The sequence below is a fragment of the Klebsiella sp. R445 genome (genome assembly GCF_051131755.1).
Classification (GTDB): domain Bacteria; phylum Pseudomonadota; class Gammaproteobacteria; order Enterobacterales; family Enterobacteriaceae; genus Klebsiella; species Klebsiella lignicola.
Window position 1 is genome coordinate 3,445,753 of the sequence record NZ_CP180446.1, and the last position, 227,632, is coordinate 3,673,384.

General features: G+C 56.3%; 223 protein-coding genes, 1 rRNA gene, 2 pseudogenes and 1 riboswitch (2 of these 227 running past the window's edge). Of the genes and pseudogenes, 134 read left to right on the forward strand and 92 right to left on the reverse strand.

What is annotated here, in order from left to right; genetic code table 11:
• From bcsZ to ACMYSN_RS16100, 5 genes are all read left to right on the forward strand, one after another.
• Positions 1-915: the 3' portion of an endoglucanase gene (bcsZ, locus tag ACMYSN_RS16080; RefSeq protein ID WP_462495466.1), read on the forward strand. Its footprint begins 195 nt before the window's first position; the window shows 915 of its 1,110 coding nt (coding positions 196-1,110); its start codon lies off the left edge, out of view; its stop codon occupies positions 913-915.
• Positions 897-4,376 carry a cellulose biosynthesis protein BcsC gene (gene bcsC, locus ACMYSN_RS16085; RefSeq protein ID WP_462495467.1) on the forward strand — a complete coding sequence of 1,160 codons (3,480 nt, stop codon included), beginning with the start codon at positions 897-899 and terminating at the stop codon, positions 4,374-4,376. The genes bcsZ and bcsC overlap by 19 nt, the downstream gene beginning before the upstream one ends.
• A gap of 229 nt (positions 4,377-4,605) precedes the next feature.
• The gene (locus ACMYSN_RS16090) at positions 4,606-6,612 is read left to right on the forward strand and encodes a sensor domain-containing phosphodiesterase (protein WP_462498274.1); all 2,007 of its coding nucleotides are present in this window, start codon (positions 4,606-4,608) and stop codon (positions 6,610-6,612) included.
• A 155-nt stretch (positions 6,613-6,767) separates the two neighbouring features.
• Positions 6,768-8,054, forward strand: coding sequence for a dicarboxylate/amino acid:cation symporter (locus ACMYSN_RS16095; protein WP_154144294.1), 1,287 nt, complete (start codon positions 6,768-6,770; stop codon positions 8,052-8,054).
• Between the two features lie 219 nt (positions 8,055-8,273).
• Positions 8,274-9,767 carry a M16 family metallopeptidase gene (locus ACMYSN_RS16100; protein WP_462495468.1) on the forward strand — a complete coding sequence of 498 codons (1,494 nt, stop codon included), beginning with the start codon at positions 8,274-8,276 and terminating at the stop codon, positions 9,765-9,767.
• On the opposite strand, the pseudogene ACMYSN_RS16105 reads toward ACMYSN_RS16100, so the two are convergent.
• From ACMYSN_RS16105 to ACMYSN_RS16125, 5 genes and pseudogenes are all read right to left on the reverse strand, one after another.
• Positions 9,742-9,840: pseudogene (locus ACMYSN_RS16105) on the reverse strand (hypothetical protein); the annotation flags it as partial. The gene ACMYSN_RS16100 and the pseudogene ACMYSN_RS16105 sit on opposite strands and share 26 nt — an antisense overlap.
• A gap of 38 nt (positions 9,841-9,878) precedes the next feature.
• Positions 9,879-10,808, reverse strand: coding sequence for a sugar kinase (gene kdgK, locus ACMYSN_RS16110; RefSeq protein WP_462495469.1), 930 nt, complete (start codon positions 10,806-10,808; stop codon positions 9,879-9,881).
• Between the two features lie 262 nt (positions 10,809-11,070).
• Positions 11,071-12,393: an MFS transporter gene (locus tag ACMYSN_RS16115; RefSeq protein WP_123757213.1), complete on the reverse strand. Its 1,323-nt coding sequence runs from the start codon at positions 12,391-12,393 to the stop codon at positions 11,071-11,073.
• A 270-nt stretch (positions 12,394-12,663) separates the two neighbouring features.
• Positions 12,664-13,695 (reverse strand): YhjD family protein, encoded by a 1,032-nt coding sequence (yhjD, locus tag ACMYSN_RS16120; protein ID WP_462495470.1) that lies wholly within the window; start codon positions 13,693-13,695, stop codon positions 12,664-12,666.
• A 244-nt stretch (positions 13,696-13,939) separates the two neighbouring features.
• Positions 13,940-14,839, reverse strand: a complete 900-nt coding sequence (locus tag ACMYSN_RS16125) for a LysR family transcriptional regulator (RefSeq protein WP_462495471.1) — start codon at positions 14,837-14,839, stop codon at positions 13,940-13,942.
• 119 nt (positions 14,840-14,958) lie between these two features.
• Here ACMYSN_RS16125 and ACMYSN_RS16130 point away from each other — a divergent pair, with 119 nt between their 5' ends.
• Positions 14,959-15,717, forward strand: a complete 759-nt coding sequence (locus tag ACMYSN_RS16130; RefSeq protein WP_462495472.1) for an SDR family NAD(P)-dependent oxidoreductase — start codon at positions 14,959-14,961, stop codon at positions 15,715-15,717.
• Between the two features lie 44 nt (positions 15,718-15,761).
• On the opposite strand, the gene ACMYSN_RS16135 is transcribed toward ACMYSN_RS16130, so the two are convergent.
• The 3 genes from ACMYSN_RS16135 to ACMYSN_RS16145 all read right to left on the reverse strand — a co-directional run bounded on the left by ACMYSN_RS16135 (position 15,762) and on the right by ACMYSN_RS16145 (position 19,426).
• Positions 15,762-16,298 (reverse strand): GNAT family N-acetyltransferase, encoded by a 537-nt coding sequence (locus ACMYSN_RS16135; RefSeq protein WP_462495473.1) that lies wholly within the window; start codon positions 16,296-16,298, stop codon positions 15,762-15,764.
• A 67-nt stretch (positions 16,299-16,365) separates the two neighbouring features.
• Complete coding sequence (locus ACMYSN_RS16140) at positions 16,366-18,018, reverse strand: alpha,alpha-trehalase (protein ID WP_154144290.1); 1,653 nt, start codon at positions 18,016-18,018, stop codon at positions 16,366-16,368.
• Between the two features lie 259 nt (positions 18,019-18,277).
• Positions 18,278-19,426: an iron-containing alcohol dehydrogenase gene (locus tag ACMYSN_RS16145; protein WP_462495474.1), complete on the reverse strand. Its 1,149-nt coding sequence runs from the start codon at positions 19,424-19,426 to the stop codon at positions 18,278-18,280.
• 110 nt (positions 19,427-19,536) lie between these two features.
• Here ACMYSN_RS16145 and ACMYSN_RS16150 point away from each other — a divergent pair, with 110 nt between their 5' ends.
• Together ACMYSN_RS16150 and ACMYSN_RS16155 are read left to right on the forward strand one after the other, a co-directional pair.
• Positions 19,537-20,160, forward strand: a complete 624-nt coding sequence (locus tag ACMYSN_RS16150; protein WP_462495475.1) for a glutathione S-transferase family protein — start codon at positions 19,537-19,539, stop codon at positions 20,158-20,160.
• 210 nt (positions 20,161-20,370) lie between these two features.
• On the forward strand, positions 20,371-21,474 hold the full coding sequence (locus ACMYSN_RS16155; RefSeq protein ID WP_462495476.1) for a serine hydrolase domain-containing protein: 1,104 nt from the start codon (positions 20,371-20,373) through the stop codon (positions 21,472-21,474).
• Between the two features lie 19 nt (positions 21,475-21,493).
• Here ACMYSN_RS16155 and gorA read toward each other — a convergent pair whose 3' ends face one another.
• Positions 21,494-22,846, reverse strand: coding sequence for a glutathione-disulfide reductase (gene gorA / locus ACMYSN_RS16160; protein ID WP_462495477.1), 1,353 nt, complete (start codon positions 22,844-22,846; stop codon positions 21,494-21,496).
• Positions 22,847-22,944: 98 nt separating this feature from the next.
• Positions 22,945-23,787: a 23S rRNA (adenine(2030)-N(6))-methyltransferase RlmJ gene (locus ACMYSN_RS16165; RefSeq protein ID WP_123757222.1), complete on the reverse strand. Its 843-nt coding sequence runs from the start codon at positions 23,785-23,787 to the stop codon at positions 22,945-22,947.
• A gap of 193 nt (positions 23,788-23,980) precedes the next feature.
• Between ACMYSN_RS16165 and ACMYSN_RS16170 the strand changes: the two genes are divergently transcribed.
• The 3 genes from ACMYSN_RS16170 to rsmJ all read left to right on the forward strand — a co-directional run bounded on the left by ACMYSN_RS16170 (position 23,981) and on the right by rsmJ (position 28,279).
• Positions 23,981-25,252 (forward strand): acid phosphatase, encoded by a 1,272-nt coding sequence (locus ACMYSN_RS16170; protein WP_462495478.1) that lies wholly within the window; start codon positions 23,981-23,983, stop codon positions 25,250-25,252.
• A 224-nt stretch (positions 25,253-25,476) separates the two neighbouring features.
• The gene (gene prlC / locus ACMYSN_RS16175) at positions 25,477-27,519 is read left to right on the forward strand and encodes a M3 family metallopeptidase (RefSeq protein WP_462495479.1); all 2,043 of its coding nucleotides are present in this window, start codon (positions 25,477-25,479) and stop codon (positions 27,517-27,519) included.
• A 7-nt stretch (positions 27,520-27,526) separates the two neighbouring features.
• Positions 27,527-28,279, forward strand: coding sequence for a 16S rRNA (guanine(1516)-N(2))-methyltransferase RsmJ (gene rsmJ / locus ACMYSN_RS16180; RefSeq protein ID WP_462495480.1), 753 nt, complete (start codon positions 27,527-27,529; stop codon positions 28,277-28,279).
• 20 nt (positions 28,280-28,299) lie between these two features.
• Here the strand turns inward: rsmJ and ACMYSN_RS16185 are convergent.
• Positions 28,300-29,501, reverse strand: a pseudogene (locus ACMYSN_RS16185) (NAD(P)/FAD-dependent oxidoreductase).
• 232 nt (positions 29,502-29,733) lie between these two features.
• On the opposite strand from ACMYSN_RS16185, the gene ACMYSN_RS16190 reads away from it, so the two are divergent.
• Positions 29,734-30,237 carry an RrF2 family transcriptional regulator gene (locus ACMYSN_RS16190; RefSeq protein ID WP_123757227.1) on the forward strand — a complete coding sequence of 168 codons (504 nt, stop codon included), beginning with the start codon at positions 29,734-29,736 and terminating at the stop codon, positions 30,235-30,237.
• A 37-nt stretch (positions 30,238-30,274) separates the two neighbouring features.
• Here the strand turns inward: ACMYSN_RS16190 and dtpB are convergent, their stop codons facing one another.
• Entirely contained in the window at positions 30,275-31,747 is a 1,473-nt protein-coding gene (gene dtpB / locus ACMYSN_RS16195; RefSeq protein WP_462495481.1) for a dipeptide/tripeptide permease DtpB, read from the reverse strand.
• Positions 31,748-32,059: 312 nt separating this feature from the next.
• A complete protein-coding gene (uspA, locus tag ACMYSN_RS16200; protein WP_004126268.1) occupies positions 32,060-32,497 on the reverse strand; it encodes a universal stress protein UspA in 438 nt (145 codons plus the stop codon).
• Between the two features lie 379 nt (positions 32,498-32,876).
• On the opposite strand from uspA, the gene uspB reads away from it, so the two are divergent.
• Positions 32,877-33,212: a universal stress protein UspB gene (gene uspB, locus ACMYSN_RS16205; protein ID WP_123757229.1), complete on the forward strand. Its 336-nt coding sequence runs from the start codon at positions 32,877-32,879 to the stop codon at positions 33,210-33,212.
• Positions 33,213-33,278: 66 nt separating this feature from the next.
• Here uspB and pitA read toward each other — a convergent pair whose 3' ends face one another.
• A complete protein-coding gene (gene pitA / locus ACMYSN_RS16210; RefSeq protein ID WP_174510183.1) occupies positions 33,279-34,778 on the reverse strand; it encodes an inorganic phosphate transporter PitA in 1,500 nt (499 codons plus the stop codon).
• 230 nt (positions 34,779-35,008) lie between these two features.
• On the opposite strand from pitA, the gene ACMYSN_RS16215 reads away from it, so the two are divergent.
• Positions 35,009-36,199 (forward strand): BaiN/RdsA family NAD(P)/FAD-dependent oxidoreductase, encoded by a 1,191-nt coding sequence (locus ACMYSN_RS16215; RefSeq protein WP_462495482.1) that lies wholly within the window; start codon positions 35,009-35,011, stop codon positions 36,197-36,199.
• 90 nt (positions 36,200-36,289) lie between these two features.
• On the opposite strand, the gene ACMYSN_RS16220 is transcribed toward ACMYSN_RS16215, so the two are convergent.
• The 8 genes from ACMYSN_RS16220 to ACMYSN_RS16255 form a co-directional block, all read right to left on the reverse strand.
• Positions 36,290-37,303: a magnesium transporter gene (locus ACMYSN_RS16220; RefSeq protein ID WP_462495483.1), complete on the reverse strand. Its 1,014-nt coding sequence runs from the start codon at positions 37,301-37,303 to the stop codon at positions 36,290-36,292.
• Between the two features lie 56 nt (positions 37,304-37,359).
• Positions 37,360-37,541: riboswitch (M-box (ykoK) riboswitch) on the reverse strand.
• A 123-nt stretch (positions 37,542-37,664) separates the two neighbouring features.
• Entirely contained in the window at positions 37,665-38,081 is a 417-nt protein-coding gene (gene nikR, locus ACMYSN_RS16225; RefSeq protein WP_462495484.1) for a nickel-responsive transcriptional regulator NikR, read from the reverse strand.
• Positions 38,069-38,860, reverse strand: coding sequence for a nickel import ATP-binding protein NikE (gene nikE / locus ACMYSN_RS16230; RefSeq protein WP_174510177.1), 792 nt, complete (start codon positions 38,858-38,860; stop codon positions 38,069-38,071). Before nikE ends, nikR begins: the two co-directional genes overlap by 13 nt.
• A complete protein-coding gene (gene nikD, locus ACMYSN_RS16235; protein ID WP_462495485.1) occupies positions 38,857-39,621 on the reverse strand; it encodes a nickel import ATP-binding protein NikD in 765 nt (254 codons plus the stop codon). Before nikD ends, nikE begins: the two co-directional genes overlap by 4 nt.
• Positions 39,621-40,454, reverse strand: coding sequence for a nickel ABC transporter permease subunit NikC (gene nikC / locus ACMYSN_RS16240; RefSeq protein WP_462495486.1), 834 nt, complete (start codon positions 40,452-40,454; stop codon positions 39,621-39,623). The genes nikD and nikC overlap by 1 nt, the downstream gene beginning before the upstream one ends.
• Positions 40,451-41,395 carry a nickel ABC transporter permease subunit NikB gene (nikB, locus tag ACMYSN_RS16245; protein WP_462495487.1) on the reverse strand — a complete coding sequence of 315 codons (945 nt, stop codon included), beginning with the start codon at positions 41,393-41,395 and terminating at the stop codon, positions 40,451-40,453. Before nikB ends, nikC begins: the two co-directional genes overlap by 4 nt.
• Positions 41,395-42,969, reverse strand: coding sequence for a nickel ABC transporter, nickel/metallophore periplasmic binding protein (gene nikA, locus ACMYSN_RS16250; RefSeq protein ID WP_462495488.1), 1,575 nt, complete (start codon positions 42,967-42,969; stop codon positions 41,395-41,397). The genes nikB and nikA overlap by 1 nt, the downstream gene beginning before the upstream one ends.
• Positions 42,970-43,135: 166 nt before the next feature.
• The gene (locus tag ACMYSN_RS16255; RefSeq protein WP_462495489.1) at positions 43,136-43,996 is read right to left on the reverse strand and encodes a LysR family transcriptional regulator; all 861 of its coding nucleotides are present in this window, start codon (positions 43,994-43,996) and stop codon (positions 43,136-43,138) included.
• A gap of 96 nt (positions 43,997-44,092) precedes the next feature.
• Between ACMYSN_RS16255 and ACMYSN_RS16260 the strand changes: the two genes are divergently transcribed.
• From ACMYSN_RS16260 to arnF, 8 genes are all read left to right on the forward strand, one after another.
• Complete coding sequence (locus ACMYSN_RS16260) at positions 44,093-44,599, forward strand: phenolic acid decarboxylase (RefSeq protein WP_462498275.1); 507 nt, start codon at positions 44,093-44,095, stop codon at positions 44,597-44,599.
• Between the two features lie 395 nt (positions 44,600-44,994).
• Positions 44,995-46,134, forward strand: a complete 1,140-nt coding sequence (gene arnB, locus ACMYSN_RS16265) for a UDP-4-amino-4-deoxy-L-arabinose aminotransferase (RefSeq protein ID WP_462495490.1) — start codon at positions 44,995-44,997, stop codon at positions 46,132-46,134.
• A gap of 1 nt (position 46,135) precedes the next feature.
• On the forward strand, positions 46,136-47,119 hold the full coding sequence (gene arnC / locus ACMYSN_RS16270) for an undecaprenyl-phosphate 4-deoxy-4-formamido-L-arabinose transferase (protein WP_462495491.1): 984 nt from the start codon (positions 46,136-46,138) through the stop codon (positions 47,117-47,119).
• Complete coding sequence (gene arnA, locus ACMYSN_RS16275) at positions 47,116-49,101, forward strand: bifunctional UDP-4-amino-4-deoxy-L-arabinose formyltransferase/UDP-glucuronic acid oxidase ArnA (protein WP_462495492.1); 1,986 nt, start codon at positions 47,116-47,118, stop codon at positions 49,099-49,101. Before arnC ends, arnA begins: the two co-directional genes overlap by 4 nt.
• A complete protein-coding gene (gene arnD / locus ACMYSN_RS16280) occupies positions 49,098-50,000 on the forward strand; it encodes a 4-deoxy-4-formamido-L-arabinose-phosphoundecaprenol deformylase (RefSeq protein ID WP_462495493.1) in 903 nt (300 codons plus the stop codon). The genes arnA and arnD overlap by 4 nt, the downstream gene beginning before the upstream one ends.
• A complete protein-coding gene (gene arnT, locus ACMYSN_RS16285) occupies positions 49,997-51,652 on the forward strand; it encodes a 4-amino-4-deoxy-L-arabinose lipid A transferase (RefSeq protein ID WP_462495494.1) in 1,656 nt (551 codons plus the stop codon). Before arnD ends, arnT begins: the two co-directional genes overlap by 4 nt.
• A complete protein-coding gene (gene arnE, locus ACMYSN_RS16290; protein WP_462495495.1) occupies positions 51,649-51,987 on the forward strand; it encodes a 4-amino-4-deoxy-L-arabinose-phosphoundecaprenol flippase subunit ArnE in 339 nt (112 codons plus the stop codon). The genes arnT and arnE overlap by 4 nt, the downstream gene beginning before the upstream one ends.
• Positions 51,987-52,382, forward strand: coding sequence for a DMT family transporter (gene arnF, locus ACMYSN_RS16295; RefSeq protein ID WP_462495496.1), 396 nt, complete (start codon positions 51,987-51,989; stop codon positions 52,380-52,382). Before arnE ends, arnF begins: the two co-directional genes overlap by 1 nt.
• Here arnF and acpT read toward each other — a convergent pair.
• Genes acpT through ACMYSN_RS16380 form a run of 17 tightly spaced genes read right to left on the reverse strand, consistent with a single transcriptional unit; the run spans position 52,372 to position 66,441 of the window.
• Positions 52,372-52,941, reverse strand: a complete 570-nt coding sequence (gene acpT / locus ACMYSN_RS16300) for a 4'-phosphopantetheinyl transferase AcpT (protein WP_462495497.1) — start codon at positions 52,939-52,941, stop codon at positions 52,372-52,374. The genes arnF and acpT overlap by 11 nt on opposite strands.
• A gap of 1 nt (position 52,942) precedes the next feature.
• Positions 52,943-54,172 (reverse strand): beta-ketoacyl-[acyl-carrier-protein] synthase, encoded by a 1,230-nt coding sequence (locus tag ACMYSN_RS16305; RefSeq protein WP_462495498.1) that lies wholly within the window; start codon positions 54,170-54,172, stop codon positions 52,943-52,945.
• On the reverse strand, positions 54,169-54,900 hold the full coding sequence (locus tag ACMYSN_RS16310; protein WP_462495499.1) for a 3-ketoacyl-ACP reductase FabG2: 732 nt from the start codon (positions 54,898-54,900) through the stop codon (positions 54,169-54,171). Before ACMYSN_RS16310 ends, ACMYSN_RS16305 begins: the two co-directional genes overlap by 4 nt.
• Positions 54,897-55,373: an ApeP family dehydratase gene (locus tag ACMYSN_RS16315; RefSeq protein WP_462495500.1), complete on the reverse strand. Its 477-nt coding sequence runs from the start codon at positions 55,371-55,373 to the stop codon at positions 54,897-54,899. Before ACMYSN_RS16315 ends, ACMYSN_RS16310 begins: the two co-directional genes overlap by 4 nt.
• On the reverse strand, positions 55,370-56,539 hold the full coding sequence (locus ACMYSN_RS16320) for a beta-ketoacyl-[acyl-carrier-protein] synthase family protein (RefSeq protein ID WP_462495501.1): 1,170 nt from the start codon (positions 56,537-56,539) through the stop codon (positions 55,370-55,372). The genes ACMYSN_RS16315 and ACMYSN_RS16320 overlap by 4 nt, the downstream gene beginning before the upstream one ends.
• Position 56,540: 1 nt before the next feature.
• Positions 56,541-57,125: a DUF3261 domain-containing protein gene (locus tag ACMYSN_RS16325; RefSeq protein ID WP_462495502.1), complete on the reverse strand. Its 585-nt coding sequence runs from the start codon at positions 57,123-57,125 to the stop codon at positions 56,541-56,543.
• A complete protein-coding gene (locus ACMYSN_RS16330) occupies positions 57,122-59,446 on the reverse strand; it encodes an MMPL family transporter (RefSeq protein WP_462495503.1) in 2,325 nt (774 codons plus the stop codon). Before ACMYSN_RS16330 ends, ACMYSN_RS16325 begins: the two co-directional genes overlap by 4 nt.
• The gene (locus tag ACMYSN_RS16335) at positions 59,415-60,020 is read right to left on the reverse strand and encodes a LolA family protein (RefSeq protein WP_462495504.1); all 606 of its coding nucleotides are present in this window, start codon (positions 60,018-60,020) and stop codon (positions 59,415-59,417) included. Before ACMYSN_RS16335 ends, ACMYSN_RS16330 begins: the two co-directional genes overlap by 32 nt.
• On the reverse strand, positions 60,017-60,439 hold the full coding sequence (locus tag ACMYSN_RS16340) for an acyl-CoA thioesterase (RefSeq protein WP_462495505.1): 423 nt from the start codon (positions 60,437-60,439) through the stop codon (positions 60,017-60,019). Before ACMYSN_RS16340 ends, ACMYSN_RS16335 begins: the two co-directional genes overlap by 4 nt.
• 3 nt (positions 60,440-60,442) lie before the next feature.
• Complete coding sequence (locus ACMYSN_RS16345; protein WP_462495506.1) at positions 60,443-62,134, reverse strand: glycosyltransferase family 2 protein; 1,692 nt, start codon at positions 62,132-62,134, stop codon at positions 60,443-60,445.
• Positions 62,125-62,478, reverse strand: a complete 354-nt coding sequence (locus tag ACMYSN_RS16350) for an ApeI family dehydratase (protein WP_462495507.1) — start codon at positions 62,476-62,478, stop codon at positions 62,125-62,127. Before ACMYSN_RS16350 ends, ACMYSN_RS16345 begins: the two co-directional genes overlap by 10 nt.
• Positions 62,465-63,823: a class I adenylate-forming enzyme family protein gene (locus ACMYSN_RS16355; protein WP_462495508.1), complete on the reverse strand. Its 1,359-nt coding sequence runs from the start codon at positions 63,821-63,823 to the stop codon at positions 62,465-62,467. Before ACMYSN_RS16355 ends, ACMYSN_RS16350 begins: the two co-directional genes overlap by 14 nt.
• Positions 63,820-64,401, reverse strand: a complete 582-nt coding sequence (locus ACMYSN_RS16360) for a COG4648 family protein (protein WP_462495509.1) — start codon at positions 64,399-64,401, stop codon at positions 63,820-63,822. The genes ACMYSN_RS16355 and ACMYSN_RS16360 overlap by 4 nt, the downstream gene beginning before the upstream one ends.
• A gap of 5 nt (positions 64,402-64,406) precedes the next feature.
• On the reverse strand, positions 64,407-64,658 hold the full coding sequence (locus ACMYSN_RS16365; protein WP_462495510.1) for an acyl carrier protein: 252 nt from the start codon (positions 64,656-64,658) through the stop codon (positions 64,407-64,409).
• Positions 64,659-64,668: 10 nt separating this feature from the next.
• Entirely contained in the window at positions 64,669-64,926 is a 258-nt protein-coding gene (locus ACMYSN_RS16370; RefSeq protein ID WP_123757266.1) for a phosphopantetheine-binding protein, read from the reverse strand.
• Positions 64,907-65,722: a lysophospholipid acyltransferase family protein gene (locus tag ACMYSN_RS16375; RefSeq protein WP_462495511.1), complete on the reverse strand. Its 816-nt coding sequence runs from the start codon at positions 65,720-65,722 to the stop codon at positions 64,907-64,909. The genes ACMYSN_RS16370 and ACMYSN_RS16375 overlap by 20 nt, the downstream gene beginning before the upstream one ends.
• Positions 65,719-66,441: a beta-ketoacyl synthase chain length factor gene (locus ACMYSN_RS16380; RefSeq protein WP_462495512.1), complete on the reverse strand. Its 723-nt coding sequence runs from the start codon at positions 66,439-66,441 to the stop codon at positions 65,719-65,721. Before ACMYSN_RS16380 ends, ACMYSN_RS16375 begins: the two co-directional genes overlap by 4 nt.
• Before the next feature lie 804 nt (positions 66,442-67,245).
• Between ACMYSN_RS16380 and ACMYSN_RS16385 the strand changes: the two genes are divergently transcribed.
• Positions 67,246-68,466, forward strand: a complete 1,221-nt coding sequence (locus ACMYSN_RS16385) for an MFS transporter (protein ID WP_462495513.1) — start codon at positions 67,246-67,248, stop codon at positions 68,464-68,466.
• Here the strand turns inward: ACMYSN_RS16385 and ACMYSN_RS16390 are convergent, their stop codons facing one another.
• On the reverse strand, positions 68,467-69,024 hold the full coding sequence (locus tag ACMYSN_RS16390; RefSeq protein ID WP_123757270.1) for a DcrB family lipoprotein: 558 nt from the start codon (positions 69,022-69,024) through the stop codon (positions 68,467-68,469).
• A 73-nt stretch (positions 69,025-69,097) separates the two neighbouring features.
• Positions 69,098-69,763 (reverse strand): 7-cyano-7-deazaguanine/7-aminomethyl-7-deazaguanine transporter, encoded by a 666-nt coding sequence (locus ACMYSN_RS16395; protein ID WP_123757271.1) that lies wholly within the window; start codon positions 69,761-69,763, stop codon positions 69,098-69,100.
• Between the two features lie 166 nt (positions 69,764-69,929).
• Here ACMYSN_RS16395 and tusA point away from each other — a divergent pair, with 166 nt between their 5' ends.
• The gene (gene tusA, locus ACMYSN_RS16400) at positions 69,930-70,175 is read left to right on the forward strand and encodes a sulfurtransferase TusA (RefSeq protein ID WP_123757386.1); all 246 of its coding nucleotides are present in this window, start codon (positions 69,930-69,932) and stop codon (positions 70,173-70,175) included.
• 30 nt (positions 70,176-70,205) lie between these two features.
• Here tusA and zntA read toward each other — a convergent pair whose 3' ends face one another.
• Both zntA and ACMYSN_RS16410 read right to left on the reverse strand, forming a co-directional pair.
• Positions 70,206-72,404: a Zn(II)/Cd(II)/Pb(II) translocating P-type ATPase ZntA gene (zntA, locus tag ACMYSN_RS16405; RefSeq protein ID WP_462495514.1), complete on the reverse strand. Its 2,199-nt coding sequence runs from the start codon at positions 72,402-72,404 to the stop codon at positions 70,206-70,208.
• Positions 72,405-72,482: 78 nt separating this feature from the next.
• Positions 72,483-73,109 carry a lysoplasmalogenase gene (locus tag ACMYSN_RS16410; protein ID WP_123757273.1) on the reverse strand — a complete coding sequence of 209 codons (627 nt, stop codon included), beginning with the start codon at positions 73,107-73,109 and terminating at the stop codon, positions 72,483-72,485.
• 141 nt (positions 73,110-73,250) lie between these two features.
• On the opposite strand from ACMYSN_RS16410, the gene ACMYSN_RS16415 reads away from it, so the two are divergent.
• A complete protein-coding gene (locus ACMYSN_RS16415) occupies positions 73,251-73,610 on the forward strand; it encodes a DUF2500 domain-containing protein (RefSeq protein WP_462495515.1) in 360 nt (119 codons plus the stop codon).
• 9 nt (positions 73,611-73,619) lie between these two features.
• Here the strand turns inward: ACMYSN_RS16415 and ACMYSN_RS16420 are convergent, their stop codons facing one another.
• A complete protein-coding gene (locus ACMYSN_RS16420) occupies positions 73,620-73,898 on the reverse strand; it encodes a DUF1145 family protein (protein ID WP_123757275.1) in 279 nt (92 codons plus the stop codon).
• A complete protein-coding gene (gene rsmD / locus ACMYSN_RS16425; RefSeq protein ID WP_462495516.1) occupies positions 73,888-74,484 on the reverse strand; it encodes an RsmD family RNA methyltransferase in 597 nt (198 codons plus the stop codon). Before rsmD ends, ACMYSN_RS16420 begins: the two co-directional genes overlap by 11 nt.
• 191 nt (positions 74,485-74,675) lie before the next feature.
• On the opposite strand from rsmD, the gene ftsY reads away from it, so the two are divergent.
• The 4 genes from ftsY to rpoH all read left to right on the forward strand — a co-directional run bounded on the left by ftsY (position 74,676) and on the right by rpoH (position 79,119).
• Complete coding sequence (gene ftsY, locus ACMYSN_RS16430) at positions 74,676-76,283, forward strand: signal recognition particle-docking protein FtsY (RefSeq protein ID WP_462495517.1); 1,608 nt, start codon at positions 74,676-74,678, stop codon at positions 76,281-76,283.
• A gap of 2 nt (positions 76,284-76,285) precedes the next feature.
• The gene (ftsE, locus tag ACMYSN_RS16435; protein WP_123757278.1) at positions 76,286-76,954 is read left to right on the forward strand and encodes a cell division ATP-binding protein FtsE; all 669 of its coding nucleotides are present in this window, start codon (positions 76,286-76,288) and stop codon (positions 76,952-76,954) included.
• Positions 76,947-78,005, forward strand: coding sequence for a permease-like cell division protein FtsX (gene ftsX / locus ACMYSN_RS16440; protein WP_123757279.1), 1,059 nt, complete (start codon positions 76,947-76,949; stop codon positions 78,003-78,005). Before ftsE ends, ftsX begins: the two co-directional genes overlap by 8 nt.
• 259 nt (positions 78,006-78,264) lie before the next feature.
• The gene (gene rpoH, locus ACMYSN_RS16445; protein ID WP_123757280.1) at positions 78,265-79,119 is read left to right on the forward strand and encodes an RNA polymerase sigma factor RpoH; all 855 of its coding nucleotides are present in this window, start codon (positions 78,265-78,267) and stop codon (positions 79,117-79,119) included.
• A gap of 51 nt (positions 79,120-79,170) precedes the next feature.
• Here the strand turns inward: rpoH and pdxR are convergent, their stop codons facing one another.
• Entirely contained in the window at positions 79,171-80,694 is a 1,524-nt protein-coding gene (gene pdxR, locus ACMYSN_RS16450; RefSeq protein ID WP_462495518.1) for an aminotransferase-like domain-containing protein, read from the reverse strand.
• Between the two features lie 118 nt (positions 80,695-80,812).
• Between pdxR and ACMYSN_RS16455 the strand changes: the two genes are divergently transcribed.
• The 3 genes from ACMYSN_RS16455 (at position 80,813) to livJ (ending at position 84,826) form a co-directional block, all read left to right on the forward strand.
• Positions 80,813-82,078, forward strand: coding sequence for an aspartate aminotransferase family protein (locus ACMYSN_RS16455; RefSeq protein WP_462495519.1), 1,266 nt, complete (start codon positions 80,813-80,815; stop codon positions 82,076-82,078).
• A 142-nt stretch (positions 82,079-82,220) separates the two neighbouring features.
• Positions 82,221-83,465 carry an SLC5/6 family protein gene (locus tag ACMYSN_RS16460; protein ID WP_462495520.1) on the forward strand — a complete coding sequence of 415 codons (1,245 nt, stop codon included), beginning with the start codon at positions 82,221-82,223 and terminating at the stop codon, positions 83,463-83,465.
• Between the two features lie 257 nt (positions 83,466-83,722).
• Positions 83,723-84,826: a branched-chain amino acid ABC transporter substrate-binding protein gene (livJ, locus tag ACMYSN_RS16465; RefSeq protein ID WP_462495521.1), complete on the forward strand. Its 1,104-nt coding sequence runs from the start codon at positions 83,723-83,725 to the stop codon at positions 84,824-84,826.
• A gap of 192 nt (positions 84,827-85,018) precedes the next feature.
• On the opposite strand, the gene panM is transcribed toward livJ, so the two are convergent.
• Positions 85,019-85,402, reverse strand: a complete 384-nt coding sequence (gene panM / locus ACMYSN_RS16470; RefSeq protein ID WP_462495522.1) for a PanM family protein — start codon at positions 85,400-85,402, stop codon at positions 85,019-85,021.
• Positions 85,403-85,947: 545 nt separating this feature from the next.
• On the opposite strand from panM, the gene livK reads away from it, so the two are divergent.
• From livK to livF, 5 genes are read left to right on the forward strand one after another with little or no spacing between them, the layout of a single operon-like run.
• Positions 85,948-87,057 (forward strand): branched-chain amino acid ABC transporter substrate-binding protein, encoded by a 1,110-nt coding sequence (livK, locus tag ACMYSN_RS16475; RefSeq protein WP_462495523.1) that lies wholly within the window; start codon positions 85,948-85,950, stop codon positions 87,055-87,057.
• Positions 87,058-87,110: 53 nt separating this feature from the next.
• Entirely contained in the window at positions 87,111-88,037 is a 927-nt protein-coding gene (gene livH / locus ACMYSN_RS16480) for a high-affinity branched-chain amino acid ABC transporter permease LivH (protein WP_123757287.1), read from the forward strand.
• The gene (gene livM, locus ACMYSN_RS16485) at positions 88,034-89,311 is read left to right on the forward strand and encodes a branched chain amino acid ABC transporter permease LivM (protein ID WP_123757288.1); all 1,278 of its coding nucleotides are present in this window, start codon (positions 88,034-88,036) and stop codon (positions 89,309-89,311) included. The genes livH and livM overlap by 4 nt, the downstream gene beginning before the upstream one ends.
• Positions 89,308-90,075 (forward strand): high-affinity branched-chain amino acid ABC transporter ATP-binding protein LivG, encoded by a 768-nt coding sequence (gene livG, locus ACMYSN_RS16490; protein WP_434670651.1) that lies wholly within the window; start codon positions 89,308-89,310, stop codon positions 90,073-90,075. Before livM ends, livG begins: the two co-directional genes overlap by 4 nt.
• A gap of 2 nt (positions 90,076-90,077) precedes the next feature.
• Entirely contained in the window at positions 90,078-90,791 is a 714-nt protein-coding gene (livF, locus tag ACMYSN_RS16495) for a high-affinity branched-chain amino acid ABC transporter ATP-binding protein LivF (RefSeq protein WP_123757290.1), read from the forward strand.
• 46 nt (positions 90,792-90,837) lie between these two features.
• Here livF and ACMYSN_RS16500 read toward each other — a convergent pair whose 3' ends face one another.
• The 4 genes from ACMYSN_RS16500 to ACMYSN_RS16515 all read right to left on the reverse strand — a co-directional run bounded on the left by ACMYSN_RS16500 (position 90,838) and on the right by ACMYSN_RS16515 (position 95,686).
• Complete coding sequence (locus ACMYSN_RS16500) at positions 90,838-92,433, reverse strand: UxaA family hydrolase (protein WP_462495524.1); 1,596 nt, start codon at positions 92,431-92,433, stop codon at positions 90,838-90,840.
• 34 nt (positions 92,434-92,467) lie between these two features.
• On the reverse strand, positions 92,468-93,778 hold the full coding sequence (locus ACMYSN_RS16505; RefSeq protein WP_462498276.1) for an MFS transporter: 1,311 nt from the start codon (positions 93,776-93,778) through the stop codon (positions 92,468-92,470).
• Between the two features lie 18 nt (positions 93,779-93,796).
• Entirely contained in the window at positions 93,797-94,696 is a 900-nt protein-coding gene (locus ACMYSN_RS16510) for a dihydrodipicolinate synthase family protein (protein WP_462495525.1), read from the reverse strand.
• A 222-nt stretch (positions 94,697-94,918) separates the two neighbouring features.
• Positions 94,919-95,686, reverse strand: coding sequence for an IclR family transcriptional regulator (locus tag ACMYSN_RS16515; protein WP_159864430.1), 768 nt, complete (start codon positions 95,684-95,686; stop codon positions 94,919-94,921).
• Positions 95,687-95,967: 281 nt separating this feature from the next.
• On the opposite strand from ACMYSN_RS16515, the gene ugpB reads away from it, so the two are divergent.
• The 5 genes from ugpB (at position 95,968) to ugpQ (ending at position 100,928) form a co-directional block, all read left to right on the forward strand.
• On the forward strand, positions 95,968-97,284 hold the full coding sequence (ugpB, locus tag ACMYSN_RS16520) for a sn-glycerol-3-phosphate ABC transporter substrate-binding protein UgpB (protein ID WP_123757291.1): 1,317 nt from the start codon (positions 95,968-95,970) through the stop codon (positions 97,282-97,284).
• Positions 97,285-97,389: 105 nt separating this feature from the next.
• A complete protein-coding gene (gene ugpA, locus ACMYSN_RS16525; RefSeq protein WP_123757292.1) occupies positions 97,390-98,277 on the forward strand; it encodes a sn-glycerol-3-phosphate ABC transporter permease UgpA in 888 nt (295 codons plus the stop codon).
• Entirely contained in the window at positions 98,274-99,119 is an 846-nt protein-coding gene (ugpE, locus tag ACMYSN_RS16530; RefSeq protein WP_462495526.1) for a sn-glycerol-3-phosphate ABC transporter permease UgpE, read from the forward strand. The genes ugpA and ugpE overlap by 4 nt, the downstream gene beginning before the upstream one ends.
• Before the next feature lies 1 nt (position 99,120).
• Positions 99,121-100,191, forward strand: coding sequence for a sn-glycerol-3-phosphate import ATP-binding protein UgpC (locus tag ACMYSN_RS16535; protein WP_123757294.1), 1,071 nt, complete (start codon positions 99,121-99,123; stop codon positions 100,189-100,191).
• Complete coding sequence (ugpQ, locus tag ACMYSN_RS16540; protein ID WP_462495527.1) at positions 100,188-100,928, forward strand: glycerophosphoryl diester phosphodiesterase; 741 nt, start codon at positions 100,188-100,190, stop codon at positions 100,926-100,928. The genes ACMYSN_RS16535 and ugpQ overlap by 4 nt, the downstream gene beginning before the upstream one ends.
• A gap of 18 nt (positions 100,929-100,946) precedes the next feature.
• On the opposite strand, the gene ACMYSN_RS16545 is transcribed toward ugpQ, so the two are convergent.
• A complete protein-coding gene (locus ACMYSN_RS16545; RefSeq protein WP_123757296.1) occupies positions 100,947-101,270 on the reverse strand; it encodes a DUF2756 family protein in 324 nt (107 codons plus the stop codon).
• A gap of 176 nt (positions 101,271-101,446) precedes the next feature.
• On the opposite strand from ACMYSN_RS16545, the gene ggt reads away from it, so the two are divergent.
• Positions 101,447-103,189 carry a gamma-glutamyltranspeptidase gene (gene ggt, locus ACMYSN_RS16550; RefSeq protein ID WP_462495528.1) on the forward strand — a complete coding sequence of 581 codons (1,743 nt, stop codon included), beginning with the start codon at positions 101,447-101,449 and terminating at the stop codon, positions 103,187-103,189.
• A gap of 53 nt (positions 103,190-103,242) precedes the next feature.
• On the opposite strand, the gene yhhY is transcribed toward ggt, so the two are convergent.
• The gene (gene yhhY, locus ACMYSN_RS16555) at positions 103,243-103,719 is read right to left on the reverse strand and encodes an N-acetyltransferase (protein WP_174510151.1); all 477 of its coding nucleotides are present in this window, start codon (positions 103,717-103,719) and stop codon (positions 103,243-103,245) included.
• A 579-nt stretch (positions 103,720-104,298) separates the two neighbouring features.
• On the opposite strand from yhhY, the gene ACMYSN_RS16560 reads away from it, so the two are divergent.
• From ACMYSN_RS16560 to glgP, 11 genes are all read left to right on the forward strand, one after another.
• The gene (locus tag ACMYSN_RS16560; RefSeq protein ID WP_462495529.1) at positions 104,299-105,336 is read left to right on the forward strand and encodes an oxidoreductase; all 1,038 of its coding nucleotides are present in this window, start codon (positions 104,299-104,301) and stop codon (positions 105,334-105,336) included.
• Between the two features lie 121 nt (positions 105,337-105,457).
• Complete coding sequence (gene yhhW / locus ACMYSN_RS16565) at positions 105,458-106,153, forward strand: pirin family protein (RefSeq protein ID WP_462495530.1); 696 nt, start codon at positions 105,458-105,460, stop codon at positions 106,151-106,153.
• A 126-nt stretch (positions 106,154-106,279) separates the two neighbouring features.
• The gene (gene gntR, locus ACMYSN_RS16570) at positions 106,280-107,275 is read left to right on the forward strand and encodes an HTH-type transcriptional regulator GntR (protein ID WP_462495531.1); all 996 of its coding nucleotides are present in this window, start codon (positions 106,280-106,282) and stop codon (positions 107,273-107,275) included.
• Between the two features lie 185 nt (positions 107,276-107,460).
• Complete coding sequence (gene gntK, locus ACMYSN_RS16575) at positions 107,461-107,991, forward strand: gluconokinase (protein ID WP_004868532.1); 531 nt, start codon at positions 107,461-107,463, stop codon at positions 107,989-107,991.
• Entirely contained in the window at positions 107,991-109,331 is a 1,341-nt protein-coding gene (gene gntU, locus ACMYSN_RS16580) for a gluconate transporter (protein ID WP_123757302.1), read from the forward strand. Before gntK ends, gntU begins: the two co-directional genes overlap by 1 nt.
• Before the next feature lie 428 nt (positions 109,332-109,759).
• Positions 109,760-110,866, forward strand: coding sequence for an aspartate-semialdehyde dehydrogenase (gene asd, locus ACMYSN_RS16585; RefSeq protein ID WP_154144988.1), 1,107 nt, complete (start codon positions 109,760-109,762; stop codon positions 110,864-110,866).
• Positions 110,867-111,117: 251 nt separating this feature from the next.
• Positions 111,118-113,301, forward strand: coding sequence for a 1,4-alpha-glucan-branching protein (gene glgB, locus ACMYSN_RS16590; protein ID WP_462495532.1), 2,184 nt, complete (start codon positions 111,118-111,120; stop codon positions 113,299-113,301).
• Positions 113,301-115,277, forward strand: a complete 1,977-nt coding sequence (glgX, locus tag ACMYSN_RS16595; protein WP_462495533.1) for a glycogen-debranching protein — start codon at positions 113,301-113,303, stop codon at positions 115,275-115,277. The genes glgB and glgX overlap by 1 nt, the downstream gene beginning before the upstream one ends.
• A gap of 80 nt (positions 115,278-115,357) precedes the next feature.
• On the forward strand, positions 115,358-116,653 hold the full coding sequence (gene glgC / locus ACMYSN_RS16600; protein WP_462495534.1) for a glucose-1-phosphate adenylyltransferase: 1,296 nt from the start codon (positions 115,358-115,360) through the stop codon (positions 116,651-116,653).
• Entirely contained in the window at positions 116,653-118,086 is a 1,434-nt protein-coding gene (glgA, locus tag ACMYSN_RS16605) for a glycogen synthase GlgA (RefSeq protein WP_123757307.1), read from the forward strand. Before glgC ends, glgA begins: the two co-directional genes overlap by 1 nt.
• Positions 118,087-118,103: 17 nt before the next feature.
• Positions 118,104-120,551, forward strand: a complete 2,448-nt coding sequence (glgP, locus tag ACMYSN_RS16610; protein ID WP_462495535.1) for a glycogen phosphorylase — start codon at positions 118,104-118,106, stop codon at positions 120,549-120,551.
• 98 nt (positions 120,552-120,649) lie between these two features.
• Here glgP and glpD read toward each other — a convergent pair whose 3' ends face one another.
• Positions 120,650-122,158 carry a glycerol-3-phosphate dehydrogenase gene (gene glpD / locus ACMYSN_RS16615; protein ID WP_462495536.1) on the reverse strand — a complete coding sequence of 503 codons (1,509 nt, stop codon included), beginning with the start codon at positions 122,156-122,158 and terminating at the stop codon, positions 120,650-120,652.
• Positions 122,159-122,373: 215 nt separating this feature from the next.
• Between glpD and glpE the strand changes: the two genes are divergently transcribed.
• The 3 genes from glpE (at position 122,374) to ACMYSN_RS16630 (ending at position 124,517) form a co-directional block, all read left to right on the forward strand.
• Positions 122,374-122,703, forward strand: coding sequence for a thiosulfate sulfurtransferase GlpE (gene glpE, locus ACMYSN_RS16620; RefSeq protein ID WP_462495537.1), 330 nt, complete (start codon positions 122,374-122,376; stop codon positions 122,701-122,703).
• 170 nt (positions 122,704-122,873) lie between these two features.
• Positions 122,874-123,704 (forward strand): rhomboid family intramembrane serine protease GlpG, encoded by an 831-nt coding sequence (gene glpG / locus ACMYSN_RS16625; protein WP_123757311.1) that lies wholly within the window; start codon positions 122,874-122,876, stop codon positions 123,702-123,704.
• A gap of 54 nt (positions 123,705-123,758) precedes the next feature.
• Complete coding sequence (locus ACMYSN_RS16630; protein ID WP_434582707.1) at positions 123,759-124,517, forward strand: DeoR/GlpR family transcriptional regulator; 759 nt, start codon at positions 123,759-123,761, stop codon at positions 124,515-124,517.
• Positions 124,518-124,523: 6 nt separating this feature from the next.
• Here the strand turns inward: ACMYSN_RS16630 and malT are convergent, their stop codons facing one another.
• Positions 124,524-127,229, reverse strand: coding sequence for an HTH-type transcriptional regulator MalT (malT, locus tag ACMYSN_RS16635; RefSeq protein ID WP_462495538.1), 2,706 nt, complete (start codon positions 127,227-127,229; stop codon positions 124,524-124,526).
• A 608-nt stretch (positions 127,230-127,837) separates the two neighbouring features.
• Here malT and malP point away from each other — a divergent pair.
• Together malP and malQ are read left to right on the forward strand one after the other, a co-directional pair.
• Positions 127,838-130,228: a maltodextrin phosphorylase gene (gene malP / locus ACMYSN_RS16640; protein ID WP_462495539.1), complete on the forward strand. Its 2,391-nt coding sequence runs from the start codon at positions 127,838-127,840 to the stop codon at positions 130,226-130,228.
• Positions 130,229-130,238: 10 nt separating this feature from the next.
• Complete coding sequence (gene malQ, locus ACMYSN_RS16645; protein WP_462495540.1) at positions 130,239-132,326, forward strand: 4-alpha-glucanotransferase; 2,088 nt, start codon at positions 130,239-130,241, stop codon at positions 132,324-132,326.
• Between the two features lie 138 nt (positions 132,327-132,464).
• On the opposite strand, the gene tnpA is transcribed toward malQ, so the two are convergent.
• The 4 genes from tnpA to gntX all read right to left on the reverse strand — a co-directional run bounded on the left by tnpA (position 132,465) and on the right by gntX (position 136,043).
• A complete protein-coding gene (gene tnpA / locus ACMYSN_RS16650) occupies positions 132,465-132,899 on the reverse strand; it encodes an IS200/IS605 family transposase (protein ID WP_014228411.1) in 435 nt (144 codons plus the stop codon).
• A 177-nt stretch (positions 132,900-133,076) separates the two neighbouring features.
• The gene (gene gntT / locus ACMYSN_RS16655; RefSeq protein ID WP_123757316.1) at positions 133,077-134,393 is read right to left on the reverse strand and encodes a gluconate transporter; all 1,317 of its coding nucleotides are present in this window, start codon (positions 134,391-134,393) and stop codon (positions 133,077-133,079) included.
• A gap of 341 nt (positions 134,394-134,734) precedes the next feature.
• Entirely contained in the window at positions 134,735-135,310 is a 576-nt protein-coding gene (gene nfuA, locus ACMYSN_RS16660) for a Fe/S biogenesis protein NfuA (protein WP_462495541.1), read from the reverse strand.
• Positions 135,311-135,368: 58 nt separating this feature from the next.
• Positions 135,369-136,043 (reverse strand): DNA utilization protein GntX, encoded by a 675-nt coding sequence (gene gntX / locus ACMYSN_RS16665; protein WP_462495542.1) that lies wholly within the window; start codon positions 136,041-136,043, stop codon positions 135,369-135,371.
• Positions 136,044-136,080: 37 nt separating this feature from the next.
• Between gntX and bioH the strand changes: the two genes are divergently transcribed.
• The gene (gene bioH, locus ACMYSN_RS16670; protein ID WP_462495543.1) at positions 136,081-136,863 is read left to right on the forward strand and encodes an alpha/beta hydrolase family protein; all 783 of its coding nucleotides are present in this window, start codon (positions 136,081-136,083) and stop codon (positions 136,861-136,863) included.
• 108 nt (positions 136,864-136,971) lie between these two features.
• On the forward strand, positions 136,972-137,241 hold the full coding sequence (locus ACMYSN_RS16675) for a YdgH/BhsA/McbA-like domain containing protein (RefSeq protein ID WP_123757320.1): 270 nt from the start codon (positions 136,972-136,974) through the stop codon (positions 137,239-137,241).
• Between the two features lie 55 nt (positions 137,242-137,296).
• Here ACMYSN_RS16675 and feoC read toward each other — a convergent pair whose 3' ends face one another.
• The 5 genes from feoC to greB all read right to left on the reverse strand — a co-directional run bounded on the left by feoC (position 137,297) and on the right by greB (position 143,469).
• Positions 137,297-137,533, reverse strand: a complete 237-nt coding sequence (gene feoC / locus ACMYSN_RS16680) for a [Fe-S]-dependent transcriptional repressor FeoC (RefSeq protein ID WP_123757388.1) — start codon at positions 137,531-137,533, stop codon at positions 137,297-137,299.
• Positions 137,534-137,542: 9 nt separating this feature from the next.
• The gene (gene feoB / locus ACMYSN_RS16685; RefSeq protein WP_462495544.1) at positions 137,543-139,861 is read right to left on the reverse strand and encodes a ferrous iron transporter B; all 2,319 of its coding nucleotides are present in this window, start codon (positions 139,859-139,861) and stop codon (positions 137,543-137,545) included.
• A 28-nt stretch (positions 139,862-139,889) separates the two neighbouring features.
• Entirely contained in the window at positions 139,890-140,117 is a 228-nt protein-coding gene (gene feoA / locus ACMYSN_RS16690; protein ID WP_123757322.1) for a ferrous iron transporter A, read from the reverse strand.
• 443 nt (positions 140,118-140,560) lie between these two features.
• The gene (locus ACMYSN_RS16695) at positions 140,561-142,894 is read right to left on the reverse strand and encodes a Tex family protein (protein ID WP_462495545.1); all 2,334 of its coding nucleotides are present in this window, start codon (positions 142,892-142,894) and stop codon (positions 140,561-140,563) included.
• Between the two features lie 101 nt (positions 142,895-142,995).
• Positions 142,996-143,469 (reverse strand): transcription elongation factor GreB, encoded by a 474-nt coding sequence (greB, locus tag ACMYSN_RS16700; RefSeq protein ID WP_123757324.1) that lies wholly within the window; start codon positions 143,467-143,469, stop codon positions 142,996-142,998.
• 246 nt (positions 143,470-143,715) lie between these two features.
• Between greB and ompR the strand changes: the two genes are divergently transcribed.
• A complete protein-coding gene (gene ompR / locus ACMYSN_RS16705) occupies positions 143,716-144,435 on the forward strand; it encodes an osmolarity response regulator transcription factor OmpR (RefSeq protein WP_006177890.1) in 720 nt (239 codons plus the stop codon).
• Positions 144,432-145,793, forward strand: coding sequence for a two-component system sensor histidine kinase EnvZ (envZ, locus tag ACMYSN_RS16710; RefSeq protein ID WP_123757325.1), 1,362 nt, complete (start codon positions 144,432-144,434; stop codon positions 145,791-145,793). Before ompR ends, envZ begins: the two co-directional genes overlap by 4 nt.
• Before the next feature lie 79 nt (positions 145,794-145,872).
• Here the strand turns inward: envZ and pckA are convergent, their stop codons facing one another.
• The 5 genes from pckA to ACMYSN_RS16735 all read right to left on the reverse strand — a co-directional run bounded on the left by pckA (position 145,873) and on the right by ACMYSN_RS16735 (position 152,056).
• A complete protein-coding gene (gene pckA, locus ACMYSN_RS16715; RefSeq protein ID WP_174510123.1) occupies positions 145,873-147,495 on the reverse strand; it encodes a phosphoenolpyruvate carboxykinase (ATP) in 1,623 nt (540 codons plus the stop codon).
• 364 nt (positions 147,496-147,859) lie between these two features.
• Positions 147,860-148,744 carry an Hsp33 family molecular chaperone HslO gene (gene hslO / locus ACMYSN_RS16720; RefSeq protein ID WP_174510152.1) on the reverse strand — a complete coding sequence of 295 codons (885 nt, stop codon included), beginning with the start codon at positions 148,742-148,744 and terminating at the stop codon, positions 147,860-147,862.
• Positions 148,745-148,784: 40 nt separating this feature from the next.
• Entirely contained in the window at positions 148,785-149,186 is a 402-nt protein-coding gene (gene hslR / locus ACMYSN_RS16725; protein WP_462495546.1) for an Hsp15 family protein, read from the reverse strand.
• Positions 149,183-149,866: a GMP/IMP nucleotidase gene (gene yrfG, locus ACMYSN_RS16730; protein WP_462495547.1), complete on the reverse strand. Its 684-nt coding sequence runs from the start codon at positions 149,864-149,866 to the stop codon at positions 149,183-149,185. Before yrfG ends, hslR begins: the two co-directional genes overlap by 4 nt.
• 60 nt (positions 149,867-149,926) lie before the next feature.
• A complete protein-coding gene (locus tag ACMYSN_RS16735; protein ID WP_462495548.1) occupies positions 149,927-152,056 on the reverse strand; it encodes an intracellular growth attenuator family protein in 2,130 nt (709 codons plus the stop codon).
• A 328-nt stretch (positions 152,057-152,384) separates the two neighbouring features.
• Between ACMYSN_RS16735 and nudE the strand changes: the two genes are divergently transcribed.
• Positions 152,385-152,945 (forward strand): ADP compounds hydrolase NudE, encoded by a 561-nt coding sequence (gene nudE / locus ACMYSN_RS16740; protein WP_123757331.1) that lies wholly within the window; start codon positions 152,385-152,387, stop codon positions 152,943-152,945.
• Positions 152,946-153,012: 67 nt separating this feature from the next.
• On the opposite strand, the gene mrcA is transcribed toward nudE, so the two are convergent.
• Positions 153,013-155,571, reverse strand: a complete 2,559-nt coding sequence (gene mrcA / locus ACMYSN_RS16745; protein WP_462495549.1) for a penicillin-binding protein 1A — start codon at positions 155,569-155,571, stop codon at positions 153,013-153,015.
• 118 nt (positions 155,572-155,689) lie between these two features.
• Here mrcA and ACMYSN_RS16750 point away from each other — a divergent pair, with 118 nt between their 5' ends.
• The 12 genes from ACMYSN_RS16750 (at position 155,690) to trpS (ending at position 165,792) form a co-directional block, all read left to right on the forward strand.
• Positions 155,690-156,475, forward strand: a complete 786-nt coding sequence (locus ACMYSN_RS16750) for a type IV pilus biogenesis protein PilM (protein ID WP_462495550.1) — start codon at positions 155,690-155,692, stop codon at positions 156,473-156,475.
• Positions 156,476-156,477: 2 nt separating this feature from the next.
• On the forward strand, positions 156,478-157,017 hold the full coding sequence (locus ACMYSN_RS16755) for a PilN domain-containing protein (RefSeq protein WP_462495551.1): 540 nt from the start codon (positions 156,478-156,480) through the stop codon (positions 157,015-157,017).
• Positions 157,001-157,450 carry a HofO family protein gene (locus ACMYSN_RS16760; RefSeq protein WP_462495552.1) on the forward strand — a complete coding sequence of 150 codons (450 nt, stop codon included), beginning with the start codon at positions 157,001-157,003 and terminating at the stop codon, positions 157,448-157,450. Before ACMYSN_RS16755 ends, ACMYSN_RS16760 begins: the two co-directional genes overlap by 17 nt.
• Positions 157,440-157,838: a HofP DNA utilization family protein gene (locus ACMYSN_RS16765; protein ID WP_462495553.1), complete on the forward strand. Its 399-nt coding sequence runs from the start codon at positions 157,440-157,442 to the stop codon at positions 157,836-157,838. Before ACMYSN_RS16760 ends, ACMYSN_RS16765 begins: the two co-directional genes overlap by 11 nt.
• Positions 157,762-159,015, forward strand: a complete 1,254-nt coding sequence (gene hofQ / locus ACMYSN_RS16770) for a DNA uptake porin HofQ (RefSeq protein ID WP_462495554.1) — start codon at positions 157,762-157,764, stop codon at positions 159,013-159,015. The genes ACMYSN_RS16765 and hofQ overlap by 77 nt, the downstream gene beginning before the upstream one ends.
• A 389-nt stretch (positions 159,016-159,404) precedes the next feature.
• The gene (gene aroK, locus ACMYSN_RS16775) at positions 159,405-159,926 is read left to right on the forward strand and encodes a shikimate kinase AroK (RefSeq protein ID WP_004868452.1); all 522 of its coding nucleotides are present in this window, start codon (positions 159,405-159,407) and stop codon (positions 159,924-159,926) included.
• A 54-nt stretch (positions 159,927-159,980) separates the two neighbouring features.
• The gene (aroB, locus tag ACMYSN_RS16780; protein WP_174510131.1) at positions 159,981-161,075 is read left to right on the forward strand and encodes a 3-dehydroquinate synthase; all 1,095 of its coding nucleotides are present in this window, start codon (positions 159,981-159,983) and stop codon (positions 161,073-161,075) included.
• Between the two features lie 84 nt (positions 161,076-161,159).
• Complete coding sequence (gene damX / locus ACMYSN_RS16785) at positions 161,160-162,446, forward strand: cell division protein DamX (protein ID WP_462495555.1); 1,287 nt, start codon at positions 161,160-161,162, stop codon at positions 162,444-162,446.
• 76 nt (positions 162,447-162,522) lie between these two features.
• Positions 162,523-163,347 (forward strand): adenine-specific DNA-methyltransferase, encoded by an 825-nt coding sequence (gene dam, locus ACMYSN_RS16790; RefSeq protein WP_123757340.1) that lies wholly within the window; start codon positions 162,523-162,525, stop codon positions 163,345-163,347.
• 16 nt (positions 163,348-163,363) lie between these two features.
• Positions 163,364-164,041 carry a ribulose-phosphate 3-epimerase gene (gene rpe, locus ACMYSN_RS16795; RefSeq protein ID WP_154145004.1) on the forward strand — a complete coding sequence of 226 codons (678 nt, stop codon included), beginning with the start codon at positions 163,364-163,366 and terminating at the stop codon, positions 164,039-164,041.
• Positions 164,034-164,795 carry a phosphoglycolate phosphatase gene (gene gph, locus ACMYSN_RS16800; protein WP_123757342.1) on the forward strand — a complete coding sequence of 254 codons (762 nt, stop codon included), beginning with the start codon at positions 164,034-164,036 and terminating at the stop codon, positions 164,793-164,795. Before rpe ends, gph begins: the two co-directional genes overlap by 8 nt.
• On the forward strand, positions 164,788-165,792 hold the full coding sequence (gene trpS / locus ACMYSN_RS16805) for a tryptophan--tRNA ligase (protein WP_123757343.1): 1,005 nt from the start codon (positions 164,788-164,790) through the stop codon (positions 165,790-165,792). The genes gph and trpS overlap by 8 nt, the downstream gene beginning before the upstream one ends.
• A 69-nt stretch (positions 165,793-165,861) precedes the next feature.
• On the opposite strand, the gene cysG is transcribed toward trpS, so the two are convergent.
• The 3 genes from cysG to nirB all read right to left on the reverse strand — a co-directional run bounded on the left by cysG (position 165,862) and on the right by nirB (position 170,255).
• On the reverse strand, positions 165,862-167,235 hold the full coding sequence (cysG, locus tag ACMYSN_RS16810) for a siroheme synthase (protein WP_462495556.1): 1,374 nt from the start codon (positions 167,233-167,235) through the stop codon (positions 165,862-165,864).
• A gap of 153 nt (positions 167,236-167,388) precedes the next feature.
• The gene (gene nirD / locus ACMYSN_RS16815; RefSeq protein ID WP_434582734.1) at positions 167,389-167,715 is read right to left on the reverse strand and encodes a nitrite reductase small subunit NirD; all 327 of its coding nucleotides are present in this window, start codon (positions 167,713-167,715) and stop codon (positions 167,389-167,391) included.
• On the reverse strand, positions 167,712-170,255 hold the full coding sequence (gene nirB / locus ACMYSN_RS16820; RefSeq protein ID WP_462495557.1) for a nitrite reductase large subunit: 2,544 nt from the start codon (positions 170,253-170,255) through the stop codon (positions 167,712-167,714). The genes nirD and nirB overlap by 4 nt, the downstream gene beginning before the upstream one ends.
• A 240-nt stretch (positions 170,256-170,495) precedes the next feature.
• Here nirB and ACMYSN_RS16825 point away from each other — a divergent pair, with 240 nt between their 5' ends.
• On the forward strand, positions 170,496-171,818 hold the full coding sequence (locus ACMYSN_RS16825; protein ID WP_462495558.1) for a cytosine deaminase: 1,323 nt from the start codon (positions 170,496-170,498) through the stop codon (positions 171,816-171,818).
• A 4-nt stretch (positions 171,819-171,822) separates the two neighbouring features.
• Here ACMYSN_RS16825 and tsgA read toward each other — a convergent pair whose 3' ends face one another.
• Complete coding sequence (tsgA, locus tag ACMYSN_RS16830; RefSeq protein WP_462495559.1) at positions 171,823-173,007, reverse strand: MFS transporter; 1,185 nt, start codon at positions 173,005-173,007, stop codon at positions 171,823-171,825.
• A 276-nt stretch (positions 173,008-173,283) separates the two neighbouring features.
• Between tsgA and ppiA the strand changes: the two genes are divergently transcribed.
• The 3 genes from ppiA to argD all read left to right on the forward strand — a co-directional run bounded on the left by ppiA (position 173,284) and on the right by argD (position 176,001).
• Entirely contained in the window at positions 173,284-173,853 is a 570-nt protein-coding gene (gene ppiA / locus ACMYSN_RS16835) for a peptidylprolyl isomerase A (protein WP_123757349.1), read from the forward strand.
• Between the two features lie 162 nt (positions 173,854-174,015).
• Positions 174,016-174,579, forward strand: coding sequence for an aminodeoxychorismate synthase component II (pabA, locus tag ACMYSN_RS16840; protein ID WP_462495560.1), 564 nt, complete (start codon positions 174,016-174,018; stop codon positions 174,577-174,579).
• A 201-nt stretch (positions 174,580-174,780) separates the two neighbouring features.
• Positions 174,781-176,001 (forward strand): bifunctional acetylornithine/succinyldiaminopimelate transaminase, encoded by a 1,221-nt coding sequence (argD, locus tag ACMYSN_RS16845; RefSeq protein ID WP_123757351.1) that lies wholly within the window; start codon positions 174,781-174,783, stop codon positions 175,999-176,001.
• Here argD and ACMYSN_RS16850 read toward each other — a convergent pair.
• Both ACMYSN_RS16850 and crp read right to left on the reverse strand, forming a co-directional pair.
• Complete coding sequence (locus ACMYSN_RS16850; protein ID WP_123757352.1) at positions 175,991-178,069, reverse strand: YccS/YhfK family putative transporter; 2,079 nt, start codon at positions 178,067-178,069, stop codon at positions 175,991-175,993. The two genes, argD and ACMYSN_RS16850, sit on opposite strands and share 11 nt — an antisense overlap.
• Before the next feature lie 52 nt (positions 178,070-178,121).
• Positions 178,122-178,754, reverse strand: coding sequence for a cAMP-activated global transcriptional regulator CRP (crp, locus tag ACMYSN_RS16855; RefSeq protein WP_000242758.1), 633 nt, complete (start codon positions 178,752-178,754; stop codon positions 178,122-178,124).
• A 305-nt stretch (positions 178,755-179,059) separates the two neighbouring features.
• Between crp and ACMYSN_RS16860 the strand changes: the two genes are divergently transcribed.
• Positions 179,060-179,464 (forward strand): OsmC family protein, encoded by a 405-nt coding sequence (locus ACMYSN_RS16860; protein WP_123757353.1) that lies wholly within the window; start codon positions 179,060-179,062, stop codon positions 179,462-179,464.
• A gap of 68 nt (positions 179,465-179,532) precedes the next feature.
• Here the strand turns inward: ACMYSN_RS16860 and ACMYSN_RS16865 are convergent, their stop codons facing one another.
• The 8 genes from ACMYSN_RS16865 to ACMYSN_RS16900 form a co-directional block, all read right to left on the reverse strand.
• Positions 179,533-180,402, reverse strand: a complete 870-nt coding sequence (locus tag ACMYSN_RS16865; protein WP_123757354.1) for a phosphoribulokinase — start codon at positions 180,400-180,402, stop codon at positions 179,533-179,535.
• A 36-nt stretch (positions 180,403-180,438) separates the two neighbouring features.
• Entirely contained in the window at positions 180,439-180,657 is a 219-nt protein-coding gene (locus tag ACMYSN_RS16870; RefSeq protein ID WP_123757355.1) for a YheU family protein, read from the reverse strand.
• 2 nt (positions 180,658-180,659) lie between these two features.
• The gene (locus ACMYSN_RS16875; RefSeq protein ID WP_462498277.1) at positions 180,660-181,613 is read right to left on the reverse strand and encodes a YheT family hydrolase; all 954 of its coding nucleotides are present in this window, start codon (positions 181,611-181,613) and stop codon (positions 180,660-180,662) included.
• A gap of 237 nt (positions 181,614-181,850) precedes the next feature.
• Positions 181,851-182,468 (reverse strand): TetR/AcrR family transcriptional regulator, encoded by a 618-nt coding sequence (locus ACMYSN_RS16880; protein ID WP_462495561.1) that lies wholly within the window; start codon positions 182,466-182,468, stop codon positions 181,851-181,853.
• A gap of 6 nt (positions 182,469-182,474) precedes the next feature.
• Positions 182,475-185,582 (reverse strand): multidrug efflux RND transporter permease subunit, encoded by a 3,108-nt coding sequence (locus ACMYSN_RS16885; protein WP_462495562.1) that lies wholly within the window; start codon positions 185,580-185,582, stop codon positions 182,475-182,477.
• Positions 185,583-185,598: 16 nt separating this feature from the next.
• Entirely contained in the window at positions 185,599-185,988 is a 390-nt protein-coding gene (locus ACMYSN_RS16890) for a hypothetical protein (RefSeq protein WP_462495563.1), read from the reverse strand.
• A 171-nt stretch (positions 185,989-186,159) separates the two neighbouring features.
• Positions 186,160-186,612: a nuclear transport factor 2 family protein gene (locus tag ACMYSN_RS16895; RefSeq protein ID WP_434670595.1), complete on the reverse strand. Its 453-nt coding sequence runs from the start codon at positions 186,610-186,612 to the stop codon at positions 186,160-186,162.
• Positions 186,613-186,723: 111 nt separating this feature from the next.
• Complete coding sequence (locus tag ACMYSN_RS16900) at positions 186,724-188,628, reverse strand: ABC transporter ATP-binding protein (RefSeq protein WP_462495564.1); 1,905 nt, start codon at positions 188,626-188,628, stop codon at positions 186,724-186,726.
• A 173-nt stretch (positions 188,629-188,801) separates the two neighbouring features.
• Between ACMYSN_RS16900 and kefG the strand changes: the two genes are divergently transcribed.
• From kefG to slyD, 4 genes are all read left to right on the forward strand, one after another.
• Entirely contained in the window at positions 188,802-189,365 is a 564-nt protein-coding gene (gene kefG, locus ACMYSN_RS16905; protein WP_123757362.1) for a glutathione-regulated potassium-efflux system ancillary protein KefG, read from the forward strand.
• The gene (gene kefB, locus ACMYSN_RS16910) at positions 189,352-191,157 is read left to right on the forward strand and encodes a glutathione-regulated potassium-efflux system protein KefB (RefSeq protein ID WP_462495565.1); all 1,806 of its coding nucleotides are present in this window, start codon (positions 189,352-189,354) and stop codon (positions 191,155-191,157) included. Before kefG ends, kefB begins: the two co-directional genes overlap by 14 nt.
• 14 nt (positions 191,158-191,171) lie before the next feature.
• Positions 191,172-191,372: a YheV family putative zinc ribbon protein gene (locus tag ACMYSN_RS16915; RefSeq protein WP_123757364.1), complete on the forward strand. Its 201-nt coding sequence runs from the start codon at positions 191,172-191,174 to the stop codon at positions 191,370-191,372.
• A 94-nt stretch (positions 191,373-191,466) separates the two neighbouring features.
• Complete coding sequence (gene slyD / locus ACMYSN_RS16920) at positions 191,467-192,057, forward strand: FKBP-type peptidyl-prolyl cis-trans isomerase (protein WP_462495566.1); 591 nt, start codon at positions 191,467-191,469, stop codon at positions 192,055-192,057.
• Between the two features lie 175 nt (positions 192,058-192,232).
• On the opposite strand, the gene ACMYSN_RS16925 is transcribed toward slyD, so the two are convergent.
• A complete protein-coding gene (locus ACMYSN_RS16925; protein WP_123757366.1) occupies positions 192,233-192,451 on the reverse strand; it encodes a protein SlyX in 219 nt (72 codons plus the stop codon).
• A gap of 222 nt (positions 192,452-192,673) precedes the next feature.
• Here ACMYSN_RS16925 and fkpA point away from each other — a divergent pair, with 222 nt between their 5' ends.
• The 11 genes from fkpA (at position 192,674) to bfr (ending at position 201,080) form a co-directional block, all read left to right on the forward strand.
• Positions 192,674-193,504, forward strand: a complete 831-nt coding sequence (gene fkpA / locus ACMYSN_RS16930) for an FKBP-type peptidyl-prolyl cis-trans isomerase (protein WP_462495567.1) — start codon at positions 192,674-192,676, stop codon at positions 193,502-193,504.
• Positions 193,505-193,861: 357 nt separating this feature from the next.
• On the forward strand, positions 193,862-194,584 hold the full coding sequence (locus ACMYSN_RS16935) for a helix-turn-helix transcriptional regulator (RefSeq protein WP_004868391.1): 723 nt from the start codon (positions 193,862-193,864) through the stop codon (positions 194,582-194,584).
• Positions 194,584-194,970, forward strand: coding sequence for a sulfurtransferase complex subunit TusD (gene tusD / locus ACMYSN_RS16940; RefSeq protein WP_462495568.1), 387 nt, complete (start codon positions 194,584-194,586; stop codon positions 194,968-194,970). Before ACMYSN_RS16935 ends, tusD begins: the two co-directional genes overlap by 1 nt.
• A complete protein-coding gene (tusC, locus tag ACMYSN_RS16945) occupies positions 194,970-195,329 on the forward strand; it encodes a sulfur relay protein TusC/DsrF (protein WP_462495569.1) in 360 nt (119 codons plus the stop codon). Before tusD ends, tusC begins: the two co-directional genes overlap by 1 nt.
• Before the next feature lie 7 nt (positions 195,330-195,336).
• Entirely contained in the window at positions 195,337-195,624 is a 288-nt protein-coding gene (gene tusB, locus ACMYSN_RS16950) for a sulfurtransferase complex subunit TusB (RefSeq protein WP_462495570.1), read from the forward strand.
• A 124-nt stretch (positions 195,625-195,748) separates the two neighbouring features.
• Positions 195,749-196,123, forward strand: a complete 375-nt coding sequence (gene rpsL, locus ACMYSN_RS16955) for a 30S ribosomal protein S12 (RefSeq protein WP_002920115.1) — start codon at positions 195,749-195,751, stop codon at positions 196,121-196,123.
• A gap of 95 nt (positions 196,124-196,218) precedes the next feature.
• A complete protein-coding gene (rpsG, locus tag ACMYSN_RS16960; protein ID WP_004106370.1) occupies positions 196,219-196,689 on the forward strand; it encodes a 30S ribosomal protein S7 in 471 nt (156 codons plus the stop codon).
• A 96-nt stretch (positions 196,690-196,785) separates the two neighbouring features.
• Positions 196,786-198,900, forward strand: a complete 2,115-nt coding sequence (fusA, locus tag ACMYSN_RS16965; protein ID WP_462495571.1) for an elongation factor G — start codon at positions 196,786-196,788, stop codon at positions 198,898-198,900.
• A gap of 70 nt (positions 198,901-198,970) precedes the next feature.
• On the forward strand, positions 198,971-200,155 hold the full coding sequence (tuf, locus tag ACMYSN_RS16970) for an elongation factor Tu (protein ID WP_187042350.1): 1,185 nt from the start codon (positions 198,971-198,973) through the stop codon (positions 200,153-200,155).
• A gap of 180 nt (positions 200,156-200,335) precedes the next feature.
• On the forward strand, positions 200,336-200,530 hold the full coding sequence (gene bfd, locus ACMYSN_RS16975) for a bacterioferritin-associated ferredoxin (protein WP_462495572.1): 195 nt from the start codon (positions 200,336-200,338) through the stop codon (positions 200,528-200,530).
• 73 nt (positions 200,531-200,603) lie between these two features.
• Positions 200,604-201,080 carry a bacterioferritin gene (gene bfr, locus ACMYSN_RS16980; protein ID WP_462495573.1) on the forward strand — a complete coding sequence of 159 codons (477 nt, stop codon included), beginning with the start codon at positions 200,604-200,606 and terminating at the stop codon, positions 201,078-201,080.
• A gap of 7 nt (positions 201,081-201,087) precedes the next feature.
• Here bfr and ACMYSN_RS16985 read toward each other — a convergent pair whose 3' ends face one another.
• Positions 201,088-201,531, reverse strand: a complete 444-nt coding sequence (locus ACMYSN_RS16985; RefSeq protein ID WP_462495574.1) for a prepilin peptidase — start codon at positions 201,529-201,531, stop codon at positions 201,088-201,090.
• Positions 201,532-201,911: 380 nt separating this feature from the next.
• Between ACMYSN_RS16985 and rpsJ the strand changes: the two genes are divergently transcribed.
• From rpsJ to ACMYSN_RS17140, 31 genes are all read left to right on the forward strand, one after another.
• A complete protein-coding gene (rpsJ, locus tag ACMYSN_RS16990; RefSeq protein ID WP_001181005.1) occupies positions 201,912-202,223 on the forward strand; it encodes a 30S ribosomal protein S10 in 312 nt (103 codons plus the stop codon).
• 32 nt (positions 202,224-202,255) lie between these two features.
• Positions 202,256-202,885 (forward strand): 50S ribosomal protein L3, encoded by a 630-nt coding sequence (rplC, locus tag ACMYSN_RS16995; protein WP_004868374.1) that lies wholly within the window; start codon positions 202,256-202,258, stop codon positions 202,883-202,885.
• Between the two features lie 10 nt (positions 202,886-202,895).
• Positions 202,896-203,501, forward strand: coding sequence for a 50S ribosomal protein L4 (rplD, locus tag ACMYSN_RS17000; protein WP_000424395.1), 606 nt, complete (start codon positions 202,896-202,898; stop codon positions 203,499-203,501).
• Positions 203,498-203,800: a 50S ribosomal protein L23 gene (gene rplW, locus ACMYSN_RS17005; RefSeq protein ID WP_004868363.1), complete on the forward strand. Its 303-nt coding sequence runs from the start codon at positions 203,498-203,500 to the stop codon at positions 203,798-203,800. The genes rplD and rplW overlap by 4 nt, the downstream gene beginning before the upstream one ends.
• Positions 203,801-203,817: 17 nt before the next feature.
• A complete protein-coding gene (rplB, locus tag ACMYSN_RS17010) occupies positions 203,818-204,639 on the forward strand; it encodes a 50S ribosomal protein L2 (protein ID WP_002919786.1) in 822 nt (273 codons plus the stop codon).
• A gap of 16 nt (positions 204,640-204,655) precedes the next feature.
• Positions 204,656-204,934 carry a 30S ribosomal protein S19 gene (gene rpsS, locus ACMYSN_RS17015; RefSeq protein ID WP_001138115.1) on the forward strand — a complete coding sequence of 93 codons (279 nt, stop codon included), beginning with the start codon at positions 204,656-204,658 and terminating at the stop codon, positions 204,932-204,934.
• Positions 204,935-204,948: 14 nt separating this feature from the next.
• On the forward strand, positions 204,949-205,281 hold the full coding sequence (gene rplV, locus ACMYSN_RS17020; protein ID WP_002919773.1) for a 50S ribosomal protein L22: 333 nt from the start codon (positions 204,949-204,951) through the stop codon (positions 205,279-205,281).
• Between the two features lie 17 nt (positions 205,282-205,298).
• Positions 205,299-205,997: a 30S ribosomal protein S3 gene (gene rpsC / locus ACMYSN_RS17025; RefSeq protein ID WP_123753635.1), complete on the forward strand. Its 699-nt coding sequence runs from the start codon at positions 205,299-205,301 to the stop codon at positions 205,995-205,997.
• Between the two features lie 12 nt (positions 205,998-206,009).
• Positions 206,010-206,420, forward strand: a complete 411-nt coding sequence (rplP, locus tag ACMYSN_RS17030; protein WP_002919759.1) for a 50S ribosomal protein L16 — start codon at positions 206,010-206,012, stop codon at positions 206,418-206,420.
• Positions 206,420-206,611, forward strand: a complete 192-nt coding sequence (gene rpmC / locus ACMYSN_RS17035; protein WP_123753634.1) for a 50S ribosomal protein L29 — start codon at positions 206,420-206,422, stop codon at positions 206,609-206,611. The genes rplP and rpmC overlap by 1 nt, the downstream gene beginning before the upstream one ends.
• Positions 206,611-206,865 carry a 30S ribosomal protein S17 gene (gene rpsQ, locus ACMYSN_RS17040; protein ID WP_004868357.1) on the forward strand — a complete coding sequence of 85 codons (255 nt, stop codon included), beginning with the start codon at positions 206,611-206,613 and terminating at the stop codon, positions 206,863-206,865. The genes rpmC and rpsQ overlap by 1 nt, the downstream gene beginning before the upstream one ends.
• Positions 206,866-207,025: 160 nt before the next feature.
• Entirely contained in the window at positions 207,026-207,397 is a 372-nt protein-coding gene (gene rplN, locus ACMYSN_RS17045; protein WP_004160583.1) for a 50S ribosomal protein L14, read from the forward strand.
• 10 nt (positions 207,398-207,407) lie between these two features.
• On the forward strand, positions 207,408-207,722 hold the full coding sequence (rplX, locus tag ACMYSN_RS17050) for a 50S ribosomal protein L24 (RefSeq protein WP_041142967.1): 315 nt from the start codon (positions 207,408-207,410) through the stop codon (positions 207,720-207,722).
• Between the two features lie 14 nt (positions 207,723-207,736).
• Complete coding sequence (gene rplE / locus ACMYSN_RS17055; protein WP_041142966.1) at positions 207,737-208,276, forward strand: 50S ribosomal protein L5; 540 nt, start codon at positions 207,737-207,739, stop codon at positions 208,274-208,276.
• A 14-nt stretch (positions 208,277-208,290) separates the two neighbouring features.
• Entirely contained in the window at positions 208,291-208,596 is a 306-nt protein-coding gene (gene rpsN / locus ACMYSN_RS17060) for a 30S ribosomal protein S14 (RefSeq protein ID WP_002919667.1), read from the forward strand.
• A gap of 33 nt (positions 208,597-208,629) precedes the next feature.
• Complete coding sequence (gene rpsH / locus ACMYSN_RS17065; protein ID WP_004106343.1) at positions 208,630-209,022, forward strand: 30S ribosomal protein S8; 393 nt, start codon at positions 208,630-208,632, stop codon at positions 209,020-209,022.
• A gap of 12 nt (positions 209,023-209,034) precedes the next feature.
• Positions 209,035-209,568 (forward strand): 50S ribosomal protein L6, encoded by a 534-nt coding sequence (gene rplF, locus ACMYSN_RS17070; protein WP_462495575.1) that lies wholly within the window; start codon positions 209,035-209,037, stop codon positions 209,566-209,568.
• Positions 209,569-209,577: 9 nt separating this feature from the next.
• Positions 209,578-209,931 carry a 50S ribosomal protein L18 gene (gene rplR / locus ACMYSN_RS17075; RefSeq protein WP_000358960.1) on the forward strand — a complete coding sequence of 118 codons (354 nt, stop codon included), beginning with the start codon at positions 209,578-209,580 and terminating at the stop codon, positions 209,929-209,931.
• Between the two features lie 14 nt (positions 209,932-209,945).
• Positions 209,946-210,449 carry a 30S ribosomal protein S5 gene (gene rpsE / locus ACMYSN_RS17080; RefSeq protein ID WP_004106339.1) on the forward strand — a complete coding sequence of 168 codons (504 nt, stop codon included), beginning with the start codon at positions 209,946-209,948 and terminating at the stop codon, positions 210,447-210,449.
• 3 nt (positions 210,450-210,452) lie between these two features.
• Positions 210,453-210,632, forward strand: coding sequence for a 50S ribosomal protein L30 (rpmD, locus tag ACMYSN_RS17085; RefSeq protein WP_001140434.1), 180 nt, complete (start codon positions 210,453-210,455; stop codon positions 210,630-210,632).
• Positions 210,633-210,635: 3 nt separating this feature from the next.
• Positions 210,636-211,070 (forward strand): 50S ribosomal protein L15, encoded by a 435-nt coding sequence (gene rplO / locus ACMYSN_RS17090; RefSeq protein ID WP_123753632.1) that lies wholly within the window; start codon positions 210,636-210,638, stop codon positions 211,068-211,070.
• A gap of 7 nt (positions 211,071-211,077) precedes the next feature.
• Complete coding sequence (gene secY / locus ACMYSN_RS17095) at positions 211,078-212,409, forward strand: preprotein translocase subunit SecY (RefSeq protein WP_041142963.1); 1,332 nt, start codon at positions 211,078-211,080, stop codon at positions 212,407-212,409.
• 31 nt (positions 212,410-212,440) lie between these two features.
• Entirely contained in the window at positions 212,441-212,557 is a 117-nt protein-coding gene (rpmJ, locus tag ACMYSN_RS17100; RefSeq protein WP_000868187.1) for a 50S ribosomal protein L36, read from the forward strand.
• Positions 212,558-212,703: 146 nt separating this feature from the next.
• Positions 212,704-213,060 carry a 30S ribosomal protein S13 gene (gene rpsM, locus ACMYSN_RS17105; protein WP_123753631.1) on the forward strand — a complete coding sequence of 119 codons (357 nt, stop codon included), beginning with the start codon at positions 212,704-212,706 and terminating at the stop codon, positions 213,058-213,060.
• 16 nt (positions 213,061-213,076) lie between these two features.
• Positions 213,077-213,466: a 30S ribosomal protein S11 gene (gene rpsK, locus ACMYSN_RS17110; protein ID WP_004138423.1), complete on the forward strand. Its 390-nt coding sequence runs from the start codon at positions 213,077-213,079 to the stop codon at positions 213,464-213,466.
• Between the two features lie 33 nt (positions 213,467-213,499).
• Positions 213,500-214,120 (forward strand): 30S ribosomal protein S4, encoded by a 621-nt coding sequence (gene rpsD, locus ACMYSN_RS17115; protein ID WP_004868345.1) that lies wholly within the window; start codon positions 213,500-213,502, stop codon positions 214,118-214,120.
• A 25-nt stretch (positions 214,121-214,145) separates the two neighbouring features.
• On the forward strand, positions 214,146-215,135 hold the full coding sequence (locus tag ACMYSN_RS17120; protein WP_002919219.1) for a DNA-directed RNA polymerase subunit alpha: 990 nt from the start codon (positions 214,146-214,148) through the stop codon (positions 215,133-215,135).
• 40 nt (positions 215,136-215,175) lie between these two features.
• A complete protein-coding gene (gene rplQ / locus ACMYSN_RS17125; protein WP_004868344.1) occupies positions 215,176-215,562 on the forward strand; it encodes a 50S ribosomal protein L17 in 387 nt (128 codons plus the stop codon).
• Positions 215,563-215,669: 107 nt separating this feature from the next.
• Positions 215,670-216,038, forward strand: a complete 369-nt coding sequence (locus tag ACMYSN_RS17130) for a DnaJ family domain-containing protein (protein WP_462498278.1) — start codon at positions 215,670-215,672, stop codon at positions 216,036-216,038.
• A gap of 2 nt (positions 216,039-216,040) precedes the next feature.
• Entirely contained in the window at positions 216,041-216,463 is a 423-nt protein-coding gene (zntR, locus tag ACMYSN_RS17135) for a Zn(2+)-responsive transcriptional regulator (RefSeq protein ID WP_174510507.1), read from the forward strand.
• 57 nt (positions 216,464-216,520) lie between these two features.
• Positions 216,521-216,736 carry an alternative ribosome-rescue factor A gene (locus tag ACMYSN_RS17140; RefSeq protein ID WP_123753628.1) on the forward strand — a complete coding sequence of 72 codons (216 nt, stop codon included), beginning with the start codon at positions 216,521-216,523 and terminating at the stop codon, positions 216,734-216,736.
• On the opposite strand, the gene mscL is transcribed toward ACMYSN_RS17140, so the two are convergent.
• From mscL to def, 5 genes are all read right to left on the reverse strand, one after another.
• Positions 216,737-217,150 (reverse strand): large-conductance mechanosensitive channel protein MscL, encoded by a 414-nt coding sequence (gene mscL / locus ACMYSN_RS17145; protein ID WP_462495576.1) that lies wholly within the window; start codon positions 217,148-217,150, stop codon positions 216,737-216,739.
• A 143-nt stretch (positions 217,151-217,293) separates the two neighbouring features.
• A complete protein-coding gene (trkA, locus tag ACMYSN_RS17150; RefSeq protein ID WP_123753626.1) occupies positions 217,294-218,670 on the reverse strand; it encodes a Trk system potassium transporter TrkA in 1,377 nt (458 codons plus the stop codon).
• Between the two features lie 13 nt (positions 218,671-218,683).
• Positions 218,684-219,979, reverse strand: coding sequence for a 16S rRNA (cytosine(967)-C(5))-methyltransferase RsmB (rsmB, locus tag ACMYSN_RS17155; protein ID WP_174510506.1), 1,296 nt, complete (start codon positions 219,977-219,979; stop codon positions 218,684-218,686).
• Between the two features lie 51 nt (positions 219,980-220,030).
• On the reverse strand, positions 220,031-220,978 hold the full coding sequence (gene fmt, locus ACMYSN_RS17160; protein WP_462495577.1) for a methionyl-tRNA formyltransferase: 948 nt from the start codon (positions 220,976-220,978) through the stop codon (positions 220,031-220,033).
• A gap of 14 nt (positions 220,979-220,992) precedes the next feature.
• Complete coding sequence (gene def / locus ACMYSN_RS17165) at positions 220,993-221,502, reverse strand: peptide deformylase (protein WP_123753623.1); 510 nt, start codon at positions 221,500-221,502, stop codon at positions 220,993-220,995.
• 128 nt (positions 221,503-221,630) lie between these two features.
• On the opposite strand from def, the gene dprA reads away from it, so the two are divergent.
• The 6 genes from dprA to ACMYSN_RS17195 are packed head-to-tail and all read left to right on the forward strand — an operon-like array spanning position 221,631 to position 225,422.
• On the forward strand, positions 221,631-222,755 hold the full coding sequence (dprA, locus tag ACMYSN_RS17170) for a DNA-protecting protein DprA (RefSeq protein ID WP_462495578.1): 1,125 nt from the start codon (positions 221,631-221,633) through the stop codon (positions 222,753-222,755).
• Positions 222,727-223,200, forward strand: coding sequence for a DUF494 family protein Smg (smg, locus tag ACMYSN_RS17175; protein WP_123753621.1), 474 nt, complete (start codon positions 222,727-222,729; stop codon positions 223,198-223,200). The genes dprA and smg overlap by 29 nt, the downstream gene beginning before the upstream one ends.
• A 26-nt stretch (positions 223,201-223,226) precedes the next feature.
• Positions 223,227-223,769, forward strand: a complete 543-nt coding sequence (locus ACMYSN_RS17180) for a DNA topoisomerase family protein (RefSeq protein WP_462495579.1) — start codon at positions 223,227-223,229, stop codon at positions 223,767-223,769.
• Between the two features lie 4 nt (positions 223,770-223,773).
• Positions 223,774-224,346 carry an L-threonylcarbamoyladenylate synthase TsaC gene (gene tsaC, locus ACMYSN_RS17185; protein WP_462495580.1) on the forward strand — a complete coding sequence of 191 codons (573 nt, stop codon included), beginning with the start codon at positions 223,774-223,776 and terminating at the stop codon, positions 224,344-224,346.
• Positions 224,347-224,349: 3 nt separating this feature from the next.
• Positions 224,350-225,168, forward strand: coding sequence for a shikimate dehydrogenase (gene aroE, locus ACMYSN_RS17190; protein ID WP_462495581.1), 819 nt, complete (start codon positions 224,350-224,352; stop codon positions 225,166-225,168).
• The gene (locus ACMYSN_RS17195) at positions 225,165-225,422 is read left to right on the forward strand and encodes a DUF1488 family protein (RefSeq protein ID WP_462495582.1); all 258 of its coding nucleotides are present in this window, start codon (positions 225,165-225,167) and stop codon (positions 225,420-225,422) included. Before aroE ends, ACMYSN_RS17195 begins: the two co-directional genes overlap by 4 nt.
• Here ACMYSN_RS17195 and ACMYSN_RS17200 read toward each other — a convergent pair.
• The gene (locus ACMYSN_RS17200; RefSeq protein WP_462495583.1) at positions 225,398-225,952 is read right to left on the reverse strand and encodes a gamma carbonic anhydrase family protein; all 555 of its coding nucleotides are present in this window, start codon (positions 225,950-225,952) and stop codon (positions 225,398-225,400) included. The two genes, ACMYSN_RS17195 and ACMYSN_RS17200, sit on opposite strands and share 25 nt — an antisense overlap.
• A gap of 469 nt (positions 225,953-226,421) precedes the next feature.
• On the opposite strand from ACMYSN_RS17200, the gene ACMYSN_RS17205 reads away from it, so the two are divergent.
• Positions 226,422-227,632: ribosomal RNA gene (locus tag ACMYSN_RS17205) — 16S ribosomal RNA — on the forward strand; it runs 329 nt beyond the window's last position.

Genomic DNA, 227,632 nt, shown 5'->3' on the forward strand with positions numbered 1-227,632 from the left:
CTGGCGGCCAACGATCGCAAGAGCTTCGATACACTGTTTCAGTGGACGCAGAACAACCTGGCAGAGGGCGACCTGCGTGCGCATCTGCCGGGCTGGCTGTGGGGTAAGAAAAGCGAAGCAGAGTGGACGGTACTGGATAGCAACTCGGCCTCTGACTCCGATTTATGGATAGCCTGGTCGCTACTGGAAGCCGGGCGTTTATGGCAGGTGCCGCAGTACACGGAAGTGGGCAAGGCGCTGCTGTCTCGTATCGCCGATGAAGAAGTGGTGGACGTACCGGGGCTGGGTCCGATGGTGCTGCCGGGAAAAGTCGGCTTTGCTGACGATAAAGGCTGGCGCTTTAACCCTAGCTATCTTCCGCCACAGCTGGCCAGCTATTTTGCCCGTTTTGACGCCCCGTGGCCGGCGCTGCGCGACAGCAACTTACGTTTGCTGCTGGAGACGGCACCAAAAGGCTTCTCCCCTGACTGGGTACGTTACGAAAAAGGCAAAGGCTGGCAGCTGAAAGCCGACAAACCGATTATCGGCAGCTATGACGCGATTCGGGTCTATTTATGGGCCGGGATGCTGGATGACGGTGATAAACAGAAAGCACAGCTGCTGTCCCGCTTTGCGCCGATGGAGGCGCAGACGATTCACCTCGGCGTACCACCGGAAAAAGTGAACATTGCCACCGGGAAAACCACCGGCAACGGCCCGGTTGGCTTCTCGGCGTCGCTGCTGCCGTTCCTGCAAAATGATGACATCCGGGCCGTGCAACGCCAACGCGTCGCAGACCACTATCCCGGCGCAGATGCCTACTACAACGCGGTCCTGACTCTTTTTGGCCAGGGATGGGATCAACATCGTTTTCGCTTCTCTGTGAAAGGCGAATTACGACCTGACTGGAACAAGGAATGCGCAAGTTCAGACTAAATGTTATCACGCTGTCGCTGGGCATCGTGCTGCTGCCGGCGGTACAGGCGGCGACAACGCCCGCCCAGGAACATCTGCTGGAGCAAGTCCGGCTGGGTGAAGCGAGCCATCGTGAAGATCTGGTGAAGCAATCCTTATACCGACTGGAGCTGATTGACCCGAATAATCCCGCCTATGTGGCTGCGCACATGCGCTATCTGTTGCGCCAGGGCGATACCGCCGGTGCGAAAAAACAGCTCGAAAAATTAGCGAAGGTGGCCCCGGACTCCGCGGAGCTGAAATCCTCGCGTAGCGAAATGAGCCTCAGCACCAGTGACGGGCGTCAGGAGCTGCAGCAGGCTCGCCTGTTAGGGGTTTCAGGACGGGTGGAAGAGGGCGTTGCCGCTTTTGATAAATTATTCGGCGGCGTGCCGCCCGATCCTTCGCTGGCGATCGAATACTGGGCGCTGGTGGCGCGGCTTCCGGCCCGTCATAAAGAAGCGGTCGCGCAGTTAAAAAAACTGGATGCCAGCAACCCTGGCAACCCCGACCTGCAGGCCGCCCTGGCTAAACAGATGTTTTCCGACGATAAGCCTGCGGAAGGGTTTGCCTATTTAGAGCAGATGTCGCGTTCGGCTGCCGGTCGCAGTACCGCGGCGGATATGTGGCTCAGCGAAATCAAAGACATGCCGGTCAGCAAGGGCAGCGTACAGGAGCTGCAGCGTTTTCTGACGCTGTTCGAAACCGGTAAATCGGCAGCAAATGCCCGGGTGCTGCTGGCTCAGCAGCAGGCACAGCTCCAGGATCCGGCGTTCCGCGAACGATCCGAAGGGCTGGCGGCGGTGAAAAACGACAACCCGGCACAGGCCATTGCCAGTTTACAACAGGCCGTCCGGGCCGATGCCAGGGACAGCGATGCGGTGGGGGCGCTGGGTCAGGCCTATTCGCAGCGTGGTGACAGAGCCCGGGCCGTCGCCCAACTGAATAAAGCGATCGCGATGGATCCCAAAAGTCCGAGTCGCGATAAATGGGACAGCCTGCTCCAGACCAACCGCTACTGGCTGTTGATCAAGCAGGGCGATAACGCGCTGAAAGCCGGGAAGCTGGATCAGGCACAAAACGCCTATGCACAGGCGCAGCGGGTCGACAATACCGATAGCTATGCGGTTCTCGGACTTGGTGATGTGGCGGCAGCACGCAAAGATACGGCCGCGGCGGAGCGCTATTATCAGCGTACCCTGCGGATGGATCGCGGTAACAGCCTGGCGGTCCGCGGACTGGCTAACCTCTATCGAACTGAATCGCCGGAAAAAGCCAGCGCCTATATTGCTACGCTATCGCCGAGCCAGCGCCGCAGCATCGACGATATTGAACGCAGCCTGGCCAATGAACGGTTAGAAAAACAGGCCGAAGCCCTGGAGAGCAAAGGGAACTGGGCGCAGGCGGCGGAAGTTCAGCGCCGACGTCTGGCGCTTGACCCGGACAGCGTGTGGATCACCTACCGCCTGTCTCGCGATTTAGTGAGTGCAGGCCAGCAGACGGAAGCCGATACGCTGATGCGCGATATGGTCAACCGTAAACCTGGCGATGCCGACCGCGTGTATGCCTACGGACTCTATTTATCCGGTAATAATCAGGATGACAGGGCGCTGGCGCAGATTAACGCGCTGCCGCAGAGTCAATGGACGGATAATATCCGGGAGCTGGATGCGCGTCTGCAAAGCGACAAAGTGATTCGACAGGCCAACCAGCTGCGTGATAGTGGCCAGGAAGCCCAGGCGATCGCCCTGATTAAACAGCAGCCGCCGCTGATCCGTTACGATCTGACGCTGGCGGACTGGGCGCAGCAGCGTGGCGACAACCAGACGGCGATCGCACGCTACAACGACGCGCTGGGTAAAGAGCCGGACAACGGCGATGCGCGTCTGGGGCTGGCGGAAGTGTATCTTGCCGAGGGCGATAAAAATGCTGCCCGCGCGCAGGTCAGCAAGCTGAAGGGCGACGAAACTGACTCCATCAATATGCAGCGGCGGATCGCCCTGGCAACGGCGGGATTTGGCGATACCGCCCAGGCGCAGCAGATTTTTGAGCGCATTATTCCGCAGGCGAAATCCCAGCCGCCGTCGATGGAAAGCGCGCTGGTACTGCGCGATGCGGCCCGTTTCCAGACTGCAAACGGCGAGCCTCAGCAGGCGCTGGAGAGTTACAAAGATGCGATGGTGGCTGCGGGCGTGACCCCTGTCCGCCCGCAGGATAACGACACCTTTACCCGCCTGACCCGCAACGACAGCAGCGATGACTGGCTGAAACGTGGGGTCCGCAGCGATGCTGCCGATCTCTATCGTCAGCAGGATCTCAACGTGACCCTGGAGCATGACTATTGGGGCTCCAGCGGTACCGGCGGCTATTCCGATTTGAAAGCGCACACCACCATGCTGCACGTGGATGCGCCGCTTGCCGACGGGCGGATGTTCTTCCGTACCGACCTCGTCAATATGGACGCCGGGAGTTTCTCCAGCAACAGCGACGGCAGCTACTCGCCGAGCTGGGGGACCTGCGGTGAAATTGCCTGTACCAGCGGCAGCAAGAACCAGAGTGACGGCGGGGCCAGTATTGCGGTGGGCTGGAAGAACGATACCTGGAGCGGCGATATTGGCACCACGCCGATGGGCTTTAACGTAGTCGATGTGGTGGGTGGACTCAGCTATAGCAACGACCTCGGGCCGATCGGCTATACCGTCAATATGCATCGTCGACCGATTTCCAGCTCGCTGCTGGCCTTTGGCGGGCAGAAAGACAGCAGCAGCCACACCGGGACAACCTGGGGCGGCGTGCGTGCTGACGGCGGTGGCGTGAGTCTGAGCTACGACAAAGGTGAAGCCAACGGGGTCTGGTCTTCGCTGGGCGTCGATCAGCTCACGGGGAAAAACGTCGAGGACAACTGGCGCGTGCGCTGGATGACCGGCTACTACTATAAGGTCATTAATGAAGATAATCGCCGCGTTACCGTAGGCCTGAACAATATGCTCTGGCACTACGATAAGGACCTGAGCGGTTATACCCTGGGGCAAGGTGGTTACTACAGTCCGCAGGAGTATATTTCGTTCGCGGTGCCGGTGACCTGGCGTCAGCGCACGGAGAACTGGTCGTGGGAACTGGGTGGCTCTGTCTCCTGGTCGCATTCACGGACCAAAACCCAGGCGCGCTATCCGCTGTTGAATTTGATCCCCTCAGAATACCGTGCTGACGCCAGTCAGCTGACGGAAGAAGGCAGCAGCAGCCAGGGCTTTGGTTATACTGCCCGGGCGCTGGTTGAGCGTCGGGTCACCGGCAACTGGTTTGTCGGCGCGGCGGTGGATATTCAGCAGGCGAAGGATTACACCCCGAGCCATGCGTTGCTCTACGTCCGCTACTCGGCCGCCGGCTGGCAGGGCGATATGGACATGCCGCCGCAGCCGCTCGTTCCCTATGCTGACTGGTAACAGAATCGCCTGAATTACGCTTTCGGACGTCACTCCACCCGTCCGTTCGCGTATACTCGTCACACTTCGTCCGTCTTTGGCTACGTTGGTCGTTCGTTCCCCCGGTGGCGCTGCGCTGACCGGGCTACAGGCTGGCGGGCGTTGAGTATATAATCAGCCTGAAAAAGACCGGTTTGATGGATCTAAACCGGGTATGTGTCAGGTATCAGTGTATCAGTGGAGAACCCAGTTGCGCGTCAGCCGTTCACTTACAATTAAACAAATGGCGATGGTCGCGGGCGTGTCCATGGCATTTGTATTGGTCTTCTGCTCTATTTTGCTGTTTCACTTTGTGCAACAGAATCGCTTTTCGACGGCCACGCACTTAGAAAGTATCGCTCGTGCGGTTCGCGAACCGCTGTCTTCGGCCATCCTGAAGGGGGACATTCCGGAAGCGGAAACCATCCTCAGTCGTATTCAGCCTGCTGGCATTGTCAGCCGGGCCGATGTGGTGTTGCCGAATCAATTCCAGGCGCTGCGGATGCGCTTTATCCCTGAACGCCCGGTGCCTGTGACCATCACCCGTATTTTCGAGCTGCCGATCCAGATATCGCTCCCGGTCTATTCGCTGGAAAGGCCAGCTAACCCACAGCCGATTGCCTATCTGGTGCTGCAGGCTGACTCCTGGCAGACCTACAAATTCATCATGAGCGTGCTCTCTACGTTAGTGACCGCTTACTTCCTTTTGGTGCTGATACTGACGGTTGCCATTACATGGTGTATCAACCGCCTGATTGTGCGCCCGCTGCGTAAAATCGCCCGTGAACTTAACGAAGTTGCGCAACATGACCGGCTGGGGCATCAGTTAACCCTGCCGCGGCTGCACCATGATGATGAGCTGGGCCTGCTGGTGCGCAGCTACAACCGCAACCAGCAAACCCTGCTGCGTCAGCACGACGAGCTGGCATTGCAATCCACCCGCTTCCCGGTATCCGACCTGCCCAATAAAGCCTTCTTAATGGCGCTGCTTGAGCAGACGGTGGCCCGACCGCAAACCTCAGCCCTGCTGGTGATCGCCTGTGAAACCCTGCAGGACACGGCGGGCGTGCTGAAAGAGACTCAACGCGAGATCCTGCTGCTGACGCTGGTGGAAAAACTGCGCGGTATTATCCCGCCGCGGATGGTACTGACCCAAATCAGCGGGTATGACTTCGCGATTCTGGCCCAGGGAATGAGCGAGCCCTGGCATGCGGTGACATTAAGTAAGCAAGTACTCACTGTTATTAATGAACGGTTGCCGCTGCACGGTATCCAGCTGCGCCCCTGCGCCAGCGTGGGGATTGCGATGTTCAATGGCGAGCTGACGGCGGAGCAACTCTACCGCCGGGCATTTTCCGCCGCCGTTGCCGCACGCCATAAAGGGAAAAACCAGATTGAGTTTTTCGACCCTGCCCAGATGGAAAAAGCCCAGCGTCGGCTAATGGAAGAGCACGATATCCTGGCGGCGCTGGATAACCATCAGTTTGCTATCTGGCTTCAGCCGCAGGTGAATACCGACAGCGGCGAGGTCTGCGGGGCGAAAGTGCTGCTGCGCCAGCATCAGGCCGATGGCAGCTGGTCGCTGCCGCCGAACCTGCTTGAGCGCATCGACGCCTGTGGCCTGACGGTGCCGGTGGGCTACTGGGTGCTGGAAGCCGCCTGTCGCCAGCTCGCCGCGTGGCAAAGTACCGGCATGATGTTGCCGCTGTCGGTGAGCGTCTCGCTCCTGCAGCTGTTGCATCACGACCGTGGCGCTGAAATGCTGACCTTACTCGAACGCTACCGCATTGCGCCGGGTACGCTGATCCTCGAGATTACCGACAGCCGTCGGCTGGACGACCCGCAGATGGTGGTTTCGCTGCTGCGCCCGCTGCGTGATGCTGGCGTGCACATTGCGCTGGATGATTTTGGCATGGGGTATGCGGGGCTGCGTCAGCTTCAGCACCTGAAATCGCTGCCGGTCGACATTCTGAAAATCGATAAGGCATTTATTGATATGTTGCCCGAGGACACCAGCATGGTCCCGGCGATTATCCAGCTGGCGCGCGGCCTGAATCTGCGCATTGTCGCCGAAGGGGTCGATAAGCAGGAGCAGTATCGTTGGTTGCAGGCATCCGGTGTCGATGTCGTTCAGGGACAGCTTTCCGGCGATGCGGTAGCGCAAGATGCATTTAGCGGGAAGTATCTGCTTCAGGGTGAAGAGGGTGCAAGTTTGTAAAACCAGAGTAAACTTGTGCGTGTCAGTTCAAGGTTTTTAACAATTCCGTTGCATTATTGCGGTTAGTTATTTCTGAAATGTTTCCTTGGTGTTATTTTTAGGCCACAGACGCCATATAACCCCTCAATGTCTGTGGTTATACCTAAGGACACTCTATGAAAACCTCTCTGTTCAAAAGCCTCTATGTGCAGGTTTTGTCTGCCATCGCGATCGGTATTCTGCTGGGCCATTTCTACCCGGAACTTGGCGCGCAGATGAAACCCCTGGGCGACGCCTTCGTTAAACTGATTAAAATGGTGATCGCCCCGGTTATCTTCTGTACGGTCGTGACAGGGATTGCCGGGATGGAAAGCATGAAGGCCGTTGGCCGTACCGGTGCGGTGGCGCTGCTCTACTTTGAAGTCGTGAGTACCATCGCGCTGATTATCGGGCTGATCATTGTTAACGTTGTGCAACCCGGCGCTGGCATGAACGTCGACCCGGCTACGCTTGATGCACATGCTGTGGCGGTCTACGCCGAGCAGGCCAAAGAACAGGGGATTGTCGCCTTCCTGCTGGATATCATTCCCGGCAGCGTGATTGGCGCGTTTGCCAGCGGGAACATCCTTCAGGTGCTGATGTTTGCGGTGCTGTTCGGCTTTGCGTTGCATCGCCTCGGCAGCAAGGGCCAGCTCATTTTCAACGTCATTGAGAGCTTCTCGCAGGTGATCTTTGGCATCATCAATATGATCATGCGCCTGGCGCCGATCGGTGCCTTCGGGGCAATGGCCTTTACCATCGGTAAATATGGCGTGGGATCCCTGGTGCAACTGGGCCAGCTGATCATCTGCTTCTACATCACCTGTATTCTCTTTGTGGTGGTGGTACTGGGTTCTATCGCCCGGATAACCGGCTTCAGCATCTTCAAATTTATCCGCTATATTCGTGAAGAACTGCTGATTGTTCTCGGCACCTCGTCGTCTGAATCGGCATTGCCGCGCATGCTGGATAAAATGGAAAAGCTGGGCTGCCGTAAATCAGTGGTCGGTCTGGTCATTCCAACCGGCTACTCCTTTAACCTTGATGGTACGTCGATCTATCTGACGATGGCGGCGGTCTTTATTGCCCAGGCGACCAACAGCCATATGGATATCTTCCATCAAATCACCCTGCTGGTGGTGCTGCTGCTCTCCTCGAAAGGGGCGGCTGGCGTGACGGGCAGCGGCTTTATCGTACTGGCGGCGACGATTTCGGCGGTGGGCCATTTACCGGTTGCCGGCCTGGCGCTGATTCTTGGGATTGACCGCTTTATGTCAGAAGCGCGTGCGCTGACCAACCTGGTGGGTAACGGCGTTGCAACCGTCGTGGTGGCAAAATGGGTCAAGGAGCTGGACACCCAACAGCTGGATGATGTCCTGAATAACCGCACGCCGGCCAACAAATCGCACGAATTATCCTCTTAAATCCTTCTGTTAAGCCCGTTGTCCTTGCTGGACTCCGGGCTCCTGCGCATAATTAGGTATCCTTCCCCGGCAACGGGGGACGATGCCTTATGTTTATTTTACGTCTCCGTGTGACATTTTCATCTCCACGTGGTCTAAACGACGTACTTTGCTCACTCTCTTTTTGGCAGCCCGCGAGCGGGTTGCTTTTGTAACCAGGAATGTTCATCAGGGGTTCACATGCAGGGCACAAAAATTCGACTGTTAACGGGTGGTTTGCTGATGATGGCAGCGGCCGGTTATGTGCAAGCAGAAGCGCTCCAGCCGGACCCGGCCTGGCAACAGGGGACTCTCGCCAACGGACTCCAGTGGCAGGTTTTAGCCACTCCGCAGCGTCCCAGCGATCGTATTGAAGTCCGTCTGTTCGTGAATATTGGCTCGCTGAGTGAAAGCACTCAGCAGAGCGGCTTCACCCGCTTTATCCCGCGTCTGGCCTTAACACAGAGCGGCAGCCTGCCGACCATGCAGGCGCGTTCGTTGTGGCAGCAAAGCATCGATCCTAATCGTCCTATGCCGCCGGCGCTGGTCTCGTACAGCTACACCATGTTTAATCTCAGCCTGCCAAACAACCGTAACGACCTGCTCAAAGAGGCGTTGAACTGGCTCTCCGATGCCAGCGGCAAACTGGTGATCACGCCGGAATCGGTGAATCACGCTCTGCAGGGCGATGATATGGTGGCGACCTGGCCGCTTGACACCAAAGATGGCTGGTGGCGCTATCGCCTGAAAGGCTCCACGATGCTCGGCCACGACCCGGCTGCGCCGCTGAAACAGCCGATCGATACGGCGCAGCTGAAGGCGTTTTATAAGAAGTGGTACACCCCGGACGCCATGACGCTGATTGTGGTGGGTAACGTCGATAGCCGCAGCGTGGCGGAGCAAATCAATAAAACCTTCGGTGAACTGCAGGGCAAGCGTGAAACGCCTGCGGCGGTGCCGACGCTGGCGCCATTGCCGACTACGCCGGTCAGTATCATAAGTAACTCGGTGCGTCAGGATAAACTGTCTATCATGTGGGATTCACCGTGGCAGCCGATCCGTGATTCGGTCGCGCTGCAACGCTACTGGCGCGATGACCTGGCACGTGAGGCGCTGTTCTGGCATGTTCAGCAGAGCCTGAGCCGTGGCAACGTCAAAGACGTGAGCCTCGGTTTCGACTGCCGGGTGCTCTATCAGCGCGCGCAGTGCGCCATCAATATCGAATCGCCAGGTAATAAACTCAACGCTAACCTGAGCGCGGTCTCCCGCGAGCTGGCGAAGGTGCGTGATAACGGCCTGCCGGCAGAAGAGTTTGATGCCCTGATCGCCCAGAAGAACCTGGAGCTGCAGAAACTGTTTGCCACCTATGCGCGTACCGACACCGATATCCTGATTAGCCAACGTACGCGTTCGCTGCAAAATCAGGTGGTCGATATCGCGCCGGAGCAGTATCAGAAGCTGCGTCAGGAGTTCCTCGATTCGCTGACCGTCGACATGCTGAACCAGTATCTACGTCAGCAGCTGTCGCAGGATATGGCGCTGGTATTGCAGCAGCCGCAGGGTGAACCGGAATACGACATGAAGGATCTGAAGGCGACGTGGGAACGGTTGATGATGCCGCCTCCTGCTGCAACCAGCGCTGACAGCGCCGGGGAAGCGCATAGCGACGTCACGGATATTCCACCGGCCCAGTAATGCGCCCGTAGGCCCTGGAGCTTTCCCGGCCACCTGCAATATCACAGATAGCCCCGGTCAGCGCAGCGCGACCGGGGAACCTCCCCGAATCGCGCCGTTCACGACGGTAAGTTACAGCGGCATCGCTTCGCGCGGGATAATCGCCCCACGATACTGAATCACCGTGCTGGCGGTCAGGTGCCCACGTCTGGCGGCTGACTCAGCATCGCCACCGGTCAGACGCACCGCCAGATAACCGGCGCTGAAGGAATCCCCGGCCGCCGTAGTGTCCACCACCTGCTCTTTTGGCAACTTCACGGCCGGTACGTCCAGCAACGGTTGACCAGCAACGGCCACCAGGCAGGAGTCCGCCCCGCGTTTTACCACCACTTCGGTCACGCCTGCGGCATGCGTACGGGCAATCACCTCATCGACCGGCTTTTCACCCCACAGCGCGTCTTCATCATCCAGCGTCAGGAAGGCGATATCGGTGCAGGTCAGCATTTGCTGGTAGACCTGCTGCGTCTCTTCTTTGCTGGCCCACAGACGCGGACGGTAGTTGTTGTCAAAAATGACTTTGCCGCCGTTAGCACGGCATTCGCACAGCAGGGTCAACAGTTTCTCACGGCTGGTGGGGCTGAGGATCGCCAGGCTAATCCCGCTGAGATAGAGGTAATCAAAGGTCGCCAGCTCTTCGCAGATGGCGGCGGAGTGTTCGCTTTCCAGCCAGAATTTCGCGGCGGCTTCGTTGCGCCAGTAGTAAAAGGTCCGCTCGCCGGTCTCGTCGGTTTCGATGTAGTACAGCCCCGGCAGGCGGTTAGCCATGCGCTGAATCAGGTCAGTCTGCACGTTTTCCTGCTGCCAGGCGTCCAGCATCTGCTGGCTGAAAGCATCCGTACCTAACGCGGTCACGTAGTGAACGGCGAGATCGCTGGCATCGGTCTGACGCGCAATATAGACGGAAGTGTTTAAGGTATCGCCGCCAAATCCGCGGTTTACCGCCGCGTGTTTCTCTGACAGCTCAATCATACATTCGCCAATGACGGCAATTTTTTTAGACATAGTCATGACCTGAGATGGAATCGAATTTAACGCTAGTGTGCGCTGTGCCGTTTTTATGGTCAATTATATTAAAACATTGTTCCATTATTTTTTTGACCTGACGCGCGTAATGTGACGAAAAACGCATTTGTCAGTGCAAAATGGCGATCCCGACAGGATTGTTCATCGACGTGAGGTACAGGCAATCGCAGCAGAACCGGGGAGCAACGGGGGGCAGGCGCGAGAATGTGCTGCCCGACGATATGCGCCGGGCAGCAGGTGATTACAGTGACTGGTGGCGCGTTTCGTGGGTTAACAGCAGTGCTATCAGCGTCAGCCCGGCCATCGCCGCCAGGTAGATGCCCACCGCCGTCAGACCGTAGTGACCCTGCAGCCAGGCCGCAATATACGGCGCAACGGAGGCGCCGAGAATCGACGACACGTTATAAGAGAACGAGGCGCCGGTGTAGCGGACTTCGGTCGGGAACAGCTCCGGCAGCAGCGCGCCCATCGGGCCAAACGTCAGCCCCATCAGGCTTAAGCCCAGCAGCAGGAAGGCGAAGACGAGGATCGGCTCGCCGGAACCCAGCAGCGGTTTAAAGGCGAACAGCGCGAAGAGGATAATCATCGAGGTAATGACGATCATGCTCTTACGACGACCAAACGCATCCGCCAGCAGGCCGGCAACCGGCACCATCACGCCGAAGCCAATTACCGCCATCATCAGCATCCACAGCACTTCATTACGCGGCAGGCCAAGACCGACCGGCGCCGCGCCGGTGCTGAACGTCATGGAATAGACGGTCATGATGTAGAACAGGGTGTAGGTGGCCAGCATGATGAAGGTACCCAGCACGGTCACGCGCACATGCTTTGTCAGCAGGGTACCCATCGGGATTTTGACCTGTTTCTTCGCCGCGGCGATTTTGGCGAATACCGGCGTTTCATGCAGCGAAACGCGGACATACAGCCCAATAATGACCAGCACGGCGGAGAAGATAAACGGCACGCGCCAGCCCCATTCCATAAACTGCTCGTCGGTCAGCAGCCAGGAGAGCAGCAGGAAGGTCCCGTTGGCAAAAAAGAAGCCGATAGGCGCGCCCAGCTGCGGGAAAGAGCCGTACAGCGCACGTTTACGCGGCGGAGCGTTTTCGGTCGCCAGCAGCGCAGCGCCTCCCCACTCACCACCGAGGCCCAGACCCTGACCAAAGCGCGCCAGCGCCAGCAGCATCGGTGCCAGAATACCAATGCTCTCGTAGCCAGGCAGCAGGCCGATAATAACCGTCGAAATCCCCATGGTCAGCAGCGAGGCCACCAGGGTGACTTTACGCCCGACGCGGTCGCCGAAGTGGCCGAACAACGCGGAGCCAATCGGACGTGCGACGAAGGCAATGGCGAATGTCGCCAGCGACTGGAGCGTCGCGGCGGCAGGATCGCCCTGCGGGAAGAAAATATGCGGGAAAACGATCACCGCGGCGGTGGCATAGATATAGAAGTCGAAGAACTCAATGGCGGTACCGATGAGTGACGCGACGACGACTTTGTTGCGCGAGTTAACCGGTGCGGTTTCCTGCGAATTGTCGAGTGTGGTGGCTGTGGCTTGCATAAATCTTTCTTATTTTTTGCGGACGAAAGGTCATATAGCCACAGCAAAAGGGACATTTCAATCTGTAACAGGGCCTGCCGAAGGCTAAAAAACAGGCAAAAAGCGGATAATTTTTACGCCAGAAAAATAACTTCCATGAAACACTTAGCATAAATAAAAAAATAGCAGATAAAACCAGTTTTAAGTTAAATAAAAGTTACACGTTGGATTTATCTGCTGAAATGATGAATCGGACTGAATTTTGCGTCTTTACTCAGTCCGATGGTGGCGTTAATCGTGCGTTTTTCCCGGCATCCGGCGGTCGTCTTTGTACTCGGCGGTGGCAATCCAGGCCGCGCAGAACAGCGTCAGACGGGCGAAGAAATAGAAGAAGGCCATCAGTCCCAGCACAGAACCAAATGCCGCGCCGGACGGCGATTTCACGAGGGCCGGCAGCGTCCAGGTCATGATTATCTTGATGATCTCAAAGCCGATGGCAGCGATCAGGGTGCCGCGAATCAGCGCTTTACGCCGCGGACGGTGGCGCGGCAGACGCCAGAAGATCCAGAAAAACAGCAGATAGTTGGCGAAGATAGAAATGGCGAGACCGATCAGCCGCCAGGCCGGTTTTAACCATTCGATATCATCGAGATACAGCGCCGAGATAATCATCTGCTGCGCCGACCCGGCCACCGAGGTGATCGACAGGGTGACCACCAGCGCCACCAGCAGGCCAATCAGCGAGATAAAATCACGGAAGTATTTCACCCAGATTTTTTCCTGGTCCTGCGGCGTGCGCTCCCACACGTCGCGCGACTGGGCGCGAATGGCCTCACGCAGGTTGCCCATCCAGTTAATCCCGGAGTACAGCGCCACCAGCAGACCCACCAGGCCGACGGCGGTACGCTGCTGCACGGCGGTATTAATGGTGTTTTTCAGGGTCGCTGCCAGAGTGGGATCGCTGACGTTGAGCAGGATCTTATCGAAAATATCCTGCAGCAGCGTCGGGTGCCAGGCCAGAACAAAACCGGCGGCGGCGAAGGAGACCATCAGAATGGGGATCATCGACAAGAACGAGAAGTAGGTGATGGCCGCGCCAAACTGGTTGCCCATTCGGTCATTGAAGCGTTCGGCGGCACGCAGCAGGTGCGCAATAATCGGGTTGCGCTGCACTTTCTCGGCGGTCCCGGTTACGCTCTTCAACGCCTGATTGGCCTTCTGCGCGACGGCAGAATCGTTGATAGCGGCCAGCCTACTTTTGCTTTTTTCTGGCGACTGGCCCGGCTCCTGGGGTGGGCGCTTACTGTCGTTTTCCGGTGTCATTCGTTATTTCTTCCTTTTTTTACAACGAGGTTCTACAAAATTATACCCTAAATAATTCGAGTTGCTTGCAGGCGGCAAGACCGTAAATCCCCAGGAGCTTACTCAAGTAAGTGACTGGGGTGAACGGGAGCAGCCAACACCCAGGCAACTTGAAGGATGACGGGTATATATACGTAAAACCTGCGAGGGGCTTGCCTTGCACCCGATCCGGCACCGCAAACCCCAGCATAAAGCGCTGCGGCGCTTAATCGACGTACTCTTTCATGACGCCCCCCAGCCACTCCATAAACAGATGCACCCGCCGGGAAAGGTTGCGGCGGTGAGGGTAGATGAGCGACACCTGCAAAGGCTCAGCGCGATACTGCGGCAGAATTTCAATCAGCTCGCCGGTGCGCAACGTTTCACGCACGCCGGTGCGCGGAACCTGAATTATCCCCAGGTCTGCCAGGCAGGCGGCCTGGTAGGTTTCGGTGCTGTTGACGGTGAGCACCCCGCCGGTTTTCACCCAGCGGACCACGCCATCACCCACCACTTCAAACCCCAGTGGCCGCGCGCCGGGGGTGCTCGCATAATGGATCAGGGCATGATCCGCCAGATCTTCAAGCGTGGTCGGGTAGCCGAACCGGGATAAGTATTGCGGGCTGGCGCAGTTAATTTGCGTCAGCTTGCCCAGCGGGCGGGCGACCAGGCCGGAATCTTTCAGCGTGCCGACCCGTACCACGCAATCAAAACCTTCGCGAATCACGTCCACCAGCCGGTCGCTACTGCTGAGCTCCAGCTCAATCCCCGGATACTGCTGCAAAAACGCCGGCAGGCGCGGAATAATCAGTTTTTTGGCCACCCCAACCGGCATATCTACCCGCAGGCGGCCGCTGATGCTGGAGGGATCGTGCTGAAACATACCATCCAGCTCGTCGAGATTACTCAGCAGATCTTTGGCGCGTTCGTAGTAGACCATACCATCCTGCGTGAGCTGTACCCGGCGGGTGGTGCGGTGCAGCAGGCGGACGCCGAGGTGGTTTTCCAGCGCCTGGATCTGGCGCGAGACGCTACCTTTCGGCAGGCTCAGGGTATCGGCGGCACGGGAAAAACTCTCCAGTTCTGCCACCCGAATGAACAGCTGCATTGCGTGAATTTTATCCATGCCGATACTCTATTGTTGTTCAAGATGAAACAGTAAAACGTAATTTAGCGTATTTATTGATTTACTTGCAGCTAATAAGCTCTGTAACCAGACAAACGTAACTGAGAAGGGGTTTTCTGATGACACAACGTATTGCTTTAGTGACCGGTGGCAGCCGTGGACTGGGAAAAAATGCAGCGCTGAAGCTGGCGGCGAAGGGAACCGACATTATTCTCACTTACCACAGTAACCAGCAGGCTGCGCTGGAAGTGGTGCAGGAAATTGAACTAAAAGGGGTGAAAGCAGCAGCATTATCGCTAAACGTCGGCGATACTGCGAGCTTCGAAGGCTTTGCACAAAACGTGGCGGATGTGCTGAAGCAGCGCTGGCAGCGCGACACCTTTGATTATTTATTGAACAACGCTGGCGTAGGGTTGAACGTTCCCTTTGCTGAGACCAGCGAAGCGCAGTTTGATGAATTAATGAACATCCAGTTTAAAGGCCCGTTCTTCCTGACCCAGCGCCTGCTGCCGCTGATCGCGGATAAGGGACGCATCCTCAATGTGTCGAGCGGGCTGGCCCGTTTTGCCCTGCCGGGCTTTTCCGCCTATGCGGCGATGAAAGGGGCGATGGAGGTGCTGACCCGCTATCAGGCGAAGGAGCTGGGGGCGCGCGGCATTTCGGTGAACATTATTGCCCCAGGCGCGATTGAGACTGATTTTGGCGGCGGTGCGGTACGTGATAATGCGCAGCTTAATCAGCATATTGCAGCGCAGACAGCCCTCGGAAGGGTTGGTTTACCGGATGATATTGGCGATGCTATCGCCGCGCTGTTGAGCGATGATCTGGGATGGATGAACGCCCAGCGCGTGGAAGTCTCCGGTGGGATGTTCCTGTAATCGTCCAACGCCTCGCGTGGGATACGGACGGCCAGGGTGGCCGTTCACTCCGGCGGGTGGTAATCGCGGCGCAACAGGCCAAACAGCCAGTCATTGTGCCAGCGACCGTTCAGCCAGTAGCATTCGCGCAACTCGCCCTCCTGCAGGAAGCCCATCTTCTGGAGCAGGTTGCGAGAGGCAATGTTGCCGACGGTGACGGTGGCGGTCAGGCGCCGTATGCCGCCGGTGTGAAAGGCGAAATCGCAGAGTGCCCGCAGGGATTCATAGCCATAGCCCCGACCCTGTGCCGCGGGGGTAAATAAAAAACCGACTTCCGCACAATCGCCCTCGAGGTGCCGGTAACCGGTCAGACCCAGCGGTACGCCGGTTTCCTGATTGCGCACGACCAGACATAGCCACTGTTTTGCACCTGGCGACCACGGCGGAATGCGTGAATCAAAGGCCTCTCGGATTTCTGACAGCGGGCGGGTATCGGCGATATAGAGCATCACCTGCGGGTCCCGCTGCAGAGTGAGAAAAAAAGACCAGTCTTCCAGCTTCAGCGGTGTGCAGTGCAGTCGTGGTGTAATCAGTTCGGTCATACAGCGATTCCTGCGAGGAGTTGTTGTATGACGATAACAGGACCTGAGCGGGCGGAATAGCACCTGGTTATAAGGGTTCGCCGTAAAGCCCGATCAGCCGACGTACCACGCCGTTGGTCCAGCCAAAGCCATCCTGCAACGGATATTCACCACCGCCACCGGCATGGGGAACGCTGCTGGCAATATGGTATTTCTCAATCAGCTTATGGTGCTGCTTGTAGAAGTGGTTCACCGTGTGCAGCCAGCTGTGGGCGATTTCGTCGCCGAGCGCGTCCTGGCCATACATTTTAAAACCCTGCACCGCCATCCATTGCAACGGCGCCCAGCCGTTGGGTTTATCCCACTGCTCTCCGCTGTCGTACTCGGTGGCCATGATCCCGCCGGGGGTTAACAGGCGGGCGCGGACCGCCGCCGCGAGCCGGTTCGCCTGTTCGTGGGTCGCCATCCCGACATACAGCGCCACGATGCTGGCGGCGGAAAACAGCGCCAGTTGCTCACGTCGCCAGTCGTAGTCGCGGAAGCAACCGCTCTCCTCGTCCCACAGATAGCGGTTTACCGCGGCCCGACGCTCGCTGGCCTTGTGGCGAAAAGCGGTTTCCGCCTCCCGGTCGCCATTGAGCCCGCTAAGGTTGGCGATGGTGTTTTCCAGTTTGAACAGGAACGCGTTCAGATCGATGGGGATGAACTGGGTGGTGCGAATGCTCGCCAGCCGGGTCATCTCGCGCAGCCAGCGGCTGGAATAGTCCCACCCGGAGGCGGCACCGGCGCGCAGATCGCGATAGACCTCATTGGCCGGGCGGCCGGAGTGCCGTGCGGTTTCGACATCTTCTCGCCAGGATTCATCGCGCGGCGTATCCCGGTCGTCCCAGTAGCGGTTCAGCAGCGAGCCGTCCGGCATACGCACCACATGGCGATAGGCCTGGTTGGGGATTAACGAGTCGGCGCCGTCCATCCAGAACTGGTACTCCAGCTTCAGATGATCGAGATAACGCCGCGCCCCGCGCACGCCATCTTCCTCAAACAGCTCCACCATCAGGGCAAAGACCGGCGGCTGCGAGCGGCTGAGATAGTAGGTGCGGTTGCCGTTGGGGATATGCCCGTAGGTCTCGATCATCCAGGCAAAGTTATCCGCCATGCATTTCAACAGGTCCTCGCGGCCGCTTTCCGCCAGCCCCAGCATGGTGAAATAGGAGTCCCAGTAGTAGGTTTCGCTAAAGCGCCCGCCGGGCACGATATACGACTGCGGCAGCGCCAGCAGCGACGACCAGGGAATATGATCCTGCGGCTCGCGGGTGAGGAACGGCCAAAGGTGATCGATATGCTCTTTCAACGATCGGTCCGGATCGGAGATGTAATCTTCCGCCCGATGATCCGGCAGCCAGAAGTGATCTTCGACGAACTGCCGCAGATCGAACTCCGGCATCCGCTTTTGCCGACGGTAGGCGATCAAAATATCCAGCGGATCCTGCCTGGGCGCACAGTCGGGGAAGGTTTTGCTGTCGGCAAAGATGCGCGAGCGCTGGACGTGGGTAAACAGCTCCAGATAACGGTCGGCGGGCGTCAGGGCATCCGAAGCCGGAAAGCCTTCGATGATCTCCGGCTCCGGTTCGGCATCGAACATTTCATCCAGTTTTAACTCATACGGATCGACGCCGTAGCGCAGTTCGTCTTCGATCGGCAGCGCGCTGCTATTATCGTTGCGTAATGTCTGGCTGGACATAGTGATACGGACCTCCGGATCGCGTCAGTTCAGGACGCCGGGCCTCTCCCGGCCTGATTAATAAGCGTAGTCATTCGCTTCGGTGTTCGGGAGAAAAACTGTGCGTCGTGTCACAGTTGTCAGCGAGGGAAGAAGACGCTGTTTTTATAATTAACTGATTTTAAACATAAAACGTTCTCAATGGCGCTGCCGTGAGCATCCGGCTGCGGCGCCATTGTTTTTGCAACAAAATCTAATTATGGCGGATGGGATGGGGAAATTACTCCCAGGCCGCCTCCAGCATCTCCAGCAGCTGCTCGCTATCGAGGCGTGCGGGATTGGCTTTCATTGATGAAGAGCTGCTGGCGGCCAGCGCTGCGGGTTCCAGGGCCTCGTGCGGCACCCCCAGATCGCGCAGATTCCCCAGCCCGGCGCGGCGGCTCCAGTCGCGCAGGCTGTCCCAGGCGGTCTCCGCCTCAATGTTCAGCCCGTCAGCCAACCACTGCCGGACCTCAGCAAAGCGCCCGACTATGGCAAGATCGCTAATCTGCGACTCATTGAGCGCGAGCCCGTAAGGCAGCAGGCTGCCGCAGAGTGCGCCGTGCGAGGCGGGGCTCAGGCCGCCCAACGGGCCAGCCAGCCCGTGAATCACGCCAAGTCCGGCATTGGCTAACGCCAGGCCACCGCACAGGCTGACCCAGGCCATCTCATCGCGGCTGTCCGGACACTCTCTTGCCATCAGCGTATTGAGCGCCCTGATCCCCCGTGGAATCGCCGTCCGGCACAGCGCATCGGTAAAGGGATTCGCCCGGGTGCACAGCCAGGGTTCGATGAGCTGGGTAATGGCGTCAAGGCCGGAACCGAGCGTTACCGCGCGCGGGGCGTTATCGGTGAGCGCCGGGTCGACAATCGCCAGGTCCGGCAGCATGCGGTCATCGCGCAGGCTGACTTTGCGCTGCTGCTGGGTGACGTTAATCACCGCATTCTTCGTGACTTCTGCGCCGGTGCCGGCGGTGGTCGGGATCGCGACAAACGGCAGCGGTTGCGCTTCTAATTGCCGCCCGTTGCCTACCACTTCCAGATAATCAATCACTGGTCCGGATGCCGGCACCAGTGCGGCAATGGCTTTGCCCGCGTCGATTACCGCACCGCCGCCGAGGCTGACCACCGCGCCGATACCCTGTTCACGCGCCAGACGTACCCCCTGTTCGATATCTTCCAGACACGGTTCGCGGGTGATGGACAGGGTTACAACATGGATTTCCTGGGCATGGAGGGCGTCCAGCAAAAACTGCGCCCGCTGCGGGCTGGCGCCGTGGATCAGGAGGACCTGAGCGGTATGCTGCGCCAGCCAGGGGGCGGCGCTCCCGGCAAGACCGCGACCAAAACGGATATTGCCCGGCGTTAAAACGTTAAACGGAGTCAGCATGGCGGGTTCCTGTGTCAGCAAAAATGGCTGAAATCAACTATACACATTATCCGACAAGCTGCCTGTTAGAGTAGGGTGAAAGAGACGTCTCATCGCTAAAGGAATTCACAATGCTAAGCATACTGGGCAAACGCACCTCAATTAACGTGCGTAAAGTGTTATGGACCTGCGAAGAAGCAGGGCTGGAATATCAGCAGGAGGATTACGGCAGCGGCTTCCAGCCGACCGACACGGCGGAGTTTCTCGCCCTCAACCCCAACGGTCTGGTACCGGTACTGCTGGATGACGATGTGGTTCTGTGGGAGTCCAATAGCATCTGTCGGTATCTGGCGCGCAAAGCCGGACGGGAAGATCTGCTGCCCGTGGCGCCACGACAGGCAGCAGATGTTGAACGCTGGATGGACTGGCAGGCTACCGAGTTCAACAATGCCTGGCGCTATGCGTTTATGGGCCTGGTGCGCAAAGACCCGCGTTTTCAGGATCCGGCGGCGCTTAAAGAGAGCATTGCGGCGTGGACCCGCTGCGTACAGATCGTCGAGTCGCAGCTTCAGCATACCGCTGGCTGGATCACGGGGGCGCATTTTACGCTAGCGGATATTGTGCTTGGCCTGTCGGTGCATCGCTGGAAAATGACTCCGTTTGCCCATCCGGAGATGCCGGCAGTGGAGCACTGGTATATGGCGCTGAACCAACGTCCGGCATTTATGCGTCATGGCAATAATGGTACGGCGTGATGGGGAAAAAGATGTCCAGAATTGGATAAAAACGGCGATATTTTCAGCCTGTTCGCTTTGCAATGATCGTTGACAGCCGTTACGATCCTGGCCTCTTGGCTTCTCCCCATTGATTTCAGTACGGCAGGAAGGTGTGGTTTGAACAGGCAGCTGAGCCCTGTGTTATTGGCGTCACTGCTGCTTGTAGGATGCTCCGGAACGCTCTCGCAGATGAGCGTTCCCTCTGATGCCACCATTCTGGTTGCGCAAAACGGGCAACCGATGCCCGTCGATGCCTTCGTCACCCGCTATATGCAGCAAAAGCAGGTTAGCGGCGTGGTGGTGGCGATCATCCATCATAATGGCCCGGCAGAATTTCACTGCTATGGGGTAACCGACAGCAAAAACCAGTACCCGATCGCCCCGGACACGCTTTTTGCGCTGGGCTCTCTGAGCAAAGGAACCACCGCCGAGGTGATTACCTTGCTGGTGAACGAGGGTCGGCTGCACTGGGATGATACGCTGCTGACGTTGTTGCCACCGGGCACACCGCTGAGCAACGATGCCAAAAAAATCACCCTGTTACAGCTGGTGACCCACACTTCCGGCCTGCCGCGTCAGCCGATGAACCTGCTGTCGCTGGAACATCTGCTGGCCTACCTGAGCGACGGCGAAAACTTCTACCATGAGCTGGATAGCGACAAGGTGCTGGGCTATCTGCGCACCTTTAACGCCCCCGCGAGCCGTGAACCCGAATACTCCAATTTAGGTTACGCGATCCTCGGCTACATCCTCAACTATCAGACCGGGGAGTCGGTGGAAACCCTGGCGTCGCGGATGATTTTTCAGCCGCTGGCAATGCGCAATACCAGCTACGCGCCACAGACGCTGCGCGGTTATCCACAGCGGGCCCTTGGTCATGCGGGGGACCAGCCGAAGTTTAAATCACGCGGCGCGCTGACCCCGGACTGGCAGTTCAGCAACAACATGGTGGGGGCGGCGAGCCTGTACAGCAACGCCCGCGACCTGATTGAATACGCCCGCGCCCATTTCTCACCGACCCATCATGCCGCGTTGGATAAGGCTTTTGCCGACGTCAGCGTCGAGTACTATGCGCGGGAAAAAGAGGCGGCCAATATTGCCTGGGTGACCGATACCCTTGGCGAGCAGAAAATTACCTATCAGGTGGGGTATATCGGCGGCTATGCCAGCTATATCGGTTTCGATAAAGCGCATCAGAATGCGGTGGTGGTGCTGCAAAACAGCTTTAACTGGAGTAACTACATCGGCCACACGATCCTGCAACACCAGGAGCCGACAAAAAAAGCCCCGTGAGAACACGGGGCCGGGAGGATTAACGCATGGTGACGAACTCTTCCGCTGCGGTCGGGTGAATCGCCACGGTGTTGTCGAAGTCCTTCTTGGTGGCGCCCATTTTCAGCGCGACCGCGAAGCCCTGCAGCATTTCATCCATACCGAAACCGATGCCGTGAATGCCGACAATTTTCTCTTCCGGGCCGACGCAAACCAGCTTCATGCGGCACGGCTGGCGGTGTGAGGTTACGGCTGTGTACATGGCGGTGAAGGAGGATTTATAGACCTTCACGGCGTCATCGCCATACTGCTCGCGCGCCTGCGGTTCGGTTAAACCGACGGTGCCGATCGGCGGGTGGCTGAAGACCACGGTTGGGATATTGCTGTAGTCCAGATGCTCGTCCGGCTTGTTGTTGAACAGACGTTCGGACAGGCGACGACCAGCGGCTACCGCTACCGGCGTCAGCTCAACCGCACCGGTGTTATCGCCGACGGCGTAGATCCCTGCCACGTTGGTGTTCTGGAATTTATCGACCGCGATATAGCCTTTGTCGTTGGTTTTTACGCCAGCGGCTGCCAGGTTGATGGTGTCGTTCGCCGGTTCACGACCGATGGCCCAGATCAGGCAATCGACGGTCTGGCTACGGCCATCTTCCAGCTCCAGCGTCAGGCTGCCGTCCGCGTTTTTCACTACTGCTTTCGGAATTGAAGTCGTGTGCAGCTGCGGCCCTTCGGCGTTCATCACTTCAACCAGCGTGTCGACAATCAGCGGATCGAAGCTGCGCAGCGGCGCATGTTTACGCACGAACAGGTGGGTTTCGGCACCCAGACCATTGATCACGCCCGCCAGCTCAACGGCGATATAGCCCGCACCGACCACGGCAACGCGCTTCGGCAGTGCCGGCAGCTCGAAGAAACCGTCGGAGTCGATGCCATACTCAGCGCCCGGAATCGACGGATGGCTCGGACGGCCACCGGTGGCGATCAGGATATGATCGGCAGTGATGGTCTCACCGTTTACTTCCACGGTGTGCGCGTCGACAAAACGGGCAAAGCCTTTGATTACATCGACCTTATTTTTGCCCAGCACGTTGTCGTAGGAGGTATGAATACGATCGATATACGCGCTACGGCTGGCGACCAGTTTATCCCAGTCGAAGTGATTGATGGTGGCGTCGAAACCGTAATCCGGGCCATACAGGTGAATTGCTTCGCGAATCTGCGCCGCATGCCACATCACTTTCTTCGGTACGCAGCCGACGTTCACGCAGGTGCCGCCCAGATCTTTAGCTTCAATCAGCGCGCACTTTTGGCCATACATTGCCGCACGGTTGATGGAGGCGATACCGCCGCTGCCGCCGCCGATAGCGATGTAGTCATAATGTTTGCTCATAGCGTATATCCTTAGAAGCGCCTGTCCGAGCAGGCTCTTAATCGTTGATTGACCGCGATTGTAGCGCGAGGCGTAAAAGGTTCCACCGATGGTTGCGATTACTCAGGGACGATCCAGCTGACGGTGGCATGGCCATTTCCCGTCGGCGACAGCTTCTTATGCAACCACGGCAGTACGTTGTTCATCTGCTGTTCCAGCTTCCACGGCGGGTTGATAACGATCATCCCGGAAGCGGTCATGCCGCGCTGGTCGCTGTCCGGACGCACGGCGAGTTCAATTTGCATGATTTTGCGAATGCCGGTGGCTTCCAGCTCTTTGATCATGCGCTTAATTTGCGCGCGCAGAACCACCGGATACCACAGCGCGTAGGTGCCGGTAGCAAAGCGTTTATAGCCTTCATGGATCCCGGCTACCACGGCCTGGTAATCGCTTTTAATTTCATACGGCGGGTCGATCAGAATCAGGCCGCGACGGGAGACGGGTGGAAGCTTCGCCTTCAGCTGCTGATAGCCATCGGCCTTAGCCACCCGCGTGCGGTTGTCTTTCTGAAATTCAGAACGCAGCAGCGGGAAGTCGCTCGGGTGCAGTTCGGTCAGATCCAGGCTGTCCTGCTCACGCAGCAGCTGGCGGGCAATCAGCGGAGAGCCCGGATAGTAGCGCAACTGACCGCTGCGGTTGAAATGCTGGACCACGGAAATATAGGCTTCCATCTCGGCCGGCAGGTCGTCCTGCTGCCAGATACGGGCGATCCCCTCGAGGTATTCACCAGTGCGTTCGGCGTGTTCGCCGCTCAGCTGATAGCGACCCGCGCCAGCGTGGGTGTCCAGGTAGAGAAACGGTTTTTCTTTCTCTTTCAGCGATTCAATGATCAGACTCTGAACGGTGTGTTTAAGGACGTCGGCGTGGTTGCCTGCGTGAAAGCTGTGGCGATAACTGAGCATGGATGCAGAGATTCCGGGAATTGAACAAGATTACCGATAGTTTACCGCAGATCCGCCCGGATTACCGCTGCGGCGCCACGCTGTTTCAATCGTGGTGAAAGGATTGCAAAACGTGAATGGGTCATAAAAGTGTCAAAAATCTGCGCTAGCGTCGCCTGCAGGCAAGGTAATTGTTTGAATAAAAGGAAAAATAATGAAACTGCAAATCACACTTTTGACATCAGCATTGATCCTGGCGCTGCCGGCGTTGGCGCACGCGGTACCGGTAAATCAGGCGGCGGCGATCGCCGGTAGCGTCACGCCCGCGGCGGCCAGCCCGGCGTTTGACGACCTCGAAAGTCAGGCGTTGAGCCGATTACGCGCGGCGCTGAAAGGTGATGCTGAGACCCTCACCCGCGACCAACTGGAGCACGCGAAACAGAATAAAACCCAGGCGGACAAGGCCTGGCTGAAGGCCAGCGGTTATGATTTTCAGGGGAAAGAAAACCAGCAGGCGGGCATTGCGCTGCTTGCCGCTTTCAGCACCCTCCCGGATGCGGTGGTGAAGGCCAACCTGGCAACGGTGACCGCCATTAACCGCGATGCGACTCAGGCGACCCGTCATCAGGCGCTGGCGGATGCGGAAGGGATTAGCTATCTCTACTTCCTCAGCGATGCGCTGGGTCCGCGGTTGGGGAAAGCCTTCCTCACCGCTTATGATAAAGGCGAGCTGGGTAAAGCGGCGGCGTTGATTAAGGCCAGTGAAGTCAGCACCGGGGCGGCGAAAAAGCATTTTAACAACCCGCGCCCGTTCCTGATTAAGGGCAATACCATTCATCTGGTGCCGGACGACGTGGTGGTCAAGGATAACCAGCCCTATACCGCCGACGGCGGCTCGTTCCCCAGCGGACACACCAACACCGGCTACACCGATGCGCTGCTGATGGCGGAAATGATCCCGGAACGCTTTGATGCCCTGGTGACACGCGGCGCGCGCTACGGCTACTCCCGCATCGTGCTCGGCGTGCATTATCCGCTGGATGTGATGGGGTCGCGGATGGTGGCGCAACGCAACGTCGCGCATTACCTCAACGACGCGAAGTATCACGCGCTGTTCAATGAGGCGCGCGATCAACTGCGCGCGGCGCTGGAAAAAGAGTGCGGCACGTCGCTTGCCGAGTGTGCAAAATCCGCCGGGAAAGACGATCCCTACCGCGACCCGGCCATGAACGCCTTTTACCAGTTCACCATGACCTATAATCTGGCGCAGCAGAAGGGCGAAAAGCCAGAGCTGACGGTGCCTGAAGGGGCGGACGTGCTGCTGGAGACCGCACTGCCTCATCTTTCAGGGGCTCAGCGTCGGGCATTGATGGTGAAAACCGCGCTACCGGCGGGTTACCCGCTGTCGGGTGAGAGCGCCGACCAGCAGTTCTGGCAGCGGCTGAATCTGCCGGCGGCTTATCAGATGGCGCAGAAAAGCCGCTAATCTCATCGCGTGGGCGGCACAGACGCTGCGCTGGATGACGTTTTCCCCGGTGTGGTTGGCACAGCCGGGGAAAGCCAGCGGTGCTAAGCCATGACTTATTGCAGTAATACCCGACGCCTGGCACGGCGTGACATTGAAATTCCCGCAACGATCCCCCATTCTAGATCTCATGCTAAAGCGCCGGAACGCGCGCTTCATTTACCCTTTTCAACAGGACTGCGCTTATGACCAATCCATTACTGACGCCTTTTTCTTTGCCGCCTTTTTCTGCGATCAAGCCGGAACATGTCGTCCCTGCGGTCAGCAAAGCGCTGGACGACTGCCGGGCATCGGTAGAAAACGTGGTGGCGCAAGGCGCGCCGTACAGCTGGGAAACCCTGTGCCAGCCGCTGGCTGAAGTGGATGACGTGCTGGGACGGATCTTCTCCCCGGTCAGCCACCTGAACTCGGTGAAAAACAGCCCTGAACTACGTGAAGCCTACGAGCAAACCCTGCCGCTGCTGTCTGAATACAGCACCTGGGTTGGCCAGCACGAAGGCCTGTACAAAGCCTACCGCGATCTGCGCGATGGCGACCATTACGCCACCCTGAACATCGCCCAGAAGAAAGCGGTCGATAACGCGCTGCGTGATTTCGAACTGTCCGGTATTGGCCTCGCCAAAGAGCAACAGCAGCGTTACGGTGAGATTGCCGCGCGCCTGTCTGAGCTTGGCAACCAGTACAGCAACAACGTCCTCGACGCCACCATGGGCTGGAGCAAGCTGGTGACCGACGAAGTCGAGCTGGCCGGGATGCCGGAAAGCGCGCTGGCGGCGGCTCAGGCACAGGCCCAGGCGAAAGAGCAGGAAGGCTATCTGCTGACTCTGGATATCCCTAGCTATCTGCCGGTGATGACCTACTGCGACAACCAGGCGCTACGCGAAGAGCTGTATCGTGCCTACTCCACCCGTGCGTCAGACCAGGGTCCGAATGCCGGTAAATGGGATAACAGCCCGGTGATGGCGGAAATCCTCGCGCTGCGCCACGAACTGGCTCAGCTGCTGGGCTTTGAAAGCTACGCCTTTAAATCGCTGTCGACCAAAATGGCCGAAAATCCGCAGCAGGTGCTCGACTTCCTGACCGACCTGGCAAAACGCGCACGTCCGCAGGGCGAGAAAGAGCTGGCCCAGCTGCGCGCCTTCGCCAAAGCCGAATATGGCGTCGACGAACTGCAGCCGTGGGATATTGCTTACTACAGCGAAAAACAAAAACAGCATCTCTACAGCATCAGCGATGAGCAACTGCGTCCGTACTTCCCGGAAAATAAAGCCGTTAATGGCCTGTTCGAAGTGGTTAAGCGCATTTACGGGATTACCGCTAAAGAGCGCACGGACATTGACGTCTGGCACCCGGAGGTTCGTTTCTTCGAGCTGTATGACGAGAGCAACGAGCTGCGCGGTAGCTTCTATCTCGACCTGTACGCGCGTGAGCACAAGCGCGGTGGGGCGTGGATGGATGACTGCGTTGGCCAGATGCGTAAACTCGACGGTTCGCTGCAAAAACCGGTCGCCTACCTGACCTGTAACTTCAACCGCCCGGTGAACGGCAAGCCAGCGCTGTTTACCCACGACGAAGTGATTACCCTGTTCCACGAATTCGGCCACGGTCTGCACCATATGCTGACCCGCATTGATACCGCCGGGGTCTCCGGCATCAGCGGGGTGCCGTGGGATGCGGTCGAACTGCCGAGCCAGTTTATGGAAAACTGGTGCTGGGAGCCGGAAGCGCTGGCGTTTATCTCTGGCCACTATGAAACCGGTGAGCCGCTGCCGCAGGCGCTGCTCGACAAAATGCTGGCCGCGAAAAACTACCAGGCGGCGCTGTTCATCCTGCGTCAGCTGGAGTTTGGCCTGTTCGACTTCCGTCTGCATGCGGAATACCAGCCGGAGCAAGGGGCGAAAATTCTCGAGACTCTCGCGGAAATCAAAAAGCAGGTGGCCGTGGTGCCAGGGCCGTCGTGGGGCCGCTTCCCGCACGCCTTCAGTCATATCTTTGCCGGTGGTTATGCGGCAGGTTACTACAGCTATCTGTGGGCCGACGTGCTGGCGGCAGACGCCTTCTCTCGTTTTGAAGAAGAGGGGATTTTCAACCGCGAAACCGGTCAGTCGTTCCTCGATAACATCCTGAGCCGCGGCGGTTCCGAAGAGCCAATGGTGCTGTTCAAACGCTTCCGTGGGCGCGAGCCGCAGCTGGATGCGATGCTCGATCATTACGGGATCAAGGGCTAAGCGTTTCGTGAAAATTTGCTTAGTCGATGAAACGGGCGCCGGAGACGGCGCCTTATCTGTTCTGGCCGCTCGCTGGGGGCTGGAACAGGATGATGACAACCCGATGGCGCTGGTGATGACCCCGGAGCATCTGGAGCTGCGCAAGCGTGATGAGCCGAAGCTCGGCGGTATCTTCGTTGATTTTGTCGGCGGGGCCATGGCCCACCGGCGTAAATTTGGTGGCGGTCGCGGTGAAGCGGTGGCGAAAGCCGTTGGCGTGAAAGGCGACTACCTGCCAGAGGTGGTGGATGCGACGGCGGGACTGGGGCGGGATGCCTTTGTGCTGGCGGCGGTCGGCTGCCGGGTGCGGATGCTGGAGCGTAATCCGGTGGTGGCGGCCCTGCTCGATGACGGGCTGGCACGCGGCTATGCCGACCCGGAAATCGGCCCGTGGTTACGCGAGCGTTTGCAGTTGATTCATGCTTCCAGCCTGACGGCGCTGACGGATATTACGCCGCGTCCGCAGGTGGTCTATCTGGACCCGATGTTCCCGCACAAGCAGAAAAGCGCGCTGGTGAAGAAAGAGATGCGCGTGTTTCAGTCGCTGGTGGGACCAGACCTGGATGCCGACGGGCTGTTGGCGCCGGCACGGCAGCTGGCAACCAAACGGGTGGTGGTGAAACGCCCGGATTACGCGCCGCCGCTGGCCGAGGTCGCCACGCCGAACGCGGTGGTCACCAAAGGCCACCGTTTCGATATTTATGCTGGGACGGCGATGTAAATAACCTGACGGGCTACGGATTAAACAAATGGTGCCAGCGGGTCGGCCATCTCAAAAGCGGCGGTTTTCTCGGCCTTTGGCGGATAGATCAACTCCTGGGTAATGGACATCTTCAGCTTCTTCGCCTCTTCTCGGGTCAGTTTCACCTGCTGATCCCAGCCTTCGGTATAGACTGCACCCCATGCCCCGAGGTCGAGACAGGTCACGTAGTTTTCCTGACGATAGGGCAGCGGCATCACGTCGAGCAGGCTGGCAGCCGCGTTATTACCGGCAAATTTACCCAGCAAAATTGCGTGCTGGCAGGTCATCAACGCATGGTTACCTTTGTCATCGGTGGCCGCATAGGCCACGTCACCGGTCGCATAGATATCGTCATAGCCCACCACCTGAAGCGCCGTATTCACATGCAGGCGGCCCTGGCGATCGCGCGGGGCATCAATCTGCGCCGTCAGGCCGTTGGCCTCGACGCCAACGGTCCAATAACGGTCCGGGAGGCGATGCTCTGGCCGTCTTTCAGCATCACGCCGTCGGCATCCACGCGTTCTACTTCGGTGTTCACCCGCCATTCAACGCCAAGCTCTGCGGAAGCCTGGACGATAACCTCGCGCAATGCTTCGCTGTAGCGTGAACCCGGCTGCGGCCCGCGCTCAACTACGACTACTCTGGTCTTAGCATTCGAGCCGAGGATCTCCCGCAATTTGCCGGGCAGCTCCAGCGCCATCTCGATACCGGTGAAGCCGCCGCCGCACACCACCACGGTATTGCGTGACTCACTGTCTGCCTCATGAGCAAGAGATTTCAGGTGCGATTCCAGCACGCTGGCGCTCTCCAGCTGATCGAGATCGAAGGCGTGGGTATCGGCGCCGGTCACCAGTGAACGGTTGACGTGGCTACCGCTGGCCAGAACTAACCGGTCGTAGCTCTGCTGCTGCATGACGCCGTTGGCATCAGTCCAGGTCACGGTTTTACTGGCCGGCAGGATCCGGGAAACCGTCCCGCACAGGAAGCGCACGCCGGTCACGTCAAACAGCGGCTGCAGCGGCGCCACCAGGGTCTCGACGGCATTTTCATAAAAGCGCGGACGTACCCGCAGTTCAGGTTGCGGGGCAATAACCGTGATCTCTACGGTCTGTGATTGATGTTGATCGGCCAGGCGAGCGGCGCTAAGCGCGGCCCACATTCCCGCAAAGCCGGCACCGACTACCAGAATTTTTTTACCCATGATGGTTTCACTCACTGTTAACGATGATATTTTTACTCGGATTTTATTTGTCGTAGTATGTAATTGCAATCTGATTTGTGATGCAGAGCGGTTTGGGTGGGTTGATTTGTGATTATCTAATTGATAATAAAAAGTTTAAAACTTTTATGGACGACGTTATCTTTTATCTTTGTGGTAAGACTTTGGTGAAAAAGCTACAATAACTCAGATTTATTTTGGCTGAGATAAGAGTATGGCATTCTACAGTTCCGGTGTTGAGTACGGCATCCATAGCCTGATGTGTATGGTGGACAGCAAAGGCGACGCCCGCGATATGAGCGTGCGCGAAATCGCCGATCTGCAAAGCGTGCCCTACGATTACCTGGCCAAAATCTTTACCCGCCTTTCGAAGGCCGGCCTGGTGCGCAGCACGGAAGGCAAGGGCGGCGGATTCCAGTTGGCGAAGCCGGCGGAACACATCACGGTACTCGATGTGGTGAACGCCATTGATGGCGATAAGCGCATTTTTGAGTGTCGGGAAATTCGCCAGCGGCTGGCGGTGTTTGACGAACGTCCGCCGGAATGGGCCTGCGAAGGGATCTGCGGCGTGCGGTCGGTGATGGATATGGCCCAGCAGCGCATGGAAGAGGCCTTAGGGCAGCATACGATTCTGGACCTGGCGCGTAAGATGTACCGCAAAGCGCCGGACGAGTTTGTTATCGAAGTACAGGACTGGATTGCCGCGCGCAAAGGTTAACCCCAGCCGGTGTTGCCCGCTGAGGTTAACCACAGAGTTACTGGTCGCTGGTCGGCGTTTTGATCATCCGGTTGAGCCACGGCACCAGAATCGCCATCACTATCGTCACTCCCAAGGTCACCAGGCCAATCTTGCCGAAGACGTTGGTGTAGATCGGTAGGGTTTGCAGCGGGTCGGTGATGTTTTCCGGCACGGCGGTGAAGGTCGCAACATAGCCGCCCATCAGGAAAGCTGCCGCCTGGGTCAGGAACCACATCCCGAGAATAAAGCCCATCAAATGCTGCGGCACCAGCGCGGCGACCATCGCCAGACCGAGGGCGCTAATCAGCAATTCCCCGAGGCTCTGGAACAGATACACCAGCACGATAAACCACGGTGACGTCAGCCCCTGAGCATCGGCAAACCAGATCCCCGCGGCCGCAGCGGTCAGAAATCCCAGCGAACATAAAAACATCCCGAGGGTAAACTTCATCGGCATGGTCAGGTCTTTGCCTTTATTGCCCAGGCGCGTGTAAATCACCGCCAGTACCGGGCTGGCCACCACTACCCAGAACGGGTTCAGCGCCTGGAAGCTCACCGGGTTAATGGTGATGCCGAGGATCTCGTGATGGACGTTATTGATGGCGAAGAAGTTGAGCGAGGTCGGCATCTGCGCGTACAGAATGTAAAACAGCACCGCCTCCAGCATCAGGATAAAGGCGACAAACATTTTATTGCGCCCGGTCTTATTGAGTTTGAAGGCCTCGCGGAAGAAGAAAATGATCACCACGATGGAGAGCACAATCAGCACCAGGTTGGCGATTTTAACGTTATGCAGCAGCCAGGCACAGAGGAACACCATCGCCACCGTACCCACCAGGACATACAGCAGGTTACGCAGCACTAAGGGACGATGGTCCGGTTCAGAACCGATATCTTTGACCATTCCCCGGCAGGCGAAATAGACCAGCAGCGCGATAATCAGCCCCGCGCCGCACAGGTTATAGGTGACGGCATAGCCAAACTTCTCGGCGATCACCGGCGCCAGCGACAGCGACAGCAGCGAGCCGATATTAATCGACATATAAAACAGGGTGAAGGCCCCATCAAGACGCGCGTCTTTGGGCGGATAGCATTTTGACAGCAGGCTGGCGGGGTTGGCTTTAAACAGGCCGTTACCGACAGCGATAGTCCCCAGAGCGATAAAAATCAGGTCAGGCTTGAGCAGCGACATCCCGGTCATAAAGTAGCCCAGCGCCAGCACCACCGCGCCGAGCACCAGCGTGCGTTTGGTGCCGAGCAAATGGTCGCCGACATAGCCACCGATCGAGATCAGGCCATACACCAGCGCCGCGAAGGCACCAAAGGTAATAAACGCCTGTTCCTGAGAAAATCCGAGTTGTTTAACAAAGAAGACGGCCAGAATCCCCTGGACGCCGTAATAGCCAAATCGCTCCCATAATTCCACAAAAAAAATCATGAAGAACGGCCGTGGTTGCTGCAACAACCCAGTAGGTGCAGTAGTTTTCATATTCCTTCGCCTTAAAGTTCTATCCCAAAAAAGTATGAACGCGTATGCCAGAACGCGCTGAAAAAGTATTCTTAAGCGCAATGATTCGGTCATTTGCTGTATTTGTAGATTATTATACGAATTATATTTCTTATAATTGGTTGATCACACTAATCATTAATAATTTTGTGGATTGATATTCTGTCGATCTTGCAAGGGGGAAGAGCGGGTGAAATACCATCAATAATGTGGTTCAGGCCGGTTCACGACCGCTAAAAACAACAACGCCCGCGATGGCGGGCGTTGGCATTCTGGAGGTCTACAGTGCGACGGTTATTCGTCTTCTTCGTCGCGCAGCGGAACAATCAGCATATCGACATGAACGGTGTTGATCAGCTGGCGCGCGGAGGACATCAGCTTGCTCCAGAAATCCTGATGGTGACCGCAGACCACCAGGTCCATATCGTACTTTTTAATCGCATCAACCAGCACCTGGCCGAGATCGCCGCTGCCGCTCAGGGTTTCGGTAATCGGATAGCCCGCATTGGTGGACAGCTCGCTCAGCGCGTGGTGGGTCTCTTCGGAAATGCGTTTCTGCATGTCGCCCAGATTGACATCGATTAGGCCGGTGTACAGGTCGGAGTAATTCACATCCACGTGAATCAGAGAAACCTTGGCATTGTAAGGTCGCGCCATTGAAACGGCTTTTTCTACCAGCACTTTGCTTTCCGGGGAGAGGTCTACTGCAATAAGAATATGTTTGTAAGCCATAGTGTTACTCCTTCCATAAGTTGTCGATGACCATTGGACCAGACAGCTGGTGCTGTCGCTTCGCCCGCGTCCTGCGCGCTAATCCGCGGGGGTTCATCCTGTTAAGGACTTAATTGTAGAAGATATTTCTACCTTATAGCGCCCCTCGCGCTCCGTCAATGCACCTGGTCCACCAAAAGTTAAACAAATATATCCGTCTTACGTATTGATAACGATTAACCTTGTGGTAAAAAAATTGACTGATCTCCTACACTATTTAATGAGCCGATCGGATAAATAAACGTGATCGGTATCTCACTCTCGTATTGTATGTTGGGTTGGGTATTGGGGAGCGCTAGCCCCGGAGACGTCTCCGAGGGTGGGTCGCCGGGGAGGAAGTATGATCAGCACTATTGCGCTGTTTTGGGCCCTGTGTATCGTTTGTGTGGTGAATATGGCACGCTACTTCTCTTCGCTGCGTGCGTTATTGGTTGTGCTACGTGGTTGCGATCCCTTGCTTTATCAATATGTCGATGGTGGCGGCTTTTTCACCTCGCATGGGCAGCCGGGTAAACAGATGCGTCTGGTTTGGTATATCTATGGCCAGCGTTATCGCGATCATCATGATGATGAGTTCATTCGTCGCTGCGAGCGGGTACGGCGGCAATTTATCCTGACCAGCGCGCTGTGTGGCCTGGTGGTGGTGAGTTTGATTGCGCTGCTGATCTGGCACTGACCGGTGGTCAGATAAAAAAAACGGGCCAGTTTCCTGACCCGTTTTTATCATGTGCTGATTCCCGCGTTAGATAAGCTTCAGCGAGAGCCAGTACAATCCGCCGGAGAGCAGAATCGCGGCCGGTAAGGTGAGAACCCACGCCATCAGAATGCTGGTGACGGTTTTTCTCTGCAGGCCACCGCCATCGACGAGCATCGTCCCCGCAACAGAGGAGGAGAGCACGTGGGTGGTCGAAACCGGCATACCGGTATAGCTCGCCAGACCAATCGAAACGGCGGCGGTCATCTGGGCTGACATACCTTGTGCGTAGGTCATGCCTTTCTTACCAATTTTCTCACCGATAGTGGTCGCCACGCGGCGCCAGCCGATCATGGTGCCGATACCCAGCGCCAGAGCAACCGCCATAATGATCCAGATTGGCGCGTACTCGATGGTGCTCAGCATATCGGTTTTCAGTTTCTTCAGCAGGCGCTGATCGTCTGCATTGACTTCCGGAAGCTTCGCGACTTTGTCGGTGGTATCGGAGATGCACAGCATAATGCGGCGCAGCTGAGCACGCTGATCGACCGAGAGGGCGTCATAGCTTTCGATACCAGTCAACGCGGTCTTCACACGGTCCAGCGCGTTGATAGTGTTCGCCGGGTGGCAATGGAATTCACCGCCGTTTGGCGTCGCGCCGGTGTCCGGAGACGGCACCAGTTGATCAACGCCGGTGACTTTCTTCAACAGCTCAGGACGCTGCTGGAAGAAGGTTTCCACGTTGTTGACCGCATCACGAGTCCGGGTGATTTCGTAGCCGGAGGCGTTCATGTTGACCACGAAGCCCGCCGGGGCGACACCGATAAGCACCAGCATGACCAGACCAATGCCTTTCTGGCCATCGTTGGCACCGTGCGAAAACGATACGCCAATGGCTGACAGAATCAGCGCGATACGGGTCCAGAACGGCGGCTTTTTCTTACCGTCTTTCTTTTCACGTTCCGCCGGGGTCAGGTGGATACGGGCGCGTTTTTTGGTACCGCTCCAGTAGCGACGCAGAATGAAAATCAGCCCGCCAGCTACCACCAGGCCGACGATCGGCGAGATGATAAGCGAACCGAAAATTCCGATCACTTTCGGGATATTCAGCGCGTCAACCACTGAGGTGCCGGTCATCAGCGCATTGGTTAAACCAATACCGATGATAGCGCCGATCAGCGTATGTGAACTGGAGGCCGGCAGACCAAAATACCAGGTGCCGAGGTTCCAGATAATCGCGGCTAGTAACATAGAGAACACCATGGCGAGGCCATGTGCGGAACCCATATTAAGCAGCAGGTCGGTCGGCAGCATATGCACGATGGCATAAGCGACGCTAAGGCCACCTAACAGCACGCCGAAGAAGTTGAAGAGGGCCGCCATCGCAACAGCAAGTTGCGACCGCATTGCGCGTGTGTAAATCACAGTTGCAACCGCGTTTGCGGTATCATGAAAACCGTTAATCGCTTCGTAAAACAGCACGAAAGCTAAAGCAAGCAATAGTAATAGTCCGGTATGTAAATCCAGACCGGCAAATAAATGTAGCATAGGACGTTACGCCATTTTGAGGACATGAACGCGGCGCATTATCAGGGACTTTAGCGGCGCGGGCAAAGTGAAATATAGACTTTTTTTGATTTTCTTCCTGTTTGAATTTTACCCCCTTGGGATTAATCTTATATCTTTCAATGGTGTAGCTAAATACATGGATTTTCGTGCTGGTGCGACCAGAGTGAAAAATTTACAATTCCCGACAATCGGGATATGAGGAAAGTTGTGTGGAAAGGTTTGATGCCATTGTAATCGGCGCCGGTGCGGCGGGAATGTTTTGTGCAGCGCTGGCGGGCCAGGCAGGGCAGCGTGTGCTGCTGCTGGATAATGGCAAAAAGCCGGGTCGTAAGATCCTGATGTCCGGCGGCGGGCGCTGCAACTTTACCAATATGTATATTGAGCCGGCGGCGTATCTCAGCCGAAATCCGCATTTTTGCAAATCTGCGCTGGCGCGCTATACCCAGTGGGATTTTATCGAACTGGTCGGCAAGCACGGCATCGCCTGGCATGAGAAGACCCTCGGCCAGCTGTTTTGCGATGACTCCGCCGGGCAAATTGTCGACCTGCTGCTGGCCGAATGCGATAAAGGCGCGGTGCAGATCCGCCTGCGCAGCGAGATTATCAGCGTCGATCGCGACGATGAGGGCTACACCCTGCAGCTGAACGGCGACGCGGTGGCGGCGAAAAAACTGGTGGTAGCCTCGGGTGGCCTGTCGATGCCGGGGTTGGGCGCCTCGCCGTTCGGCTATAAGCTTGCCGAGCAGTTTGGCCTCAAGGTGCTGCTTACTCGCGCGGGCCTGGTGCCCTTCACCCTGCACAAACCGCTGCTGGAACAGCTGCAGGTGCTCTCCGGCGTCTCGGTACCATCAACCATCACGGCGCAAGACGGCACGCTGTTCCGTGAAAACCTGCTGTTTACCCACCGTGGGCTTTCCGGGCCGGCGGTGCTGCAAATTTCCAGCTACTGGCAGCCGGGTGAGTTTGTCAGTATCAATCTGCTGCCGGATTGCCATCTCGATGATTTTCTCAACGAGCAGCGCCGCGAGCACCCCAACCAGAGCCTGAAAAACACCCTCGCCATGCAGCTGCCGAAGCGTCTGGTGGAGTGCCTGCAGCTGCTGGGACAGATACCGGATGTCACGTTGAAACAGCTGAACCTGCGCGATCAGGAGCTGCTGGTGGAGACGCTGACCGCCTGGCGCGTCCAGCCGAACGGCACCGAAGGCTACCGCACCGCGGAAGTAACCCTCGGCGGCGTGGATACCAACGAACTGTCGTCACGCACCATGGAAGCCCGGAAGGCGCCGGGACTCTATTTTATCGGTGAAGTGATGGATGTGACCGGCTGGCTGGGCGGCTATAACTTCCAGTGGGCGTGGTCTTCCGCCTGGGCCTGCGCACAGGCGTTGGCGGATTAGTCTTCTGCATCTGAAGCGCGACGGAATAGCGCCTGCCAGGCGCGGGATATGCGCTGGCTCTCGGCATCATTCTGGCGCGCCCCGACATCTTTAATTCAGGCCAAGAAAGTGCTGGGCGATTTTGAAGTAAATAATCAGCCCGGTACCGTCGATCAGCGTGGCAATAAACGGTGCTGAGACTACCGCTGGGTCAATCCCGACGCGCTTGAGCACCATCGGGATCACCGACGACACCACCGCGCTCCACAGGGTAATGCACACCAGCGTCAGGCTGACGATCATCGTGATTTCCATGCCGATGCCCATCATCCAGGCGCGGATGCATCCCGCCAGCCCAAGGGTAATGGCAATCAGCAGCGATGTGGTCACCTCTTTGCGGATCACCCGTCCCATATCCCGTAACCGGACTTCCCCCAGCGCCATGGCGCGCACCAGCGTGGAGGTGATCTGCGTACCGCTGTTGCCGCCGGTGCCGATCAGCAGCGGGATGAAAAAGGCCAGCGCAATGGCGGATTCCAGCGCCTCGCCAAAGTGTTGAAGCACGCTGCTGGTGTAGGCCTCCGCCACGAACAGCAGCAGCAGCCATACCGCTCGCTTCTTCCACAGTGCCCACGGGCTGATCTCCAGATAGGGCTGATCCAGTGGCAGCGTTGCCCCCTGGCGGTGAACATCTTCGGTGACGTCATCCTCCAGCAGATGGGCGATCTCTTTTTCCATCAGACAGCCCACCAGTTCGCCTTTCTCGACCACCGGCACCAGATCGAGCCCGCGTTCGGTCAGCTCCGCCACCACCTGCTGGCGCTCGTCATCGGGCCTGACGCGAAACAGGCAGCTGTCCATCAGGTAGCGAATGGGCTGCGCCGTCTCGTTCTCCTGGAGCAGTTTTTTAATTGATAAGCTCCCGCGCAGCTTCTTGCCGGCCACCACAAAAACCTGACCGGGGATCTCATCGCTGGCGAGCCGGGAGATAAACAGTTCCCGCGCTTCAGAGACGCTGAGGTGCTCAGGCAGGGTGATAAAATCGGTACGCATGTATTGCGCGATAGCATCGCCGTCAAAGTTGGCAGCGGGCAGGTGCGCGGTGCAGTGCTGAATAGATGACATGGTGTAGTTCCCTATAAAAAATCACTCATAGGGGCGAACAAGACAGGGTGCGCACAGGCAGATCCCTACGTCCTGGGTTTAGCACTGCACAACGTATCTGAACGGAAAATACCGCCAGAAGTTACCTTGGCAACACCTTGATTCGATGGATGCCTGTATTTCCCTGAATGGTCTCTCTCGATACCAGCAGGGCGGTAACTTATGTTTATGCAGGAGCCTCGCCATAACGAGATCGTTAAATGAGCGGCCATTATAGGGAGGTGAGATTGCTGTGAAAGCGTATCATTTACGTGGTTTATCAACCGTTGATAAACGATGGATAAACCACGGCAGATAAGCTGATTACGGCATCGAGCGTGTGTCAGGCGTGGTGGTGATCGTCTTGTGCCGTTAAACAGTGCAAATGGCCGTGGCGGACTCCGCGCTGGGCAATTACCTCATCGGCGAAATGCTGCACCTCGCCCATTTCGCCTTTTAGCACCGCGATCTCCAGGCAGTCGTCATGGCTGATATGCACATGCAGCGTGGCAACGGACAGGTCGTGATGGTGATGCTGGGTGGCGATCAGCCGGCTCGCCAGCTCGCGTTTTTCATGCTCATACACGTAGGAGAGTACCGCATAGCCGTGCTGTCCGCCCTGCTGGGAATGTTCATGCATCAAGGTGTTACGCAGGATATCGCGCACCGCCTCCGAGCGGTTGTGATAGCCACGCTGGGCGCTTAACGCGTCGAGGGTCGCCAGAAGATCGTCATCAAGAGTCAGGGTTACGCGCTGCATGGTCGTTTCTCTTTAGCAAGGGAGGCCGGAAAAGCGGGAAGCACCGCGCGCTGTAGCGCCCGGCCCGCCGTTGACTGAAGACGCAGCGGTGCGTGGACCGGCGTCGTCTCGATAAGCTGCCCGTTCTCCATCACCATCACCTGCTGGCAAAAACGCTCAACCAGCCGCAGGTCATGGGTGATAAACAGGCAGGCGGTAGAAAACTGTACCTGCAGGCGCTTGAGTAACGCAACGATCTCCGCCTGCAGCACGAGGTCGAGGTTCGACACTGCCTCATCAAGAATCAACAGCTGCGGCTGTACCACCAGCGCCCGCGCCAGGCACACACGCTGAAGCTGCCCGCCGCTGAGCTGCACCGGGCGCTTATCGCGCAGCGCCGGGGAAAGGTCCACCGCCTGCATCATCGCCTCTACCTGGGCCTGGCGTTCATCGCGCGAGTAGCGAAACAGATGGCGTAGCGGCTCGCTGATAATCTCGTTCACCGTTTTACGTGGGTTCACGGCGCTGTGCGCATCCTGAAACACCAGTTGAATATCGCGGCGAAATGCCCGCAGTGCCTCGCCTTTTAAGGCGTTCAGCGGGGTTTGCTGCCAGCGGATGTCGCCATGAGCAGGGGTTTCCAGACCGACCAGCATGCGCGCCAGGGTGCTTTTTCCGCAACCGCTGCGGCCAAGCAGCGCCATGGTCTCACCGGCCTGGATGCTGAAGCTGACTTCGCGCAGCACGCCTGGGTGATGTGGATAATCGTGGCTGACGTTGGTGACGTTCAGGAGATTCATACCGGGGACTCCATTCCATACAGCGCCAGATGCGCTGCCAGTAAGCGCTGGCTGACGGGATGCTGCGGCGCGCTGAACAGGGTATCGACGTCACAATGCTCGACAATGCGCCCGCTGTCCATCACCGCCACTTCATGCGCCAGCCGCGCAACCACCCCCATATCGTGCGTCACCAGCAGCAAACCCTGGCCGCGGGTGGCGACAATCTCTTCCAGCAGGTCAAGGATACGGCCCTGAGCGACGGCATCGAGGTCGGTGGTGGGCTCATCGGCAAAAATAAACGGCGCCTTGCTCAGCAGGGCGAGGGCGATCATCATGCGTTGCAGCATGCCGCCGCTCATCTCGAAGGGGTAGCGCTTGAGCAGCTGCGAGGGGTTGTCCAGCCCCACGGCTTTCATGGCGTTGATGAGCGTCGCCTCGTCCGTGGGCTGGCCGCTGGCACGGCAGGTTTCCCGTGCGTGGGTGGCCATGGTGTACAGCGGGTTAAAAGCGCTGCGTGGGTTCTGCATGATGGTGGCGACGGTGCCACCGCGCAGCAGCTCGCCGTGCACCGGAATACCGTCCAGCAGCAGACGGCCGGCGGTTTGCCGGACGCCAGGCGGCAGCACGCCGAGGGCCGCCGCGCAGGTCAGCGATTTGCCGCAGCCGCTGCTGCCCAGCAGCGCCAGCACCTGCCCACGGCGCAAGGTCAGCGACAGGTCCGTGACCAGCGGCTGGCCGGCGCACAGGGCTAATTGTTCTAACTGGATCTTCTGAGGCATCAGTGGTTGTGCTCCGCGATCAGGTGTGGATCGAGACGATCGCGTAGCGCATCGCCCACCAGATTAAAGGCCATCACGCTGATAAACAACGCCAGGCCGGGCCAGAGCATCTGCAGAGGCTGGGTCCAGATATACTGGCGCGCGTCGTTAATCATCACGCCCCATTCTGCCGTCGGCGCGCTGACGCCAAGGCCCAGGAATGACATCCCGGCGACATGCAGCATCATGTGCCCGATATCGAGCGTCGCGAGGACCAGCAACGATGGCATCACCGCCCCGGCCAGATGGTCGACAAACAGCCGCCAGCGGCTGGCGCCGCTGAGCCGGGCGGCGAGAATAAATTCGCGCTGGCGTAGCGACACCACCAGGCTGCGGACCATTCGGGCATACCATGCCCAGTGCGACAGGGCGATGGCGATAATGACGTTGGTCAGTCCGGTGCCCAGCACGCCGACCATAAAGAATGAGAGGATCGAGGTGGGGAAGGTCATAAACATATCGGCCACCCGCATCGTGAACTGATCGACCCGCCCACCAAGCAACCCGGCGCAGCCGCCGACGATAATCCCCATCGCCAGCACCAGCAGTAAACAGGCCATCACCGCCCCCAGCGAGACCCGCGTCGCCGCCAGCAGGCGGGAGAAAATATCGCGGCCCAGGTGGTCGGTGCCCAGCCAGTGCTGCGCGTCCGGCGACAGCAGACGGGCGGGCAAATTAATGGCCTGCGGATCGTATGGCAGCCACCACTGGCTGGTGAGGGCGATCAGCATCAGCACAGCGATAATGACCATCGCCACACGCACCGACCCGCGAGCGGAGCAGAAGACATTCATGAGTGCGCTCCTTCGTGGCGACGAATGCGGGGATCCAGCGCGGCATTTAACAGGTCAACCGCCAGATTACAGAGGGCGAACACCACCACCATGATCAGCGTAAAGCACTGAATCACCGGATAATCACGGTTGAAAATGGCGGAGACGGCATAGCGTCCGATGCCCGGCCACGCGAAGATATTTTCGATAATCATCGTGCCGCCGATCAGCTCGCCAATATGCATCCCCACGGCGGTGATCATCGGCAGCGAGGCGTTGCGCAGAATGTGGCGACGTTCGGTCTGCTTGTCGTTCAGGCCGCGCAGGCGCGCCCAGGTGACATGGCGCTGCCCGGCGACGTCCAGCATGCTGGCACGCAGCAGGCGGGCGTTAATGGCCAGCGACATAAACGCAATCGAGACAGCAGGCAGAACGATATGCTGCCAGCCGCCGTAGCCCAGCGCAGGCAACCACTGTAGGTAGACGGAAAAGAACAGCACCAGCAGGAAGGCGAGCCAGAAGTTCGGCATCGATACGCCAAGAAATGCAATCAAGCGCACGATGAAATCCGGTAGCTGCTCGCGGTGGCGGGCGGCCCAGATCCCCAACGGCACGGAGGTCAGTAGGATCAGCACCAACGCCGCGCCTGCCAGCTGCAGCGTCGCCGGCAGGAAGTGCAGTACGTCATCCAGCACCGGACGCTGGGTGGCAAATGAGAGGCCAAAATCCAGATGCAGCGCCTTCCACAGCCAGCTGCCGTACTGGACCAGCAGCGGCTGATCGAGGCCGAGCATGATCCGGGTGGATGCCACCATCTCCGGCGTCGGCGGCAGGTTCGAGAGCCGCAGGTAGTCGAGCGCCGGATCGCCGGTGCCGAGGCGAAGCATCAGAAAGATAATCACCGAGGCGGCAAAAATCATCGGGATCAGCAGCAGAACGCGCCGTAGCAGATAACGTCGCATCAGGGCTTCACCGTCTGAATCTGTTCGAACGGGATCTCAGTGACAATCGGGGCGTAGGGAATGGCCCCCAGCTCAGGTTTCGCCACCACCATCATCGAGATGTAGCTAATCGGCAGATAGACCGCGTCATTATGCAGACGGGTCAGAATATCGCGATACAGCGCCTGGCGCCGGGTCTCGTCGTTGGTCTCCAGCACCTGACCAATCTCTTTATCAATTAGCGGTTTATCAGCAAGCCCTTGCTGTGCCTGGTAATCGGCGTGGGAGGGCACGCGCATCGAGCTCATAAACGCATGGGGGTCGTACGGTGCGCCCCAGGTGCGGTTGAAGATCATGCCAAAACGGCCATCGCGTTGACGGGCATAAATGCTGCTCTCTTCTTCACCGACCAGCGTCACATCGACGCCGACCTGGTGCATATCCGCCTGAATAATCTCCGCCATCGATTTGCTCAGCGCATCGGTGCCGATAAACGACAGCTCAATGCGCAGCGGCTGGCCATTCTTCTCGCGGATTTCTTTGCCCGCCGGGCGGACCCAACCGGCTTTTTCCAGCAGTTGGTTGGCCTGCTGCGGGTCGTACTGCCGTGGCGTCAGCCCGATGTTGGCGTAGGGAACGCTCGGGGCAAATAGCGTGTCGGCAACCTGCTGGGTGCCGTACAGCACATTGTCGATCAGCGATTTTTTGTTGACCGCGTGGTTCAGCGCCTCGCGCACCGCCAGTTCGTTGGTCGGGGCTTTGGCGGAGTTCAGCGCCAGCATCACCGTCTCAATCGGTTGCGAAAGCTGGGTGCGGTAAGCCGGGTTGTTGCTAAAACGGGCGAAGGTATCCAGCGGCAGCAGGCCCTCGTTGCCATACAGCAGATCGATATCCCCGGTCTCAAAGGCGACGGCGCGGGTCATCGGGTCCGGAATGACTTTCACCGTGACCTGGTCGATTGTCGGCTTCTCTCCCCAGTAGTGCTCGTTGCGCACCAGCACATCGTACTGATTAAGCTTCGACGTTTTTAACACCCATGGCCCGGTGCCGATCGGCGCTTTAATGCCGTGCAGCGTGCCTCCCTCGACAAACTGTGACGGGGCGATAAACCGGAACGGCCGCGGCAGGGCCAGCTCCTGCAGGAACGGGTAGTAGGCACCTTTGAGGGTAATTTGCAGTTGGGTATCGCTCAGGGCGCGAACGTCGGTGATCTGGTTGGTCAGCTCCAGCCAGGCATGTCGTTGGCGATTCGCCAGCACCGCCTGGAAGTTGGCAACCGCCGCCTGGGCGTTAAACGGTTCGCCGTTAGAAAACTGCACGTCGTCACGCAGGGTAAAGGTCCAGACTTTTCCGTCCGTGGAGTGGCTCCAGTGGGTCGCCAGCCACGGTTTGACCGAACCATCGGCCTGATATTTCACCAGCGGTTCATACACCATGCTTTGGGCGAACATCTGGTTAGGGGTGTACAGATGGGGATTCAAAGGACCGACATTCACCGGCCAGGCGGTTGTGATGGTGTGTGGGGCGGCGGGAGCCAGCAGAGGAACGCAGGCGAGCACCGCCAGCAGCGTGGAGCGGAAAATAGACAAGGTCATGATCTCAACGGACAGGAAAGTATGATGATTTTAATAATTCATCATACTTAAGGAGTAATCTGGATCAATGTAAGGCCGGAAAGTATAAGAAAATCCTATATAACCGTGCTGTTTCAGGCGGCACAGGCGTTGGCTACACCCGCGCATCTCAGCGATGTTCGGGGGATCACGGCGTTCTGAACAGCGCCAGCAATGTTGCAAGCGGCTTATCAATGGGGGCCAGATCGCGCTTGACGATCAGGTGCAGCGGCGTGGCGCGGCGGGTGCCATGGGCGAGAGGCAGAATCTTCAACGTCCCCTGTTGCAGCCGGTCGCGGATGCGTTCTTCCGGGAGCCAGCCGAAACCAACCTGATACAGCACCGCGTCAATGGCCGCATCGATGGTGGAGAAGGTCCAGGCATCCCGGCTGGCCTGCGGATCGTCGCTGCGATCGGCGATCCGGACGAGGGGCCAGGGGGCCAGCGCGTTATCGTCCAGCGGGCCGCTCAGCGCGGCAAGCGGGTGGTGCTGATGGGCGACCGCGACAAAATCGATGTTCATCAGCCACTCGCCGCGCCCGGTAATATCCTGACGCCGGGTTAAGACCATCACATCGGCTTCGCTGAAGGCCTCGCTTTCTTCTTTTCTGTTCTCCAGCACTTCGGTCAGCCGGACCTGGGTCTGAGGGTGCTGCTGCTGGAACTGGCGCAGAATGGCAAACAGCCGTTCACGGGGGAAAATGCTGTCCACCACCAGATCCAGCCGGGTGCGCGCGCCGTTCTGCAGCGTGGCGGCGCGGGTTTCCACATAGGAAAATGCCTGCAGCAACGGTTTCACCTGGCTCAGCAGCAGCTCTCCGGCAGGGGTCAGCACCGCGCGGCGGCCGGCGGGCTGCAGCAGCGCGACCCCGAGCCTCTCCTGCAGCAGGGCGAGGTTATAGCTGACCGACGACTGGCTACGGTGCGTCTCGTCCGCCGCTTTGGCGAAGCTGCCCAGCTCGATCACTCTCTCCAGCAAAGCCCATTGTTCCAGCGTTGTCTTGTGCATAACTCATCTAAAAAATGAATGTATTTCATCCAAACATAGCGTTATTCATTCATTTTTTAAAGCCGTATGCTGAGTCTCAACAGCAAAGGAGAAGACATTATGAACACTTTTGATAAACACGACTTGAGCGGCTTTATCGGCAAACACCTGGTTTATACCTACGATAATGGCTGGAACTACGAGATTTATGTCAAAAATGGCCAGACGCTGGATTACCGTATTCACAGCGGTATCGTCGCCAACCGTTGGGTAAAAGACCAGCAGGCGTACATCGTGCGGGTGGGGGCGAGCATTTATAAAATTTCGTGGACCGAACCGACCGGTACCGACGTCAGCCTGATTGTTAACCTCGGCGATAAACTGTTTCACGGCACCATCTTTTTCCCACGTTGGGTGATCAACAACCCGGAAAAAACCGTCTGCTTCCAGAACGATCATATTCCGCTGATGGAATCCTACCGCGCCGCCGGCCCGGCCTACCCGACCGAAGTGATTGATGAGTTCGCCACGATTACCTTTGTGCGCGACTGCGGCGCGGATAATGACAGCGTGATTCATTGCCCGGCGAGTGAATTACCTGCTGATTTTCCTGCAAACTTGTAATCCCCTGGAAATAAAATTGTGATCTGAGTGAACTTTATTTCCCGCGGACTGAGAAATAAACCTCATCTATTGTTTCGCCGTTTAATGTTTGTTTACTTTATACCGACAGGCGTCTGCTTTTGGTGCAGTCAGGCGCCTCATTTCGTTGTTTTTCCTTCTCATTTTTCATGTATATTTCATTTAAAAACAATGAATTATGAATATCACATCAAATAATATTAATTTCTTAATATTATCCTAAGCAACCCCGTCTAGATTTAATAATATCGAATACCCTGGAATGAAATGTGACATTGCAGTGCGTCCATTTTCATTTTGTTTAAGTCCGCTGGCGCAGGATATTTTTTCTATCAGACCCGCAATCAGCAATGGGTCATATACCTAACAGGAAAATGATGAGCGAATTTTTGCCGTTTTCGCGCCCGTCGATGGGTGACGCAGAGCTGGCTGCGCTGCGTGAAGTTTTGCAATCGGGTTGGATCACCACCGGGCCGAAAAACCAGGCGCTGGAAGAGGCCTTCTGCGCGTTGACCGGCAACCGTCACGCGGTGGCGGTCAGCTCGGCGACCGGCGGCATGCACGTCACGCTGATGGCGTTGGGTATTGGCCCGGGCGATGAAGTGATCACCCCGTCACAGACCTGGGTTTCCACGCTGAACATGATTTGTCTGCTGGGTGCGACGCCGGTGATGATTGACGTCGACCGCGACAACCTGATGATTACCCCGGAGGCCGTTGAGGCGGCGATCACCCCGCAGACCAAAGCGATTATTCCGGTGCATTATGCCGGAGCCCCCGCCGATATCGACGCCATCCGCGCGGTAGCGGAGCGCCACGGTATCCCGGTTATCGAAGATGCCGCGCATGCGGCGGGGACCTACTACAAGGGGCGCCACGTGGGGGAGCGCGGCTGCGCGATCTTCTCCTTCCACGCCATTAAGAACATGACCTGCGCCGAAGGCGGGCTGATTGTCACCGATGATGACCAACTGGCCGCGCGTATTCGCAGCCTGAAGTTCCACGGCCTTGGCGTTGACGCCTATGACCGCCAGACCCACGGCCGGGCGCCGCAGGCGGAAGTGATTACCCCAGGTTTCAAATACAACCTGGCCGATATCAACGCCGCGCTGGCGCTGGTTCAACTGGATAAACTCGCCCATGCCAACCAGCGTCGTACCGAGATTGCCCAACGCTACCTGCGCGAACTGGCGGATACGCCATTCAAACCGCTGACGGTACCGGCGTGGCAGCACCAGCACGCCTGGCATCTGTTTATTATCCGCGTGGATGAAGCCACCTGCGGGATCGGCCGCGATGAGTTAATGGAAAAACTGAAAGCCATGGGCATCGGTACCGGGCTGCACTTTCGCGCCGCGCACACCCAAAAATACTACCGTGAACGATTCCCGACGCTGTCCTTACCGAATACGGAATGGAACAGCGCGCGCATCTGTTCACTCCCTTTGTTCCCGGACATGACCGATGACGATGTCACTCGCGTCATTTCCGCGCTGCACCAGCTGTCAGGATGTTGATATGTTTACTTACCCTCCCGTGAAAAAGGTCTCGGTGGTCATTCCGGTTTATAACGAACAGGAAAGCCTGCCCGAGCTGATTCGCCGTACCGATGCCGCCTGTGCGACGCTGGGCCGCGACTATGAAATTTTGCTGGTGGACGATGGCAGCAGCGATGAGTCTGCCAGCATGTTGACCGACGCCGCCGAAGCCGAAGGCAGCCACGTGGTGGCGGTGTTGCTTAACCGCAACTACGGCCAACACTCGGCGATTATGGCCGGTTTCAGCCATGTGACCGGCGACCTGATTATTACCCTCGATGCCGACCTGCAAAACCCGCCGGAAGAGATCCCGCGGCTGGTGGCGAAGGCCGATGAAGGCTACGACGTGGTCGGTACGGTTCGACAGAATCGCCAGGATACCTTCTTTCGCAAAAGCGCCTCGAAGATGATCAACCGCCTGATCCAACGCACCACTGGCAAAGCGATGGGCGACTACGGCTGCATGCTGCGCGCCTATCGCCGCCACATTATCGACGCGATGCTCAACTGCCATGAGCGCAGCACCTTTATCCCGATTCTGGCCAATACCTTTGCCCGCCGGGCGGTTGAAATCCCGGTGATGCACGCGGAACGCGAATTTGGCGATTCGAAATACAGCTTTATGCGCCTGATTAACCTGATGTACGACCTGGTGACCTGTTTAACCACCACGCCGCTGCGTCTGCTGAGCGTTTTTGGCAGCGTCATCGCCCTGCTGGGCTTTGCTTTTGCCTTCCTGCTGGTCTTCTTGCGGCTGGTGTTTGGCCCGCAGTGGGCGGCGGAAGGGGTGTTCATGCTGTTTGCCGTGCTGTTTATGTTTATCGGCGCGCAGTTTGTCGGCATGGGCCTGCTCGGGGAGTATATCGGCCGCATCTATAACGATGTTCGCGCCCGTCCCCGCTACTTTATTCAACGTGTTATTCGTCAGCCGGAAACGGCGTCTCAAGAGGAAGATCGTTCATGAAAGCCGTAGTCTTCGCTTATCACGATATGGGGTGTGCAGGTATTCAGTCTCTGCTGGATTCTGGCTATGACATCGCCGCTATTTTTACCCATCCGGATAACCCTGGCGAAAACCACTTCTTTGGCTCGGTGGCGCGTATTGCGGCTGAGCAAGGTATCCCGGTGTGGGCACCAGAAGATGTTAACCATCCACTGTGGATTGAACGTATCCGTACCATGAATCCGGACGTGCTGTTCTCTTTCTATTACCGCAATCTGCTGAGCGATGAGATCCTCAGCCTGGCGCCGCAAGGGGCCTTCAACCTACACGGTTCCCTGCTGCCGAAATATCGTGGCCGCGCACCGTTGAACTGGGTGCTGGTGAACGGGGAAACCGAAACCGGCGTCACCCTGCACCGGATGGTCAATCGTGCCGATGCGGGTGATATCGTGGCACAGCAGGCGGTGGCGATTGGCGCGGATGACGCTGCGCTGACCCTGCACCGTAAACTGTGCACCGCGGCATCAGACCTGCTGGGTCAGGCGTTGCCTGCGATCCGGGCGGGCAATGCCGAGGTGCGGGCGCAGGACGAGAGCCAGGCCACTTACGTGGGCCGCCGCACGCCGGAAGATGGCCGTCTCGACTGGGATAAACCGGCACTGACGCTGCACAATCTGGTGCGTGCCGTTTCCGACCCGTGGCCTGGCGCTTTCGGTTACGCCGGGGCAAACAAATTTATCGTCTGGAAGTCCCGCGTGCGCCACGATCTGGCGGCGGCGAAACCAGGGACGGTGATTTCCGCCGCGCCGCTGGTGGTGGCCTGCCAGGATGGCGCCCTGGAGATCCTGACCGGGCAAACCGAACGCGGCGTTTACATGCAGGGCGCCCAACTGGCTCAGGCGCTGGGCCTGGTCTGTGGCGCGGTACTGAGCAGCAAACCGGTGGTGGCGATTAAGCGTCGCACCCGGGTGCTGATCCTCGGCGTCAACGGCTTTATTGGTAACCACCTGACCGAGCGTCTGTTGCAGGACGATAACTACGAAATCTATGGCCTGGATATCAGTTCTGACGCCATTAGCCGTTTCCTCGGCAACCCGCGTTTCCACTTTGTTGAAGGCGATATCAGCATTCACTCCGAGTGGATCGAGTATCACATTAAGAAATGCGACGTGGTGCTGCCGCTGGTGGCTATCGCGACGCCGATCGAATACACCCGCAATCCGCTGCGCGTGTTTGAGCTGGATTTTGAAGAGAACCTGAAGATTATCCGCGATTGCGTGAAATACGATAAGCGCATTATCTTCCCGTCGACCTCAGAAGTGTACGGTATGTGCACTGACAACAACTTCGACGAAGACAGCTCTAATCTTGTTGTTGGCCCGATCAACAAACAGCGTTGGATTTACTCGGTCTCGAAACAGCTGCTTGACCGCGTGATCTGGGCTTACGGTGATAAATCCGGCCTGCGCTTCACGTTGTTCCGTCCGTTCAACTGGATGGGACCGCGTCTGGATAACCTCAACGCCGCGCGTATCGGTAGCTCCCGCGCCATCACGCAGCTGATCCTCAACCTGGTTGAAGGCTCGCCGATTAAGCTTATCGAAGGCGGGAAGCAGAAGCGCTGCTTCACCGACATCAGCGACGGGATTGAAGCCCTGTTCCGTATTATCGAGAACAAAGACGGCCACTGCGACGGGCAGATTATCAACATCGGCAACCCGGATAACGAAGCCAGTATCAAAGAGCTGGCGGAGATGCTGCTGGGATGCTTCGAGCGTCATCCGCTGCGCAGCAACTTCCCGCCGTTCGCCGGTTTCCGTGATGTCGAGAGCAGCGACTACTATGGCAAAGGCTATCAGGATGTTGAGCACCGTAAGCCGAGCATTCGCAACGCGAAACGCTGCCTGAACTGGGCGCCAGGCGTGCCGATGGAAGAGACCGTGGAACATACGCTGGACTTCTTCCTGCGCACCGTTGAACTGGTGGACGACAAGACATCATGAAACAGGTCGGCTTACGCATAGATGTCGATACCTTTCGCGGTACCCGGGACGGGGTGCCGCGCCTGCTGAGCCTGCTGGGCCAGCATGGGATTCAGGCAAGCTTCTTTTTTAGCGTGGGGCCGGACAATATGGGGCGTCATTTATGGCGCCTGATTAAACCGAAGTTTCTGTGGAAGATGCTGCGTTCCAACGCCGCTTCTTTGTACGGCTGGGACATTCTGCTGGCCGGGACCGCCTGGCCCGGACGGCGGATTGGCGCGGGGAATGAAGCGGTGATCCGTGCGACGGCCCAGCAGCATGAAGTGGGGCTGCATGCCTGGGACCACTACAGCTGGCAGGCATGGAGCGGCGTCTGGCCGCAGGAACGTCTGGCGCTGGAGATCGAACGTGGCCTGCTGGAGCTGGAGCGGATCATCGGCCGTTCGGTCACCTGTTCCGCCGTCGCGGGCTGGCGAGCGGATCAGCGGGTGATCAAAGCCAAAGAGTCATGCAATTTCCTCTTCAACAGCGACTGTCGGGGAACCCGTCCGTTCCTGCCGCTGTTGGGCGACAAGGCGACGGGCACCGTGCAGATCCCGGTGACGCTGCCGACCTGGGATGAAGTGGTCGGCAGTTGCGTCGACGCCGCGGGCTTCAACCGCTATCTTCTGGACAGGATCCACCAGGATCGCGGCACGCCGGTCTACACCATTCATGCCGAAGTGGAAGGTATTGCCTTTGCCCGGCAGTTTGATGAACTGCTGACGATGGCCGCGCAAGAAGAAATCCAGTTTTGCCCGCTGAGCCAGCTGCTGCCCGCTGATTTTAGCGCGCTGCCGTTGGGGAAAGTGGTGCGTGGTGAACTGGCTGGCCGGGAAGGCTGGCTTGGGCGTGAACAATTATTGAGTCAGGACGTATGAAAAGCCTTCGTTATAGCGTCGCTTTAGGGGTGCTATTTGCGCTCTATTATTTACTTCCGCTCAATTTCCGCCTGCTCTGGCAGCCGGATGAAACGCGCTATGCGGAAATCAGCCGTGAAATGCTGGCATCCGGTGACTGGGTGGTGCCGCATTTTCTTGGGTTGCGCTATTTTGAAAAACCCATTGCCGGATACTGGATGAACAGCATCGGGCAGTGGCTGTTTGGTCACAATAACTTCGGCGTGCGCTTTGGGTCGGTATTTTCGATTAGCGTCACCGCGCTGCTGATGGCGTGGCTGGCGTGGCGCATCTGGCGGGATAAGCGGGTGGCGATACTGTCCGGGGTGATCTTCCTGACCGCGCTGCTGGTGTACAGCATTGGCACCTATGCGGTGCTGGATCCGATGATCACCTTGTGGATGGCCCTGGCGATGTGCAGTTTCTGGGGCGCCGCTCAGGCGCAGACCCGAGGCGGCAAAATAGCCGGCTATGCGCTGTTGGGGGTGGCCTGCGGCATGGGGGTGATGACCAAAGGTTTCCTCGCGCTGGCGGTGCCGGTGGTCGGAGTCCTGCCGTGGATCGTCGCCCGTAAACGCTGGCGTGAGGTGCTGACCTACGGCTGGCTGGCGGTAGGGGTTTGCATTCTGATGGTGCTGCCCTGGGGGCTGGCTATCGCCAACCGTGAGCCGGATTTCTGGCGCTACTTCTTCTGGGTGGAGCATATTCAGCGCTTTGCTGAGAAAGACGCCCAGCATAAGGCGCCGTTCTGGTATTACATTCCGTTCCTGATCGCCGGGAGCCTGCCGTGGCTGGCGCTGCTGCCCGGCGCGCTGCAGCGTGGCTGGAGCGAGCGCGATGAGGCGCGTGGGGCACTGTATCTGCTCGGCTGGGTGGTGATGCCGTTGCTGTTTTTCAGTATTGCGAAAGGCAAACTGCCGACCTACATCCTGCCGTGCTTCGCGCCACTGTCGATCCTGATGGCACGCTATGGGCTGGATGCGGCGAAAGCCGGGGCCAAAGCGTTACGGATTAACGGTCTCATCAACCTGATTTTCGGCCTGGTGGGTCTGGTGGCGGTGCTGGTGGTGTCGCCGTGGGGCGTCATGCATAAGCCGGTCTGGAACCAGATTGAGCTGTATAAATGCCTGCTGGCGGCCATCGCGTTTGCGGTCTGGGCAGCGATGGGCTGGCTGGCGATGAAAGATAACGGTCGTCGCTGGACCTTAGCCGCCTGCTGTCCGCTGGGGCTGGCGCTGTTGATTGGCTTCGCTATTCCGGACCGGGTGATCGATAGCAAACAGCCGCAGTTTATGGTGGATATCGTAGGCGAGTCGCTGGCGCCCAGCCGCTACGTGTTGAGTAATAACGTCGGTATTGCCGCGGGGCTGGCGTGGGAGCTGAAGCGCAGCGATATCATCATGTATGGCAAGCAGGGCGAGCTGAAGTACGGCTTAAGCTGGGCGGATGCGCAGCAGAGTTTCGTCAGCCAGCGTGACTTTGCCGACTGGCTGGCGGCCCATCGTCAGCAGGGGCCGGTATCGCTGGTGCTGCTGATGGATAAAGGAGAGAACATGGCTGATTTACCCCTCCCGAAACCTGACAACGTGTATGTGTTAGAGCGGGTCGTGTTTCTTCAGTATTTACCGCAATGAGTACCTGGATCTGTCTGGCACTGGCGAGCCTGTTAAGCTGTGCAGGCCAGCTGTGCCAGAAACAGGCGACGCGCCCGTCGAAATCCCGGCGACGCGGTCGCCATATTCTCGGCTGGCTGGGGCTGGCGCTGCTGGCGCTTGGCGGCGGGTTGCTGCTGTGGCTGAGCGTCCTGCAATCCATCCCGGTGAGCGTGGCCTATCCGATGCTGAGCCTCAATTTTGTCTGGGTGACGTTAGCGGCCTGGGGGCTCTGGCGTGAACCGGTGGCGCCGCGTCACTGGGCTGGCGTGGGGCTAATTGTCGTCGGGATCGTGATCCTGGGGAGCAGCGTCTGATGGGGTTGGTCTGGGCATTATTCAGCGTCGGGCTGGTCAGCGTGGCGCAGCTGCTGCTGCGCGGCGCGATGGTTGCGCTGCCGCCGCTGAGCGACCTGATGGCGTTTCTCAGCCATCTGCTCCATCTGCGCCCCGGTACCTGGAGCCTGCTGTTGGGGTTGAGCGGCTATTTATTGTCGATGATCTGCTGGTACTTTGCCCTGCACCGGCTGCCGCTCGCCAAAGCCTATGCGCTGCTGAGCCTCAGCTACATTGTGGTGTGGGCGGCGGCAATCTGGCTTCCCGGCTGGCATGAACCGTTCCACTGGCGGGCGTTGGTGGGGGTGCTATTGATCATCGCCGGGGTGCTGACCATCTTCTGGCCGCTAAAACGCCCGGCGTCTCTCAAAGAATAAGCGTGGCATCCACAACAAACGGCGTCGGCGTGCACACCGCAAGGCTCAGGCCATCCAGCTGAATCTGACTGATCGACAACGTTGGGTGGCGGGTGCTGTCGACGCTGGCGATTTGCCAGGCGCTGCCGCCGCGCTGCTTCACCATGGCCTCTTTCCGCGTCCAGATCCGCCAGAATGCGTTGAGCTGCTGCTCCGGCGGTTCCGCTTCCACCTCCGCATGCTCATCCATACTAAAGACCGCATTCGCCAGTCGGCGCCAGTTCTGGCGTGGGCGAACCACTTCGATATCGCAGCCCACTTCTCCTTCATCGCTAATCAACAGCGCAATATCATCGCCGCTATGGCTGAGGTTAAACCAGCGCGTGGCGGTGCCGGCGAAGCCCGGTTTGCCCTGCGCGGAGTAGATGATATCTGGCAGCGGTGAGATCGCCTGCGCCAGCAGGGCGCGACCGGCCAGCCAGCTTGCGCGGCGCGCGCCCTGTGGCGCCTGAGCCACGATCTCAGGCGGCAGGGTTTGGGCGCTGAACGGCGAGATTTTCCGCAGGTACAGTTGATACATATCAGGGCCAGCGCTTAATGATGATGGAGGTATTGATCCCGCCAAAGGCGAAGTTATTACTCTGCAGGAACTCGCAGTCCAGCGAGCGGGCTTCTCCCATAATGTAATCCAGCTCACCGCACTGTGGGTCCGGCTGGCGCAGGTTGAGCGTCGGGGCAAACCAGCCTTCGCGCATCATCTGCAGACTCATCCACGCTTCCAGCGCCCCGCAGGCCCCGAGGGTGTGGCCAAAATAGCTTTTCAGCGACGAGATCGGCACGTTGTTGCCAAACACCGCGGCGCTGGCCTGGCTTTCGGCGATATCGCCGCGGTCGGTTGCCGTGCCGTGTGCAGAGACGTAGCCGATGTCCCGGGCGTTTAAGCCCGCCATCCTGAGCGACTGCTCCATGCAGATTTGCATGGTTTCCTGCTGCGGCTGGGTAATATGCGCGGCATCGCAGTTGGTGGCGAAACCGACGATCTCGCCGTAAATGGTCGCTCCCCGGGCTTTGGCATGCTCCAGCTCTTCGAGAATCAGGGTACCGGCGCCTTCGCCAATCACCAGCCCGTCGCGCTGCTCGTCGAACGGCGACGGCGTGGTGGCCGGGGCGTCGTTGCGTTGGCTGGTGGCGAACAGGGTATCGAAGATCGCGGCTTCAGACGGGCACAGCTCCTCTGCGCCGCCAGCGACCATCACCGTCTGATAGCCGTGGCGAATGGCTTCCCAGGCGTAGCCAATCGCCTGGCTGCCGGAGGTGCAGGCGCTGGAGGTGGGGATCACTCGTCCGCGCAGGCCGAAGAACAGGCCGGTGTTGACCGCGGTGGTGTGCGGCATCATCTGCACGTAGGTGGTGCCGGTGATGTTATTGGTGTGCTTCTCCGTCAGCATGGTGGCGAACTCGCTGACCGGGCCGGTGCTGCCGGTGGAGGAGCCGTAGGCAATGCCGGTTTCGCCGTTGGTCAGCACCGCATCGCCAATCAGTCCGGCCTGCTCCAGCGCCAGTTCGCTGGCGCGGGTGGACATCAACGACACGCGGCCCATGGCGCGGATCCGCTTGCGGGTATAGTGTTCCGGCAGGCTGAAATCGTCGATCGGCGCCCCGAGCAAGGTATGCAGGCCGTCATAGATTTTCCACTCCGGCATGGCGCGCACGGCGTTTTTGTAAGCGCGCAGCCGGGCAGACACCGCCTGCCAGCTTTCACCAAAGGCGGTCACGCCTCCCATACCGGTAATCACGACGCGGTGAGTCATAGCATGCCTCCGTTGATGGAAATCACCTGGCGCGTGACGTAGCCCGCGATATCCGACATTAAATAGCTGGCGAGTCCGGCCACTTCTGCGGCCTGGCCCATGCGTTTCATGGGGATGATCGACATCGCCTCTTTGAGGGCGGCCTCTTCCATGGCGATCATGCCGGTGTCAATCAGGCCGGGGGCAATGCAGTTGACGGTAATTTTGCGTTTTGCCAGTTCAATAGCCAGCGCTTTGGTGGCGCCGATAATGCCCGCTTTGGCGGCGCTGTAGTTCACCTGCCCGCGGTTGCCCATCACCCCGGATACCGAGGACAGCGTAATGATCCGCCCACCCTGGCGGGCGCCAATCATCGGCATAATGCAGGGCTGAATGACGTTATAAAAGCTGTCGAGATTGGTGTGGATCACCGCATCCCAGTCGTTGTCGCTCAGCGCCGGGAAGGCGCCGTCGCGGGTAATACCGGCGTTGCTCACCACGCCATACCACGGGCCGTGGGCGGCGATATCCTGCTCCAGCACCTCGCGGCACTGCTCGCGTTCGGCGACATCAAAGCTTAGCAGGCGGCCTGCACCGCCGGCGGCGAGGATCGTCTCCAGCGTCTCCTGCGCCCCCTTTGCATCGCGGTGGTAATGGACGCCGACGACAAAGCCGTCAGCCGCCAGCTGGCAGGCAATGGCCCGGCCGATGCCCTTGCTGGCACCGGTCACTAATACGGAACGGCTCATGGTTTCTCTCCCTGATTAAACAGCGTCGTTAACTCGTCTGGGGTGGGCTGGAAGGTGTTTACGCGGCCCGTCGCCAGCGTTGTATCCCCATCAGCGATAGTGCAGTCGAAACTGCCAAAACGGTCATCCTGCATTAACAGCGTGACGGCGATCGTCAGCGTGGATCCGGCAGGCAAAATACCGGCGGCGCAGACCAGTTCCCGGGCACCGAGCACCATCCCGAGGGCGATGCTCTCCTGCTGGTGTTGATGGCGATGCCAGCCTGACCAGACGCCGACGGTCTGTGCCATCAGCTCCAGCGCAAACCAGCCGGGCAGGTTGCCGTCGCTATCGACAAACGGTGCCAGCACCCCTGAGGTGTTCACCCCGACGCGGCAGGTGGCGGTCTCTTCGGTGACTTCCAGCACCTCTTCGAGCAGCAGCATCGGCGCGTCATGGGGCAGATAGTCGCCGGGGGGCAGATAGTGGCTCATGAACATCTCCCGAGCAGAATGCTGACGTTATTGCCGCCAAAGGCAAATGAGTTGGAGAGGATCGCCGGGCGCTCAAGGGGCTGCGCGGTGGTGATCAGACCGCAGTCTGCCAGCGCCGGGTCGCGCGGCGACAGCGTGAAGTCCTGGGGCGGTAACGGCAGGTCGCGCTGCAAAATCAGCATCGCGATGGCCGCTTCGGTAATCCCGGCGGCGCCGAGGGTATGCCCGGTCAGGTGTTTGGTGGAGCTGCACGGTACGCGATCCCCGAACAGCGCCTGTACAACCTGCGACTCTACCCGGTCGTTCAGCGGAGTCGCGGTGCCGTGGAGGTTGATATAGCCCACGTCATCCGCGCCGATGCCGGCATCGTCGAGAGCCATGGTAATGGCGCGGATCGCCCCTTCTCCCTGGGGATGCGGAGCCGAAATATGGTGAGCATCGCTTGACTCGCCGACGCCCAGCAGCGCAACAGGCTGCGGCTCGCGGGTGAGCAGCATCAGCGCCGCCCCTTCACCGATAGTGATCCCGTTGCGGTCGCGGGCAAACGGCTGGCACCGCGTAGGGGAGAGCGACTCGAGGCTGTGAAAACCGTTCACCGGCATCCGACTCAGGGTATCGGCGCCGCCGACGATGGCAACGTCGGCGAGCCCGGCTTCAATCAGCCGTCGTCCGCTGATGATGGCCCTGGCGCTGGAGGAGCAGGCGGTGGAGAGGGTAAACGCCGGGCCGTCCAGCGCCAGCCAGTGGCTCAGGAAGCGCGACGGATCGCCCAGCTCCTGCTGCGGGTATTGCCAGTCGCTGCTGGCGCGGCCGTTGAGGGTGCGGTCAACGTGAATATCCCCCTCGTCGAGTCCGGAGGTGCTGGTACCGAGCACCACTGCCACTCTGTCGTAGCCGAAGCGGGCGATGGCCTCGTCAACCTGGGGACGGATCTGCGCCAGCGCCGCCAGCAGCAGCTGGTTGTTGCGCGAGCGGTGGGCGGCAAAGCGCTCCGGGATCGCCGGCAGGGTGGCGTCCACGCCACCGAATACGGCCTCGGGGACTCCCCGTAGCCAACCGGTGCGCGGTTGCATCCCCGGTGCCACGCCGCGCGTCAGGTTCGCGGCGATTTCGTCCATGTCGTTGCCGAGCGCATTGATCATGCCGACTGCAGAAATATAGATCATCTCAGTCACCCAGATATTGCATGGTGATGTGGTATTTAAAGGCCAGTTGCTCGATGCTGATGGGCATGCGTTTCCCCTGGCGGTTCAGATAGACGATAGCCGTAACCAGCTTGCCCTGCGCGTTACGCAGTTCCCGGCGATCGCCGCTGTCGGTCAGGGTCCAGCCGGCCGGAAGCTGCTTCTGCCAGACGGCTATCGGCCAGTGGCTGAGCATCACATCCGCCAGCACCTGGCTGGCGGGCGGCAGCTGCGGCACCACGATCGATTGTTCGGCGCGCAGCCCGCGTTGATCGTAGGTGACGAGAAACAGGCGGATCCCCACCGACGAGAGGCCGGCGAGGGTGATTTTTTGGTCGTCGGCATTGAGCATCACCAGCAGTGACTGGGTCTGGCCACGAAAACGCCCGGTCAGCAGCTGCTGGGCGCTCAGCGGCGGCGCAATCCCCGGCGGCGGCAAGGTGACGCGAGTCCCCGGCTCCAGCCAGGCCTGGGGACGGCCGTCCTGCGGTTTTGGTGAGTGGCTGCACCCGGCAAGGATAAGGGTGGCAACCAGCGCGGCGGCGCGCCACAGTCTGTGCGTGATCATCGTCTTTTTTTCTCTTTTTTACCGGGCATCGCCATCGGTGACAGCAGGAAGGCGGTGAAAATACCGCTGACCAGCACAATGCCGAAGCTGCTGATGGCCTGGGTAGCGCTGAAGACCAGCATGCCCAGGGTCAGCAGGGTAGTCATCATCGCCAGAATAATCGCCAGCAGCGACGTCAGCGGCGTACCGCGAGGGTTACTGAAAAACAACGTGTAGTTGATGCCAATCCCCAGCACCAGCACCAGCGCCAGCAGGGAGAACAGATTCACGGAGTGGCCGCTCAGGCTGAGCGCCGCCAGCCCGCAGCCGAGCGACAGCACTGACGGCACGAGACTTTTCAGCCCGCTGCGCCAGCCGAGCCGCAGCATCGCGCCGCAGGCGATCACCGCCAGCGCCACCGCCAGGAGCCCCGTCAGAATATGACGATAGAGGGCGAACAGGCCGTCAAAGGTGCTTTTCCTGTCGACCCACGCCACGCCGGGCTGTTGCTCGCTCAGCGCCTGCAATGCCGCGCTTTCTTTCACGCCGTCAACCGGGATCAGGACGCCACTTTCCCCGCCTTTCAGAGTCAGCCACAGCAGGCGCCAGCCTTCACTGGCCGGGCTGGCAAGCCAGTCCTCAACCGTGACCGGCATGGCGTTAAGATCGACATTAACCGTCTGCACGCCGGCCTGCTGCAGCGCCTGGCTGAGCGCCGGGACTGCGGCCTTTAGCAGCGCCAGGTCCTGGCGCTGGCGGGCCAGCGAATTGAGTGGCAGCGTGCGATACCCGGCGATCGTCCCCTGTTTTTTGGCCTGTTCAAGCGCCGGGACAAAAGCTTCCAGCCGCTCAAGGGTTTGCTGCGGGGTCGCCCCGTAGACAACGAACCATTTCTGGTCGACGCTCTGGCCGGTTAAGGCCACGATGGCCTTTTCCTGGGCCAGAATCTGCGGCGGCAGCGCCTGCAGCTGCGAAATATCGTCATCGATACGCAGCGTGGCGATACCGGCCAGCGACACCAGCGCCAGCACCAGCGGCAGGCCGAGGTACAGTTTTTTACTGCGCCGCCATGCCGCCAGCCAGCGCAGCATCGGCACCATGGCTGGAACCGGGCGAACCGGCAATCCGCGAGACAGCAGCGGATGCCAGAAAATTACCGTCAGGCAGGAGGCGCTCAGCCCGACGGCGGCAAATACCGACATCTGGCGAATGCCGGGGAACGGGGCGAGCATCATAATAAGATAGGCCACCACCGCGGTCAGCAGTGCCAGCAGCAGCGCGCTGCGTACTTTGGCCAGGCTTTGCCACGGCGTGCTCTCGTGGCCGTGGACCATCCGTTCCGTCAGATAGTAGAGCGTATAGTCGGCGGAGATACCGATAATGCTCATGCTCATCACCAGCGTCATCAGATGCAGTTCGCCGAACAGCAGCAGCGTGGCGACGGTGCCCGCCAGCCCACCCATACCCACGGAAATCAGGCATAGCACCAGCGGTCGCAGCGAGCGGAAGGTCACGATGATTAGCAGCATCACGCCGAGTATCGTGGCGATGCCGAGCGTGGAAATATCCTGCTTCGCCTGCTGGCTGGCGTAGTCGCTGTAGAAGACCGTCCCGCGCGACAGCAGCTGTGCCTGCGGGTAGCGCGCTTTGAAGGTCTGCTCCAGCCCGGAAAGGGTGGTCACCAGGCGGTGTGTCTGCTGCATATCGAAAGAGGAACCGGCCAGTTCGCCGTGGATCAGATACCAGTGATTTCCCTGAGCATCCTGGGTGACCAGCCAGCCCTCTTTCAGCTGCAGGCGCTGGCCGTTTTTCGCCATCGCCAACTGCGAACCGCGCATCAGCATCAGCGGATCGCTGTGCAGCTCTTTGCCGCTGACGCCGGAGAAGGCGGAATAGAGCTGGGAGAGCACCCACTGCGCCTGCGTACCGCCGCCGTTTTGCAGACGGGCGCGGGTCTCGGAGTCGATCATCCCGTTGCGGTGCTGCCAGAAGAAGCTGCCCCAGGCCTGCTGGCTGGCGGCATCCATCGGACCTTTAACCTCCGCCAGCGCGTGGGACTGTTGCAACAGGCTGAGCCACGCTTGCGCCACCTGCGGGTCAGCCTGCTTGCCGGAGCTCACCAGCCAGACCAGCTGCCGGTCAAGGCGCTGGGTAAAGCCTTCGTTGAGGGCCGGCGGAATGGCGCCCAGGGTCTGTTTCGGCAGCATGGCCAGCACGCTGCTGTTGATGCGTGACTGCGGAAGCAGCGTCAACAACACCCCCAGCATCAGCAGGCAGACGAGTCCCCACAGCAGCGCAATGCTCCGACGGTTACGGTGCGGTAAATCGTTGTCGTTCGTCATCGGTCAGGTGCGCGGGAGTCAGTTGATGTTGCGATAGCGTGATGTCGGTGCGATCGCCCTGTTTATCATTGAGCTGGATGTGGTCGAGATAGGTCTGCCCGGCCAGATCGATGGTGGCGAAGATCTTATCCAGCGGCGTGGTAATCGGCGTCAGGCTCAGGGTCCAGCGTCCCTGGCCCTTATCGCTAAATTCGACGCGGAAATTCTGCTCCAGCACGCGGCGGTCGGCCTGGAACAGGGCGCGCAGCAGGTGGTTAAACTGGAACATCTGCGGGTTGTTTTCGGCGGTGATGGTTTGCGGCGGCTGGCCGTTGACCACCTGGACCATCCGTTTATCATCCAGCAGCAGCTGCATTGGGAACGGCGTGGTTTGATCCCACAGCAGACCGGTGTCGCGGGCGATCAACATCGTGCCCTGGGATCGCAGCGGCTGCGGCAGATCCTTGATGGTGCGGGTTTGATCGAAGTGGGCGCGGATCACCGGCTGTTCGGTAAAGCGCTGCTGAAGATCGTCCAGCGTCAGGGCGCTGACCAGCGGGCTGAGCAGCAGCGCCAGCAGAGGCCACCATTTCATGGCTTCACCCCCATGCGCTCGAACAGAATATCCGGGCTGACAAAGCTCATCTCGCGGCTCTGCTCATGGACCGCCACCTGAATGGTGTAGCCGGTGGTGGTGCGTTTGCCGCTGTCGGCGGCGAAAATCTCATAGCCGATGCGCAGCCGGTTTTCATACTCTTCGAGCCGGGCGCGCACGCGGATACGCTGTTCAAAGGTCAGCACATCGCGGTACTTCACGCGGGTGTCCACCACCGGCCAGACGTAGCCGGACTCCTTCATCTGGCGGTAGCCATAGTTAAACTGGTTGAGTAGCGCCTCGCGGGCAATCTCGAAGTAGCGAAAGTAGTTACCGTGCCACACCACGCCCATCATATCGACGTCGTGAAACGGGATGGTCAGCTCTACCTCGGCAGTAAAACGGGGATCGTTAAGCACCCTTTACTCCTTCTCTTTGGCATCCGGCAACCGCCAGAAATCGAAAAAATTGAACCAGTCCAATGGTGACTGGAGCGCATAGTGTTGCAGGCGCTGCGCGTAGCGATCGACCGCCTCCTGCAGGGCCGCCTGGCGTTCAGCCCGCGGCAGCACCAGCGGATCGGCAAAGGGTTCGCAGTGAATATGCAGCTTGCCCTGCTGGCGTAGCGCAAAAATAAGCTGTACCGGGCAACGCAGAATGGCGGCCAGAATAAACGGCCCCTGCGGGAAGGGGGCCGGCTGGCCCATAAATTCGCTCCAGCAGACGCGCCATTCGCCGCCGCGCTGGGGCGTCACGGCGATGCGGTCGCCGACGATAGCCACCCACTCGTTACGCTCCAGCTTCTCTTTCAGCAACATGGCGGTTTCCGGGCCGATATCGTTGACCGGAATCAGGTTTACCCCGGCCTGCGGCGCCATCTCTTCCATGATCTGCTTAAAACGGCGGGCGTTATCGCTAAACACCAGCGCGTTAATGACCTGACCGCCCTGCAGCTGCGCCAGCGCCCGACAGGCTTCAACATCGCCGAGGTGCGAGGCCAGCAGCAGTTTGCCGGTGGGGGCGCCGCTATTGAGCGCGGCTTCGGCCCCGGGAGCAAACACAACATCGCGATCGAAACGTAGCTCCCCGCGCCAGCTGGCGATTTTATCGAGCATCGCGTCGCCAAAACGCAGGAAATGGCGATAGCTGGTGAGATGCGCTGGCGGCAGCTGCCGACGGGCGGTCAGCTGTGCGCGGACCCGGGCTAGCCAGTCCTGTGAGGCACGCCGGGCGCGATGTGCGGTCAGCCAGTACACGCCGACCACCGGATAGAGCAGCCATGAGAATACGTTGCGGCCCAGAAGACGCCACACCAGCAGCATCAGACGCATTCCCCATAATCCCCTGACCTCATCCTGGCGCGCCCAGTGGGTCGCCCGGCGGCGCAGCAACAGGGAAGGGATGCGCGGCAGCATGCCGAGGAACAGGCGGGTATGCATCCACGAGATGCGGCAATTGTCCTTCAGGGCATCGAAATGAGACAGCCCGTCGGCGGGATAGGTGACCCGGGTCGGGACAAAATAGCTGTCATGGCCCTGCCAGTAGAGGCGCACCATGACTTCGGTATCGAAATCCATCCGCTTGCCCAGCGCCACGCGCTGCGCCAGCTGCAACGTTGGGCCAATCGGATAGACGCGAAAGCCGCACATGCTGTCTTTCAGCTGCAGCGAGAGGGTTTCAATCCACACCCAGATATGGGTTATCCAGCGGCCATACAGCCGCGAGCGGGGAATGGAGTCGTCGTAAATGGGCTGGCCGGAGATCAGCGCGGTAGGGTGCGCCTGCGCCTGTGCCAGCAGCCGGGGAATATCTTCAATGGCGTGCTGGCCGTCGGCATCCACCTGCACGGCATGGCTGAACCCGGCGTCCGCGGCGGCCTGCAGACCAAGGATCACGGCGCTGCCTTTGCCGGCGTTCTCCGCCAGGCGGATCAGCGTCAGGTTCGGTTCCTGCAGGGCCAGCTGTGCCAGGACCTCGCGGGTTGCAGCGTCACTGCCATCATCGACGACGACGCAGGGCAGCGCGAAAGGCTGCAGGCGGGCAATCACCTGCGTCATCATGGCACCGTGATTGTAGCAAGGGATCACCACGCAGGGCTTGAAGACTAGCGACATAGGCGGATCTTCCCGCTGCTGGCGGTATGACGCGCCTCGCCATCGTGGCGTTGATAGCTGAAGGCCACTATCTGGCGTTCGGGCTGCCAGCTGAGGCTGAGGGTGACGGTGCTCTCCGGCAACAGCGGCGCCTGAAATTTAACGTTTTGAATGCTCTGGAACCGCCAGCCTGGTGCCAGCAACGTGGTGGCATAATGCATCACCCAGTCCAGTTGTGCGACGCCGGGCAGCAGCGGCTGGACGGCAAAATGACCGCGGAACCACTGCAGGTCCGGGTCGAGATGCAGGACAATCTCCACCTGCTGGGGTTGTGCCTGATGGCGTTCAATTTCACGGGGTTTCAAGAAACAACTCCTGTAATTGCGCATAGACACGCTTGTTCATGCTGTTGACCGGTATGTCGTCGGTAACGCGCCAGTAGCGGGGGATGGCAACCGGCTCCAGCGTCGGGCGCAGCGCCCGTCGCCACGTTTGTTCAAGGGTTTTGCTGGCGTGTTGCCATGTCTGGCGGGTGTGGTCATCCAGCACCAGCAGGACACCGATATTCTGGCGACCGCCGCGGGTCACGAGCAGCGCGACCGCGTCGCGAATGCCTTCCAGCTCCAGCAAGCGCTGTTCAATGTCGCTGAGCGAAATGCGCTTTTCTTCTAACTTCACGACCCGTCCACGGCGGCCTGCCAGTTGGAAATGGCCGTTGGCGGTGAACTGCAGGCTGTCATCGAGTAACAGGCCGTCTTCTTCGGCTATCAGCGGTGAAAATACGCGGAATGCCTGGTTTTGTGGCATAAATCTGACACCGGGCAGCGGCTGCCAGTCGCCGTCTGGCCGATCGCGAAAACGCCAGGCCAGAACGCCGGTTTCGGTGCTGCCGTAAATCTCATCCGGCCAGCGTTTAAGCCAGCCGACCGTGCGGGTAACATCCTGCCACGCCAGCTGGCCCCCGGCGGAGACAATCAGCTCCACCGGCGGTGGCGTCAGCCGGGCATCCAGACGTTTTAACAACGCCGGGCTGCTGATAAACACATAACGATGCTGCGGATTGAGGGCGCTGAGCTGTTCGGCGTAGTTCAGCGTCGTGGCGTGCAGCGGCAGGCCAAGCGCCATCGGTAAAAACAGGCGGAAGGTCAGGCCGTACAGGTGCTGGGGCGCCACCGAGGCGATAATGCGGCAGCCGGCCAGCCGTTCGCCAAAGTGCGCGGCCAGCAGGGCGGCTTCGCGGTCGAGGCACTCCAGCGGCTTGATCACCCGCTTCGGCTGCCCCGTCGAGCCGGAGGTGAACAGCTCTACGCAGGCGTCATTGGCGATATCGCGTAGCGCGAGGGTATGCGCCGGCTCCTGCGGTGAACTGCTGATGGTCAACGCCGGACCGTTCCAGCCGAGGGGTTTATCGCTGAGCAGGCCATCAAACAGCGCCCGCTGTTCATTCAGCAGTGAAACGCGGCTGTGCCCCGGCATCACCGGCGTTTTGCCAGCGTGCAGGGTGGCCAGCAGCGCCACCAGAAACAGATAGCTGTCGTCGAAGCACAGCGCCCAGCGCTGGCCCTGCTGCCGGGCCAGGCATGCGACCCAATGCGCGACATCATGGCGCAGGTGGTCGACCGTCCAGCGTTGCTGACCTTGCCAGGCGATGAGGGTATCGGCGGGGCGCGAGGCGCTCAGCCAGCGGGAGATGGGCAGTGGCGCGTTCATGCGGCGTCTCGCTTAATGACCCGGCGGCGTACCAGCCACTCTCCCGCCATCAGCGTCCCCATCAGCAGGTAGGCGATCATGCCATTCCACGCGGTCCACAGCACCATATCGCCATGCAGCGCCGTGAACAGGGCGATACCGCCGTTAGCGATAAAAAACAGGCTCCAGATCTGCGTGACCCGGCGGGTATAGCGGATAGCCGTGGTGGGAAGCTGAGGGTCCTGGAGGCGCGCCAGGCGTTCAACGATCGGCATCGCCGACCACAGCGAACCGCCGAAAATGGTCAGCATCACGGCGTTGACCACCACCGGGTAAAACAGCAGCAGCTGGTGCGTTTTCAGCACATAGCTGGCCATACACAGCGTGATACCGGCCAGCGCCACCACCTGGGTGACGATGCGCAGAGGCCCGGCCTGACGCCGGGTCTGATAGAAGCGTAAAAACAGCAACAGCGCCATCACCGGAAGCAGCCAGTGCAGACTGTTATGCGCCAGACCCAGCCAGATTAACCCAGGCCAGGCGAGCAGCAGCAGATTCGTCAGCAGCGGTATCCCCCGACGCGAAAAGGCCTCCGACATGCGGATCAGGCTTCTCGGGAGAGACGTTCTAGCGCATCAACAACATCCTGCACGGTGCGCACGGCTTTAAACTCTTCGGCCTTAATCTTCTTGCTGGTTTTCTTTTGCAGGTGGACGATCATGTCGACCGCGTCAATGCTGTCCAGCTCGAGATCTTCGTACAGACGCGCCTGCGGCGTGATGTCTTCGGGATCGATTTCAAACAGTTTGACCAGCAGTTCCGAGACTTCTGCGTAAATATTTTGGGGTTCAGTCATGGTACGTGCCTCAGGTTCGTTGAGCGTGGATAAAGGCGGCCAGGGTAGCAACGGAGAAAAAGTGCTGGCGCATCTCGTCGCTTTCGGCAGAGAGCACTACGCCATACTGGTTTTTCACCGCCAGCCCCAGCTCCAGGGCATCAATCGAATCCAGACCGAGTCCATCACCAAAGAGTGCTGCATCGGTGTCGATGTCGTCAGGCGACAGTTCGTCCAGATTCAGCGTAGTTATTATGAGTTTTTTAATTTCAAGATAGAGCGCTTGCATCATTAATTCCTGAACCAGGCGTAGTCCCTGATTGTAACTGGAGCAAAAGATGCCGGTTTAGCTGCCTGGCCGCCAGGGACGGTTCATGCAGGTTGGCATCGTAAAACTGGCTTATATCTACCCGCTCGCGTACCTCAATGGTAAACAGCGGTTTGGTTGGCGGCGCATCGTACCATTTGCACTGCTTACCGAGCATGTGCTCGCTGCAGCGGATCGTCACGATCCGCACATCGCTGGCGCAGCGCACGGCAATATTGGCCGCGCCGCGTTGTAATGTCATTTTCTCGCCGGGGCGGGTACGGGTGCCCTCAGGAAAGATCAGGATGGTATCGCCCTGCTGCAGACGCTGCTGACTGGCGGGCAGAAGCGAATCAGCCTGGTCGTTGATCAAATAGTCCGCCGCGTGGATCACGCCGCTAACGAAGGGATTGTTGAGTAACGTGCTTTTCACCAGGCAGTCGGTCTCGGGCATGATCGATGCCAGCATCACATAATCAATCAGGCTGGGATGGTTGGCGACCACCAGGCACCCGCGTTCCTGACGCAGAATCGCCTCGCCCTCAATACGGTAGTCCAGCACGCCGACGGCTCGGACCACCGTTAAAAACAGGCGGAAGCTGGCCCCGATGCTGCGTCGTGCCAGACGGCGGCGGCGGGCTTTATTCCTCACCACCACCAGCAGCAGGTTGAACCAGATAAGGGACAGCACTAATCCACCGAGCCCAAACAGGGCGAAACAGACGCCGGTCATGGCGCCGCGCCAGACCCGGTTTACGCCCTGCATAATGCCGCTCATGCGCGACTCCAGCGCCACTGCAGGCGTTCGCCCGGCAGAGTAAAGTCGGCGTGGTCTTGCAAATAGTGCTGTAAAAACAGCAGGCTTTGCGGCAGGTCAGGCTCTTCGTCGCGCACGTCGCCTGTCGTGGCGCAGCGCCACGCGTCACCGGCCTCAATCACCAGCGCCAGCGCGTAGGGCCAGGTGGGCATGGTAGGGGCCAGCTGCGGATGGTAAAACTCCGGCAGGTGACCGTCGAAATCCACCATCAGCACCCGCTGATAGCCGGCGTTCAGCAGGCACATCACTTCGCATAACCCTTGCTGGAAGGAGTCCCGTCCGGCGGAGAGCGAAGAGGAGGTAATCGGATGTTGGGCGGTAATGGTCAGATTGCCCACCGCCGAGTTGTGTACCGAAAGCGCGAAGTCGGTAGGAGAGATATCCTGCCCCGTCGCCAGAGCGTGGAGGAGGCGATAGTTGCGCTCCAGTTCACCGTGACGGCTGGTGTACAGCACGGCGTCGATGTGATGACGGTGCAGCATTGCCAGTCCACACTCCACGGCGAGCTTGCTCCCCGAACTGAGTCGTCTGGCGGCCATCATCGGTAATTCACTTAATTTTGCCTGCGGCGCTGCCGGATCGATGGCGTGCGGCTGCCGTGACCATTGCTGCCACTGTGCTGTTTCGCTAAGCCCAGGGGCTCTGCCCTGCCAGTCAACTATGTTTAGTGAGAATTTCATCAACGCGCATCCGCGATAAACCGGTGATTCCAGCGACGTTTTTTGAACGCCGCTTTGTATTTTCTTCTGGCCCGCGAATACAGTATGGCTAACGTCTGAACCAACGGCGTTTTACCAGCCAGGATTTTTAGCGCTCCGCTTTTTCTGCCGACCGGATATCTGCTGCTCAGTGCAGAGTGAGGGCATAGTGGCAGGCATATTCACCGCCTGGCAAATTAGGTAGTGAAGTCAGCGCGTATTTTCATTATTTTCGCATGCCAGTGCAATTTATTATGGCAATTATTCGCAGCTGACAGCGATATTCCGTTATTCCATCAACAGGCCGATGGCTACTCTCTGACATTTGCACCATAAATTGCCGCGGCAGGCAGATGAATACATAGGAGAATGCCGAATTCACTCTCGCTGCCCCTATTTTTAGTCAGAATGAGTGCTTGAGTACTTACTCATGAAGCCATAACCACAGGTCTTGAATATCCTCAGTCAAAATAAAACCCCAGGCAAATAGCGATCGCGAATTCAACGTTGTTTTCTGTCGGGCGGTGTTGATCATAAAAACGTGTGGACAGGGTGGAGTTCGCCATGGGCAATTGATCAGACTCAGAACGCTAACATTATTTTTTCCGGCAAGTTAATAATCCGCAATATTTAGCCATCGCGCGTGGGTTATTTAAATATAGACAAAAACTTTCTTCCCATACGCTGCCGGTACGCTGCTGAAACGTGATTTTATGCGCAACTGGCTGCTTTTATGTGGTCAACATGGTAATAGTGAAACACTGTTGTAAAAATCTGGTGAACCCAATGCCCGAAGCCGTTGACGAACCGGCGCTGAATGGATTGCGCCTCAATCTGCGGATTGTTTCAGTTGTGATGTTTAATTTTGCCAGCTACCTGACGATTGGCCTGCCGTTGGCGGTACTGCCCGGCTATGTGCACGATGTTATGGGGTTCAGCGCCTTCTGGGCGGGGCTGGTGATCAGTTTGCAATACTTTGCCACGCTGCTCAGTCGCCCGCATGCCGGGCGCTACGCTGACCTGCTGGGGCCAAAAAAGATTGTGGTCTTTGGGCTGTGCGGCTGCTTCCTCAGCGGCCTGAGCTATCTGCTGGCGGCGGTCGGCGGCGACTGGCCGCTGATCAGCCTGACGCTGCTGTGCCTGGGACGCGTGATTCTCGGCATTGGGCAAAGCTTTGCCGGTACCGGCTCGACCCTGTGGGGCGTGGGCGTCGTCGGCTCGTTGCACATCGGGCGGGTGATTTCGTGGAACGGGATCGTGACCTACGGGGCGATGGCGATTGGTGCACCGCTTGGCGTGCTCTGTTATTCCCTCGTGGGGCTGAAAGGGCTGGCGTTGACGATTATGGCCGTGGCGCTGGTGGCGATTCTCTGCGCGCTGCCCAAGGCGGCGGTCAAGGCGACCAGGGGCAAGGTTATGTCGTTTCGCGCGGTGCTTGGCCGGGTCTGGCCGTATGGCATGGCATTGGCGTTGGCGTCCGCCGGATTTGGGGCGATCGCGACCTTTATCACGCTGTTTTACGATGCCAAAGGCTGGGATGGCGCGGCGTTCGCGCTGACGTTGTTTAGCTGTGCGTTTGTCGGCACTCGTTTGCTGTTCCCCAACGGTATTCAGCGTCTGGGCGGGCTGAACGTAGCGATGCTGTGCTTCAGCGTGGAGATCGTCGGGCTGTTGCTGGTCGGGCTGGCAGAAACGTCGTTGATGGCGAAAATCGGTACCTTCCTGGCCGGCGCCGGTTTTTCGCTGGTCTTCCCGGCGCTGGGCGTGGTGGCGGTGAAGGCGGTACCGCAGCAGAATCAGGGCTCGGCGCTGGCGACCTACACGGTATTTATGGATCTTTCGCTAGGGGTGACCGGGCCGCTGGCGGGCTTGCTGATGGCGTGGGTCGGAATATCGGCGATTTATCTGGTGGCTGCAGGGCTGGTGGCGGTGGCGCTGGTGTTAGGCTGGCAGTTAAAAAAACGGCCCCCGGTGGTAGAACCGGAGGCCGCGACGCCGGGCCAGTAGTTACTGGATGGCGAGGGTATTGATGATGCTTTCTGCTTCAGTCTGCGCCTGCTGCTGGTTGTCTGCTGGCAGGGTGATCTGCAGGGTCAGCAGCTTGTCGTCAATCTTGCCAAGCAGTACCGAAGACCACGCGGTCTGACCTTTGGCGGAGATGATGCTGTCCAGCTGTTGCAGGGTGTGGCCTTTGACCTCAACCGATTTATTGGTGACCACCTGCAGCTGCGGATCGCGGCTGCGCTGCTGCTCTTCCAGACGCTGGGCCAGCACGCTTAACTCTTCGTTGGTGCTGTCGCCAACAATCACAATCACCGCTTTTTGCCCGGTGACGTCAGAGTAGACGTGCATGTTGTTGGACTGAGTGCCCAGCTTGCCGCTCTGATCGGTCATTCCCGCCGGCAGGGAGAAACTCAGCTTGCCATCCAGCAGGCTAACGGTTTGTCCACTGGCGTTGCTCTGTGCAGCAGCCCCTTCGGTTGGCGTTTTTGAATCGCTGTTATCACAGGCCGCAAGACCTACAACCAGCAGGCCAATACCGACATATTTAACCAAATTGCGCATTGACATCTTCCTTTCGATAAACGGCCATTAACGGCTCATCCGAGTATCTTATCACATCAACCTGTGAGTACTCTTAACCTGGCTGCAATGCCGATAAATCAGATTTATCTGCCAGTCTTTTCATCAGCATATTCAATAGCATGCCATACATCGGCAGGAAGAAGACAATGCTGATCAGCACTTTGAAGCTGTAGTCGACAATCGCAATTTCTCCCCAGTTGGCCGCCATAAACGGGTCCGGGCTGCGCCAGAAGGCGATAAAGAAAAAGGCCAGCGTATCGCTGACGTTGCCGAACAGGGTCGAGGCGGTCGGTGCCAGCCACCAGCGGCGGTTTTGACGCAGACGGTTAAAGACGTGGACATCAAGGATCTGACCCAGCGCGTAGGCCATAAAGCTGGCGGCCGCGATACGGGCGACGAACAGGTTAAAGTGGGTCAGCGCGGCGAAACCCTGCCACTCGCCCATATAGAACAGGGAGGAGACGCCGTAGGAGATCAGCAACGCCGGGATCATCACTGCCAGGATAATGCGTCGCGCCAGCGGAGCGCCGAAAATCCGCACCGTCAGATCGGTGGCAAGGAAAATAAACGGAAAGCTGAACGCGCCCCAGGTGGTATGAAAACCGAAGATGGAGATCGGGAGCTGCACCAGATAGTTACTGGAAGTGATCACCAGCAAATGGAAAAGCGAAAGCCAGACCAGCGCTTTTGTACGCTGTACGGTAGTAAAGGGACTCATATTGTGACCTTTTTAGTGGTTGGGGTGAGGGAACCCAATAAAAACGGCTGCATGATACTGCGTTGCGTGTGTAATGCAACGGTTGTTTTTCGCGCAAACGTTAACCTGACTTGCGCGGCGCAAAAGTGGGGGTAAACTAGGGCCGTTTTGTTGATGTGAGATGAAAATGACCGAACTTTTCTCCAGTCCTGACCACACGCTGGATGCTCAGGGCCTGCGCTGCCCGGAACCGGTAATGATGGTACGCAAGGCGGTACGTACGATGCCGGTGGGCGAGACGCTGCTGATTATCGCCGACGATCCGGCGACCACCCGCGATATTCCTGGGTTTTGCCGTTTTATGGAACACGAGCTGTTGGCGCAGGAAACCGAGGCGCTGCCGTACCGTTACCTGATCCGCAAAAGCCACTGATCTGCTTCAGGCTGCCCCGGGGCTTTCCGCTTACTTCTGACGTAACAGTCGCAGGGCGTTCGCGGTGACCAGCACCGTCGCGCCGGTATCTGCCAGCACCGCCAACCACAGCCCGGTTAATCCGAGCAGGGTGGTGATGAGGAAAATCCCCTTCAGCCCAAGCGCGATGGCAATATTCTGTCGGATATTGGCGTGGGTGGCGCGGGCCAGGGCAATCATCTGCGCCAGACCGGTTAACCGGTTATGGGTCAAGGCGGCGTCGGCGGTCTCCAGCGCCACGTCGGTCCCGCTGCCCATGGCGATGCCGATGGTCGCGGCCTTCATTGCCGGGGCGTCGTTAATCCCGTCGCCAACCATCGCCAGCGGTTCCTCGGCATTGAGCGCCGTCACCGCCGTGACCTTATCGGCTGGCAGCAGTCCGGCGCGGAACGCCAGCCCCAGCTCTCCGGCAATCGCCGCCGCCGCGCGTGGGTTATCCCCGGTGAGGATCACCCCTTTGACGCCCAGACGATGCAGATCGTCGACCGCCTGACGGGCGTCATCCCGTAACGTGTCCTGCAATGCCAGAATCCCCAGCAGCGCCTGCTCGCGCTGTACCAGCACCACCGTCTGCCCGGCATTCTCCAGTTGCTGAATCTGCGCCTCATGCTGCGGCGCGCTGCCGTTACCCGCCGCGCAAATCAAGATTTGCTGGCCGTCGACGTCGGCTTCAATCCCGGAACCTGCCAGCGCACGCTGGTTGCGGGCCGAGGGGATCGCCAGCTGGCGCTGCTGTGCTTCCCGCACAATAGCCTGCGCCAGAGGATGGCTGGAGCCTTGCTCTACCGCTGCCGCCAGCGCCAGCAGACTGTTTTCATCCTCTTCGCTCAGCGCGATTATGGTGGTGACGCGCGGCTGGCCAACGGTCAGCGTCCCGGTCTTGTCAAAGGCGACCTGGCGTACCCGCCCCAGCTGTTCCAGTGCCGCACCGCCCTTAATTAACGCCCCGCGGCGGGCCGCTACCGCCAGTCCGGAGGTAATCGCCGCCGGGGTGGAAATTACCAGCGCGCAGGGGCAGCCGATCAGCAGCAGCGTCAGGCCTTTGTAGATCCACGGCAGCCAGGCGGCGCTAAAGAACAGCGGCGGGACAATCGCCACCAGCAGGGCGACGACCATAATGGCTGGCGTATAGACCCGGCTGAAGCGATCGATAAACCGCTCAATCGGCGCCCGACGCTCTTCGGCCTCTTCAATCAGCTTCAGAATACGGTCAATGGCGCTGTCGCCCGGCTCGGATATCACCGTCAACTGCACTAATCGATCGACGCTGGTGGCGCCTGCCGCCACGCGCTCGCCAGAGCGACGCTCGACCGGTACGGATTCGCCGGTTAAGGCGCTTTCATCGAAGCTGGCAAACGGTGTCAGCAGTTGACCATCGGCGGGTAAACGGCCGCCGGCGGCCACTTCAATCACGTCGCCGGGACGCAGATCGCGCTGGGCGACGGTTTGCCGTTCACCGTCGCGTAAGCGAATGGCGGTATCGGGTTTTAAGGCCATCAGCGCGCTCACGCCCTGGCGGGCGCGGCTGGCAGCCCAGCCTTCAAGACGTTCGCCAATCAGAAACAGCAGCAGCACCATCGCCGCCTCGGCGGTGGCGCCGATAAACAGTGCCCCGATGGCGGCAACGCTCATCAGTGTTTCAATGGCAAACCAGCTGCCGCTACGGATCAGGCGCACGGCCTGGCGGGCAACAGGCCACAGGCCCACGAGGGTAGTGGCGATGAACGCCAGCTCGCCAAACGGGTGGTTGAACTGTTCCAGACCCCAGCTCAGCGCCATCAGCAGCAGCAGCGTCACTAGCGGCAGGTTTTCGCGCAGACGTGAGACCTTCGGCACCGGGGCGCTTTCATCGCGTAGCGTATAGCCTGCTGCACGTACCGCACTTTCAATGCGCTCGCGGACGTCGCCATCGGCGTTCACCAGCAGCTTTTCGGTGGCAAACACCACCTGAACCTGACTGACCCCCTCGACCTGGCGCACGGCGGTTTCTACCTTGCGGGCGCAGGCGGCGCAGTCCATCCCTTCGACTAACCAACGGTAACGGGCTTCGTTTAAAGGCGTGCTTTCAGGCGGCGTGGCGGTGGCACAGGTGGACTCCGTGCAGCAGCTGTCAGCCTGCGCAGTCACCGGCTTTAATTTGAATGACGAGAATTGCGGGACTTTTTTATCCTGAGCTTCTGGAGTCGACATGAGACCCTCCGGGTAATGATAATTTTCTCATTACCCAGAGGATACACTCTGGAGTCGACTCCAGAGTCAAGCGATTAATTACAGGTACAGAGCGCGGACAATCAGGAAGTGACCGGCGAAGTAGCAGGCGGCCGCAATCGCGTTATCGGCGCGGAAGCGACGGCGATAGTGGCTGATCAGCCAGACGATATTGCTGAGCAGCAGGAATGACGCCCCGGCAAAGCCCGAAAGCGCGGTATCCGTCGGGCGGAAGAACCACAGTTCGCCGGCCAGCCAGACCATCACCAGCGTCATACCGATAAAGGTAAACACCGGCATGCGCAGCTCTTCAAGCCGGCTCCAGATCACCGCCAGCAGCAGCGCGCCGATAACCAGCAGGACCAGCGGCAGCGGCCAGAAAAATGACATTGTCATCTGGCTGGCAAACCAGATGGTATAGAGCAGATGCGACAGGAAAAAGGCGCCGACCGCATACATGATCCGCTGGCGTGGCAGCAGCGTTAACGCATCGCCCAGCAGCGACGCGCACAGCCCGGCGAGCACCAGATAGCTGATGGCATTGAACATCGGTGCCTGCCAGGCCAGCAGCAGCAGCAGGATCAGGGTGACGGGTTTAAAAACCCAGCGTTGCCACGTGGGGCCGCGATAGGATGCATCGACATAAAGCCACGCGGAGAAACAGACAGCAATAAACGACCAAAGCATAGTAAGTCCTTGTATCTGTTATTATTAAGTGATTGGCGTATTGACGGTACTGAATTCTAGTGTAGTGGTTCGGAGCGGCAGATGACAATGTTAATCAAGGCGCGGTATGCTTATTCCTGAGAATTCTTATGGGTTAGATGAATGAGTAAGGTACCGCTGTTTTTTATCGTCGTCGTCGCCATTATTGTGGTGGCCGCCTCGCTGCGTTATGTGCAGCAGCGACGGGAAAATATGAATAATGACGCCGCGCCCGTACTGCAAAAGCGGGTGGTGGTGAGTAACAAGCGGGAAAAGGTGATCAACGATCGCCGTTCGCGCCAGCAGACCGTGGCGCCTGCCGGCAGCGATATTCGCTATGAGGCCAGCTTCCGGCCAGAGACCGGCGGGATGGAAGTCAATTTTCGGCTTGAGGCCGCGCAATATCATGCGCTGAGCGTCGGCGACAGGGGGATGTTGAGCTATCAGGGCTCAAGGTTTGTCGCGTTTACGCCAGAACCCTGAGCCAGTCTGTCACTTCTTACGCAGCGTGGCCTTGAGCTTTTTCTGCCAGGCCACCAGTTCGAACACGCCAAAGACAAAAATGCGCACCTGCTCAAAGCGCCCCAGCGGCGGGGCGTCTTTCGGCTGCGTGGCTTTCAGCAGCGTCAACTGCAGGCCGTGCATCAGGATCATAAAGATCAGCGCGACGTTAACGAAAATATTCAGCGGTTTCGGGAAAGGCTGAAACAGGTTTAACAGCAAAAACGCCCACACGCACAGCATCAGCACGCGGCCAAAATTAATCAGCATGATTTTCTCCTTGTGCCTCACGTTGGTAGAGACGGTAGGCGACCTGTCCGGCCACTTTTTCACGATACAGATGCCAGTTGACCGGCACCGGCGGTAAGCCATTTTCAACTTCGCTCTCGACGTAGACGAGCGCTTCATCGGCGAGCCAGCCGTTATTTTCCAGCAGGCGCAGCGTCTCTTCCAGCAGCCCTTTGCGGAACGGCGGGTCAACAAACACGATCTGGTGCGGCGTGCCGGGCTGATTCAGGTAGGTGAGCGTATTAGTATTGACCACCTTGCCGTTCGCCGCCTTCAGCGTCACCAGGTTTTTTTGCAGCTGTTGGGCGACGCCGCGCTCCATTTCCAGCAGCGTGGTATTTCCCGCATAGCGCGAGAGCGCTTCCAGCCCCAGGGCGCCGCTGCCGGCAAAGCAGTCGAGGCAGTGCGCCTGTGCCATGACCGGCGCCAGCCAGTTAAACAGGGTTTCGCGAACCCGGTCGGTGGTCGGGCGCAGACCCGGGCTCTCCGGCACCGGTAATTTTCGGCCTCGCCATTGTCCGCCAATAATGCGGATCTGGCCGCTGCCTGCGTGGTTTGGTTTCTTCATCTCTTTGCTCAGGTCTCCACTTTCAGCCCGCTATTCTAGCGATCGAACGCGGATGACGAAACCTTAATCCGGGGGCGGTGATGCGAGTTAAGTTAAGTGATAGACTATCCGACTAATTTCATCATTTTTCAGCTTCCGCGCGTGATATGCCGAAGCTGTGCCATGAATAAACAGCGGGAGTGTCGTCGCAAATGGCAAAAGAGAAAAAACGTGGCTTCTTTTCCTGGCTGGGCTTTGGACAAAAAGAACAGGCGCAGGAAACCGAAAGCGAACAAAAAGTAGAAGGGCAGGACGAGGTTGTCGGGCAGCATCCGACAGAGACGCTGCCTGAGCAGACGGTTACTACGCCAGAAGCAGATGCGGTTAACGCACCTGCGGTAGAAAAAGAGGACCCGGAGACCTTTGCGGCTGATGTCGTGGAGGTGACTGAGCAGGTGGTTGAGCGCGAGCTGCCGCCGGTGGTTGAAGAAGTCGCGGTTATTGAAGAACCTGTGCTTGAAGCACCTGTGGTTGAAGAACCAGCAGCCGTGGTTGTTGAAGCGCCGGTGGTTGAAGAGCCAGCAGTCGTGGTTGTCGAGGAACCTGCGGTTGAAGAGCCTCGGGTTGAAGAAGTTACTGTTACCGAGCCGCTGGTTGAGGCGAGTCTTGCCCAGCCGGTTGTGGCGGAAGCGGTAGCCGACCTCGCGCCGGAGCAGGTGATGGCTGAGCCGGACGTCAGCGTTGCCGACGATGCGGTCATCGAAGAAGAGCCTGAGCCAGCGCTGTCTGATGAAGAACTGGAAGCCCTGGCGCTGGCGTCACAGCCTGTTGATGCCGACCACGAAGAAGAAGAGACCCAGGCGGAAGAACCTGTCCAGCAGGAGCAGGACAAACCGACTAAAGAGGGCTTCTTCGCCCGACTGAAACGCAGCCTGATTAAAACCAAACAGAACCTTGGTTCCGGATTTATCAGTCTGTTCCGCGGTAAAAAAATCGATGATGATCTGTTTGAAGAGCTGGAAGAGCAGCTGCTGATTGCCGATGTTGGCGTGGAAACAACCCGCAAGATCATTACCAATCTGACCGAAGGCGCCAGCCGCAAGCAGCTGCGCGACGCAGAAGCGCTTTATGGCCTGCTGAAAGAAGAGATGGGCGGCATCCTGGCGAAAGTCGATGAGCCGTTGAATGTTGAAGGGAAAACACCGTTTGTTATTCTGATGGTTGGCGTCAACGGCGTTGGCAAAACCACCACCATCGGCAAGCTGGCGCGCCAGTTCGAACAGCAGGGTAAATCGGTCATGCTGGCGGCGGGCGATACCTTCCGTGCCGCAGCGGTCGAGCAACTGCAGGTCTGGGGTCAGCGTAACGACATTCCGGTCATTGCCCAGCATACCGGCGCGGATTCCGCATCGGTTATCTTCGATGCCATCCAGGCGGCGAAGGCGCGCAACGTCGATGTGCTGATCGCTGATACCGCCGGCCGTCTGCAGAACAAATCGCATCTGATGGAAGAGCTGAAGAAAATCGTCCGCGTGATGAAAAAACTGGATGAAGATGCGCCGCATGAGATCATGCTGACTATCGATGCCAGCACCGGGCAAAATGCCATTAGCCAGGCCAAACTGTTCCATGAAGCCGTTGGACTGACCGGTATTACGCTGACTAAACTGGATGGCACCGCGAAGGGGGGCGTTATCTTCTCCGTCGCCGACCAGTTTGGTATTCCGATTCGCTACATTGGCGTCGGTGAACGTATTGAGGATCTGCGTCCGTTTAATGCGGGCGACTTTATTGAGGCACTTTTTGCCCGAGAGGATTAATCATGATTCGCTTTGAACAAGTCAGCAAAGCCTATCTCGGTGGGAGACAAGCGCTGCAGGGGGTGGACTTTCACCTGCAGTCGGGCGAGATGGCATTTCTGACCGGCCACTCCGGCGCGGGGAAAAGTACCCTGCTTAAGCTTATCTGCGGTATCGAGCGGCCGAGCGCCGGGAAAATCTTATTCGGCGGCCATGATATTAGCCGTCTGAAGAGCCGGGAGGTGCCGTTCCTACGGCGCCAGATCGGCATGATTTTCCAGGACCATCACCTGCTGATGGATCGTACGGTGTTTGATAATGTGGCTATCCCGCTGATTATTGCCGGTGCCAGTGGCGATGATATTCGTCGCCGTGTGTCGGCGGCGCTGGATAAAGTCGGGTTGCTGGACAAAGCGAAAAACCTTCCCATCCAACTCTCCGGTGGTGAACAGCAGCGCGTAGGGATTGCCCGCGCGGTGGTGAATAAGCCGGCGGTGCTGCTGGCGGACGAACCTACCGGTAACCTCGATGAGGCGCTCTCGGAAGGGATTTTACGTCTGTTTGAGGAGTTCAACCGCGTAGGGGTAACGGTTCTGATGGCGACGCACGACCTGGGGCTGATCTCCAGCCGCTCGTATCGCATGCTGACCCTGAGCGACGGTCATATGCATGGAGGCCACTGGGGTGAATAAGCGTGACGCAATAAATCAAATTCGCCAGTTCGGTAACAGGTTCGATCGCCTGCGTAACGGTGCTGGTGCGGGCGGTGGCGGCGGGCGCAATGCGCCGAAGCGGCCCAAAGCGACGCCAGCCCCGGCTTCCCGTAAGAGCAACGTCTTTAACGAACAGGTTCGCTATGCCTGGCATGGCGCGGTTCAGGATCTGAAAAGCACGCCGCTCGCGACCTTCCTGACGATCATGGTTATCGCCATCTCGCTGACGCTGCCAAGCGTCTGCTACATGGTGTACAAAAACGTCAATACCGCGGCAGCGCAGTATTATCCTACCCCGCAGATCACCGTGTACCTCGAGAAAACGCTGGATGACGATGCGGCGGCGCGGGTTGTCGGTCAGCTGCAAGCTGAGCAAGGCGTTGAGAAGGTTAACTACCTGTCGCGTGATGAAGCGCTAGGGGAGTTCCGCAACTGGTCTGGCTTTGGCGGTGCGCTGGATATGCTGGAAGAGAACCCGCTGCCGGCGGTGGCGATTGTGGTGCCGAAGCTGGACTTCCAGGGAACCGAGGCATTGAATACGTTACGCGATCGGGTGACGCGTATTCAGGGCGTTGATGAAGTGCGTATGGACGACAGCTGGTTCGCGCGCCTCTCTTCCTTAACCGGCTTAGTGGGCCGCGTATCGGCCTTGATTGGCGTCTTAATGGTTGCCGCCGTGTTCCTGGTGATCGGCAACAGCGTGCGTCTGAGCATTTTTGCGCGCCGCGATACCATTAACGTGCAGAAGCTGATCGGGGCGACCGATGGCTTCATCCTGCGTCCGTTCCTCTATGGCGGCGCGCTGCTGGGCTTCTGTGGTGCCTTCTTATCCCTGATTCTGTCGGAAATCATGGTGATGCGCCTGTCGTCAGCGGTAACCGAAGTGGCGCAGGTGTTCGGGACGAAATTTGAGCTCAGCGGTTTAGGCTTCGACGAGTGTCTGCTGATGCTGATCGTCTGTTCGATGATTGGCTGGGTAGCGGCCTGGCTGGCTACCGTCCAACATTTACGTCACTTTACCCCCGATTAAAAAAAGTCTGGTATAATCTTTCCCTGCACTGATGAATGTCTCTCTGCAGGGAAAGAGTCCCTGTTGTCTCTTCCCTACGCTTCATATCCATGTCACATTTTGTGCGTAATCTATTCACATCGTTGCATGGAACTTGTGGATAAAATCACTGTCTGATACTAATGTGGGTGATATTCTCGTTGCTCATAAATGCTGGCATGTTTGTTGCCCATGTGATGGGAAGCCACCGCGCCAGACGATATCGATTGAGAGGATTTGAATGACCAAAGATATGCAAACTTTAGCTTTAGCCCCCGTTGGTAACCTGGAATCGTATATCCGGGCTGCGAACACTTGGCCGATGTTGTCGGCTGATGAAGAGCGGGAGCTTGCTGAAAAGCTGCATTACCAGGGCGATCTGGAAGCAGCGAAAAGGCTGATTCTGTCTCACCTGCGCTTTGTTGTTCATATTGCTCGTAATTACTCGGGCTATGGCCTGCCGCAGGCGGATCTGATTCAGGAAGGCAACATCGGCCTGATGAAAGCCGTGCGTCGTTTCAACCCGGAAGTGGGCGTGCGTCTGGTTTCCTTCGCCGTGCACTGGATCAAGGCTGAAATTCACGAATATGTCCTGCGTAACTGGCGTATTGTGAAAGTCGCAACAACCAAAGCGCAGCGTAAGCTGTTCTTTAACCTGCGTAAAACCAAGCAGCGTCTGGGCTGGTTTAACCAGGATGAAGTCGAAATGGTGGCCCGCGAGCTGGGTGTGTCGAGCAAAGACGTGCGTGAGATGGAATCCCGTATGGCGGCGCAGGACATGACCTTTGACATGTCGTCGGACGACGAGTCCGATAGCCAGCCGATGGCTCCGGTGCTCTATCTGCAGGATAAAACCTCTAACTTTGCCGACGGCATTGAGGATGATAACTGGGAAGAGCAGGCGGCCAACAAGCTGACCGATGCGATGCAGGGTCTGGACGAGCGTAGCCAGGACATCATCCGCGCCCGCTGGCTGGACGAAGACAATAAGTCGACGCTACAGGAGCTGGCCGATCGTTACGGCGTGTCGGCTGAGCGTGTACGCCAGCTGGAAAAAAACGCGATGAAGAAACTGCGCATGGCTATCGAAGCATAACGCGACCGCGTGAACACCCGCCTCTTCGCAGGCACCTGATAACGCCCCACATTACGTTGGGGCGTTTTGTTTTTCTGCACCTTCTCCATTGTCCAGCACCTCGGGACATAATGTCTGCAGGCACTCCAGCAGGACCTGGAAGGCCGGCTCCATTTGCGTCTCTGGCAGGCTGGCAAACCCCATCAACAATCCTTTTTTACGCCGGGCCGTCAGGTAGTAGCGCGACAGCGGGCGCACCAGAATATGCCGGGCATTGGCCATTTTGGCGATCGCCACGTCATCTGCCTCGTCCGGCAGATTGAGGATCAGATGCAGGCCGGCATTATCGCTGAAATCTGACAGCGCCTGCGGGTTGCAGTAGCGTTGGATGAGTTCCGTCAGGCAGGCGCGGCGGCGGCTGTAAAGCAGGCGCATACGGCGAATATGGGCGGAGTAGTGACCGGCATTAATAAACTCCGCCAGCGCCATCTGAATCAACGAATGGCCGCCGCGGTAGAGCTCGGCATGGGCGTTTTTAAGATCGCCAATCAACGGCCGCGGCAGCACCACATAGCCCAGCCGTAGCCCGGGATAGAGGGTCTTACTGAAGGTGCCGATGTAGACCACCGGCGCATCGGCGACCAGCCCCTGCAGCGCCGGGATTGGCTGGCCGGAAAAGCGAAACTCGCTGTCGTAATCATCTTCGACGATCCAGCTGCCGTGCTGACGAGCCAGTGCCAGCAAACGCTGACGGCGCGCCAGCGTCATCACAGCCCCCAGCGGATACTGATGCGATGGGGTGACAAAAATCAGGTGCGGCGCCTCCTCAACCGTCTCCGGGGGGCACAAGCCGTTGGCATCAACGGTAACCGGCTCGATCCGCACATCATTCATCCCCAGCACGTGGCGTATCCCCCAGTAGGATGGCTCTTCCACCCAGGCCAGGTCACCGCTGTCACAAAGCATGCGCGTCACCAGGTCAATCGCCTGATGGATCCCTTCGGTAATAAGAATTTGATCTGCCTGGCAATGCACACCCCGGGATACTCTGAGGTATTCGACAAGCGCCTGCTGCAATTCCGGCGTGCCGCCATTGCAGCTGTAGCTCAATCGCTCAGGCTTCGGGCGGCGGCTGATGCGGGCCTGAATCTTGCTGAACAGCGGATGGGGAAAGGCGTTGACGTCCGGCACGCCGGGGATAAAAGCTCCCCACTGGCGCGGGCTGGCGCTGACGTGCGTGAGCAGACGCTGGCCGCGGCGGGATAGGTAGGCAGTCGGTGCCGGGGTGCTGCTGTTTACGTCGGTTTTATCAGCAGAATGCGAGGCATCATGGCCTATTTTTGCGACAAATGTACCGCTTCCCCGGCGGGAGATGACATATCCTTCCGCCAGGAGTTGTTCATAAGTTGTTAATATGGTGTTTCTTGAAACACCGAGTTCCCCGGCCAGATCTCGCGAGGGTGGCAGGCGGCTGTGGGGTGGTAAAGATCCGTCCAGAATCGAGCGGCGGACCGCGTTATATAAGCGTTTATGCAGGAGTGGGTCTGACTCTTCCTGCAATCTGACCAGCACCAGGTCGCCGACGAGTGAACGCAATTGGATCCCTAAGATAATCTAAATTGGTACTCGATTATAGGGCCAACTCCTGTGTAAATAAACGACATAGTTTCGAAATTGTTGCGATAACGTGACACACATGACAGGAGATTCGAGGGTGAAAAGTTCAGAACTGAATCAACGTCGCCAGCAGGCGACGCCGCGCGGCGTAGGCGTAATGTGCAACTACTTTGTTGAGAAAGCAGAAAACGCCACGCTGTGGGATGTGGAAGGCAACGAGGTGATCGATTTTGCTGCTGGTATTGCCGTGCTCAACACCGGCCATCGTCACCCGAAAATCGTTGAGGCCGTCGCACAGCAGCTGCAGGCTTTTACCCACACCGCGTATCAGATTGTCCCGTACGAAAGCTACGTCTCTCTGGCCGAGCGTATTAACGAGCTGGCACCGATCGATGGCCCGGCAAAAACCGCGTTCTTCACCACCGGCGCTGAAGCTGTAGAAAACGCAGTGAAGATTGCCCGCGCCTACACCGGCCGCCCGGGGTTGATCACCTTCGGTGGCGGTTTCCACGGTCGTACTTTTATGACCATGGCGCTGACCGGCAAAGTCGCACCGTACAAAATCGGTTTCGGGCCGTTCCCGGGGTCGGTGTATCACGGGGTCTACCCGAATGCCGCCCACGGAATTACCACGGCTGACGCCATGAAGAGCCTGGAGCGCATCTTTAAAGCCGATATTGGCCCGGACCAGGTGGCAGCGATTGTCCTCGAGCCGATTCAGGGCGAAGGCGGGTTTAACGTTGCACCGCCAGAGTTTATGCAGGCGCTGCGTGCGCTCTGTGATACCCACGGCATTCTGCTGATTGCCGATGAGGTGCAAACGGGCTTTGCGCGCACCGGCAAGCTGTTTGCCATGCAGCATTACGATGTGAAACCGGACCTGATGACGATGGCGAAAAGCCTCGCCGGCGGTTTCCCGCTATCGGGCGTCGTTGGCCGTGCCGACGTAATGGATGCGCCGGCGCCGGGTGGACTTGGCGGCACCTATGCCGGTAACCCACTGGCGGTGGCGGCGGCCCATGCGGTCCTTGATGTGATTGACGAAGAAAAACTGTGCCAGCGCGCGGAGCAACTCGGCAGCCATCTGAAAGAGGTGCTGCAGCAGGCGCGTCAGCATTGCCCGGCGATTGTTGATATTCGTGGTCAAGGGTCGATGGTGGCCGTGGAGTTTAACGATCCGCAGACCGGCGAACCGTCACCAGAGTTTACCCGCCAGATCCAACAGAAAGCCCAGGAAAATGGTCTGCTGCTGCTGAGCTGCGGCATCTATGGCAACGTGATTCGTTTCCTGTACCCGTTAACTATTCCAGACGCGCAGTTTACTAAAGCGCTGGATATTCTGGCGCGCATCCTCAAGGGATAACACGGCACACGCCTGTGCGGCGGCAGGGAAGCCGAATAAAACAGGATGCCGCATAGGGGTTTTACTCAGCGTGAGTGGTTTATCACCCTGATATCACCTTTTTTCCGGCGGCGCAGATCGCCGGAATAAAACGGAAAATATTATGTCTGAAAATTCCACCTTTTCCTCGGTTCTGACGAACCGGGAACGTACTGCTGTACCTGCAAAATCCCTCAGCTTCGTTGAAGGGGTGTCGATGATCGTCGGGACCAACATCGGTGCCGGGGTATTGTCCATCGCCTATGCCTCCAGTAAGGCCGGTTTTCTACCGTTGTTGTTCTGGCTGATCATCGTCGGCAGCCTGACCACCATTACCATGCTTTATGTCGCCGAATCGACCCTGCGTACCCGCAAACATTTGCAACTTAGTGGGCTGTCGCACCGCTATGTCGGGCGCTTCGGGGCGTTGATGATGTTCCTGTCCGTATGCGTGAACAGTATCGGCGCGTTGACCGCCTATATGACCGGCAGCGGCAAGCTGCTGCATTCGCTGTTCGGCATCTCCCCGGCGCTCGGCAGCGTGCTGTTTTTTATCCCGGCGGCAGGTGTGCTCTATCTGGGGCTGAAAGCGATAGGTCGCGGCGAGAAGTTTATTAGTATCGGCATGGTGGTGATGATTGCCGTGCTGGTTGCCGCCACCTTGCTCAAAGATACGACCCAGGTCAGCTATCTGCTCGACGGTAACTGGCTGTACATGGTGCCGGTGTTCAACGTCGTCGCCTTCTGCTTCTCGGCGCAATATATTGTCCCGGAAATGGCCCGTGGCTTCGCCGATAAACCGGAGAAGCTGCCAAAGGCCATTATGGTCGGGATGGGGCTGACTTTTGTTCTGCTGGCGCTGGTTCCGCTGTCGGTGATTGCGCTCAACGGCCTGGATAATATTTCCGATGTCGCGACCATCTCCTGGGGACGGGCGCTCGGTGAGTGGGCCTTTTTCTCTGCCAACCTGTTTGCCCTGTGCGCCATGCTGACTTCCTACTGGGGCCTGGGGGGCAGTTTCCTGACCAATATTTTCGACCAGTTCCGCCTCGGGAACGACGAACAGCCGCTTAAACGCCTGATGGTGCTGGTGGTTGTTGCGGTTCCGCCATTTATTCTGGCCTACAGCGGGATGGTGTCGTTTGTGAATGCGCTCTATTTCGCCGGGGTGTTTAGCGGGGTGATTTTATCCATCATGCCGATTCTGATGCTCAAAGGCGCTCGCCAGCGTGGGGATATTACCCCGGGCTGGGTGTGTCCGGCGGCGATAACCCATCCGCTTATCCAGACCTTCATTGTGTTGCTGTATCTTTGTAGCGCCGTTTACGCAATTGCTTCCGCTTTGGGCTACCTGCCCGCCGGTTGGTAATCTGGCGTCTTGACTCCACCGCGTCCGGTTGATCCTGGCGCGGTTTTTTATTTGTCACTTATCTGTTACATAACCCACAATTTTGTCATTTCAAATTCTCCTGAATGACGGTATGTTTAGCATAGTGTGCTGCAAAAGCGCAGGCGGCAGACCTTAAAATAGGCGTCATATGCTTTTCTTATGACTCAAATTAGAATAATGCGCTAACAAACAACATCACAACAAATGCAAAAACCATAATAATGGGGAGCCTCAGGATGAACATGAAGGGTAAAGCGTTACTGGCAGGATGTATCGCCTTGATTATGAGCAATGCCGCGCTGGCAGAAGACATCAAAATTGCCGTGGTTGGCGCGATGTCTGGTCCGGTAGCGCAGTATGGCGACCAGGAGTTTACCGGTGCCGAGCAGGCGGTTGCGGATATCAACGCCAAAGGCGGGATCAAAGGCAATAAGCTGCAGATTGTTAAGTATGATGACGCTTGCGACCCGAAACAGGCGGTAGCGGTTGCCAACAAAGTGGTCAACGATGGCATTAAGTACGTTATCGGCCACTTATGCTCTTCTTCTACCCAGCCAGCATCCGATATCTATGAAGACGAAGGTATTCTGATGATTACGCCAGCGGCGACGGCTCCGGAGCTGACCGCGCGTGGTTATAAAATGATTCTGCGTACCACCGGCCTGGATTCTGACCAGGGGCCGACGGCGGCAAAATATATTATCGAGAAAGTGAAGCCGCAGCGCATCGCTATCGTTCACGACAAGCAGCAGTATGGTGAAGGCCTGGCCCGTGCGGTACAGGATGGCCTGAAGAAAGGCGGCGCGAACATAGTCTTCTTCGACGGTATCACCGCCGGTGAGAAAGACTTCTCCACGCTGGTTGCGCGTCTGAAGAAAGAAAATATCGACTTCGTATACTACGGTGGCTACCACCCGGAAATGGGGCAGATTCTGCGCCAGTCACGTGCCGCAGGCCTGAAAACGCAGTTTATGGGTCCGGAAGGCGTGGCCAACGTTTCCCTGTCTAACATCGCCGGTCAGTCCGCTGAAGGCATGCTGGTAACGAAGCCGAAGAACTACGATCAGGTACCGGCGAACAAACCGATTGTTGACGCGATTAAAGCCAAAAAACAGGATCCGAGCGGCGCGTTCGTCTGGACCACCTATGCGGCAATCCAGTCGCTGGACGCTGGCCTGAATCAGTCAGAAGACCCGGCAGAAATCGCGAAATACCTGAAGGCAAACTCTGTTGATACCGTGATGGGGCCGCTGTCATGGGATGCGAAGGGCGACCTGAAAGGCTTCGAGTTCGGCGTGTTTACCTGGCACGCGGATGGCACCGCCACCGACGCCAAATAATTTAACCTTCGCCTTTCACGCTACAGGTGTGTTGGCTGCGCTCCTCAACCCCGGTCACTTACTCGTGTAAGCTCCCGGGGATTACCGGGAGGGTGGTTTACGCTTTCCCCGGTGGCGCTGCGCTTACCGGGCTACAGGTGTCTGCTTTTGGTAGCCCGGATAAGGCGCGATGCGCCGCTATCCGGGATGTTTTTAACGTTTTTCCCAGCCGTCCTGCTGTGCGCTAAAGCCCAGCGCCTGCATAAATGCCGACATCACCGTCTTGTCTTCTACGCCGGCTGCGTTGACCCGCCAGCGGCCGATCTCCGGGTTATTTTGCAGGATCTCTTCCACTAAATACTGCCCGACGCCGCGTCGACGGGTGACTTCGCGTACGCAGAGCGCGCTGAGCTCGCCTGCATCGCCACTTAACGTCACACGCACGGCAGCCAGCAGGCGCTCGTTAAAGCGGGCGGCGTAAACCCGGTGATGGTCGTCCAGCGGGATCGCGTCGAGATCCTGTGACGGCCAAATTTTCCCTAAGTCGATGCGATCCTGTTCGCCGAAGCGCGGTAATCGAATAATGGTCAGTTTCATGCACAGCTTGCCCCGTCAAAATGAAGGGGTCAGTGTACCCAAATTTGTCGTCAGGCAGGGCGCTGTTTTTTTCCTGTTCATTAGGGGATTCGTTTTCCTGAGGTAATCAGAGTAGCGCAATGCGTCATGGATCGAAAAATAAGCAGAATTTTAACCTAATGTGCAGCGTTTTATTCCGCCTTATGTATCGTTATATTATGCTGGGAACGGGACTTTTTTTGTTTATCTTCGACTTATTTCAGAATATTATCTTCGCTTAATAGCCTGAAATATAGAGATTTTACGCTAAAATCAGGCAAAAACTTCGCTAAACCCTTAAAGACAATGGTAAAAGTAGCGTTGTTTAATAAAAGCACAGAATGCTTTTTAACCATAAAAATACAAAATATATAAACCCTAAATAATTCGAGTTGCAGGAAGGCGGCGACGCAGAGAATCCCCAGGAGCTCACTGAAGTAAGTGACTGGGGTGAACGAGTACAGCCAACGCTCATGCAGCTTGAAGTATGACGGGTATACACCACATCACGAACGGGGTTCTGCAGCATGAACAGGAACGCGAAAACGATTATTGCGGGATTTGTCGCACTGGCGATGTCGCACACGGCGATGGCCAAAGATATTAAAGTTGCGGTTGTCGGCGCGATGTCCGGTCCGGTCGCTCAGTGGGGGGACATGGAGTTCAACGGCGCGCGTCAGGCAATCAAAGACATCAACGCCCAGGGTGGCATTAAGGGCGATAAGCTGGTTGGCGTTGAATTTGACGATGCCTGTGACCCGAAGCAGGCCGTCGCGGTAGCGAACAAAATTGTTAACGAAGGCATCCAGTACGTCATCGGCCACCTGTGTTCTTCTTCCACCCAGCCGGCCTCTGACATCTATGAAGATGAAGGCATTCTGATGATCTCCCCGGGCGCCACCAACCCGGAACTGACGCAGCGTGGCTACCAGTACATCATGCGCACCGCCGGTCTGGACTCTTCTCAGGGGCCGACCGCCGCGAAATACATTCTGGAAAAAGTGAAGCCGCAGCGCATCGCCATCATCCACGATAAACAGCAATACGGTGAAGGCCTGGCGCGTTCCGTCCAGGATAGCCTGAAAAAAGCCAATGCCAACATTGTCTTCTTCGACGGCATTACCGCCGGTGAGAAAGACTTCTCGGCGCTGCTGGCTCGCCTGCAAAAAGATAATATCGACTTTGTTTACTACGGCGGTTACTACCCGGAAATGGGGCAGATGCTACGCCAGGCACGCTCCGTGGGCCTGAAAACCGTGTTTATGGGACCGGAAGGTGTGGGTAACGCGTCGCTGTCTAACATCGCCGGTGCAGCCGCAGAAGGCATGCTGGTGACAATGCCGAAACGCTACGACCAGGACCCGGCGAACAGCGCCATCGTCGAGGCGCTGAAAGCAGAGAAAAAAGATCCGAGTGGTCCGTATGTCTGGATTACCTACGCTGCAGTACAGTCGTTAGCCCAGGCAATGGACAGAAGTAGCAGCCAGGAACCACTGGACTTAATTAAAGATCTGAAAGCTCACGGGGCGAAAACCGTGATTGGGCCGCTGAATTGGGACGAAAAAGGCGATTTGAAGGGATTTGAGTTTGGTGTCTTCCAGTGGCATGCGGATGGATCATCCTCTGTCGCAAAATAAGATGCGTTATCCCACCGCCCGCGTAAAACGGGCGGCATGAAAAAGGTTACCTTATGTCCGAGCAGTTTCTCTACTTTCTGCAGCAGATGTTCAACGGCGTCACGCTGGGCAGTACTTACGCGCTGATCGCCATCGGTTATACGATGGTCTACGGCATTATCGGCATGATTAACTTCGCCCATGGCGAGGTCTACATGATTGGCAGCTACGTCTCCTTCATGATCATTGCCGCACTGATGATGATGGGGATTGATACCAGCTGGCTGCTGGTGGCCGCGGGTTTTGTCGGGGCGATTGTGATTGCCAGCGCCTACGGCTGGAGCATCGAGCGCGTGGCCTATCGGCCGGTGCGTAGCTCCAAGCGCCTGATTGCGCTGATCTCCGCCATCGGGATGTCTATCTTCCTGCAAAACTACGTCAGCCTGACGGAAGGGTCGCGCGACGTGGCGTTGCCGAGCCTGTTCAATGGCCAGTGGACGGTGGGCAGCAGCGAAAACTTCTCTGCGACAATCACCACCATGCAGCTGGTGATCTGGGTCGTGACCTTTGTGGCGATGCTGGCACTGACGTTGTTTATTCGCTACTCCCGCATGGGCCGGGCCTGTCGTGCCTGTGCTGAAGATCTGAAAATGGCGAGCCTGCTCGGGATTAACACCGACCGGGTGATTGCCCTGACCTTTGTTATCGGCGCGGCAATGGCGGCGGTAGCGGGCGTTCTGCTGGGTCAGTTCTATGGTGTTATCAACCCGTATATCGGCTTTATGGCCGGGATGAAAGCCTTTACTGCTGCGGTTCTGGGCGGCATCGGCAGTATCCCTGGCGCAATGATCGGCGGGCTGATCCTCGGCATCGCCGAAGCGCTCTCTTCTGCCTACCTCAGCACGGAATATAAAGACGTGGTCTCCTTCGCGTTGTTGATTCTGGTGCTGTTGGTGATGCCTACCGGCATACTGGGTCGTCCGGAGGTAGAGAAAGTATGAAACCGATGCATATTGCGATGTCGCTGCTGTCTGCGGCGATGTTCTTTGTTCTGGCCGGCGTGTTTATGGGCGTGCAGCTGGAGCTGGACGGCACCAGGCTGGTGGTGGACACCGCCGCCGATATCCGCTGGCAGTGGATCTTTATCGGCACCGCGGTGGTGTTCTTCTTCCAGTTGATGCGTCCGCTGTTCCAGAAAACCCTGAAGAATGTCTCCGGGCCGAAGTTTATTATGCCGGCTATCGACGGGTCGACGGTGAAGCAGAAGCTGTTCCTGGTGGCGCTTTTGGTGATCGCCGTGGCGTGGCCGTTTATGGTATCGCGCGGCACGGTGGATATTGCCACCCTGACGATGATTTATATCATTCTCGGGCTGGGGCTTAACGTGGTGGTGGGGCTGTCAGGTCTGCTGGTGCTGGGCTACGGCGGCTTCTATGCCATCGGCGCCTATACCTTTGCGCTGCTGAATCACTATTACGGCCTCGGCTTCTGGACCTGTCTGCCGCTGGCGGGCCTGGTGTCTGCCGCCGCGGGCTTCCTGCTGGGCTTCCCGGTGCTGCGCCTGCGCGGTGACTATCTGGCCATCGTGACGCTGGGCTTCGGCGAAATCGTGCGTATCCTGCTGCTCAACAACACCGAAGTGACCGGCGGCCCGAACGGTATCAGCCAGATCCCTAAGCCGACGCTGTTTGGTCTCGAGTTTAGCCGTAGCGCCCGCGAAGGCGGCTGGGATACCTTCAGTAACTTCTTTGGTATGAAGTACGATCCGGCTGACCGGGTCATTTTCCTCTATCTGGTGGCGCTGCTGCTGGTAGTACTGTCGCTGTTTGTGATTAACCGCCTGCTGCGCATGCCGCTGGGGCGCGCGTGGGAAGCGCTGCGTGAAGATGAAATTGCCTGTCGCTCGCTAGGCCTTAGCCCGACGCGCATCAAGCTGACCGCCTTTACCATCAGTGCCGCGTTTGCCGGTTTTGCCGGGACGCTGTTTGCCGCTCGTCAGGGCTTTGTCAGCCCGGAATCCTTCACCTTTGCCGAGTCGGCTTTCGTGCTGGCGATTGTGGTGCTCGGCGGCATGGGGTCACAGTTTGCGGTGATCCTTGCGGCGGTGCTGCTGGTGGTATCGCGCGAACTGATGCGTGATTTCAACGAATACAGCATGTTGATGCTGGGTGGTTTGATGGTGCTGATGATGATCTGGCGTCCGCAGGGACTGCTGCCGATGACGCGCCCGCAGCTGAAGCTGAAAAAAGTTCAGGCGAAAGGAGAGCAGGCATGAGTCAGCCATTATTATCCGTCAGCGGCCTGATGATGCGCTTCGGCGGCCTGTTAGCGGTCAACAACGTGTCGCTTGAGCTGCGCCCGCAGGAGATTGTCTCGCTGATTGGCCCTAACGGTGCCGGCAAAACCACGGTCTTCAACTGCCTGACTGGTTTTTATAAGCCGACTGGCGGGACCATTAAACTGCGCGATCAGCATCTCGAAGGGTTGCCGGGTCAGCAGATTGCCCGCATGGGCGTAGTGCGGACCTTCCAGCACGTGCGCCTGTTCCGTGAAATGACGGTGATTGAAAACCTGCTGGTGGCCCAACATCAGCAGCTGAAAACCGGGGTATTTTCCGGGCTGCTGAAAACGCCGTCCTTCCGTCGCGCCCAGAGCGAAGCGTTGGACCGTGCCGCCACCTGGCTGGATCGTATCGGCCTGCTGGAGCACGCCAACCGTCAGGCCAGTAACCTGGCCTACGGCGACCAGCGACGTCTGGAGATCGCCCGTTGCATGGTGACCCAGCCGGAAATTCTGATGCTGGATGAACCGGCGGCGGGTCTGAACCCGAAAGAGACCAAAGAGCTGGACGAGCTGATCGCCGAGCTGCGTAGCCATCACAACACCACCATCCTGCTGATTGAGCACGATATGAAGCTGGTGATGGGGATTTCCGATCGTATTTATGTGGTTAACCAGGGCACGCCGTTAGCTAACGGTACGCCGGAAGAGATCCGCAATAACCCGGACGTGATCCGCGCATACCTTGGTGAGGCATAAGTATGGAAAAAGTGATGTTATCTTTTGACAACGTGAGCGCCCACTACGGCAAGATTCAGGCGCTGCATAACGTCAGTCTGCACATCAATCAGGGGGAGATCGTCACCCTGATTGGCGCCAACGGCGCGGGTAAAACCACGCTGCTCGGCACGCTGTGCGGCGACCCGCGCGCCTCCAGCGGCAAGGTGGTCTTTGATGGTAAAGATATTACCGACTGGCAGACCGCGAAAATCATGCGTGAAGCAGTGGCGATTGTGCCGGAAGGGCGTCGCGTCTTCTCGCGGATGACGGTAGAAGAGAACCTGGCGATGGGCGGTTTTTTTGCCGACCGCGATCAGTTCCAGAGCCGCATTCAGTGGGTTTACGAGCTGTTCCCGCGCCTGCTTGAGCGTCGTATTCAGCGGGCAGGCACCATGTCCGGCGGCGAGCAGCAGATGCTGGCCATCGGTCGTGCGCTGATGAGCCAGCCGCGTCTGCTGCTGCTTGACGAGCCGTCCCTGGGGCTGGCGCCGATTATCATTCAGCAGATTTTCAACACTATCGAGCAGCTGCGCGAGCAGGGGATGACCATTTTCCTCGTCGAGCAGAACGCCAACCAGGCGCTGAAGCTGGCCGATCGTGGCTACGTGCTGGAAAACGGCCACGTGGTGCTGGAAGATACCGGCGACGCACTGCTGGCCAACGAGGCGGTACGCAGCGCCTATCTGGGCGGTTAATCCTGTGCAATACGCCCGGCGCAGGCCGGGCGTATTGCAGCTCAGATCACAGCTCCAGCGAACGTTTCCACAGCATAAAATCATACTGTTCCAGCGTATCTGCCCTGGTACGCCAGCTGCCGCTGGCGGTGGCGATGATTTTCTCAAACAGCCCATCGGCGATATCTGACAGCGGCGTACCTTCGATAATCGGACCACAGTCATAATCGATAATATCCGGCATTTTGTTGGCTAGCGCGGTATTGGTCGAGACCTTGAGTACCGGCACGATCGGGTTTCCCGTCGGGGTGCCAAGTCCCGTTGAAAAGATCACGATATTGCAGCCTGCGGCGACCAGTCCCGTCACCGCATCGACATCATTACCCGGAGTACAAACCAGCGAAAGCCCGCGTTCGGCCATCGGCTCCGCGTAATCGCAGACCGCGCTCACCGGCGCTCTGCCGCCTTTTTTGGCTGCCCCGGCAGATTTGATGGCGTCGGTAATCAAGCCATCCGCAATATTGCCCGGGCTTGGGTTATCGGCGATGGTGGTGCCAAAAAAGTTAGCGACGTGCTCGTAGTTTTTCATCAGCGCCAGAAACTTCTCTTTGAGCTCGCGATTGAGACAGCGGTGGACGATGTCTCCTTCCGCGCCGCATAGTTCCGGGAACTCCGCCAGCCCGGAAGCACCCCCGAGGGCGATAAGACGATCGGACACTTCACCCATCGCCGGGTTGGCGCTGATCCCCGAAAATCCGTCGGAAGCGCCGCATTTCACGCCCGTTTTTAACCGCGAGAGCGGAACCTCCTGGCGCTCCGCCACCGGAGCTTCGCGAATCGCGTTATAGGTGGCGCTTAACGCGTCCTGCATCATTTTTTCTTCGCTGCTCCAGTCCTGCTGCCGGAAGTAGATAACCGGCTTATTAAACTGCGGATTGCGCGTGGTGAGGGCGGTTTGGAAATCGACAATCCGCGCCTTTTCGCAGCCTAAGGCAAAGACCGTTACCCCGAGCACATTGGGGTGATCGGCGTAGGCCGCGAGGACATCGCACATCGTCATGCTGTCTGAGGCCGCGCCGCCGCAGCCGGAAGTGACGGTAATACAGCGAATGCCGTCAAGATGGGGGAAGGGCAAATGGCGGTTATCATTCAGGGCATCGGTGGATGTGACCTGACGGGCGAAATTTTTCAGACTGTTATTGGCATAGCCGAGCGCATCGTTTAGCGCATCGGTGACGCGCTGCACATTGCGGTTTTCACAGAATACCAGCGGAATCACCAACCAATAGTTCGCGGTGGCAACCCGCCCATCTTCACGGACGATGCCGCGAAATGTGCGCTGCTGCCAGGCAGAGACATCGGGCTGCTGCCAGTGATAAGGCGCTTCGTCATTCAGCGACACCGGGGCCGCATAGTGTTTGATATTGTCGGTGGTGACGGCCTCGCCCCGGGTGATGGGTTGCGTCGCTTTACCAACCGGCACGCCGTACAGGGAGACGATATCGCCGGGATAGATGTCCTGCGTGGCGAACTTATGCTTGGTTTTGACATCGCTACGGAGAACGTACTCTTCATCGTTCCAGTTAACCCGCTGGTCTTTGCGTAAGTCTTGCAGTGCAACGATCAAATTGTCTGTAGGGTCAATTTTTAAGATGGTCTGCATGTTAGGTATCCTTTGTTATCAGTGCCGCAGGATTTTAGTGGTGGGTAAGTGCGACACCAGTGGTCGCTTTTCTGCCGGCGAGTGCAGCAATGAGCAAGGCGCAGCACACGGTGATGAGAGACAGGGCTATCAGTCCAGCCGAATCGTTACCGAAGAAGGCATCAACCTCAACGCGAATCAGCGGAGCCAGGAAACTACAAAAAGCGCCCATGGTGGTACAAAAACCGATACTGGCCGCCAGCGCCGAGCCGGAGACGATCTGCGCAGGGAAAGTCCAGAAAATAGGTTGCACTGAGAGGAAGCCGATAGCTGACAGCGAAAGCGCGGCAATAGCTAGCACCGGGCCTGACCAGGCAGAGACAAACAGCCCCAGCGCCGCCGCCAGCATGCACAGTACTGCAATCAGCACCCGGCGGGTCGGCATTTTGTCCGCCAGTCGCGGAATGTAGTAGACCCCGACCGCGGAGCAGGCCCATGGGATGGCGGCGACGAGGGATTCTTTAAAGCCCAGCGTGGAGCCCATCAGCGAGGCGACCTGAGATGGCAGGAAGAACATCAGTCCGTAAACGCTGATTTGGATGGTGCCGTAGATCAATGCCAGGTGCCAGACTTTAAGGCTTTTTAGCGCGGTACTGACGCTACTGGTTTCCGTCTGGCGCTGCTCCTGGTGCAGCTGGTTGATGAGCGCTTTTTTCTCGGCGTCGGTCAGAAAGCGCGCTTTGGCTGGTGTATCATCCAGCCAGAACCAGGCGAAGATCCCCATAACGACGGCCGGGATCCCTTCGATGAAAAACATCCAGAACCAACCGGGTTTACCCAGAAATCCGTGCATTTCCAGCAGCGCACCTGAGACCGGCGAGCCTAAGGTCAGTGCCAGCGGGACGCCGAGCACGAAAATTCCCACTACGGAGGCCCGAACTTTGTTAGGGAAGTAGATTGAGGCCAGCAGCAGAATACCGGGGTAAAAACCAGCTTCTCCTAAACCCAATAAGAATCGCAGAACAATAAACTGGGCTTCCGTCTGCACCAGGCCGGTGAGGGCGGAGAGTACGCCCCACAACACGGTGGTGATACTTAACCATTTTTGCGCGCCAATCTTATTCAGGATCAGGTTGGCGGGAATACCGAACAGCGCATAGGCGGCGAAAAATATCCCCGCTCCCAGGGCAAAGGCCGAGTTGGAGAGCCCAATATCGACCTGCATCGCCTCTTTGGCGAAGCCTACATTGACCCTGTCAATAAAGGCGATGAAGTAGAGGATAAACATCAGCGGAACCAGACGCTTCCACGATTTAGCGATCGCGGAATTTAATACCGGGTTGTCGTAAGCGGTGATCGTTTTCATCATACCTCCACGGTGGGGTCAGGCATCAATGGCAATACCAGCGCGGGAAAGTATCTGTTGAATACTTTCGCTCTGGCCGATGGTCAGCGAGTTAAAAGGCGCGGTGCAGCGGTCTGACTGAATAATGCCGCGCAGTTGCAATGCTTTTTTAAACGTCGGGATGAAAGGATCGTTAACCGTATAAATATCCATTAAATCATCGACTTTTTGCTGGAGTGACGACACCTTGCTGAGGTCGTTGTCGCTAAACGCCTGCATCCAGTCGCGGAAGATTTCGGGACAAAGATTGGATAAACCGCCGATGCAGCCATTTCCGCCCGATAAAACGTTGTGCGCGAAGTTGTTATCGTAACCGGCGTAGACTTCAAAATCCGGGCGCTCTGATTTGACCTGGCGAATGATCTGCGCCGTATGGCCGGTGTCCGGAATTGTGTCTTTCAGGCCGATAATATTAGGGAATTCGCGGGCGAGTCGCAGGCAGACCTCGGGTGAGACGGAATAGCCGGTACGTTCCGGGAAGTTATAGATAAAGATTTTGGCCGCGGTCCGATGCGCTATCTGGCTGTAAAAGGTATAGATTGCCTCATCGGTCAGGCGGAAGTACCAGGGGCTGATAATCATCACGCCATCCAGCCCGCATTCATCAGCATAGTTTGCCAGCTCAACGCACTCGTCAATATCCATGCGGCTGGTTCCGGCATAGGCCTTTATTCCATGACGTGGGAACTCTGCGGCCATATGAATAATCTGACGGGACGTTTTCATATCCAGAGAGAAAAACTCGCCGGTACTGCCCATGACGACAAATCCGGAGACGCTATTTTTGATGAAATCATACAGTCGGAAATTACCTTCCGGATCCAGTCTACCCTGGCTATCAAATACCGTGACGGCAGGGGTGATGTAACGACTTTGCATGTCATGCTCCTTTTGTTCGCATATGCAAACAGTGTTTGTATTTGCAATCAAACATAAGTAAACATGATGAGAATACGAAGTCAAACCGATGAGAAAGTGGCGAAAAAATGATTAATTCAATGAATTGATGGAGAAATAGACAGCTGAGCCAGGTGCCACAGTAGGTGATTAAATATCGGTAATGTGTGTGTAATCACACTTCCTGTGGCCGGGAGAGGACGGTCAGTAGTTTTTGATTTCGGGCAGCTTGTTCAGCACGCTTTCGATACGCGTTTTCGCGCTTTTTAAGGCGTGGATGACCTGCTGTGTTTTCTCTTCTCCGGCCCGGAACGCCGGTAAAGAGACGCTGATGGCCGCCAGAATGGTCTCTTTTTGCTGCAGGGGAACGGCGAAGCAAATCGTGTCGTCATTCACTTCCCGGTCGTCCATGGCGTAGCCGTTGCTGGCGACCTGGGTTAACTGTTGACGAAGCTCGACCATGCTGGTGATGCTGCGTGGGGTGACGCAAGGCAGACCCTGCGGGTAAAGTTCCAGAATCTCGTCGTCACGGTGTTTGTGCAGCAACGCTTTGCCCAGCGCGGAGCAGATCGCCGGAAGGCGAGTGCCGACCTTAGAGACCAATTGTACGGTCTGGTCGCCCTGCACTTTATCTACATAGAGCACCCAGGCGTCGTCGAGGATACCGAGCTGGCAGACTTCGTTGCATTCGTTGACGACCGCCTGCATCTCGCTATTAATCATTTTTAGCCAGAACTCTTTTTCAACGGTGGCGCTGGCGAGGACTGCGCATGAGATCCCGAGCGTGTAAATGCCGTTACGCTCATCGTGGCTGATATATTTCCGGTATTGCAACGACTTAAGAATCGGGAAAATCGTTCCTTTAGAAATATCCGTTTTGAGCGACAGCTCAGACAGCGTCATCCCATCAACATTGGCTAATGTTTCGAGGATAAGTAAAACGCGCTCGGTGGGTTTGTGAAGCGTCTTCATGTTTGTCCTTGTGACGGTTCGCCGGAGAGTGCTCTTAAACGAACTCTATTTAACTACAGATTGTCACTTATCTGTAGTCCGGCCGGGAATTATCCCCATGACGTGTCAAAGCTCCCACTTTCCTGTCTCCGATCTTTCATCGTCTTGCCATCTCTTTGACGCCTTACTATCTTTTTTTTGTAATAAAAAAGTTATTTTTCTGTAATTCGAGCATGTCATGTTACCCCCGCGAACATAAAACGCGTGAAATCGCGCATCTGGAACAACAAGAGAGATAACCGATGATATCGTTACGACATACAGCTTTAGGACTGGCGCTCAGTCTGGCATGTGCCGGTCAGGCGCTGGCAGTCACCACCATCCCGTTCTGGCACTCAATGGAAGGGGAACTGGGTAAAGAAGTTGATTCTCTGGCGCAACGTTTCAACGCGGCCAATCCGGATTACAAAATTACGCCGGTGTACAAAGGCAACTACGAGCAGAGCCTGAGCGCCGGTATCGCGGCGTTCCGTACCGGTAACGCGCCCGCGCTGCTGCAGGTGTATGAAGTCGGTACCGCGACGATGATGGCCTCGAAAGCCATTAAGCCGGTGTATCAGGTGTTCAGTGATGCGGGCATTAAGTTCGATGAATCGCAGTTCGTGCCGACCGTTTCCGGTTACTACACCGATTCAAAAAGCGGCCATCTCCTCTCCCAGCCGTTTAACAGCTCTACGCCGGTGCTGTACTACAACAAAGACGCCTTCAAAAAAGCCGGTTTAGACCCGGAGCAGCCGCCGAAAACCTGGCAGGAGCTGGCCGCCTATACCGATAAGCTGAAAGCGGCGGGCATGAAGTGCGGTTACGCCAGCGGCTGGCAGGGCTGGATCCAAATTGAAAACTTCAGTGCCTGGCATGGTCTGCCGGTGGCGACCAAAAACAACGGCTTCGATGGTACCGACGCGGTACTGGAGTTCAACAAGCCGGAGCAGGTGAAGCATATCGCCATGCTGGAAGCGATGAACAAGAAGGGCGACTTCAGCTACTTCGGGCGTAAAGACGAATCCACCGAGAAGTTTTATAACGGTGACTGCGCCATTACCACCGCCTCTTCCGGTTCGCTGGCAGATATTCGCCAGTACGCCAAATTCAACTACGGCGTGGGCATGATGCCATACGACGCCGACGTGAAAGGCGCGCCGCAGAACGCCATTATCGGCGGTGCCAGCCTGTGGGTGATGCAAGGTAAAGACAAAGAAACCTACACCGGTGTGGCGAAATTCCTCGAATACCTCGCTAAACCGGAAATCGCCGCGGAATGGCACCAGAAAACCGGCTATCTGCCGATCACCACCGCCGCGTATGACCTGACCCGTCAGCAAGGCTTCTACGAGAAAAACCCGGGCGCGGATATCGCCACTCGTCAGATGCTGAACAAGCCGCCGTTGCCGTTCACCAAAGGCCTGCGTCTGGGCAACATGCCGCAGATCCGCACCATTGTGGATGAGGAACTGGAGAGCGTGTGGACCGGTAAGAAGACGCCACAGCAGGCGCTGGATTCAGCGGTTGAACGTGGTAACCAGCTGCTGCGCCGTTTCGAGCAGTCGACGAAGTCTTAACCCTGTGCCCGGCAGCGTGATGCTGGCCGGGCCTGTCGTTCGAGATTTTGTAGGCCGGGTAAGGCGCATATCGCCTCCCGGCGTTTTCTGAAGAAGAGTTCCCTTATGTCATCATCCCGTCCGGTATTCCGCTCGCGTTGGTTGCCCTATGTGCTGGTCGCGCCGCAGCTGATTATCACCGTTATTTTCTTTATCTGGCCCGCGGGTGAAGCGCTGTGGTATTCGCTACAAAGCGTTGATCCGTTTGGCCTTTCCAGTCAGTTCGTTGGTCTGGACAACTTCATGACTCTGGTCCATGACCCGTACTATCTGGCCTCGTTCTGGACCACCATTAAGTTCAGCACGCTGGTGACCTTCAGCGGCCTGATCATCTCCCTGTTCTTTGCGGCCCTGGTGGACTACGTCGTGCGCGGCAGCCGCTTTTATCAGACCCTGATGCTACTGCCCTATGCGGTGGCGCCGGCGGTGGCGGCGGTGCTGTGGATTTTCCTCTTTAACCCCGGACGCGGGCTGATTACTCACTTCCTCGCTGAGATGGGTTACGACTGGAACCATGCGCAGAACAGCGGTCAGGCGATGTTCCTGGTGGTCTTTGCCTCGGTCTGGAAGCAGATCAGCTACAACTTCCTGTTTTTCTTCGCGGCATTGCAGTCAATTCCGCGATCGCTGGTCGAGGCCGCCGCCATTGATGGCGCCGGGCCGGTGCGGCGTTTCTTTAAGCTGGCGCTGCCGCTGATCGCGCCGGTCAGCTTCTTCCTGCTGGTGGTCAACCTGGTCTACGCCTTCTTCGATACCTTCCCGGTGATCGATGCGGCTACCGCCGGTGGCCCGGTACAGGCGACCACCACGTTGATCTACAAGATCTACCGCGAAGGCTTCGCCGGTCTTGACCTCTCCGCTTCCGCGGCCCAGTCGGTGGTGTTGATGCTGCTGGTGATTGTGCTGACGGTGGTTCAGTTCCGCTATGTTGAAAGTAAGGTGCGCTACCAATGATTGAGAACCGTCGCGGGCTGACGATTTTCAGCCACACCATGCTGATCGTGGGGATCGCGGTGATCCTGTTCCCGCTGTATGTCGCGTTTGTCGCGGCGACGCTGGATAACAAGGCGGTGTTTGAGACACCGATGACGCTAATCCCCGGCGGACACCTGCTGGACAACATGGCCACCATCTGGACCCAGGGCGTCGGGGCGAACAGCGCGCCATTCTGGTTGATGATGCTCAACAGCTTCATCATGGCATTCTGTATCACGGTGGGGAAAATCGTGGTGTCGATGCTCTCGGCATTCGCCATCGTCTGGTTCCGTTTTCCCCTGCGTAACCTGTTCTTCTGGATGATTTTTATCACCCTGATGCTGCCGGTTGAGGTCCGTATTTTTCCGACGGTAGAAGTCATCGCCAACCTGAAAATGCTCGACAGCTACGCCGGGCTAACGCTACCGCTGATGGCCTCGGCGACCGCCACCTTCTTATTCCGTCAGTTCTTTATGACGCTGCCGGATGAGCTGATTGAAGCGGCACGCATCGACGGTGCTTCGCCGATGCGCTTTTTCCGCGACATCGTGTTGCCGCTGTCGAAAACCAATCTCGCGGCGCTGTTTGTGATCACCTTTATCTACGGCTGGAACCAGTATCTGTGGCCGCTGCTGATTATTCAGGACGTCAATCTTGGCACCGCGGTGGCGGGTATCAAAGGCATGATCGCCACCGGCGAGGGCACCACCCAGTGGAACCAGGTGATGGCGGCGATGCTGCTCACGCTTATTCCCCCGGTTGTTATCGTTTTAACCATGCAGCGCGCGTTTGTGCGTGGCCTGGTCGACAGTGAGAAATAAAATGGCTGGTTTAAAACTACAGGCAGTGACTAAAAGTTGGGATGGTAAAACCCAGGTGATCCAACCGCTGACGTTGGACGTCGCGGATGGCGAATTTATCGTGATGGTCGGCCCGTCCGGCTGTGGAAAATCAACTCTGCTGCGCATGGTGGCCGGTCTTGAGCGCGTGAGCAGCGGCGATATCTGGATTGACCGCAAGCGCGTCACCGAAATGGAGCCGAAGGATCGCGGTATCGCGATGGTGTTCCAGAACTATGCCCTCTACCCGCACATGAGCGTCGAAGAGAATATGGCCTGGGGACTGAAGATCCGCGGGATGGGCAAAGGGTTGATCGCTGAGCGGGTGCAGGAAGCGGCGCGTATTCTGGAGCTCGATGGCTTGCTGCAACGCCGTCCCCGTGAACTTTCAGGCGGCCAGCGTCAGCGTGTGGCAATGGGCCGCGCGATTGTGCGCGACCCGGCGGTGTTTCTGTTTGATGAGCCGCTGTCCAACCTCGATGCCAAGCTGCGGGTGCAGATGCGCCTCGAACTGCAGCAGTTGCATCGTCGCCTGAAAACCACCTCGCTGTACGTTACCCACGATCAGGTAGAAGCGATGACCCTTGCCCAACGGGTGATGGTCATGAATAAAGGGATTGCCGAACAGATTGGCACTCCGGTGGAAGTTTACGAAAAACCGGCCAGCCGTTTTGTCGCGAGCTTTATCGGCAGCCCGGCGATGAACCTGCTGGAAGGGCGCGTCAGCGCCGAGGGGAATGACTTTGAGCTGGAGGGCGGCATGCGTTTGCCGCTGAATAACGGGCATCGTCAGTACGCCGGGCGTAAGATGACGCTGGGTATCCGCCCGGAGCATTTTGCATTAAGCTCCCAGGCGGAAGGTGGCGTACCGCTGGTGATGGATACGCTGGAAATTTTAGGTGCCGATAACCTGGCCCACGGTCGCTGGGGCGAACAGAAGCTGGTGGTCAGATTGCCACACCAGCAGCGTCCGCCAGCGGGCTGTACGCTGTGGCTGCAGCTGCCAAGGGAACATCTGCACCTCTTTGATGGTGAAACAGGACAACGCGCATGAGTCACTGGCCTTATCCCCACATCGTCGCCCATCGTGGCGGCGGGAAACTGGCGCCGGAAAACACCCTGGCGGCCATCGACGTTGGCGCGCGATTCGGTCATACGATGATCGAGTTCGATGCCAAACTGTCGAAAGACGGCGAGATCTTTTTGCTACACGATGACAATCTGGAACGCACCAGCAACGGCTGGGGCATTGCCGGAGAGCTGCCGTGGCGCGATCTGCTGAAAGCCGATGCCGGAAGCTGGTACAGCGCTGAATTCAAAGGTGAGCCGCTGCCGCTGCTGGCCGAGGTAGCCGACCGCTGTCGTCAGCACGGCATGATGGCGAATATCGAAATTAAGCCGACCACCGGTACCGGTCCGCTGACCGGCAAAACGGTGGCGCTGGCGGCCCGCGAGCTGTGGCAGGGCATGACCCCGCCGCTGCTCTCGTCATTTGAAATTGATGCGCTGGAAGCCGCCCAGCACGCGGCGCCTGAGCTACCGCGCGGGCTGTTGTTGGATGAGTGGCGAGAAGACTGGCGCGAGCTGACCACCCGGCTGGGCTGCGTGTCGATTCACCTCAACCACAAGCTGCTGGATGAGACGCGCGTCGCCCGCTTGAAAGAGGCTGGCCTGCACATCCTCGTGTATACCGTGAACCAACCCCAGCGGGCGGCAGAGCTGTTACGCTGGGGCGTCGATTGCCTCTGCACCGATGCCATCGACGTTATCGGCCCCGATTTTCAGCCCTGAGCTGACAGCATACGGCGCCTATGGCGTCGTCTGCTGATGCAGCATTCCCCCGTTGCTGTTCGGCAACATCTGCTGTGACGAATTCAAATTCCCGCTCTGGGTTACCCGCTGCTGATTATTGTTGAGCTGGGTCTGAAGATGCTGCTGCTGGGCGCGAGTCTGGTTCTGCATATCCTGCTTCAGCATGCTCTGGTGTTGCTGCTGCTGGACCTGCATTTGGTTCTGCATCCGCTGTTGGCTGGGGACGACATACCCCGGCTGGTTGGGGTTGTTGGTGGTGTTAAGCGGCTGTGCCAGGACGCTGAGCGGCATCAGTGCCGCCAGAAAAAATAGTGCTTTCATCGTTCTCTCCTCCCGTGTGTGGGATCACTTAAGTGTACCGCCTTTCCGGCATAACAATGATTTTTTAAGACTTATCAGCCAGGCTTAAACCCTGAATATTTCGCGTTGCCGCCTACAAGCAACTCGAAATATTCAGGGTGTATATGGGGATAAAAATACATTTCAGGGGTAAGACAATGATAACAAAACGTTTATGGCGTCAGGTGGTCATCGCTGCTTTGCTGGCCGGCGGTAGTTTTACCGTCGCGGCAAATCCCGCCCCGTCGCCGGTTTCCTACGGTGTAGAAGCGGATGTCTTTCATCCGGTTCGTGCGCAGCAGGGAATGGTGGCCTCGGTGGATGCGCTGGCGACCCGGGTTGGGGTCGATATTTTGCGCCAGGGCGGGAATGCCGTTGATGCCGCGGTGGCGGTGGGCTATGCGCTGGCAGTCACGCATCCGCAGGCCGGTAACATTGGCGGCGGCGGGTTTATGATGTTGCGGACCAAAGACGGGCACACCACGGCGATAGATTTTCGCGAAATGGCGCCGGAGCAGGCCACCCGGGACATGTTCCTCGATGACCACGGCAACCCGGACAGTAAAAAATCGCTCACCTCGCATCTTGCCTCCGGTACTCCGGGCACCGTTGCTGGCTTCTCATTAGCGCTGGAAAAGTACGGCACGCTGCCGCTCAACAAGGTGATGCGCCCGGCGATCAAGCTGGCAGAAGAGGGTTTCACGGTTAACGATGCGCTGGCTGATGACCTGAAAACTTACGGGAGCGAAGTGATCCCGCAGCACCCGAACAGCAAGGCCATCTTCTGGAAAAACGGTGAGCCGCTGAAGAAGGGCGACAAGCTGGTACAAAAACAGCTGGGGAAAAGCCTCGAGCTGATTGCCGAGCATGGCCCGGACGCGTTTTATAAAGGGGCGGTTGCCGATCAGATAGCCGAAGAAATGCAGAAAAACGGTGGCCTGATAACCCGGGCGGACCTCGCGGGCTACAAGGCGGTCGAGCGTACGCCGATCGCCGGTGAGTACCGTGGCTATCAGGTATTCTCGATGCCGCCGCCGTCGTCCGGCGGGATCCACATCGTGCAGATCCTTAATATCCTCGAAAACTTCGATATGCAGAAATATGGCTTCGGCAGCGCAGATGCCATGCAGGTAATGGCGGAGGCCGAAAAACATGCCTATGCCGACCGCTCGGAGTATCTCGGTGACCCGGACTTTGTCAACGTGCCGTGGCAGGCCTTAACCAACAAGGCTTACGCTAAATCGATTGCCGATCAGATTGATATCAACAAAGCCAAACCTTCCAGCCAGATCCGTCCCGGCAAGCTGGCACCCTATGAAAGCAACCAGACCACCCATTTCTCGGTGGTGGATAAAGACGGCAATGCGGTGGCGGTTACCTATACGCTGAACACCGTATTTGGCACCGGGATTGTCGCGGGCAGTTCCGGGATCCTGATGAATAACCAGATGGATGATTTCTCGGCAAAACCGGGCGTACCGAACGTCTACGGTCTGGTGGGCGGCGATGCCAATGCCGTTGGGCCGAAAAAACGTCCGCTGTCGTCGATGTCGCCGACCATTGTGGTGAAAGAGGGCAAAACCTGGCTGGTGACCGGCAGCCCGGGCGGCAGTCGCATTATTACCACCGTCCTGCAGATGGTGGTGGATACGATTGATTTCGGCATGAACGTCGCGGAAGCCACCAACGCCCCGCGCTTCCACCATCAATGGCTGCCGGATGAGCTGCGGGTGGAGAAGGGCTTTAGCCCGGATACGCTGAAGTTGCTGGCACAGAAGGGACAAAAAGTGGTGCTGAAGGAGGTAATGGGCAGCACGCAGAGCATTATGGTCGGCCCGGACGGGACGCTGTACGGCGCTTCCGACCCGCGCTCGCCGGGTGATTTAACCGCCGGATACTGAGTCAATGGCCGGGCAGCACGGCGTGTGCCCGGCCTGTAATCCTGTTTTAACCTTTACTTCAGGCGCGCCATAAAGTGCGCATCGACATACTCGCCGTTACGCAACGCGAATTTCCGTCCGGTTCCTTCAACGACAAAACCGTATTTGCGATAGACGGCAACGGCGGCGGCGTTATCGGCAAACACCGTGAGTTCGATCCGCTCAACCCGCAGCCAGTTATCGCACAGGCCGATCATTTCGCGCATCAGGGCGCTGCCAACGCCGCGACCCTGGAACGGTGCCGCCACGCTCATCCCGAAAGTGGCGACATGGCTTCGGCGTGGACGGGGTTCGACGCTGAGCATCAGGTGGCCGACGACCTGCTCGTCGATCGTGGCAACCAGGTGGTGACCGTGCGGCCGGGGTTTTAGCCGTTCCTGCCACATTTCCATTGACGGATGCGGGAGCTGTAGCGTGTCGTGATAGACCTCCGGGTGTGCAGTCAACTGGCGTAAAGGTTCTGCATCGCGCGGTTCAGCGTGGCGTATCACAATCTCACTCATTCCTCTTCTCCCTTGTACCTGAATATCAGGCTTTGTGTGCTCAATGGTTCTTTTAAACATCCCTGACTTTAAAAAAGGCGTCAACGGCTAATTTTTGCAAAAAGGGGTAGACAAGTGCGAATGAGAATGATTATTATTGTCCTGCATTCAGGGAGACCCTTGCGGAAAGCCTGAAAGCACGACATTGCTCACATTGCTTCCAGTATTACTTTAGCCAGCCAGGTGCTGGCTTTTTTTTTGCGTTTTTTCAGGCCCTCACGTGAAAGGGTTGTTCGATAGCGCGCTCTCCGTCCCCGGTTTTTTCTCTCCACGCTTGTCCTTCAACGATGGCGTTTCAGGTGTGTCGCTCAGTGCCGGCAGGATCTCAGTCTGGCCGCAGAATACCGAAAATTTTTTCATTATCATAAATAAATTATGTTATTTATCATGTGTTTATTGTCTATTTTTATGTGTGGTGATTGACGCCTTCTGCAGATAAATTTATGCAATCACGGACAGGGAAAGAGTTAAGTTCCTTGCCGGGGTGCGCTATGGTTAACGGCAGAAACCTCAACACAGGACGTTATTATGACTCTGCATTGTGCATTTATCGGCTTCGGTAAAAGTACCACCCGCTACCATCTGCCCTATGTTCTGCACCGCAAAGACCGCTGGCACGTCGCGCACATCTATCGCCGCAGCGCCAAGCCCGAAGAGCAGGGGTCGCAGTACTCGCATATCCACTTCACCAGCGATCTTGATGACGTGCTCAATGACCCGCAGGTCAAACTGGTGATTGTCTGTACCCATGCGGATAGCCATTTTGACTACGCAAAACGGGCGCTGGAGGCGGGCAAAAACGTGCTGGTGGAAAAACCGTTCACGCCAACGATGGCCGAAGCGAAGGCGCTGTTTGCGCTGGCGAAGAGCAAAGGCCTGACGGTGACGCCGTACCAGAACCGCCGCTTTGACTCCTGCTTCCTGACGATGAAAAAAGTCATAGAGAGCGGCAAACTCGGCGAGATCGTCGAAATTGAGAGCCACTTTGACAACTATCGTCCGGTGGACGGTGGCAAACCGGGACTGCCGCAGGACGGCGCGTTTTACGGTCTTGGCGTGCACACGATGGATCAGATTATCTCGCTGTTTGGTCGCCCGGATCACGTAGCCTATGACATCCGCAGCGTGCGTAATAAAGCTAATCCGGATGATACCTTCGAAGCCCAGCTGTTCTACGGCACGATGAAAGCCATCGTCAAAACCAGCCATCTGGTGAAGCTGCCTTATCCGAAGTTTATCGTCCACGGCCATCGTGGGTCGTTTATTAAGTACGGCATCGATCAGCAGGAGACCAGCCTGAAAGCCAATATCATGCCGGGGGAAGCTGGTTTTGCCGCGGATGACAGCATGGGTGTGCTGGAATACGTTGATGACAACGGCGTCAGCGTGCGTGAAGAGATCGGCGTGGAGCCGGGCGACTATGGCCGGGTCTATGATGCGCTGTACGACACCCTGGTGAATGGTCGCGAAAATTACGTCAATGAATCTGAGGTTCTCACCAATATGGAGATCCTCGAACGCGGCTTTGAACAGCCTTCTCCGTCGGTAGTAACCCTCATGAAATAAGCTTTTTTGGCTCCTCGGTTCTTATTCATATTTTTTGAACAGAGGAGTCAATTTTCACCCTCTATGATCGTCAGTGGAATGAGTCCACACTGACTCCATCGAAAACATACGGGGGTGCAACATGATCTACTTACGCAAAGCTAACGAACGCGGTCACGCTAACCATGGCTGGCTGGATTCCTGGCATACTTTCTCTTTCGCCAACTATTACGACGCGAATTTTATGGGTTTCTCGGCACTGCGCGTAATCAACGATGACGTGATTGACGCCGGCCAGGGCTTCGGTACCCACCCGCACAAAGACATGGAAATCCTGACCTATGTGCTGGAAGGGGCGGTTGAGCACCAGGACAGCATGGGTAACAAAGAGCAGGTTCCTGCCGGTGAGTTCCAGATCATGAGCGCCGGTACCGGTGTTCGCCACTCGGAATACAACCCGAGCAGCACCGAGCGTCTGCACTTGTATCAAATCTGGATTATGCCGCAGGAAAACGGGATTACACCGCGCTACGAACAGCGTCGCTTTGATGCGGCACAGGGCAAACAGCTGGTGCTGTCGCCGGATGCGCGTGAAGGCTCCCTGAAGGTACATCAGGACATGGAGCTGTACCGTTGGGCGCTGCTGAAAGACGAACAGTCGGTGCATCAGATTGCCGCTGAACGCCGCGTCTGGATCCAGGTCGTGAAGGGCGAAGTGACCATCAACGGGACCAAAGCCACCACCAGCGATGGCCTGGCGATTTGGGATGAGCAGGCGATTTCTGTTCACGCCGACAGCGATAGCGAAATCCTGCTGTTCGATCTGCCGCCGGTCTGATGCCGTTCTGAAGATGTCTAAATAAATTGCGCAGCCTTCCCGGATGTTTGGGAAGGTTGCGCTTCGTCCGTGATAAACTGAGATAATGTCTCCCCGTTATCACAGCCAGGAATCACAGTCAGGACGATGAAAAAGAAAAGACCCGTACTTCAGGATGTAGCCGATCTTGTCGGCGTGACCAAAATGACGGTCAGTCGCTTTTTACGTAACCCGGAACAGGTTTCTGAGGCTTTGCGTGGCAAGATTGCCGTTGCTCTCGATGAACTGGGTTATATCCCCAATCGTGCGCCTGATATTCTCTCCAATGCGACCAGTCGCGCCATCGGCGTGCTGCTGCCGTCGTTAACCAACCAGGTATTCTCGGAAGTGCTGCGCGGCATTGAAAGCGTCACGGACGCTTTCGGCTATCAAACGATGCTGGCGCACTACGGCTATAAGCCGGAGATGGAAGAGAAACGTCTCGAATCGATGCTCTCGTGGAACATTGATGGCCTGATCCTCACCGAACGCACCCATACTCCCCGCACGCTGAAGATGATCGAAGTGGCCGGTATCCCGGTGGTCGAGCTGATGGATAGCCAGTCGCCGTGCCTCGATATCGCCGTAGGTTTTGATAACTTCGATGCCGCACGACAGATGACCGCCGCGATTATTGCCCGCGGCCATCGCCATGTGGCTTATCTTGGCGCGCGCCTCGATGAACGTACTATCATCAAACAGAAGGGTTACGAGCAGGCGATGTCTGATGCCGGCATGACGCCCTACAGCGTGATGGTTGAGCAGTCGTCGTCCTACTCGTCAGGGATTGAGCTGATGCGTCAGGCACGCCGGGAATACCCACAGCTCGACGGTATTTTTTGTACCAACGATGACCTGGCGGTCGGCGCGGCCTTTGAGTGCCAGCGACTGGGATTAAAAATTCCGGATGATATGGCGATTGCCGGTTTCCACGGACATGATATTGGTCAGGTGATGGAGCCGCGGCTTGCCAGCGTGCTGACCCCGCGTGAGCGCATGGGCCGCATTGGCGCCGAACGCCTGCTGGCGCGGATCCGTGGTGAAACCGTTACGCCTAAGATGTTAGATTTAGGTTTCACATTGTCACCGGGCGGATCTATTTAATCCGACAAGTTTGAAGTAGATCACACATATTCATTTCTGGCACGAATGGTGATTGCTTATCCCTTAGTCCCGCACGACAATGTTACCGATAACAGTTACCCGTAACAACCAATTTGTATGCGAGTCTCCCATGCTGTATACCGCAGCTTGCGCGGCCTCGCATATGTGTCCAGTGGGAGGAAGCTTTGAGCACGACTAACCATGATCACCACGTCTATGTCCTGATGGGCGTTTCCGGCAGTGGTAAATCCGCTGTCGCCAGCGAAGTGGCGCATCAACTACATGCCGCGTTTCTTGATGGCGACTTTCTGCATCCGCGCAGCAATATCAATAAGATGGCCTCCGGTGAGCCGTTAAATGACGACGACCGTACACCGTGGCTTCAGGCGCTGAACGACGCCGCTTTTGCTATGCAGCGCACCAATAAAGTTTCGCTGATTGTCTGCTCCGCGTTGAAAAAGAGCTATCGCGACATTCTGCGTAAAGGTAACCCGAACCTGTCGTTTGTCTACCTGAAAGGGGATTTTGACCTGATCGAAAGCCGTCTGAAGGCGCGTAAAGGCCACTTCTTCAAAACCCAGATGCTGGTGACGCAGTTTGAAACGCTGCAGGAGCCAGGCGCAGACGAAGGCGATGTCTTAATCGTCGATATTGATCAATCGCTGGAAGGCGTGGTCGCGAGCACCATTGAGGTGATCAACAAAGGCAGTAACTAGTGAGTACTTTAACGCTTGTTTTAACCGCAGTCGGCTCTGTTTTGCTGCTGCTGTTTTTAGTCATGAAGGCACGTATGCATGCCTTCGTGGCCTTGATGGTGGTTTCTATTGGTGCCGGTCTCTTTTCGGGCATGCCGCTGGATAAGATTGCAGCGACCATGGAAAAAGGGATGGGTGGTACGCTGGGCTTCCTGGCGATTGTCGTGGCGCTCGGGGCGATGTTTGGCAAGATCCTCCATGAGACCGGGGCGGTCGATCAGATAGCCGTGAAGATGTTGAAATCTTTCGGCCATAACCGCGCCCATTATGCGATTGGTCTGGCCGGGCTGATCTGTGCGCTGCCGCTGTTTTTCGAAGTGGCTATCGTACTGCTGATCAGCGTTGCCTTCTCTATGGCGCGTCATACCGGTACCAACCTGGTGAAGCTGGTGATCCCGCTGTTCGCCGGCGTTGCCGCCGCTGCGGCATTCCTGCTGCCAGGGCCCGCACCGATGCTGCTGGCATCGCAGATGCATGCCGATTTCGGCTGGATGATCCTGATTGGTCTGTGCGCCGCTATTCCGGGGATGATTATCGCCGGTCCGCTGTGGGGCAACTTTATCAGCCGCTACGTTGAGCTGCACATTCCTGACGATATCAGTGAGCCGAGCCTCGGCGAAGGCAAGATGCCGTCATTTGGCTTTAGCCTGTCGCTGATTCTGCTGCCGCTGGTGCTGGTTGGGCTGAAAACCGTCGCCGCACGCTTTGTACCGGTAGGCTCTACGACCTATGAATGGTTCGAATTTATCGGCCATCCGTTCACCGCCATTCTGGTGGCCTGTCTGGTGGCGATTTATGGTCTGGCGGTTCGTCAGGGCATGGCGAAAGACCGGGTCATGGAGATCTGCGGTCACGCGCTGCAGCCGGCGGGGATTATCCTGCTGGTTATCGGGGCAGGCGGCGTCTTTAAACAGGTGCTGGTGGATTCCGGCGTGGGCCCGGCACTAGGTGAAGCGCTGACCGGTATGGGTCTGCCGATTGCTGTGACCTGCTTCGTGCTGGCGGCCGCGGTGCGTATTATTCAGGGCTCTGCGACCGTCGCCTGCTTAACCGCCGTCGGGCTGGTGATGCCGGTGATTGAGCAGCTGAACTACAGCGGTGCGCAAATGGCGGCGCTGTCCATCTGTATCGCCGGCGGCTCCATCGTGGTGAGTCACGTCAACGACGCGGGTTTCTGGCTGTTCGGTAAATTTACCGGTGCCACCGAAGCGCAGACGTTGAAAACCTGGACGATGATGGAAACTATCCTCGGCACCACCGGTGCCATCGTCGGTATGATTGCGTTTACGCTGCTGAGCTAAACGTAGGTCACCTCGCCCGGCTGAGCGATGCAACGCCGGGCGATATTTCCCTCTGCCATCACCCAAAATTTCCTTCCTGCTGAGCGCTGCGAAAAACGTATTAACCCTCGTAAGGCCGCACCAGCTCTGGTTTTTTTCGAACCTCTTTGCCACATGCCCGTCACCCCATTTCCGGACGAATTCATAACCCAGATCAATAAATTAGCGGTAGAAAATATTCCCTTCCCCGGGCAATATACCGATAATCTTTAGGGTTTCCTGGATGCTGTTGGCAACAAAGATGGCGTGAATAATAAGCTGCTTTTCTGATTGCCGCGCAATCATTGATTAATTTCACTTGCGACTTTAGCAGCATTTTGTAATGTGAGGGATGATCCAGTAGGAAACTGGCTTGACACAAACAGCACACATCTCCCAGGAAATACGTTATGAAAAATGTTGGTTTTATCGGCTGGCGCGGAATGGTCGGCTCTGTACTCATGCAACGCATGGTTGAAGAGCGCGATTTCGACGCCATTCGCCCTGTTTTTTTCTCCACCTCTCAGCTGGGGCAGCCTGCTCCATCCTTCGGTGGCAGCACCGGCGGTACGCTTCAGGATGCATTTGACCTGGAAGCACTGAAAGCGTTGGACATTATTGTGACCTGCCAGGGCGGCGATTATACCAACGATGTCTATCCGAAGCTGCGTGAGAGCGGTTGGCAGGGTTACTGGATTGATGCGGCTTCGTCGCTGCGTATGAAAGACGATGCCATCATTATTCTCGATCCGGTTAACCAGGATGTGATTACCGCTGGCCTGAACAACGGCGTGAAAACGTTTGTTGGCGGTAACTGTACCGTCAGCCTGATGCTGATGTCCCTTGGCGGCCTGTTTGCGCAGGACCTGGTTGAGTGGGTCAGCGTGGCGACCTATCAGGCCGCTTCCGGCGGCGGCGCGCGTCATATGCGCGAGCTGCTGACCCAGATGGGCCAGTTGCATACCCACGTTGCGGCAGAACTGGCGGACCCGGCTTCCGCGATTCTGGATATTGAACGCAAAGTGACGTCGCTGACGCGCAGCGGCGAGCTGGCAGTCGATAACTTTGGTGTGCCGCTGGCGGGCAGTCTGATCCCGTGGATCGACAAACAGCTGGATAACGGCCAGAGCCGTGAAGAGTGGAAGGGCCAGGCAGAGACCAACAAGATCCTCGCCGCCCCGTCAGTGATTCCGGTTGATGGTCTGTGCGTTCGTGTGGGCGCCCTGCGTTGTCACAGCCAGGCGTTCACCATCAAACTGAAAAAAGATGTCTCTATCCCGACCGTTGAAGAACTGTTGGCGGCGCACAACCCGTGGGCCAAGGTGGTACCAAACGATCGTGATATTACCATGCGTGAGCTGACCCCGGCTGCCGTTACCGGCACCCTGACCACCCCAGTTGGTCGCCTGCGCAAGCTGAATATGGGGCCGGAGTATCTCTCGGCCTTCACTGTCGGAGACCAGCTCCTGTGGGGCGCTGCGGAGCCGCTGCGACGCATGTTGCGCCAGCTGGCTTAATATCCGACTCAACAACGGGAAAGGGGGTGTTTAACACCCCCTTTTTTTTGCGTAATACAAGGAGTAAACGCGAATGTTAGATTTTTTCCAACGGAGGTAAGTCAGCCTTGGCTATGCTTTAAGTAAGGAACGACAACGTTGCCTTACCTGAAGGTGGGACGGAGCAGAAGGATGCACAGAGTGCTGCACCGTTCAGGTCAAAAAAAGTCGTCAGATACAGGAAATGACGGCACTTACAACAGGATGAAACCATGTCTAATCGTATCGATAGAGACGTGATTAATGCGCTTATCTCTGGCCATTTTGCGGACCCTTTTTCCGTGCTTGGCATGCATCAAACAGATGCCGGTCTGGAGGTACGTGCGTTATTACCCGATGCTACTGATGTATGGGTTATTGAGCCGAAAACCGGGCGCAAAGTAGGCAAACTGGAATGCCTCGATTCACGCGGGTTCTTTAGCGGCGTTCTGCCGCGTCGAAAAAATGCCTTCCGCTACCAGCTGGCGGTGACCTGGCATGGTCAACAAAATCTGATTGATGATCCTTATCGTTTTGGCCCGCTGCTGCAGGATCTCGACGTCTGGCTGCTCTCTGAGGGGACCCATCAGCGCCCGTATGAGACGCTGGGTGCGCATGCTGACACGATGGACGGGATCACCGGGACGCGCTTCTCCGTCTGGGCGCCGAACGCCCGCCGGGTTTCCGTCGTCGGCCAGTTCAACTACTGGGACGGGCGCCGCCACCCGATGCGTCTGCGAAAAGAGTCCGGTATCTGGGAGCTATTTATCCCCGGCGCGCACAACGGCCAGTTGTACAAATTCGAACTGATCGACGCCCACGGCCATCTGCGGGTGAAATCTGACCCTTATGCCTTTGAAGCACAGATGCGCCCGGACAACGCCTCGCTTATCTGCGGGTTGCCGGAAAAAGTCGAACAGCCGGAAGTGCGTCGCCAGGCTAACCAGTTTGATGCGCCGATTTCGATTTATGAAGTTCACCTCGGTTCATGGCGCCGCCATACCGATAACAATTTCTGGCTGAGCTATCGCGAGCTGGCTGACCAGTTGGTGCCTTATGCCAAATGGATGGGCTTTACCCATCTGGAGCTGCTGCCGATTAACGAACATCCGTTTGATGGCAGCTGGGGCTATCAGCCCACCGGGCTGTACGCGCCGACCCGCCGGTTTGGTACCCGTGAAGATTTCCGTTACTTCCTCAATGCCGCGCATGCCGCTGGCCTGAACGTGATTCTGGACTGGGTTCCCGGCCACTTTCCGTCCGATGACTTCGCGCTTGCCTCGTTTGATGGTACCTCGCTGTATGAACACAGCGACCCGCGCGAAGGATATCACCAGGACTGGAATACCCTGATCTATAACTACGGTCGCCGCGAAGTCAGTAACTTCCTGGTCGGGAATGCGCTGTACTGGATTGAACGCTTCGGGATCGATGCGTTGCGGGTCGATGCGGTGGCGTCAATGATCTATCGCGACTACAGCCGCAAAGAGGGCGAGTGGGTGCCAAACGAGTTTGGCGGTCGGGAGAACCTCGAGGCGATTGAGTTCCTGCGCAATACCAACCGTGTGCTTGGCGAACAGACGCCGGGGGCGGTCACCATGGCGGAAGAGTCCACCGATTTCGCCGGCGTATCACGGCCTTCGTCGACAGGTGGTCTCGGTTTCTGGTTCAAATGGAACCTTGGCTGGATGCACGACACCCTCGATTACATGAAGCTCGATCCTGTCCATCGCCGTCATCATCATGACAAGATGACCTTCGGGATGCTCTATAACTACACCGAAAACTTCGTGCTGCCGCTGTCCCACGATGAAGTGGTGCATGGCAAAAAATCGATTCTGGACCGCATGCCCGGTGACGCGTGGCAGAAGTTCGCCAACCTGCGCGCCTACTACGGCTGGATGTTTGCCTTCCCGGGCAAAAAGCTGCTGTTTATGGGTAACGAGTTTGCCCAGGGGCGGGAGTGGAACCACGATGGCAGCCTGGACTGGCATCTGCTGGACGGCGGCGATAACTGGCATCACGGGGTTCAGCGCCTGGTGCGCGATCTGAACCATACCTATCGCCACCATAAAGCGCTCCACGAGCTCGATTTTGACCCCTACGGCTTTGAATGGCTGGTGGTGGACGACCACGAGCGCTCGGTCTTTGTCTTCGTGCGCCGCGATAAAGCCGGTAACGAGATTATCGTTGCCAGCAACTTCACCCCGGTTCCACGTCATGGCTACCGCTTCGGGATCAATCAGCCTGGGCGCTGGCGCGAGGAGCTGAATACCGACTCGATGCACTACCACGGTAGCAATACCGGCAACGGTGGCGTCGTGGAAAGTGACGCTATCGCCAGCCACGGCCGTGAACATTCGCTGTCAATTACGCTACCGCCGCTGGCGACCGTCTGGCTGGTACGGGAGGCATAATGACGATGCTGGCCGCTGGAAAACCCTCACCGTTAGGCGCGAGCTATGATGGAAAGGGCGTGAATTTTACGCTCTTATCCGCCCACGCTGAGCGGGTAGAACTGTGCGTCTTTGACGCGCAGGGCAATGAGCAGCGCTTTGATTTACCCGCGCGCAGCGGGGATATCTGGCACGGCTGGCTGGCGGATGCCGGGCCGGGGTTACGCTACGGTTACCGTGTCCACGGCCCGTGGGACCCGGCGCAGGGGCACCGTTTTAATCCGGCGAAGCTGCTGCTCGACCCCTGTTGTCATCGGGTCGTGGGGGGGCTGCCCGATGACGAGCTACTCCACGGCGGTGACCATACGCCGGATCACCGGGACAGTGCGACGATCGCGCCGAAGTCGCAGGTGGTGGATCTGCACTACGACTGGCACAACGATGCGTCGCCCCGGACACCCTGGGGGCAGACGGTCATCTACGAAGCCCATGTTAAAGGGTTGACGTGGCTGCACCCGGCGCTGCCGGAGGCCATCCGCGGCACCTATAAAGCGTTGGGTCATCCGGTGATGATCGACTACTTCACCACCCTTGGGATCACGGCGCTGGAGCTGATGCCGGTGGCGCAGTTCGCCAGTGAACCGCGGCTGCAGAGAATGGGGTTGAGCAACTATTGGGGCTACAACCCGATGGCGATGTTCGCGCTCGACCCGCGCTACGCCAGCGAGCCGGAGCGCGCGCTCGACGAGTTTCGTGACGCGGTGAAAGCGCTACATGCTGCGGGCATCGAAGTGATCCTCGACGTGGTGCTGAACCACAGCGCGGAAATTGACCTTGAGGGGCCGACCTTCTCTTTTCGCGGAATCGACAACCGTTACTATTATTGGATAAGGGACGACGGGGATTACTACAACTGGACCGGCTGCGGCAACACCCTCAATCTGAGCCAGCCTGGAACCGTGGAGTTTGCCCGTCAGTGTCTGCGCTTTTGGGTCGATGAGTGCCACGTCGACGGCTTCCGTTTCGACCTGGCCTCGGTGATGGGCCGGACCCCGCAATTTCGCCAGGATGCGCCGCTGTTTGAGGCGATTCGCCACGATCCGCAGCTTTCGGCCGTCAAGCTGATTGCCGAGCCCTGGGATATTGGTGCCGGGGGGTATCAGGTGGGGAATTTTCCGCCGCTGTTTGCCGAGTGGAATGATCATTTCCGCGACGTCGCAAGGCGTTTCTGGCTGCATAACAACGTATCGCTGGGCGAGTTCGCCCGGCGTTTTGCCGCCTCCAGCGATGTGTTTCAGCATAACGGACGGCTGCCCGCGGCGGCGGTCAATCTGGTTACCGCCCACGACGGCTTTACCCTCTGCGACTGCGTTTGTTTCAATCAGAAACACAATGAGGCGAACGGTGAAGAGAATCGCGATGGGACTAACAATAACTACAGCAGCAACCATGGTATAGAAGGGTTAGGTGGCAGTCTTGACGTGATGGAACGGCGTCGGGACAGCGTTCATGCCCTGCTGTCCACGCTGCTGTTGGCACAAGGTACGCCGATGCTGCTGGCGGGTGACGAGCATGGTCATAGCCAGCATGGCAATAATAACGCCTATTGTCAGGACAATGCCCTGACCTGGCTTGACTGGAGTCAGGCCAACGGTGGGCTGACCGCATTTACCGCCGCGCTCATTCATCTGCGCCGCAGCATACCGGCCTTAACCGGGAATGCATGGTGGCAGGAAGGGGACGGCAACGTGCTGTGGCTAAACCAGAATGCGCAACCATTAACCGCTGACGAGTGGCAGCATGGCATTCCACGCCTGCAAATTCTGCTCTCGGATCGTTGGCTGGTGACGCTGAACGCCACCCCGGAGGTGGCGCCAATGGAATTACCTGAGGGGGAGTGGCACGCTGTTCCTCCTTTCGCCGGAGAGGATAATCCGGTTGTCATAGCTGTCTGGCATGGGCCCGCGCACGGAGTGTGCGTATTTCAAAGGTCGTAAGCCCTGAAGCTTCCGGTTGAACTCGCGGCGGCTGCGCGGTGAGAAGGACGGGAAGACCGGGATGTAAAAAGGAGTTAATCATGGTTAGGCTTGAAAAGAATGACCCATTGATGCTGGCGCGTCAGCTGCCGATCAAAACCGTTGCGTTAATTCTGGCGGGGGGGCGCGGTACCCGGCTTAAGGACTTAACAATCAAACGTGCAAAACCGGCCGTCCATTTTGGCGGTAAGTTTCGCATCATTGATTTCGCGTTATCCAACTGTATTAACTCAGGTATTCGTCGTATCGGCGTGATCACCCAGTATCAATCCCACACGCTGGTACAACATATTCAACGTGGCTGGTCGTTCTTTAGCGAAGAGATGAACGAGTTCGTCGATTTGCTGCCGGCACAGCAGCGTGTGCATGGCGAAAACTGGTACCGCGGTACCGCGGACGCCGTGACGCAGAACCTCGATATCATCCGCCGCTATAAAGCGGAATATGTGGTGATCCTCGCTGGCGACCATATCTACAAGCAAGACTATTCCCGCATGCTGATCGACCATGTCGAAAAAGGGGCGCGCTGCACCGTCGCCTGTATGCCGGTGCCCATCGAAGAGGCATCCGCCTTCGGCGTGATGGCGGTGGATGAGAGCGACAAAATCATCGAATTCGTCGAGAAACCGGCCAACCCGCCGGCCATGCCGAGTGATGCCACTAAATCGCTGGCCAGTATGGGGATCTATGTCTTTGATGCGGATTATCTTTATGAGCTGCTGGCGGCAGACGATAACGACGAAAACTCCAGCCACGATTTCGGCAAAGATATTATTCCTAAGATCACCGAAGCTGGCATGGCTTATGCACATCCTTTCCCACTCTCCTGCGTGCAGTCTGACCAGGATGCGGAACCGTACTGGCGTGATGTGGGAACGCTGGAAGCCTACTGGAAAGCGAACCTTGACCTGGCTTCGGTGACGCCGGAGCTGGATATGTATGACCAGAACTGGCCAATTCGCACCCATATGGAGTCTCTGCCACCGGCGAAGTTTGTGCAGGACCGTTCCGGCAGCCACGGCATGACGCTGAACTCCCTGGTGTCGGGCGGCTGTATTATCTCCGGTTCCGTGGTGGTGCAGTCGGTGCTGTTCCCGCGCGTGCGCGTGAACTCATTCTGTAACATTGATTCGTCAGTCTTATTGCCAGAAGTATGGGTGGGGCGCTCATGTCGTCTGCGCCGCTGTGTGATCGATCGCGCCTGTGTCATTCCTGAGGGGATGGTCATCGGTGAACATGCGGAAGAGGATGCGCGTCGGTTCTACCGCTCAGAGGAAGGTATCGTGCTGGTTACGCGTGATATGTTGCGGAAGTTGGGGCATAAACAGGAGCGCTAATGCAGGTCTTACACGTATGTTCGGAGATGTTTCCGCTGTTAAAAACCGGCGGTCTGGCAGATGTCCTCGGCGCGCTGCCTGCGGCACAAATCGCGGAAGGTATCGACACGCGTGTGTTGTTACCGGCCTTCCCTGATATCCGTCGTGGAGTGACCGATGCGCAGGTAGTGACGCGCCGGGATACTTTCGCGGGTCGTATGACGCTGCTGTTCGGCCATTTTAACGGCGTGGGGATCTATCTGATCGATGCCCCGCATCTCTATGACCGCCCAGGGAGCCCTTACCACGATACCCATCAGCATGCTTATACCGACAACGTGCTGCGCTTTGCCCTGCTGGGATGGGTCGGGAGTGAAATGGCCAGCGGGTTGGATCCTTTCTGGCGCCCTGATGTTGTGCACGCTCATGACTGGCATGCGGGGCTGACGCCCGCCTACCTGGCGGCACGCGGACACCCGGCGAAATCGGTCTTTACGGTACATAACCTGGCCTATCAGGGGATGTTCTACTCCTGGCACATGAATGATATCGAACTGCCCTGGTCGTTCTATAACATGCATGGCCTCGAGTTCAACGGGCAGATCTCGTTCCTGAAAGCGGGACTCTATTATGCCGACCACATTACGGCGGTGAGCCCGACCTACGCGCGCGAGATCACCGAGCCGCAATATGCCTACGGCATGGAAGGGCTGCTGCGTCAGCGCCAGCACGAAGGGCGGCTATCGGGGATTCTTAACGGGGTAGACGACCGTATCTGGAACCCGGAAAGCGACCTGCTGCTGGCCGCGCGCTATGACCGTGACCGCCTTGAAGAGAAAGCAGAAAACAAACGTCAGCTGCAGATTGCGATGGGGCTGAAAGTCGATGACAAAGCCCCTCTGTTTGCCGTCGTCAGCCGCCTGACCAGCCAGAAAGGGCTGGATTTGGTGCTGGAAGCGCTGCCGGGCCTGCTGGAGCAGGGCGGACAGCTGGCGCTGCTGGGCGCAGGCGATCCGGTACTGCAGGAAGGTTTCCTGGCCGCGGCGGCGGAGCATCCGGGGAAAGTTGGCGTGCAGATCGGCTATCACGAGGCCTTCTCCCACCGCATTATGGGCGGCGCCGACGTGATTCTGGTTCCCAGCCGTTTTGAACCCTGCGGCTTAACACAGCTGTATGGCCTGAAGTACGGCACGCTGCCGTTGGTTCGTCGTACCGGTGGCCTGGCGGATACCGTCACCGACAGTTCGCTGGAAAACCTCGCCGATGGCGTGGCCAGCGGTTTTGTGTTTGAAGACAGTAATGCCGTTTCGCTATTACGGGCCATTCGACGCGCCTTCGTGCTGTGGTCGCGCCCGTCGCTGTGGCGTTACGTGCAACGCCAGGCGATGAATATGGATTTTAGCTGGCAGGTTGCAGCGAACTCCTATCGCGAACTTTATCAACGCTTGATGTAACCACAGGAGTCATTGCGATGAATGTACCCTTTAGCTATGCATCACCCACGCTAAGCGTTGAGGCGTTAAAGCACTCTATTGCCTACAAGCTGATGTTTATCATCGGCAAAGATCCGGCTATCGCCAATAAACATGAGTGGCTCAACGCTACCCTGTTTGCCGTCCGTGACCGGATGGTTGAGCGCTGGTTACGCTCCAATCGCGCGCAGCTTTCTCAGGAAGTTCGCCAGGTTTACTACCTGTCGATGGAGTTCCTGATCGGTCGTACCCTCTCTAACGCGTTGTTGTCACTGGGCATCTACGAGGATGTGAACAATGCGCTGGAGGAGATGGGGCTCAATCTGGAAGAGCTGATTGATGAAGAGAACGACCCGGGCCTCGGCAATGGTGGCCTGGGACGCCTGGCGGCCTGTTTCCTCGACTCTCTGGCGGCCTTAGGTCTGCCGGGGCGGGGCTACGGTATCCGTTATGACTATGGGATGTTTAAGCAAAACATCGTGGACGGGCGGCAGAAAGAGTCCCCCGACTACTGGCTGGAATACGGCAACCCGTGGGAGTTTGAACGCCACAATACCCGTTACAAAGTGCGCTTTGGCGGGCGCATTCAGCAGGAAGGTAAACAATCCCGCTGGGTAGAGACCGAAGAGATCCTCGCGGAAGCGTACGACCAGATTATCCCGGGCTTCGACACCGACGCCACCAACACTTTGCGGTTGTGGAGCGCGCAGGCCAGCAGCGAGATCAACCTCGGTAAATTTAACCAGGGCGACTACTTTGCCGCGGTAGAAGATAAAAACCACTCGGAAAACGTCTCCCGGGTGCTGTACCCGGACGACTCGACCTATTCCGGACGCGAGCTGCGCTTACGTCAGGAGTATTTCCTGGTGTCCGCTACGGTGCAGGATATTCTTAGCCGGCACTATCAACTGCATAAAACCTACGCCAACCTGGCGGCGAAGATTGCGATTCACCTCAATGATACCCACCCGGTGCTGTCGATTCCGGAGCTGATGCGTCTGTTGATTGACGAGCACAAATTCAGCTGGGATGAGGCTTTCGAAGTCACCTGCCAGGTGTTCTCCTACACCAACCATACCCTGATGAGTGAAGCGCTGGAGACCTGGCCTGTCGATATGCTGGGGAAAATCCTGCCGCGACATCTGCAGATTATCTTCGAGATTAACGACTACTTCCTGAAGACGCTTCAGGAGCAGTACCCCAGCGATACCGGGCTGCTGAGCCGTACGTCGATCATCGATGAATCTAACGGTCGCCAGGTGCGCATGGCGTGGCTGGCGGTGGTGATTAGCCATAAAGTGAACGGTGTTTCCGAGCTGCACTCACGGTTGATGGTGGAGTCTTTGTTTGCCGACTTCGCGAAAATCTTCCCGATGCGCTTCACCAACGTCACCAACGGCGTGACGCCGCGACGCTGGCTGGCGCTGGCGAACCCGCCGTTATCGAAGGTGCTGGATGAGCATATTGGCCGCACCTGGCGTACCGATCTGAGCCAGCTGAAAGAGCTGGAGCAGCATATCGACTACCCGACGGTGAACCTCGCCGTGCGTCAGGCGAAGCTGGAGAACAAGCAGCGGCTGGCGAACTACATTGCCCAGCATCTGAACGTGGTGGTGAACCCGAAAGCGCTGTTTGATGTGCAAATCAAGCGTATCCACGAGTACAAGCGCCAGCTGATGAACGTACTGCACGTGATTGCGCGCTACAACCGCATCAAGGCCGATCCTGACGCCGAGTGGGTGCCGCGCGTGAATATCTTTGCCGGGAAAGCCGCATCGGCCTACTACATGGCGAAGCACATCATTCATCTTATTAACGACGTGGCGGCGGTGGTGAACAACGACCCGCAGATTGGCGATAAGCTGAAAGTGGTGTTTATCCCGAACTACAGCGTCAGCCTCGCGCAGGTGATCATTCCGGCAGCCGATCTTTCCGAACAGATCTCGCTGGCGGGAACCGAAGCCTCCGGGACCAGTAATATGAAATTCGCCCTGAACGGCGCGTTGACTATCGGGACCCTGGACGGCGCCAACGTTGAGATGCAGGAACACGTCGGAGAGGAGAATATCTTTATCTTCGGCAATACTGCAGAAGAGGTGGAGGCGCTGCGTCGGAGTGGCTATAAGCCGCGGGAGTTCTACGAGCAGGATCCGGAACTGCATCAGGCGCTGACGCAAATCGGCACCGGTGTGTTTAGTCCTTCAGAACCGGGGCGCTATCGTGATCTGCTGGATTCGCTGATTAACTTTGGCGACCACTATCAGGTGCTGGCGGATTACCGCAGCTACGTGGATTGCCAGGATAAAGTCGATGAGCTGTATCGTCATCCGGAAGAGTGGACCATGAAAGCGATGCTCAATATCGCCAATATGGGCTATTTCTCCTCTGACCGTACGATTCAGGAGTATGCCGAGCATATCTGGCATATCGACCCTGTCCGGCTGTAGCAGCTAGTGGACTAAAACATACGGGGTCTGTTGGCCCTAATGCTGGTCACCTTAGGTGACCAGCATTTTTTTGGCTTATTGCGGGCCCGGTCAGTCGCTTAAGAGGCCAGCGACAGCTCAGACTTTCCCGCGTGCTGCGCCAGCCAGGTCGCAATCTGCGCCTGCTGGCCGGCGTTCAGCCACATCCCCTGTTTCGTCCGACGCCAGATGGCATCGTCAAGGCTGCGTACCCATTCATGTTCCACCAGGTATTTCAGCTCGGCTTCGTAAAACTCATGACCAAAGTCTTCACCCAGATCGCTCAGCGAGGTCGCTCCTGAGAGGATAAGCTCGCTGTTGCTGCCGTAGGTGCGGGCATAATGGCGCGCCATGGATTCGCTGATAAAGGTGAAGCGGCGACGGAGTTTCGCCGCGTAATCGTCCCGGTCACCGCCGATATCGCCACCAGGTAACACGGCGGTTTTGGTCCACGCCGGGCCGATCCCTTTGTAGTAGGGCGTCAGTTTTTCCAGCGCATGTTCGGCCAGCTTACGATAGGTGGTCAGCTTGCCGCCAAACACCGACAGCAGCGGCGCCTGACCATTTTCGTCATGGATATCAAGGGTATAATCGCGGGTGATGGCCTGCGGTGAATCCGATTCGTCATCGCACAGCGGACGGACGCCGGAGTAGGTCCAGACGATATCGTCGCGCGACAGCGTCTTCTTGAAGTGGGCGTTGTAGGCCTTCAGCAGATAGTTTATCTCGTTGTCATCGATCGCCACTTTTTGCGGATCGCCGTTGTACTCCACGTCGGTGGTGCCGATGATCGAGAACTCATCCATCCACGGGATGACGAAGACAATACGCTTGTCTTCGTTTTGCAGAATGTAGGCCTGCTTCTGGGTATGCACCCGCGGCACCACGATGTGGCTGCCTTTGATCAGGCGGATGCCGTACGGCGAGCGCAGCTGCATGCCATCGTCAAAGAACTGTTTGACCCACGGGCCGGTCGCGTTGACCAGTCCCCGGGCCTGCCAGGTAAATTTCTCGCCGGTATCGATATCCTCGGCTTCCACAATCCACAGACCGTTTTCGCGTTTCGCCGAGATAGCCCGGGTACGGGTACGGACCTCGCCGCCTTTACGTTCCACCATCTGTGCGTTAGCCAGTACCAGCCGCGCATCGTCGACCCAGCAGTCGGAATATTCGAAACCGCGCACAATTTCAGGTTTAAGTACTGATTCTGCGCCAAATCGCAACCCGGTTGAGCCGGGCAAACTGGTGCGTTTGCCGAGGTGATCGTACATAAACAGACCTACCCGGATCATCCAGGCCGGACGCAGGTGCGGGCGATGGGGCAGGCGAAAGCGCATCGGGAAGGCCAGATGCGGCGCCATTTTTAGCAGCACTTCGCGCTCGGCCAGCGCTTCGCTGACCAGGCGGAATTCGTAGTGTTCAAGGTAGCGCAGCCCGCCGTGAATCAGCTTTGAGCTGGCGCTGGAGGTGGCGCAGGCGAGATCGCGTGCTTCCAGCATCAGGACGGATAAACCACGCCCGGCGGCGTCTGCCGCGATACCGGCACCGTTGATGCCTCCCCCTATCACAATCAGATCTTTGGTTTCCACGTTCGCTACCTCTTGCACTTTCGTTTAAGCTCACAAATGTTCGATATCGCTCAATATAGCAAACAAACGCGCCTTTGGTAACATCAAAAAAACATTTCAGAGTGATGCATGTAACATATTGGTGTTTAATTGCCGTCTGACGGTAAACTAGGCAGTAGAATCATGGCCGGTTACCGCCCGTAAAAAACCCCTGCTATATATAGAGAACAGAGCACATGGACCACTTTGAATGTATCAACGTAGAAGAAGCGCACCAGAAACTGCATCAGGCGATGGCGGTGCTGGTGGATATTCGCGACCCGCAGAGCTTTGCGATGGGGCACACGCCGGGCGCGTTTCATCTGACCAACGATACGCTGGGCGCGTTTATGCGTGATAACGATGTTGAAACCGCGGTGATGGTGATGTGCTACCACGGCAACAGCAGCAAAGGCGCCGCGCAGTATCTGCTGCAGCAGGGCTATGACAAGGTCTACAGTGTGGATGGCGGTTTTGATGCGTGGCATCGCCACTTCCCGGCTGAAGTGGAGCATGGCGCGCAGTAAGCGTCCACATCCTGACCAGCCGTCGGCTGGTCGATGCCGTTGGGCACTCTCTTGCCGTCTCAGGGCCATTAGCGAGACGGCCCGGTGGCGTCCGCGGCGTACATCTCCTGCAACTCGACGGGTTTAGTGTATATACTAGCCCCCTTTGTGTGGAATAAGCGACCCGCTGTATGTTAATGATTACCTCTTTTGCTAACCCGCGTGTGGCCCAGGCGTTTGTCGACTACATGGCGACGCAGGGCATTATCCTGACCATTCAGCAGCATGAGCAGAGCGATGTCTGGCTGGCTGATGAGAGCCAGGCCGGGCGGGTGCAGACTGAACTGGCTCGCTTTCTGGAAAACCCGGCCGACCCGCGCTATCTGGCGGCCAGCTGGCAATCCGGGCACACCAACAGCGGCCTGCGCTACCAGCGCTTTCCCTTCTTTGCCACCCTGCGTCGTAACGCCGGGCCCTTTACGTGGGCAGTGCTGATCGCCTGTATTCTGGTCTTTGTGCTGCAAAATATTATCGGCGACCAGCCGGTGATGCTGCTGCTGGCCTGGCCGTATGACCCATCGCTGAAATTTGAAGCCTGGCGCTACTTTAGCCATGCTTTCATGCACTTCTCGCTGATGCATATTCTGTTTAACCTGCTATGGTGGTGGTACCTCGGCGGCGCGGTGGAAAAGCGTATTGGCACCGGCAAGCTGGTGGTCATTACCGTGATTAGTGCCCTGTTGAGCGGGTTTATCCAGCATCAATATAGCGGCCCCTGGTTTGGTGGTTTGTCCGGCGTAGTCTATGCGCTGATGGGCTATGTCTGGCTGCGGGGCGAGCGGGATCCGCAAAGCGGCGTCTATTTACAGCGCGGCCTGATCCTCTTCTCATTAGTATGGTTAGTGGCTGGATGGTTTGATGTTTTTGGCATGTCGATCGCCAACGGCGCGCACGTGGCCGGGTTGTTGACCGGGCTGGCGATGGCGTTTGTCGATACGCAGCATGTGCGAAAGCGAACATAGAGCCTCTTCACCGGGCTCTCTGTGAAGTGAGTCTTATAATCCCAGGGATATTTCATGAAACAAACACAACGTCATGACGCGATTATCGAGCTGGTAAAAAAACAGGGATATGTCAGTACGGAAGAGCTGGTCGAGCAGTTTGCCGTCAGCCCGCAGACCATTCGTCGTGACCTGAATGACCTCGCTGAACAGAAGATGATCCTGCGTCATCACGGCGGCGCGGCGCTGCCGTCGAGTTCGGTGAACACCTCGTGGCATGACCGAAAAGCCACCCAGACGCAGGAAAAAGAGCGCATTGCCCGCAAGGTGGCGAGCCAAATCCCTGACGGCGCCACGCTGTTTATCGATATCGGCACCACCCCGGAAGCCGTCGCGCACGCGCTGCTGGAGCATAACGATCTGCGTATCGTCACCAATAACCTCAACGTCGCTACCACGCTGATGGTGAAAGAGGACTTCCGCATTATTCTGGCCGGTGGTGAACTGCGCAGCCGTGACGGAGGCATTATTGGCGAAGCGACGCTGGATTTTATCTCCCAGTTCCGCCTTGATTTCGGCATTCTTGGCATCAGTGGCGTCGACAGCGATGGTTCACTGCTGGAGTTTGATTACCATGAGGTGCGGACCAAACGCGCGATCATTGAAAACTCGCGCCATGTGATGCTGGTGGTGGATCACTCGAAGTTTGGCCGTAACGCGATGGTGAATATGGGCAGCATCAGCATGGTCGATGCAGTCTACACCGATGTGATGCCGCCGGCAGGAGTGCTGAAGGTGATTACCGAGAATAACGTTCAGCTGGAACTGTGCTAAACGGCGTCAGACGCCGTATCCCATCATTTTAAGCAACCGCTGGGCATGCTGAACGGCATCCTGGCGGTGTGCGACTCCCAGCTTCTGATACAGATTACGAATATGGGTTTTGATCGTCGTGGCCGCCACGTCCAGCTCGCCAGCGATCTGCTCGTTGCTGTAGCCGGAGTAGATAAGCCCTAATACCTGCCATTCGCGTTGCGTCAGCGGGCTGGTGCGGATTAGCTCCGGGACTTCCGGGTGGCTCAGCAGCCGCTCGACAAAGCCTTCATCAAAGTGGGCAAACTTATGGCGATGGTGCTGGTTAATATCGCGCAGGATGCGCTGGGCGCGGTGCTGCTCGAGCTCCGGCAGCGTATTTAACTGAATAAGCTGACGCAGCTGCTGCGCCATGGCTTCGCCTTCAATCACAAAGTGGTTAATAAACCCGGTACGGTTGGCGAGGGCCAGCGCTTCAAGCAACACTTTTTGCGCTTCGCCTTTGCGCCCCGCCTGCCAGTAAAGCTGGTTGAGCAGCAGCAGGTTGCGGTTGATATCGCTCATCAGGCGCAGCGAACGCGCGTTGTCGTTTAACTCTTCCAGTACCATTTCCGCCGAGTCGAAATCACCCAGCAGGATCTGCGCCCGGGCAATGTTGCGCCACTGGCTCTGCAGGAAATGGTTATTGGCAAATTCTGGTTTTGGCGTCTGGCGCAGCCAGTTGGCCGCCGCGGCTTTATCGCCGACCATTTGCCAGTAGATCACCCGGACTTTGTCCGCGTTCGACACCCAGTCGCTATGGTAGTGACCGTTGCCGAGCAGGTTTTCCAGACGGTTGAGATGGCTGCGGGCGTTATCCAGATCTCCACGCGCCAGCGAGCACTGGACCATCAAGGCCAGGCATTGCAGCTGCTGTTGCGGCTGATAGGTCGCCAGGACTTCCATCCCGCTGCGGGCTGAGACTTCCGCTTCGTCCAGACGCGCCCATGCCCACAGCAGCTGCGCGCGAATACGCAGCAGGAACTCATGCATCGGTAGCTGTTCGAGATGCTGCTCCCGGATCAGCTGGAAGGCTTTCTCCTGAATTTCCCACGCGGCCTGCAGGAAGCCCTGAGCAAACAGAATTTCACTTTGCTGGATCATGCTCCACAGCGCGTAGTGCCAGATATCATGGCGACGGGCCATCTGTTCCGTCTGTTGCATGACCGCCAGCGATTTGCTCAGCAGGCCTTTGCAATGCAGCACTTCACCGTGCACCGAAGTGGCGACGATGCGGCTGTAATAGCTGGCCAGCGGCAGCTCGTCGAGGGCGACCATTGCCAGCCGCTCAGCCTCTTCCTGATCGCCGGCGTTAATCGCCACCTGCGCGCGCAGGGCGTTGAAATCGCCGTGCATGGCGGTATCCAGCTTAATATCCATCTCCTGCTCGGCGCGGGCCAGCAGAGTATTGACTTCGCTGTAGCGGTGCTGGCTTTGCATCAGCCAGGCCTGCAACAGAATCAGGCGCGGATTTTCCAGCAGGCTTGACCACGGCAGCGCCGCCAGCGACTGCTCAAGCAGCCCCAGCTCGCTGTGGTTAAACATGCCCCAGGCGTGATTGAGCAGTATATCGCGCAACATTTTCGCGTCTCCAGCCGCCAGTGCGTGATGGATAGCTTCGCTCGGGAAGCCGAGCGCCATCCAACCTTCTGCGGCGGAGCGGTGAATTTCAGGGAGTTCGGTTGCCAGTTCCCACTGGCAGCGCTGCCGCAGGAAGTTGCCGAACAGAGGGTGATAGCGGAACCATTCACCGGAATCGTCCATCCGCTGCATGAACAGACCCTGACGTTCGATCTCCTCCAGCTGCATCTGACCGTTATCTTCCCCGGTCACGCGCACGATAAGCGCATCGTTCATTGAACGTAACAGCGAGCTTTTCAGCAGCACATTGCGCGTGCGGGCATCGACATTATCCAGCACTTCATCCACCAGGTAATCGGACAGGTGGCTGGCGTTAATGCCGGCCAGACGTCGGGCGGAGTGGTGGGCGGAGGAGTTATTCTGGCGTGCCGAGAGGGCAATCAGCTGCAGTGCGGTTGCCCAGCCGGCGACATCGTCACACAGCCGGCGGCTGTCTTCTGCTTCAATCGGTGACGTCAGGCGACAGTCGAAAAATTGTTTGGCTTCCTGATGGGTAAACGCCAGCTGTTGGCTGCCGATCTCCAGTAGTTGATCGCGGACCCGTAGGTTGGCAATGCCAAGCTGGGGCAGGTTACGCGAGAGCACTACCAGGGTCATATTTTCGGGTTGGTGGCGCAGGAAGAAGCGCATCGCATCATGAATCACCGGGTTGTTGATCAGGTGATAGTCATCGATGATCAGGTACAGCGGATGCTGCCAGCTGGCAAGCTCAATAAATAGCTGCGCGAAGAGCGAGGGGAGGCTGGCGTACTGGCGCTTCTGCACCATTGCCTCGCTGGCGGCGCAGTGCCCACCGGTAGCCTGCTGAACGGAGGCGATCAGATAACTGGCAAAACGTTCCTGTTGGTTGTCGCCTTCATCAAGCGAGAACCACCCAAGTTCTTTTTTCCCCGCCGCCCACTGTGAGATGAGCGTGGTCTTGCCATAGCCTGCCGGGCTGGTGACCAACACGAGACGGTAATTGTTGGCGCCGGAAAGTTTCGCCAGTAATCGCTCGCGAACCACAGTGTGTTCAAGGCGGACTGGACGACCTAATTTAGACGGAATCAACATAGTTAATCATTTCGCTGTGCAAGAGAGGTTTGCGATTTTTTTTGCGCTTCGTAATTAATGACTATTAAGGTCGGCGATTATGAAAGTTATTGCAAGTTATGTCCGAATTTTATGCTCTTGAATTTGCACCAGGTCACAAATTCCTCATTAAATCACTCGCATGGTAAAACCGGTACCAGTGGGCGTGGAGCCTGGGTTTGATCGCACTTTCAGCGGTGATGAAATGAATTTCACTGCATTTTCTTGTAGTTGCATGTTTTTATTAAATTAATGTCAGCAAATCCTTGGAAATAAGCGTTTTGACGTATTGAGCAACCCGGAGAGGATTATTTTTACACAATGTTTATTTTTATTTGGTGATAATTACGCAAGGGTATTGGGTTGAGCGCCATGTTTCGCCCTGTAACAGATTTTGTCCCCCTGTCGCCCCCCAATGTGGTGATTTATTCAGCAAATTTTTCTCAGAGAGCTACCGTTATAGTGGCCACGATCACACTTTTCGCTCATCCCTGCTGCTCCTCCCTGCCTAATCCCCATCGGGATGAGGACGTTGTTGCAGGAGGTCGGCACACTAACGCCAACGTTTTAGTAAAGGACCCGGATTTCTTATGTCACAGACTTCTTTTAATAAAGATCAGTTTCAGGCTGCACTGACCCGTCAGTGGCAGCATCTTGGCTTACAGTCCGCTTCTGAGATGACGCAGCGTCAGTGGTGGCACGCCGTGAGCGGCGCGCTGGCCGAGCTGTTATCGGCTCAGCCGATCGCGAAACCTGCGAAAGGACAGCGCCACGTCAACTACATCTCGATGGAGTTTTTGATTGGCCGCCTGACCGGTAACAACTTGCTGAACCTCGGCTGGTATCAAGGGGTGAGCGATGAGCTGAAAGCGCACGACATCCACCTGACCGACCTGCTGGAAGAAGAGATCGATCCGGGACTGGGTAACGGTGGTCTGGGCCGTCTGGCAGCCTGTTTCCTCGACTCCATGGCGACCGTAGGCCAGTCGGCAACCGGCTATGGCCTCAATTATCAATACGGTCTGTTCCGCCAGTCTTTCAACGATGGCCAGCAGATTGAAGCGCCGGATGACTGGGGGCGTAGTCGCTACCCATGGTTCCGCCATAACGAACAGCTGGACGTACAGGTCGGGCTGGGCGGCAAGGTGAGCAAGAGCGGTGCCTGGCAGCCGGCGTTTGTGATTACCGGTGAAGCCTGGGATCTGCCGGTACTGGGCTATCGCAATAACGTCGCGCAGCCGCTGCGTTTATGGCAGGCGACTCACGCGCATCCGTTTAACCTGACCAAATTTAACGACGGCGATTTCCTGCGTGCTGAACAGCAGGGTATCGACGCGGCCAAACTGACTAAAGTGCTTTATCCGAACGACAACCACCAGGCAGGGAAAAAGCTGCGTCTGATGCAGCAGTACTTCCAGTGTGCCTGTTCGGTTGCCGATATTCTGCGTCGTCATCATCTGGCAGGCCGCAAGCTGGCCGAGCTGGCGGATTACGAAGTGATCCAGCTCAACGACACGCACCCGACGATTGCCATCCCCGAGCTGCTGCGCGTGCTGATCGATGAGCACCAGCTGAGCTGGGACGATGCATGGGCTATTACCAGCAAAACCTTCGCCTATACCAACCACACGCTGATGCCTGAAGCGCTGGAGTGCTGGGACGAGAAGCTGGTCAAAGCGTTGCTGCCGCGCCACATGCAGATCATTAACGAGATCAACAAACAGTTTAAAACCCTGGTTGAGAAAACCTGGCCGGGCGATAAGCAGGTATGGGCGAAACTGGCGGTGGTGCATGACAAGCAGGTTCGCATGGCGAACATGTGCGTGGTCAGCGGCTTCGCGGTGAACGGCGTGGCAGCACTGCACTCCGATCTGGTGGTGAAGGATCTGTTCCCGGAATATCACCAGCTGTGGCCGAACAAATTCCATAACGTCACCAACGGCATCACGCCGCGCCGCTGGATTAAACAGTGCAACCCGGCTCTCGCCGCGCTGCTGGATAAGACGCTGAAGAAAGAGTGGGCCAACGACCTCGATCAGCTGATTAACCTAGAGAAATATGCCGATGATGTGGCGTTCCGTAAAACGTATCGTGACATCAAGCTGGCGAACAAAGTCCGTCTGGCAGAGTTCGTTAAGCTGCGTACCGGTATCGAGATTAACCCGCAGGCGATTTTCGATATCCAGATCAAGCGTCTGCACGAGTACAAACGTCAGCACCTCAACCTGCTGAACATCCTGGCGCAGTACAAAGAAATTCGTGAAAACCCGCAGGCAGACCGCGTACCGCGCGTATTCCTGTTTGGTGCGAAAGCGGCACCGGGCTACTACCTGGCGAAGAACATCATTTTCGCTATCAACAAGGTAGCGGAAGCAGTGAATAACGACCCGCTGGTGGGCGATAAGCTGAAAGTGGTGTTCCTGCCAGATTATTGTGTCTCCGCGGCGGAAATGCTGATCCCAGCGGCGGATATCTCTGAGCAGATCTCCACGGCAGGTAAAGAAGCCTCCGGTACCGGCAACATGAAGCTGGCGCTGAACGGCGCATTGACCGTCGGCACCCTGGACGGCGCGAACGTTGAAATCGCTGAACAGGTCGGCGAGGAAAACATCTTTATCTTCGGTAACACCGTCGAAGAAGTGAAAGCGCTGAAGGCGAAAGGCTATGACCCGCTGAAATGGCGTAAGAAAGACAAGCTGCTGGATGCGGTGCTGAAAGAGCTGGAAAGCGGTAAGTACAGCGATGGCGATAAACACGCCTTCGACCAGATGCTGCACAGCCTGCTGAAAGGCGGCGACCCGTACCTGGTGCTGGCAGACTTCGAAGCCTATGTGGCGGCGCAGAAGCAGGTGGATGAATTGTACCGTGACCAGGAAGCCTGGACGCGTGCGACCATTCTGAATACCGCGCGTTGCGGCATGTTCAGCTCCGACCGCTCTATCCGCGATTATCAACAACGTATCTGGCAGGCAAAACGCTAAGGACGGGCCTATGGAGACTCAACGCCTTGATAACGCCGCGCTGGCGGCAGGGATAAGCCCTGACTACATCAATGCGCATGGTAAGCCGCAGTCTATTGCTGCGGCGACGAAAAAGCGTCTGCTTGATGCGATGCATCGGACCACGGCTGCCACGAAAGTGGCGGTCGATCCCCTGCCGGCGGTGAAGGTATTCACCCACGGGAAAAAAATGTCGCTGCCGGTTGCCGGCAGCGGTGAATACCAGTGGATCCTCACCACCGAAGAGGGGAAGCAGTATCAGGGCAAGGTTAGCGGCGGCGATACGCTGCCGCTGCCGGTGAAACTCCCGGAAGGCTATCACTCGCTGACGCTCACCCAGGAGGGAGAGCGCTGGCACTGTCGGGCGATTGTCGCGCCCGTACGTTGCTATGAACCTCAGGCGTTGAAAGAGGGCCAAAAGCTGTGGGGTGCCTGCGTGCAACTCTACACCCTGCGCTCAGAGAACAACTGGGGAGTGGGCGACTTTGGCGATTTACGTGCGATGCTGCCGCAAATTGCTCAGCGCGGCGGGGCGTTTATCGGTCTTAACCCGATTCATGCGCTCTACCCGGCAAACCCGGAAAGCGCCAGCCCTTACAGCCCGTCTTCGCGGCGCTGGCTGAACGTTATCTATATCGACGTCAATGCGGTCGATGATTTCCGTCTGAACAAAGAAGCCCAGGCCTGGTGGCACTCGGCAGAGACGCAGCAGGCCTTACAGGCGGCGCGTCAGACTGAAGATGTGGATTACACCGCGGTCACCGCGTTGAAAATGACCGCATTGCGCATGGCCTGGCAGCGTTTTTCTGTCCGCAACGATGAGGCCATGACGGCGTTTCGTCAGTTCGTGCTGCGCGAAGGCGAAAGCCTGTACTGGCAGGCGGCGTTTGATGCGCTGCATGCCTGGCAGGTTCAGCAGGACCCGCTGCGCTGGGGCTGGCCGGCGTGGCCAAAAGCCTACCAGGACATCACCAGCCCTGAAGTGAAAGCCTTCTGCACTGAACATGCTGATGAGGTGAGTTTCTACCTCTGGCTGCAGTGGCTGGCCTGGTCACAGTTTGCCGACTGCTGGCAGACCAGCCAGCGCGATGCAATGCCGATTGGCCTGTACCGCGATCTGGCGGTCGGCGTGGCGGAAGGGGGATCGGAAACCTGGTGTGACCGTGAGCTGTACTGCCTGAAAGCCTCCGTTGGTGCACCGCCGGACATTCTTGGTCCGCTGGGACAGAACTGGGGCCTGCCGCCGATGGATCCGCATATCATCGTCTCCCGGGCGTATGAGCCGTTTATCGAACTGCTGCGGGCCAACATGCAAAACTGCGGCGCGCTGCGTATCGACCACGTGATGTCGGTCCTGCGTCTGTGGTGGATCCCGTACGGCGAAACCGCCGACCACGGGGCCTATGTGCAGTATCCGGTGGATGATCTGCTGTCGATTCTGGCGCTGGAGAGTCAGCGTCAGCGCTGCATGGTGATCGGCGAAGACCTCGGTACCGTGCCGGTAGAGATTGTTGGCAAGCTGCGTAAGAGCGGCGTTTATTCCTACAAAGTGCTCTATTTCGAAAATGACCACGAGAAGACTTTCCGCGCGCCGCAGACGTATCCGGTGCAATCAATGGCGGTGGCAACAACGCATGACCTGCCGACGCTGCGCGGTTACTGGGAAAGCGGAGACCTGACGCTGGGTAAATCGTTAGGCCTGTATCCGGATGAAATGGTGCTGCGCGGTCTGTATCAGGATCGCGAGCTGGCGAAGCAGGGGTTGCTGGACGCCCTGCATCAATACGGCTGTCTGCCAAAACGCGCCGGGCATCACGCCTCGCTGATGGCGATGAGCTCCACCCTGAATCGCGGGATGCAGCGCTATATTGCCGACAGCAACAGCGCGTTGCTGGGGTTACAACCGGAAGACTGGTTGGAGATGGCCTCCCCGGTCAATATTCCTGGCACCAGCACCGAGTATCCGAACTGGCGGCGCAAGCTGTCGGTAACCCTTGAGCAGATGTTTGCCGATGAGCGGGTGAATAAGCTGATTAAGGATTTAGATAAGCGCCGTAAAGCCGTGACGAAGAAGCGTTAGATCTGTGGTTTACCCGGCAGCACTTGTGTGCCGGGTTGGCCCGACATCGCAGGCTACACCACAGTAAAAGACCACCTTCTGAGAAGGTGGCTTTTGAGAATGCCCCCTGTAAGGGGGGCTATTGTCACCTTCCGCTGATTACTCTAGCAATTCCATCTGCTGTTCATACGTTTGTTCCGTTTTCTCCTGATGCCTCACATATCGTCTGATAATTTCTTCATTCACTCCCACCGTATCGACAAAGTAGCCTCGGGACCAAAAATGGTTCCCCCATAGCTTCTTCCTGATATGTGGAAAACGGTTATAAAGCCTGATGGCACTGCGTCCTTTTAGATGGCCCATCAGAGTTGATATCGAGATCTTTGGTGGGATGATGACGACCAGATGTACATGATCGGGCTGAACATTTAGCTCCAGAACCTCACAATCCTTTATGCCACAGAGGATATAGATCGTCCTGTACAGCTCCTTACCCAGCTTATCTTTCAGGATCCTGAATCGGTACTTGGGTGTCCAGACTATGTGGTATTTGCAACGCCAATATACATGTGATGAACTCCTGTAAAGTCCCATGTCGGTTTGTCTCCTTTTACTTGTGGTGAGTAAGCAGAGATATTCCGACATGGGCATTCTTCAGGCTATAGCCTTACAGGAGCAATCACCACCTCCCTAGGAGGTGGTTTAGGGATGACAATAAAAAGGCCGGGTCGCAGAAAGCGGACCCGGCCTTTTTTTATCACGGTGCCTGAGTTACACCACCATCCCCAGCAGCAGACAGCCCACCAGGCCGCAGACTGAAATAATGGTTTCCAACATCGACCAGGACTTGATGGTCTCACCGATGGTCAGGTTGAAGTACTCCTTAAACAGCCAGAAGCCTGGGTCGTTAACGTGAGAGAAGATCACGCTGCCTGAGCCTACGGCGATAACCATCAATTCCGGGCTGACGCCGGTGGTGGCGATCAGCGGAGCTGCAATGCCCCCCGCGGTGATGGCCGCAACGGTCGCCGAACCCAGAGCAATACGTAGTACGGCGGCAATCGACCAGGCCATAAACAGCGGAGACATGTTGGATTCATGCATGATAGAGGCGATATATTTATCCATGCCGCTATCTACCAGCACCTGTTTAAAGGCGCCGCCGCCGCCGATAATCAGCAGCATCATGGCGATAATTTTAATCGATGAGGTCAGCGTCTCGTTGATCTGATCCATCGAACGGCCGCGGTTCAGACCGAAGGTGAACAGAGCGATTAAGACCGCGATCAGGGTTGCCATCACCGGGTCACCAAAGAATTCAGCAACCGGCAGGAAGGCGTGACCTTTCGGCAGCACCATTTCCGCCACGGCGCGCATCGCCATCAGCACCACCGGGACCAGCGAGGTCCAGACGCTGACGCCGAAGCCCGGCATCTCTTCTTCGGTGAAGGTTTTCGGGTTATGCAGGCCTTCCGGAATCGGTTTATCGATGTTCTTCAGGCAGCGGGCATACACCGGACCGGCCAGAATCACGGTCGGAATAGCCAGCAGCGTACCGTACAGTAAGGTTTTACCCATGTCGGCATGGAAGATGGTGGCGATCGCCGTCGGACCCGGGTGCGGAGGCAGGAAACCGTGGGTAACGGAGAGCGCGGCCGCCATCGGGACACCGACATACAGCAGCGGGATACGAGCAGACGCGGCGATGGTAAAGACCAGCGGCAGCATCAGCACAAAGCCCACTTCATAGAACAGGGCGAAGCCGACGGTAAAACCAGTCAGTACCACTGCCCACTGAATGTGCTTTTTGCCAAATTTGGCGATAAGGGTCGTGGCGATACGCTGGGCGCCACCACAATCCGCCAGCAGCTTACCGAGCATGGCGCCAAAGCCCATGATCAGCGCAAGACTGCCGAGGGTGCCTCCCACGCCGTTTTTAATGGATACGATGACTTTATCCAGCGGCATACCCTGCATCAGCCCGACGGCGAGAGCCACCAGAACCAGCGCGATAAATCCGTTCATTTTGAAGCGGATCATCAGCAGTAATAACAGGGCAACCCCGATAGCAACGATGACTAATGGCATAATTTACCTGGCCTTTCATTTGTTATGGGTAACGTCAAATTTCAATCTCTTTTCGCTTGCTCCCGCGAGGGTGGCAAGCGGTGCGGCGCCATAAAATCGACTATCACTCCTTTAATAAAGGATAGCTGGCTATTTTTATAGCAGCGGTGCCTGAAATAGATGATACGGGTAACATATGCAGGTTGAGAATCACCTGGCGGGGGTAAATTTTAAATATGAGACTTAAGTCATACTCTTTTCCGGGTTTTAGCCGGATAGCGTAGCGGGAAATGCTGTGCGGGGGTGTCAGAAAAGCAGCCCGGCCGGTGAAACACCGCCGGGCGTGAGGCAGCAGGGGAGACTTAGTAGTAGGAGTGCTCGCCGCGCTGGTGCTCGGTCAGATCGCGCACGCCTTTCAGTTCCGGGAACTCGTTCAGCAGCTGCTTCTCGATCCCTTCTTTCAGAGTCACATCGACCATGGAGCAGCCGTTACATCCGCCACCGAACTGCAGGATCGCCAGGCTGTCTTCGGTGATTTCCATCAGCGTGACGCGCCCGCCATGGCCGGCCAACTGCGGGTTAATCTGCGATTGCAGCATGTACTCCACGCGCTCCATCAGCGGTGCGTCGTCGGAGACTTTACGCATCTTGGCGTTCGGCGCCTTCAGCGTCAGCTGAGAACCCAGCTGATCGGTTACGAAGTCAATCTCAGCGTCATCGAGGTACGGCGCGCTGAGTTCGTCGACATAGGCGGTCAGTTGCTCAAACTTCAGCGCCGTGTCGGTGGCTTCCACCGCATCCGGTGGGCAGTAGGAAACGCCGCACTCAGCGTTAGGGGTGCCGGGATTGATCACAAATACGCGAATTTGTGTCCCTTCTTCCTGATTGACCAGCAGTTTGGCAAAGTGCGCTTGTGCAGCATCGGAAATACGGATCATAGCGTTGGCCTAATAGTTGACTATTTTACTGGGTTATAATACGCCCATCAGCAGGGGTCTACAAGGTACGGCATATACACCATACCTGAACCGTCGCGGCGCCGTTTCGCAAAAGCAGGCGGGATATCTCGGCGACGGTGCTTCCGGTTGTGACGACATCATCCACAATGGCGATATGGTGACCCTGAACCGGGATTTCAAGCTGAAAGGCATTTTTCAGGTTACGTCGGCGTAATCGGGCGGAGAGCTGATGCTGGGTAGCGGTACGCCGGTTGCGGCGCAGAGCGTCGTGATGCCAGGCGCAGTGCATCCAGCGCGCCAGCGGGCGACAGAGCAGGTCGCTTTGATTGAAACCCCGCCGCCAGTGGCGCCGCTGCCAGAGCGGGACGCTGACGAGCCGGTCTGGCCGGGGTAATTCCGCGCTCTGGCGCAGGCGTAACAGCAACAGGCGCGCCAGCGCCGGGGCCAGTTCCGGACGTGCGGTAAACTTCAGCCGATGCACCAGGCCGCTCAGCGGTGGCCGGTAGTCATTGACCGCCACCAGCCGTTGCCACGGCGGCGGTTTTTGTACGCAGCGGCCGCAGGGCTGCAGGCCGGTGATGGCCGGCAGTCCACACTGCGGGCACAGCGGCTGCGGATGCAGTAATGCGCTGGTGCAGCGCGAACAGATCCCCCATCCGCTGAGCGCCAGCGGCATTTGGCATAGCCAGCATAAGCTGTGTGCTGTTAGCATATTTCACCTCATAGTGATGGAAAGAGAACAGTAACTGATGAACGACATCTGGTGGCAAACCACGGGCGAAGGAAATTGTCATCTTGTGCTGCTGCACGGCTGGGGGCTGAATGCCGGAGTATGGGATGGCGTCGTGTCGGAACTGGCCTCGCATTTTACGCTGCATCTGGTCGATCTGCCGGGCTATGGCCGCAGTCGCGGCTTTGGCGCACTGTCGCTGGACGCCATGGCGCAGCTGGTAGTAGAAAAAGCACCGGAAAAGGCGGTCTGGCTGGGCTGGAGCCTCGGCGGGCTGGTGGCCAGCCAGGTGGCGTTACAGCATCCTGAGCGGGTGCTGGGGCTGGTGACCGTTGCTTCATCCCCCTGTTTTGGCGCCGATGGCGACTGGCCGGGTATCAAGGCAGAGGTGTTGAGCGGCTTCCAACAGCAACTGAGCGAGGATTTTCAGCGCACCGTTGAGCGTTTTCTGGCGTTGCAGACCATGGGTACCGAAAGCGCGCGTCAGGACGCCCGGGCGTTGAAAAGCACGGTCTTGTCGCTGCCGATGCCCTCCACTGACGTATTGAACGGTGGCCTGGAAATCCTCAAAACTACGGATCTACGCCAGCCGCTGGCGGCTTTAACCATGCCGTTTATCAGACTGTATGGCCGACTGGATGGCCTGGTGCCGCGCAAAATTGTGCCCCTGCTGGACGCCTTATGGCCGCAGAGCGAATCCATCGTCTTTGATAAAGCCGCCCATGCGCCGTTTATCTCGCACCCGCAGGCGTTTTGCCAACCGCTGGTGGCGCTGAAAACCCGCCTGAGCAATTATTTGTAGCCGGCTGTGGCAAAAATCCCGGTCAAAGCAATACTTAGGTTGTCGCGGAGAAAGTGAATTTCACTTATCACCGCGTCCTATAAAAACAACCTGATGGAGAGTTAGGCTATGAAACTTATTACGGGTATTGCTGCATCTCTGGTTATTGGATCCCTGTCTTTTGGCGTATTTGCGGCGAAAGAGATTCAAAAAGATGAAGTTGCATCGATGAATTTGACAAAAGTCGGAAGCATTACCACCTCTAAAACGACATCCCCGATGGATGCAAAACGCGATCTGTCGAAGAAAGCGGATGAACTGGGCGGCAAGTATTTTGTGGTTATTGCCGGTGAGAAAAACGAGAAAACCGTGCACGCTAACGCCGACGTCTACAAATAAGCAAAAAGCGGGTCTCAGGACCCGCTTCGCTTTGATCTTCGCGCCGTCATGGCGCTCAGCGTAGTGCCCACCACTCCCGCAAACAGGCGTTGCCCTCCGGGCAGCTTTTGCAGCTACCGGACAAGCAGCTGTCTTTGTCTTCCTTGATGCGCACGACTTTCCCCATGGCTTCCAGGCGGCTCAGCATGGCGTCAACCAGCGGCTGTGGCGCATGGAGACGAGCGCTGAGCTGCGTCGCCTCCATACGTCCCTGCAGGGCCAGCATATCGCGGACTTCAATCAGTGACGCCATCATGGTTTCCTAGTGGCAATCCCCTGCCGGGCTCTGGCAGCAGGATGACGGCGTTTTACGGGTGGCCAGCAGTGAGACATCCACCCGGCTACGTGCCCGACGCAGCAGACCAAAGACCACGATGTTAAACAGGATCACCGACAGGATGCACACCAGGCTATAACGTGGATGCTGGCTGAAGCTGACGGTCTGGTAGTACAGCGTCGAGAGCGAATAGGCGATGTTCAGCCCCCACAAGATGGAGAATGACATCCAGCCGCGGCTGGATTCGCGGGCGATAGCCCCCATCACAGAGATGCACGGAATATAGAGCAGAACGAAAATCAGGTAGCTGTAGGCGGCCGCAGCGCTGCCGAACTTGCTGCCCATCACGCCCATGGCGCCGGTTTCCATTTCACCATCGCCTTTGCTGGCTTCGATAGGGTTAGCCAGCACGCTCAGGCTGAAGGTATCTTTCAGGCTCTGCCACGTCTCGTCTACTGCCGCCAGTAGCTCGTCACCGAGGTGGAACTCTTGCGGGTCAAAGGCTTCATTCTGGATATCTTCCGCGGTGTAGAGTGTGTTCAGCGTCCCGACCACCACTTCTTTGGCCATTGCGCCGGTAAACAGTCCGACGGTCGCCTGCCAGTTATCTTCATGCACGCCGATTGGTTTGAAAATCGGCGTGATCACCCGGCTGACCGACGCCAGCGCCGAATCGTTGATGTTGTTCACCAGTTTCCCGTTGAGCGAGAAGCTGTTCAGGGCGCTGAGGAAGATACTAACGATGACGATAACTTTACCCGCGCGCAGCACGAAGCCCTTCAGGCGCTGCCAGGTCTGGATAATCAGGCTCTTAATATGCGGAACGTGATAGACCGGAAGCTCCATCACGAATGGCGAAGCTTCGCCACGCATGATGGTGTGCTTGAGCATCAGTCCGGTCAGGATCGCCATCACAATGCCAAGCAGGTACAGCGAGAACACCGCCAGCGCACCGTTCTGACCAAAAAACGCAGCGGCGAAGACGGCGAAGATCGCCAGGCGTGCGCCGCAGGACATAAATGGCGCCATCATGATGGTCATCAGGCGTTCACGCGGTGCATCCAGCGTGCGCGCCCCCATCACCGACGGGACGTTACAGCCGAAGCCGACAATCAGCGGCACGAAGGATTTTCCCGGCAGACCCAGCGCCTGCATCAGGCGGTCCATGACGAACGCCGCCCGCGCCATATAACCGGAATCCTCAAGGAAGGAGAGGAACAGGTACATCATGCCAATCTGCGGCACCAGCGGCAGGACGGTATTGATACCGCCGCCAATCCCCTGAGCCAGAAAAACGGTCAGCCAGTCCGGAAGGTGCAGGGTGTAGCCCAGCCACTGGATGCCATGGATAAAGATAGCCACGGAACCGGCGTCGAAGAACGGCTGCAGCGCGCCGCCGATGTTGATTGCCAGCAGGAACATCAGGTACATGACAAACAGAAATACCGGCAGCCCCAGCACGCGGCTGAGGACGATTTTATCCATCGCGGCGGTGAAGCGGCTCGGCTCGGCAGTCAGGGTGTTGCTGACCGCATCGCAGATGGCGGCGATGCTTTGATAGCGGGCGTCGGCAATATGCAGCGCCGGGTCGTCAATCTCATTGCTCAGGTTGGCGAGCGCGGACTCTAGTTTATGCTCGGCATTACCGGCGTATGCGCGGCTGTAAATATCACCCTCCAGCATCTGCAGACCCAGCCAGCTGCGTTGGCGTGCCGGGATTTCCTGCGCCATCTCCTGGGCCAGCATGTCGGCTTCGCGCAGCAGCGGCTGCGGATAGTGCACCAGTTCGAGCGCGGTATTTTGCTGGTGGCGATCGACCGCCATTTTTAAGGCTTCGATCCCGCGACCGCGCGTAGAAACCAGCGGGATCACCGGGCAGCCGAGACGGGCCGCGAGCGCATCAACGTCGATACGGATTTTTTGCTTCTCGGCGATATCCAGCATATTCAGGGCGACGATGCAGGGGAACCCGAGTTCCAGTAACTGGAGCGTCAGGTAGAGGTTACGTTCCAGGTTCGAGGCGTCGACCACGTTAATCAGCATGTCGGCGTCGCCGCTGAGGATATAGTGGCAGGCAATTTGCTCATCCAGAGAGGTCTGCGAAGAGATGGTGGTGAGCGAGTAAGTTCCCGGCAGGTCAACCAGCGTGACCTGGTGGTCCGTGGTGCTAAACGCCCCTTCTTTGCGCTCAACGGTCACCCCGGCCCAGTTGCCTACTCGCTGGCGGGCGCCGGTGAGCTGGTTGAATAACGTTGTTTTACCGGAATTAGGATTTCCAATTAAACCAATGGTTAATTTTTTCATATTTCAGACTCTGAGTGCCGGGCCGGCGTTATTGTGCAACCGCTTCCAGTTCGATTAATTCGAGATCTTTTTTACGTAATACCAGGCTCACGCGCCGGGTTTCGATATGAACGGGATCGCCAAGCGGTGCGACGCGAACCACACTAAAAGAAGAGCCAGGCAGCATTCCAAGAGACAGCAGTTTCTGACGATAGGCCGGGCTAATATCGCGAGAGAAACCAGTGATTTTCCACGCACTATGAGGAGTGAATTGCATAGGGCCTACTTGTCATCGCTAAGTCAATGAGAACGGATTACATGCGATAGCTACACCGCGCCGGGGAGCATCGCCAACGGAGAAAATATATACTGACTATAATGATGATAATGATAATGGTTTTTATCATCAATACATAAGCGGTGTAATAATCAATTTAGCCCGGCAAATTTGCCGGTTTTTTGATATGACGCAAGGTCTGTAGTGTGGGGGAAAATAAAGCCAAACAGTGCCGCTGTCGTTAATGTTTAATTAAGGTTTCATTGGTTAACAAAATGAAATCTTTATGCGGAGAATATTTACTCATTTTATTGACCGTAATTAACTGTAATTAATCGGTTACGAGAATATATAAACGCTCAGAGATTACTGGCAGAGGGGAAGGGAATGGCGAGCGTTGCGGGAAAGGAAACGGCCCCTCATAACGAGGGGCCGGGAAGGCATTAACGTTTTTTGCCCATCGCCGCAGCCAGCGCGTCCATCATGGCGCTGTTACCGGCCGACGCCGTTTCACGGCCGCGAGGTTTCGCCGCTTTCGCTGCCGGGCGGTTGCCACCCTGCGGGCGTTCGTTGCCGCCGCCGCGTCGGGCGTTGCTCTCACCAGGCTGCTCGTCCAGACGCATGGTTAAGGCAATACGCTTGCGCTGCAGATCGACCTCCATTACTTTCACCTGCACGATATCGCCGGCCTTGACCACGGTATGCGGGTCTTCGACGAATTTATTCGACAGCGATGAGATATGCACGAGGCCATCCTGGTGAACGCCGATGTCGACAAAGGCGCCAAAGTTGGTGACGTTGGTGACCGCCCCTTCAAGCACCATACCGGGCAGCAGGTCGTTCATGGTCTCGACGCCGTCGGCAAACTTCGCGGTTTTAAACTCCGGACGCGGGTCACGCCCCGGTTTTTCCAGCTCTTTGATGATGTCGGATACCGTTGGCACACCAAACTTGTCATCGGTGAAATCGACAGCTTTCAGATTGCGCAGTTCGCTGCTGTTGCCCATCAGGTCGTTTAGCGCCTGCTGGGTGGCGGCCAGAATGCGCTCCACGATCGGGTAGGCTTCCGGGTGCACGGTAGAGGCATCCAGCGGGTTATCGCCGTGGTTGATGCGCAGGAAGCCGGCACACTGTTCAAAGGCTTTTGGCCCGAGGCGGCTCACTTTCAGCAGCTGCTGGCGGTTCTGGAACTGACCGTTTTCATCACGCCAGGCGACGATATTTTGCGCCATCATTCGGGTCAGACCGGCCACGCGGGTGAGCAGCGGCACGGAGGCGGTGTTCAGATCTACGCCGACGGCGTTTACGCAGTCCTCGACGACCGCATCCAGTTTACGCGCCAGCTGCGACTGGCTGACGTCGTGCTGATACTGGCCCACGCCAATGGATTTCGGGTCGATTTTAACCAGCTCGGCCAGCGGGTCCTGCAGGCGACGGGCGATAGATACCGCACCACGAATGGAGACGTCGAGGTCCGGGAACTCCAGCGCCGCGAGCTCGGAGGCGGAGTAGACGGAGGCGCCCGCTTCGCTAACGATCACCTTCTGCGCGGTAACTTTCGGGAACTGCTGCTGCACGTCGAGGAAGAAACGCTCGGTTTCGCGGGAAGCGGTGCCGTTACCGATCGCCACCAGTTCGACGTTATGTTTTTCACACAGCGCAGCCACGGCAACCGCCGCTTTGGCAGCCTGCCCGGTATGCGGGTAGATGGTATCGGTGGCTACCAGTTTACCGGTGCCGTCGACAACCGCGACCTTCACCCCGGTACGCAGGCCAGGATCTAGGCCCATGGTGGCGCGCAGACCCGCAGGCGCAGCCATCAGCAGATCGTGCAGGTTGCGGGCAAAGACGTTGATCGCTTCATCTTCCGCGCGTTCACGGACGGTGCCCATCAGCTCGGTTTCGAGGTGCATCAGCACCTTGATTCGCCAGGTCCAGCTCACCACGCCTTTACGCCAGCTGTCTGCCGGGGCGTTGTTCAGGCGCAGGCCAAGGTGATTGATAATAATGAGCTCGCACTGGCTCTCTTTCGGCGGCTCGTCGAACTGCGGGTCGGCATTGAGGGCCAGCTGCAGTATGCCTTCGTTGCGCCCACGGAACATCGCCAGCGCACGGTGTGAAGGGACGGTAGCGATCGGTTCGTGATGGTCGAAGTAGTCGCGGAACTTGGCACCTTCTTCTTCTTTCCCCGTCACGACGGTGGCGACCAGGTGGGCATTCTTCCACAGATAGTCGCGCACTTTTGCCAGCAGCTGGGCGTCTTCGGCGAAACGCTCCATCAGAATGTAGCGTGCGCCATCCAGGGCGGCTTTGGTATCGGCGACACCTTTGTCGGCAGCGATAAATCTGGCGGCTTCCGTCTCCGGATCGTGGGACGGTTCGTTCCACAGCAGGTCTGCCAGCGGCTCCAGTCCGGCCTCAATCGCAATCTGCCCGCGGGTGCGGCGTTTGGGTTTGTACGGCAGGTAGAGGTCTTCGAGCTCGGTTTTGCTCAGGGTGGTGGTGATGGCTTTTTCCAGCGCGTCGGTCAGCTTGCCTTGTTCGCCGATCGATTTGAGAATCGACTGACGGCGGTCTTCCAGTTCACGCAAATAACCGAGACGGGTTTCCAGATTACGCAGCTGCGTGTCATCCAGACCGCCGGTGACTTCTTTACGATAGCGTGCAATAAACGGCACGGTATTCCCTTCATCAAGCAGGCGAACGGCAGCTTCTACCTGTTCAGACCTGGCCTGAAGTTCACCCGCAATAATGCGGCAGAGCGAATCATTCATCATGTCTATTTCATCTTGTGGATCGAAAATCAGGGGATAGTTATACGGGCTGGCACGGTAAAATGCCAGTCGCCGCACGAGGCTCTCAGAATGTTCCGGACGCGCTATTTAACATATTCAATCTCGTTCACGTACCAGCTGGCTTCGCCTGCCGGGGTGTTGACCACCGCCAGGTCGCCGACCTCTTTTTTCAACAGCGCGCGGGCCATCGGCGAGTCGATGGAGATGTAGTCTTTGCGCCCGAAGATTTCATCGTAGCCCACGATGCGAAAACGCTTGGTATCGCCGTCGTCGTTCTCGATTTCCACCCACGCGCCGAAGAACACTTTGCCTTCCTGCTGCGGGGAGTAATCGACAATCTTCAGATGTTCCAGGCATTTGGTGAGATAGCGTACCCGGCGATCGATTTCGCGCAGACGCTTCTTGTTGTACTGGTAATCCGCATTCTCGCTTCGGTCACCGAGGCTGGCGGCCCAGGTGACTTTCTTCGTCACTTCCGGACGTTCTTCACGCCACAAGTAGTCCATTTCTTTTTTAAGTTTTTCATACCCTTCACGGGTGATCAGCGGCGTTTTCATTCATCGATCTACCTTCAGGTTACCGGTATTGCACGTGGGGATGTGCGGTTGCGCACAATTCGTAGTGCGTAATAATACCGACAGGATAAATAATGTGTCTTATGATTAAATGTATGCTTAAGCTGCTGTTAAATATGCTTTGTAACAATTTAGCCTGGAATATATACCAGATTTAGCTGGTGGGCGAGCCGGGCTTTTTTGAGAATACGCACTGACAAATGCAGTGAACCTTTGGGAGTATAAACAATGCAAGAGAATTATAAGATTCTTGTTGTCGATGATGACATGCGTCTGCGTGCGCTGCTCGAACGTTATCTGACCGAGCAAGGCTTCCAGGTTCGTAGCGTCGCAAACGCTGAACAGATGGATCGTCTGTTAACCCGCGAATCGTTCCACCTGATGGTGCTGGATCTGATGCTGCCGGGCGAAGATGGCTTGTCCATTTGTCGTCGTCTGCGTAGCCAGAGCAACCCGATGCCGATCATCATGGTGACGGCGAAAGGGGAAGAAGTTGACCGTATTGTGGGCCTCGAAATCGGTGCTGACGACTACATTCCGAAACCCTTTAACCCGCGTGAACTGCTGGCCCGTATCCGTGCCGTGCTCCGTCGTCAGGCGAATGAGCTGCCGGGCGCACCGTCGCAGGAAGAAGCGGTAATCGCTTTCGGCAAGTTCAAGCTGAACCTCGGCACCCGTGAGATGTTCCGTGAAGATGAGCCGATGCCGCTCACCAGCGGCGAGTTCGCGGTGCTGAAAGCGTTGGTCAGCCATCCTCGTGAACCGCTCTCCCGTGACAAGCTGATGAACCTGGCCCGTGGTCGCGAATACTCGGCGATGGAGCGTTCCATCGACGTGCAAATCTCCCGCCTGCGTCGCATGGTGGAAGAAGATCCGGCCCATCCGCGTTATATCCAGACCGTGTGGGGGCTTGGCTACGTATTTGTGCCGGACGGCGCTAAGGCATGAAACGCCTGCGCTTCTCGCCGCGAAGCTCTTTTGCCCGCACCCTGTTGCTGATCGTCACTCTGCTGTTTGTCAGCCTGGTGACGACCTATCTGGTGGTGCTGAACTTTGCGATCCTGCCGAGCCTCCAGCAGTTTAATAAGGTGCTGGCATACGAAGTGCGTATGCTGATGACCGATAAGCTGCAGCTGGAGGATGGTACCCAACTGGTGGTGCCGCCGGCGTTTCGGCGCGAGATTTACCGCGAGCTGGGGATTTCGCTGTACTCCAACGAAGCGGCGGAAGATGCAGGTCTGCGCTGGGCGCAGCATTATGAGTTCTTAAGTCAGCAGATGGCGCACCAGCTAGGTGGGCCAACCGAAGTGCGGGTTGAGGTGAATAAGAGCTCTCCCGTGGTGTGGTTGAAAACCTGGCTGTCACCCAATATCTGGGTGCGCGTACCGCTGACGGAAATCCATCAGGGCGACTTCTCGCCGCTGTTCCGCTATACCCTGGCGATTATGCTGCTGGCGATTGGCGGGGCCTGGCTGTTTATCCGTATTCAGAACCGACCCCTGGTCGACCTGGAACATGCGGCGTTGCAGGTTGGACGCGGCATTATTCCGCCACCGCTGCGGGAGTATGGTGCCTCTGAAGTGCGATCGGTGACCCGGGCCTTTAACCATATGGCCGCCGGCGTCAAACAGTTGGCGGACGACCGTACCCTGCTAATGGCCGGCGTCAGTCACGATCTACGTACGCCATTGACGCGTATTCGTCTGGCGACGGAGATGATGGGCGAAGAGGACGGTTACCTCGCCGAATCGATCAACAAAGATATCGAAGAGTGTAACGCCATCATCGAGCAGTTCATCGACTACCTGCGTACCGGTCAGGAGATGCCGATGGAGCTGGCGGACCTGAACTCGGTGCTGGGTGAGGTTATCGCGGCAGAGAGCGGTTACGAGCGGGAAATCGCGACTAACCTGCAGCCAGGCGAAATCCCTCTGCGGATCCATCCGCTGTCGATCAAGCGGGCGCTGGCCAATATGGTGGTTAACGCCGCACGTTATGGCAACGGTTGGATTAAGGTGAGCAGCGGTAGTGAAGCCAACAGCGCTTGGTTCCAGGTTGAGGATGATGGTCCGGGGATCAAACCGGAGCAGCGCGAGCATCTGTTCCAGCCGTTTGTTCGCGGCGACAGCGCCCGCAGCACCAGCGGAACCGGACTGGGGCTGGCGATTGTGCAGCGTATTATCGATAACCATAACGGTCGCCTGGAGATTGGCTCCAGTGAACGCGGTGGCTTGTTGATTCGTGCGTGGCTGCCGGTGCCGTTCCAGCGCGTACAGGCGCCTACGAAGCCAGGGAAAGAGAGTTAATCTACTCAGGCTGTGAGTCGGTGAGAAACTTAAAAAGCCGGGCGAACGCCCGGCTTTTTCTTTATCTAGCGACTGAGGATTAGCGTTTCGGGCCTGCGGCTACCAGCGCTGCGCCAGCTGGCGTATCAGTGTACTTCTCGAAGTTCTCAACGAACAGCTTCGCCAGCTGCTCGGCTTTCTCCTGCCACTGCTCCGGCGATGCGTAGGTATTACGCGGGTCGAGAATATGCGTATCCACACCCGGTAGCGAGGTCGGGATCTGCAGATCAAACATCGGCAGGGTGAAGGTTTCTGCATCGTCCAGCGAACCGTCGAGAATGGCGTCGATAATGGCGCGGGTATCTTTAATCGAGATACGTTTGCCGGTGCCGTTCCAGCCGGTGTTGACCAGGTAGGCCTGGGCACCGGATGCCTGCATGCGTTTTACCAGCACTTCCGCATACTGCGTCGGGTGCAGCGACAGGAACGCCGCGCCGAAACAGGCCGAGAAGGTCGGCGTTGGTTCGGTTACACCACGCTCGGTACCCGCCAGCTTAGCGGTAAAGCCGGAGAGGAAGTGGTACTGGGTCTGGTCAGCGGTCAGGCGCGATACCGGCGGCAGTACGCCGAAGGCATCCGCGGTCAGGAAGATGACTTTGGTGGCATGGCCCGCTTTAGAGACCGGCTTAACAATGTTTTCGATATGATCGATCGGGTAGGAAACACGGGTGTTCTCGGTTTTCGAACCATCATCGAAATCAATGGTGCCGTCAGCGCGCACGACGACGTTTTCCAGCAGCGCATCGCGGCGGATAGCGTGATAGATATCCGGCTCGGCGGCTTCCGACAGTTTAATGGTCTTGGCGTAGCACCCGCCTTCGAAGTTGAAGACACCGTCGTCATCCCAGCCGTGCTCGTCATCGCCAATCAGGCGGCGTTTCGGGTCGGTGGACAGGGTGGTTTTGCCGGTACCGGAAAGCCCGAAGAAGACCGCAACGTCCCCTTTTTCACCGACGTTGGCGGAACAGTGCATCGATGCGATGCCCTGCAGCGGCAGCAGGTAGTTCATGATAGAGAACATCCCTTTCTTCATCTCGCCGCCGTACCAGGTCCCGCCGATCAGCTGAATGCGCTCGGTCAGGTTGAAGGCGACGAAGTTCTCAGAGTTCAGACCCTGTTCTTGCCACTGCGGGTTGGTGCATTTGGCGCCATTCATCACGATAAAGTCTGGCGTAAACTGCGCCAGTTCTTCTTCGCTTGGGCGGATAAACATGTTTTTGACAAAGTGCGCCTGCCAGGCCACTTCGGTAATGAAACGCACGCTCAGGCGGGTGTCGGCGTTGGCGCCACAGAACGCATCAACGATGAAAAGGCGTTTACCCGAAAGCTGATCGGTGACCAGACCTTTCAGATGCTGCCAGGTTTCCTGAGACAGCGGTTTGTTGTCGTTCTTACCGTTGCCTTTATCTGACCACCACACGGTATCGCGGGTAGTGTCATCGCGAACGATATATTTATCTTTCGGCGAACGACCGGTGAAAATACCGGTATCGACAGCGATCGCACCGAGACTGGTGAGGGTACCACGCTCATACCCTTCCAGATTGGGATCGAGTTCCTCTTGATACAATGTTTCGTAGCTTGGATTGTGGACGATATCCTGGACGTCGTTGATACCATAAGCCTTGAGATCCTGCGGGGTTAAACCATGATTAACGCGCATGTCACTGCTCCTTAGCCATTAAGATATACTGCTTCAAATTGTAGGGGTTCTTTAGGGGTATAGACCGCGACCAGGCTCATAGATTTACGTATCTCGACAAACGCCTTACTTACGAAAAACACGGTGACTCCTGTCACGAAGCGTGCGTGATTATCTCAGGAAAATGGCGATGGGTGGTGATAGATGTTTCTTATTGGTTAAAAAGTAATTAAAGAAACTGCTGAAATGTGAATGTAATCGCTTTCTTGAAAGAAAGTTACGTAACTCTTTCAGTGAAAATCGATTCATCTCGCGAAGGAAAATTTCACGCCAGCGGCGGCGGCGGCAGAAAACCGACACCTGGCCCGCTGGCGGGGGAAGAAAATCAGTGAACCTGAGGGTCGGCCGGAGAGGCGTTATTGCGGATCTCGGCGATATCCATCGCATTGAAGAGGTAATGACTGCCGCAGTAATCGCAGTGCATATCAATTTCGCCTTCGTCAGCCAGAATGCTGTCGATTTCTTCATCCGGCAGCGTTTTCAGCGCACCGGCGCAGCGCTCGCGAGAACAAGTGCATTTAAATTCCACATTCTGCGGATCGTAAACGGTCACTTCTTCTTCGTGATACAGGCGCCACAGTACGTCGGTCGCAGACAGGGTGAACAGCTCTTCGGCTTTGATGGTTTCCGTCAGCGTCGCCAGATGCTCGAAGTCTGCCGCCTGAGCATCCTGCGCCGGCATCACCTGCAGTAACATGCCACCCGCCATCGGTTTACCTTCAAGTTCACCGGTACGGATGACCAGACGGGTCGGCAACTGCTCAGAGCGCTGGAAATAATCTTCCAGACAGGCCGCGAGGGTGTCGCCTTCCAGACCGACGACGCCCTGATAGCGCTCGCCTTCATCCGGAGAGATAGTAATGACGAGATAACCATTACCGACCAGCGTTTTCAGATCCGCATCTTCCGGAATATCGCCCTGAACGCGCGCGACGCCGCGCAGCTGCTGCTGGTTGGTGCCGTTAATCACCGCCAGAGATAGCGGCCCGTCGCCCTGCAACTGCACGGTAATATCACCGGCAAATTTTAGCGTTGCGGTCAGCAGGCTGGTGGCAACCAGCAGCTCGGCCAGCACGGTTTTAACCGGCTGCGGATAGCTGTGATTCTCCAGAATCTGCGCCAGAGTTTCTGATACGGTCACCAGTTCACCGCGCACGGCAACGTTTTCAAACAGGTAACGATGTAATTGATCGTGTTGAGTCATAATTATCTCTCTTGCTGGCCACAGTGGCTTCTACGGATATAGAAGGTTATTCACTGTCACCGTGTTTAAATCTCATCAGGTCGCGGCGTTCTTTCTTGTCCGGACGTCTGTCGGGATGGGGCATGGTCAGCGCATTCATTTTGCGCGCCAGCGCCGTTTTCTCGCGCTTTTCGATGCTCTCCGCCGTCTCTTCATACAACGAGATGGCTTCGCTGGCGGGCCGGCGTTGTTCCATGATCGCTTTGACGAGTAGCGTGCGGTCGTCATTGCCCTGGCGTAGGGTCAGGATTGCGCCTGGCTCGACGATTTTCCCAGGCTTACTGCGCTGCCCGTTGTAGTGCACCTTACCGCCTTCAATCATCTCGCGCGCCAGCGCACGGGTTTTATAGATGCGGGCCGCCCACAGCCATTTATCCAGCCTGACGGCATCGACGGGTTTTTCTTTCATGGCCTCTCCTGTTGGGTCAGGGAAGGGATCAGCCGCCGGTAATCGTTCAACCCTGGGTGGCGCACATAGCTTTTTTCCGCCAGCCCGGAGTCCGGATTGGTGATGCCAAGGCAGTAGCGAATACCGAACTGCGCGGCAGCATCCAGAATGGCCTCGTTATCATCGACAAAGAGCGTTTTACGCGCATCAAAGCCGGTTTCTTCCTCGACCGCACGCCATAAGCGCTGATCCTCTTTCGGATAACCAAATGTGTGGGTGGAAAGCAATAAATCAAGGTGTGCATCGAGGCCGGTATGCTTAAGTTTAACGGCCAGGTTGTGCGGATGGGCGTTGGTCAACAGGATCCGCTGCTTGCCGCTGGCTTTGAGCGCATCAAGGAACGGCACGGTATCTTCACGCAATGAAGCGCGTGGCCCCTGCTCGCTGGTCATCGCACGAATATCCAAATTCAGACGCTCGCTCCAGTAATCAAGACAGTACCAGTTTAGCGTATGCTGAACCGCATGATACTCCTGGTGCATAGCCTCTTTGGCTTCTGTCAGGCTGAGCCCGCGAGCGGCCCCCCAGGTTTCCGGGACCAGCTTTTGCCAGAAATAGTTGTCAAAGGCGAGGTCGAGCAGCGTGCCATCCATATCCAGCAGAACGGTATCGACCTCCTGCCAGGCAATATCTACGTGCATGGTGAGTCTCCAGCGAGGGGGGAAATGCGCGACAGGGTATCACACCCATCGCGCCGGGAATTACTCTTGATGATCCGTCGAGGAGATGAGGACCGGATTCAGGCAGCTTTCATAGTATTTCTGAATATCTTCCATCCGCTGGCGATGGCGCTGGTAGCGACGAAGCGTCAGGACCCCGTGCCACGACATGCAGCCTAACATCGTCAGCAGCAGCAGGGTGGTGCCAAGGTAGCGCCACAGACCGGAGCGGTCAGGAATGCGATGCAGATTAATGTGCTGTGTCCCGTTGGCATCGGTGAACAGATTGGTGACGATCCCTTCGGCGTGGAATGGCGTACGCATCAGCATGCCAGCCAACCGTTGCAGTTCGCCCCACTGTTCATGGGCAGGATAGTCATACAGGCTGGTGGTGGGCCACGGCTGATTGACCAGTTCGCTGCCTTCATCGCTGGCGATCACGAAGCCGCCAGGGGCCGGGCTGTTCAGCGCCTGCGCCGCGCGCGATGTCTCGCGAACGATAAACGGCGCAGTTGAGGTGGTGACCAGGTTCTCCAGCGATTCGGCGCTGACCGGGCGAAGAAGCACGTTGACGCCATCCAGCTTGCCTGAACTGGCGCGCTTGGTCAGGGCTTCCCAGTTACGGGTATTGCCAAGGTTAACCAGCGCATTTTTCAACCGGGTACAGTCATCTTTGGCCGAACACAGGCTATTGGTTTTAATGACGATATCGCCAAAGTCATCCAGCAATACCATGCCTGATTTCTGAATTGCCGAGCGCAGCGCCGGGCTGACGCGTGAATCATCGTCCGGGTCAGGATGCAGCTGGCGCTGAACGGACTGCATCAGCGCGGTGGCTTTACTGACAATATCGGACTCCGGCAGCGGCAGCGGCGGGGCTTCATTCCAGATGATCTGTGAACAATCGAAGGGCATAAACGGCGAATTTTCTTTAGCCGTCCAGCTGTCGGGAGAGTGAATATTACACATCCCAATGCCTTTCAACCTGAGCGTATCACCGATGCGAACCTGCGACTTTTCCATTTGCGCGACGGTGGTAGCTTCAATCGTCTGCGCGCCCTTCAGCCACGAGAGGGTGAATTTAAACGGCATATTCAGCGGGACGCTGGCCCACAGCATCATCACCACCAGCAGCGCGCCGCTGGCGATAATGGCGCTGCGCAGCCAGTACTGCAAAGGGAAGTGTTTCACCTCATCGTGCAATGACAGGAAGCGTCCCTGGCGAACGACGTGGCGGTTCAGATAGATATCGATATCCGTTTGTTGGCCGAGATCCTGGGCAATCCAGGGCTGCCAGTGGCGCGGGTAAATCAGATCGATAATTCCCAGGGAGATGTTGTTGATCTGCTCCTGGTCATTTTCGCCAAACAGGCCCCAACGTTTTGGCATCCCGCGCAGGCAGTGGATCTCCCGTAGCGAGGTCTTACATGGCGGGGCATAGATCCCCCACAGGCCTGCTGCCAGTAACAGCAAGCCGCCAGTCAGCAACCACGGCGTAAACACGTAGGGGCTGATCAGACTGAAGTAAAACAGCAGGAACGAGGCGACGATGAGGACGGCTTCACGAAGGCCGTCAGGACGAATCAGGGCGTGTTCTTCCTGGCTTTCCTGACGAATGTTCAGCAGCTCAATCTGCTCGCTCTCTTCTCCGCGTATCGAGGCCTGGGTGGCTGATGCCCGCTCAAGCGCGAAGTTGCGATGCTCCTGCGGATAATCGCTGAGCGCGTGGCCATTGAGTGCAATGACCAGCGGCAGGCTCTCGGTAGGGATCAGCTCAATGCTATTTTCGTCATTGATATATTGTTCCCAGAACGGTGGCAGATGAACTTCTACCGAGTCGAGGAAATAGCGCCATTTGTTCGATTCGTCAGTGGTAATGCCGTAGCGCGTGATCGCGCGGGTGACGGTAAAGACGGTATCGCTCTGAGGCGTTAATGAGAGATCGGCCGGCGCCACGCTGGCTCCGGATGCCGGCGTCTGCTGCGCACGATTGACGCCCTCGAGGTATTTTTCTACCGCCCGCTGTTCATCCGTCGTGATCTTGCGCGTCGCGGCGTCACTAAAGGCATGCAGCAGGGGAAGGCGGCGACGTCTGGCATGCACGCGATACCACCACCCGATGAGCAATGCGCAGATTAGCAGAGCTGTGACAGAAATCAGAAAGGTGCCCATGCCCATCCCATCATAGTTATTCTTTTCTTACAGGTTCGTCGATTGCATAACACGTTGCGCAAACCTGCAGTTTGCTCGTGGCAGATGTCGTGTAAATACGGGAAAAATTAGTATGCGATATAGCTGCCTGGTAGCTTATCAAAAACGCAAAAAATCAGGAATCAGTAAATTCTCAAAGACATTTCAAACTATTGACTTTTTTATCTTAATCAGCGTTCGCCTACCGGTAGTTAGGTTGCAATTATGTAAATTAGTGGCGAATTGAATTGCCGAAACCGTGGCGCGTATCGCACAATGACTTCTGGAATCACAGCATAGATCGATAACAATGAGCAAATCATTACAAAAACCCACCATTCTTAATGTTGAAACAGTAGCGCGTTCGCGTCTTTTTAACGTTGAAAGTGTGGATCTGGAGTTCAGCAACGGCGTGCGTCGTGTGTATGAACGCATGCGTCCTTCTACGCGTGAAGCCGTGATGATTGTCCCGATTGTTGATGACCACCTCATCCTGATTCGTGAATATGCCGTCGGCACCGAATCCTATGAACTGGGGTTCTCCAAAGGGTTGATTGATCCGGGTGAAACCGTGCTGGAGGCTGCGAACCGCGAACTGAAAGAAGAAGTCGGTTTCGGTGCCAACCAGCTGACGTTCCTGAAAAAACTGAGCATGGCGCCGTCGTATTTCTCCAGCAAGATGAATATTCTGGTGGCGGAAGACCTGTACCCGGAATCGCTGCCGGGCGATGAGCCGGAGCCGTTACCGCAGGTGCGCTGGCCGATATCGCAGCTGATGACGCTGCTGGATGAAGAGGACTTTAATGAAGCGCGCAACGTCAGTGCGTTGTTCCTGGTCCGCGAATGGCTGCTGGCTCAGGGGCGGTTGTAGTTCGCGAAAGTCAGTTGCCGACCCGAGCACAGAGATAAAGAAAAAGCGCCCGCAGGCGCTTTTTTTGTCAGAACAATTCGTGAGTTTCGCCACCGCCATCGGTGATGGTGGTCCCCACTTCATGCACCGCCTGATGAGTAGGCTGCGTGCCTTCGATGAAGTATTCGGCGCGGCTGTTACCTCCGCTCGCGAGCTGCCCGGTGCTCCGGTCGATATTCACCGTCACTACGCCAGGTGGCGGCGTTAACGGCTCTTCCGGCACGCCTTCCAGCACCCGTTTCATAAAGTCATCCCAGGCCGGCTGGGCGCTTTTTGCTCCCCCTTCATAGCCGGAGATCTGATCTTTAATCGCCCCGGAAGCGGTGGTCCGCCCCAGGTCACGGCGGTGATCGTCGAAACCAATCCATACTGACGTGACGACACCAGGACCGTAGCCCGAGAACCAGGCATCTTTAGAGCTGTTGGTGGTCCCGGTTTTGCCGCCGATATCTTTGCGTTGCAGATCGCGACCGGCACGCCAGCCGGTACCCATCCAGCCTGGTTCACCGAAAATGTTCGTGTTCAGCGCGCTTTTGATCAGGAACGCCAGCGGGGTGTTAATCACGTGCGGCGCGTATTCCTGCGTGCCGGTTTGCGCGACCAGAGACTGGTTAGCCTGTTCAAGCTGTGGCTGCGGCGGTACCGGAACATTCTGTGCGGTGTCAGAGGTGGCGACATCTTCGACATCTTTGTTTTCCAGCACGTTGGATTTCGGTGTGTCACCGTAAATCACCGGCACATCGCACTGTGGGCAGGCAATCTTCGGTCGTTCTTCGAAGATCACACCGGCCTGGTCGTTCTCGATTTTGCTGATAAAGAAAGGCGTCACCAGGAAACCACCGTTCGCCATAACCGAGTAACCGCGGACCACCTGCAGCGGCGTAAAGGAAGCGGAACCCAGCGCCAGCGATTCGGTACGCACGATATTCTGTGCCGGGAAGCCGAAGCGCTGCAGATATTCCGCGGCATAATCGACGCCCATAGCGCGCATGGCGCGCACCATCACCACGTTTTTCGACTGTCCTAGCCCCTGACGCAGACGGATCGGGCCGGCGTACTGCGGCGGGGAGTTCTTCGGCTGCCAGTCGGAACCGGCGCCGGCGTCCCAACGGGAAATCGGTACGTCGTTGAGCATACTTGCCAGGGTCAGGCCTTTATCCATCGCCGCAGTGTAGAGGAACGGCTTGATGTTTGAGCCAACCTGACGCAGCGCCTGGGTCGCGCGGTTAAATTTGCTCTGATTGAAATCGAAACCGCCAACCAGCGCGATAATGGCGCCGTTTTGCGGGTTGATGGATACCAGCGCCGAGTTGACGTCCGGAACCTGCGAGAGCGCCCAGTTAGCGCCCACCTGACGTACCCACACCTGCTGCCCGGCCTGCAGTACGTCGGTCACTTTACGTGGCGTAGCGCCCTGTTGGGTATCGGAGATAAAACGACGCGCCCAGCGGACGGCATCGATATTCAGCGTGACGGCGGTACCGTTGTTTAATAGTGCAACGGCTTCCTGCGGGTTCGCCGCGGTGATCACCGCAGGCGTCAGCGGCCCGTATCCCGGCAGTCGTTTGAGCTCCGCCAGAATTTTAGCGTTATCCCACGGGGTTTCACCCACTTTCCACAGCACATTTGCCGGGCCGCGGTAGCCGTGGCGCATATCGTAATCCAGCACATTATTGCGGACTGCCTGCTGGGCCGATTGCTGATTTTTACGGGTAATGGTGGTGTAAACGCGGTAGCCATCTTCATAGGCCTGCTCGCCGTAGCGGCGGACCATTTCCTGGCGGACCATTTCACTCAGATATGGCGCGGAGAAGGCAATTTTCGGTGCGTGGTAGCGAGCGTCGATGCTTTCGCTACGTGCGCTGTCGTACTGCGTCTGGGTGATATAGCCTTCACTCAGCATACGCGCCAGAACCACGTTGCGACGTGCGGTGGCGCGATCCATCGAATAGAGCGGGTTAAAGGTCGACGGCGCTTTAGGCAGGCCGGCAATCACCGCCATTTCACTCAGCGTCAGCTGATCGACGTTTTTACCAAAGTAGACCTGCGCCGCGGCGCCAACGCCGTAGGCACGGTAGCCGAGATAGATTTTATTCAGGTATAGCTCAAGGATTTCATCTTTATTCAGCAACTGCTCGATGCGGATCGCCAGGAAGGCTTCTTTGATCTTACGCATCAGAGTCTTCTCCGGACTCAGGAAGAAGTTACGCGCAAGCTGCTGAGTGATGGTACTGGCACCTTGCGAAGCATGCCCGGAGAACATGGCCACGCTGGCGGCACGGAAGATACCGACGGGGTCAACGCCGTGGTGCTCATAGAAACGGCTGTCTTCGGTGGCAATAAACGCTTTGATCAGTTCAGGCGGCATTTGCTGCAACGTGACAGGAATACGACGTTTTTCGCCATATTGCGCGATCAGCTCGCCATCCGCGCTATAGACCTGCATCGGGATCTGCAAACGCACATCCTTCAAGGTCGCGACATCGGGGAGTTGCGGCTCAATATATTTATAAAGGCCAAAAATCGAGCCTGCTCCCAGCAGTACGCAACAGACTGCAAGGATCAATAGATACTTTACGAACTTCACCGGAGATTTCCCATTTAGTTTGATTTGGGCAGTTTATAAACAAACGCGCGGTAGTATAAAGGCAAGCCTGGTGCATTGATAGAGTCGAGCCGTAATGGCGGACAAGGAGATCGTAAGCATGGCTTTCAGCAACTGGCGAATAGGGATGCATATCCAGCAGGACGAAATCGTGCTTGTGGCGCTGCGTTACGCGCGCTCACGTTGGGCGCTATGTCGCTGGTGGCGTATCCCGCTGACACCCGGAACCGTACGTCATGGAATGGTGGTTGACGTTGTCGGGCTGGCACAGCAGCTACGTCACTGGCGGCGAGAGCTGCCGTTGCAACACCAGGTCAGCATTGCCTTTCCGGCCAGCCGAACCCTGCAAAAGCGGCTGCCGCGAACACAGCTGTCCCTCAGCGAAAGTGAACGCGCACAATGGATAACCAGCGTTATGGCGCAGCAGCTGGAAATGCCTGTTGCCTCACTCTGCATCGATTATTCGGCCGCACCGGCACTGGCCGAATGGCGGGTGACGGCGGCGCAACGCCTGGAGATCGACCTGCTGCGCCAGCTCGCGGCGCGTCTGAAGCTAAGAGTGGCAGAGATTGTGCCGGATGCCAGTGCCCTCAGCGCCTATTTCCCCTGGCTGCCTTCAGGCTCGCACGGTCTGGGGTGGCGTCATGGCCCTAACTGGTTGTGGGCCACACAAGAGGGCTGGGGCTGCTCGCCCTGCACTGAAATCGCTTCATTTTCCCAGCTCGCCCGGCAAATCAACGCCGAATCACTCCAGCATTGCGCAGCTGGTTCCGGCGATGAACCCTGCTTTGATCCCTGGAGCGTAATTTACCGCCTGCAACCCCCGTTGCCAGAGGGCGGCGATGGCTTTGCCGTGGCGATCGGGCTGGCGTTAGGCGGGCGTTAACCATGGCTGCACTGGTCAATTTTCTACCCTGGCGTAACGTTCGCCGCCGTCAGCGAGTGCGCATCGGGATGCTGTATGCCATCGGGCTGGTGCTGGCGCTGCTGACGATCGCCGTGGCTCAGCGGGCAGCACGCGACGCTGGCGAGGCACCGCTCGCGGTACGCATGGCGGCGGACAACCAGCTCTTTGCTGCTCTCAGCCAGCGCGAAAGTCTGCTGCTGGAGCGGCAACAGCAGTGGGAAAAACGGCGCCAGCGGCAGCAGAGACGAGCGTTGACCGAGGCCTGGCATCAGCGTTTACAGACCATTGCCATGCGGCTTCCACCGCAGGCCTGGTTAACCCGGCTGGAGTATCAGCGTGATGCCCTGACGTTGAGCGGGCTGGCCTTGAACCTGAACGCCGTGGCGGGGCTGGGTCAGGCACTCAGTGCGGTTTCCGGGTTCCGGCCCGCGAAGGCTGGTGAAACGCGTCGCGGTGAGCAGGGGTACTGGCAGTTTAGTTTTTCTCTTGCCGGAGAGCACGCCGATGCGAGCCATCATTGAGCGCTGGAGCGGGCTGTTTTATTCCGGGCGCGGCAGCCAGCTGGCGCTGCCGATCGTGCTGGTATTGCTGGTGGCGGGGTGTTTCTGGTTCTCGTTACCACCTCCGCCAGTTGAAGGCCATGAGCCTCCCGGCATACGCCAGCAGTGGCTGCGGCTGATGCCGCTACAGGTCGCCGCGCAGCAGGATAGCGTTGAAGAGCCCGTCACGCAGCGCTTTTCTCCGATGGAGCTGCCCGATCCTGGCAGCAAACTGCTGGCCTGGCGTCCTGTGGGGCGAGGGGGAGAGCTGGTGCTGGATGTCCGCTGGCAGGCGGTACCGCCTCTGTTTTCGTGGCTCGCGCAGTGCGGTATGCGCGTCACGACGTTTTCACTTCATCCGCTCAAGGGATCGTTGCAGATGGCGCTGGCGCTGGAGGCCGAGCATGCGGATTAACGGGTGGTGTCTGCTGTGTCTGCTTCCGTTGCCGGGGCTGGCTGCCGATCGCGATCCGTTTGAGCCAGTGGAAGACCACTGCCAGACGGCGCAGCTGGCGCAATGGCACTACGGCGGCGCGGTGGGTACTGCGCAGCAGAAAGTGGGTTACCTGCAGGACAGCGCAGGGAAATGGCGCCGCGTCCGGGTGGATGACGCCTTGCCTTCCGGCTGGCAAGTCACTGCGCTGACGGCGGAACGCATTGAAATCACTACCGGGACAGGATGCGAACCCCTGCATTGGGCGTGGAAGCGAAAGGAGGTCGGAATAAATGATGCGATGGATAAGCCTGCTGATTCTGCTGCTGCCAGCAATGGCGTTTACCGCGGGCGGAGCGGCAAAAAATGAGCCGCCAGTTTCTCTGATGGTTGATGATGTGCCGGTTGCCCAGGTGCTGCAAACCCTGGCAGAAATGCGGCAAAAAAACCTGATTATCGCGCCGGACGTCAGCGGTTCGCTGTCGCTGCATCTGAAAAATGTTCCCTGGCAGCAGGCGTTACGGTCGGTTATCGATAGCGCCGGACTGACGCTTAGCCAGCAGGGCACGGTTCTCTATGTGCACACGATGGCCTGGAAAAACGCCCGGCAGGCACAGCGGGAGGCGGAACGTGAGAAGCGATTGCTCAGCTTGCCGTTACAACGGCACAGCATGACTTTGCACTATGCCGACGCGGCGGAGCTGGCGAAGGCCGGGGATAAATTACTCAGCGCGCGTGGCAGCCTGACGGTGGATACACGCACCAATCGCCTGTTGATGCGCGATGATGCCCGCCATCTTGCGATCCTGAAAGCGTGGGCGCAGGAGATGGATCTCCCGGTTGGTCAGGTCGAACTGGCTGCGCATATTGTTTCCATGAGTGAAACCAGCCTGCGTGAGCTGGGGGTGAAATGGAGTCTGGCCGAGGCCAGCAATACGCCAGGTTTCGGCAAGCTAACGACCTTGAGCAGTCAGCAGGCGGTAAGTCATGCCGATACGCGGGTCGGTTTTAATATCGGTCGCATCAGCGGGCGGTTGCTGGAGCTGGAGCTCTCGGCGCTGGAACAAAAGCAGCTGGTGGAAATCATCGCCAGCCCCCGCTTGCTGGCTTCCCACATGCAGCCTGCCAGCATCAAACAGGGGAGCGAGATCCCTTATCAGGTTTCCCGGGGTGAAAACGGCGCGACCTCGGTGGAGTTTAAAGAAGCGGTGTTAGGCATGGAGGTCACGCCAACGGTTCTGCAGCAAAACCGCGTGCGTCTGAAGTTACGGATTAGCGAAAATACGCCGGGCCAGGCCCTGAAACAGGAGAATGGCGAAGTGCTGGCGATCGACAAACAAGAAATTGAAACCCAGGTCGAAGTGAAAAGCGGTGAAACGCTGGCGCTGGGCGGAATATTTTCACAGAAAAAGAAATCATCCCGCGATGGTATTCCCTTACTTAGCGATATCCCCTTGCTTGGCCAGCTGTTTCGTCACGATGGTAAAGGGAAGGAACGACGTGAACTGGTGGTGTTCATCACCCCACGAATTCTGGCAGTGCATTAAGCCCTTTTCTTGCTAAACACGTTTCAGGTGTTTGACGTGAGGACGGATTTAGCATACAAGGGGTACCGATTTGAGAGTCGGGTTCGGCATCAATCTTCTTTTTTGTCCGGTGATTTAAACAAGATCATTCAGGATGCATCAAGGCGGCAAGCTGATTTACCCCCAGAAACATAGATAACTATGCACCTGGAGGCGAAAAAGTGCAGCCGACGGCAGGGTAGTTTGAATATTGAAGAGTATATTCAGTTGCCAAACCTGCCTGAGTATTGAGATAATTTTCAGTCTGACTCTCGCTCTATTGCATATGAGGTTTCAGTTCATGTCCTGCTGCGCCGGGTAGTTGCGAAGCGGGTTTACCATTAACGAATAGTCTTAGTAGTACCGAAAAAATGGCAGAGAAACGCAATATCTTTCTGGTTGGGCCTATGGGTGCCGGCAAAAGCACTATTGGGCGCCAGTTAGCCCAACAGCTCAATATGGAATTTTACGATTCTGATCAAGAGATTGAGAAACGCACTGGCGCAGATGTAGGCTGGGTTTTCGATGTCGAAGGTGAAGACGGCTTCCGCGACCGTGAAGAAAAGATCATCAATGAGTTGACGGAAAAGCAGGGAATTGTGCTGGCGACTGGCGGCGGCTCTGTGAAATCCCGTGAAACGCGTAACCGTCTCTCCGCCCGCGGCGTGGTGGTGTACCTGGAAACAACGATCGAAAAACAGCTTGCCCGTACGCAGCGTGATAAAAAGCGCCCTCTCTTACAAGTTGAAGCGCCGCCTCGCGAAGTTCTTGAAGCGTTGGCCGACGAACGCAACCCACTGTATGAAGAGATTGCTGACGTCACTATCCGTACCGACGATCAAAGCGCAAAAGTCGTGGCAAACCAGATTATTCATATGCTGGAAAGCAATTGATTCTGGCTTAATAAAGAGCGTCAGAGTAAAAGCAACTGAGGTGGACGTCGCGTTATGGAGAGGCTTACTGTAACTCTCGGGGAACGTAGTTACCCGATTACCATCGCGGCTGGTTTGTTTAACGATCCAGCTTCCTTCCAGCCACTGAAATCAGGCGATCAGGTAATGCTGGTCACCAATGAGACTCTGGCGCCGCTTTATTTGGATAACGTTCGCTCCGTGATGGAGCAGGCGGGTGTTAAGGTTGACAGTGTCATTCTCCCTGACGGCGAGCAGTACAAAAGCCTGGCAGTGATGGATACCGTCTTTACTGCCCTGCTGCAAAAACCGCATGGCCGTGATACGACGCTGGTGGCGCTTGGTGGTGGTGTAGTCGGTGATTTAACCGGCTTTGCTGCGGCCAGTTATCAGCGCGGCGTGCGCTTTATCCAGGTTCCAACCACTCTGCTGTCGCAGGTGGACTCCTCGGTCGGTGGTAAAACGGCCGTCAATCATCCTCTCGGAAAAAACATGATTGGTGCCTTCTGGCAGCCGGTTTCCGTGGTCGTCGATCTCAACTGTCTCAAGACGTTGCCGGCCCGCGAGCTCTCATCCGGACTGGCCGAAGTCATCAAATATGGCATTATCCTTGACCCTGAATTCTTCAGCTGGCTTGAAGACAATATCGATGCGCTGATGGCCCTTGACGAGAAAGCAATGGCGTATTGCATTCGTCGTTGTTGTGAGCTGAAAGCCGAAGTTGTCGCTGCTGACGAGCGCGAAACCGGGTTACGTGCTTTACTCAATCTTGGACATACTTTTGGTCATGCTATTGAGGCCGAAATGGGCTACGGTAACTGGCTCCACGGCGAAGCCGTCGCTGCCGGTATGGTGATGGCCGCGCATACGTCCGAACGATTAGGGCAGTTCAGCAAACAGGACACTCAGCGTATCATTACGCTGTTGCAGCGTGCGGGCTTGCCGGTACGTGGACCGCAGGAGATGTCTGCGCAAGCGTATCTGCCCCACATGATGCGTGATAAAAAAGTGCTGGCCGGTGAGATGCGGCTGGTACTTCCGCTCGCTATAGGGAAAAGCGAAGTACGCGGCGGAGTGCCGCATGATGTTGTTCTTGGCGCGATTGCTGATACTCAGCTAGCGCAACAATAAGAAGGTCTAGCCGCGCTTGCGCGGCGTTATCATTTCAGGTGACATGCAAAAGTCGTGAGCATAAGCCTTTTAGTGGGGTGTTAAATGGATGAATTAAAACCAGAAGACGATCTGAAAGCCGATCGCAGCGATCGTCGTACTGGTCGTTCCCGTCAATCTTCCGAGCGCGATAGCGATCCGCAGATCAATTTTGATGATGTCGATCTTGATGCGGATGACAGCCGTCCAACACGTGCCAGTAAAGCACGCCGTGAGCGCGATGAAGAAGAGTATGGAGAGGACGTAGAGTCTGAAGAAGACGAAGAGCAGGAAGAGCAGCAGGTAGAGCGCCGTCCGCGTAAGCGTAAGAAAGCGCCCTCAAAGCCAGCGTCTCGCCAGTATATTATGATGGGGGTGGGGATCCTCGTGCTGCTGCTGCTGATTGTTGGCATCGGTTCTGCACTGAAGTCGCCGTCCTCTTCCAGCGAACAAACCGCATCGGGTGAAAAGAGCATCAACCTGTCAGACGATCAGTCTGGGAATGCTCAGCCAGCCTCTCAGGAGCCGTCTGCTTCTCAGGGTCAGACTGCGGGTACCACTCAGCAGCAGGACGTCTCGCTGCCGCCAATCGCCGCTAACCCGACTCAAGGCCAGACGACCACTGAGCCGCAAGGGCAGCAGCGTGTTGAAGTTCAGGGCGATCTGAACAATGCACTGACTCAGCAACCGGGCCAGATTGACAGCGCTGTGGCTAACTCCACACTGCCGACCGAACCTGCCACCGTTGCTCCGGTACGCAATGGCACCGCGCCGCGTCAGGCGACAACCGAACGTCAGACTGCCGCCACCCAGCGTCCGGCAGAGCGTAAGCATACGGTTATTGAGCCGAAGCCAGTTGCGAAAGCGCCGGTCGAAGCGAAGCCAGTACAGCCTAAGCGTGTAGAAAGTACTGCGGCAACCGCCCCGGTGAAAGCGCCTGCTACCCAGCCGAGCAAGCCTGTTGCGACAGCACAGACTAAACCTGCTCCGGCAGCCACGGCGACCGCGCCAGCGGCCACTGCAGCAGCCACAACGGCGGCGGCAGCAGCAGGCGGTGGTAAAACTGCGGGTGATGTCAGTTCCATGAAAGCGGCACCGTCTGGCAACTACACTCTGCAACTTAGCTCCTCCTCCAACTACAACAACCTGAATAGCTGGGCGAAGAAAGAGAAGCTGGAAAAATATGTTGTCTATGAGACCACCCGCAACGGTCAACCCTGGTATGTACTGGTCAGCGGCATCTACGCCTCGAAAGACGAAGCGAAGCGTGCTGTAACCACTCTGCCAGCGGACGTGCAGGCGAAAAACCCGTGGGCGAAACCGCTTCATCAGGTACAAGCTGACCTGAAATAAGCGCGGTGAAGTCTTAAGCGCAGGGTGCTGTCGGAGCTTTCTCCACAGCCGGAGAATGTGTAATTAGTTAGGCAGCATGAAAAAGAATCGCGCTTTTCTGAAATGGGCAGGGGGGAAATACCCCCTGCTTGACGATATTAAAAAGCATTTGCCGCAAGGCGATTGTCTGATTGAGCCCTTTGTGGGCGCCGGGTCGGTATTTCTTAATACCGACTTTTCTCGTTATATCCTCGCGGACATCAACAGCGATCTGATCGGTCTCTACAACATCGTCAAATTGCAGACTGATGAGTACGTGGCCGCAGCGCGTGACATGTTTACGCCGGAAAATAACGCCGCAGAGCAGTACTACCGCTTCCGGACTGAATTCAACCTGAGCCAGGACCCATTCCGCCGTGCGGTGTTGTTCCTGTACCTCAACCGCCACGGTTACAATGGCCTGTGTCGTTACAACCTGCGCGGTGAATTTAACGTCCCGTTCGGCCGTTATAAGAAACCCTATTTCCCGGAAGCCGAGCTGTATCATTTTGCCCAGAAGGCGCAGAATGCGTACTTCTACTGCGAGTCGTATGCCGACAGCATGGCACGCGCGGACGGGTCTTCGGTGGTCTATTGCGATCCGCCGTACGCCCCTTTGTCGTCGACCGCCAATTTTACGGCATACCACACCAGCAGCTTTAATGCCGAGCAGCAGGCGCACCTGGCGCAGCTGGCAGAGAATCTGCTCGAACAGCGGGTTCCGGTTCTGATTTCCAACCACGATACGGCGCTGACGCGCGAATGGTATCGTCAGGCTAAGCTGCATGTCGTCAAAGTGCGACGCAGCATCAGCAGCAACGGTGGTACACGAAAGAAGGTGGACGAGCTTCTTGCTCTTTACCGTCCGCCCAAGACTAAATAATTTCAAGGAGATGCGGATGAAGCAGTATTTGATTGCCCCTTCGATTCTGTCGGCTGATTTTGCCCGTCTGGGTGAAGATACCGCCAAAGCGTTGGCAGCAGGTGCCGATGTTGTGCACTTTGACGTGATGGACAACCACTACGTGCCGAATCTGACCATCGGCCCTATGGTGCTGAAAGCACTGCGAAACTATGGCATCACCGCACCGATCGACGTGCATCTGATGGTGAAGCCGGTTGACCGCATCATTCCTGATTTCGCCGCGGCGGGCGCCAGCATCATCACCTTCCATCCGGAAGCCTCTGAACACGTCGATCGTACCCTGCAGTTAATCAAAGAACATGGCTGCAAAGCCGGTCTGGTGTTTAACCCGGCCACTTCGCTGAGCTACCTCGATTACGTGATGGACAAGCTGGACGTTATCCTGCTGATGTCCGTCAACCCAGGTTTCGGCGGCCAGTCTTTCATTCCACAGACGCTGGATAAACTGCGCGAAGTTCGTCAGCGTATTGATGCCTCGGGCTATGACATTCGCCTGGAAGTCGACGGCGGCGTCAAGGTCAGCAATATCGCGGATATTGCAGCGGCGGGTGCCGATATGTTTGTTGCCGGCTCGGCGATTTTCGATCAGCCGGACTACCAGCAGGTTATTGATCAAATGCGCAGTGAATTAGCAAAGGTTAGTCATGGATAAATTACACGCCATTCGCGGTATTGCCTTCGACCTGGACGGGACGCTGGTGGACAGCGCGCCGGGGTTGACTGCCGCGGTTGATAGCGCACTTTACGCGCTGGAGTTACCGGTCGCCGGTGAACCACGCGTCGTGACCTGGATTGGCAACGGCGCGGATGTTCTGATGGAGCGGGCCCTCAACTGGGCGCGTCAGGAACGTGCCACCCAGCGTGCCGCGATGGGTAAACCGTCTGTCGATCATGACGATATCCCGCAGGCAGAGCAGTTGATGGTGTTGCGTAAGCTGTTTGACCGCTACTACGCCGAAGCCGCTGAAGAGGGCAGTTTCCTGTTCCCGGCGGTTGCCGATACCCTCGGTGCCCTGCACGCGAAAGGTTTACCGCTGGCGCTGGTGACCAACAAGCCTACGCCGTTTGTCGCGCCAATCCTGGACGCGCTGGACATCGCGAAATACTTTAGCGTCGTTATTGGCGGCGATGATGTGAAGAATAAAAAACCGCATCCGGATCCGCTGCTGCTGGTAGCGCAGAAACTGGCGCTGGCGCCAGCTGAGCTGTTGTTTGTCGGGGATTCACGCAATGACATTCAGGCGGCAAAAGCGGCGGGCTGCTGTTCTATCGGACTGACCTACGGCTATAACTACGGTGAGTCGATTGCTCTCAGCGAACCGGACTACATCTTCGACCAATTTAATGAACTCTTGCCCGCTTTCGGGCTACCGAACAGTGAAACTCAGGAATTGAAAAATGACTAAGCCCATCGTTTTTAGTGGCGCACAGCCCTCAGGTGAATTGACCATTGGCAACTACATGGGTGCGCTGCGTCAGTGGGTGAGCATGCAGGATGATTATCACTGCATCTACTGCATCGTGGATTTGCATGCTATCACCGCGCGTCAGGATCCGGAGAAACTGCGTAAAGCGACGCTGGATACGCTGGCGCTTTACCTGGCCTGCGGGATCGATCCTGAGAAAAGCACCATCTTCGTTCAGTCACACGTGCCGGAGCACGCACAGCTGGGCTGGGCGCTGAACTGCTACACCTATTTCGGCGAACTGAGCCGTATGACCCAGTTCAAAGATAAATCGGCGCGCTATTCAGAAAACATTAACGCCGGCCTGTTCGACTATCCGGTGCTGATGGCGGCGGACATTCTGCTGTATCAGACCAACCAGGTGCCGGTCGGTGAAGACCAGAAGCAACACCTGGAGCTGAGCCGCGATATTGCCCAGCGCTTCAACGCCATCTACGGCGACGTGTTCAAAGTGCCTGAACCGTTTATTCCGAAATCTGGTGCTCGCGTGATGTCCCTGCTTGAGCCGACCAAGAAAATGTCCAAGTCGGACGACAACCGCAATAACGTGATCGGCCTGCTGGAAGACCCGAAATCGGTCGTCAAGAAGATCAAACGTGCAATGACCGACGGTGACGAACCGCCTGTTGTGCGCTACGACCAGCAGAATAAAGCCGGCGTGTCCAACCTGCTGGATATCCTCTCTGGGGTAACCGGGCAGAGCATCGCCGAGCTGGAACAGCATTTTGAAGGCAAAATGTATGGTCACCTGAAAGGTGAAGTGGCCGATGCCGTGTCCGGCATGCTGCTGGAGCTGCAGGAGCGTTATAACCGCTTCCGTAACGACGAAGCGTTCCTGAACCAGGTGATGAGAGACGGGGCCGACAAAGCCAGCGCTCGCGCGTCTGAGACCCTGAAAGCGGTGTACGACGCTATTGGTTTTGTCGCTAAGCCGTAATCGGTCAGCGTTCGGCAAACAGAAAAGGGCGGGTTATCCCGCCCTTTTGCTATTCAGGCTATGCCTGAATCAATGATGTGAGAACCAGTTCAGTTTGTCTCGCAGGCTGACGACGCGACCCACGATAATCAACGCCGGGCTGGCCATTTGCTGTGCCAGAAGATCCAGCTGATCCAGCGTCCCGGAGACCACCTTCTGGCTGACCGCCGTGCCATTTTCCACAATGGCGACCGGCATCTCTGCCGCCATACCGTGGACAATGAGCTTTTCACGGATGGCCGGTGCCTGACTCAGCCCCATATAAAACACCAGGGTTTGTTTCTCTGCTGCCAGATTTTCCCAGTCCATCTCGCCGTCAGTTTTCAGGTGCCCGGTGACAAGCCGCACGCCCTGGGCGTAATCGCGATGGGTCAGCGGGATGCCGGAATAGGCGGAACAGCCGGAAGCGGCGGTGATCCCCGGTACCACGGAGAAGGGGATCCCGGCGTTGCACAGGGTTTCCAGCTCTTCACCCCCGCGGCCGAAAATAAAGGGATCGCCACCTTTCAGACGCACAACGCGGCGCCCGTTCTGGGCTTCGCGCAGCAGGATCTGGTTAATCTCTTCCTGCGGTACGCAGTGGTAACCCGCGCGTTTGCCGACGAACACCCGGTCGGCGTCGCGGCGTACCAGATTCATAATGTCGTCGGAGACCAGGCGGTCATACACCACGACGTCGGCCTGCTGAATTTGCTGGAGCCCTTTCAGCGTCAGCAGCCCGGCATCGCCCGGCCCGGCGCCCACCAGCACCACTTCACCACGATGATCTAGTGGCTCCGTGAGCAACTGCTCGGTGGTATCCGCCACGGCCTGACGGTCCTGGTTGGCCAGCGATTGCGCCAGGCGATCGTTGATAAACAGCTTTTCCCAGAAACGGCGACGTTCGCCGACCGTCGCAAACTGTTTTTTCACCCGCGAACGTAGCTGGCCCGCATAGTGCGCGAGCTGGCCTAAATGGAGTGGTAACAGGGATTCCAGCTTTTCCCGCAGCAGTCGCGCCAGCACCGGCGAGGTACCGCCAGAGGAGACGGCGACCATCAGCGGCGAACGGTCGATGATCGACGGCATAATAAAGCTGGCCTGCTGCGGTGCATCCACCACGTTACAGAATATCCGACGGGCTTCTGCGGCGTCGCTGACCTGTTGATTGACATCTTCATCGTCGGTGGCGGCAATCGCCAGCCAGCAGGCGTCAAGCAGCGCGGGGTCAAAGGGCGCTTTCACCAGCGTCAGCATCTGCGAATCCGCCCACGCCTGGAACTGCGGCGAGAATGCCAGCGCGTTGACCGTTAACCTGGCGCCGGCATCCAGCAACAGGCGCGCCTTGCGTTCGGCAACATCACCGCCGCCGACCAGTAAACAATCGCGACCGCGCAGCTGACAGAAAATAGGTAAGTGGTCCACGGAACATCCTCGCAGAAAAGCAGTGGGAGAGGGTAAGCGGTCGTAGCATAACAGCAGAGGGTTGACGGAATACACGACTTTTCTGGTGTCTACCGCTTAGTGGTCATAAGAAAAAAATAGGGTTCCCTCCGGGTCGGAGGGAACCGCAGGGCGTTATGCTTTCAACTGCACGTTGCCGTCTTTTACTCGCGCCTCAAAGTGGGCGATGGAATGGCTTTCATCTTCCATGCACAGACCGTCGCGCAGGCGGAAGCGCTGCTTCTTCAGCGGACTGGCAACCCACAGCTCGCCTTCGTGTTCGGCAATGATGCCGCGTGACAGTACGCTGGCGTTGAAGAACGGGTCGATATTGCTGATCGCAAATACCCGATCGTCATGGTAGGGCCGGAACAGGGCGACCTGTTGTTGGCCCAGCAGCGCGCAGACGCCGGTCGCGGGCAGGATATCGTCAATCTTGCAGATGTTTATCCACTGGCTCATGCGTTTTCCTCCACCAGCGTCACCGGGATACGCTCATACGGCGTGGCCGGGCGATGCTGCTCGCGTTCCGCAACGACCTGCACATTCGGGTCACGCTGGTTGCTGTTGATAAAGTGTTTGAAGCGGGTTTGCGCCGCCGGGGTGTTGACCGTTTCGGTCCACTCGCAGGCGAAGGCGGCACGCAGACGCGCCAGCTCTTCTTCCAGGTGTTCGTTCAGGCCCAGCTTGTCGTCGATGATCACGCTGCGCAGGTAGTCGATCCCCCCTTCCATGTTGTCTAGCCATGGTGCAGTACGGGTCAGCTTATCGGCGGTGCGGATGTAGAACATCATGAAACGATCGAGATAGCTGAGCAGCGTTTCACGATCGAGGTCGGCGGCCAGCAGATCGGCATGGCGCGGTTTCATCCCGCCGTTGCCGCAGACATACAGGTTCCAGCCTTTTTCGGTGGCGATAATCCCCACGTCTTTACCCTGGGCTTCCGCACATTCACGGGTACAACCGGAGACACCAAACTTCATTTTGTGTGGCGTGCGGATGCCCTTGTAGCGGTTTTCCAGCTCGACGCCGAAGCCCACGCTGTCGCCGACGCCGTAGCGACACCAGGTGCTGCCGACGCAGGTTTTCGCCATACGCAGCGCTTTGGCATACGCGTGGCCGGTTTCAAAGCCCGCCTCAATCAGCTGGCGCCAGATTTCCGGCAGGTCGTCTTTTTGCGCGCCGAACAGGCCGATGCGCTGTGAACCGGTAATTTTGGTGTAAAGGTTATATTCGCGTGCAATGCGCCCGACGGCGACCAGGCCTTCCGGGGTGATTTCACCGCCGGCGGAGCGCGGGATCACTGAATAAGTACCGTCCTTCTGGATGTTGGCGAGGAAGTTATCGTTGGTATCCTGCAGCGGCGTATGCTGCGGCTTGAGGATGTACTCGTTCCAGCAGGAGGCCAGCAGGGAACCGACCGTCGGCTTACACACTTCACAGCCGTACCCTTTACCGTGTTTCGCCAGCAGCTCTTCAAAGGTTTTAATGCCTTCGACGCGGATCAGGTGGAACAGCTCCTGACGGGAGTAGGCGAAGTGTTCGCACAGGTTATGATTAACTTCGATACCCTGTTTCGCCAGCTCGGCGTTCAGCACCTGCGTGACCAGTGGGATACAGCCGCCGCAGCCGGTACCGGCTTTGGTCTCAGCTTTCAGCGCCGCCACGGTATGGCAGCCTTTGTTGATGGCGGAAACCAGCATGCCTTTGGTGACATCGAAGCAGGAACAGATTTGCGCGCTGTCCGGCAGTTTATCGACGCCAATCGACGGTTTGCCGCTGCCCGCATGGGCCGGCAGGATCAACGAGTCCGGGTTTTCCGGCAGCTCAATACGGTTCAGTACCAGCTGCAGCAGGTTGCCATAGTCGCTGGTATCGCCAACCAGCACCGCACCAAGCAGGGTTTTATTGTCTTCGCTGACGATCAGACGTTTATAGACTTCTTTGCTTTCATCGAGATAGACATAGCTACGGGCGCCCGGCGTGCGGCCATGCGCGTCACCGATGCCGCCAACGTCGACGCCAAGCAGTTTCAGTTTGGCGCTGAGATCGGCGCCGGTAAAGGCGTTGCTGTTGCCGAGCAGATGATCGACGGTCACCTGCGCCATCTTATAGCCCGGGGCTACCAGGCCATAGACGCGGTTGTCCCAGCTGGCGCATTCGCCGATCGCATAGATATCCGGGTCTGAGGTCTGGCAGGTATCATTCACGACGATGCCGCCACGTTGGGCGACCGCCAGACCGCACTGGGTCGCCAGCTTGTCGCGTGGACGAATACCGGTGGAGAAGACGATAAAGTCGACCTGTAGTTCGCTACCATCGGCAAACTGCATGGTCTTGCGCGCTTCGCTGCCCTGCTGGAGGATCTCTTTGGTGTTTTTGCTGGTATGGACCTTCACGCCCATGCTTTCGATTTTACGCTTGAGCTGTTCGCCGCCCATGTTATCCAGCTGCTCGGCCATCAGCATCGGAGCAAACTCGATCACGTGCGTCTCGACGCCGAGGTTCTTCAGGGCGCCAGCGGCTTCGAGGCCCAGCAGGCCGCCGCCGATGACCGCACCGCGTTTGCTGCGGCGGGCGCAGGATTCGATCGCGTTGAGGTCTTCAATGGTACGGTAGACGAAGCAGTCCTGAGTTTCCGCGCCTTTGATCGGTGGGATCCACGGATAAGACCCTGTCGCCATGACCAGCTTGTCATAAAAGACGGTGCGTCCGGCGCTGGAGTGAATGACTTTCTCCTGACGGTTAATCGTGATCGCACGTTCGCCGATCAACACCTTCACGCCATGTTTTTCGTAAAATCCTTCACGAACCAGCGAGAGTTCTTCCGCAGTGTGGTGGGAGAAGTAAGACGACAGGTGGACACGGTCGTAAGCGATACGGGGTTCTTCACAGAACACGGTAATGTCGAATTGTCCGGCAGGCGCCTTATCAAGAAGCTCTTCGATAAAGCGATGGCCGACCATGCCGTTACCGATAATAGCGATTCTGACTTTGCTCATTTTTGCCTCGATTTCTTTTCTATTACCGCCTACCTTAACGATTCAGCCAGTGCACTTATTGATACAAATCAAGATCGCCCCTGCCTACCACTTAATGGGTATGATCATGATTTTAATGGATATTTATAAGTTATGGAAAACTCAGGCTTTTCCTTCCTGTTGCTTTTGTGTACAAACTGGAGGTGAGAAAATGTGCATGGCCTGGGTGAATAATCAGCATTATTAACGGGAGTCATCACGATGACAGCAGTTCCGCTTTGGTTAATTCAGAACGTACGTCTGCCGGACCGCGACGGGTTATGGCAGATTGCGATAGATAAAGGCTGTTTTGGCGATATCACCCCGATGGGTGACGCGCGCAGTGAAAGTTACGAAGTGCTCAACGCCCGTGGAGGGCTGGCTATTCCGCCGTTTATTGAACCGCATATCCACCTGGATACCACCCAAACCGCCGGCGAGCCAAACTGGAACCAGTCCGGGACGCTGTTTGAGGGTATTGAGCGCTGGGCCGAGCGTAAGGCGCTGCTGAGCCACGAGGATGTGAAAGCCCGGGCGTGGAAAACCCTGAAGTGGCAAATTGCCAACGGGATCCAGTTTGTTCGTACCCACGTTGACGTTTCTGACCCGACGCTGACCGCTCTGAAAGCGATGCTGGAAGTGAAGCAGGAGGTAGCGCCGTGGGTAGATTTGCAGATCGTCGCCTTCCCCCAGGAGGGGATTTTATCCTACCCCAATGGAGAGGCCCTGCTGGAAGAGGCGCTGCGCCTCGGAGCCGATGTGGTGGGCGCCATTCCGCACTTTGAGTTTACCCGCGAGTATGGCGTCGAATCGCTGCATATCGCGTTCCGTCTGGCGCAACAGTATCAGCGGCCGCTGGATATTCACTGCGATGAAATCGATGATGAGCAGTCGCGGTTTGTCGAAACCGTTGCCGCTCTGGCGCTGAAAGAGGGGATTGGTCCGCGGGTCACCGCCAGCCATACCACCGCGATGCACTCCTACAACGGCGCCTATACCTCACGGCTGTTTCGCCTGCTGAAGCTCTCGGGTATCAACTTCGTGGCTAACCCGCTGGTGAACATTCACCTCCAGGGACGGTTTGATGATTATCCGAAGCGCCGGGGTATTACCCGGGTGAAGGAGTTGATGGCGGCGGGCATTAACGTCTGCTTTGGGCACGATGATGTGTTCGACCCGTGGTATCCGCTCGGCACCGCCAACATGCTGCAGGTGCTGCATATGGGGTTACATGTCTGTCAGCTGATGGGCTATCAGCAGATTAACGACGGGCTGAAGCTTATCACCGACAACAGCGCCCGCACCTTCGGCCTGCAGGATTACGGCATTGTCCCGGGGAACCCGGCTAACCTGATTATTCTGCCGGCGGAGAATGGTTTTGAAGCGGTGCGTTGTCAGGTACCGGTCCGCTGGTCGATTCGTCAGGGGCGGGTGATTGCCACGACGCAGCTGGCACAGACCTGGATCCAGACTGACAGAGGGGGAGAAGAGTTGTTCTTTACCAGAAACAGCCCCTTCGCGGATGCCAAGGGGCCGACGGCTTAAAGGCTTAGTGAGACGCCGCTGCCATGTTGTGCTGGCGGTGGCGGGAGACGAACCCGAGGATCAGGCACATCACAAAGACCACGGCGTAGAGGCCGTTAGCAGTGTGCAGCGCAGCCAGTGGGCCGCTGGCTGCCACAATCGGGCCGGTCACGACGAAGGTCAGCATGGTGCCGATGGTGCCGCAGGTCAGAACGAAGTTCACCAGCTTCGGCGATGCCACTTTGGTCTGCAGTGAACCCAGGGTGATGAGTGAGGTGTAAATCGCGCTGGAGAAGAAGCCCAGGGTCAGGATAAACCACGGCATGTGCTCCGGCGAACCGTTGATGAACAGATACATCAGCACCGTTGCCAGGCCCGCCAGAACGGTGAGGATCCGCTGAAGGTCGAAGAAGCGCAGGATAAAGCTGAATGACCACATACCAATCATGTAAGACATCCAGAAATCACTCACCAGTTGACCACCGTCGGCCAGGCTCATGCCCAGGGTCTTCGCGTATTCAGGCACCCAGGAGATAAAGCCCAGCTGGCCGAGGATATAGCACAGCGCCGCGATAGCGAGGAACAGCACGCCGATGCCCCACTTTTCTTTGACCACTGGCTGGTTGTCCTGCTGCGCTTTTTTACCGAGAACCGGGAATTCACAGCCGAACGTCAGAACAAAGATCGCTACGTAGACCAGACCAATGCAGGCGTATACCCAGTACCACTCGATGCTACGGGCCAGCAGGAAGGCCGCGACCATCGGGAAAATCATCCCCGCCATGCTGAAGAAGGAGTCGGTAAACAGCAGGCGCGCGCCGCGCTGACGGCCTTCATACATGTGGGTGATCAGGAAAGTACCGATCGACATGGTAATCCCGCTGACCAGGCCCAGGACGAACATCGAGGCGGAAAACAGCGCCAGGCTGTGGCTGTATATTAGCCCGGCCACGGCCAGTACCATCAGGATAAAGCCAAAACGGAGCTGAGTTTTCAGCGGGACAATTTCCATCAGCCAGGCGTTCAGGAAGATAGAGATCAGGATACCGGCGTTGAGAAAAGTAAAAGTGTTACTCATACTGGAAACCGGCAGGTGGAAATAATCGGCGATATTTCCCATCACCATTCCGGTGACGATCACCAACGCACCGGTAAGGGCGTAGGAGAAGAAGCTGATCCATGTGAGCTTGATACGGTTGCTGTTAGTCATGACTGGCCTGTGAATAGAAATGTAAAACGCATTGACTGCGCGATGGCGAACAGATTTTATTCATTCGCGTGATGTAAGCAAACGTTTATTATGTAATGCACTCTTTTTTGCATTGATTAGTGTGATGTTGATCGGTTTTGAATGTTCTGCTGGTTAATGCGTGTGTCGTAACAACTATTTCAGCTACGTAAAATTAGGTAAAACGCTGGCCCAGGATGCAAAGGCTCTTTAGAATCAAAGCACTCGCTTTTTATTCTGCTCCGTTAAGGAATTCCCATGTTCAAATCAACTCTGGCGGCGGTGGTTGCCGTTGTCGCCATTTCAGCTTTCTCTCCGGCTATGGCTGCGAAGGGCGATCCTCATGTATTGCTGACGACCTCCGCGGGAAATATTGAGCTGGAGTTAAATAGCCAGAAAGCACCGATTTCCGTGGATAACTTCCTGAAATACGTGAACAGCGGTTTCTACAACAACACCACCTTCCACCGCGTAATCCCGGGCTTCATGGTGCAGGGCGGTGGCTTTAACGAACAGATGCAGCAAAAGCAGCCGAATCCGCCGATTAAAAACGAAGCCGATAACGGCCTGCGCAACACCCGCGGCACCATCGCGATGGCGCGTACTGCCGACCAGGACAGCGCGACCAGCCAGTTCTTCATTAATATCGCTGACAATGCTTTTCTCGACCACGGACAGCGTGATTTTGGCTACGCGGTCTTCGGTAAAGTGGTGAAAGGCATGGACGTGGCCGATAAGATTTCTCAGGTGCAGACCCACAACGTCGGGCCGTACCAGAATGTTCCGTCTAAACCGGTCGTCATCCTCTCCGCGAAAGTCCTGCCATAAGTTTTTCTTCCCGCGCGGGTAATTATCGCCCGCGCCTTATCGCCCGTACTGTATCAGCGGAAAGGGCGATTCCGACCCTTCTGCACGGATGTTTCGCAAAGTGATAAGCGCAGCACCATAATCTGAGTAGAATAGCCCGGTTTTGTTTTTTCCGGAGCCACCATGATCCTGCTTATCGATAACTATGATTCTTTCACCTGGAACCTGTACCAGTATTTTTGCGAGCTGGGGGCAGAGGTGCTGGTCAGGCGCAACGATGAGTTGACGCTTGAGGAGATTGCGGCGCTGGCGCCAGAGAAAATTGTTATCTCTCCCGGACCCTGCACGCCGAATGAGTCCGGCATCTCGCTGGCGGTTATCGCACATTACGCCGGCCGGGTTCCGCTGCTGGGGGTTTGCCTGGGTCATCAGGCGATTGCGCAGGCCTTTGGGGCCACTATCGTACGCGCTGCCACCGTCATGCACGGCAAAACCTCCCCCATCCGCCATAACGGCACCGGGGTTTTCCTGGGGCTGAATGATCCGCTGGTGGTCACCCGCTATCACTCTTTACTGATTGATCCTGCAACGCTTCCCGACTGCTTTGACGTAACGGCGCGTAGCGAGAGTGGTGAAATTATGGGGATTCGCCATCGCGAGTGGGATCTCGAAGGGGTACAGTTCCACCCGGAGAGTATTCTCAGCGAGCAGGGGCATCAGTTGCTGGCAAATTTCCTCAATCGATGATTTATACCTTTCATCCTTCAAGTTGCCTGGATGTATGAGCCTCATTGATGGTGAGGCTCACCCTTCTGACCAGCGCTTAGTCGCTGCACCTCACAACCCGAATTATTTTGGCTATACAGTTGCCATTGATTGATTTTTTATGCATATTTTGTGATTAGATTATCACAATAATGATTGCGTAACGAAGAAGGATGGCATGACATGGCAACTGAGCAACCGGTAATTACCCGCGCCACATTCGATGAAGTTATTCTGCCGATTTATGCACCTGCGGAATTCATCCCGGTAAAGGGTAAAGGTAGCCGCGTATGGGATCAGCAGGGTAAAGAGTACATTGATTTTGCCGGTGGGATTGCGGTGACGGCGTTAGGTCATTGTCATCCGGCGCTGGTGGCGGCGCTGCAGCAGCAGGGTGAAACCCTGTGGCACACCAGCAATGTCTTTACCAACGAACCGGCGCTGCGTCTTGGTCGCAAGCTGGTGGACGCCACCTTTGCCGAGCGCGTGGTATTTATGAACTCCGGTACGGAAGCCAACGAAACGGCCTTCAAGCTGGCGCGTCACTACACCATTACCCGCCACAGTCCGTATAAGACCAAAATCATCGCCTTCCATAACGCCTTCCACGGCCGCTCGCTGTTTACCGTGTCCGTGGGCGGGCAGCCAAAGTATTCTGATGGTTTCGGCCCGAAACCCGCCGACATTATCCACGTGCCGTTTAACGACCTGCACGCGGTTAAAGCGGTGATGGACGATCACACCTGCGCAATCGTGGTTGAGCCGATTCAGGGCGAAGGTGGCGTGATGGCGGCGACGCCAGAGTTCCTGAAAGGGCTGCGCGAACTGTGCGATGAGCATCAGGCGCTGCTGGTGTTTGATGAAGTGCAGTGCGGGATGGGGCGTACCGGTTCGCTGTTTGCGTACATGCATTATGGTGTGACGCCGGACATCCTCACCAGTGCCAAAGCGCTAGGCGGCGGTTTCCCGATCAGCGCCGTGCTGACCACTAACGAAATCGCCAGCGCCTTCCACGCCGGCTCCCACGGTTCAACCTACGGCGGTAACCCGCTGGCCTGCGCGGTTGCCGGGGCGGCATTTGACCTGATCAATACGCCTGATGTGCTGGAAGGGGTGAACGCGAAGCGGGCGCTGTTTGTGCAACATCTGCAGGAGATTGACGCTCGCTTTGACCTGTTTAGCGATATCCGCGGCATGGGGCTGCTGATTGGTGCGGAGCTCAAACCACAGCATCAAGGCCGGGCGCGCGATTTCCTGTATGCCGCGGCGGATGCAGGCGTCATGGTGCTCAATGCCGGGCCGGACGTCATGCGCTTTGTGCCGTCGCTGGTGATCGATGAGCAGGATATTGCCGAAGGAATGGCGCGCTTTGCCCAGGCGGTACAGAAGGTGCTTAGCGCTTAGTCGCGCTCAGCCAGATGCCATGATGTGGGCGCTGACGCCATGCCACCGACGAGATGGTGTGCATGGTGTTCAGATGGTCGAGGATCCGCTGCAGGTGCTGCTCCATGGTACTTAGCGGGCCGCGACTCACTTCGACGTCCTGAGACTCCATAATATTCACGTCGTCAGCGCTGCCGGGACCGTCAGTGTCCAGCCGCTGCTGACAGCGCTGAAGCGCAATCTCGCAGGATTCCAGATAGCGCCGGGCCAGCTCCGGCGTCAGCATGTTGTGCTCGCGGGCCAGGGTGGTCATCGCGTTGATGTGCTCAACAATAAACTGGCTGTGGGTAACCCACAGCTTCATATCTTCCAGATAATGCGAGTTAAACCCTGGCTCCTGCATGGCCTGGTTCAATGAGTTAAACAGCGAGTTATGTGCCTGATTGACGCGCATGCGGCGATAGGCCAGCGCCGGAGCCTGGTGATCGTCGCTGAGGATCAGCCGGAGGGCCTCCTGATCGGCCTCCAGCGCGTCGTGGGCGTTTTTACGTAGCAGCCCGCTCTGCCACTGTGGCCACAGCCAGACCATTCCGCCAAAGGCGATCAGGCAGCCGATAAGCGTATCGATAAGCCTGGCGACAATGTACTGCTCGCCGTTAAGTGTCAGCAGCTGCAGGGTATATACCGCCGTCACGGTAAAGCCGACCATCGCCCAGCCGTAGTGCTTGCGAATAATCAGGTAGCTCAGCAGCGTAATGATCAGCAGCGCGGTCAGAGTATAGCCATCGGGAACGTGAAAGTGCAGCGTCAGCCCGGCAATGGCGAGGCCTGCGAGGGTGCCGGCCGCCCGATGGACGATGCGCACTCGCGTCGCGCCGTAGCCGTTTTGGGTGACGAAAAGCACCGTCATTAAGATCCAGTAAGGCTTGGGAAGGTGCAGGGCGCTGCCCATCAGGCTGGCGGCAGTGAGCATCACGCAGATACGCGCTGCATTGCGCAGCGCCGGCGATTTCCATGAGAGATAGTGCTTTAGCGCAGGCAACAGCGGCAGGCGGCGTTCTTTATCTGCCATCAGGTTGCGGGCATACAGCGGGCGCTGGGTACGCAGCACGCGGGCGATGCGGCTAAAGTGCCAGGCACAGAATTGCCCGACCGGGTTGTCGGGGTGCTGCCAGGCAATTTTCTCCAGCGCGCCAATCTGCTTATCCATATGAAAGCGTTGCGGATAGCGATGGTACAGAATGTCGTCGGCCAGCACCCGCAAACGGGCGGCAACGGTTTGCGCGTTCCAGCGGATCACCGCCTCCGCGTGGCTACGCTCCACCAGCTTCTGGACTTCCTCAGGCTGATGCAGGCTGACGGAGATATGTTCCTGTAGATCCAGCGCCACCTGAAACGCCCGCAGCAGGCGCTTGTGATCGTTGCGCTGGTTCGCCGCCAGCATATGCATCTGCTGATAGCACTGGGTGATCAGGTCCACCACCTTTTGCTGGCGAGTGAGCAGCGGCGGGAGCGATGTCGCCGGGTCGATATGCTGAGTCAGCAGGCTGTATTTCGCTTCGCAGTAGTTAGCCAGCTCCCTGTAGAGCAGGCTCAGGGATTCACGTAGCGGCTGTTCACGCCAGAGCCAGAACCAGAACCAGCTAAACAATCCGTACCACAAGGTGCCGAGCGCGTAGATCAACAGCGGCTCCCAGATGGGCATGTTCCCGGCAAGGCTCAGGGTAAAGATGGCCGCAATCAGCGAGGCCGGGAGGAGTCTGGCATGGAGCGAGCTAATCTCTGCCGTCACGCCAAGCAGCAGCGCCAGGCCGCTAAGGATCAGGGGCAGCGGGATCTCCTGTTGCAGCAGTAGCTGGACCACCAGGCTACAGCCAGCAAACAGCGAGCCACCCACGATCAGGCGTTTGAAAAAGCGTTTGTGCGGGGTGTCCAGACCGGCGACGTTACAGCAGGCAGGCACTAAGGAGAACAGCAGACCCTGTTGCAGATGACCGAGGAGAAGACCGACCGCGACAGGCAAACACAACACCAGCGTTTGCCGCAGTGCATAGTTGACTTCCGGGTGGTAAATCAGCCTGCGCCACATCAGGGGGAGACAAAAACGGCGTATTGCGGGGGCAACACGCCGTTTTAACGACTTAACGCGTACCGTAAACGACGATAGTTTTACCGTGTGCGGAGATCAGATTCTGATCTTCCAGCATCTTCAGAATACGGCCGACGGTTTCACGAGAACAACCGACGATCTGACCAATTTCCTGGCGGGTAATTTTAATTTGCATACCATCAGGGTGGGTCATGGCATCCGGCTGTTTAGCCAGATTCAGCAGCGTCTGAGCGATACGACCGGTGACGTCGAGGAAGGCAAGGTTACCCACTTTTTCGGAGGTGACCTGCAGACGACGAGCCATCTGCGACGACAAGCGCATCAGAATATCCGGGTTAACCTGGATCAACTGACGGAATTTTTTGTAAGAGATTTCGGCCACTTCACATGCGGTTTTTGCACGTACCCAGGCGCTACGCTCCTGGCCTTCTTCAAACAAGCCTAATTCACCGATGAAATCGCCCTGGTTGAGGTAAGAGAGGATCATCTCTTTACCTTCTTCATCCTTGATGAGCACAGCCACAGAGCCTTTGACGATGTAGTACAACGTTTCTGCTTTTTCACCCTGGTGGATCAGCGTGCTTTTCGATGGGTACTTATGAATATGGCAATGAGACAAGAACCATTCGAGGGTAGGGTCTGTTTGCGGTTTGCCAAGCACCATGCGCGGTTATCCTCTGTTATAAGCTATCTCCGGGTGCCGACACTACACGGCATCCGGGCATGCAATCGTATTGTTTCCCTATGCCTGGGAAATGGCTGGTGATTTTTCTTCAGCCTGTAATGTGAACTCCTCTGCATACATGCAATACATTAATGTAATACTGTAGCATCCCGACTGTTTTAGCATAGCTTTTGCCGCATGTCTCCTGGTGTCTTGCTTCAGCATGATGTAGGTCGCCTTCCGTTGCGAGAATTGTTATGTGCGCGTAATCTGTCAGGAAAATTGCAACCTCGGAGTTAAATTTTATGCAAGCTCGTGTGAAATGGGTTGAAGGGTTAACCTTCATCGGAGAGTCCGCATCAGGTCACCAGATTCTGATGGACGGCAACTCCGGAGATAAAGCGCCAAGCCCGATGGAAATGGTGTTGATGGCGGCGGGCGGATGCAGCGCGATTGATGTTGTGTCTATTTTGCAGAAAGGGCGTCACGACGTGACCAACTGTGAGGTGAAGCTGACTTCTGAACGCCGGGAAGAGGCGCCGCGCCTGTTTACCCATATCAACATGCATTTCATTGTGACTGGCAAAGAGCTGAAGGATGCGGCGGTATCGCGTGCGGTGGATCTGTCGGCAGAGAAATATTGCTCGGTGGCGCTGATGCTGCAAAAAGCAGTCAACATCACCCACACCTATGAAGTCATTGAAGGCTAACTGACGGCCGGATAGTGCCAGGTAGCAGAGAACAACCCCAGTCGTTATACGTCCGGGGTTTTTTATGGCTAGTCGATCTTTCTGCCTTCCATCAGGCGCTCTACCAGCGGCGTCATGATCAGCTCCATCGCCAGACCCATTTTGCCCCCCGGAACCACCAGCGTATTGATATGCGAGATAAACGATCCCTGCAGCATCGCGAGCAGCCACGGGAAATCGATATCCTGCAGATTACGGAAGTGGATCACCACAAAACTTTCATCCAGTGAAGGGATGCCTTTCGCCGCAAACGGGTTCGAGGTATCGACGGTGGGGACTCGCTGGAAGTTGATATGGGTACGGGAAAACTGCGGGGTGATGAAGTTGATGTAGTCCTCCATCGAACGCACCACGGAATCCATTACCGCTTCACGGGAATGGCCGCGCTCGCTGGTATCCCGGATAAGTTTCTGGATCCATTCCAGATTGACAATCGGCACCACCCCGACCAGCAGGTCGACATTTTGCGCGACGTTGTACTGCGGGGTGACCACGCCGCCGTGCAGCCCTTCATAAAACAGGACGTCGGTCGGTTCCGGGAGCGGTTGCCACGGCGTGAAGGTACCTGGAACCTGATTCCACGGGACCGCTTCGTCATAGGTATGCAGGTATTTTCGCGACTGGCCGCTGCCGTTGCGCCCGTATTCAAGGAAGGTATTTTCCAGCAGGCCGAAGTCGTTGGCTTCCGGACCGAAGTAACTGATGTGCTTGCCCTGATCGCGCGCTTTGCGGATCGCCATGTCCATTTCCGGGCGGGTGTAGCGATGGAAGCTGTCGCCTTCGACTTCCGCAGAACGTAGATTCAGCTGTGCGAAAATTTTACGAAAGGCGAGGCTGGTGGTCGTGGTTCCCGCGCCGCTGGAACCCGTGACGGCAATCACCGGATGTTTGGCAGACATAACAACTCCCAGATTAAACGATGGTGTGGTGCCGCCTTAGCCGTGGAACTGCTTGCGGGGCATAATGTTGACCGTTTCGTGTAGTTCAGACCACACCAGCACGGCTTCTCCGCTTTTTAACTGTTGTTTGACGTCGGCGACTTTATCCACCAGCGAGCGTTCATGTTCACCATAATCGGTGCCTTCACGCAATACAAAGCTTTCGATCAGGTTATCCAGCGTTTCGGGATCCAGATCGTGCCAGGGAATAATCATATTTATGCTCCCAACCAACGGGTTAACCAGTCCGGAATGCGTCGTTCCAGCCACATTTCCGGCTTACGCAGCGTGCCGCCAACGAACCCGACGTGCCCGCCTTGCTCGGTCAGCTGATATTCCACATTTGCCGGCAGCTGTTCCTGCGGCGGGATAGAGTGGTGATCCATGAAAGGATCGTCCTTCGCGTGAATGATCAGCGTCGGCGTGGTGATATCACTTAATCGCGGCATCGCGCTGCACTGGCGATAGTAGTCTAGCGCACCGGCGAAGCCGTGGATTTTCGCGGTGATCATATCGTCAAACTCGCGGATGCGGCGCATCCCTTTGAGCTGGCGTAAATCGACCGGTAGCGAACCCGGGTAGGCCTTCAGCTTACGGGCCGCATTGGCCTTTAACAGGTTAAGCAGATAGCGCTGATAGACCCGGGAAAAGCCTTTATCCATATGATAGCTGCAGGCTTCCAGCATGAAGGGGGCTGAGACGATCACCGCGGCGTCCAGCGGGGCGTTATCGCCTTCTTTTGCCAGCAGGCAGCCCAGCATGTTCCCCCCCAGTGAATAGCCAACGGCGGCGGTCGGGACCGTACCAAATTCACGTTGCAGCCAGTGCAGAAACCAGCTGCCGTCTTCGGTTTCGCCAGAATGATAGATCCGGTTATTACGATTGGGTTCACCGCTACAGCCGCGAAAATGCATCACCACGCCAAGCCAGCCGCGCTGCATGGCAGCATGAATCAGACCGTGGGCGTAGGGGCTGTGCAGGCTGCCTTCCAGGCCATGAAAAACGACCAGCCGCGGTTTGTGCCGTGCCAGGGAGGGGTCTTCGCTCCATGCCAGATCGACAAAATCACCGTCCGGAAGCTCGAGGCGTTGCCAGAAGGGTGTGAAGCCCAGTTTGCGACGGATCAGACGCGGAAGCATGGTTTGCAGATGACGATTACCCACGCCGCGCATCGGATGAAACTCGCGCGAATCGTCTTCAGGGGGCGTCATTTCTGTGGGGGTGATTTCAACCATAGCACCAGAGCAATTAATAAACTAATACAACACTATACCGCGCACGAGGTGCGCCGGTTATCCAATATGTGGTCTTACGGCCAGCTCTATAGGTTACACGAAATTGCGGCCGGGTGATGACTGGAGTACGCGCTGCCGGAAATTATCGCACCCGGCAGGCGTCTGTCTGGCGGCTCAGGAGTGGTAATGCCAGGCGCTGAGGAAAGTGGTGACGGCGGACTTAGCTAGCGGCTCCAGCAGGGCGGGATCAAGGGCCTGCTGCGAGATCAGCGCCGCCGGTAACGGGTAACCCATCACCGACCCAAGGAACAATCTGGCCTGAATCTCGGGTTCCGTCATGGTCAGGGTGCCGCGCGCATTTTGCGTGCTGAGTATCTCAACCAGCACGGTCAACACCCGGCCCGCCGGCCGTTGTTCGAGTGCCGCGTACAGCTCGGGCTTTTGCACCAGCACCTGGATCAGCAGGCGCTGAAAACGGATATTTTCCTCGCTGTAAAAATGCGCCTGCACGACACGGGCAAAACCGAGCAGCAGCGCTGGCAGGTCGTGCTGCTTATCCTGCAGCAGCTGACGCAGCGGCGGCTGCATTTTCCCGTTTAAATAGGAAAAGCTCTCCAGCAGCAGCGCATCTTTACCACCCGGGAAGTGGTTATAGAGCGTGGGGCGGGAGCTTCCTGCTTCAGCAGCGATGGCGTCGAGGGAGACGTCCAGCCCGTGCTTTAAAAAAAGTTCGCATGCGGTATGTAAAATGCGGGGGCGTGCGGTCATCGGACGCCCACGTTGGTTAGCCATCAATTGCTATCCTTTGTGTTTTCCTTTTAGGGAGTGGATCCCCTGCTGGATCAGGATGAAAAAAAGCGGGACCAGGAGCAGCGTCAGGAGTGTCCCGGAAAGCATTCCGCCGATCACCGCGGTTCCGATTTCCGTGCGGCTCGACGCACCAGCTCCGCTAGAGAGTACCAGAGGGATGGCGCCAGCAACAAATGCCAGCGACGTCATTATGATCGGCCGTAAACGCAGGCGCGCGCCTTCAAGGGTGGCTTCCACCAGCTTTTGGCCTGCCGCCAGCCTCGTCTGGGCGAACTCAACGATCAAGATGGCATTTTTAGCCGACAGCCCCATGGTGGTCAGCATCCCGACCTGAAAGTAAATATCGTTATCAAAACCGGCCAGCGTCGATGCGCTTACGGCCCCCAATATGCCCGGTGGAATGATCAACATGACGGCCAACGGAATTGACCAGCTCTCATAGAGCGCGGCAAGACAGAGGAAAATAAAGATCGCGGAGGCAAGGTAAACCCACAGCGTCTGCCCCGATGAGGCCTGTTCCTGGTACGACAAACCGCTCCATTGCAGACCGAAGCCATCCAGGCCCTGTACTAATGAGGTCATCTCATTCATTGCGCTACCGGAGCTGATACCGCTGGCGGCGCTTCCCTGGAACTGGACCGCCGACAGGCCGTTAAATCGCTGCAGCATCTGCGGCCCGGTGGTCCATTGCATCGACGCGAAGCTGTTGAAAGAGGCCATGTTGTCTTCACTGCCGCGTACAAACCAGGCGGCGAGACTTTCGGGGCTGGAGCGCCACGGGGCATCGCCTTGCATGTAAACACGTTTGATACGTCCGCGGTCGACAAAATCGTTAACGTAAGCGCCCCCCCAGGCGGCGGCGATGGTCTCGTTGATGTCAGCCTGCGCCAGCCCCTGAGATTCGGCCTTTAGACGATCCACCTCAATGTGCAGCTGGGATTTTTCATCAAGGCTGTTGAGCCTCACTGCATCGAGATTGCTGTTGGCTGTCGCCATCGACAGCAGGTTTTTTTGTGCCGCCAGTAGCGCGTCATACCCTTGCGCCGACTGGTCCTGCAGCCACAGCTCAAAGCCGCTGGATTGCCCAAGCCCGCGAACGGCCGGCGGGGCGGAAACGCTAATCGTCGCGTTGGTCGATGCCCTGAAGTACTGATTGGCGCGAGCAATAATCGACTGGGCGCTGTTTTCCGTACCCTGGCGTTCGTCCCAGCGTTTTAACTCGACAAACGCCATACCGACGTTTTGCCCGCTGCCGGCGTTATTACGCCCGGTGACCATAAAAATGACGTTCAGGTTGTCTTTCTCTTTGGTCATAAAATAGTTTGAAATGTCTTTTCCCGCCTGCTCGGTCATCGACATCGGCGAGCCGGACGGCAGCGTAAACTGAATGGCGACTGACCCCTGATCCTCCTCCGGCAGGAAACCGGTGGGCAGGCGTTGATACTGCCAGAGCATCAACAGGATCAGCAGGAGAGTGAGCAGGCAGTTGCGTAAGGGCCGGCGGGCGATGCGCTGCAGAATAACCAGATAGCGGTTTTGGCTTTTTTCGACGCCGTGGTTAAACCAGCGGAAAAAGCGGCCTTGCTTTGCGTGACCGGGCTTGAGCAAATGCGCGCACAAGGTCGGGGTCAGCGTCAGCGCTACCAGCGCGGACAGGCTCATGGCGGTCACGATCGTGGCGGTAAACTGCCGGTAGATGATGCCAACGGAGCCGCCAAAAAAGGCCATGGGAACAAAGACGGCCGACAGCACCATCGCGATGCCGATTAGCGCTCCGGTAACCTCATTCATCGAGCGTAGCGTCGCCTCTACCGGGCCGAGTCCCTCTTCAGCCATTACCCGCTCGACGTTTTCGACCACCACGATAGCATCATCGACCAGCAGGCCTATCGCCAGAACCATTGCGAACAGCGTCAGGGTATTGATGTTGTAGCCGAGCACGCTAAGGATGCCAAAGGTGCCAAGCAGGACGACCGGGACGGTGACCGTCGGGATCAGCGTCGCACGCCAGTTTTGCAGGAACAAGTACATGACGATCACCACCAGAATGATGGCTTCGATAAGGGTTTGCACCACGCCTTCAATCGAGACGGTGACGAACGGTGTACTGTCGCGCGGGTAGGCCGCCACCATGCCGGCAGGGAACTGAGGGCTTAATCTTTCGACTTCAGCACGTACATTTTCGGCGGTACTGAGCGCGTTTGCCCCTGAGGCCAGTTGGATGGAGATCCCGGCGGCCGGGTAGCCATTCAGGGTGGTCAGGTTCTGATAGTTTTCGGCGCCGACCTCGACGCGAGCAACGTCGCGCAGATAGATCGTGGACCCATCGTGGTTGGTCCGAATCGTGATGTTTTCAAACTGTTCCGGTGTTTCCAGCCGCGACTGCATTGTGACGGTCGCGTTGAGGTATTGCCCCTCCAGCGTCGGCAGCGTGCCGATTTCTCCACTGGTCACCTGTGTGTTTTGCGCCTCAATGGCGGCGCGTACGTCAGAAGGCATCAGCCCGAAACTGTTGAGCTTGTGCGGGTTCAGCCAGATGCGCATGGCGTACTGGGCACCGAACACCGTGGTTTCTCCGACGCCATCGACGCGGCTGAGCGGATCCTGCAAAGTGCTGACCAGGAAGTCGTTGATATCAATATTGGTGAGCTGGCCGGTTGTATCGTACAGGGCGACCACCATCAGGCTGTCTCCCTGCGATTTGGTTACCGTGATCCCTTGCTGCTGCACTTCCTGTGGTAAACGGGTTAATGCCTGGTTGACGGCGTTCTGGACCTGGACCTGCGCCATATCCGGATCGATATTCTGGGCAAAGCTAAGGCTGATGCGTGCCTGTCCTGCAGAGCTGCTGCTGGACGAGAAGTAGAGCAAACCATCGATGCCCTTAATTTGCTGTTCCAGCACCTGAGTGACGCTTTCTTCGATCGTTTCAGCGGAGGCACCAGGGTAGTTTGCCGTCACGGTGACGCCAGGCGGCGCAATATCGGGATATTGTTCAACGGGTAGCGTAAACAGGGCGAGCGCACCGGCCGCCATGATGCAAATTGCCATGACGGCGGCAAAAACGGGTCGGGAAACAAAAAAATGTGCCAGCATATTCACAAACCTTTCGTCAGTCAGCGGGATAAAGTTTCCGGAGAAGCGAGGGGTAGGCTTCAGGACAGTAGAGGGCGCGTCGTGCGTAGTTGACGCAGAGTGGATTGATTTCAAGCAACATCAGGTTCCACTGATATGCTGTCCACAGGCGGTCATAGACCTGGATACTGAGTGAGTTTTGCTGCAACTTTTCCCGCAGTTGATGCAGCGTTGCCAGTGTACTTTGGCGGTTGAATAACCGCTGTTGCAGGCCGCTGCGTGTCCAGACGGCGGGCGCCGGACAGATGGCGGAAATTTTGATCGCTACCGGCGCGATGAGAAGGTGTGCGGACGCAGAGTTTCCGGCGCTTAATACCGATAACAACATGAAAAACACCAGATAATTCCACCTTTTGTACAGCGTCATGTTACGGCATCCACATCAATTTATTTACTTTACAGTAAAGTAAATAAATTGGTTAAACAAGACACATTCGCAAGTGTTATGACGAGGGGGAACAGAGCAAGGTGTAGGGGAGGTCAGAGAATAACGCAGGAAAAGCAGCCACCTTGCACCACAGATGGCTGAGTGACGGACTTAAAACATGCCGTTGCCGCTGGCCGTTTTTTCCGGAACAGTCTGAATAACATCCCAGTGTTCCACGATTTTATGCTGTGCGTCGAGGCGGAAAATATCCACGATAGCGCGGGTCACTCCGGGTTCGCGTCCGGTGGTGGCGACGTGCAGGACAACGTAGTCGCCATCGACGATCGTCCGTTTAATCTCGCTGCGGGAGTCCGGGTATTTGTCTTTCAGGAAGGCGATAAACTGGCGAAATCCTTCAGGCCCATCCTTTGCACCGGGGTTGTGCTGGATATACTGCTGGCCGAGATAGGGCCTGGCGGCATCAAAGTCTTTATCGTTCAACGCTTTATTATAAAAAGCGATGACGTTTTCTTTGTTTTTTAATTCGCTCTCGGTGTAGGCGGCAAAGGCTGTATGGGTCAGGGCGCACAGCAGTGAGAGGGAAAGGAGCGTTTTTTTAACCATGGCAGTTCCTCTTGCAGGTGAGTTATGCGGTTTTTAACAGAGGCGAGGCACGATGCGTTCCCATAAAACCACATCGCTGGATTTTCGCCTCTGTTATTAGCATACCCGGCTTTAGCCTTCCTGTAGCATTTGCTCCAACTGCTCTTGCGCCTCCAGCCAGGCCATTTCACACTCTTCCAGACCCGACTTCGCACTGGCCTGCTGTTGCAGGCAGGCGGTTAACTCCGCTTTGCGAGAGAGGTCATACAGCTCGCTGTCACCCAGCAACTCTTCCGCCTGGGCAAGCTGCGTGTTGAACTTATCCATCTCTTTTTCGAGGCGGGTAATCTCTTTGCGCAGCGGTTGAGTCAGCGTACGCAGTTCGGCTTCCCGCCGTTTTTGATCTTTGCGGGCCTGGGCGCTGTTACCGGCCTCTTTCGGCGCTTCAGTGCTCTGGCTTTCCAGCTTTTGCGAGTCGCTGAGCCACTGCTGATAATCCTCCAGGTCACCATCAAATGGCTCAACTTTGCCATCGTGCACCAGATAGAGATCGTCAGTGGTTGAGCGGATCAGATGGCGATCGTGCGATACCACCACCAGTGCGCCTTCGAAGTCAATCAGCGCTTCGGTTAAGGCCTGGCGCATATCGAGGTCAAGGTGGTTGGTGGGTTCATCGAGCAGCAGCAGGTTCGGGCGCTGCCAGACGATGAGTGCCAGCACCAGTCGCGCTTTTTCACCGCCGGAGAAACGCTGGGTCTCTTCGTTGACCTTGTCGCTCTGGAAACCAAACCCGCCGAGATAATCGCGCAGCTTCTGCTCCAGCTCCTGTGGCGCCAGACGAGCCAGGTGCTGCAATGGTGATTCATCAGCGCGCAGGAACTCCAATTGATGCTGGGCAAAGTAGCCAAGCTTAATACCTTTGGCGAGGCCAATCTCACCGTGCAGCGGCTGGAGTTCACCGGCCAGCAGCTTAATCAGCGTCGATTTACCGGCGCCGTTACGGCCTAACAGGCCGATACGGGAACCCGGCACCAGGTTGAGTTTAATGGAGTCCAGAATAATCCGTTCGCCGTATCCGGCGCTGACCTTCTCCATTTTCAACAGGGGATTGGGCAGGCTTTCCGGGGCGCGGAAGCTGAAGTGGAACGGGTTATCGACGTGGGCCGGGGCGATCAGCTCCATACGCTCCAGCATCTTGATACGGCTCTGCGCCTGCTTGGCTTTAGTGGCTTTGGCACGAAAACGGTCGATATAGCTCTGCAGATGCGCGACGCGCAACTGTTGGCTTTCGTACATCGACTGCTGCTGCGACAGGCGGGTCGCGCGCTGGATTTCAAACGAGCTGTAGTTGCCGGTGTATTCGAACATGGTTTGCTGTTCGATATGAATGATTTTATCGACGATCGGATCGAGGAAGTCGCGGTCGTGAGAGATCAGAATCAGCGTGCCCGGATAGCCTTTGAGCCATTTTTCCAGCCAGATGACCGCGTCGAGGTCAAGGTGGTTGGTCGGTTCATCGAGCAGCAGTAAATCGGAACGGCAAATCAGCGCCTGCGCCAGGTTCAGACGCATACGCCAGCCGCCGGAAAAGTCGCTGACCGGGCTTTCGAGTTGTTCGTTGCTGAATCCCAGCCCGTGTAGCAGGCTGGCGGCGCGGGAGCGAATGGTCCAGGCATCGATTGCATCCAGCTTGCCGTGCACCGTGGCGATAGCGTGGCCGTCGTTCTGCTCGTTGGCGTGATGTAAATCCGCTTCAAGCTGGCGATATTCGCGATCGCCGTCGATAACATAATCAATAGCGGGCTGCGGAAGTGCCGGGGTTTCCTGATTAACCCACGCCAGCTGCCAGCTGCCCGGGAAGGTCATACTGCCGCCGTCGGCGCTAATCTCGTTTTTCAAAAGCGATAGCAGCGTGGATTTCCCGCAGCCGTTTTTACCCACCAGACCGACTTTCTGGCCAGGGTTGATGGTGGCGGTGGCGTTGTCCAGCAGGACTCGTACGCCGCGACGAATTTGTAACGAGGAGAAAACAATCATAAGGCGCCGTATGTTCTGACTATGTTAGTTTGTCATTATGATAATGTAATGTGGTAGCAAATAGCTCCACCGGGCCGCAATGGTAGCCCAAAACGAAGACGATAGACAAAGTCATTCTGGTTGCGTCAGGACGCAGCCATGTTAGAGGCCGCCAAAAGACATTCGGGAGGGGAATGATGTCTCAGACAGCGAAGGTTTTGCTGCTGTATGCCCACCCAGAATCCCAGGATTCCGTGGCCAACCGGGTTTTGCTTGAACCGGCTTTACAGTTGCCTAATGTCACCGTGCACGATCTTTATGCGCACTACCCCGATTTTTTTATCGATATTGCCCATGAGCAGGAACTCCTGCGTCAACATGAGGTGATTGTGTTCCAGCATCCGTTATACACCTGGAGCTGCCCGGCCTTACTGAAAGAGTGGCTGGACAGGGTTCTGAGCCGCGGCTTTGCCAGCGGTGCCGGAGGAAATCAGCTCGCGGGAAAGTACTGGCGCAGCGTGATCACCACCGGTGAGCCAGAAAGTGCCTACCGACGTGATGCAAACCGCTATCCGATGAACGATATTCTGCGGCCCTTTGAGCTGACGGCCGGTATGTGTCGCATGCACTGGATGAGTCCGATTATTGTCTACTGGGCTCGCCGGCAATCGCCCGACGATCTGAAAAGTCATGCCCGCGCCTACCGTGACTGGCTGGCCAATCCCATTACGGCAGGAGGAATTTATGGCGGGAGCTGATCTGCTGTTAGCCGGCGTCTTATTTCTGTTTGCTGCCGTGGTTGCGGTACCGCTGGCCGCCAGGCTCGGTATCGGTGCGGTCTTAGGCTATCTGCTGGCCGGCATTGCGATTGGCCCGTGGGGGCTGGGATTCATCAGTGATGTCGATGAGATCCTCCATTTCTCCGAGCTGGGCGTGGTGTTCCTGATGTTTATCATCGGGCTGGAACTGAATCCGTCTAAGCTGTGGCGATTGCGCAGTTCGATCTTTGGCGTGGGGGCGGCGCAGGTACTGCTCAGCGCGGGTATTCTCGGCGGCCTGCTGGTGCTGACCGGTTTCTCCTGGCAGGCGGCGGTGGTCGGCGGTATTGGGCTGGCGATGTCGTCCACGGCGATGGCGCTGCAGTTGATGCGCGAAAAGGGAATGAGCCGGAGTGAGTCCGGACAGCTGGGGTTTTCCGTCCTGTTGTTTCAGGATCTGGCGGTGATCCCGGCGCTGGCCCTGGTACCGCTGCTGGCGGGTCCCGGCAATGACCATTTTGACTGGGTCACGATCGGGATGAAGGTACTGGCTTTCGGCGGCATGCTGATTGGCGGCCGCTTTTTGCTGAGGCCGGTTTTCCGCTTTATCGCCGGCTCCGGCGTGCGCGAAGTATTCACTGCCGCAACGTTGTTGCTGGTGCTGGGGTCGGCTCTGTTTATGGACGCCCTTGGCCTGTCGATGGCGCTCGGTACCTTTATTGCCGGCGTGCTGCTGGCCGAGAGCGAATATCGCCACGAGCTGGAGATCGCTATCGAGCCGTTTAAGGGACTTCTGCTCGGTCTGTTTTTTATCTCCGTGGGGATGGCGCTGAATCTTGGCGTGCTGTACACCCATTTGCTGTGGGTAGCGGCAAGCGTCGCGGTGCTGGTGGCGGTAAAAAGCCTGGTGCTGTATATCCTGGCAAGAGTGTATGGCCTGCGCAGCTCGGAACGAATGCAGTTTGCCGGGGTGCTGAGCCAGGGGGGAGAGTTTGCTTTTGTACTATTCTCGCTGCCGGCTTCGCTCCGGCTGTTTGAAAACGATCAGATGGCGCTGCTGCTGGTGACGGTTACATTGTCCATGATGACCACGCCGCTCCTGATGACCCTGATAGATAGCGTGCTCTCCCGGCGTTTTAATCAGTCGGAAGAAGAAGATGAGGCGCCGTGGGTTGAGGATGATAAACCGCAGGTCATTATCGTCGGCTTTGGCCGTTTCGGGCAGGTGATCGGCCGCTTACTGATGGCCAACAAAATGCGTATTACCGTGCTGGAGCGCGATATCAGCGCGGTTAATCTGATGCGGAAATATGGGTACAAGGTCTATTTTGGTGATGCAACCCAGCTGGAGTTGCTGCGCTCGGCAGGGGCCGAAGCGGCACAGTCGATCGTGATCACCTGCAATGAGCCGGAAGATACCATGAAGCTGGTGGAGATGTGCCAGCAGCACTTCCCGCATCTCAATATCCTGGCGCGGGCGCGGGGCCGCGTTGAGGCCCATGAATTGCTGCAGGCCGGCGTGGCGCAGTTTTCGCGTGAGACCTTTTCCAGCGCCCTGGAACTGGGGCGCAAAGCGCTGATTACCGTCGGCATGCACCCGCACCAGGCACAACGTGCGCAACTGCACTTTCGTCGTCTGGATATGCGAATGCTGCGAGAGTTAATGCCGGTAAATACTGATACGCTGCAGATATCACGCGTGCGGGAAGCGCGCCGGGAGCTGGAGGAGATCTTCCAGCGCGAGATGCAGAAAGAGAGCAGACAGCTTGATGGCTGGGATGAGTTTGAATAAAGGGTCAAAAAAAGATGGCGGTACGTAAACGTTTTATTGCTGGCGCAAAATGTCCGACGTGCCAGGCTCAGGATTCACTGGCGATGTGGCGTGAAAATAATGTCGATATTGTTGAGTGTGTTAAGTGTGGACACCAGATGCGTGAGGCGGATAAAGAGGCAAAAGAGCATGTCCGCAAAGATGAACAGGTGATTGGCATTTTTCATCCGGACTAGCGTTATCGCTCGCCTTTTTTTAAGCTAGAGGGTACACGGGTGCAGAATTCCGTTACAATCTGCGCCACTATTCTTCCCATGCTCAGGAGCAATCATGAAAGTAGCAAAAGACCTGGTGGTCAGCCTGGCCTATCAGGTACGTACAGAAGACGGTGTGTTGGTTGATGAGTCTCCGGTGAGCGCGCCGCTGGACTACCTGCATGGTCACGGTTCCCTGATCTCCGGCCTGGAAAATGCGCTGGATGGTCATGAAGTGGGCGACAAATTTGACGTAGAAGTCGGCGCGAACGACGCGTACGGCCAGTACGACGAAAACCTGGTTCAGCGTGTTCCTAAAGACGTCTTCATGGGCGTTGATGAACTGCAGGTTGGCATGCGTTTCCTGGCTGAAACCGACCAGGGTCCGGTACCGGTTGAAATCACTGAAGTTGATGACGAGCACGTTGTGGTTGATGGTAACCACATGCTGGCGGGTCAGAACCTGAAGTTCAACGTTGAAGTGGTTGCGATTCGCGAAGCGACGGCGGAAGAGCTGGAACACGGTCACGTACACGGTGCTCATGGCCACGATCATGACCACGATCATGATGGTTGCTGCGGCGGTCACGGCCACGATCATGGCCACGACCACGGTCATGAACATGGCAAAGGTGGTTGCGGTAACGGTGGTTGCGGCTGCCACTAATACCGAACGTCTTTCAAGCGCAGGCGCGCTGGTTTCGCTGTTAACTCCGGTACGTCGGGTGTTCTCAGGTTACCGCAATATCGCGATATAGCGGCTTGAAATTCTTAAGGTATTCAATCCGGTAGCATAGCTGCTACCGGATAGAGAAAGCGGGGAAACCCGCTTTTTTTACGTCTCAATAATGTGGAGGAGGCGTTTCTTCGGCCTGTGACGCGATGTGCGATGACTGGGTGGCTTTCAGTTTTTCGACCATCAGACGCATATGCTCGCGCATTTTCGCCATCTCGATCTCATGGGCGGTAACGGTCTTGTTGAGATCTTCAAGGGTGATTTCCTGAAATGCCAGCCGGCTTTCTAACTCCGCCAGGCGAGTCTCCAGTGTATTATCGTGCATGAGTTACCCCTTTTGTCGGATTTCGCGGGCGGATTCTACTGAATTTTCATCAGTTGTGCAGCAACCTGGCGTAAGGCAGGAAACTAATTTATACAAAAATAGTCTGAAAACGGGTGATATTCAGGAACGACTGTATGTAGATTTATCCTGCAACGTTCTATAGTACCTCTTTTGCATTTTACGATAACCCTGGGGTGAGATGCCCCGGCCCTGGAGAAATGGATGAAATCACTGTTTAAAGTAACGCTGCTGGCGACCACAATGGCTGTCGCCCTGAATGCACCGCTGACCTTTGCGGCTGATACTGCTGCGAAGGCGGCACCTGCGACGGAAAGCAAAGCGGCATTTAAAAATGACGATCAAAAATCTGCTTATGCGCTGGGTGCATCGCTGGGACGTTACATGGAAAACTCCCTGAAAGAACAAGAAAAACTGGGCATCAAGCTGGATAAAGATCAGCTGATCGCCGGTGTTCAGGACGCGTTTGCCAACAAGAGTAAACTGTCCGATCAAGAGATCGAGCAGACACTGCAGACTTTCGAAACTCGCGTAAAAACTGCTGCACAGCAGAAAATGGAAAAAGACGCGACTGAAAACGACGCGAAAGGCAAAGCCTATCGTGACACCTTCGCCAAAGAGAAGGGTGTAAAAACCTCTAAATCTGGCCTGCTGTACAAAGTTGAGAAAGAAGGTACCGGTGACGCACCGAAAGACAGCGACACCGTTGTCGTGAACTACAAAGGTACGCTGATCGACGGTAAAGAGTTCGATAACTCTTACACCCGTGGTGAGCCGCTCTCCTTCCGTCTGGACGGCGTGATCCCGGGCTGGACTGAAGGCCTGAAAAATATCAAGAAAGGCGGTAAAATCCAGCTGGTCATCCCACCGGATCTGGCTTACGGCAAAACAGGCGTACCGGGTATTCCGGCCAACTCCACCCTGGTATTTGACGTAGAGCTGCTGGATATCAAACCAGCACCGAAAGCCGATGCCAAGCCTGAAGCAGCGGCTGACGAAGCGGCAGCAGCACCGGCTGCAGACGCCAAGAAGTAATCTGGTTTAAGCCGCCGCCCTCAAAGGCGGCGGCTTTTTTATTTGGGGCGGATATAATTAAAACTGGAAAGTGCCTCAAGCGCTGTATTACTTTAGATAGCTTAATAATGATGATGAGCCTGCCCTGACGAGCTACACTTCATCCTTCAAGCTGCATCTACGTTGGCCGCACCCGCTAATATCGGTGACCATCGGAGTCAGCTCCGGGAATCATAAGAGACGTCGTGCCTCTTACTGAGCCAGCTTCTGGCTGGTCAAATTCGTTGCTGATGAATTTGTCCTGGACTTGTGCCGCAACGCACCTTGAATGATTTGGTGTAAAAAATGACAGGCTCCTGAAAAGGAGTGCTTTTTTTCATGTCCAGGTCGCTTTTAACCAACGAAACCAGTGAGCTTGACCTGCTGGATCAACGTCCTTTCGACCAGACCGACTTCGATATCCTCAAATCCTATGAAGCGGTGGTGGACGGGTTAGCGATGCTCATTGGTTCCCATTGTGAGATCGTGCTGCATTCCCTACAGGATTTGAAATGCTCCGCTATCCGCATCGCCAACGGTGAACATACCGGTCGCCAAATCGGCTCGCCTATTACCGACCTCGCGCTGCGGATGCTGCACGATATGACGGGTGCCGACAGCAGCGTTTCCAAATGTTACTTTACGCGGGCCAAAAGCGGCGTCCTGATGAAGTCGGTCACCATTGCTATCCGCAACCGCGAGCATCGGGTCATTGGTCTGCTGTGCATCAACATGAACCTCGATGTTCCGTTCTCCCAAATCATGAGCACCTTTATTCCGCCGGAAACGCCGGAGGTGAACTCGCAGGTGAACTTTGCATCGTCTGTTGATGACCTGGTCGCTCAAACGCTTGAGTTCACGATTGAGGAAGTCAATGCGGACCGCAATGTGTCCAACAATGCCAAAAACCGCCAGATTGTCCTGAACCTCTACGAGAAAGGGATCTTTGATATCAAAGATGCCATTAACCAGGTCGCCGATCGGCTCAATATTTCCAAACATACGGTCTACCTCTACATTCGCCAGTTTAAGAGCGGCGATTTCCAGGGGCTGGATAAGTAATGCGTTTTGCCATTACGGTGACAGGCCCGGCCTACGGTACACAACAGGCCAGCAGTGCCTGGCAGTTTGCTCAGGCGGTTCTGCAAGAGGGCCATGAACTGGCCTCTATTTTTTTCTATCGTGAAGGTGTCTATAACGCTAATCAGCTGACGGCGCCTGCCAGCGATGAGTTTGACCTGGTGCGCGCGTGGCAACGCCTGCATGACGAACATGCGGTTGCATTACACATTTGTGTCGCGGCTGCACTGCGCCGTGGCGTAACCGATGAGCGGGAAGCTCAGCAGCTGGGCTTGCCGGGCCATAATCTGCAGCCAGGATTTACGTTGAGCGGCCTGGGTGCGCTGGCCGAAGCGTCTTTAACCTGCGATCGGATGGTGCAGTTCTGATGAAACGCGTGGCCTTTGTTTTTTCTTCCGCGCCGCACGGCACGGCTTCCGGCAGGGAAGGTCTGGATGCACTGCTGGCGACCTCTGCACTAACCGATGAGCTGGGTGTTTTCTTTGTTGGCGACGGTGTTTTTCAGCTGTTGCCGGGGCAAACCCCGTCAGCGGTGCTTGCCCGCGACTATATCGCCACCTTTAAGCTGCTGTCATTGTATGACATTGACGCCTGCTGGATATGCGCGGCTTCCGCCCGTGACCGTGGTCTTGATGCAACTACACCGTGGATTGTCGATGCTGAATGTCTGGAACCCGAGGCGCTACGCACCCGGCTCGATGATTTTAACGTGATTCTGCGGTTTTGAGGTTCCGATGCTCCACACCTTAAGCGTTTCTCCCTGGCATGCTGATATCACCACCATGCTCCGTCTGATGAACTCGGGGGATGACCTGCTGCTGTTATCGGATGGCGTCACTGCCGCCATCGCCGGTAGCCGCTTCCTTGAAATGTTGCAGTCTGCCCCCATAACCATTCATGTTCTGCAAGATGACATCGATGCCCGCGGGTTGGCTGGTCAAATTTCAGACAGCGTCGTCAGGGTTGGCTATACTGATTTCGTCAGAATGTCGATCAAACATCCTGGGCAATTGGCCTGGTAATGACGGGATTGTTGTATATTTCTTGACACCTTTTCGGCACCGCCCTAAAATTCTGCGTCCTCATATTATATGAGGCGATTTATTACGTGTTTACGAAGCAAAAGCTAAAACCAGGAGCTATTTAATGGCAACAATTAACCAGCTGGTACGCAAACCACGCGCACGCAAAGTTGCAAAGAGCAACGTGCCTGCACTGGAAGCCTGCCCGCAGAAACGTGGCGTATGTACTCGTGTATATACCACCACTCCTAAAAAACCGAACTCCGCACTGCGTAAAGTTTGCCGTGTTCGTCTGACTAACGGTTTCGAAGTCACCTCCTACATCGGTGGTGAAGGTCACAACCTGCAGGAACACTCCGTGATCCTGATCCGTGGCGGTCGTGTTAAAGACCTTCCGGGTGTTCGTTACCACACCGTTCGTGGTGCGCTTGACTGCTCCGGCGTTAAAGACCGTAAGCAAGCTCGCTCCAAGTATGGCGTGAAGCGTCCTAAGGCTTAATGGTTCTCCGTTAAGTAAGGCCAAACGTTTTATATTAATGTCAAACTAAACTCTTTGAGTTTTGGACAATCCTGAATTAACAACGGAGTATTTCCATGCCACGTCGTCGCGTCATTGGTCAGCGTAAAATCCTTCCAGATCCTAAGTTCGGATCAGAACTGCTGGCAAAATTTGTCAACATCCTGATGGTAGATGGTAAAAAATCTACTGCAGAAGCAATCGTATACAGCGCGCTGGAGACCCTGGCTCAGCGTTCTGGTAAAAATGAACTGGAAGCTTTCGAAGTCGCTCTGGACAACGTCCGTCCGACCGTCGAAGTTAAGTCCCGCCGCGTAGGTGGTTCTACTTATCAGGTTCCAGTTGAAGTCCGTCCGGTTCGTCGTAATGCCCTGGCAATGCGTTGGATCGTAGAAGCTGCTCGTAAACGTGGTGATAAATCCATGGCTCTGCGTCTGGCGAACGAACTTTCTGACGCTGCAGACAACAAAGGTACTGCAGTTAAGAAACGTGAAGACGTTCACCGTATGGCAGAAGCCAACAAGGCGTTCGCACACTACCGTTGGTAATCCCTTCGGAGTCATAGTCACCAGGCGGGCGCTTCAGGTAAGTCGCCCGTACTGGATAACTTAACTGAACGCCTAAAGAAACAAACGAGGAATCAAATGGCTCGTACAACACCCATCGCACGCTACCGTAACATCGGTATCAGTGCGCACATCGACGCCGGTAAAACCACTACTACCGAACGTATTCTGTTCTACACCGGTGTAAACCACAAAATCGGTGAAGTTCATGACGGCGCAGCAACCATGGACTGGATGGAGCAGGAGCAGGAGCGTGGTATTACTATCACCTCCGCAGCGACTACTGCATTCTGGTCTGGTATGGCTAAGCAGTATGAACCGCATCGCGTTAACATCATCGACACCCCGGGGCACGTTGACTTCACCATCGAAGTAGAACGTTCCATGCGTGTGCTTGATGGTGCAGTAATGGTTTACTGCGCAGTTGGTGGTGTTCAGCCACAGTCTGAAACCGTATGGCGTCAGGCAAACAAATATAAAGTTCCGCGTATTGCGTTCGTTAACAAAATGGACCGCATGGGCGCGAACTTCCTGAAAGTTGTTGGTCAGATCAAATCCCGTCTGGGCGCGAACCCGGTTCCGCTGCAGCTGGCAATTGGTGCTGAAGAAGGTTTCACCGGTGTTGTTGACCTGGTGAAAATGAAAGCCATCAACTGGAACGAAGAAGACGCAGGTGTAACCTTCACTTACGAAGATATCCCGGCTGACATGCAGGATCTGGCTGAAGAATGGCACCAGAACCTGATCGAGTCCGCTGCAGAAGCTTCTGAAGACCTGATGGAGAAATACCTGGGTGGTGAAGAACTGACTGAAGAAGAGATCAAAACTGCTCTGCGTCAGCGTGTTCTGAACAACGAAATCATCCTGGTAACCTGTGGTTCTGCGTTCAAGAACAAAGGTGTTCAGGCGATGCTGGATGCGGTAATTGATTACCTGCCATCCCCGGTTGATGTACCTGCGATCAACGGTATTCTGGACGACGGTAAAGACACTCCGGCTGAGCGTCACGCTAGCGATGACGAGCCGTTTGCTGCTCTGGCATTCAAAATTGCTACCGACCCGTTCGTGGGTAACCTGACCTTCTTCCGTGTGTACTCCGGTGTGGTTAACTCTGGTGATACCATCCTGAACTCCGTGAAATCTGCACGTGAGCGTTTCGGTCGTATCGTACAGATGCACGCTAACAAACGTGAAGAGATCAAAGAAGTTCGCGCGGGCGATATCGCCGCTGCTATCGGTCTGAAAGACGTAACTACTGGTGACACCCTGTGTAACCCGGATGCGCCGATCATTCTGGAGCGTATGGAATTCCCAGAGCCGGTAATCTCCATCGCTGTTGAACCGAAAACCAAAGCTGACCAGGAAAAAATGGGTCTGGCTCTGGGTCGTCTGGCTAAAGAAGACCCGTCATTCCGCGTATGGACTGACGAAGAATCTAACCAGACCATTATCGCCGGTATGGGTGAACTGCACCTCGACATCATCGTTGACCGTATGAAGCGTGAATTCAACGTTGAAGCGAACGTCGGTAAACCTCAGGTTGCTTACCGCGAAGCGATTCGCTCTAAAGTTACCGATATCGAAGGTAAACACGCCAAACAGTCTGGTGGTCGCGGTCAGTATGGTCACGTTGTGATCGACATGTACCCACTGGAGCCGGGCTCAAATCCGAAAGGATACGAGTTCGTCAACGACATCAAAGGTGGTGTAATTCCTGGCGAATACATCCCGGCCGTTGATAAAGGCATCCAGGAACAGCTGAAAGCTGGTCCGCTGGCGGGTTACCCGGTAGTTGATCTCGGTGTGCGTCTGCACTTCGGTTCTTACCATGACGTTGACTCCTCTGAGCTGGCGTTTAAACTGGCCGCTTCTATTGCCTTTAAAGATGGCTTTAAGAAAGCGAAACCAGTTCTGCTTGAGCCGATCATGAAGGTTGAAGTAGAGACTCCGGAAGAGAACACTGGTGACGTCATCGGTGACCTTAGCCGTCGTCGTGGTATGCTGCGTGGTCAAGAATCCAACGTTACTGGCGTTGTGATTCACGCTGAAGTTCCGCTGTCTGAAATGTTCGGATATGCAACTCAGCTGCGTTCTCTGACCAAAGGTCGTGCTTCTTACTCCATGGAGTTCCTGAAGTATGATGACGCGCCGAACAACGTTGCTCAGGCCGTAATTGAAGCCCGTGGTAAATAAGCCGTAGGGTTAAAACCAAAATCCCGTGTTCTCTCCTGATGGGGAGAGCACTATAGTAAGGAATATAGCCGTGTCTAAAGAAAAATTTGAACGTACAAAACCGCACGTCAACGTCGGTACTATCGGCCACGTTGACCATGGTAAAACTACTCTGACCGCTGCAATCACTACCGTTCTGGCTAAAACCTACGGTGGTTCTGCTCGTGCATTCGACCAGATCGATAACGCACCAGAAGAAAAAGCTCGTGGTATCACCATCAACACTTCCCACGTTGAATATGACACCCCGACTCGCCACTACGCACACGTAGACTGCCCGGGCCACGCCGACTATGTTAAAAACATGATCACCGGTGCTGCTCAGATGGATGGCGCGATCCTGGTTGTTGCTGCGACTGACGGCCCGATGCCGCAGACTCGTGAGCACATCCTGCTGGGTCGTCAGGTAGGCGTTCCTTACATCATCGTGTTCCTGAACAAATGCGACATGGTTGATGACGAAGAGCTGCTGGAACTGGTTGAGATGGAAGTGCGTGAGCTGCTGTCTCAGTACGACTTCCCGGGCGACGACACTCCGATCATCCGTGGTTCTGCTCTGAAAGCGCTGGAAGGTGAAGCAGAGTGGGAAGCTAAGATCGTTGAGCTGGCTGGCTACCTGGATTCTTACATCCCGGAACCAGAGCGTGCGATTGACAAGCCGTTCCTGCTGCCGATCGAAGACGTATTCTCCATCTCCGGCCGTGGTACTGTTGTTACCGGTCGTGTAGAGCGCGGTATCGTTAAAGTTGGCGAAGAAGTTGAAATCGTTGGTATCAAAGAGACTGCTAAGTCTACCTGTACTGGCGTTGAAATGTTCCGCAAACTGCTGGACGAAGGCCGTGCTGGTGAGAACGTTGGTGTTCTGCTGCGTGGTATCAAACGTGAAGAAATCGAACGTGGTCAGGTACTGGCTAAGCCGGGTTCCATCAAGCCGCACACCAAATTCGAATCTGAAGTGTACATCCTGTCCAAAGATGAAGGCGGCCGTCATACTCCGTTCTTCAAAGGCTACCGTCCGCAGTTCTACTTCCGTACAACTGACGTGACTGGTACCATCGAACTGCCGGAAGGCGTAGAGATGGTAATGCCGGGCGACAACATCAAAATGGTTGTTACCCTGATTCACCCGATCGCGATGGACGATGGTCTGCGTTTCGCAATCCGTGAAGGCGGCCGTACTGTTGGTGCGGGCGTTGTAGCTAAAGTTCTGGGCTAATTTATTAGTTCTGAATTAAAAAGGGCGCTTAGGCGCCCTTTTTGCTGCCTGCCATTTACGACGACAGCAATGTTGTCGCTTGATTAAAACGTGCTTCACTGCCGGTATTTAACCAATAGTCTATTGTAATTATAACTATTCTCATTTACACTTTTGATCATAAATTGAACGGGAGTCGGTATGTACGTTTGTTTGTGTAATGGTGTAAACGATAAAAAAATTCGTCAGGCCGTACGTCAATTTCATCCTCAATCTTTTCAGCAACTGCGCAAATTCATTCCTGTGGGAAATCAATGCGGTAAGTGTGTCCGTGCCGCCCGCGAGATTATGGAAGATGAATTAACCCGCATGCCTGAGTTCCAGGAGATCGCTTAAGCGCTCCGGGTTTTCTTTGACATCTATATAGCCCGAACTACGCTTCAATAAGTGGAAGCGGAGGGACTATATAATGAAAGGTGATGTCAAAATCATAAGTTATCTCAATAAATTATTGGGAAATGAGCTTGTCGCAATAAATCAGTACTTTCTTCATGCCAGGATGTTCAAAAACTGGGGCCTGATGCGCCTCAATGATGTTGAATATCATGAGTCCATAGATGAAATGAAACACGCCGATAAATACATCGAGCGAATTTTGTTTCTTGAAGGCATTCCCAATCTGCAGGATCTCGGAAGGCTGGGCATCGGTGAAGATGTCGAGGAGATGTTGCAATCTGATTTAAGACTGGAACTGGAAGGCGCAAAAGATCTGCGTGAAGCGATCGCTTATGCCGATAGCGTTCACGACTATGTCACTCGCGACATGCTGATCGAAATTCTTACTGATGAGGAAGGCCATATCGACTGGCTGGAAACAGAGTTGGATCTGATCGGCAAAATCGGCCTGCAAAATTATCTTCAGTCACAGATCAAAGTAGCTGACTAACTCGCGTTTACCATCCACACCAAAAACCCGCTGCAGCCAAAAAAGGGCCAAACGGCAGCGGGTTGTTTAATGACCCCATCGTTTTACCCGACAGCATCAAAATCAGCCATCCGCCACAGGCCAGAAGTGAGGCCATAAAGATTAACTGTGGTAATAGTTGCCAGCCATGCCATGCGCCGAGCGCGGCCAGAAATTTCACATCCCCATAGCCTAATCCTTCATAGCCGCGAATCCCGCGGTAAAACCAGTAGATCAACGCGAAGGCGAGATAACCGGCGATGGCACCTGCAACGGCATGTTCCAGTTTCAGTGGGGCATAACAAAGATAATAGAGAAGACCACTCCAGAGCAGGGGACAGGTCAGGCGGTCAGGAAGTAACCCGTCCCGTAGATCGTACCAGCACAGGGCGAGCGTAAAACTGCTATAGACAAGTAAGAAGGGGAGTGTCATCGATTCATTGCCATGGCTGCGGAGTGTATACGCAGAGTCTGGAAGAAAGGGGGCCCCGTGGCAAAAGGCAGAGCTGACAAGCGCGAGCGGCTTTCCGAGGTTTTGACCCTATTTCATAGTGTTTCAGTGCCTGGCCAGGCTGGCACGTAAAAATGATTGCTGATTTTGTATGCAGCACTTGCGTAAGGCCGGAATTTGCGTATAATGCGCGGGCCTGTCAAAATTGGCAGGCTGGTTCGATATGAACCCTGATAGAGCAGTTAGCTATCAAACAATGTTCCCAATCGGGGAACTATGTAAGAACGGTTACACTCTCCCATCAATCGTAATGGGTATGAGGAGTAATCATTTCGTCTATAAATAATTGGAGCTCTGGTCTCATGCAGAACCAAAGAATCCGTATCCGTCTTAAAGCGTTTGATCATCGTCTGATCGATCAATCAACCGCGGAAATCGTCGAGACTGCCAAGCGCACTGGTGCGCAGGTTCGTGGTCCGATCCCGCTGCCGACCCGCAAAGAGCGCTTTACCGTTCTGATCTCTCCGCACGTCAACAAAGATGCGCGTGATCAGTACGAAATTCGCACTCACAAGCGTCTGGTTGACATCGTTGAGCCAACTGAGAAAACCGTTGATGCTCTGATGCGTCTGGATCTGGCTGCCGGTGTAGACGTGCAGATCAGCCTGGGTTAATCAGGTCATCGAGCGATTGAGAGGTTGAAACAATGATTGGTTTAGTCGGTAAAAAAGTGGGCATGACCCGCATCTTCACTGAAGATGGCGTATCTATCCCAGTAACCGTAATCGAAGTTGAAGCAAACCGTGTTGCACAGGTCAAAGACCTGGCTAACGATGGTTACCGCGCAATTCAGGTTACCACCGGTGCTAAAAAAGCTAACCGTGTAACCAAGCCGGAAGCTGGTCACTTCGCTAAAGCTGGCGTAGAAGCTGGCCGTGGTCTGTGGGAATTCCGTCTTGCTGACGGCGAAGAATTCACCGTAGGTCAGAGCATTAGCGTAGAACTGTTTGCTGACGTTAAAAAAGTTGACGTAACCGGTACCTCTAAAGGTAAAGGTTTCGCCGGTACCGTTAAGCGCTGGAACTTCCGTACCCAGGACGCTACTCACGGTAACTCCTTGTCTCACCGCGTTCCGGGTTCTATCGGTCAGAACCAGACTCCGGGCAAAGTGTTCAAAGGCAAGAAAATGGCAGGTCAGCTGGGCAACGAACGTGTCACTGTTCAGAGCCTGGACGTAGTACGTGTTGACGCTGAGCGCAACCTGCTGCTGGTTAAAGGTGCTGTCCCGGGTGCAACCGGTAGCGACCTGATCGTTAAACCAGCTGTGAAGGCGTGAGGAGATAGCAATGGAATTAGTATTGAAAGACGCGCAGAGCGCGCTGACTGTTTCCGAAACTACCTTCGGTCGTGATTTCAACGAAGCGCTGGTACACCAGGTTGTTGTTGCTTATGCAGCTGGTGCTCGTCAGGGTACTCGTGCTCAGAAGACTCGTGCTGAAGTAACTGGTTCAGGCAAAAAGCCGTGGCGCCAGAAAGGTACCGGCCGTGCGCGTTCAGGTTCTATCAAGAGCCCGATCTGGCGTTCCGGTGGCGTAACCTTCGCTGCTCGCCCGCAGGACCACAGTCAAAAAGTTAACAAAAAGATGTACCGCGGCGCGCTGAAAAGCATTCTGTCCGAACTGGTACGTCAGGATCGTCTGATCGTTGTCGAGAAGTTCTCTGTTGAAGCGCCTAAAACTAAGCTGCTGGCACAGAAACTGAAAGACATGGCTCTGGAAGATGTGCTGATCATCACCGGTGAGCTGGACGAGAACCTGTTCCTTGCTGCGCGCAACCTGCACAAGGTTGACGTACGCGATGCAACTGGTATCGACCCGGTTAGCCTGATCGCCTTCGACAAAGTCGTAATGACTGCTGATGCTGTTAAGCAAGTTGAGGAGATGCTGGCATGATTCGTGAAGAACGTCTGCTGAAGGTGCTGCGTGCACCGCACGTTTCTGAAAAAGCGTCTGCTGCGATGGAAAAAACAAACACCATCGTTCTCAAAGTTGCTAAAGACGCGACTAAAGCAGAAATCAAAGCTGCTGTGCAGAAACTGTTTGAAGTCGAAGTCGAAGTCGTTAACACCCTGGTAGTTAAAGGGAAAGTTAAACGTCACGGACAGCGTATCGGTCGTCGTAGCGACTGGAAAAAAGCTTACGTCACCCTGAAGGAAGGCCAGAATCTGGACTTCGTTGGCGGCGCTGAGTAAGTCGGAGGAGTAATACAATGGCAGTTGTTAAATGTAAACCGACATCTCCGGGTCGTCGCCACGTTGTTAAAGTGGTTAACCCTGAGCTGCACAAGGGCAAACCTTTTGCTCCGTTGCTGGAAAAAAACAGCAAATCCGGTGGTCGTAACAACAATGGCCGTATCACCACCCGTCATATCGGTGGTGGCCACAAGCAGGCTTACCGTATTGTTGACTTCAAACGCAACAAAGATGGTATCCCGGCAGTTGTTGAGCGTCTTGAGTACGATCCGAACCGTTCCGCGAACATCGCGCTGGTTCTGTACAAAGATGGCGAGCGCCGTTACATCCTGGCCCCTAAAGGCCTGAAAGCTGGCGACCAGATTCAGTCTGGCGTTGATGCTGCAATCAAAGCAGGTAACACCCTGCCGATGCGCAATATCCCGGTTGGTTCTACCGTTCATAACGTAGAAATGAAACCAGGTAAAGGCGGTCAGCTGGCACGTTCCGCTGGTACTTACGTTCAGATCGTTGCTCGTGATGGTGCTTATGTCACCCTGCGTCTGCGTTCTGGTGAAATGCGTAAAGTCGAAGCAGACTGCCGCGCTACTCTGGGCGAAGTTGGCAATGCTGAGCATATGCTGCGCGTTCTGGGTAAAGCAGGTGCTGCACGCTGGCGTGGTGTTCGTCCTACCGTTCGCGGTACTGCGATGAACCCAGTCGACCACCCACATGGTGGTGGTGAAGGTCGTAACTTTGGTAAGCACCCGGTATCCCCGTGGGGCCTGCAGACCAAAGGTAAGAAGACCCGCAGCAACAAGCGTACTGATAAATTCATCGTACGTCGCCGTAGCAAATAATATTAGAGGATAAGCCATGCCACGTTCTCTCAAGAAAGGTCCTTTTATTGACCTGCACTTGCTGAAGAAGGTAGAGAAAGCGGTGGAAAGCGGAGACAAGAAGCCCCTGCGCACTTGGTCCCGTCGTTCAACGATCTTTCCTAACATGATCGGTTTGACCATCGCTGTCCATAATGGTCGTCAGCACGTTCCAGTTTTTGTTTCCGACGAAATGGTTGGTCACAAACTGGGTGAATTCGCACCGACTCGTACTTATCGCGGCCATGCTGCTGATAAAAAAGCGAAGAAGAAATAAGGTAGGAGGAAGAGATGGAAACTTTAGCTCAACATCGCCATGCTCGTTCTTCTGCTCAGAAGGTTCGCCTTGTAGCTGACCTGATTCGCGGTAAGAAAGTGTCGCAGGCCCTGGATATTCTGACCTACACCAACAAGAAAGCTGCTGTATTGGTCAAGAAGGTACTGGAATCTGCCATTGCTAACGCTGAACACAACGATGGCGCTGACATTGACGATCTGAAAGTTGCGAAAATTTTCGTAGACGAAGGCCCGAGCATGAAGCGCATTATGCCGCGTGCGAAAGGTCGTGCAGATCGCATCCTGAAGCGCACCAGCCACATCACTGTGGTTGTGTCCGATCGCTGAGACTCTGGAGACTAGCAATGGGTCAGAAAGTACATCCTAATGGTATTCGCCTGGGTATTGTCAAACCATGGAACTCTACCTGGTTCGCGAACACCAAAGAATTCGCTGACAACCTGGACAGCGATTTTAAAGTACGTCAGTTCCTGACTAAAGAACTGGCTAAAGCGTCCGTATCTCGTATCGTTATCGAGCGTCCAGCTAAGAGCATCCGTGTGACCATTCACACTGCTCGCCCGGGCATCGTTATCGGTAAGAAAGGCGAAGACGTAGAAAAACTGCGCAAGGTCGTAGCGGATATCGCTGGCGTTCCTGCACAGATCAATATCGCCGAAGTTCGTAAGCCAGAACTGGACGCTAAATTGGTTGCTGACAGCATCACTTCTCAGCTGGAACGTCGCGTTATGTTCCGTCGTGCTATGAAGCGTGCTGTACAGAACGCAATGCGTCTGGGCGCTAAAGGTATCAAAGTTGAAGTTAGCGGCCGTCTGGGCGGCGCGGAAATCGCACGTACCGAATGGTACCGCGAAGGTCGCGTACCGCTGCACACTCTGCGTGCTGACATCGACTACAACACCTCTGAAGCGCGTACCACTTACGGTATTATCGGCGTTAAGGTATGGATCTTCAAAGGCGAGATCCTGGGTGGTATGGCTGCTGTTGAACAACCGGAACCGGCTGCTCAACCTAAAAAGCAGCAGCGTAAAGGCCGTAAATAAGGAGCGTCGCTGATGTTACAACCAAAGCGTACAAAATTCCGTAAAGTGCACAAAGGCCGCAACCGTGGTCTGGCGCAGGGTACGGATGTTAGCTTCGGCACTTTCGGTCTGAAAGCTGTTGGCCGTGGTCGTCTGACTGCACGTCAGATCGAAGCAGCACGTCGTGCTATGACCCGTGCAGTTAAGCGTCAAGGTAAGATCTGGATCCGTGTATTCCCGGACAAACCGATCACCGAGAAGCCGCTGGAAGTTCGTATGGGTAAAGGTAAAGGTAACGTGGAGTATTGGGTTGCCTTGATTCAGCCGGGTAAAGTCCTGTATGAAATGGACGGTGTTCCGGAAGAGCTGGCCCGTGAAGCCTTCGGCCTGGCAGCAGCGAAACTGCCTATCAAAACCACCTTTGTAACTAAGACGGTGATGTAATGAAAGCAAAAGAGCTGCGTGAAAAAAGCGTTGAAGAGCTGAACGCTGAGCTGCTGAACCTGCTGCGTGAGCAGTTCAACCTGCGTATGCAGGCTGCAAGTGGCCAGCTGCAACAGACTCACCTGCTGAAGCAAGTGCGTCGTGATGTTGCGCGCGTTAAGACTTTACTGACTGAGAAGGCGGATGCGTAATGACCGATAAAATCCGTACTCTGCAAGGTCGTGTTGTTAGCAATAAAATGGAGAAGTCCATCGTTGTTGCTATCGAACGTTTTGTGAAACACCCGATCTACGGTAAATTCATCAAACGTACGACCAAACTGCACGTACATGACGAGAACAACGAATGCGGTATCGGTGACGTGGTCGAAATCCACGAATGCCGTCCGCTGTCCAAGACTAAGTCCTGGACGCTGGTTCGCGTTGTAGAGAAAGCAGTTCTGTAATAGAGCTGTGTTCTCAACGGATAAACGGCTCAGCGATGAGCCGTTTATTTTTTCTACCCATATCCGATTTCCGGTGTTATAATGCCGCGCCCTCGATATGGGGATATTTATTGGCCCGATTTTGGGTCTCAGTAGTAGTTGACATTAGCGGAGCACTAAAATGATCCAAGAACAGACTATGCTGAACGTCGCCGACAACTCCGGTGCACGTCGCGTAATGTGTATCAAGGTTCTGGGTGGCTCGCACCGTCGCTACGCAGGCGTAGGCGACATCATCAAGATCACCATCAAAGAAGCAATTCCGCGTGGTAAGGTCAAAAAAGGTGATGTGCTGAAGGCGGTAGTGGTGCGCACCAGGAAGGGTGTTCGTCGCCCGGACGGTTCTGTCATTCGCTTTGATGGTAATGCATGCGTTATTCTGAACAATAACAGCGAGCAGCCCATCGGTACGCGTATTTTTGGGCCGGTAACTCGTGAGCTTCGTACCGAGAAGTTCATGAAAATTATCTCTCTGGCACCAGAAGTACTCTAAGGAGCGAATCATGGCAGCGAAAATCCGTCGTGATGACGAAGTTATCGTGTTAACCGGTAAAGATAAAGGTAAACGCGGTAAAGTTAAGAATGTCTTGTCTTCCGGCAAGCTCATTGTTGAAGGTATCAACCTGGTTAAGAAACATCAGAAGCCGGTTCCGGCCCTGAACCAACCAGGTGGCATCGTTGAAAAAGAAGCTGCAATTCAGGTTTCTAACGTTGCACTCTTCAATGCGGCAACCGGCAAGGCTGACCGTGTAGGCTTTAGATTCGAAGACGGCAAAAAAGTCCGTTTCTTCAAATCTAACAGCGAAACTATCAAGTAATTTGGAGTAGTACGATGGCGAAACTGCATGATTACTACAAAGACGAAGTAGTTGGTAAACTCATGACTGAGTTTAACTACAATTCTGTCATGCAAGTCCCTCGGGTCGAGAAGATCACCCTGAACATGGGTGTTGGTGAAGCGATCGCTGACAAGAAACTGCTGGATAATGCAGCAGCAGATCTGACAGCAATCTCCGGTCAAAAACCGTTGATCACCAAAGCACGCAAATCAGTTGCAGGCTTCAAAATCCGTCAGGGCTATCCGATCGGCTGTAAAGTAACCCTGCGTGGCGAACGCATGTGGGAGTTCTTTGAGCGCCTGATCACTATTGCTGTACCGCGTATCCGTGACTTCCGTGGCCTGTCCGCTAAGTCATTCGATGGTCGTGGTAACTACAGCATGGGTGTCCGTGAGCAGATCATCTTCCCAGAAATCGACTACGATAAAGTCGACCGCGTTCGTGGTTTGGATATTACCATTACCACTACTGCGAAATCTGATGAAGAAGGCCGCGCTCTGCTGGCTGCCTTTGACTTCCCGTTCCGCAAGTAAGGTAGGGTTACTTAATGGCTAAGCAATCAATGAAAGCACGCGAAGTAAAGCGCGTGGCTTTAGCTGATAAATTCTTCGCTAAACGCGCTGAACTGAAAGCTATCATCTCTGATGTGAACGCAACCGACGAAGATCGTTGGAATGCTGTTCTCAAGCTGCAGACTCTGCCGCGTGATTCCAGCCCGTCTCGTCAGCGTAATCGCTGCCGTCAAACAGGTCGTCCGCATGGTTTCCTGCGGAAGTTCGGGTTGAGCCGTATTAAGGTCCGTGAAGCCGCTATGCGCGGTGAAATCCCGGGTCTGAAAAAGGCTAGCTGGTAATTGTCACCAATTGAATCACGGGAGTAAAGACAGATGAGCATGCAAGATCCGATCGCGGATATGCTGACCCGTATCCGTAACGGTCAGGCCGCGAATAAAGCTGCGGTCACCATGCCTTCCTCCAAGCTGAAAGTGGCAATTGCCAACGTGCTGAAGGAAGAAGGCTTTATTGAAGATTTTAAAGTTGAAGGCGACATCAAGCCGGAACTGGAACTGACTCTTAAGTATTTCCAGGGTAAAGCTGTTGTAGAAAGCATTCAGCGTGTCAGCCGCCCAGGTCTGCGCATCTACAAACGTAAAGATGAGCTGCCGAAAGTTATGGCGGGTCTGGGTATCGCGGTTATTTCTACCTCTAAAGGTGTTATGACTGATCGTGCAGCGCGCCAGGCTGGTCTTGGTGGCGAAATTATCTGCTACGTAGCCTAATCGGAGGAAAAAATGTCTCGTGTTGCTAAAGCACCGGTCGTTGTTCCTGCCGGCGTTGATGTAAAAATCGACGGTCAGGTTATTACGATCAAAGGTAAGAATGGCGAGCTGACTCGTACTCTCAACGATGCTGTTGAAGTTAAACATGCAGATAATGCACTGACTTTCGGTCCGCGTGATGGTTTCGCAGACGGTTGGGCTCAGGCTGGTACCGCGCGTGCCCTGCTTAACTCAGTAGTTATCGGTGTTACCGAAGGCTTCACTAAAAAGCTTCAGCTGGTTGGTGTAGGTTATCGTGCAGCGGTGAAAGGGGATGTAGTAAACCTGTCTTTAGGTTTCTCTCATCCTGTTGAACATAAGCTGCCGGCGGGTATCACTGCAGAATGTCCGACTCAAACTGAAATCGTGCTGAAAGGCGCTGATAAGCAGGTGATCGGTCAGGTTGCAGCAGATCTGCGCGCCTACCGTCGTCCTGAGCCTTACAAAGGCAAGGGTGTTCGTTACGCCGACGAAGTCGTGCGTACCAAAGAGGCTAAGAAGAAGTAAGGTAACACTATGGATAAGAAATCTGCTCGTATCCGTCGTGCGACCCGCGCACGCCGCAAGCTCCAGGAGCTGGGTGCAACTCGCCTGGTGGTACATCGTACCCCGCGTCATATTTACGCACAGGTAATTGCACCAAACGGTTCTGAAGTTCTGGTAGCTGCTTCTACTGTAGAAAAAGCTATTGCTGAACAATTGAAGTACACCGGTAACAAAGACGCGGCTGCAGCTGTGGGTAAAGCTGTTGCTGAACGCGCTCTGGAAAAAGGCATCAAAGATGTTTCCTTTGACCGTTCCGGGTTCCAATATCATGGTCGTGTCCAGGCACTGGCAGATGCTGCCCGTGAAGCTGGCCTTCAGTTCTAAGGTAGAGGTGTAAGATGGCTCACATCGAAAAACAAGCTGGCGAACTGCAGGAAAAGCTGATCGCGGTTAACCGCGTATCTAAAACCGTTAAAGGTGGTCGTATTTTCTCCTTCACAGCTCTGACTGTTGTTGGTGATGGTAATGGCCGCGTAGGTTTTGGTTACGGTAAAGCGCGTGAAGTTCCAGCAGCGATCCAGAAAGCGATGGAAAAAGCCCGTCGCAATATGATTAACGTCGCGCTGAACCACGGCACCCTGCAGCACCCGGTTAAAGGTGTTCACACGGGTTCTCGTGTATTCATGCAGCCAGCTTCCGAAGGTACCGGTATCATCGCCGGTGGTGCAATGCGCGCCGTTCTGGAAGTTGCTGGAGTTCATAACGTTCTGGCCAAAGCATATGGTTCCACCAACCCGATCAACGTGGTTCGTGCAACTATTGATGGCCTGGAAAATATGAATTCTCCAGAAATGGTCGCTGCCAAGCGTGGTAAATCCGTTGAAGAAATTCTGGGGAAATAAACCATGGCAAAGACTATTAAAATTACTCAAACCCGCAGTGCAATCGGTCGTCTGCCGAAACACAAGGCAACGCTGCTTGGCCTGGGTCTGCGTCGTATTGGTCACACCGTAGAGCGCGAGGATACTCCTGCTGTTCGTGGTATGGTCAACGCGGTTTCCTTCATGGTTAAAGTTGAGGAGTAAGAGATGCGTTTAAATACTCTGTCTCCGGCCGAAGGCTCCAAAAAGGCGGGTAAACGCCTGGGTCGTGGTATCGGTTCTGGCCTCGGTAAAACCGGTGGTCGTGGTCACAAAGGTCAGAACTCTCGTTCTGGCGGTGGCGTACGTCGCGGTTTCGAGGGTGGTCAGATGCCACTGTACCGTCGTCTGCCGAAATTCGGCTTCACTTCTCGTAAAGCTATGATCACTGCAGAAGTTCGTCTGTCTGATCTGGCTCACGTAGAAGGCGATGTAGTCGACCTGAACACGCTGAAAGCGGCTAATATTATCGGTATCCAGATCGAGTTCGCGAAAGTGATCCTGTCTGGCGAGGTAGCTCGTCCGGTAACTATTCGTGGTCTGCGTGTGACTAAAGGTGCTCGTGCTGCTATCGAAGCTGCTGGCGGTAAAATTGAGGAATAAGTAGCAGATGGCTAAGCAACCGGGATTAGATTTTCAAAGTGCCAAAGGTGGACTTGGCGAACTGAAACGCAGACTTTTGTTTGTTATCGGTGCGCTGATTGTATTCCGTATTGGTTCTTTTATTCCGATCCCTGGTATTGATGCCGCTGTACTTGCCAAACTGCTTGAGCAACAGCGAGGCACCATCATTGAAATGTTCAACATGTTCTCTGGTGGTGCTCTCAGCCGTGCTTCTATCTTTGCTTTGGGTATCATGCCGTACATTTCGGCATCGATTATTGTCCAACTGCTGACCGTTGTTTACCAACCGTTAGCAGAGATGAAGAAAGAAGGGGAGTCTGGTCGTCGTAAGATCAGCCAGTACACCCGCTACGGTACCCTGGTGTTGGCGATATTCCAGTCGATCGGTATTGCTACCGGTCTGCCGAATATGCCTGGAATGCAAGGCCTGGTAATGAATCCAGGCTTTGCATTCTACTTCACCGCTGTTGTAAGTCTGGTCACAGGAACCATGTTCCTGATGTGGCTCGGCGAACAGATTACTGAACGTGGTATCGGTAACGGTATCTCGATCATTATCTTCGCTGGTATCGTTGCGGGTCTCCCGCCAGCCATCGCCCATACTATCGAGCAAGCGCGTCAAGGCGACCTGCACTTCCTCCTGTTGCTATTGGTTGCAGTATTAGTATTTGCCGTGACATTCTTTGTTGTATTCGTAGAACGTGGTCAACGCCGCATTGTGGTGAACTACGCGAAGCGTCAGCAAGGTCGTCGTGTCTATGCTGCACAGAGCACACATTTACCGTTGAAAGTGAATATGGCGGGCGTAATCCCGGCAATCTTCGCTTCCAGCATTATTCTGTTCCCAGCAACCATCGCGTCATGGTTCGGGGGCGGAACCGGTTGGAACTGGCTGACAACAATTTCGCTGTATTTGCAGCCTGGGCAACCGCTTTATGTGTTACTCTATGCGTCTGCGATCATCTTCTTCTGTTTCTTCTACACGGCGTTGGTTTTCAACCCGCGTGAAACAGCAGATAACCTGAAGAAGTCCGGTGCATTTGTACCAGGAATTCGTCCGGGAGAGCAAACGGCGAAGTATATCGATAAAGTAATGACTCGTCTGACTTTGGTTGGTGCGCTGTACATTACCTTTATCTGCCTGATCCCGGAGTTCATGCGTGATGCAATGAAAGTGCCGTTCTACTTCGGTGGAACCTCGCTGCTTATTGTTGTCGTTGTGATTATGGACTTTATGGCTCAAGTGCAAACTCTGATGATGTCGAGTCAGTACGAGTCTGCATTGAAGAAGGCGAATCTGAAAGGCTACGGCCGCTAACAGATCGCCCGAGAAGTTACGGAGAGTAAAAATGAAAGTTCGTGCTTCCGTCAAGAAATTATGCCGTAACTGCAAAATCGTTAAGCGTGATGGTGTCATCCGTGTGATTTGCAGTGCCGAGCCAAAGCATAAACAGCGCCAAGGCTGATTTTTTCGCATATTTTTCTTGCAAAGTTGGATTGAGCTGGCTAGATTAGCCAGCCAATCTTTTGTATGTCTGTACGTTTCCATTTGAGTATCCTGAAAACGGGCTTTTCAGCATGGTGCGTACATATTAAATAGTAGGAGTGCATAGTGGCCCGTATAGCAGGCATTAACATTCCTGATCAAAAACATACCGTAATCGCATTAACTGCAATTTTCGGTATCGGCAAGACCCGCTCTAAAGCCATCTGTGCTGACACGGGTATCGCTGAAAATGTTAAGATCAGTGAGCTGTCTGAAGAACAAATTGAAGCCCTGCGTGAAGCAGTAGGCAAATTTGTCGTTGAAGGTGATCTGCGCCGTGAAATCACCCTGAGCATCAAGCGTCTGATGGACCTTGGTTGCTATCGTGGTTTACGCCATCGTCGTGGTCTTCCGGTTCGCGGTCAGCGTACTAAGACCAACGCACGTACCCGTAAGGGTCCGCGTAAACCGATCAAGAAATAATCGGGGTGATTGAATAATGGCAAAGGCACCAGTTCGTGCACGTAAGCGTGTAAGAAAACAAGTCTCTGATGGCGTGGCTCATGTCCATGCTTCTTTTAACAACACCATCGTTACCATCACTGATCGTCAGGGTAACGCACTGGGTTGGGCAACAGCCGGTGGTTCCGGTTTCCGTGGTTCACGCAAATCCACTCCGTTTGCAGCTCAGGTTGCAGCAGAGCGTTGCGCTGAAGCCGTAAAAGAATACGGCATCAAGAATCTGGAAGTTATGGTCAAAGGTCCGGGTCCAGGTCGCGAATCTACTATTCGTGCACTGAACGCCGCTGGTTTCCGCATCACTAATATTACTGATGTGACTCCGATCCCTCATAACGGTTGTCGTCCGCCGAAAAAACGTCGCGTATAACGCGCTCGTTTCTAGGATTGTTGGAGAAAGAAAATGGCAAGATATTTGGGTCCTAAGCTCAAGCTGAGCCGTCGTGAGGGCACAGACCTGTTCCTTAAGTCTGGCGTTCGCGCGATCGATACCAAGTGTAAAATTGAACAAGCTCCTGGCCAGCACGGTGCGCGTAAACCGCGTCTGTCTGACTATGGTGTGCAGTTGCGTGAAAAGCAAAAAGTTCGCCGTATGTACGGTGTGCTGGAGCGTCAGTTCCGTAACTACTATAAAGAAGCAGCACGTCTGAAAGGCAACACCGGTGAAAACCTGTTGGCTCTGCTGGAAGGTCGTCTGGACAACGTTGTATACCGTATGGGCTTCGGCGCGACTCGTGCTGAATCACGTCAGCTGGTTAGCCACAAAGCTATCATGGTAAACGGTCGTGTTGTTAACATTGCTTCTTATCAGGTTAAAGCGAACGACGTTGTTAGCATTCGTGAGAAAGCGAAAAAGCAATCTCGCGTGAAAGCCGCTCTGGAGCTGGCTGAGCAGCGTGAAAAGCCAACCTGGCTGGAAGTTGATGCTGGCAAGATGGAAGGTACGTTCAAGCGTCAGCCGGAACGTTCTGATCTGTCTGCGGACATTAACGAACACCTGATCGTCGAGCTTTACTCCAAGTAAAGCTTAGTACCAAAGAGAGGACACAATGCAGGGTTCTGTGACAGAGTTTCTAAAACCGCGCCTGGTCGATATCGAGCAAGTGAGTTCGACGCACGCCAAGGTGACCCTTGAGCCTTTAGAGCGTGGCTTTGGCCATACTCTGGGTAACGCACTGCGCCGTATTCTGCTCTCATCGATGCCGGGTTGCGCGGTGACCGAGGTTGAGATTGATGGTGTACTGCACGAGTACAGCACCAAAGAAGGCGTTCAGGAAGATATCCTTGAAATCCTGCTCAACCTGAAAGGGCTTGCGGTGAGAGTTCAGGGTAAAGATGAAGTCATCCTTACTTTGAATAAATCTGGCATTGGCCCTGTGACCGCAGCCGACATTACCCATGACGGTGATGTCGAAATCGTCAAGCCGCAACATGTGATCTGCCACCTGACCGATGAGAACGCTGCTATTAGCATGCGTATCAAAGTTCAGCGCGGTCGTGGTTATGTGCCGGCTTCTGCCCGAATTCATTCGGAAGAAGATGAGCGCCCAATCGGCCGTCTGCTGGTCGACGCATGCTACAGCCCAGTAGAGCGTATTGCCTACAATGTTGAAGCAGCGCGTGTAGAACAGCGTACCGACCTGGACAAGCTGGTCATCGAAATGGAAACCAACGGCACAATCGATCCTGAAGAGGCGATTCGTCGTGCGGCAACCATCCTGGCAGAACAACTTGAAGCTTTCGTTGACTTACGTGATGTACGTCAGCCGGAAGTTAAAGAAGAGAAACCAGAATTCGATCCGATCCTGCTGCGCCCTGTTGACGATCTCGAATTGACTGTCCGCTCTGCTAACTGCCTCAAGGCAGAAGCTATCCACTATATCGGTGATCTGGTACAGCGTACCGAGGTTGAGTTGCTGAAAACGCCGAACCTGGGTAAAAAATCTCTTACTGAGATTAAAGACGTGCTGGCTTCACGTGGTCTGTCTCTGGGCATGCGCCTGGAAAACTGGCCACCGGCAAGCATTGCTGACGAGTAACCGGATCACAGGTTAAGGTTTTACTGAGAAGGATAAGGTCATGCGCCATCGTAAGAGTGGTCGTCAACTGAACCGCAACAGCAGCCATCGCCAGGCTATGTTCCGTAACATGGCTGGTTCGCTGGTTCGTCATGAAATCATCAAGACGACCCTGCCGAAAGCGAAAGAACTGCGTCGCGTAGTTGAGCCGCTGATTACTCTTGCCAAGACTGATAGCGTTGCTAATCGTCGTCTGGCATTCGCCCGCACTCGTGATAACGAGATCGTGGCAAAACTGTTTAACGAGCTGGGCCCGCGTTTCGCGAGCCGCGCCGGTGGTTACACTCGCATTCTGAAGTGTGGCTTCCGTGCAGGCGACAACGCGCCGATGGCATACATCGAGCTGGTTGATCGTGCTGAGCTGAAAGCAGAAGCTGCTGCAGAGTAATCTGTAGTAACGTAAAAGAACCCGCCTCGGCGGGTTTTTTTATATCCTCGTTATGCTAGCTTCACTACAATAGCTGTATTCTTTTTGTTCATCCCCGGAGCCGTATGATGTGGTTACTGGATCAGTGGGCAGAACGCCATATCCTTGACGCCCAGCGCAAAGGCGAGTTCGACGACCTACCCGGCCGTGGAGAACCGCTGACGCTAGACGACGATCTGCATGTCCCACCTGAACTGCGTGCCGGCTATCGGCTACTTAAAAACGCAGGTTGTCTGCCACCAGAACTTGAGCTGCGCCGGGAAGCTGTTGTCCTGACTGATTTGCTTAAAGCTGTCCGTCCTGATGATCCACAACACGCTGAGCTCAGCCGTCAGCTTGCGTTGCTTGAACTGAAGCTTAGCCAGGCTGGACTGAAGACTGATTTTTTGCGGGGTGAATATGCGGGCAGGCTACATAACAAAATTGATAAGGAGTAATCATGTACCGTATTGGTGAACTCGCGAAACTGGCGGATGTGACTCCCGATACCATCCGCTACTATGAAAAGCAGCAGATGATGGCTCACGATGTCCGTACCGAAGGCGGTTTTCGGCTGTATACCGAGAAAGATCTTCAACGTTTACGGTTTATCCGCTATGCCCGCCAGTTAGGCTTCACTCTGGAAGCGATCCGCGAATTATTGTCGATCCGCGTCGATCCTGAGCATCACACATGCCAGGAATCTAAAGGCATTGTGCAGGCCCGTCTGGGTGAAGTGGAAGCACGCATTAAAGAACTGCAATCGATGCGCCGTTCTCTGCAACGACTCAATGATGCCTGTTGCGGGAGTGCGCACAGCAGCGTGTACTGCTCGATTCTTGAGGCGCTTGAACAGGGAGCAAGTAGCACGACCGGACGTTGATTTTCTCAGCGCGCGGATCTACACTCGCGACGATCTTATCCACTATCAGGAGTAATTATGAGCCGATATCAACACACCAAAGGGCAAATTAAAGACAATGCTATTGAGGCGTTACTGCACGACCCATTGTTCAGGCAACGGATTGAAAAAAGTAAGAAGGGGAAAGGTAGTTATCAACGTAAAGACAAACATGCAGGGCGGAATGACCGGGAGGCCAGTGGCAAAAGAGTGATTCACTTTTTTACCACTGGCCTTCTGCTTTCTGTCGCTTGATTAAGAACGGTTATTTTGCTCTTTCAACAGATCGCGAATTTCACTTAACAATACTTCTTCTTTCGATGGAGCCGGAGGTGCAGTTGGTGCTTCTTCCTTTTTGCGATTCAGGTTATTCATCAGTTTGATTGCCATGAAAATGGCAAAAGCCACGATCACAAAATCGAAGACATTCTGGATAAACACCCCGTAATGCATCACGACGGCAGGGACATCACCCTGCGCATCGCGCAACGTGACGGCAAAGGATTTAAAATCAATACCGCCAATCAGAAGTCCTAGCGGTGGCATAATAATATCGGCAACCAGCGACGATACAATTTTACCAAATGCCGCACCAATGATGACACCCACAGCTAAATCAACAACGTTCCCGCGCATCGCGAAGTCGCGAAACTCTTTTAAAATGCTCATTTTATTCTCCTTGAACCAGCCAACTTAATAAGTTTATCAAATGTATTCCTGTTTGCCATTACTGTTGAATAATTGCTAAAAAATATTAGCCATTAATAAGTATAGGGTAATTAAAGCGGGCGCCGTATTGTCGCCCGCAGTTATTACAGGAAGAAAGGACTTGGTTGGAACAGGCGTTCGACGTCGGAGATAAATTTTTTGTCGGTCAGAAACATAATGACGTGGTCACCCTGTTCAATGCGCAGGTTATTATTGGCGATCATGACATCATTGCCACGGACCACGGCGCCAATGATCGTGCCTGGGGGGAGTTTGATCTCATCGATCGAACGACCAACCACCCGGGAGGTACTTTCATCGCCATGGGCGACCGCTTCGATGGCCTCAGCTACGCCGCGGCGTAGTGATGATACGCCAACGATATCCGCTTTACGCACATGACTGAGCAGGGCAGAGATGGTTGCCTGCTGCGGAGATATCGCAATGTCGATCACGCTACCTTGCACCAGATCGACGTATGCTTTACGCTGGATCAACACCATCACTTTTTTAGCGCCCATCCGTTTGGCCAGCATAGCGGACATGATGTTCGCTTCGTCATCGTTGGTGACAGCAATGAAAAGATCAACCTGATCAATATGCTCTTCTGCCAGCAGTTCCTGATCGGAGGCATCGCCATAAAAAACGATCGTATTCTGCAATTTCTCGGCAAGTTCAGCGGCACGTTGTTGATCGCGTTCGATGAGTTTTACGCTGTAATCTTTTTCCAGACGGTGGGCGAGACCAGCCCCGATGTTGCCACCACCAACCAGCATGATCCGCTTGTAGGGTTTCTCCAGACGCTGCAGTTCACTCATTACCGCGCGGATATGTTGGGATGCGGCAATAAAGAACACCTCATCGCCGGCTTCAACAATCGTTGAGCCCTGAGGGCGAATAGGTCTGTCATGACGGAAAATAGCCGCGACGCGCGTGTCGATATGTGGCATGTGCTCGCGCATGGTTGAGAGCGCATTACCGACCAGCGGACCGCCGTAGTAGGCTTTCACGACCGCCAGGCTGACTTTCCCTTCTGCAAAGTTGACGACCTGCAGCGCCCCCGGGTACTCAATAAGGCGGTAGATACTGTCGATCACTAATTGCTCTGGCGCGATCAGATGGTCAATGGGTACCGCTTCTGAGTGGAACAGTTTTTCGGCATCACGGACGTAATCCGGCGAGCGGATACGGGCAATACGATTGGGTGTATTAAAGAGCGAATAGGCAACCTGGCAGGCCACCATATTGGTCTCATCTGAACTCGTCACCGCAACCAGCATATCGGCATCATCGGCGCCGGCTTCACGTAATACCCGAGGGTGGGAACCGTGCCCCTGGACAACGCGAAGGTCGAATTTATCCTGTAGACCGCGCAGGCGATCCCCGTTGGTATCGACTAAGGTGATGTCGTTGTTCTCTCCGACGAGGTTTTCCGCGAGAGTTCCGCCTACCTGACCGGCGCCCAGAATAATAATCTTCATCAGCAGTGATCCATTATTTCCGATGTTTGATCAGCTTAGCGTAAAAGAACCCATCACCGTCTTCAGCACCAGGCAAATTTTGCACGCCAGGCTGCTCGGGGGTACCGGTAATGCTGAGTTCGGCATCCGCGGTACGCTTCAGGAACGCCGCAATCTGCTGGCTATTCTCTTCCGGGAGGATTGAACAGGTTGCATAGACCAGTGTGCCGCCGGGTTTCAGATGTGACCAGATAGCATCCAGAATTTCTGACTGCAGCTGGGCCAGCTCGGCAATATCGCGATCGCGACGTAACCATTTAATATCCGGATGGCGACGGATGACGCCGGTTGCCGAACAGGGGGCATCAAGCAGAATACGGTCGAACTTTTCATCCTCGCACCACTGGGCCGGATAGCGGCCATCGCCCTGTTTGACCTGGGCCTTCATGCCGAGTCGCTTCAGGTTGTCGTAAACGCGGGACAGGCGCTGCTCGTCAATATCAACGGCCAGTACGTTAGCCTGCGGCGCGACTTCGAGAATATGCGTCGTTTTACCGCCAGGGGCTGCGCACAGATCCAGGATTCTCTCGCCGTTTTCCGGGGTTAAATAGCGCATGCAGCCCTGGGCCGAAGCATCCTGAACGGTGACCCAGCCCTGGTCGAATCCTGGTAATGCATGGACGGGAGCCGGCGTTGCCAGGCGTACCGCATCAGGGTAATCAGGATGAGTGAACCCCTGTAATCCGGCCTCTTCCAGCAATTTCAGCCACTCATCGCGCGAGTGATGATTACGGTTTACACGCAGCCACATAGGCGGGCGCTGGTTATTGGCTTCGGCGATGGCTTGCCATTGCTGTGGCCAGGATTTTTTCAGGCGGTTAAGCAACCAGGCAGGGTGGAGAAAGCGGCTTTCGCCTTGGGCAAATTCGGCCAGCAGGGTTTCCTGTTGACGCTGAAACTGGCGCAACACGCCGTTGATAAGCCCTTTCAGCTGCGGACGTTTGATCGCTACCGCACCTTCAACGGTCTCTGCTAGCGCAGCATGAGCCGGAATGCGGGTATAGAGCAGCTGATAAAACCCGACCATAATTAAATAGTGAATAGTGCGCTGTTTGCCCGTCATCGGGCGCGCCATCAGCTTGTTAACCAGCCACTCCAGCTGGCTCAGCGTGCGCAGTACGCCAAAGCACAACTCTTGCAGCAGTGCTTTATCCTTTTCCCCAACCTTCTGCTGTAACGCTGGCAGAACGTTGCTCAATGACTGACCTTGTTCGACAACCTGCTCAACGGCCTGTGCCGCCAGACTGCGTAAATTAAGATTTTTTTTCATAACCGCAAAATAAAAATGCCCGGTAAATCCGGGCTTTAGAGGTGATTACCGTCAGGAGAGACGGTTGCCGGGGGTAAACCATTCCCGGCGAGAATTTAGCAGATCCTGGGCGCTCATCGCTTTTTTACCTGCAGGTTGCAGCGATTCCAGATTCAGGATGCCGTTGCCTGTTGCGACCTGGATGCCTTGTTTACCGGCGGCCACGATGGTGCCTGGTTCCGCGCTGCTGGTTTCAGCAATCACCGATGCCTGCCAGACTTTCACCGGCTGCTCGTCAATTTCAACCCAGCTCATCGGCCACGGATTGAAGGCACGAATGCAGCGTTCGAGCTGGGCTGCGGAAAGCGACCAGTCAATACGGGCTTCTTCTTTACTGAGCTTCTCAGCGTAAGTGACGACAGCTTCGTCCTGTACTTCCGGCTGAGTGGTGCCGTTTGCCAGTTGAGTTAATGTTTCCAGTAACCCCTGCGGACCGAGATCCGCCAGCTTGTCATACAGGCTGGCACTGGTATCCTGCTCCGTGATCGGGCAGGAGAGCTTGTACAGCATGTCTCCGGTATCCAGACCAACATCCATCTGCATGATGGTTACGCCGGTTTCCGCGTCACCCGCCCAGAGCGAACGCTGGATCGGTGCTGCCCCACGCCAGCGTGGTAACAACGAGCCATGTACGTTGATGCAGCCCAGGCGCGGCATATCCAGAACCGCTTTAGGCAGAATCAATCCGTAGGCCACGACAACCATGACATCGGCGTTCAGCGACGCAACCAACTGCTGATTTTCCTGCGGGCGCAAGGATACAGGCTGGAATACCGGCAGGTTGTGGCTTTCAGCGAGGGTTTTTACCGGCCCTGGCATCAGCTTTTTGCCGCGGCCAGCAGGGCGATCCGGCTGGGTAAATACGCCAACAACCTGGTGCTCAGACGACAACAGCGCATCAAGATGACGCGCTGCAAAATCGGGAGTTCCCGCAAAAATGATACGTAGTGATTGTGACACGTTAGTCCTTGTCCTCAGGCACGCGTACGCAAACGATCCAGTTTTTCAACTTTTTGACGGATACGCTGTTGTTTGAGCGGCGACAGATAATCGATAAACAGCTTGCCTACCAGGTGATCCATTTCATGTTGGATGCAGATAGCCAGCAGACCATCAGCCTCCAGTTCGAACGACTTGCCTTCGCGATCTAATGCGCGAATTTTCACGGTTTCGGCACGTGGAACCAGCGCGCGTTGTTCCGGGATCGACAGGCAACCCTCTTCGATACCTGTTTCACCGTCCTTTTCCAGCAGCTCAGGGTTGATTAACACCAGCTGCTGTTCGCGGTTCTCAGAAACATCAATGACGATAATTCGCTGATGGACGTCCACCTGAGTGGCGGCCAGGCCAATACCTTCTTCCGCGTACATCGTCTCGAACATATCATCGACGATACGCTGAATTTCTGCATTCACTTCTTTTACCGGCTCAGCGACTTTGCGAAGGCGCTCGTCCGGGATATGTAACACTTGCAAAACTGCCATAAAGATCCAGAGTCGTATTCAGGAGTGGATAAGATTATTAGCTCTATTCTAGACAAAACCCCCTGTAATTGACAGTCTCGCTCTCCAATCACAAGGATTGTCAAAGCCACTTATGGCAGGGGATAAGGATGGCGCCTACAGAGATTTGGTTGCGACTGATGAAGGTGAACAACCTTTATGGTGACAGCATGATGAGGGCAGCCCGGAAACTGTGTGCCGCCCCTGTGCTTGATAGTGAAGCACTCGGTGCCTGTGGATTGAGTGGCGCGCAGGCTGGGCAATTTATGTCTTTGAGCCAGCAACAGCTTGATTCTGCACTCTTGTGGCTGGAACAACCTGAGCATCATCTGCTGCTGGGCGACCATCCACACTATCCACCGCAGCTACGTGCGATCGTTGATTATCCGGGTGCACTTTTCGTCTGTGGCGATTTACCCCTTCTCAGTAGCGTTCAACTGGCGATTGTTGGTAGTCGCGCACATTCCTGGTATGGCGCGCGTTGGGGGCGGCAGTTCAGTGAACTGCTGGCGTCGCGTGGCATCACGATTACCAGTGGTCTGGCGCTCGGCATTGATGGTGTCGCTCATCGCGGTGCGCTGGAAGCGCAAGGGAAGACCATTGGCGTACTCGGTAATGGTTTAGAGGCGATTTATCCACGTCGGCATCGTGCGCTGGCAACACAAATCGTGGATAGCGGTGGCGCGCTGTTGTCCGAATTCCCTCTCGCTGCGGCTCCGCTTCCGGGGAATTTCCCTCGTCGCAACCGGATCATCAGCGGGCTTAGTGTCGGCGTTGTGGTGATTGAGGCCGCTTTGAGAAGTGGTTCCCTGGTAACCGTTCGCTGCGCATTAGAGCAGGGGAGAGAGGTTTTTGCGCTACCCGGGCCGGTGGGTAATCCCGGCTCAGAAGGGCCGCACTGGTTAATTAAGCAAGGTGCCATCCCTGTGACGTCAGCGGAAGATATCATTGAATACTGCCGGCAGGAGTTACAATGGTTCCCTGATATGCCTGACAATATAAATAATTGCGTAGATCGGCCTCCCATGGCATTGCCATTTCCAGAGCTCCTGGCTAACGTAGGAGATGAGGTAACACCTGTTGACGTTGTCGCTGAACGTGCCGGCCAATCTGTGCCAGTGACCGTAGCTCAGCTACTTGAACTGGAGTTAGCAGGCTGGATCGCAGCTGTACCCGGCGGCTATGTCCGATTAAGGAGGGCAAGCCATGTTCGACGTACTCATGTATTTGTTTGAGACTTACATCCAAAACGAAGCAGAAATGCGCGTGGACCAGGACAAACTGACCCGTGATCTGACTGATGCAGGTTTTGATCGGGAAGATATCTATAACGCGCTGATGTGGCTCGAGAAACTGGCTGATTATCAGGAAGGTCTCGTTGAACCCATGCAGCTTGCGTCAGACCCGCTCTCTCTGCGGATTTACACCGAAGAAGAGTGCTTACGTCTGGATGCCAGTTGCCGAGGATTTTTGTTATTCCTCGAGCAGATTCAGGTGTTGAACCTCGAAACGCGAGAAATGGTGATAGAGCGCGTATTAGCGCTGGATACGGCAGAGTTCGATCTGGAAGACCTGAAATGGGTGATCCTGATGGTGCTGTTTAACATTCCAGGCTGTGAAAATGCCTATCAACAAATGGAAGAATTACTCTTCGAAGTAAATGAAGGTATGCTGCATTAATCTTTTTGCAGCAACATCGAGTTGTTATGACCAAATCAGCACTGTTTTCGGTGCGTAAAAATGAGCCCTGCCCACAGTGTGGGGCTGCGCTGGTAATCCGCTCCGGGAAACACGGGCCGTTTCTCGGCTGCTCACACTATCCGGACTGTGACTATGTCCGTCCCCTGAAAAATCAGGCGGACGGGCATATCGTAAAAGTGCTGGAGGGACAGGAGTGTCCGTCTTGTGGTGCTGTTATGGTGTTACGCCAGGGGCGCTTCGGGATGTTTATTGGCTGCAGCCGTTACCCGGAATGCGAACATACCGAAACTATCGATAAACCCGACGAAACCGCGATTGCCTGCCCGCAGTGTGGACAGGGGCAGTTGGTTCAGCGTCGCTCTCGTTTCGGCAAAACATTCCATTCCTGCGATCGTTACCCCGATTGCCAGTTCGTTATCAACTTCAAACCGGTAGCGGGTGAATGCCCTGAATGCCACTATCCGTTATTAATCGAAAAGAAAACGGCACAGGGCGTAAAATGCTTTTGTGCCAGTAAGCAATGTGGAAAGCCGATCCCGGCGGAATAAATCAGTGAATAATAACCTGCACTCAGAAACCGTCGCCCATGCCGTGGCGGTTCTACATAATGAACATGTCATCGCCTATCCGACAGAAGCCGTTTTTGGTGTTGGTTGCGATCCTGACAGCGAAATGGCTGTTATGCGCCTGCTGGACCTCAAACAGCGTCCCGTCGATAAAGGCCTCATTTTGATCGCCGCGAACTTTGAGCAACTGAAACCTTATATTGATGATTCACAGCTCAATGACGAACAGCGTGCGGCGATTAACGCCTGCTGGCCAGGACCCGTAACCTTTGTTTTTCCTGCTAATGCTTCAACACCCCGCTGGTTAACCGGCCGCTTTGATTCTCTGGCCGTGCGTGTTAGCGATCATCCGCTGGTGATAGCGCTGTGCGAGGCTTATGGAAAACCGTTGGTCTCAACCAGTGCCAATTTATCCGGCCAGCCACCTTGCCGCACTACGGCAGAAGTTCTGGCGCAGTTTGGCGCTGATTTCCCGGTAGTTGATGGTCCGACAGGCGGCCGTCAAAACCCGTCTGAAATTCGCGATGCCCTGACGGGTGAACGCTTTCGCCAGGGGTAAATAATGGAAACCTATGCAGTCTTCGGAAATCCGATAGCCCACAGCAAGTCCCCTTCTATTCACCAGCGTTTTGCGCAGCAGCTGCAGATTACTCACCCGTATGGCCGTATCCTGGCGCCGACAGACGGTTTTATAAACACTCTGAATGCTTTCTTTGCTGAAGGTGGGAAAGGGGCGAATATTACCGTGCCGTTCAAGGAAGAAGCGTTTGCCCGTGCAGATGAACTCACTGAACGCGCGGCGTTAGCCGGTGCGGTAAATACCCTGAAGCGACTGGATGACGGGCGTTTGTTGGGGGATAACACTGACGGGATTGGGCTGTTGAGCGATCTGGAGCGGCTGGGATTCATTAAGCCAGGTTATCGGGTATTGCTCATCGGTGCAGGTGGCGCATCGCGCGGTGTTCTACTGCCGCTTCTGTCACTGGATTGTGCGGTGACGATTGTTAACCGCACCTTCTCTCGCGCCCAGGAGCTGGCAACACTGTTCGCGCACACTGGCAGTATTTGTGCTCTGGAGATGGAATCGCTGGCTGGACATGAGTTCGACCTCATTATTAATGCGACCTCCAGCGGCATCAGCGGTGAAGTGCCAGCCATTCCTTCTTCATTAATAAATGCTCAGGTCCATTGCTATGACATGTTTTACCAGAAAGGCAGCACGCCGTTTCTGTGCTGGTGCCAGAAGCATGGCGCTAAAATGTATGCCGATGGTTTAGGGATGCTGGTGGCACAGGCTGCTCACGCGGTACTGCTCTGGCATGGCGTTCTGCCGGAAATTGCACTGGTTATCCAGGAACTGGATCAGGAACTGAACGCGTGAATCAGGCGATCCAGTTTCCCGACAGGGAAGTGTGGGATAGTGACCGGCAATGTGTCACCTTCCCGGCCCTGGTACAGGGGTTCCAGCTCACTTGTGCAATCCGCGGCGCGACATTAAAGCAGCGCTTTGGTGGTGATGAGCCGGGGCAGTGGCTGGACGCGTTCCGTGAGCATCGTTGGGATCTGGAAGAAGAAGCTGACGAATTGATCCGCGACCAGCAGGAAGACGATCAAGGCTGGGTCTGGTTTTCCTGATCCAAATAATCGTTTTTCCATTTCACATAGTTGTTGGCTGAATACAGAAGACCAGTCCGCTCCGCCTCCGTCAGGGGGCGAATTTGTTTTACCGGGTTACCGAAATAGAGATAGCCGCTTTCCAGACGTTTATTTTGCGGTACCAGACTACCGGCACCAATCATCACATCATCTTCTATAACGACGCCATCTAATAAAATTGAACCCATCCCGACCAGGACTCGATTGCCAATAGTGCAACCATGCAGCATCACCTTGTGACCAACGGTGACATCTTCGCCGATGAGTAGCGGATTCCCCTGCGGGTTATAGGATGATTTGTGAGTGACGTGCAGGACGCTCCCGTCCTGAATGTTCGTGCGGGCGCCGATTTCCACATAGTTAACATCCCCACGAATGGCGACCAGTGGCCAGATGCTGACATCGTCAGCCATTCGGACATCGCCGATCGCCACGCTGGTCGCATCGATCATGACGCGCAGGCCGGTTTGTGGGAACAAATCTTTATACGGACGTAAGTTAGCGGACATGGTTACCTCAATAAACCCGGGTTGTATAAAGACTTTGGTGGCTTTTAAGGCCATCTGCAACCCTTTATTGTGGTAAAAACTGAGCGAATTGGGTAATAACACCGCGAAAAGGGTGAAAAACCATCACTTGGAAAAAAAGATCGATAAAAGGCTTGTGCAAAAAAATGGGATCCCTATAATGCGCTCCCACTGACACGGCAAATGTGAACAACTTCACAGAGTAAGCCGGGTCAGAAAGAGAAAACTTCTGAAAAATGAGGTTGACTCTGAAAGAGGAAAGCGTAATATACGCCACCTCGCGACAGAGCGCTAAGCGCCGTCGCACTGCTCTTTAACAATTTATCAGACAATCTGTGTGGGCACTCAAAGTGACATGGATTCTTAACGTCCTCGGACGAAAAATGAATACCAAGTCTCTGAGTGAACATACGTAATTCATTACGAAGTTTAATTCACGAGCATCAAACTTAAATTGAAGAGTTTGATCATGGCTCAGATTGAACGCTGGCGGCAGGCCTAACACATGCAAGTCGAGCGGTAGCACAGAGAGCTTGCTCTCGGGTGACGAGCGGCGGACGGGTGAGTAATGTCTGGGAAACTGCCTGATGGAGGGGGATAACTACTGGAAACGGTAGCTAATACCGCATAACGTCGCAAGACCAAAGTGGGGGACCTTCGGGCCTCATGCCATCAGATGTGCCCAGATGGGATTAGCTAGTAGGTGGGGTAATGGCTCACCTAGGCGACGATCCCTAGCTGGTCTGAGAGGATGACCAGCCACACTGGAACTGAGACACGGTCCAGACTCCTACGGGAGGCAGCAGTGGGGAATATTGCACAATGGGCGCAAGCCTGATGCAGCCATGCCGCGTGTATGAAGAAGGCCTTCGGGTTGTAAAGTACTTTCAGCGAGGAGGAAGGCATTAAGGTTAATAACCTTGGTGATTGACGTTACTCGCAGAAGAAGCACCGGCTAACTCCGTGCCAGCAGCCGCGGTAATACGGAGGGTGCAAGCGTTAATCGGAATTACTGGGCGTAAAGCGCACGCAGGCGGTCTGTTAAGTCAGATGTGAAATCCCCGGGCTCAACCTGGGAACTGCATTTGAAACTGGCAGGCTTGAGTCTTGTAGAGGGGGGTAGAATTCCAGGTGTAGCGGTGAAATGCGTAGAGATCTGGAGGAATACCGGTGGCGAAGGCGGCCCCCTGGACAAAGACTGACGCTCAGGTGCGAAAGCGTGGGGAGCAAACAGGATTAGATACCCTGGTAGTCCACGCTGTAAACGATGTCGACTTGGAGGTTGTTCCCTTGAGGAGTGGCTTCCGGAGCTAACGCGTTAAGTCGACCGCCTGGGGAGTACGGCCGCAAGGTTAAAACTCAAATGAATTGACGGGGGCCCGCACAAGCGGTGGAGCATGTGGTTTAATTCGATGCAACGCGAAGAACCTTACCTACTCTTGACATCCACGGAATTTAGCAGAGATGCTTTAGTGCCTTCGGGAACCGTGAGACAGGTGCTGCATGGCTGTCGTCAGCTCGTGTTGTGAAATGTTGGGTTAAGTCCCGCAACGAGCGCAACCCTTATCCTTTGTTGCCAGCGATTCGGTCGGGAACTCAAAGGAGACTGCCAGTGATAAACTGGAGGAAGGTGGGGATGACGTCAAGTCATCATGGCCCTTA

Coding starts and splice junctions, on each gene's coding strand:
- zntA (WP_462495514.1), bottom strand. CDS start 72,404: ATGTCGACTCCAGAAGCTCAGGATAAAAAAGTCCCGCAATTCTCGTCA.
- ACMYSN_RS16925 (WP_123757366.1), bottom strand. CDS start 192,451: ATGCACGATAATACACTGGAGACTCGCCTGGCGGAGTTAGAAAGCCGG.
- arnE (WP_462495495.1), top strand. CDS start 51,649: ATGAGTACCTGGATCTGTCTGGCACTGGCGAGCCTGTTAAGCTGTGCA.
- pabA (WP_462495560.1), top strand. CDS start 174,016: ATGATCCTGCTTATCGATAACTATGATTCTTTCACCTGGAACCTGTAC.
- ugpE (WP_462495526.1), top strand. CDS start 98,274: ATGATTGAGAACCGTCGCGGGCTGACGATTTTCAGCCACACCATGCTG.
- ACMYSN_RS17140 (WP_123753628.1), top strand. CDS start 216,521: ATGAGCCGATATCAACACACCAAAGGGCAAATTAAAGACAATGCTATT.
- ACMYSN_RS16100 (WP_462495468.1), top strand. CDS start 8,274: ATGCAGGGCACAAAAATTCGACTGTTAACGGGTGGTTTGCTGATGATG.
- rplC (WP_004868374.1), top strand. CDS start 202,256: ATGATTGGTTTAGTCGGTAAAAAAGTGGGCATGACCCGCATCTTCACT.
- rplO (WP_123753632.1), top strand. CDS start 210,636: ATGCGTTTAAATACTCTGTCTCCGGCCGAAGGCTCCAAAAAGGCGGGT.
- rpsK (WP_004138423.1), top strand. CDS start 213,077: ATGGCAAAGGCACCAGTTCGTGCACGTAAGCGTGTAAGAAAACAAGTC.
- damX (WP_462495555.1), top strand. CDS start 161,160: ATGGATGAATTAAAACCAGAAGACGATCTGAAAGCCGATCGCAGCGAT.
- tnpA (WP_014228411.1), bottom strand. CDS start 132,899: ATGGGACTTTACAGGAGTTCATCACATGTATATTGGCGTTGCAAATAC.
- rpoH (WP_123757280.1), top strand. CDS start 78,265: ATGACCAAAGATATGCAAACTTTAGCTTTAGCCCCCGTTGGTAACCTG.
- rpsQ (WP_004868357.1), top strand. CDS start 206,611: ATGACCGATAAAATCCGTACTCTGCAAGGTCGTGTTGTTAGCAATAAA.
- asd (WP_154144988.1), top strand. CDS start 109,760: ATGAAAAATGTTGGTTTTATCGGCTGGCGCGGAATGGTCGGCTCTGTA.
- tusC (WP_462495569.1), top strand. CDS start 194,970: ATGAAACGCGTGGCCTTTGTTTTTTCTTCCGCGCCGCACGGCACGGCT.
- livH (WP_123757287.1), top strand. CDS start 87,111: ATGTCCGAGCAGTTTCTCTACTTTCTGCAGCAGATGTTCAACGGCGTC.
- rpsG (WP_004106370.1), top strand. CDS start 196,219: ATGCCACGTCGTCGCGTCATTGGTCAGCGTAAAATCCTTCCAGATCCT.
- ACMYSN_RS16135 (WP_462495473.1), bottom strand. CDS start 16,298: ATGACCGAACTGATTACACCACGACTGCACTGCACACCGCTGAAGCTG.
- ACMYSN_RS16755 (WP_462495551.1), top strand. CDS start 156,478: ATGGCTGCACTGGTCAATTTTCTACCCTGGCGTAACGTTCGCCGCCGT.
- ACMYSN_RS16095 (WP_154144294.1), top strand. CDS start 6,768: ATGAAAACCTCTCTGTTCAAAAGCCTCTATGTGCAGGTTTTGTCTGCC.
- rpe (WP_154145004.1), top strand. CDS start 163,364: ATGAAGCAGTATTTGATTGCCCCTTCGATTCTGTCGGCTGATTTTGCC.
- malT (WP_462495538.1), bottom strand. CDS start 127,229: ATGTTGATTCCGTCTAAATTAGGTCGTCCAGTCCGCCTTGAACACACT.
- ACMYSN_RS16890 (WP_462495563.1), bottom strand. CDS start 185,988: ATGACGCTGTACAAAAGGTGGAATTATCTGGTGTTTTTCATGTTGTTA.
- rplV (WP_002919773.1), top strand. CDS start 204,949: ATGGAAACTTTAGCTCAACATCGCCATGCTCGTTCTTCTGCTCAGAAG.
- ACMYSN_RS16365 (WP_462495510.1), bottom strand. CDS start 64,658: ATGACTGAACCCCAAAATATTTACGCAGAAGTCTCGGAACTGCTGGTC.
- uspB (WP_123757229.1), top strand. CDS start 32,877: ATGATCAGCACTATTGCGCTGTTTTGGGCCCTGTGTATCGTTTGTGTG.
- rpsS (WP_001138115.1), top strand. CDS start 204,656: ATGCCACGTTCTCTCAAGAAAGGTCCTTTTATTGACCTGCACTTGCTG.
- pitA (WP_174510183.1), bottom strand. CDS start 34,778: ATGCTACATTTATTTGCCGGTCTGGATTTACATACCGGACTATTACTA.
- ACMYSN_RS16315 (WP_462495500.1), bottom strand. CDS start 55,373: ATGAGCCACTATCTGCCCCCCGGCGACTATCTGCCCCATGACGCGCCG.
- ACMYSN_RS16505 (WP_462498276.1), bottom strand. CDS start 93,778: ATGAAAACGATCACCGCTTACGACAACCCGGTATTAAATTCCGCGATC.
- ACMYSN_RS16360 (WP_462495509.1), bottom strand. CDS start 64,401: ATGTCGGAGGCCTTTTCGCGTCGGGGGATACCGCTGCTGACGAATCTG.
- arnB (WP_462495490.1), top strand. CDS start 44,995: ATGAGCGAATTTTTGCCGTTTTCGCGCCCGTCGATGGGTGACGCAGAG.
- rpsE (WP_004106339.1), top strand. CDS start 209,946: ATGGCTCACATCGAAAAACAAGCTGGCGAACTGCAGGAAAAGCTGATC.
- rplD (WP_000424395.1), top strand. CDS start 202,896: ATGGAATTAGTATTGAAAGACGCGCAGAGCGCGCTGACTGTTTCCGAA.
- ACMYSN_RS16115 (WP_123757213.1), bottom strand. CDS start 12,393: ATGCAAGCCACAGCCACCACACTCGACAATTCGCAGGAAACCGCACCG.
- nikC (WP_462495486.1), bottom strand. CDS start 40,454: ATGAATGTCTTCTGCTCCGCTCGCGGGTCGGTGCGTGTGGCGATGGTC.
- arnA (WP_462495492.1), top strand. CDS start 47,116: ATGAAAGCCGTAGTCTTCGCTTATCACGATATGGGGTGTGCAGGTATT.
- uspA (WP_004126268.1), bottom strand. CDS start 32,497: ATGGCTTACAAACATATTCTTATTGCAGTAGACCTCTCCCCGGAAAGC.
- ACMYSN_RS16155 (WP_462495476.1), top strand. CDS start 20,371: ATGAGCGTTCCCTCTGATGCCACCATTCTGGTTGCGCAAAACGGGCAA.
- gntX (WP_462495542.1), bottom strand. CDS start 136,043: ATGCTAACAGCACACAGCTTATGCTGGCTATGCCAAATGCCGCTGGCG.
- tsgA (WP_462495559.1), bottom strand. CDS start 173,007: ATGACTAACAGCAACCGTATCAAGCTCACATGGATCAGCTTCTTCTCC.
- rpsL (WP_002920115.1), top strand. CDS start 195,749: ATGGCAACAATTAACCAGCTGGTACGCAAACCACGCGCACGCAAAGTT.
- nikE (WP_174510177.1), bottom strand. CDS start 38,860: ATGAATCTCCTGAACGTCACCAACGTCAGCCACGATTATCCACATCAC.
- ACMYSN_RS16760 (WP_462495552.1), top strand. CDS start 157,001: ATGCGAGCCATCATTGAGCGCTGGAGCGGGCTGTTTTATTCCGGGCGC.
- rsmB (WP_174510506.1), bottom strand. CDS start 219,979: ATGAAAAAAAATCTTAATTTACGCAGTCTGGCGGCACAGGCCGTTGAG.
- ACMYSN_RS16510 (WP_462495525.1), bottom strand. CDS start 94,696: ATGCAAAGTCGTTACATCACCCCTGCCGTCACGGTATTTGATAGCCAG.
- kefB (WP_462495565.1), top strand. CDS start 189,352: ATGGCGGGAGCTGATCTGCTGTTAGCCGGCGTCTTATTTCTGTTTGCT.
- malQ (WP_462495540.1), top strand. CDS start 130,239: ATGGAGACTCAACGCCTTGATAACGCCGCGCTGGCGGCAGGGATAAGC.
- ACMYSN_RS16695 (WP_462495545.1), bottom strand. CDS start 142,894: ATGATGAATGATTCGCTCTGCCGCATTATTGCGGGTGAACTTCAGGCC.
- glgP (WP_462495535.1), top strand. CDS start 118,104: ATGAATGTACCCTTTAGCTATGCATCACCCACGCTAAGCGTTGAGGCG.
- zntR (WP_174510507.1), top strand. CDS start 216,041: ATGTACCGTATTGGTGAACTCGCGAAACTGGCGGATGTGACTCCCGAT.
- fusA (WP_462495571.1), top strand. CDS start 196,786: ATGGCTCGTACAACACCCATCGCACGCTACCGTAACATCGGTATCAGT.
- acpT (WP_462495497.1), bottom strand. CDS start 52,941: ATGTATCAACTGTACCTGCGGAAAATCTCGCCGTTCAGCGCCCAAACC.
- ACMYSN_RS16390 (WP_123757270.1), bottom strand. CDS start 69,024: ATGCGCAATTTGGTTAAATATGTCGGTATTGGCCTGCTGGTTGTAGGT.
- ACMYSN_RS16385 (WP_462495513.1), top strand. CDS start 67,246: ATGCCCGAAGCCGTTGACGAACCGGCGCTGAATGGATTGCGCCTCAAT.
- ACMYSN_RS16380 (WP_462495512.1), bottom strand. CDS start 66,441: ATGAAATTCTCACTAAACATAGTTGACTGGCAGGGCAGAGCCCCTGGG.
- malP (WP_462495539.1), top strand. CDS start 127,838: ATGTCACAGACTTCTTTTAATAAAGATCAGTTTCAGGCTGCACTGACC.
- kefG (WP_123757362.1), top strand. CDS start 188,802: ATGATGTCTCAGACAGCGAAGGTTTTGCTGCTGTATGCCCACCCAGAA.
- ACMYSN_RS16330 (WP_462495503.1), bottom strand. CDS start 59,446: ATGACGAACGACAACGATTTACCGCACCGTAACCGTCGGAGCATTGCG.
- gph (WP_123757342.1), top strand. CDS start 164,034: ATGGATAAATTACACGCCATTCGCGGTATTGCCTTCGACCTGGACGGG.
- trkA (WP_123753626.1), bottom strand. CDS start 218,670: ATGAAGATTATTATTCTGGGCGCCGGTCAGGTAGGCGGAACTCTCGCG.
- nfuA (WP_462495541.1), bottom strand. CDS start 135,310: ATGATCCGTATTTCCGATGCTGCACAAGCGCACTTTGCCAAACTGCTG.
- kdgK (WP_462495469.1), bottom strand. CDS start 10,808: ATGTCTAAAAAAATTGCCGTCATTGGCGAATGTATGATTGAGCTGTCA.
- glpG (WP_123757311.1), top strand. CDS start 122,874: ATGTTAATGATTACCTCTTTTGCTAACCCGCGTGTGGCCCAGGCGTTT.
- ACMYSN_RS16630 (WP_434582707.1), top strand. CDS start 123,759: ATGAAACAAACACAACGTCATGACGCGATTATCGAGCTGGTAAAAAAA.
- ACMYSN_RS16375 (WP_462495511.1), bottom strand. CDS start 65,722: ATGAGCGGCATTATGCAGGGCGTAAACCGGGTCTGGCGCGGCGCCATG.
- nikB (WP_462495487.1), bottom strand. CDS start 41,395: ATGCGACGTTATCTGCTACGGCGCGTTCTGCTGCTGATCCCGATGATT.
- panM (WP_462495522.1), bottom strand. CDS start 85,402: ATGAAACTGACCATTATTCGATTACCGCGCTTCGGCGAACAGGATCGC.
- feoC (WP_123757388.1), bottom strand. CDS start 137,533: ATGGCGTCACTGATTGAAGTCCGCGATATGCTGGCCCTGCAGGGACGT.
- ACMYSN_RS16320 (WP_462495501.1), bottom strand. CDS start 56,539: ATGATCTATATTTCTGCAGTCGGCATGATCAATGCGCTCGGCAACGAC.
- hslR (WP_462495546.1), bottom strand. CDS start 149,186: ATGAAAGAAAAACCCGTCGATGCCGTCAGGCTGGATAAATGGCTGTGG.
- rpsN (WP_002919667.1), top strand. CDS start 208,291: ATGGCTAAGCAATCAATGAAAGCACGCGAAGTAAAGCGCGTGGCTTTA.
- ACMYSN_RS17180 (WP_462495579.1), top strand. CDS start 223,227: ATGACCAAATCAGCACTGTTTTCGGTGCGTAAAAATGAGCCCTGCCCA.
- rsmD (WP_462495516.1), bottom strand. CDS start 74,484: ATGAAGAAACCAAACCACGCAGGCAGCGGCCAGATCCGCATTATTGGC.
- rpsC (WP_123753635.1), top strand. CDS start 205,299: ATGGGTCAGAAAGTACATCCTAATGGTATTCGCCTGGGTATTGTCAAA.
- ACMYSN_RS16860 (WP_123757353.1), top strand. CDS start 179,060: ATGCAAGCTCGTGTGAAATGGGTTGAAGGGTTAACCTTCATCGGAGAG.
- rpsD (WP_004868345.1), top strand. CDS start 213,500: ATGGCAAGATATTTGGGTCCTAAGCTCAAGCTGAGCCGTCGTGAGGGC.
- bfr (WP_462495573.1), top strand. CDS start 200,604: ATGAAAGGTGATGTCAAAATCATAAGTTATCTCAATAAATTATTGGGA.
- ACMYSN_RS16735 (WP_462495548.1), bottom strand. CDS start 152,056: ATGGGCACCTTTCTGATTTCTGTCACAGCTCTGCTAATCTGCGCATTG.
- ACMYSN_RS16305 (WP_462495498.1), bottom strand. CDS start 54,172: ATGACTCACCGCGTCGTGATTACCGGTATGGGAGGCGTGACCGCCTTT.
- rplQ (WP_004868344.1), top strand. CDS start 215,176: ATGCGCCATCGTAAGAGTGGTCGTCAACTGAACCGCAACAGCAGCCAT.
- yhhW (WP_462495530.1), top strand. CDS start 105,458: ATGATCTACTTACGCAAAGCTAACGAACGCGGTCACGCTAACCATGGC.
- ACMYSN_RS16325 (WP_462495502.1), bottom strand. CDS start 57,125: ATGATCACGCACAGACTGTGGCGCGCCGCCGCGCTGGTTGCCACCCTT.
- rplX (WP_041142967.1), top strand. CDS start 207,408: ATGGCAGCGAAAATCCGTCGTGATGACGAAGTTATCGTGTTAACCGGT.
- rpmJ (WP_000868187.1), top strand. CDS start 212,441: ATGAAAGTTCGTGCTTCCGTCAAGAAATTATGCCGTAACTGCAAAATC.
- nudE (WP_123757331.1), top strand. CDS start 152,385: ATGAGCAAATCATTACAAAAACCCACCATTCTTAATGTTGAAACAGTA.
- ftsY (WP_462495517.1), top strand. CDS start 74,676: ATGGCAAAAGAGAAAAAACGTGGCTTCTTTTCCTGGCTGGGCTTTGGA.
- yhjD (WP_462495470.1), bottom strand. CDS start 13,695: ATGACACCGGAAAACGACAGTAAGCGCCCACCCCAGGAGCCGGGCCAG.
- ACMYSN_RS16765 (WP_462495553.1), top strand. CDS start 157,440: ATGCGGATTAACGGGTGGTGTCTGCTGTGTCTGCTTCCGTTGCCGGGG.
- tusD (WP_462495568.1), top strand. CDS start 194,584: ATGCGTTTTGCCATTACGGTGACAGGCCCGGCCTACGGTACACAACAG.
- smg (WP_123753621.1), top strand. CDS start 222,727: ATGTTCGACGTACTCATGTATTTGTTTGAGACTTACATCCAAAACGAA.
- dprA (WP_462495578.1), top strand. CDS start 221,631: ATGGCGCCTACAGAGATTTGGTTGCGACTGATGAAGGTGAACAACCTT.
- ppiA (WP_123757349.1), top strand. CDS start 173,284: ATGTTCAAATCAACTCTGGCGGCGGTGGTTGCCGTTGTCGCCATTTCA.
- ompR (WP_006177890.1), top strand. CDS start 143,716: ATGCAAGAGAATTATAAGATTCTTGTTGTCGATGATGACATGCGTCTG.
- arnF (WP_462495496.1), top strand. CDS start 51,987: ATGGGGTTGGTCTGGGCATTATTCAGCGTCGGGCTGGTCAGCGTGGCG.
- aroE (WP_462495581.1), top strand. CDS start 224,350: ATGGAAACCTATGCAGTCTTCGGAAATCCGATAGCCCACAGCAAGTCC.
- bfd (WP_462495572.1), top strand. CDS start 200,336: ATGTACGTTTGTTTGTGTAATGGTGTAAACGATAAAAAAATTCGTCAG.
- ACMYSN_RS16880 (WP_462495561.1), bottom strand. CDS start 182,468: ATGGCTAACCAACGTGGGCGTCCGATGACCGCACGCCCCCGCATTTTA.
- dtpB (WP_462495481.1), bottom strand. CDS start 31,747: ATGAAAACTACTGCACCTACTGGGTTGTTGCAGCAACCACGGCCGTTC.
- ACMYSN_RS16985 (WP_462495574.1), bottom strand. CDS start 201,531: ATGACACTCCCCTTCTTACTTGTCTATAGCAGTTTTACGCTCGCCCTG.
- glgB (WP_462495532.1), top strand. CDS start 111,118: ATGTCTAATCGTATCGATAGAGACGTGATTAATGCGCTTATCTCTGGC.
- feoB (WP_462495544.1), bottom strand. CDS start 139,861: ATGAAAAAATTAACCATTGGTTTAATTGGAAATCCTAATTCCGGTAAA.
- ACMYSN_RS16515 (WP_159864430.1), bottom strand. CDS start 95,686: ATGAAGACGCTTCACAAACCCACCGAGCGCGTTTTACTTATCCTCGAA.
- ACMYSN_RS16410 (WP_123757273.1), bottom strand. CDS start 73,109: ATGCTTTGGTCGTTTATTGCTGTCTGTTTCTCCGCGTGGCTTTATGTC.
- nirD (WP_434582734.1), bottom strand. CDS start 167,715: ATGAGCCAGTGGATAAACATCTGCAAGATTGACGATATCCTGCCCGCG.
- ACMYSN_RS16900 (WP_462495564.1), bottom strand. CDS start 188,628: ATGATTGTTTTCTCCTCGTTACAAATTCGTCGCGGCGTACGAGTCCTG.
- nikA (WP_462495488.1), bottom strand. CDS start 42,969: ATGACCTTGTCTATTTTCCGCTCCACGCTGCTGGCGGTGCTCGCCTGC.
- slyD (WP_462495566.1), top strand. CDS start 191,467: ATGAAAGTAGCAAAAGACCTGGTGGTCAGCCTGGCCTATCAGGTACGT.
- yrfG (WP_462495547.1), bottom strand. CDS start 149,866: ATGCACGTAGATATTGCCTGGCAGGAGGTCGATACCGTTCTGCTGGAT.
- ugpA (WP_123757292.1), top strand. CDS start 97,390: ATGTCATCATCCCGTCCGGTATTCCGCTCGCGTTGGTTGCCCTATGTG.
- ACMYSN_RS16170 (WP_462495478.1), top strand. CDS start 23,981: ATGAAACTGCAAATCACACTTTTGACATCAGCATTGATCCTGGCGCTG.
- gntR (WP_462495531.1), top strand. CDS start 106,280: ATGAAAAAGAAAAGACCCGTACTTCAGGATGTAGCCGATCTTGTCGGC.
- feoA (WP_123757322.1), bottom strand. CDS start 140,117: ATGCAATTCACTCCTCATAGTGCGTGGAAAATCACTGGTTTCTCTCGC.
- ACMYSN_RS16150 (WP_462495475.1), top strand. CDS start 19,537: ATGCTAAGCATACTGGGCAAACGCACCTCAATTAACGTGCGTAAAGTG.
- rpmD (WP_001140434.1), top strand. CDS start 210,453: ATGGCAAAGACTATTAAAATTACTCAAACCCGCAGTGCAATCGGTCGT.
- glgX (WP_462495533.1), top strand. CDS start 113,301: ATGACGATGCTGGCCGCTGGAAAACCCTCACCGTTAGGCGCGAGCTAT.
- ACMYSN_RS16130 (WP_462495472.1), top strand. CDS start 14,959: ATGACACAACGTATTGCTTTAGTGACCGGTGGCAGCCGTGGACTGGGA.
- ACMYSN_RS16255 (WP_462495489.1), bottom strand. CDS start 43,996: ATGCACAAGACAACGCTGGAACAATGGGCTTTGCTGGAGAGAGTGATC.
- ACMYSN_RS16190 (WP_123757227.1), top strand. CDS start 29,734: ATGGCATTCTACAGTTCCGGTGTTGAGTACGGCATCCATAGCCTGATG.
- ugpQ (WP_462495527.1), top strand. CDS start 100,188: ATGAGTCACTGGCCTTATCCCCACATCGTCGCCCATCGTGGCGGCGGG.
- ftsE (WP_123757278.1), top strand. CDS start 76,286: ATGATTCGCTTTGAACAAGTCAGCAAAGCCTATCTCGGTGGGAGACAA.
- nikR (WP_462495484.1), bottom strand. CDS start 38,081: ATGCAGCGCGTAACCCTGACTCTTGATGACGATCTTCTGGCGACCCTC.
- rplF (WP_462495575.1), top strand. CDS start 209,035: ATGTCTCGTGTTGCTAAAGCACCGGTCGTTGTTCCTGCCGGCGTTGAT.
- ACMYSN_RS16915 (WP_123757364.1), top strand. CDS start 191,172: ATGGCGGTACGTAAACGTTTTATTGCTGGCGCAAAATGTCCGACGTGC.
- ACMYSN_RS16370 (WP_123757266.1), bottom strand. CDS start 64,926: ATGCAAGCGCTCTATCTTGAAATTAAAAAACTCATAATAACTACGCTG.
- ACMYSN_RS16355 (WP_462495508.1), bottom strand. CDS start 63,823: ATGAACGCGCCACTGCCCATCTCCCGCTGGCTGAGCGCCTCGCGCCCC.
- arnT (WP_462495494.1), top strand. CDS start 49,997: ATGAAAAGCCTTCGTTATAGCGTCGCTTTAGGGGTGCTATTTGCGCTC.
- livK (WP_462495523.1), top strand. CDS start 85,948: ATGAACAGGAACGCGAAAACGATTATTGCGGGATTTGTCGCACTGGCG.
- arnC (WP_462495491.1), top strand. CDS start 46,136: ATGTTTACTTACCCTCCCGTGAAAAAGGTCTCGGTGGTCATTCCGGTT.
- ACMYSN_RS16165 (WP_123757222.1), bottom strand. CDS start 23,787: ATGCTCAGTTATCGCCACAGCTTTCACGCAGGCAACCACGCCGACGTC.
- bioH (WP_462495543.1), top strand. CDS start 136,081: ATGAACGACATCTGGTGGCAAACCACGGGCGAAGGAAATTGTCATCTT.
- rplR (WP_000358960.1), top strand. CDS start 209,578: ATGGATAAGAAATCTGCTCGTATCCGTCGTGCGACCCGCGCACGCCGC.
- ACMYSN_RS16345 (WP_462495506.1), bottom strand. CDS start 62,134: ATGTCGCTAGTCTTCAAGCCCTGCGTGGTGATCCCTTGCTACAATCAC.
- pckA (WP_174510123.1), bottom strand. CDS start 147,495: ATGCGCGTTAATCATGGTTTAACCCCGCAGGATCTCAAGGCTTATGGT.
- ACMYSN_RS16125 (WP_462495471.1), bottom strand. CDS start 14,839: ATGGATAAAATTCACGCAATGCAGCTGTTCATTCGGGTGGCAGAACTG.
- ACMYSN_RS16675 (WP_123757320.1), top strand. CDS start 136,972: ATGAAACTTATTACGGGTATTGCTGCATCTCTGGTTATTGGATCCCTG.
- ACMYSN_RS16420 (WP_123757275.1), bottom strand. CDS start 73,898: ATGCTGATTAATTTTGGCCGCGTGCTGATGCTGTGCGTGTGGGCGTTT.
- envZ (WP_123757325.1), top strand. CDS start 144,432: ATGAAACGCCTGCGCTTCTCGCCGCGAAGCTCTTTTGCCCGCACCCTG.
- ACMYSN_RS16870 (WP_123757355.1), bottom strand. CDS start 180,657: ATGATTATTCCCTGGCACGATCTGGATCCCGAAACGCTGGATAACCTG.
- rpsJ (WP_001181005.1), top strand. CDS start 201,912: ATGCAGAACCAAAGAATCCGTATCCGTCTTAAAGCGTTTGATCATCGT.
- ACMYSN_RS16875 (WP_462498277.1), bottom strand. CDS start 181,613: ATGCGCGGCGTGGGTAATCGTCATCTGCAAACCATGCTTCCGCGTCTG.
- aroB (WP_174510131.1), top strand. CDS start 159,981: ATGGAGAGGCTTACTGTAACTCTCGGGGAACGTAGTTACCCGATTACC.
- ACMYSN_RS16865 (WP_123757354.1), bottom strand. CDS start 180,402: ATGTCTGCCAAACATCCGGTGATTGCCGTCACGGGTTCCAGCGGCGCG.
- dam (WP_123757340.1), top strand. CDS start 162,523: ATGAAAAAGAATCGCGCTTTTCTGAAATGGGCAGGGGGGAAATACCCC.
- rplB (WP_002919786.1), top strand. CDS start 203,818: ATGGCAGTTGTTAAATGTAAACCGACATCTCCGGGTCGTCGCCACGTT.
- hofQ (WP_462495554.1), top strand. CDS start 157,762: ATGATGCGATGGATAAGCCTGCTGATTCTGCTGCTGCCAGCAATGGCG.
- ggt (WP_462495528.1), top strand. CDS start 101,447: ATGATAACAAAACGTTTATGGCGTCAGGTGGTCATCGCTGCTTTGCTG.
- nikD (WP_462495485.1), bottom strand. CDS start 39,621: ATGCCTCAGAAGATCCAGTTAGAACAATTAGCCCTGTGCGCCGGCCAG.
- ACMYSN_RS16335 (WP_462495504.1), bottom strand. CDS start 60,020: ATGAAATGGTGGCCTCTGCTGGCGCTGCTGCTCAGCCCGCTGGTCAGC.
- ACMYSN_RS17200 (WP_462495583.1), bottom strand. CDS start 225,952: ATGTCCGCTAACTTACGTCCGTATAAAGATTTGTTCCCACAAACCGGC.
- tusA (WP_123757386.1), top strand. CDS start 69,930: ATGACCGAACTTTTCTCCAGTCCTGACCACACGCTGGATGCTCAGGGC.
- gorA (WP_462495477.1), bottom strand. CDS start 22,846: ATGAGCAAACATTATGACTACATCGCTATCGGCGGCGGCAGCGGCGGT.
- ACMYSN_RS16535 (WP_123757294.1), top strand. CDS start 99,121: ATGGCTGGTTTAAAACTACAGGCAGTGACTAAAAGTTGGGATGGTAAA.
- gntT (WP_123757316.1), bottom strand. CDS start 134,393: ATGCCATTAGTCATCGTTGCTATCGGGGTTGCCCTGTTATTACTGCTG.
- greB (WP_123757324.1), bottom strand. CDS start 143,469: ATGAAAACGCCGCTGATCACCCGTGAAGGGTATGAAAAACTTAAAAAA.
- ACMYSN_RS16310 (WP_462495499.1), bottom strand. CDS start 54,900: ATGAGCCGTTCCGTATTAGTGACCGGTGCCAGCAAGGGCATCGGCCGG.
- ACMYSN_RS16140 (WP_154144290.1), bottom strand. CDS start 18,018: ATGTCCAGCCAGACATTACGCAACGATAATAGCAGCGCGCTGCCGATC.
- rpmC (WP_123753634.1), top strand. CDS start 206,420: ATGAAAGCAAAAGAGCTGCGTGAAAAAAGCGTTGAAGAGCTGAACGCT.
- livM (WP_123757288.1), top strand. CDS start 88,034: ATGAAACCGATGCATATTGCGATGTCGCTGCTGTCTGCGGCGATGTTC.
- ACMYSN_RS16545 (WP_123757296.1), bottom strand. CDS start 101,270: ATGAAAGCACTATTTTTTCTGGCGGCACTGATGCCGCTCAGCGTCCTG.
- secY (WP_041142963.1), top strand. CDS start 211,078: ATGGCTAAGCAACCGGGATTAGATTTTCAAAGTGCCAAAGGTGGACTT.
- trpS (WP_123757343.1), top strand. CDS start 164,788: ATGACTAAGCCCATCGTTTTTAGTGGCGCACAGCCCTCAGGTGAATTG.
- rplW (WP_004868363.1), top strand. CDS start 203,498: ATGATTCGTGAAGAACGTCTGCTGAAGGTGCTGCGTGCACCGCACGTT.
- rplP (WP_002919759.1), top strand. CDS start 206,010: ATGTTACAACCAAAGCGTACAAAATTCCGTAAAGTGCACAAAGGCCGC.
- ACMYSN_RS16500 (WP_462495524.1), bottom strand. CDS start 92,433: ATGCAGACCATCTTAAAAATTGACCCTACAGACAATTTGATCGTTGCA.
- bcsC (WP_462495467.1), top strand. CDS start 897: ATGCGCAAGTTCAGACTAAATGTTATCACGCTGTCGCTGGGCATCGTG.
- rplN (WP_004160583.1), top strand. CDS start 207,026: ATGATCCAAGAACAGACTATGCTGAACGTCGCCGACAACTCCGGTGCA.
- livG (WP_434670651.1), top strand. CDS start 89,308: ATGAGTCAGCCATTATTATCCGTCAGCGGCCTGATGATGCGCTTCGGC.
- ACMYSN_RS16935 (WP_004868391.1), top strand. CDS start 193,862: ATGTCCAGGTCGCTTTTAACCAACGAAACCAGTGAGCTTGACCTGCTG.
- argD (WP_123757351.1), top strand. CDS start 174,781: ATGGCAACTGAGCAACCGGTAATTACCCGCGCCACATTCGATGAAGTT.
- ACMYSN_RS16885 (WP_462495562.1), bottom strand. CDS start 185,582: ATGCTGGCACATTTTTTTGTTTCCCGACCCGTTTTTGCCGCCGTCATG.
- ACMYSN_RS16560 (WP_462495529.1), top strand. CDS start 104,299: ATGACTCTGCATTGTGCATTTATCGGCTTCGGTAAAAGTACCACCCGC.
- rplE (WP_041142966.1), top strand. CDS start 207,737: ATGGCGAAACTGCATGATTACTACAAAGACGAAGTAGTTGGTAAACTC.
- ACMYSN_RS16415 (WP_462495515.1), top strand. CDS start 73,251: ATGAGTAAGGTACCGCTGTTTTTTATCGTCGTCGTCGCCATTATTGTG.
- ACMYSN_RS17130 (WP_462498278.1), top strand. CDS start 215,670: ATGTGGTTACTGGATCAGTGGGCAGAACGCCATATCCTTGACGCCCAG.
- ACMYSN_RS16825 (WP_462495558.1), top strand. CDS start 170,496: ATGACAGCAGTTCCGCTTTGGTTAATTCAGAACGTACGTCTGCCGGAC.
- arnD (WP_462495493.1), top strand. CDS start 49,098: ATGAAACAGGTCGGCTTACGCATAGATGTCGATACCTTTCGCGGTACC.
- ACMYSN_RS16460 (WP_462495520.1), top strand. CDS start 82,221: ATGTCTGAAAATTCCACCTTTTCCTCGGTTCTGACGAACCGGGAACGT.
- ugpB (WP_123757291.1), top strand. CDS start 95,968: ATGATATCGTTACGACATACAGCTTTAGGACTGGCGCTCAGTCTGGCA.
- crp (WP_000242758.1), bottom strand. CDS start 178,754: ATGGTGCTTGGCAAACCGCAAACAGACCCTACCCTCGAATGGTTCTTG.
- livF (WP_123757290.1), top strand. CDS start 90,078: ATGGAAAAAGTGATGTTATCTTTTGACAACGTGAGCGCCCACTACGGC.
- ACMYSN_RS17120 (WP_002919219.1), top strand. CDS start 214,146: ATGCAGGGTTCTGTGACAGAGTTTCTAAAACCGCGCCTGGTCGATATC.
- ACMYSN_RS16395 (WP_123757271.1), bottom strand. CDS start 69,763: ATGAGTCCCTTTACTACCGTACAGCGTACAAAAGCGCTGGTCTGGCTT.
- ACMYSN_RS16750 (WP_462495550.1), top strand. CDS start 155,690: ATGGCTTTCAGCAACTGGCGAATAGGGATGCATATCCAGCAGGACGAA.
- rpsH (WP_004106343.1), top strand. CDS start 208,630: ATGAGCATGCAAGATCCGATCGCGGATATGCTGACCCGTATCCGTAAC.
- nirB (WP_462495557.1), bottom strand. CDS start 170,255: ATGAGCAAAGTCAGAATCGCTATTATCGGTAACGGCATGGTCGGCCAT.
- glgA (WP_123757307.1), top strand. CDS start 116,653: ATGCAGGTCTTACACGTATGTTCGGAGATGTTTCCGCTGTTAAAAACC.
- fkpA (WP_462495567.1), top strand. CDS start 192,674: ATGAAATCACTGTTTAAAGTAACGCTGCTGGCGACCACAATGGCTGTC.
- mscL (WP_462495576.1), bottom strand. CDS start 217,150: ATGAGCATTTTAAAAGAGTTTCGCGACTTCGCGATGCGCGGGAACGTT.
- tusB (WP_462495570.1), top strand. CDS start 195,337: ATGCTCCACACCTTAAGCGTTTCTCCCTGGCATGCTGATATCACCACC.
- ACMYSN_RS16895 (WP_434670595.1), bottom strand. CDS start 186,612: ATGGTTAAAAAAACGCTCCTTTCCCTCTCACTGCTGTGCGCCCTGACC.
- glpE (WP_462495537.1), top strand. CDS start 122,374: ATGGACCACTTTGAATGTATCAACGTAGAAGAAGCGCACCAGAAACTG.
- glgC (WP_462495534.1), top strand. CDS start 115,358: ATGGTTAGGCTTGAAAAGAATGACCCATTGATGCTGGCGCGTCAGCTG.
- def (WP_123753623.1), bottom strand. CDS start 221,502: ATGGCAGTTTTGCAAGTGTTACATATCCCGGACGAGCGCCTTCGCAAA.
- prlC (WP_462495479.1), top strand. CDS start 25,477: ATGACCAATCCATTACTGACGCCTTTTTCTTTGCCGCCTTTTTCTGCG.
- livJ (WP_462495521.1), top strand. CDS start 83,723: ATGAACATGAAGGGTAAAGCGTTACTGGCAGGATGTATCGCCTTGATT.
- ACMYSN_RS16145 (WP_462495474.1), bottom strand. CDS start 19,426: ATGCTGACTCCGTTTAACGTTTTAACGCCGGGCAATATCCGTTTTGGT.
- ACMYSN_RS16220 (WP_462495483.1), bottom strand. CDS start 37,303: ATGTCATCTATTCAGCACTGCACCGCGCACCTGCCCGCTGCCAACTTT.
- aroK (WP_004868452.1), top strand. CDS start 159,405: ATGGCAGAGAAACGCAATATCTTTCTGGTTGGGCCTATGGGTGCCGGC.
- ACMYSN_RS16850 (WP_123757352.1), bottom strand. CDS start 178,069: ATGTGGCGCAGGCTGATTTACCACCCGGAAGTCAACTATGCACTGCGG.